At 62.2% G+C, this 223,809-nt stretch carries 196 protein-coding genes, 7 tRNA genes, 4 pseudogenes and 1 riboswitch; of the genes and pseudogenes, 119 read left to right on the top strand and 88 right to left on the bottom strand.

The window, feature by feature from the left end; all coding sequences use genetic code 11:
- Positions 1 to 216: 216 nt before the first annotated feature.
- Positions 217 to 438: riboswitch (cobalamin riboswitch) on the top strand.
- A gap of 120 nt (positions 439 to 558) precedes the next feature.
- The 15 genes from cobO (at position 559) to SB765_RS20390 (ending at position 13,086) form a co-directional block, all read left to right on the top strand.
- Positions 559 to 1,170 carry a cob(I)yrinic acid a,c-diamide adenosyltransferase gene (gene cobO, locus SB765_RS20460; RefSeq protein ID WP_341797799.1) on the top strand — a complete coding sequence of 204 codons (612 nt, stop codon included), beginning with the start codon at positions 559 to 561 and terminating at the stop codon, positions 1,168 to 1,170.
- Entirely contained in the window at positions 1,167 to 2,462 is a 1,296-nt protein-coding gene (locus tag SB765_RS20455; RefSeq protein WP_410931827.1) for a cobyrinate a,c-diamide synthase, read from the top strand. The genes cobO and SB765_RS20455 overlap by 4 nt, the downstream gene beginning before the upstream one ends.
- Positions 2,459 to 3,109 carry a 5,6-dimethylbenzimidazole synthase gene (gene bluB, locus SB765_RS20450; protein ID WP_341797801.1) on the top strand — a complete coding sequence of 217 codons (651 nt, stop codon included), beginning with the start codon at positions 2,459 to 2,461 and terminating at the stop codon, positions 3,107 to 3,109. The genes SB765_RS20455 and bluB overlap by 4 nt, the downstream gene beginning before the upstream one ends.
- Complete coding sequence (gene cbiB / locus SB765_RS20445; RefSeq protein WP_341797802.1) at positions 3,106 to 4,014, top strand: adenosylcobinamide-phosphate synthase CbiB; 909 nt, start codon at positions 3,106 to 3,108, stop codon at positions 4,012 to 4,014. The genes bluB and cbiB overlap by 4 nt, the downstream gene beginning before the upstream one ends.
- Positions 4,007 to 4,999 (top strand): threonine-phosphate decarboxylase CobD, encoded by a 993-nt coding sequence (gene cobD, locus SB765_RS20440; protein ID WP_341797803.1) that lies wholly within the window; start codon positions 4,007 to 4,009, stop codon positions 4,997 to 4,999. The genes cbiB and cobD overlap by 8 nt, the downstream gene beginning before the upstream one ends.
- Entirely contained in the window at positions 4,996 to 6,450 is a 1,455-nt protein-coding gene (locus SB765_RS20435) for a cobyric acid synthase (RefSeq protein WP_284365374.1), read from the top strand. The genes cobD and SB765_RS20435 overlap by 4 nt, the downstream gene beginning before the upstream one ends.
- A gap of 1 nt (position 6,451) precedes the next feature.
- The gene (gene cobU, locus SB765_RS20430; RefSeq protein ID WP_410931826.1) at positions 6,452 to 6,973 is read left to right on the top strand and encodes a bifunctional adenosylcobinamide kinase/adenosylcobinamide-phosphate guanylyltransferase; all 522 of its coding nucleotides are present in this window, start codon (positions 6,452 to 6,454) and stop codon (positions 6,971 to 6,973) included.
- Entirely contained in the window at positions 6,970 to 8,025 is a 1,056-nt protein-coding gene (gene cobT, locus SB765_RS20425) for a nicotinate-nucleotide--dimethylbenzimidazole phosphoribosyltransferase (RefSeq protein WP_341797806.1), read from the top strand. The genes cobU and cobT overlap by 4 nt, the downstream gene beginning before the upstream one ends.
- Complete coding sequence (gene cobC / locus SB765_RS20420) at positions 8,022 to 8,588, top strand: alpha-ribazole phosphatase family protein (protein ID WP_341797807.1); 567 nt, start codon at positions 8,022 to 8,024, stop codon at positions 8,586 to 8,588. Before cobT ends, cobC begins: the two co-directional genes overlap by 4 nt.
- 1 nt (position 8,589) lies before the next feature.
- Complete coding sequence (locus tag SB765_RS20415) at positions 8,590 to 9,312, top strand: adenosylcobinamide-GDP ribazoletransferase (protein WP_341797808.1); 723 nt, start codon at positions 8,590 to 8,592, stop codon at positions 9,310 to 9,312.
- A 208-nt stretch (positions 9,313 to 9,520) separates the two neighbouring features.
- On the top strand, positions 9,521 to 10,636 hold the full coding sequence (locus SB765_RS20410; RefSeq protein ID WP_341797809.1) for a glycoside hydrolase family 5 protein: 1,116 nt from the start codon (positions 9,521 to 9,523) through the stop codon (positions 10,634 to 10,636).
- A 61-nt stretch (positions 10,637 to 10,697) separates the two neighbouring features.
- Positions 10,698 to 11,102 (top strand): MarR family winged helix-turn-helix transcriptional regulator, encoded by a 405-nt coding sequence (locus tag SB765_RS20405; RefSeq protein ID WP_341797810.1) that lies wholly within the window; start codon positions 10,698 to 10,700, stop codon positions 11,100 to 11,102.
- 64 nt (positions 11,103 to 11,166) lie between these two features.
- Positions 11,167 to 12,369, top strand: coding sequence for an MFS transporter (locus SB765_RS20400; protein WP_016501091.1), 1,203 nt, complete (start codon positions 11,167 to 11,169; stop codon positions 12,367 to 12,369).
- Positions 12,366 to 12,488 (top strand): hypothetical protein, encoded by a 123-nt coding sequence (locus SB765_RS20395; RefSeq protein WP_258655568.1) that lies wholly within the window; start codon positions 12,366 to 12,368, stop codon positions 12,486 to 12,488. Before SB765_RS20400 ends, SB765_RS20395 begins: the two co-directional genes overlap by 4 nt.
- Positions 12,489 to 12,534: 46 nt before the next feature.
- On the top strand, positions 12,535 to 13,086 hold the full coding sequence (locus tag SB765_RS20390; RefSeq protein WP_341797811.1) for a glutathione peroxidase: 552 nt from the start codon (positions 12,535 to 12,537) through the stop codon (positions 13,084 to 13,086).
- Positions 13,087 to 13,850: 764 nt separating this feature from the next.
- Here the strand turns inward: SB765_RS20390 and SB765_RS20385 are convergent.
- Positions 13,851 to 14,111, bottom strand: coding sequence for a DUF2798 domain-containing protein (locus tag SB765_RS20385; protein ID WP_016485290.1), 261 nt, complete (start codon positions 14,109 to 14,111; stop codon positions 13,851 to 13,853).
- 115 nt (positions 14,112 to 14,226) lie between these two features.
- Here SB765_RS20385 and SB765_RS20380 point away from each other — a divergent pair, with 115 nt between their 5' ends.
- Positions 14,227 to 15,156: a LysR family transcriptional regulator gene (locus tag SB765_RS20380; RefSeq protein ID WP_410931825.1), complete on the top strand. Its 930-nt coding sequence runs from the start codon at positions 14,227 to 14,229 to the stop codon at positions 15,154 to 15,156.
- A 42-nt stretch (positions 15,157 to 15,198) separates the two neighbouring features.
- Here the strand turns inward: SB765_RS20380 and SB765_RS20375 are convergent, their stop codons facing one another.
- The 3 genes from SB765_RS20375 to SB765_RS20365 form a co-directional block, all read right to left on the bottom strand.
- Positions 15,199 to 16,464: an OmpP1/FadL family transporter gene (locus SB765_RS20375; protein WP_016501085.1), complete on the bottom strand. Its 1,266-nt coding sequence runs from the start codon at positions 16,462 to 16,464 to the stop codon at positions 15,199 to 15,201.
- A 147-nt stretch (positions 16,465 to 16,611) separates the two neighbouring features.
- Complete coding sequence (locus SB765_RS20370; RefSeq protein ID WP_341797814.1) at positions 16,612 to 17,094, bottom strand: hypothetical protein; 483 nt, start codon at positions 17,092 to 17,094, stop codon at positions 16,612 to 16,614.
- Positions 17,095 to 17,343: 249 nt separating this feature from the next.
- A complete protein-coding gene (locus tag SB765_RS20365; protein ID WP_016501083.1) occupies positions 17,344 to 17,568 on the bottom strand; it encodes a hypothetical protein in 225 nt (74 codons plus the stop codon).
- Positions 17,569 to 18,513: 945 nt separating this feature from the next.
- On the opposite strand from SB765_RS20365, the pseudogene SB765_RS20360 reads away from it, so the two are divergent.
- Together SB765_RS20360 and rmuC are read left to right on the top strand one after the other, a co-directional pair.
- Positions 18,514 to 18,852 (top strand): annotated as a pseudogene (locus tag SB765_RS20360) (sel1 repeat family protein); the annotation flags it as partial.
- 180 nt (positions 18,853 to 19,032) lie between these two features.
- The gene (gene rmuC / locus SB765_RS20355; RefSeq protein WP_410911525.1) at positions 19,033 to 20,403 is read left to right on the top strand and encodes a DNA recombination protein RmuC; all 1,371 of its coding nucleotides are present in this window, start codon (positions 19,033 to 19,035) and stop codon (positions 20,401 to 20,403) included.
- Here the strand turns inward: rmuC and SB765_RS20350 are convergent.
- Both SB765_RS20350 and SB765_RS20345 read right to left on the bottom strand, forming a co-directional pair.
- Positions 20,375 to 23,854, bottom strand: coding sequence for a NahK/ErcS family hybrid sensor histidine kinase/response regulator (locus SB765_RS20350; RefSeq protein WP_341797815.1), 3,480 nt, complete (start codon positions 23,852 to 23,854; stop codon positions 20,375 to 20,377). The two genes, rmuC and SB765_RS20350, sit on opposite strands and share 29 nt — an antisense overlap.
- A 125-nt stretch (positions 23,855 to 23,979) precedes the next feature.
- The gene (locus SB765_RS20345) at positions 23,980 to 25,158 is read right to left on the bottom strand and encodes an MFS transporter (protein ID WP_410931824.1); all 1,179 of its coding nucleotides are present in this window, start codon (positions 25,156 to 25,158) and stop codon (positions 23,980 to 23,982) included.
- A gap of 184 nt (positions 25,159 to 25,342) precedes the next feature.
- Here SB765_RS20345 and SB765_RS20340 point away from each other — a divergent pair, with 184 nt between their 5' ends.
- Positions 25,343 to 27,220, top strand: a complete 1,878-nt coding sequence (locus tag SB765_RS20340; protein WP_410931823.1) for a 1-acyl-sn-glycerol-3-phosphate acyltransferase — start codon at positions 25,343 to 25,345, stop codon at positions 27,218 to 27,220.
- 9 nt (positions 27,221 to 27,229) lie between these two features.
- Here SB765_RS20340 and sugE read toward each other — a convergent pair whose 3' ends face one another.
- From sugE to rdgC, 3 genes are all read right to left on the bottom strand, one after another.
- Entirely contained in the window at positions 27,230 to 27,547 is a 318-nt protein-coding gene (gene sugE / locus SB765_RS20335) for a quaternary ammonium compound efflux SMR transporter SugE (protein WP_016501077.1), read from the bottom strand.
- A 168-nt stretch (positions 27,548 to 27,715) separates the two neighbouring features.
- Entirely contained in the window at positions 27,716 to 28,681 is a 966-nt protein-coding gene (locus SB765_RS20330) for a bile acid:sodium symporter family protein (RefSeq protein WP_043202841.1), read from the bottom strand.
- A 183-nt stretch (positions 28,682 to 28,864) separates the two neighbouring features.
- Positions 28,865 to 29,785, bottom strand: a complete 921-nt coding sequence (rdgC, locus tag SB765_RS20325; protein WP_016501075.1) for a recombination-associated protein RdgC — start codon at positions 29,783 to 29,785, stop codon at positions 28,865 to 28,867.
- Positions 29,786 to 30,000: 215 nt separating this feature from the next.
- Between rdgC and SB765_RS20320 the strand changes: the two genes are divergently transcribed.
- The 4 genes from SB765_RS20320 to SB765_RS20305 all read left to right on the top strand — a co-directional run bounded on the left by SB765_RS20320 (position 30,001) and on the right by SB765_RS20305 (position 30,501).
- Positions 30,001 to 30,076: transfer RNA gene (locus SB765_RS20320), tRNA-Val, on the top strand.
- Positions 30,077 to 30,089: 13 nt separating this feature from the next.
- A tRNA-Asp gene (locus tag SB765_RS20315) sits at positions 30,090 to 30,166 on the top strand.
- Between the two features lie 169 nt (positions 30,167 to 30,335).
- Positions 30,336 to 30,411: transfer RNA gene (locus SB765_RS20310), tRNA-Val, on the top strand.
- A gap of 13 nt (positions 30,412 to 30,424) precedes the next feature.
- A tRNA-Asp gene (locus SB765_RS20305) sits at positions 30,425 to 30,501 on the top strand.
- Positions 30,502 to 30,587: 86 nt separating this feature from the next.
- Here the strand turns inward: SB765_RS20305 and map are convergent.
- Positions 30,588 to 31,379: a type I methionyl aminopeptidase gene (gene map / locus SB765_RS20300; RefSeq protein ID WP_196304835.1), complete on the bottom strand. Its 792-nt coding sequence runs from the start codon at positions 31,377 to 31,379 to the stop codon at positions 30,588 to 30,590.
- Between the two features lie 318 nt (positions 31,380 to 31,697).
- Between map and SB765_RS20295 the strand changes: the two genes are divergently transcribed.
- The 3 genes from SB765_RS20295 (at position 31,698) to nirD (ending at position 38,980) form a co-directional block, all read left to right on the top strand.
- A complete protein-coding gene (locus tag SB765_RS20295; protein ID WP_410931822.1) occupies positions 31,698 to 35,723 on the top strand; it encodes a molybdopterin-dependent oxidoreductase in 4,026 nt (1,341 codons plus the stop codon).
- 342 nt (positions 35,724 to 36,065) lie between these two features.
- Positions 36,066 to 38,618, top strand: a complete 2,553-nt coding sequence (gene nirB / locus SB765_RS20290) for a nitrite reductase large subunit NirB (RefSeq protein ID WP_410931821.1) — start codon at positions 36,066 to 36,068, stop codon at positions 38,616 to 38,618.
- Complete coding sequence (nirD, locus tag SB765_RS20285; protein ID WP_132844468.1) at positions 38,618 to 38,980, top strand: nitrite reductase small subunit NirD; 363 nt, start codon at positions 38,618 to 38,620, stop codon at positions 38,978 to 38,980. The genes nirB and nirD overlap by 1 nt, the downstream gene beginning before the upstream one ends.
- A 122-nt stretch (positions 38,981 to 39,102) precedes the next feature.
- Here nirD and SB765_RS20280 read toward each other — a convergent pair whose 3' ends face one another.
- From SB765_RS20280 to SB765_RS20265, 4 genes are all read right to left on the bottom strand, one after another.
- The gene (locus tag SB765_RS20280; RefSeq protein ID WP_341797820.1) at positions 39,103 to 40,053 is read right to left on the bottom strand and encodes a 2-hydroxyacid dehydrogenase; all 951 of its coding nucleotides are present in this window, start codon (positions 40,051 to 40,053) and stop codon (positions 39,103 to 39,105) included.
- Positions 40,054 to 40,077: 24 nt separating this feature from the next.
- Positions 40,078 to 40,836, bottom strand: a complete 759-nt coding sequence (locus SB765_RS20275) for an SDR family oxidoreductase (protein ID WP_132844474.1) — start codon at positions 40,834 to 40,836, stop codon at positions 40,078 to 40,080.
- A gap of 18 nt (positions 40,837 to 40,854) precedes the next feature.
- On the bottom strand, positions 40,855 to 41,565 hold the full coding sequence (locus SB765_RS20270) for a fumarylacetoacetate hydrolase family protein (RefSeq protein WP_341797821.1): 711 nt from the start codon (positions 41,563 to 41,565) through the stop codon (positions 40,855 to 40,857).
- A 130-nt stretch (positions 41,566 to 41,695) separates the two neighbouring features.
- Entirely contained in the window at positions 41,696 to 43,036 is a 1,341-nt protein-coding gene (locus tag SB765_RS20265; protein WP_110745601.1) for an MFS transporter, read from the bottom strand.
- 349 nt (positions 43,037 to 43,385) lie between these two features.
- Between SB765_RS20265 and SB765_RS20260 the strand changes: the two genes are divergently transcribed.
- The 6 genes from SB765_RS20260 to SB765_RS20235 all read left to right on the top strand — a co-directional run bounded on the left by SB765_RS20260 (position 43,386) and on the right by SB765_RS20235 (position 47,794).
- Positions 43,386 to 44,315 (top strand): helix-turn-helix transcriptional regulator, encoded by a 930-nt coding sequence (locus SB765_RS20260; protein WP_110745600.1) that lies wholly within the window; start codon positions 43,386 to 43,388, stop codon positions 44,313 to 44,315.
- Between the two features lie 10 nt (positions 44,316 to 44,325).
- The gene (gene pcaQ, locus SB765_RS20255; RefSeq protein WP_410931820.1) at positions 44,326 to 45,258 is read left to right on the top strand and encodes a pca operon transcription factor PcaQ; all 933 of its coding nucleotides are present in this window, start codon (positions 44,326 to 44,328) and stop codon (positions 45,256 to 45,258) included.
- A 228-nt stretch (positions 45,259 to 45,486) separates the two neighbouring features.
- Positions 45,487 to 46,251: an FKBP-type peptidyl-prolyl cis-trans isomerase gene (locus SB765_RS20250; protein ID WP_234229165.1), complete on the top strand. Its 765-nt coding sequence runs from the start codon at positions 45,487 to 45,489 to the stop codon at positions 46,249 to 46,251.
- A 288-nt stretch (positions 46,252 to 46,539) separates the two neighbouring features.
- Complete coding sequence (locus tag SB765_RS20245; protein ID WP_341797823.1) at positions 46,540 to 46,980, top strand: YkvA family protein; 441 nt, start codon at positions 46,540 to 46,542, stop codon at positions 46,978 to 46,980.
- A 110-nt stretch (positions 46,981 to 47,090) separates the two neighbouring features.
- On the top strand, positions 47,091 to 47,429 hold the full coding sequence (locus SB765_RS20240; RefSeq protein ID WP_016501065.1) for a multiprotein-bridging factor 1 family protein: 339 nt from the start codon (positions 47,091 to 47,093) through the stop codon (positions 47,427 to 47,429).
- Positions 47,426 to 47,794 (top strand): hypothetical protein, encoded by a 369-nt coding sequence (locus SB765_RS20235; protein WP_016501064.1) that lies wholly within the window; start codon positions 47,426 to 47,428, stop codon positions 47,792 to 47,794. The genes SB765_RS20240 and SB765_RS20235 overlap by 4 nt, the downstream gene beginning before the upstream one ends.
- Before the next feature lie 88 nt (positions 47,795 to 47,882).
- Here SB765_RS20235 and SB765_RS20230 read toward each other — a convergent pair whose 3' ends face one another.
- Together SB765_RS20230 and SB765_RS20225 are read right to left on the bottom strand one after the other, a co-directional pair.
- Positions 47,883 to 48,851 (bottom strand): EAL domain-containing protein, encoded by a 969-nt coding sequence (locus SB765_RS20230; protein ID WP_410931819.1) that lies wholly within the window; start codon positions 48,849 to 48,851, stop codon positions 47,883 to 47,885.
- 118 nt (positions 48,852 to 48,969) lie between these two features.
- Positions 48,970 to 51,051, bottom strand: a complete 2,082-nt coding sequence (locus SB765_RS20225; RefSeq protein WP_410931818.1) for a carboxy terminal-processing peptidase — start codon at positions 51,049 to 51,051, stop codon at positions 48,970 to 48,972.
- Positions 51,052 to 51,191: 140 nt separating this feature from the next.
- Here SB765_RS20225 and SB765_RS20220 point away from each other — a divergent pair, with 140 nt between their 5' ends.
- Positions 51,192 to 52,154 carry an NAD(P)H-quinone oxidoreductase gene (locus SB765_RS20220; protein WP_341797826.1) on the top strand — a complete coding sequence of 321 codons (963 nt, stop codon included), beginning with the start codon at positions 51,192 to 51,194 and terminating at the stop codon, positions 52,152 to 52,154.
- A gap of 138 nt (positions 52,155 to 52,292) precedes the next feature.
- Here the strand turns inward: SB765_RS20220 and SB765_RS20215 are convergent, their stop codons facing one another.
- The 6 genes from SB765_RS20215 to SB765_RS20190 all read right to left on the bottom strand — a co-directional run bounded on the left by SB765_RS20215 (position 52,293) and on the right by SB765_RS20190 (position 57,578).
- Positions 52,293 to 52,946 carry an HAD family hydrolase gene (locus SB765_RS20215; protein WP_341797827.1) on the bottom strand — a complete coding sequence of 218 codons (654 nt, stop codon included), beginning with the start codon at positions 52,944 to 52,946 and terminating at the stop codon, positions 52,293 to 52,295.
- A gap of 14 nt (positions 52,947 to 52,960) precedes the next feature.
- Complete coding sequence (locus tag SB765_RS20210; protein ID WP_016501059.1) at positions 52,961 to 53,950, bottom strand: ABC transporter ATP-binding protein; 990 nt, start codon at positions 53,948 to 53,950, stop codon at positions 52,961 to 52,963.
- 1 nt (position 53,951) lies between these two features.
- A complete protein-coding gene (locus SB765_RS20205; protein ID WP_410911496.1) occupies positions 53,952 to 54,746 on the bottom strand; it encodes an ABC transporter permease in 795 nt (264 codons plus the stop codon).
- Entirely contained in the window at positions 54,736 to 55,587 is an 852-nt protein-coding gene (locus SB765_RS20200; protein ID WP_341797828.1) for an ABC transporter permease, read from the bottom strand. Before SB765_RS20200 ends, SB765_RS20205 begins: the two co-directional genes overlap by 11 nt.
- Positions 55,584 to 56,390, bottom strand: coding sequence for an alkaline phosphatase family protein (locus SB765_RS20195; RefSeq protein WP_341797829.1), 807 nt, complete (start codon positions 56,388 to 56,390; stop codon positions 55,584 to 55,586). The genes SB765_RS20200 and SB765_RS20195 overlap by 4 nt, the downstream gene beginning before the upstream one ends.
- A 129-nt stretch (positions 56,391 to 56,519) precedes the next feature.
- On the bottom strand, positions 56,520 to 57,578 hold the full coding sequence (locus SB765_RS20190; protein WP_341797830.1) for an ABC transporter substrate-binding protein: 1,059 nt from the start codon (positions 57,576 to 57,578) through the stop codon (positions 56,520 to 56,522).
- 328 nt (positions 57,579 to 57,906) lie between these two features.
- On the opposite strand from SB765_RS20190, the gene SB765_RS20185 reads away from it, so the two are divergent.
- Positions 57,907 to 58,620: a UTRA domain-containing protein gene (locus SB765_RS20185; RefSeq protein ID WP_410931817.1), complete on the top strand. Its 714-nt coding sequence runs from the start codon at positions 57,907 to 57,909 to the stop codon at positions 58,618 to 58,620.
- A gap of 117 nt (positions 58,621 to 58,737) precedes the next feature.
- Here SB765_RS20185 and SB765_RS20180 read toward each other — a convergent pair whose 3' ends face one another.
- The 7 genes from SB765_RS20180 to minC form a co-directional block, all read right to left on the bottom strand.
- The gene (locus SB765_RS20180) at positions 58,738 to 60,891 is read right to left on the bottom strand and encodes a mechanosensitive ion channel family protein (RefSeq protein ID WP_410931816.1); all 2,154 of its coding nucleotides are present in this window, start codon (positions 60,889 to 60,891) and stop codon (positions 58,738 to 58,740) included.
- Positions 60,892 to 60,935: 44 nt separating this feature from the next.
- Positions 60,936 to 61,103: a hypothetical protein gene (locus SB765_RS20175; RefSeq protein ID WP_016501052.1), complete on the bottom strand. Its 168-nt coding sequence runs from the start codon at positions 61,101 to 61,103 to the stop codon at positions 60,936 to 60,938.
- A gap of 217 nt (positions 61,104 to 61,320) precedes the next feature.
- A complete protein-coding gene (locus SB765_RS20170) occupies positions 61,321 to 62,610 on the bottom strand; it encodes a M18 family aminopeptidase (RefSeq protein ID WP_341797833.1) in 1,290 nt (429 codons plus the stop codon).
- Between the two features lie 182 nt (positions 62,611 to 62,792).
- The gene (locus tag SB765_RS20165) at positions 62,793 to 63,428 is read right to left on the bottom strand and encodes an RluA family pseudouridine synthase (RefSeq protein ID WP_019472567.1); all 636 of its coding nucleotides are present in this window, start codon (positions 63,426 to 63,428) and stop codon (positions 62,793 to 62,795) included.
- A 151-nt stretch (positions 63,429 to 63,579) separates the two neighbouring features.
- A complete protein-coding gene (gene minE, locus SB765_RS20160; RefSeq protein ID WP_003252572.1) occupies positions 63,580 to 63,834 on the bottom strand; it encodes a cell division topological specificity factor MinE in 255 nt (84 codons plus the stop codon).
- Positions 63,835 to 63,837: 3 nt separating this feature from the next.
- Positions 63,838 to 64,650: a septum site-determining protein MinD gene (minD, locus tag SB765_RS20155; RefSeq protein ID WP_016501049.1), complete on the bottom strand. Its 813-nt coding sequence runs from the start codon at positions 64,648 to 64,650 to the stop codon at positions 63,838 to 63,840.
- Positions 64,651 to 64,751: 101 nt separating this feature from the next.
- Positions 64,752 to 65,513: a septum site-determining protein MinC gene (gene minC / locus SB765_RS20150; protein ID WP_241800424.1), complete on the bottom strand. Its 762-nt coding sequence runs from the start codon at positions 65,511 to 65,513 to the stop codon at positions 64,752 to 64,754.
- Between the two features lie 111 nt (positions 65,514 to 65,624).
- Between minC and SB765_RS20145 the strand changes: the two genes are divergently transcribed.
- Together SB765_RS20145 and SB765_RS20140 are read left to right on the top strand one after the other, a co-directional pair.
- A complete protein-coding gene (locus tag SB765_RS20145) occupies positions 65,625 to 66,560 on the top strand; it encodes a lipid A biosynthesis lauroyl acyltransferase (protein ID WP_114942682.1) in 936 nt (311 codons plus the stop codon).
- 62 nt (positions 66,561 to 66,622) lie between these two features.
- A complete protein-coding gene (locus tag SB765_RS20140) occupies positions 66,623 to 67,771 on the top strand; it encodes a patatin-like phospholipase family protein (RefSeq protein ID WP_341797834.1) in 1,149 nt (382 codons plus the stop codon).
- Between the two features lie 114 nt (positions 67,772 to 67,885).
- On the opposite strand, the gene SB765_RS20135 is transcribed toward SB765_RS20140, so the two are convergent.
- Entirely contained in the window at positions 67,886 to 68,632 is a 747-nt protein-coding gene (locus SB765_RS20135) for a VacJ family lipoprotein (protein WP_410911523.1), read from the bottom strand.
- Between the two features lie 73 nt (positions 68,633 to 68,705).
- Positions 68,706 to 70,004: a serine/threonine protein kinase gene (locus SB765_RS20130; RefSeq protein WP_341797836.1), complete on the bottom strand. Its 1,299-nt coding sequence runs from the start codon at positions 70,002 to 70,004 to the stop codon at positions 68,706 to 68,708.
- 190 nt (positions 70,005 to 70,194) lie between these two features.
- Here SB765_RS20130 and SB765_RS20125 point away from each other — a divergent pair, with 190 nt between their 5' ends.
- Positions 70,195 to 70,548 carry a hypothetical protein gene (locus tag SB765_RS20125; RefSeq protein WP_410911487.1) on the top strand — a complete coding sequence of 118 codons (354 nt, stop codon included), beginning with the start codon at positions 70,195 to 70,197 and terminating at the stop codon, positions 70,546 to 70,548.
- A 19-nt stretch (positions 70,549 to 70,567) separates the two neighbouring features.
- On the opposite strand, the gene SB765_RS20120 is transcribed toward SB765_RS20125, so the two are convergent.
- Entirely contained in the window at positions 70,568 to 72,133 is a 1,566-nt protein-coding gene (locus SB765_RS20120) for a beta (1-6) glucans synthase (RefSeq protein ID WP_341797838.1), read from the bottom strand.
- A gap of 197 nt (positions 72,134 to 72,330) precedes the next feature.
- On the opposite strand from SB765_RS20120, the gene SB765_RS20115 reads away from it, so the two are divergent.
- The 10 genes from SB765_RS20115 (at position 72,331) to SB765_RS20070 (ending at position 85,550) form a co-directional block, all read left to right on the top strand.
- On the top strand, positions 72,331 to 73,191 hold the full coding sequence (locus tag SB765_RS20115) for a glycine betaine ABC transporter substrate-binding protein (RefSeq protein WP_264362115.1): 861 nt from the start codon (positions 72,331 to 72,333) through the stop codon (positions 73,189 to 73,191).
- Positions 73,192 to 73,444: 253 nt separating this feature from the next.
- The gene (locus SB765_RS20110) at positions 73,445 to 73,756 is read left to right on the top strand and encodes a DUF485 domain-containing protein (RefSeq protein WP_019473848.1); all 312 of its coding nucleotides are present in this window, start codon (positions 73,445 to 73,447) and stop codon (positions 73,754 to 73,756) included.
- Positions 73,753 to 75,417, top strand: coding sequence for a cation acetate symporter (locus SB765_RS20105; RefSeq protein ID WP_016485333.1), 1,665 nt, complete (start codon positions 73,753 to 73,755; stop codon positions 75,415 to 75,417). The genes SB765_RS20110 and SB765_RS20105 overlap by 4 nt, the downstream gene beginning before the upstream one ends.
- A 221-nt stretch (positions 75,418 to 75,638) precedes the next feature.
- Entirely contained in the window at positions 75,639 to 76,118 is a 480-nt protein-coding gene (locus SB765_RS20100; protein ID WP_410911482.1) for a CS1 type fimbrial major subunit, read from the top strand.
- Positions 76,119 to 76,208: 90 nt separating this feature from the next.
- Positions 76,209 to 78,719: a CS1-pili formation C-terminal domain-containing protein gene (locus SB765_RS20095; protein WP_410931815.1), complete on the top strand. Its 2,511-nt coding sequence runs from the start codon at positions 76,209 to 76,211 to the stop codon at positions 78,717 to 78,719.
- Between the two features lie 116 nt (positions 78,720 to 78,835).
- Positions 78,836 to 79,570, top strand: a complete 735-nt coding sequence (locus SB765_RS20090) for a molecular chaperone (RefSeq protein WP_410911480.1) — start codon at positions 78,836 to 78,838, stop codon at positions 79,568 to 79,570.
- Positions 79,567 to 80,763: a hypothetical protein gene (locus SB765_RS20085; protein WP_410931814.1), complete on the top strand. Its 1,197-nt coding sequence runs from the start codon at positions 79,567 to 79,569 to the stop codon at positions 80,761 to 80,763. Before SB765_RS20090 ends, SB765_RS20085 begins: the two co-directional genes overlap by 4 nt.
- Positions 80,764 to 80,792: 29 nt before the next feature.
- Complete coding sequence (locus SB765_RS20080; RefSeq protein ID WP_059395312.1) at positions 80,793 to 81,419, top strand: response regulator transcription factor; 627 nt, start codon at positions 80,793 to 80,795, stop codon at positions 81,417 to 81,419.
- Between the two features lie 9 nt (positions 81,420 to 81,428).
- Complete coding sequence (locus SB765_RS20075) at positions 81,429 to 84,671, top strand: transporter substrate-binding domain-containing protein (RefSeq protein ID WP_410931813.1); 3,243 nt, start codon at positions 81,429 to 81,431, stop codon at positions 84,669 to 84,671.
- 69 nt (positions 84,672 to 84,740) lie between these two features.
- Positions 84,741 to 85,550, top strand: coding sequence for an SDR family oxidoreductase (locus tag SB765_RS20070; RefSeq protein ID WP_410911475.1), 810 nt, complete (start codon positions 84,741 to 84,743; stop codon positions 85,548 to 85,550).
- Positions 85,551 to 85,714: 164 nt separating this feature from the next.
- On the opposite strand, the gene SB765_RS20065 is transcribed toward SB765_RS20070, so the two are convergent.
- Complete coding sequence (locus tag SB765_RS20065) at positions 85,715 to 85,867, bottom strand: DUF3309 family protein (protein ID WP_003252624.1); 153 nt, start codon at positions 85,865 to 85,867, stop codon at positions 85,715 to 85,717.
- A 291-nt stretch (positions 85,868 to 86,158) separates the two neighbouring features.
- Between SB765_RS20065 and csrA the strand changes: the two genes are divergently transcribed.
- Positions 86,159 to 86,338, top strand: coding sequence for a carbon storage regulator CsrA (csrA, locus tag SB765_RS20060; protein WP_341797845.1), 180 nt, complete (start codon positions 86,159 to 86,161; stop codon positions 86,336 to 86,338).
- Positions 86,339 to 86,390: 52 nt separating this feature from the next.
- On the opposite strand, the gene SB765_RS20055 is transcribed toward csrA, so the two are convergent.
- The 5 genes from SB765_RS20055 to mnmC all read right to left on the bottom strand — a co-directional run bounded on the left by SB765_RS20055 (position 86,391) and on the right by mnmC (position 93,711).
- Positions 86,391 to 86,618, bottom strand: coding sequence for a YheU family protein (locus SB765_RS20055; RefSeq protein WP_059395309.1), 228 nt, complete (start codon positions 86,616 to 86,618; stop codon positions 86,391 to 86,393).
- Between the two features lie 84 nt (positions 86,619 to 86,702).
- Entirely contained in the window at positions 86,703 to 87,887 is a 1,185-nt protein-coding gene (locus SB765_RS20050) for an osmoprotectant NAGGN system M42 family peptidase (protein WP_341797846.1), read from the bottom strand.
- A 124-nt stretch (positions 87,888 to 88,011) separates the two neighbouring features.
- Entirely contained in the window at positions 88,012 to 89,757 is a 1,746-nt protein-coding gene (gene ngg, locus SB765_RS20045; RefSeq protein ID WP_410931812.1) for an N-acetylglutaminylglutamine synthetase, read from the bottom strand.
- 3 nt (positions 89,758 to 89,760) lie between these two features.
- Complete coding sequence (locus SB765_RS20040; RefSeq protein WP_410911474.1) at positions 89,761 to 91,548, bottom strand: N-acetylglutaminylglutamine amidotransferase; 1,788 nt, start codon at positions 91,546 to 91,548, stop codon at positions 89,761 to 89,763.
- A gap of 198 nt (positions 91,549 to 91,746) precedes the next feature.
- Positions 91,747 to 93,711, bottom strand: coding sequence for a bifunctional tRNA (5-methylaminomethyl-2-thiouridine)(34)-methyltransferase MnmD/FAD-dependent 5-carboxymethylaminomethyl-2-thiouridine(34) oxidoreductase MnmC (gene mnmC, locus SB765_RS20035; protein WP_410931811.1), 1,965 nt, complete (start codon positions 93,709 to 93,711; stop codon positions 91,747 to 91,749).
- A gap of 136 nt (positions 93,712 to 93,847) precedes the next feature.
- Here mnmC and pap point away from each other — a divergent pair, with 136 nt between their 5' ends.
- Complete coding sequence (gene pap, locus SB765_RS20030) at positions 93,848 to 95,341, top strand: polyphosphate:AMP phosphotransferase (protein ID WP_410911470.1); 1,494 nt, start codon at positions 93,848 to 93,850, stop codon at positions 95,339 to 95,341.
- 193 nt (positions 95,342 to 95,534) lie between these two features.
- Positions 95,535 to 96,497 (top strand): DMT family transporter, encoded by a 963-nt coding sequence (locus SB765_RS20025; RefSeq protein ID WP_410911468.1) that lies wholly within the window; start codon positions 95,535 to 95,537, stop codon positions 96,495 to 96,497.
- A gap of 50 nt (positions 96,498 to 96,547) precedes the next feature.
- Here SB765_RS20025 and SB765_RS20020 read toward each other — a convergent pair whose 3' ends face one another.
- Positions 96,548 to 97,942, bottom strand: a complete 1,395-nt coding sequence (locus SB765_RS20020; protein WP_410911466.1) for a class II fumarate hydratase — start codon at positions 97,940 to 97,942, stop codon at positions 96,548 to 96,550.
- Between the two features lie 154 nt (positions 97,943 to 98,096).
- Between SB765_RS20020 and SB765_RS20015 the strand changes: the two genes are divergently transcribed.
- The 7 genes from SB765_RS20015 to SB765_RS19985 all read left to right on the top strand — a co-directional run bounded on the left by SB765_RS20015 (position 98,097) and on the right by SB765_RS19985 (position 105,969).
- On the top strand, positions 98,097 to 98,621 hold the full coding sequence (locus SB765_RS20015; protein ID WP_016485344.1) for a DUF2059 domain-containing protein: 525 nt from the start codon (positions 98,097 to 98,099) through the stop codon (positions 98,619 to 98,621).
- Positions 98,622 to 98,631: 10 nt separating this feature from the next.
- Positions 98,632 to 98,928, top strand: coding sequence for a BolA family protein (locus tag SB765_RS20010; RefSeq protein WP_016501024.1), 297 nt, complete (start codon positions 98,632 to 98,634; stop codon positions 98,926 to 98,928).
- Positions 98,929 to 99,148: 220 nt separating this feature from the next.
- Positions 99,149 to 100,081: a rhodanese-related sulfurtransferase gene (locus SB765_RS20005; RefSeq protein ID WP_019473004.1), complete on the top strand. Its 933-nt coding sequence runs from the start codon at positions 99,149 to 99,151 to the stop codon at positions 100,079 to 100,081.
- A gap of 3 nt (positions 100,082 to 100,084) precedes the next feature.
- Complete coding sequence (locus SB765_RS20000; RefSeq protein ID WP_341797854.1) at positions 100,085 to 100,717, top strand: DsbA family protein; 633 nt, start codon at positions 100,085 to 100,087, stop codon at positions 100,715 to 100,717.
- Entirely contained in the window at positions 100,710 to 102,542 is a 1,833-nt protein-coding gene (locus SB765_RS19995; RefSeq protein WP_341797855.1) for an ABC transporter ATP-binding protein, read from the top strand. Before SB765_RS20000 ends, SB765_RS19995 begins: the two co-directional genes overlap by 8 nt.
- A 154-nt stretch (positions 102,543 to 102,696) precedes the next feature.
- Positions 102,697 to 105,153 carry an EAL domain-containing protein gene (locus SB765_RS19990; RefSeq protein WP_341797856.1) on the top strand — a complete coding sequence of 819 codons (2,457 nt, stop codon included), beginning with the start codon at positions 102,697 to 102,699 and terminating at the stop codon, positions 105,151 to 105,153.
- Positions 105,154 to 105,183: 30 nt separating this feature from the next.
- Positions 105,184 to 105,969 carry a TenA family transcriptional regulator gene (locus SB765_RS19985; RefSeq protein ID WP_059395300.1) on the top strand — a complete coding sequence of 262 codons (786 nt, stop codon included), beginning with the start codon at positions 105,184 to 105,186 and terminating at the stop codon, positions 105,967 to 105,969.
- 137 nt (positions 105,970 to 106,106) lie between these two features.
- Here SB765_RS19985 and SB765_RS19980 read toward each other — a convergent pair whose 3' ends face one another.
- The 3 genes from SB765_RS19980 to ubiG are packed head-to-tail and all read right to left on the bottom strand — an operon-like array spanning position 106,107 to position 108,241.
- The gene (locus tag SB765_RS19980; RefSeq protein ID WP_341797857.1) at positions 106,107 to 106,847 is read right to left on the bottom strand and encodes a YciK family oxidoreductase; all 741 of its coding nucleotides are present in this window, start codon (positions 106,845 to 106,847) and stop codon (positions 106,107 to 106,109) included.
- Positions 106,848 to 106,868: 21 nt separating this feature from the next.
- Positions 106,869 to 107,540, bottom strand: a complete 672-nt coding sequence (gene mupP, locus SB765_RS19975; RefSeq protein WP_016501017.1) for an N-acetylmuramic acid 6-phosphate phosphatase MupP — start codon at positions 107,538 to 107,540, stop codon at positions 106,869 to 106,871.
- A gap of 2 nt (positions 107,541 to 107,542) precedes the next feature.
- Complete coding sequence (gene ubiG / locus SB765_RS19970) at positions 107,543 to 108,241, bottom strand: bifunctional 2-polyprenyl-6-hydroxyphenol methylase/3-demethylubiquinol 3-O-methyltransferase UbiG (protein ID WP_016501016.1); 699 nt, start codon at positions 108,239 to 108,241, stop codon at positions 107,543 to 107,545.
- 110 nt (positions 108,242 to 108,351) lie between these two features.
- Between ubiG and mtnA the strand changes: the two genes are divergently transcribed.
- The 29 genes and pseudogenes from mtnA (at position 108,352) to rfbA (ending at position 141,947) form a co-directional block, all read left to right on the top strand.
- On the top strand, positions 108,352 to 109,428 hold the full coding sequence (mtnA, locus tag SB765_RS19965) for an S-methyl-5-thioribose-1-phosphate isomerase (RefSeq protein WP_410931810.1): 1,077 nt from the start codon (positions 108,352 to 108,354) through the stop codon (positions 109,426 to 109,428).
- Positions 109,429 to 109,793: 365 nt separating this feature from the next.
- Positions 109,794 to 112,559 (top strand): DNA gyrase subunit A, encoded by a 2,766-nt coding sequence (gene gyrA, locus SB765_RS19960; protein WP_341797859.1) that lies wholly within the window; start codon positions 109,794 to 109,796, stop codon positions 112,557 to 112,559.
- 247 nt (positions 112,560 to 112,806) lie between these two features.
- Positions 112,807 to 113,892 (top strand): 3-phosphoserine/phosphohydroxythreonine transaminase, encoded by a 1,086-nt coding sequence (gene serC, locus SB765_RS19955; protein WP_059395297.1) that lies wholly within the window; start codon positions 112,807 to 112,809, stop codon positions 113,890 to 113,892.
- A complete protein-coding gene (gene pheA / locus SB765_RS19950) occupies positions 113,892 to 114,986 on the top strand; it encodes a prephenate dehydratase (protein WP_016501012.1) in 1,095 nt (364 codons plus the stop codon). Before serC ends, pheA begins: the two co-directional genes overlap by 1 nt.
- Before the next feature lie 151 nt (positions 114,987 to 115,137).
- Positions 115,138 to 117,390: a bifunctional prephenate dehydrogenase/3-phosphoshikimate 1-carboxyvinyltransferase gene (locus SB765_RS19945; RefSeq protein WP_410911458.1), complete on the top strand. Its 2,253-nt coding sequence runs from the start codon at positions 115,138 to 115,140 to the stop codon at positions 117,388 to 117,390.
- A complete protein-coding gene (gene cmk / locus SB765_RS19940; protein WP_016501010.1) occupies positions 117,387 to 118,073 on the top strand; it encodes a (d)CMP kinase in 687 nt (228 codons plus the stop codon). Before SB765_RS19945 ends, cmk begins: the two co-directional genes overlap by 4 nt.
- Positions 118,074 to 118,197: 124 nt before the next feature.
- Positions 118,198 to 119,874, top strand: a complete 1,677-nt coding sequence (rpsA, locus tag SB765_RS19935; protein WP_003252673.1) for a 30S ribosomal protein S1 — start codon at positions 118,198 to 118,200, stop codon at positions 119,872 to 119,874.
- Positions 119,875 to 119,955: 81 nt separating this feature from the next.
- On the top strand, positions 119,956 to 121,020 hold the full coding sequence (locus tag SB765_RS19930) for an acyltransferase family protein (protein ID WP_410931809.1): 1,065 nt from the start codon (positions 119,956 to 119,958) through the stop codon (positions 121,018 to 121,020).
- A gap of 189 nt (positions 121,021 to 121,209) precedes the next feature.
- Positions 121,210 to 121,506 (top strand): integration host factor subunit beta, encoded by a 297-nt coding sequence (gene ihfB, locus SB765_RS19925; protein WP_003252675.1) that lies wholly within the window; start codon positions 121,210 to 121,212, stop codon positions 121,504 to 121,506.
- Between the two features lie 19 nt (positions 121,507 to 121,525).
- Positions 121,526 to 121,789 carry a lipopolysaccharide assembly protein LapA domain-containing protein gene (locus SB765_RS19920; protein WP_059395294.1) on the top strand — a complete coding sequence of 88 codons (264 nt, stop codon included), beginning with the start codon at positions 121,526 to 121,528 and terminating at the stop codon, positions 121,787 to 121,789.
- A gap of 102 nt (positions 121,790 to 121,891) precedes the next feature.
- Complete coding sequence (locus tag SB765_RS19915) at positions 121,892 to 123,322, top strand: MBL fold metallo-hydrolase (protein WP_341797862.1); 1,431 nt, start codon at positions 121,892 to 121,894, stop codon at positions 123,320 to 123,322.
- 221 nt (positions 123,323 to 123,543) lie between these two features.
- Complete coding sequence (locus SB765_RS19910; protein ID WP_410911453.1) at positions 123,544 to 124,590, top strand: LPS O-antigen chain length determinant protein WzzB; 1,047 nt, start codon at positions 123,544 to 123,546, stop codon at positions 124,588 to 124,590.
- A gap of 130 nt (positions 124,591 to 124,720) precedes the next feature.
- A pseudogene (gene rfbC, locus SB765_RS19905) lies at positions 124,721 to 125,260 on the top strand (dTDP-4-dehydrorhamnose 3,5-epimerase); the annotation flags it as partial.
- 57 nt (positions 125,261 to 125,317) lie between these two features.
- Positions 125,318 to 125,692, top strand: coding sequence for a sugar 3,4-ketoisomerase (locus tag SB765_RS19900; RefSeq protein ID WP_226342976.1), 375 nt, complete (start codon positions 125,318 to 125,320; stop codon positions 125,690 to 125,692).
- Entirely contained in the window at positions 125,685 to 126,155 is a 471-nt protein-coding gene (locus SB765_RS19895; protein ID WP_341797864.1) for an acyltransferase, read from the top strand. The genes SB765_RS19900 and SB765_RS19895 overlap by 8 nt, the downstream gene beginning before the upstream one ends.
- The gene (locus SB765_RS19890; RefSeq protein WP_410931808.1) at positions 126,148 to 127,254 is read left to right on the top strand and encodes a DegT/DnrJ/EryC1/StrS family aminotransferase; all 1,107 of its coding nucleotides are present in this window, start codon (positions 126,148 to 126,150) and stop codon (positions 127,252 to 127,254) included. Before SB765_RS19895 ends, SB765_RS19890 begins: the two co-directional genes overlap by 8 nt.
- A 9-nt stretch (positions 127,255 to 127,263) precedes the next feature.
- Positions 127,264 to 128,535: an O-antigen translocase gene (locus SB765_RS19885; protein ID WP_410931807.1), complete on the top strand. Its 1,272-nt coding sequence runs from the start codon at positions 127,264 to 127,266 to the stop codon at positions 128,533 to 128,535.
- A 3-nt stretch (positions 128,536 to 128,538) separates the two neighbouring features.
- Positions 128,539 to 129,972 carry a hypothetical protein gene (locus SB765_RS19880; RefSeq protein WP_410931806.1) on the top strand — a complete coding sequence of 478 codons (1,434 nt, stop codon included), beginning with the start codon at positions 128,539 to 128,541 and terminating at the stop codon, positions 129,970 to 129,972.
- 2 nt (positions 129,973 to 129,974) lie between these two features.
- A complete protein-coding gene (locus tag SB765_RS19875) occupies positions 129,975 to 131,240 on the top strand; it encodes a hypothetical protein (protein WP_410931805.1) in 1,266 nt (421 codons plus the stop codon).
- A complete protein-coding gene (locus SB765_RS19870) occupies positions 131,200 to 132,048 on the top strand; it encodes a hypothetical protein (RefSeq protein WP_410931804.1) in 849 nt (282 codons plus the stop codon). The genes SB765_RS19875 and SB765_RS19870 overlap by 41 nt, the downstream gene beginning before the upstream one ends.
- Complete coding sequence (locus SB765_RS19865) at positions 132,045 to 132,752, top strand: acyltransferase (protein WP_410931803.1); 708 nt, start codon at positions 132,045 to 132,047, stop codon at positions 132,750 to 132,752. The genes SB765_RS19870 and SB765_RS19865 overlap by 4 nt, the downstream gene beginning before the upstream one ends.
- Positions 132,749 to 133,840, top strand: a complete 1,092-nt coding sequence (locus tag SB765_RS19860) for a glycosyltransferase family 4 protein (RefSeq protein WP_410931802.1) — start codon at positions 132,749 to 132,751, stop codon at positions 133,838 to 133,840. Before SB765_RS19865 ends, SB765_RS19860 begins: the two co-directional genes overlap by 4 nt.
- A complete protein-coding gene (locus SB765_RS19855) occupies positions 133,830 to 134,939 on the top strand; it encodes a DUF1972 domain-containing protein (protein WP_341797871.1) in 1,110 nt (369 codons plus the stop codon). Before SB765_RS19860 ends, SB765_RS19855 begins: the two co-directional genes overlap by 11 nt.
- Positions 134,939 to 135,928 (top strand): UDP-glucose 4-epimerase family protein, encoded by a 990-nt coding sequence (locus tag SB765_RS19850; RefSeq protein ID WP_410931801.1) that lies wholly within the window; start codon positions 134,939 to 134,941, stop codon positions 135,926 to 135,928. The genes SB765_RS19855 and SB765_RS19850 overlap by 1 nt, the downstream gene beginning before the upstream one ends.
- A complete protein-coding gene (locus tag SB765_RS19845) occupies positions 135,925 to 136,938 on the top strand; it encodes an MraY family glycosyltransferase (protein WP_410931800.1) in 1,014 nt (337 codons plus the stop codon). Before SB765_RS19850 ends, SB765_RS19845 begins: the two co-directional genes overlap by 4 nt.
- A 58-nt stretch (positions 136,939 to 136,996) precedes the next feature.
- Complete coding sequence (locus tag SB765_RS19840; RefSeq protein ID WP_341797874.1) at positions 136,997 to 138,994, top strand: polysaccharide biosynthesis protein; 1,998 nt, start codon at positions 136,997 to 136,999, stop codon at positions 138,992 to 138,994.
- Positions 138,995 to 139,096: 102 nt separating this feature from the next.
- On the top strand, positions 139,097 to 140,167 hold the full coding sequence (gene rfbB, locus SB765_RS19835; protein ID WP_341797875.1) for a dTDP-glucose 4,6-dehydratase: 1,071 nt from the start codon (positions 139,097 to 139,099) through the stop codon (positions 140,165 to 140,167).
- Complete coding sequence (gene rfbD, locus SB765_RS19830) at positions 140,164 to 141,060, top strand: dTDP-4-dehydrorhamnose reductase (protein WP_341797876.1); 897 nt, start codon at positions 140,164 to 140,166, stop codon at positions 141,058 to 141,060. The genes rfbB and rfbD overlap by 4 nt, the downstream gene beginning before the upstream one ends.
- A gap of 5 nt (positions 141,061 to 141,065) precedes the next feature.
- Positions 141,066 to 141,947, top strand: coding sequence for a glucose-1-phosphate thymidylyltransferase RfbA (rfbA, locus tag SB765_RS19825; RefSeq protein ID WP_341798861.1), 882 nt, complete (start codon positions 141,066 to 141,068; stop codon positions 141,945 to 141,947).
- 103 nt (positions 141,948 to 142,050) lie between these two features.
- On the opposite strand, the gene SB765_RS19820 is transcribed toward rfbA, so the two are convergent.
- The 12 genes from SB765_RS19820 to wecB all read right to left on the bottom strand — a co-directional run bounded on the left by SB765_RS19820 (position 142,051) and on the right by wecB (position 162,935).
- Complete coding sequence (locus SB765_RS19820) at positions 142,051 to 143,967, bottom strand: acyltransferase family protein (RefSeq protein ID WP_410931799.1); 1,917 nt, start codon at positions 143,965 to 143,967, stop codon at positions 142,051 to 142,053.
- 374 nt (positions 143,968 to 144,341) lie between these two features.
- Positions 144,342 to 145,424, bottom strand: coding sequence for a DUF6270 domain-containing protein (locus SB765_RS19815; protein WP_410931798.1), 1,083 nt, complete (start codon positions 145,422 to 145,424; stop codon positions 144,342 to 144,344).
- 447 nt (positions 145,425 to 145,871) lie between these two features.
- A complete protein-coding gene (locus tag SB765_RS19810; RefSeq protein ID WP_410931797.1) occupies positions 145,872 to 146,888 on the bottom strand; it encodes a D-glucuronyl C5-epimerase family protein in 1,017 nt (338 codons plus the stop codon).
- A gap of 205 nt (positions 146,889 to 147,093) precedes the next feature.
- Positions 147,094 to 147,477, bottom strand: coding sequence for a hypothetical protein (locus tag SB765_RS19805; RefSeq protein ID WP_410931796.1), 384 nt, complete (start codon positions 147,475 to 147,477; stop codon positions 147,094 to 147,096).
- Between the two features lie 71 nt (positions 147,478 to 147,548).
- Positions 147,549 to 148,766 (bottom strand): glycosyltransferase family 4 protein, encoded by a 1,218-nt coding sequence (locus SB765_RS19800; protein ID WP_410931795.1) that lies wholly within the window; start codon positions 148,764 to 148,766, stop codon positions 147,549 to 147,551.
- Positions 148,767 to 148,772: 6 nt separating this feature from the next.
- Positions 148,773 to 150,008 carry a glycosyltransferase family 4 protein gene (locus SB765_RS19795; RefSeq protein ID WP_410931794.1) on the bottom strand — a complete coding sequence of 412 codons (1,236 nt, stop codon included), beginning with the start codon at positions 150,006 to 150,008 and terminating at the stop codon, positions 148,773 to 148,775.
- A complete protein-coding gene (locus tag SB765_RS19790) occupies positions 150,005 to 151,744 on the bottom strand; it encodes a hypothetical protein (protein WP_410931793.1) in 1,740 nt (579 codons plus the stop codon). The genes SB765_RS19795 and SB765_RS19790 overlap by 4 nt, the downstream gene beginning before the upstream one ends.
- Before the next feature lie 42 nt (positions 151,745 to 151,786).
- Positions 151,787 to 152,200, bottom strand: coding sequence for a hypothetical protein (locus SB765_RS19785; protein WP_241799852.1), 414 nt, complete (start codon positions 152,198 to 152,200; stop codon positions 151,787 to 151,789).
- Positions 152,201 to 152,212: 12 nt separating this feature from the next.
- A complete protein-coding gene (locus SB765_RS19780) occupies positions 152,213 to 154,012 on the bottom strand; it encodes a DUF6270 domain-containing protein (protein WP_410931792.1) in 1,800 nt (599 codons plus the stop codon).
- 7 nt (positions 154,013 to 154,019) lie between these two features.
- Positions 154,020 to 160,520, bottom strand: coding sequence for a methyltransferase domain-containing protein (locus tag SB765_RS19775; RefSeq protein WP_410931791.1), 6,501 nt, complete (start codon positions 160,518 to 160,520; stop codon positions 154,020 to 154,022).
- A 13-nt stretch (positions 160,521 to 160,533) separates the two neighbouring features.
- Positions 160,534 to 161,796, bottom strand: a complete 1,263-nt coding sequence (gene wecC, locus SB765_RS19770) for a UDP-N-acetyl-D-mannosamine dehydrogenase (RefSeq protein ID WP_410931790.1) — start codon at positions 161,794 to 161,796, stop codon at positions 160,534 to 160,536.
- Positions 161,793 to 162,935: a non-hydrolyzing UDP-N-acetylglucosamine 2-epimerase gene (wecB, locus tag SB765_RS19765; RefSeq protein WP_410931789.1), complete on the bottom strand. Its 1,143-nt coding sequence runs from the start codon at positions 162,933 to 162,935 to the stop codon at positions 161,793 to 161,795. Before wecB ends, wecC begins: the two co-directional genes overlap by 4 nt.
- 685 nt (positions 162,936 to 163,620) lie before the next feature.
- Between wecB and SB765_RS19760 the strand changes: the two genes are divergently transcribed.
- The gene (locus tag SB765_RS19760) at positions 163,621 to 163,956 is read left to right on the top strand and encodes a ComEA family DNA-binding protein (RefSeq protein ID WP_410911423.1); all 336 of its coding nucleotides are present in this window, start codon (positions 163,621 to 163,623) and stop codon (positions 163,954 to 163,956) included.
- Between the two features lie 256 nt (positions 163,957 to 164,212).
- Here SB765_RS19760 and SB765_RS19755 read toward each other — a convergent pair whose 3' ends face one another.
- Positions 164,213 to 164,380, bottom strand: a complete 168-nt coding sequence (locus tag SB765_RS19755) for a DUF2897 family protein (protein ID WP_016500979.1) — start codon at positions 164,378 to 164,380, stop codon at positions 164,213 to 164,215.
- Positions 164,381 to 164,563: 183 nt separating this feature from the next.
- On the opposite strand from SB765_RS19755, the gene pyrF reads away from it, so the two are divergent.
- Complete coding sequence (gene pyrF / locus SB765_RS19750) at positions 164,564 to 165,265, top strand: orotidine-5'-phosphate decarboxylase (RefSeq protein WP_410931788.1); 702 nt, start codon at positions 164,564 to 164,566, stop codon at positions 165,263 to 165,265.
- Between the two features lie 84 nt (positions 165,266 to 165,349).
- Here the strand turns inward: pyrF and SB765_RS19745 are convergent, their stop codons facing one another.
- Both SB765_RS19745 and SB765_RS19740 read right to left on the bottom strand, forming a co-directional pair.
- A complete protein-coding gene (locus SB765_RS19745; RefSeq protein WP_410931787.1) occupies positions 165,350 to 166,375 on the bottom strand; it encodes an acyltransferase in 1,026 nt (341 codons plus the stop codon).
- 163 nt (positions 166,376 to 166,538) lie between these two features.
- A complete protein-coding gene (locus SB765_RS19740) occupies positions 166,539 to 167,540 on the bottom strand; it encodes an NADP-dependent oxidoreductase (RefSeq protein ID WP_019471932.1) in 1,002 nt (333 codons plus the stop codon).
- Between the two features lie 176 nt (positions 167,541 to 167,716).
- On the opposite strand from SB765_RS19740, the gene SB765_RS19735 reads away from it, so the two are divergent.
- Entirely contained in the window at positions 167,717 to 168,478 is a 762-nt protein-coding gene (locus SB765_RS19735) for an SDR family oxidoreductase (protein ID WP_410931786.1), read from the top strand.
- A 72-nt stretch (positions 168,479 to 168,550) separates the two neighbouring features.
- Here the strand turns inward: SB765_RS19735 and SB765_RS19730 are convergent, their stop codons facing one another.
- Positions 168,551 to 169,720, bottom strand: a complete 1,170-nt coding sequence (locus SB765_RS19730) for an MFS transporter (protein WP_410931785.1) — start codon at positions 169,718 to 169,720, stop codon at positions 168,551 to 168,553.
- Positions 169,721 to 169,884: 164 nt separating this feature from the next.
- Here SB765_RS19730 and SB765_RS19725 point away from each other — a divergent pair, with 164 nt between their 5' ends.
- The 3 genes and pseudogenes from SB765_RS19725 to SB765_RS19715 all read left to right on the top strand — a co-directional run bounded on the left by SB765_RS19725 (position 169,885) and on the right by SB765_RS19715 (position 173,340).
- Entirely contained in the window at positions 169,885 to 171,282 is a 1,398-nt protein-coding gene (locus SB765_RS19725; protein ID WP_410931784.1) for a PLP-dependent aminotransferase family protein, read from the top strand.
- 117 nt (positions 171,283 to 171,399) lie between these two features.
- A pseudogene (locus SB765_RS19720) lies at positions 171,400 to 172,479 on the top strand (HAMP domain-containing protein); the annotation flags it as partial.
- Positions 172,459 to 173,340, top strand: a complete 882-nt coding sequence (locus SB765_RS19715) for a methyl-accepting chemotaxis protein (protein ID WP_371321159.1) — start codon at positions 172,459 to 172,461, stop codon at positions 173,338 to 173,340. The pseudogene SB765_RS19720 and the gene SB765_RS19715, both read left to right, overlap by 21 nt.
- A gap of 146 nt (positions 173,341 to 173,486) precedes the next feature.
- Here SB765_RS19715 and SB765_RS19710 read toward each other — a convergent pair whose 3' ends face one another.
- Positions 173,487 to 174,677, bottom strand: a complete 1,191-nt coding sequence (locus SB765_RS19710; protein WP_019471938.1) for a benzoate/H(+) symporter BenE family transporter — start codon at positions 174,675 to 174,677, stop codon at positions 173,487 to 173,489.
- 278 nt (positions 174,678 to 174,955) lie between these two features.
- Here SB765_RS19710 and SB765_RS19705 point away from each other — a divergent pair, with 278 nt between their 5' ends.
- Positions 174,956 to 175,558 (top strand): glutathione S-transferase family protein, encoded by a 603-nt coding sequence (locus tag SB765_RS19705; RefSeq protein WP_341797895.1) that lies wholly within the window; start codon positions 174,956 to 174,958, stop codon positions 175,556 to 175,558.
- A gap of 49 nt (positions 175,559 to 175,607) precedes the next feature.
- Here SB765_RS19705 and SB765_RS19700 read toward each other — a convergent pair whose 3' ends face one another.
- The 5 genes from SB765_RS19700 to SB765_RS19680 all read right to left on the bottom strand — a co-directional run bounded on the left by SB765_RS19700 (position 175,608) and on the right by SB765_RS19680 (position 178,325).
- Positions 175,608 to 175,979: a glutaredoxin family protein gene (locus tag SB765_RS19700; protein ID WP_016500969.1), complete on the bottom strand. Its 372-nt coding sequence runs from the start codon at positions 175,977 to 175,979 to the stop codon at positions 175,608 to 175,610.
- A 59-nt stretch (positions 175,980 to 176,038) separates the two neighbouring features.
- Complete coding sequence (folE, locus tag SB765_RS19695) at positions 176,039 to 176,584, bottom strand: GTP cyclohydrolase I FolE (RefSeq protein WP_410931783.1); 546 nt, start codon at positions 176,582 to 176,584, stop codon at positions 176,039 to 176,041.
- Positions 176,585 to 176,654: 70 nt separating this feature from the next.
- Positions 176,655 to 177,215 (bottom strand): Smr/MutS family protein, encoded by a 561-nt coding sequence (locus tag SB765_RS19690; protein WP_341797896.1) that lies wholly within the window; start codon positions 177,213 to 177,215, stop codon positions 176,655 to 176,657.
- Positions 177,216 to 177,327: 112 nt separating this feature from the next.
- Positions 177,328 to 177,648 carry a hypothetical protein gene (locus SB765_RS19685; protein WP_114942694.1) on the bottom strand — a complete coding sequence of 107 codons (321 nt, stop codon included), beginning with the start codon at positions 177,646 to 177,648 and terminating at the stop codon, positions 177,328 to 177,330.
- 86 nt (positions 177,649 to 177,734) lie between these two features.
- Complete coding sequence (locus tag SB765_RS19680) at positions 177,735 to 178,325, bottom strand: cysteine hydrolase family protein (RefSeq protein WP_012271080.1); 591 nt, start codon at positions 178,323 to 178,325, stop codon at positions 177,735 to 177,737.
- Positions 178,326 to 178,504: 179 nt separating this feature from the next.
- Between SB765_RS19680 and prmB the strand changes: the two genes are divergently transcribed.
- Positions 178,505 to 179,413: a 50S ribosomal protein L3 N(5)-glutamine methyltransferase gene (gene prmB / locus SB765_RS19675; RefSeq protein ID WP_016500966.1), complete on the top strand. Its 909-nt coding sequence runs from the start codon at positions 178,505 to 178,507 to the stop codon at positions 179,411 to 179,413.
- Positions 179,414 to 179,462: 49 nt separating this feature from the next.
- Here the strand turns inward: prmB and SB765_RS19670 are convergent, their stop codons facing one another.
- Positions 179,463 to 180,245, bottom strand: a complete 783-nt coding sequence (locus tag SB765_RS19670) for a hypothetical protein (RefSeq protein WP_341797897.1) — start codon at positions 180,243 to 180,245, stop codon at positions 179,463 to 179,465.
- Positions 180,246 to 180,307: 62 nt separating this feature from the next.
- Positions 180,308 to 181,270 (bottom strand): alpha/beta hydrolase, encoded by a 963-nt coding sequence (locus SB765_RS19665; RefSeq protein ID WP_341797898.1) that lies wholly within the window; start codon positions 181,268 to 181,270, stop codon positions 180,308 to 180,310.
- A 236-nt stretch (positions 181,271 to 181,506) separates the two neighbouring features.
- On the opposite strand from SB765_RS19665, the gene aroC reads away from it, so the two are divergent.
- The 3 genes from aroC (at position 181,507) to SB765_RS19650 (ending at position 184,439) form a co-directional block, all read left to right on the top strand.
- A complete protein-coding gene (gene aroC, locus SB765_RS19660; protein ID WP_016500963.1) occupies positions 181,507 to 182,598 on the top strand; it encodes a chorismate synthase in 1,092 nt (363 codons plus the stop codon).
- 150 nt (positions 182,599 to 182,748) lie between these two features.
- The gene (locus SB765_RS19655; RefSeq protein ID WP_341797899.1) at positions 182,749 to 183,903 is read left to right on the top strand and encodes an MFS transporter; all 1,155 of its coding nucleotides are present in this window, start codon (positions 182,749 to 182,751) and stop codon (positions 183,901 to 183,903) included.
- Positions 183,903 to 184,439: an oxidase gene (locus SB765_RS19650; protein ID WP_410911411.1), complete on the top strand. Its 537-nt coding sequence runs from the start codon at positions 183,903 to 183,905 to the stop codon at positions 184,437 to 184,439. Before SB765_RS19655 ends, SB765_RS19650 begins: the two co-directional genes overlap by 1 nt.
- A gap of 124 nt (positions 184,440 to 184,563) precedes the next feature.
- Here the strand turns inward: SB765_RS19650 and SB765_RS19645 are convergent, their stop codons facing one another.
- Entirely contained in the window at positions 184,564 to 184,836 is a 273-nt protein-coding gene (locus SB765_RS19645; RefSeq protein ID WP_016500960.1) for a DUF3509 domain-containing protein, read from the bottom strand.
- 265 nt (positions 184,837 to 185,101) lie between these two features.
- Here SB765_RS19645 and SB765_RS19640 point away from each other — a divergent pair, with 265 nt between their 5' ends.
- Positions 185,102 to 185,626 carry an ankyrin repeat domain-containing protein gene (locus SB765_RS19640; protein WP_341797901.1) on the top strand — a complete coding sequence of 175 codons (525 nt, stop codon included), beginning with the start codon at positions 185,102 to 185,104 and terminating at the stop codon, positions 185,624 to 185,626.
- A 60-nt stretch (positions 185,627 to 185,686) separates the two neighbouring features.
- Positions 185,687 to 186,217 (top strand): hypothetical protein, encoded by a 531-nt coding sequence (locus SB765_RS19635; RefSeq protein ID WP_410911409.1) that lies wholly within the window; start codon positions 185,687 to 185,689, stop codon positions 186,215 to 186,217.
- Positions 186,218 to 186,280: 63 nt separating this feature from the next.
- On the opposite strand, the gene SB765_RS19630 is transcribed toward SB765_RS19635, so the two are convergent.
- Complete coding sequence (locus SB765_RS19630) at positions 186,281 to 187,219, bottom strand: ZIP family metal transporter (RefSeq protein ID WP_410911408.1); 939 nt, start codon at positions 187,217 to 187,219, stop codon at positions 186,281 to 186,283.
- Positions 187,220 to 187,346: 127 nt separating this feature from the next.
- Between SB765_RS19630 and SB765_RS19625 the strand changes: the two genes are divergently transcribed.
- The 4 genes from SB765_RS19625 to SB765_RS19610 all read left to right on the top strand — a co-directional run bounded on the left by SB765_RS19625 (position 187,347) and on the right by SB765_RS19610 (position 190,708).
- Complete coding sequence (locus tag SB765_RS19625) at positions 187,347 to 187,538, top strand: PLD nuclease N-terminal domain-containing protein (RefSeq protein ID WP_258655678.1); 192 nt, start codon at positions 187,347 to 187,349, stop codon at positions 187,536 to 187,538.
- A gap of 169 nt (positions 187,539 to 187,707) precedes the next feature.
- Positions 187,708 to 189,765, top strand: coding sequence for an LTA synthase family protein (locus SB765_RS19620; protein WP_410911406.1), 2,058 nt, complete (start codon positions 187,708 to 187,710; stop codon positions 189,763 to 189,765).
- A 193-nt stretch (positions 189,766 to 189,958) separates the two neighbouring features.
- Complete coding sequence (locus SB765_RS19615) at positions 189,959 to 190,195, top strand: hypothetical protein (RefSeq protein ID WP_016500955.1); 237 nt, start codon at positions 189,959 to 189,961, stop codon at positions 190,193 to 190,195.
- 180 nt (positions 190,196 to 190,375) lie between these two features.
- Complete coding sequence (locus tag SB765_RS19610; protein WP_016500954.1) at positions 190,376 to 190,708, top strand: ribonuclease E inhibitor RraB; 333 nt, start codon at positions 190,376 to 190,378, stop codon at positions 190,706 to 190,708.
- A gap of 107 nt (positions 190,709 to 190,815) precedes the next feature.
- Here the strand turns inward: SB765_RS19610 and SB765_RS19605 are convergent, their stop codons facing one another.
- Complete coding sequence (locus tag SB765_RS19605; RefSeq protein WP_410911404.1) at positions 190,816 to 191,616, bottom strand: c-type cytochrome; 801 nt, start codon at positions 191,614 to 191,616, stop codon at positions 190,816 to 190,818.
- Positions 191,617 to 192,144: 528 nt separating this feature from the next.
- Between SB765_RS19605 and SB765_RS19600 the strand changes: the two genes are divergently transcribed.
- A complete protein-coding gene (locus SB765_RS19600) occupies positions 192,145 to 192,876 on the top strand; it encodes an amidotransferase (RefSeq protein ID WP_341797904.1) in 732 nt (243 codons plus the stop codon).
- A gap of 116 nt (positions 192,877 to 192,992) precedes the next feature.
- On the opposite strand, the gene SB765_RS19595 is transcribed toward SB765_RS19600, so the two are convergent.
- The 3 genes from SB765_RS19595 to SB765_RS19585 form a co-directional block, all read right to left on the bottom strand.
- Positions 192,993 to 193,964, bottom strand: coding sequence for a magnesium and cobalt transport protein CorA (locus SB765_RS19595; RefSeq protein WP_024717731.1), 972 nt, complete (start codon positions 193,962 to 193,964; stop codon positions 192,993 to 192,995).
- Between the two features lie 69 nt (positions 193,965 to 194,033).
- Complete coding sequence (locus SB765_RS19590; RefSeq protein WP_059395246.1) at positions 194,034 to 194,747, bottom strand: lysophospholipid acyltransferase family protein; 714 nt, start codon at positions 194,745 to 194,747, stop codon at positions 194,034 to 194,036.
- Positions 194,748 to 194,862: 115 nt separating this feature from the next.
- Complete coding sequence (locus SB765_RS19585) at positions 194,863 to 195,552, bottom strand: crotonase/enoyl-CoA hydratase family protein (protein ID WP_341797906.1); 690 nt, start codon at positions 195,550 to 195,552, stop codon at positions 194,863 to 194,865.
- A gap of 198 nt (positions 195,553 to 195,750) precedes the next feature.
- Between SB765_RS19585 and SB765_RS19580 the strand changes: the two genes are divergently transcribed.
- Positions 195,751 to 195,840 (top strand) — tRNA-Ser (locus tag SB765_RS19580).
- Positions 195,841 to 196,028: 188 nt separating this feature from the next.
- Here SB765_RS19580 and SB765_RS19575 read toward each other — a convergent pair.
- The 4 genes from SB765_RS19575 to SB765_RS19560 all read right to left on the bottom strand — a co-directional run bounded on the left by SB765_RS19575 (position 196,029) and on the right by SB765_RS19560 (position 200,772).
- The gene (locus SB765_RS19575; RefSeq protein ID WP_410931782.1) at positions 196,029 to 198,161 is read right to left on the bottom strand and encodes a TonB-dependent siderophore receptor; all 2,133 of its coding nucleotides are present in this window, start codon (positions 198,159 to 198,161) and stop codon (positions 196,029 to 196,031) included.
- Positions 198,162 to 198,248: 87 nt separating this feature from the next.
- Positions 198,249 to 198,629 carry a hypothetical protein gene (locus tag SB765_RS19570; RefSeq protein ID WP_341797908.1) on the bottom strand — a complete coding sequence of 127 codons (381 nt, stop codon included), beginning with the start codon at positions 198,627 to 198,629 and terminating at the stop codon, positions 198,249 to 198,251.
- Positions 198,630 to 198,742: 113 nt separating this feature from the next.
- The gene (locus SB765_RS19565; RefSeq protein WP_341797909.1) at positions 198,743 to 199,915 is read right to left on the bottom strand and encodes an MFS transporter; all 1,173 of its coding nucleotides are present in this window, start codon (positions 199,913 to 199,915) and stop codon (positions 198,743 to 198,745) included.
- 107 nt (positions 199,916 to 200,022) lie between these two features.
- Positions 200,023 to 200,772, bottom strand: coding sequence for a 3-oxoacyl-ACP reductase family protein (locus SB765_RS19560; protein ID WP_410931781.1), 750 nt, complete (start codon positions 200,770 to 200,772; stop codon positions 200,023 to 200,025).
- A gap of 118 nt (positions 200,773 to 200,890) precedes the next feature.
- On the opposite strand from SB765_RS19560, the gene SB765_RS19555 reads away from it, so the two are divergent.
- Positions 200,891 to 201,829 (top strand): LysR family transcriptional regulator, encoded by a 939-nt coding sequence (locus SB765_RS19555; protein WP_341797911.1) that lies wholly within the window; start codon positions 200,891 to 200,893, stop codon positions 201,827 to 201,829.
- A 114-nt stretch (positions 201,830 to 201,943) separates the two neighbouring features.
- Here the strand turns inward: SB765_RS19555 and SB765_RS19550 are convergent, their stop codons facing one another.
- Both SB765_RS19550 and SB765_RS19545 read right to left on the bottom strand, forming a co-directional pair.
- Complete coding sequence (locus tag SB765_RS19550; protein WP_410931780.1) at positions 201,944 to 202,414, bottom strand: GreA/GreB family elongation factor; 471 nt, start codon at positions 202,412 to 202,414, stop codon at positions 201,944 to 201,946.
- 2 nt (positions 202,415 to 202,416) lie between these two features.
- Positions 202,417 to 202,815 carry a hypothetical protein gene (locus tag SB765_RS19545; RefSeq protein WP_063425517.1) on the bottom strand — a complete coding sequence of 133 codons (399 nt, stop codon included), beginning with the start codon at positions 202,813 to 202,815 and terminating at the stop codon, positions 202,417 to 202,419.
- 129 nt (positions 202,816 to 202,944) lie between these two features.
- On the opposite strand from SB765_RS19545, the gene earP reads away from it, so the two are divergent.
- Positions 202,945 to 204,078, top strand: coding sequence for an elongation factor P maturation arginine rhamnosyltransferase EarP (earP, locus tag SB765_RS19540; RefSeq protein WP_410931779.1), 1,134 nt, complete (start codon positions 202,945 to 202,947; stop codon positions 204,076 to 204,078).
- A gap of 48 nt (positions 204,079 to 204,126) precedes the next feature.
- Positions 204,127 to 204,699, top strand: coding sequence for an elongation factor P (locus SB765_RS19535; protein WP_172222905.1), 573 nt, complete (start codon positions 204,127 to 204,129; stop codon positions 204,697 to 204,699).
- A 254-nt stretch (positions 204,700 to 204,953) separates the two neighbouring features.
- Here SB765_RS19535 and SB765_RS19530 read toward each other — a convergent pair whose 3' ends face one another.
- The 3 genes from SB765_RS19530 to SB765_RS19520 all read right to left on the bottom strand — a co-directional run bounded on the left by SB765_RS19530 (position 204,954) and on the right by SB765_RS19520 (position 206,990).
- Positions 204,954 to 205,382, bottom strand: a complete 429-nt coding sequence (locus tag SB765_RS19530) for an organic hydroperoxide resistance protein (RefSeq protein ID WP_410911394.1) — start codon at positions 205,380 to 205,382, stop codon at positions 204,954 to 204,956.
- Between the two features lie 140 nt (positions 205,383 to 205,522).
- Positions 205,523 to 205,978: a MarR family winged helix-turn-helix transcriptional regulator gene (locus tag SB765_RS19525; RefSeq protein WP_341797915.1), complete on the bottom strand. Its 456-nt coding sequence runs from the start codon at positions 205,976 to 205,978 to the stop codon at positions 205,523 to 205,525.
- Between the two features lie 58 nt (positions 205,979 to 206,036).
- A complete protein-coding gene (locus SB765_RS19520) occupies positions 206,037 to 206,990 on the bottom strand; it encodes a LysR family transcriptional regulator (RefSeq protein WP_341797916.1) in 954 nt (317 codons plus the stop codon).
- 112 nt (positions 206,991 to 207,102) lie between these two features.
- On the opposite strand from SB765_RS19520, the gene SB765_RS19515 reads away from it, so the two are divergent.
- Positions 207,103 to 207,852: a sulfite exporter TauE/SafE family protein gene (locus tag SB765_RS19515; protein WP_410911392.1), complete on the top strand. Its 750-nt coding sequence runs from the start codon at positions 207,103 to 207,105 to the stop codon at positions 207,850 to 207,852.
- Positions 207,853 to 207,906: 54 nt separating this feature from the next.
- On the opposite strand, the gene SB765_RS19510 is transcribed toward SB765_RS19515, so the two are convergent.
- Positions 207,907 to 208,758, bottom strand: a complete 852-nt coding sequence (locus SB765_RS19510; protein ID WP_016500935.1) for a LysR substrate-binding domain-containing protein — start codon at positions 208,756 to 208,758, stop codon at positions 207,907 to 207,909.
- A 97-nt stretch (positions 208,759 to 208,855) separates the two neighbouring features.
- Here SB765_RS19510 and SB765_RS19505 point away from each other — a divergent pair, with 97 nt between their 5' ends.
- Complete coding sequence (locus SB765_RS19505) at positions 208,856 to 209,074, top strand: DUF1127 domain-containing protein (RefSeq protein ID WP_410931778.1); 219 nt, start codon at positions 208,856 to 208,858, stop codon at positions 209,072 to 209,074.
- 44 nt (positions 209,075 to 209,118) lie between these two features.
- Here the strand turns inward: SB765_RS19505 and SB765_RS19500 are convergent, their stop codons facing one another.
- Positions 209,119 to 210,465: a class II 3-deoxy-7-phosphoheptulonate synthase gene (locus SB765_RS19500; RefSeq protein WP_016500934.1), complete on the bottom strand. Its 1,347-nt coding sequence runs from the start codon at positions 210,463 to 210,465 to the stop codon at positions 209,119 to 209,121.
- A gap of 116 nt (positions 210,466 to 210,581) precedes the next feature.
- Here SB765_RS19500 and SB765_RS19495 point away from each other — a divergent pair, with 116 nt between their 5' ends.
- Entirely contained in the window at positions 210,582 to 211,337 is a 756-nt protein-coding gene (locus SB765_RS19495; protein ID WP_410931777.1) for a spermidine synthase, read from the top strand.
- 446 nt (positions 211,338 to 211,783) lie between these two features.
- The gene (locus SB765_RS19490; RefSeq protein WP_016500932.1) at positions 211,784 to 213,466 is read left to right on the top strand and encodes a DEAD/DEAH box helicase; all 1,683 of its coding nucleotides are present in this window, start codon (positions 211,784 to 211,786) and stop codon (positions 213,464 to 213,466) included.
- 93 nt (positions 213,467 to 213,559) lie between these two features.
- On the opposite strand, the gene SB765_RS19485 is transcribed toward SB765_RS19490, so the two are convergent.
- Positions 213,560 to 214,327, bottom strand: coding sequence for a DODA-type extradiol aromatic ring-opening family dioxygenase (locus tag SB765_RS19485; RefSeq protein ID WP_410911389.1), 768 nt, complete (start codon positions 214,325 to 214,327; stop codon positions 213,560 to 213,562).
- 110 nt (positions 214,328 to 214,437) lie between these two features.
- Between SB765_RS19485 and SB765_RS19480 the strand changes: the two genes are divergently transcribed.
- Positions 214,438 to 215,088 (top strand): thiopurine S-methyltransferase, encoded by a 651-nt coding sequence (locus SB765_RS19480; protein ID WP_410931776.1) that lies wholly within the window; start codon positions 214,438 to 214,440, stop codon positions 215,086 to 215,088.
- A 47-nt stretch (positions 215,089 to 215,135) separates the two neighbouring features.
- Here the strand turns inward: SB765_RS19480 and htpX are convergent, their stop codons facing one another.
- The gene (gene htpX / locus SB765_RS19475) at positions 215,136 to 216,023 is read right to left on the bottom strand and encodes a protease HtpX (RefSeq protein ID WP_016500929.1); all 888 of its coding nucleotides are present in this window, start codon (positions 216,021 to 216,023) and stop codon (positions 215,136 to 215,138) included.
- Between the two features lie 276 nt (positions 216,024 to 216,299).
- Positions 216,300 to 217,511: a pyridoxal phosphate-dependent aminotransferase gene (locus SB765_RS19470; RefSeq protein ID WP_016485452.1), complete on the bottom strand. Its 1,212-nt coding sequence runs from the start codon at positions 217,509 to 217,511 to the stop codon at positions 216,300 to 216,302.
- 168 nt (positions 217,512 to 217,679) lie between these two features.
- Here SB765_RS19470 and msrB point away from each other — a divergent pair, with 168 nt between their 5' ends.
- Together msrB and SB765_RS19460 are read left to right on the top strand one after the other, a co-directional pair.
- Complete coding sequence (msrB, locus tag SB765_RS19465) at positions 217,680 to 218,075, top strand: peptide-methionine (R)-S-oxide reductase MsrB (protein WP_019472410.1); 396 nt, start codon at positions 217,680 to 217,682, stop codon at positions 218,073 to 218,075.
- 13 nt (positions 218,076 to 218,088) lie between these two features.
- Entirely contained in the window at positions 218,089 to 218,577 is a 489-nt protein-coding gene (locus tag SB765_RS19460) for a glutathione peroxidase (protein WP_016500927.1), read from the top strand.
- Here the strand turns inward: SB765_RS19460 and SB765_RS19455 are convergent.
- Positions 218,567 to 220,925: pseudogene (locus SB765_RS19455) on the bottom strand (response regulator). The gene SB765_RS19460 and the pseudogene SB765_RS19455 overlap by 11 nt on opposite strands.
- Positions 220,926 to 221,028: 103 nt before the next feature.
- Between SB765_RS19455 and SB765_RS19450 the strand changes: the two are divergent.
- Positions 221,029 to 221,916 (top strand): ATP-binding protein, encoded by an 888-nt coding sequence (locus SB765_RS19450; protein ID WP_341797923.1) that lies wholly within the window; start codon positions 221,029 to 221,031, stop codon positions 221,914 to 221,916.
- Positions 221,917 to 222,399 (top strand): GAF domain-containing protein, encoded by a 483-nt coding sequence (locus tag SB765_RS19445; RefSeq protein WP_341797924.1) that lies wholly within the window; start codon positions 221,917 to 221,919, stop codon positions 222,397 to 222,399.
- 158 nt (positions 222,400 to 222,557) lie between these two features.
- On the opposite strand, the gene SB765_RS19440 is transcribed toward SB765_RS19445, so the two are convergent.
- Positions 222,558 to 223,325: a hypothetical protein gene (locus SB765_RS19440; RefSeq protein WP_410931775.1), complete on the bottom strand. Its 768-nt coding sequence runs from the start codon at positions 223,323 to 223,325 to the stop codon at positions 222,558 to 222,560.
- 333 nt (positions 223,326 to 223,658) lie between these two features.
- Here SB765_RS19440 and SB765_RS19435 point away from each other — a divergent pair.
- Both SB765_RS19435 and SB765_RS19430 read left to right on the top strand, forming a co-directional pair.
- Positions 223,659 to 223,734, top strand: a tRNA-Glu gene (locus SB765_RS19435).
- Positions 223,735 to 223,736: 2 nt separating this feature from the next.
- Positions 223,737 to 223,809: transfer RNA gene (locus SB765_RS19430), tRNA-Gly, on the top strand.

Raw genomic sequence — 223,809 nt, 5'->3', positions numbered from 1 at the left:
GACCGCGCTGCAGGCCCCATCCTGGGGCCCAGCGCTTGACGGGCATCCATGCCCGTCACCTCCCTTCGCAAGGCCTGCGTTCGGCCTCCTGAAGTCGCGAAGATCAAAAGCAAGATCAAGAGCCAGATCAAGAGCCAGATCAAAAGCCGGAGCAAGATCAAGCGCATACGTTGCGGCAACACCCGCTTCGATTGACGCTCAGGGTGCAACCCTCTAACCTTCGCGCGTGTTTCAGGTGCCCTGCCAGCCCCAACTGGGCAGGGTGAAACTGGGAAGCCGGTGGGCGCCAGCATGGCGCGATTCCGGCGCTGCCCCCGCAACGGTAGGTGAGTAGAAGGCCGCGCAGGGCCACTGGATGCCAGCATCCGGGAAGGCGCGCAGGCCAGGGCCAAGGCCCGCTCACAAGCCCGGAGACCGGCCTGAAACTGTCAACGGCATCACGGAGGGTGATGCGCGGTGCACCGTGGCGCCCTGCCATGGCCCCTGCGCGTTCTTCGTCTGCCTGCCTATTACCTGTCGCCACGCCTTGCCGTGGCGCCAGCCTGCGGAGAACCCTTGATGAGCGAACCCACCGACCGCGACGAACGCCACCTCGCGCGCATGCAGCGCAAGAAGGCGGTCATCGACGAACGCATCGCCAATTCCCCCAACGAATGCGGCCTGCTGCTGGTGCTGACCGGCAATGGCAAGGGCAAGAGCAGCTCGGCCTTCGGCATGCTCGCGCGCGCCCTGGGCCATGGCATGCAGTGCGGTGTGGTGCAGTTCATCAAGGGCCGCAACAGCACCGGCGAAGAGCTGTTTTTCCGCCGCTTCCCCGAGCAGGTACGCTACCACGTGATGGGCGAAGGCTTTACCTGGGAAACCCAGGACCGCCAGCGTGACATCGCCGCCGCCGAAGCCGCCTGGGCGGTGTCGCGCCAGTTGCTGCAGGACCCGAGTGTGCAATTTGTGGTGCTGGATGAGCTGAATATCGCCCTCAAGCACGGCTACCTCGACCTGGATCAGGTACTGTCCGACATCCAGGCCCGTCCGCCCATGCAGCACGTGATCGTCACTGGCCGCGCTGCAAAGCCGGAGATGATCGAACTGGCTGATACCGTGACCGAGATGGGTATGCTCAAGCACGCCTTCCAGGCCGGTATCCGCGCGCAGAAGGGCGTCGAACTGTGAGTCAATCGCGCCACTGCCCCGCCGTGTTGATTGCGGCACCGGCCTCTGGCCAGGGCAAGACCACTGTCACTGCTGCCCTGGCCCGCCTGCACCGCAACCTCGGGCGCAAGGTGCGGGTGTTCAAGTGCGGGCCCGATTTTCTGGACCCGATGATTCTCGAGCGGGCCAGTGGCGCGTCGGTGTACCAGCTGGATTTATGGATGATCGGTGCCGAGGAAAGCCGCCGCCTGCTGTGGGAAGCGGCCGGCGAGGCCGACCTGATCTTGATCGAAGGGGTGATGGGGCTGTTCGATGGCACCCCGTCCAGCGCCGACCTGGCGCGCCACTTCGGCGTGCCGGTGCTGGCGGTGATCGACGGCACGGCCATGGCCCAGACCTTCGGCGCCCTGGCCTTGGGCCTGGCGCGATACCAGGCCGACCTGCCGTTCGCCGGCGTACTGGCCAACCGGGTGGGCAGCCTGCGCCACGCGCAACTGCTCGAAGGCAGCCTGACCGAAGGGCTGCGATGGTATGGCGGCTTGTCCCGCGAGCGCGGCATCGAGCTGCCCAGCCGCCACCTTGGCCTGGTGCAGGCCAGCGAGCTGAACGACCTGGATGCCCGCCTGGACGCCGCAGCCGAGGCGCTCGGCGCCAGCTGCGACGCAACCTTGCCACCGCCGGTGACTTTTGCCGAACCCGAACCGCAAGCGTGTGCTGCCTCGCTGGCTGGTGTGCGCATTGGTGTGGCGCGGGACGAGGCGTTCGCCTTCACCTATGGCGCCAACCTGGAACTGCTGCGCAAACTGGGTGCACGGCTGGAATTCTTCTCGCCGCTGCATGACCGTGAACTGCCGGTGGTGGACAGCCTGTACCTTCCGGGTGGTTATCCCGAGCTGCATCACCACGCCCTGGCCGCCAATGCGTCGATGAGCGAGGCAATTCGTGCCCATCATGCTCAGGGCAAGCCGTTGCTGGCTGAATGTGGCGGCATGCTGTACCTGCTCGATGCCCTGACTGACGTGGTCGGTGAGCGTGCCGAACTGCTCGGCCTGCTGCCGGGCGAGGCGACCATGCAGAAGCGCCTGGCGGCCCTGGCCTTGCAGGCGGTGGAGCTGCCGGAAGGTACCCTGCGCGGTCACACCTATCATCACTCGCTGACCAGCACGGCGCTGGACCCGATTGCCCGTGGCCTCAGCCCCAACGGTGGGCGTGGCAACGAAGCGGTGTATCGCCTGGGCCGGTTGACGGCCTCCTACGTGCACTTCTACTTCCCCTCCAACCCCGATGCGGCGGCGGCGTTGTTGCGACCATGAGCGAACACGCTTACAGCGACGCCGAACGCGCCGCGATCTACCGCGCCATCGGCGAGCGCCGTGACATGCGCCATTTCGCCGGTGGCCAGGTGGCGCCGGAGCTGCTTGGCCGCCTGCTGGCGGCCGCGCACCAGGCACCCAGCGTCGGCCTGATGCAGCCCTGGCGTTTCATCCGCATTACCCAGCGTGACTTGCGCACCCGCATCCAGGCCCTGGTGGAGGCGGAGCGGCTGCGCACCGCCGAAGCATTGGGCGAGCGGTCGGATGACTTCATGAAACTGAAGGTAGAAGGCATCAACGACTGTGCCGAGCTGCTCGTAGCGGCCTTGATGGACAACCGCGAGCCGCACATCTTCGGCCGTCGCACCCTGCCGGAGATGGACCTGGCCTCGCTAGCCTGCGCCATCCAGAACCTGTGGCTGGCGGCCCGTGGCGAAGGGCTGGGCATGGGCTGGGTATCGCTGTTCGACCCCCTGGCGCTGGCGGCACTGCTGGGCATGCCTGATGGAGCCAAGCCGGTCGCGGTGCTGTGCCTGGGGCCGGTGACCGAATTTTACCCGGCACCCATGCTGGTGCTGGAAAACTGGGCCGATGAACGGCCCCTGAGTGACATGCTGTACGAAAACCAATGGGGAGAGCGCCAATGAGCGTGGCCTTGCTGACCATGGCCGGGGTGGCCCTGGATGCCTTGCTGGGCGAACCGCAGCGGCGCCACCCGCTGGTGGCCTTCGGCAATATGGCCGGTAACCTGGAGCGCCGCCTGAATGCAGGTGGCCGCGGCTGGCGCAGCCACGGTGTGAGTGCGTGGTTTCTGGCAGTGGTGCCGCTCACCCTGGTGGCGCTGATCCTGTCCTGGCTGCCCTATATTGGCTGGCTGGTGGATGTGCTGGCGCTGTACTGCGCCCTGGGCCTGCGCAGCTTGGGTGAACATGTGCTGCCGGTGGCCAACGCCTTGCGCCAGGGCGACCTGGAAGAAGCGCGACGCCGCGTCGGCTACCTGGTCAGCCGCGAAACCCGCGAGCTGGACGAGCCTGCCGTGGCCCGGGCCGCCACCGAGTCGGTGCTGGAAAACGGCAGTGACGCGGTGTTCGCCGCGCTGTTCTGGTTTGTGGTGGCCGGTGCGCCGGGCGTGGTGTTGTACCGCCTGAGCAACACCCTGGACGCTATGTGGGGGTATCGCAACGAGCGCTTCGAGCGCTTCGGCTGGTGCGCGGCGCGCGTTGATGACGTGCTCAACTATATTCCCGCAAGGCTGGTGGCGCTGACCTACGCACTGCTGGGCAAGACCCGCCTGGCTCTGGCCTGCTGGCGCAAGCAGGGCCCGTTGTGGGACAGCCCCAACGCCGGGCCTGTGATGGCCGCCGGTGCTGGTGCGCTGGGGGTAGAGCTGGGCGGCCCGGCGGTTTACCACGGCGAACTGCATCAGCGGCCACGACTGGGTGAAGGGCCGATGGCTGACGCCGATGCCATCGAGCGTGGCTGGAGCCTGGTGCAGCGCGGCGTGTGGCTGTGGCTGTTGTTGATCTGCCTGGGGGCTTACGTCAATGCTTGAACACGGTGGCCGCCTGCTGCGCGCGGTGCAGCAATACGGTATCCCTCGCGAGCAGTGGCTCGACCTGTCCAGTGGCATCGCGCCCTGGCCATTCCCGATTCCGGCGATACCCACTGATGCCTGGGCCCGCCTGCCAGAGACCGAGGACGGCCTGGAAGAGGCTGCCCGTGCGTATTACGGCGCCCGCCAGTTGCTGCCGGTGGCGGGCTCCCAGGCAGCGATCCAGGCGTTGCCGCTGCTGCGTGCGGCTGGCCGGGTAGGGGTGTTGACGCCGTGTTATGCCGAACACCCGTACGCCTGGCAACGGGCGGGGCATCAACTGGTTGAGCTGGATGAGGCGCAGGTCGAGGCAACACTCGACAGCCTCGATGTACTGGTGCTGGTCAACCCCAACAACCCGACCGGGGGGCGGGTGCCGCGTGAGCGCCTGCTGGGCTGGCATGCCCGCCTGGCTGCCCGTGGTGGCTGGCTGTTGGTCGATGAGGCGTTCATGGACAACACCCCGGCGGATGGCGTGGTCGATTGTGCCGAGCGCCCGGGGCTTATCGTGCTGCGCTCGTTCGGCAAGTTCTTTGGCCTGGCCGGGGTGCGCCTGGGCTTCGTCGCCGCCGAGCGCAGCCTGTTGCTGCGCCTGGCCGAGCTGCTTGGCCCGTGGACGGTCAACGGGCCAACCCGGGTGCTGGCCCAGGCCAGCCTGGCCGACAAGCCTGCCCAGCGCATGCAGATAGAGCGTTGCGCTGCCGCCAGCCAGCGCTTGGCTACATTGCTGTCCAGTAACGGCCTTGCGCCCAGCGGTGGCTGTGACCTGTTCCAGTACGTGCGCAGTGAGCGCGCCGTGCAGTTGCATGGCTTTCTCGCCCGCCGCGGCATCCTGGTGCGCTTGTTCGAACACCCACCGGCCGTGCGCCTGGGGCTGCCCGAATGTGCGGCGGACGAACAGCGCCTGGCGCAGGCCCTGGCGGACTATCAAAAGGAATCGGCATGACCACCCTCATGGTGCAAGGCACCACCTCCGACGCCGGCAAGAGCACGCTGGTAACTGCCCTGTGCCGCTGGCTGTTGCGCCAGGGCGTTGGCGTGGTGCCGTTCAAGCCACAGAACATGGCGCTGAACAGCGCGGTGACTGCCGACGGCGGCGAAATTGGCCGCGCCCAAGCGGTGCAAGCGCAAGCGTGCCGGCTGGCACCCCACACCGACATGAACCCCGTGTTGCTCAAACCCAACAGCGATACCGGCGCCCAGGTCATCATCCATGGCCGTGCGGTCACCAGCATGAACGCGGTGGCTTACCACGACTACAAAGCCATCGCCATGCAGGCGGTGCTGGCTTCGCACCAGCGCCTGAGTGCCGCCTGGCCGGTGGTCATGGTCGAAGGCGCGGGGTCGCCGGCGGAGATCAACCTGCGTGCTGGCGACATCGCCAACATGGGGTTTGCCGAAGCGGTGGACTGCCCGGTGATCCTGGTCGCCGACATCAACCGCGGCGGCGTGTTCGCCCACCTGGTGGGCACGCTGGAGTTGCTGTCGCCCAGTGAGCAGGCGCGGGTCAAAGGCTTTGTCATCAACCGCTTCCGTGGTGATATCGCCTTGTTGCAGCCGGGGCTGGACTGGCTGGAGCAACGCACCGGCAAGCCAGTGCTGGGGGTGCTGCCTTACGTCACCGACCTGCACCTGGAAGCCGAAGACGGCATCGATGTGCGCCAAGGCGCCAAAAGCGAGCGTGTGCTCAAGGTGATCGTCCCGGTATTGCCGCGCATCAGTAACCACACCGACTTCGACCCGTTGCGCCTGCACCCGCAGGTGGACCTGCAGTTCATTGGCCCGGGCCAGCCGATCCCGGCTGCCGACCTGATTATCCTGCCGGGTTCCAAGAGCGTGCGCGGTGACCTGGCGCAGTTGCGCGAGCGCGGTTGGGACAAGGCCATCGAGCGGCACCTGCGCTACGGTGGCAAGCTGATCGGGATCTGCGGCGGCCTGCAAATGCTTGGCCGCGACGTGCATGACCCGCTGGGTCTCGAAGGGGCTGCCGGTTCAAGCCCGGGGCTGGGCCTGCTCGATTACGCCACGGTGCTGGAAGCCGAGAAGCAACTGCGCAACGTTGCCGGCACGCTGAACCTTGAGGCAGCACCGGTTGGCGGCTATGAAATTCACGCTGGCGTCACCACCGGCCCTGCACTGGAGCAGCCCGCCGTGCAGCTGGCCGATGGCCGCTGTGATGGCGCTGTCAGTGCCGATGGCCAGATCCTCGCCACCTACCTGCACGGCCTGTTCGAGGGCAGCCAGTCGTGTGCTGCGCTACTGCGCTGGGCTGGCCTGGAGGATGTGCAGAGCATCGATTACGAAGCCCTGCGCGAACGCGACATCGAGCGCCTGGCCGACCTGGTGGAAAAGCACCTGGACACCGCGCACCTGCGCCAACTGTGCGGGGTGGCCTGACATGCGCAGCCTGATCCTCGGTGGCGCCCGCTCCGGCAAGAGCCGCCTGGCCGAACAGTTGGCCAGCGCCAGCGGCCTGCCAGTGACCTACATCGCTACCAGCCAGCCGCTGGACGGTGAAATGAACGAACGCGTGTCGCTGCATCGCGAGCGCCGTCCCGCAGACTGGGGGCTGATCGAAGAACCGCTGGCCCTGGCGGCAGTACTGCGCGCCGAAGCGGCCGAAGGGCGCTGCCTGCTGGTGGACTGCCTGACGTTGTGGTTGACCAACCTGCTGATGCTCGAAGACGACCAGCGCCTGGCCGAAGAGCGTGATGCCCTGCTGGCCTGCCTGGAGCAGCTGCCTGGCACCCTCATTCTGGTCAGTAACGAAACCGGCCTGGGCGTGGTGCCCATGGGCGAGCTGACCCGTCGCTATGTCGACCTGGCCGGCTGGTTGCACCAGGCCGTGGCCGAACGCTGCCAGCGTGTGGTGCTGACCGTGGCCGGCCTGCCCTTAATGCTCAAAGGAGCTGCACTATGACTCAAGCCTGGTGGCGCGACGCCTGCCAATCCCTCGACAACGCCGCCATGGACCAGGCCCGCGCCCGTCAGCAACAGCTGACCAAACCTGCCGGTTCACTCGGCCAGCTGGAGGGCCTGGCCATCCAGCTGGCGGGCCTGCAAGGGCGTGAACGGCCAACCCTGGACCAGGCTGCCATCAGCATTTTTGCCGGTGACCACGGTGTGGTCGAAGAGGGTATCTCGGCCTATCCGCAGGCGGTCACCGGGCAGATGCTGCGCAACTTCGTCGGCGGTGGTGCGGCGATCAGCGTGTTGGCCCGCCAGCTGGAGGCCAGTCTTGAGGTGGTCGATCTGGGCACCATCGACCCTCATCTGGAACTGCCTGGTGTACGCCACCTGCGCCTGGGGGCCGGTACGGCCAACTTCGCCGGTCAGCCAGCGATGACCGAGGGGCAGTTGCAAGCTGCCTTGCAGGCCGGCCGCGACAGCGCCTTGCGTGCCGCTGAACAGGGCGCGCAGCTGTTCATCGGCGGCGAGATGGGTATTGGCAACACCACGGCCGCCGCTGCCTTGGCCAGCGTCCTGCTAGGTTGCCCGCCTGCTGAACTGAGCGGCCCGGGCACCGGCCTGGACAACGCTGGCGTGCGGCACAAGGCCGAGGTCATCGAGCGGGCGCTGAGTCTGCATGGCCTGCAGGCCGCAGATCCATTGCAGGCACTGGGTTGTGTCGGCGGTTTTGAGATCGCGGCCTTGGCCGGGGCCTATATCGGCTGCGCGCAGGCGGGCATCGCCGTGTTGGTGGACGGCTTCATTTGTAGCGTTGCCGCCCTGGTGGCGGTGCGCCTCAACCCGCAGTGCCGGGCGTGGTTGCTGTTTGCCCATCAGGGCGCAGAGCCTGGGCACAAGGCGTTGCTGGATGCATTGCAGGCTGAACCGCTGTTGGCGTTGGGCCTGCGCCTGGGCGAGGGCAGTGGTGCTGCGTTGGCCGTGCCATTGTTGCGCCTGGCCTGTGCGCTGCACGGACAGATGGCGACCTTTGCCGAGGCCGCCGTGGCGGACCGCCCGGCATGATCCTCGACCTGTTGCGCCACGGTGAAACGGAGCAGGGCGGCCTGCGTGGCAGCCTGGACGATGCGCTCACCGACAAGGGCTGGGCACAGATGCGCAGCGCCGTGGCCGAAGCCGGTCCGTGGCAGGTGCTGGTCAGTTCGCCGCTGCAGCGCTGTGCGTGTTTTGCCGATGAACTGGGTGGGCGGCTTGATTTGCCTGTGCAGCGTGAACCAGGTTTGCAAGAGCTGCATTTCGGTGACTGGGAAGGCCGTAGCGCGGCGCAGATCATGGAAGACCAGGCCGATGCGCTGGGGCGCTTCTGGGCGGACCCGTACGCCTACACCCCGCCCAATGGCGAACCGGTGCAGGCATTTGCCGAGCGAGTGCTGGACGCTGTCGAGCGTTTGAGCCGCCAGCATGCAGGTAAGCGGGTGCTGCTGGTTACCCATGGCGGTGTGATGCGGTTGCTGCTGGCCCGGGCGCGAGGCTTGCCGAAGGCGCAGTTGCTGCAGGTTGACGTCGGGCATGGGGCGCTGGTGCGGCTAGTGATGGGTGACGACGGTCAACTGGCCGAGGGCCACTGAAATGTTGCCGTTCTGGATCGCCTTGCAGTTCCTCAGCAGCTTGCCCGTGAGCCTGCCGGGCATGCCGGAGCCGCGTGAGCTGGGGCGTTCGCTGCTGTTCTATCCGCTGATCGGGGTGTTGTTCGGGCTGCTGCTGTGGCTGGCCAGCCTTCTGCTGCAGGGTACGCCAGCGCCGTTGCATGCGGCTTTGCTGCTGACGGTGTGGGTATTGCTCAGTGGCGCCTTGCATCTGGATGGCCTGGCCGACAGCGCTGATGCCTGGTTGGGTGGTTTCGGCGACCGTGAGCGCACCCTGCAGATAATGAAAGACCCGCGTAGCGGGCCGATTGCCGTGGTCACCCTGGTGCTGGTGCTGCTGCTGAAGTTCTGCGCCTTGTGGGTGCTGGTGGAGCAGGGTATCGGGGCGCAATTGCTGCTGGCTCCCTTGATTGGGCGCGCGGCGATGTTGGGCCTGTTCCTCTGTACCCCTTATGTGCGGCCTGGCGGCTTGGGCCAAGCGTTGGCCGAGCACTTGCCGCGACGTGCAGCTGGGTGGGTGCTGCTGGCCAGTGCACTTTTCTGTCTGGTCTTGGGCGGCTGGGTGGTGGTGCTGGCGCTGGCCATGTTTGCCTGGCTGCGGCACCTCATTTGCCGACGACTGGGTGGGACTACCGGGGATACAGCGGGTGCGCTGCTGGAGTTGCTGGAACTGGCAGTGATACTTGGCTTGGCAATGGGCCTTTAATCGCTCGGCCAGGGCCTGGGATCTGTAGGAGCGGAGTTGCCGGTAGCGAGGGTGCAGTAACGTCTGGCAACGGTTTGATAAATCCTGCACTCCATTGTCATCGTATTCTCAGTCTTCCCCCCTGCAACCAGGTAGGCCTCCCGTGCGAAACCGGATCCTCGCCAGTCTATTGGTGCTGTCCAGCCTTCCAGCCACTGCGGCAGATCTCATGGCATTCTGGGACGCGCCACGCCACGGCGGCAACAGCTTCAACCGGCTGCCACCCGATCAAGCCTACTTCGATGCCCTGAGGGGCTATGGCGCGACATGGGTACGATTGTCGTACGATAAATGGCAACCGGTAGAACGTGATTTCCTCCTCGGTAATGCCGATGGCTATGAAGGCCTGCCCGCCGCCGACCTGGCTACGCTGCGCGCCACCCTCGATCGTGCTCATCAGGCGGGCCTCAAGGTCGTCATTGCCCCTCTCTCGCTACCCGGTATGCGCTGGTCGCAAAACAACCAGGGCCAATTTGATGATCGGCTGTGGCAAGACAAGCGCTACTGGTCCCAGGCTATGACCTTCTGGCGAGACATGGCGCGCGAACTGAAGGGCCACCCGGCCATTGCCGCCTACAACCTGATCAATGAACCCGCCCCGGAAAAACAGGGCGGCCTGGCCGAACACGACGAACTGGGGCAAATGCGGCAGTGGTATGTGAAAGAGCAGGGCACCGCGCGGGATCTGCCGTTGCTGTACCGGCAACTGATAGCGGCAATTCGCGAGGAGGACGCCGACACTCCGATCATGGTCGATGCCGGCTGGTATGCCGCCGCAGACGCCTTCGGCTACTGGCCTGCCCACCTGGAAGACCCGCGAGTACTGTACAGCGTGCACATGTACGAACCCTATGCCGCTACCAGTGCGCCCAACATGGCGCGTAAACACCCCATCCCCTACCCCGGCCCCACACCCTTCGCCGGGCAGACACAGCAGTGGGATGGTCAACGCGTTGAGCGCTATTTGCGCCAGCCGCTGGCATGGGCCGAAGCCATGGGCCTGCCGCGGTCGCGGCTGGTGGTAGGCGAATTTGGCTGCATGCGCAGGCTACCGGGTTGCTCGCAGTATCTGGAAGACGTACTCACCGTTCTGGATCGCAACCAGTTGCACTGGGCTTTCTATAGCTTCCGTGAAGACAACTGGGACGGCATGGACTACGAACTAGGTTCGGCAAAGGTGCCGTGGCGCTACTGGCAGGCGATCGAGCAAGGGGCGCCAGACCCTTTGGCGCGCAAGGCCACGGCTGAGTTCGAGCCGATTCGAAGGCGCTTGAACACGGACTGATGCGTATCGGCAACAGTGAACCCTCTTGCAACACTCATGATGCGGGTATATACACGTATCCATGCTGACCAGTGAATGCATCTGTACCCATCTGCGTCGTGCCGCCCGCGGGGTGAGCCGGCATTACGACGAGGCTCTTGCCGGCTTCGGGGTCAATGTCGCGCAGTTTTCCCTCCTAAGGCACCTGCAGCGGCTTGATCGCCCCAGTATCACTACCTTGGCCGAAGCCATGGGCCTGGAGCGCAGTACCCTGGGCCGTAACGTGCGGGTGCTGGAGGCTGAAGGGCTGGTGGCCCTGGCTGATGGCGACGACCAGCGCAACCGCGTGGTGCTGCTGACCGAGGCTGGAACGAAGCTGCTGCGCGACGCGCATCCGGCCTGGGAACAAGCCCAGATCGAGCTGGTGGAGCGATTGGGCGCAGGGCAACGGGATGAACTGGTGCGTTTGCTGGACCAACTGGCTTGAATTGATACGACTCTAAGCGGGTATATACCCGTAAAAACCTTGCGATGTGCTGGAGATAACGACAATGACTTCGGTGTGGCGAACCAGCGGGTGGGTATTGGTAGGGGCGGCTTTGATTCTGGCGCTGTCTCTGGGTGTGCGGCACGGCTTTGGTCTGTTTCTGGCGCCGATGAGCGCCGATTTTGGCTGGGGTCGTGGGGTGTTCGCCTTTGCCATTGCCTTGCAAAACCTGATCTGGGGGCTGGCGCAACCGTTCGCCGGTGCCTTGGCCGACCGTATGGGGGCGGCGCGGGTGGTAATCATCGGCGGTATTCTTTACGCCGCCGGCTTGATCCTCATGGGCATGGCTGATTCTGCCTGGTCGTTGTCGCTCAGTGCCGGTTTGCTGATCGGCATCGGCCTGTCCGGCACATCGTTCTCGGTCATCCTCGGCGTGGTCGGGCGTGCGGTGCCGGCAGAGAAGCGCAGCATGGCCATGGGCATTGCCAGCGCCGCCGGTTCGTTTGGCCAGTTCGCCATGCTGCCGGGCACCCTTGGCCTGATCCAGTGGCTGGGTTGGTCCGCAGCGTTGCTGGTGCTGGGCCTGATGGTGGCGTTGATCGTGCCCTTCGTTGGCCTGCTGCGTGACCGCCCGCTGCCCAGCCATGGCGCCGAACAGACCTTGGGCCAGGCGCTGCGCGAGGCGTGCTCGCATTCCGGCTTCTGGTTGCTGGCGCTGGGTTTCTTCGTGTGTGGTTTCCAGGTGGTGTTCATTGGCGTGCATCTGCCGGCCTACCTGGTTGACCAGCACCTGGCCGCGACCACCGGTACCACCGTGCTGGCGCTGGTCGGCCTGTTCAATATCGTGGGTACGTTCACGGCTGGCTGGCTGGGTGGTCGCATGTCCAAGCCGCGCCTGCTGACCGGGCTGTACCTGCTGCGTGCGGTGGTGATCGTGTTGTTCCTCTGGGCGCCGGTGAGTGCCTTCAGTGCCTACCTGTTCGGCATCGCCATGGGCCTGCTGTGGTTGTCCACGGTGCCGTTGACCAATGGCACCGTGGCTACATTGTTCGGGGTGCGTAACCTGTCCATGCTCGGCGGTATCGTCTTCCTGTTCCACCAGCTGGGTGCCTTCCTCGGTGGCTGGTTGGGCGGGGTGGTCTATGACCGTACCGGCAGCTACGACCTGGTCTGGCAGATTTCCATCCTGCTCAGTCTGTTGGCCGCTGCCCTTAACTGGCCCGTGCGCGAACGGCCGGTTGCGCGCCTGCAGGCGCAGGCCGCATGAACCGCTACCTGGCCCGCGGGTTGCTGGCCTTTGGCGCGCTGGTGCTGCTGGCGCTGGCGTGGTGGGGATGGCACAAGGGTGGGATGGCATTGATGCAACTGGGCATGAGTGTTTGTTAGGCGCTACCCTGCAAGCTCAAGGGTTGTCTAGCAGGAGAAACGAATCATGCGTGCTCATTGGTTGACAGTGCCGTTGTTGGCCGTGCTTGCCAGCGCTTCGAGCTGGGCTGCCGATTGCCCGGCGTTATTGCAGGGCAGCCTGCCGGAGTTGCGTGGCAAGGGGCAGGTCGACCTGTGCCAGCGCTTTTCCGGCAAGGCTTTGGTGGTGGTCAACACGGCCAGTTATTGTGGTTTTGCACCGCAGTTCGAGGGGCTTGAGGCGACGTACAAGGAGTATCACGACCAAGGCCTGGAAATGCTTGGTGTGCCGTCCAATGACTTCAAGCAGGAAGATGCCGACAGCGAGAAGACTGCCAACGTTTGCTATGCCAACTATGGCGTCACCTTCACCATGACCAAGACGCAGGCCGTGCGGGGCAAGGATGCGATACCGCTGTTTGCTGAGTTGGCCAGCCAGAGCAGTGCGCCGAAGTGGAATTTCTACAAGTATGTTGTCGATCGCAAGGGCAAGGTGATCGGTGACTTCTCCAGCCTCACCAAACCGGATGATCCGGAATTCCGCGCAGCCATCGAGAAGGCCATCGCTTCGCAACAGTAATCGGGCAGCTCTGGATCTTGATCTTGATCTTGATCTTGATCTTGATCTTGATCTTGCTTTGGCTGCTAAGCGCGCGGAAGTTCAGGCGACGCAGATTGCGACTTCAGGAGGCCGAGCGCAGGGCTTGCGGAGGGAGGTGACGGGCATGGATGCCCGTCAAGCGCTGGGCCCCAGGATGGGGCCTGCAGCGCGGTCCTCCCGGGAGCAAGCCCGGAGCGAGGGGACCCCGGAGCGCAGCGTAGGGGCCGGATGATGGGAGCGGACGGTTTTTGGTTCCTTTTTGCCACAGCCACGACAAAAAGGGACCCGCCGTAAGGGCGGAAAGGTGACTAAGCGCCACCTTTGAAAATGAATGTTGACCTCATTGTTGATGCCCACGCCTTCAAGCGAAAAGCGAAACAGTGGTGGTTTTTAGCTCGCGCAAAGGCCATTTGCGATGGCGACGCTGACTCACCTTTTCGCCCTTACGGCGAGTCACTTTTTGTCAAACGCGACAAAAAGTAACCAAAAAACGCTGCGCTCCGATCATCCGGCCCCTGCGCTGCGCTCCGGGGTTCCCTCACTCCGGCCTCGCTCCCGGGAGGACCGCGCTGCAGGCCCCATCCTGGGGCCCAGCGCTTGACGGGCATCCATGCCCGTCACCTCCCTCCGCAAGGCCTGCGTTCGGCCTCCTGAAGTCGCGAAGATCAAAAGCAAGATCAAGATCAAGATCAAGATCAAGATCAAGAGCCGGCGCCGATGGCGTGGCTCGGCATCGGATTATTTCATTTCGCATGCACCGTAATCGCCACCAACCGCACCACCACCGGCCTGACCATCAACACGCAAACGAACGCCACTGGCATCGCCAATTGATAGGCCTTTAGCACATTGCTCAGGTACTGCGCAGTAACCCCGGCATTCGCCGCGGTGATCACGAAGCACATTAGCAGCGCCATGATTGACGACATGAAAAAGGCAAAAACGTAGGGCGTAGCGCCCGGGTGCAATTTGCGTCGGCTGCGCGACTGGGACAGGTTGCTCATGTGAACTCCTGAAAGGTGAGTGGACGCGCAGGTTAACAATCCCCTCAGCCGCAGCTGTAGACCAGCCTCGCTGAGTTCTTTATAAAGAGATTCTTATGAATGCACGAGCTCTCGCATGGACCTGCTCAACGCTATCCGCAGCTTCATCAAGGTGGTCGAGGCCGGCAGCATCGCCGGGGGCGCCCGTACCCTGGGCCTTAGCCCGGCAGCGGTCAGCCAGAACCTGGCACGCCTGGAGGGCCATCTGCAGGTGCGCCTGCTCAGCCGTACCACCCGCAGCATGGCGCTGACGCCGGCGGGTACGCAGTATTATGAGCGTGTCAGGCATATCGAACGTGACCTGGCCCTGGCGGAGCAGGCCATCGCTACGCCAGACAGTGAACCCCAAGGGCGGCTTTGCATCGCCTCTACATCCGCGTTTGGCCGCCACGTGCTGGCGCCACTGATACCCGCCTTCAGTGCCCGCTATCCACTGCTTTCGATAGAGTTGCTAACGACTGATCGTCGGGTCAACCATGCACGTGAAGACGTCGACGTCAGCCTGCGCATTGCCCCGCAGCTGGAAGACCAGCTGATGGCCAGGCATATCGCTCGGATCCCGTTCATTTGCTGTGCCTCGCCCGGGTACTTGCAAAGCGCTGGGGTGCCGGGTTCGCCTGAGGCATTGCCCGACCACCGTTGCCTGGTGTTCCGTTACCCGGTGGATGGGCGGTTTCTGCGCTGGGGTTTCATGCGTGATGGGCTGCGTTTTGAAGCGGAGTTCGGCAGTGTACTGATCAGCGACGACATCGACGCCCTGACCCAGATGGCGCTGCACGATGGCGGTATCACCCGCCTCGCCGAGTTCATGGTGCGACCGCACCTGGCCAGCGGTGCGCTGGTGCCGTTGTTCGAGTACAGCGACAGTGGCCAGGCCTACGCCCAGACCGAACCAATGGACATCTACCTGTGCCTGGCCGACCGTTTCGCCATGACCGCGAAAGTGCGTGTGTTCATGGACTACCTGCGTGAATGCCTGGGGGACAGTTGGCAGGTGCAGGCATGAAAAAACCGCCACGAGGGCGGTTTTTAATGGGGTGCGTACGAATCAGAAGCGGTAGGTGAGGGATGCACCGATACCGTGAGCGCTGTTCTCGTACTTGGCCTGGTAGCTGCCTTTGGTCGCGCTTACCTGATTGACCTTGGTGTCTTCTTCCCACAGGTAGGAATAGGCCACGTCGATGGTCATATCGTCGGTTGGACTCCAGCCGGCACCCAGGCTGAACACCTTGCGGTCGCCCGTCGGGATACGTGGTGAACGGTCATGGTTGTTGGTCGGCGACTGGTCGACGGTGAAGCCGGTGCGCAGCACCCACTCCTTGTTGACCTTGTACGACGCACCAATGGCGTGGGCCCAGGTGTCATGCCAGTTCTGTTCTTCGGTGATGGTCTGGAACGCCGAACCTGCCAATGGCGCCGGGACATCGTTCTGCACGGTGATGTCTTTCAGGCGGCTCCAGCGGGTCCAGGTGCTGCCTGCATACAGGGTCCACTGGTCGTCGAGTTCGTGGGTAACCGAGAAGTCGACCGATTCCGGCGTCTTGATCTTCAGCGAGGCGTCGAACTTGTTGCCGTTGAACGGCCCGATCAGCGGGGTGCTGACGCGGGTCTTGCCCTCGAGCTTGTAGTCGACCATCGAGTGGTAGGTCAGACCGAGGCGGGTGCTGTCGGTAGCCTGTACCAGGATGCCGATGTTGTAACCAACGGCGGTATCGTCGCCCTTGATTTTCACTTCGCCATCGTTGCGGCCGGGGGTGAACGGGTTGATCAGGCTCGAACCCAGTTCACCCTTGATGCGGTTGATGGTAGGGCCGAAACCGATCGAGACCTTGTCATTGAAGGCGTAGCTGACGGTTGGCTGGAAGGTGACTACCTCGACGTGGCTCTTCTTGCCCCAGTAGCGTGCGGCATCATCGCTGCCGTAGTCGGTTACCAGGCCGAACGGTACATAGACACCGAAGCCGACGCTCCAGTGGTCGTCGATCGGCTTGACGTAGTAACCCATGGGGACGCCAACGAGAGGCACCATGTCACCATCGGTTTCCCCCCCGAGGTTGCTGCCCCGGCCCGAGATGTCGGACTTGGCGATGACGGCAGCGCCGCCCACGGTGAATTGTTCGCGTTTGAGGCGAGACATGCCGGCCGGGTTGCCAAACACGGTGCTGGCATCTTCGGCAGAAGAAGAACGTCCCGCGAAACCTGTCCCCATGCTGCTGATGCTCTGTTCGTTCAGGGCGAAGCCTGCAGCGAACACTTGGCTGGATGCCACGGCAACAGCGACGGCGAGGGAGGTTTTGAGCATTACTTTTTTCATTATTAGAAAACTCCTTGGGATCTCCGGGGCGAAAAGCTACCAACAAATCACGCACCGCGCCATAGCCTCAATCGCAGAAGATAGAGCCGTTTTGTAGGACAATCCGACCAAAATTCCCTTTTTTCCGGTAATGTTGTAGGACGATTCTTAAGATACCTGTGGCAATCTCTGATCTATGCAGGTCTGCCAGGCATGAGTGAAGTCGCGCAAGCGACCTTGGGGGTGGAAAATCTGGCGCCATATCCGCGCCAATGCCAACAGGTCGTCAGCGGCAGGCAGTGGCGTGGCCTGCTCTTCGATGAGCATCCAGGCAATGGCTGTGGAATAGCGCAGGTTTACGGTGAGTTCCAGGTGCGGGCCGCCGAGGAAGGCGTGCTGGCTGGCCAGGCCGCGCACAAGGCTGGCCAGGTCGGGGTCGCGGGCCAGGTAATCATCCCAGAGCGCCTGGTGACGGTGTTCGCCAATGCGGTAAAGGCCGTGCCCGCGTCGGTCATGCAAGGCGGACCCGAGCGCCGACTGGCTGGCGGCAATGCCCAATAGCAGGGCTTCCGCGCTGGCACAGTGACGGTTCAGGTAGACCAGGGTGGGTCGGATCACATACTGACACAATTCATTCGCCGCAATACCCATGATGCCCTCGAGCAATTAAGGGCCGGACGGGCGCTGGAGCTTGGCAGCTGGTGAATGATCAGGCCCGCCGGAAGCGGCAAGCACCGCTCGAGTTGAAGTGTAGTGTGATAATCGTGGTGTAAAGGGCTGTTTTTAAATCGATTGCTGCCTGACGTACCGGGCTATATGCCCGTAGGCAATTACGCCAAGAACGTTCAGGCAGGCTTGCGATGGGATGATTCAGCGCTTGAATGCCCCGGTATTCGCCACTCACGCGGTGAGCGATTGGCGAGTCCGGGCGATGACCGCCTGCAGCGGTTCATTGCGGCTGTACTGTTCATGGTACAGGCGCTCGGTGTGGCAGGCGACGCCGTGTTCGTCTACCAAGGTGAAGCTGAAGCTGCCCTTGCGTGGGGCAACGATAAGGCACTTCAACGGCGAGAAGGCCTGGGAGAGCGTGCCAATGGCAGCCTGAATCTGATGATGAGTTTGCATATTGTTGGAGGTTCCTGCTTTAAACACGGGAGATATGATCCGTGCATGATAGAAACGTTCCAGTGACGCCTTTATTAAGGGACGAACGAACCTGACTGGAACAAAGCAGCCAGAGAGAGCGCAATCAAAAGTGGGCGCTTGGGCTGACTGGTAGGTACTTCGGAAGGCAGGCAGCACGTCGGGGCCAAGGTTCTAGGCCGTCGGGTGGAATCCTGATCAATCTGTCACGTGATTCGTGCTTGAGCAGCCTGAGGCTGGCGAGTGAATCATCGAATGGGCAATCCTGCTTCAGCAGCGCACTCTTGGGAAAGTGGGTCTGCAAGGATGTTGTGGCCCGAATTGACTTTCAGCTTGGTACTAACGAGGCGCACCTTACCGGAAATACCGGCGCTTGGCAAGCACTACGTTTGTTCAGGTGAGCCGAGCAGTATGGCGCGTATTTGTACCGCTGTGAAGAGGGGGCAAATAGCCCGCACACAGGCGGATGTGCCCATTTCGTGCACTCATATGAGGGATCATGGTGCACTTGTTCACATTCGGGGCAAGGGTTGTAACAGGCCGGCAACAGGCTGCAACGGCCTCGCCAATGCCTTGACTAGGCGGTTAAGTCAATGAAAAAAAACACTATTTTCAGCTGGTGAAAAAATCGTCAGTTTGACACAAAGCCCCAATTCACGGGGCTTTGCGGGGTGTGCAAGGGGGTTGTCCACCGAGTTATCCACAGGAACTGTGGATTGTCCCGGGCGCTTGCTCTAGAACGGGCGTGCCAGCAGTGCAGTGAACTGTCCGACAATCGACATGCCCCGACAGACCGGTCGGTCATCCACTCGAAAACGTCAAGAAAAGATCATTGAAATATTTTTTCAATTCTCCATAAATCGACAGTTCACAGCGAAAAAAAAAGAGTAGAGTGGCGCGCCTTTCGAGTTGCCAAACCTGTTGCTCATGAAGTTTCGCGGTAAACACCTCGCCAGCGCTGCAGCATCGACGCCTCCTTCCGAGCGCTTTTCCTTGAAAGTGGCCTTGTGGCTGCTCGACAGCCCGCGCCTGGGCGACAAGCCCCAGGTCAAGCACCTGGCCGGGCGCCTGCTCAAGCAGCCGGCGCGTCAGGGCGTGGTGGTGGCACAGAGCCGCTTGGGGCAGATGCTGTGCCGCGATTGTGGCAACGCCCGTGACCGGCGTATTGGCCACGAACTGCTGCGCCAGGCAGCCCGCGCCGGTGACCGGCGAGCACAGCTGGAGTATGCGCGGCTATGCCAGCAAAACGATCCGGACCAGGCGAAGTAATGCTCCGACAAGCCCCAGGCTGATAAGCTGCACTCAATTTGCATCAGCGTGATCGGGGTAAGCATGACAGTGGATCTGGCCAGCATTCTGCTGGGCTTGGTGGCAGGTGCTTTACCCTGTCTTTTTTGGGTCATGCAGGTGCAGCGCCGGCAGGGCGCGCGGCAAGGCGAGCAGGCCTTGCTCGAAGAGCGCCTCAACGCAGCCCTGCTGGCCCAGGCCGGCCTGCAGGCGCAGCTTGAGGCCAGCCGCGACGAAGTCAGCGACCTCAGCGAAGCCAACACCGTCAAGCAGGCCCAACTGGCCGCCCAGGGCCGTGAACTTGAACTGCTGCAGATCGACCGCGACAACGCCCGTGACGCTGCCCACGCCTGGAGCCTGGAGCGCGCCAACCGTGAAGCCGAGCTGCGTCGTCTGGAGTCTCAGGGTGCGCGCCTGGAGGCTGAACTGCGCGAACAGCAAGAAAGCCATCAGCAGCGCCTGGAAGACCTGCAGGAAGCCCGCGACACCCTGCGCGCCCAGTTCGCCGACATGGCCACCAAGATCTTCGACGAGCGCGAGCAACGCTTCGCCCAGACCAGCCAGCAGCACTTGGGCCAGTTGCTCGACCCGCTCAAGGAGCGTATCCAGTCCTTCGAAAAACGCGTCGAAGAAAGCTATCAGCAGGAAGCCCGCGAACGCTTTTCCCTGGGCAAAGAGCTTGAGCGCCTGCAACAGCTCAACCTGCGCCTGTCCGACGAAGCCACCAACCTGACCCAGGCCCTCAAAGGCCAGAAAACCCAGGGCAACTGGGGCGAACTGATCCTCGAGCGGGTGTTGGAACATGCTGGCCTGGAAAAAGGCCGCGAATACCAGACCCAGGTCAGCCTCAAGAGCGCTGACGGCGAGCGTTTCCAGCCCGATGTGCTGATCATGCTGCCCGGCGACAAACAGGTGGTGGTGGACGCCAAGGTCAGCCTTACGGCGTACCAGCAGTTTGTCGCCAACAACGACGAGGCCGCGCTCAAACAGCACGTGCAGTCACTGCGCAGCCACGTCAAAGGCTTGTCGAGCAAGGACTACAACCGCCTCGAAGGCCTGCACAGCCTGGATTTCGTGCTGCTGTTCGTGCCCATCGAAGCGGCCTTTTCGGCAGCCCTGCAGGCTGAGCCGAATCTGTTCCAGGAAGCCTTCGACCGGCATATCGTGATCGTCAGCCCTACCACCCTGCTGGCTACTTTGCGGGTGATCGACAGCCTGTGGAAACAGGAGCGCCAGGGCCAGAACGCCCGGGAAATTGCCGAGCGCGCCGGCTGGCTTTACGACAAGTTCGTGTTGTTCATCCAGGACCTGGATGAGCTGGGCAGCCGCCTGCAACAGGTGGACAAGGCTTATGCCGCTGCCCGTAACAAGCTGTGCGAAGGGCGCGGCAACCTGGTCAGCCGCAGCGAACAGCTGAAGCTGCTGGGCGCCCGCGCCAGCAAGAGCCTGCCGGCAGACTTGCTGGAACGGGCGCTGTCCGATGAGGTGCCGGACACCACAGTTACTGAACCTGGCTCAGATGGCGATTGAGCATGGCGCGCAAGGCTGCCGGCTTGACCGGTTTGGCCAGGTAATCCAGGCCTGCCGCATGCACCATGGCGATGGTTTCCTTGCTGCCGTCGGCGCTGATCACCACCCCTGGCACCGGTTCGCCCAGGCGCGCGCGTAGCCAGCCCATCAGCCCGGTGCCGGTCTCGCCGTCATCCAGGTGGTAGTCGACCAGTGCCAGATGCGGGCGCATGCCCTTGGCCAGCAGGGCTTCGCATTCCGCCTGGTTGCGCGCGGTCCATACCTGGCAGCCCCAGCGGCTGAGCAGGCTGTTCATGCCAATCAGGATGCTGTCTTCGTTGTCCACGCACAGCACTTGCAGCCCGGCCAGCGGCTGGCCGCCCTGTTGTTCAGCGGGGGCGCTTGGCGCCGGGGCGGCCTGGCGGGCAATCGGCACGCTGACGCGGAACACCGTGCCCTTGCCCGGCCACGACCGCACTTCCAGCGGGTGCCCCAGCACCCGGCACAGGCCGTCGGCAATTGCCAGGCCCAGGCCCAGGCCTTTCTCGGCGCGTGTCTGGTGACTGTCCAGGCGTTTGAACTCCTGGAAGATCACTTGCAGCTTGTCGTCGGCGATGCCCGGGCCACGGTCCCACACCTCCAGCCACAGGCGCTCGCCCTGGCGGCGCGCGCCCAGCAGGATCGGGCTCTTGCCGTAGCGCAGGGCATTGGTGAGGAAGTTCTGCAGTACCCGGCGCAACAGCTTCATGTCGCTGTCCACTCGCAGGCGGCTGCCACGCAGGCGGAACTCCAGGTTTTTCTCGGCCGCCAGCACCTTAAACTCGGCACCCAGCGTGTCGAACAGTTCGTTGAGGGCGAAGGGCTTGGCGTCTGGGGTGATCTTGCCGTTTTCCAGGCGCGAGATGTCCAGCAGGTCGCTGATCAGTTCTTCGGCCGAGCGCAGCGAGCTGTCCATGTGCTGCACCAATTGCTGGGCCTCTTCGTTCATGCCCTCCGCCTGCTGCGACAGGGCGGCGGAGAACAGCCGGGCGGCGTTCAGGGGTTGCATCAGGTCGTGGCTGACCGCAGCCAGGAAGCGGGTCTTGGACTTGCTCACCGCCTCGGCCTGGCTCTTGGCTTCGGACAACGCCTGGTTCAGTTGCGACAGTTCGTGGGTGCGCTCGGCCACCCGTTGTTCCAGGCCTTCGTTGGCATCGCGCAGGGCCTGCTCGGCCTCGCGGAACGGGGTGATGTCGGTGAAGCTCATGACGAAGCCGCCACCCGGCATCGGGTTGCCGATCAGCTCGATCACCCGGCCATTGGGGAACAGCCGTTCGGAAGAATGCGCGCGGCCTTGGCGCATCCAGTGCAGGCGCCGCGCCACATGCACCTGCGCTTCGCCCGGGCCGCACAGGCCGCGCTCGGCGTTGTAGCGGATGATGTCGGCAATCGGCCGGCCCACGCTGATCAGCCCGTCGGGGTAGTTGAACAGCTCCAGGTAGCGACGGTTCCAGGCCACCAGGTGCAGGTTCTGGTCGACCACGCTGATGCCCTGGTTGATGTTCTCGATGGCGCCTTGCAGCAGCGCGCGGTTGAACTGCAGCACCTCGCTGGCTTCGTCGGCAATGCGTACCACGTCTTCCAGCTGCATGTCGCGGCCTTCAATGGCGGCCTTGACCACGGCGCGGGTCGACGAGGTCCCGAGCACCCCGGCCAGCAGGCGTTCGGTGTGTTCGATCCAGTCGCCGTCGGCATTCTGGTTGGGGTTGAAGCCTTTGCCCTGGCGGTAGGCAAAGCGGATGAAGCTCTGCCGGGCGCGTTCCTCACCGACAAAGCGCGAGGCCAGGGTCAGCAGGTCGTCGATCTGCACCGCCAGCAGTGGCTTGCTGCTGGGGCGGGCGCTGGTCTGCTGGCCGATGAAGCGGCCGGCCTGCCAGTGTTCGGAAACCCGTGTGCGCGACAGTACCGAAACCCAGGCGAACAGGGTGAAGTTGCCTGCCAGCGACAGCACCACCCCTTGGGTCAGCGGGCTGATCGGCAGGCCCAGCGGGTTGCCATGCAGCCAAGCCAGCCCTGGGAACAGCTGCAGTGACCAGCCCAGGCTGTGCGCGGCAATCGGCAGGACCAAGGTGTAGAACCACAGGAAGATGCCTGCCGCCAGGCCGGCAAACACGCCGCGGCGGTTGGCCTGCTTCCAGTACAGCGCGCCGAGCATGGCCGGGGTGAGCTGGGTGACGGCGGCGAAGGCGATCTGGCCGATGGTCGCCAGGCTGGCGGTGGAGCCCAGCAGGCGGTAGCTGACGTAGGCTAGCAGCAGGATCACCACGATGGTTACCCGGCGTACCGAGAGCATCCAGTGGCGGAACGCCTCGAACGGCCGCTCGGCGTTGTTGCGCCGCAGCAGCCAGGGCAGCAGCATGTCGTTGGACACCATGGTCGACAGCGCCACCGCTTCGACGATGACCATGCCGGTGGCTGCCGAAGCGCCGCCAATGAATGCCAGCAGGGCCAGGCTTGGGTGCGCCTCGGCCAGTGGCAGGCTGATGACGAACGAGTCGGAGATCACCGTGCCCGGCAGCAGCATCTGCCCGGCCAGGGCAATCGGCACCACGAACAGCGCGGCCAGCACCAGGTACATCGGGAACACCCAGCGCGCCAGGCGCATGTCCTGGGGCTCGATGTTCTCCACCACGGTGACGTGAAACTGCCGCGGCAGGCAGATGATCGCCATCATCGCCACAGCGGTTTGCACCACCATTGACGGCCAGTTGATGGTCTCTTGCCAATAGTCCTGCAAGTGGATCGACTGGCGAGCCTGGCTGAACAGGTCGTCAAAGCCGTCATACAGGTTGAATACGACGAAAATGCCCACGGCCAGGAAGGCCAGCAACTTGATCAGCGATTCGAAGGCAATCGCCAATACCATTCCCCGGTGGTGTTCGGTCACGTCCAGGCTGCGGGTGCCGAACACGATGGCGAATAGTGCCAGCACCAGTGACACCACCAGCGCGGTGTCCTGCACGCGGGTGCCGGTGGCGTCGGCGTTGGCCCCGATCAGCAGGTTGACGCCCAGCACGATGCCTTTGAGCTGCAGGGCGATGTACGGCAGCACACCGACCAGGCAAATCAGTGCCACCACCACCGCCAGGGTTTGCGACTTGCCGTAGCGTGCGGCGATGAAGTCGGCGATTGAAGTGATGTTCTGCTGTTTGCTGATCAGCACCATCTTCTGCAGCACCCAGGGCGCGAAGACCATCAGCAGCACCGGGCCCAGGTAGATCGGCAGGAATGCCCAGAGCTGTTCGGCGGCCTGGCCGACGGCGCCGAAGAAGGTCCAGCTGGTGCAGTAAACGGCCAGCGACAGGCTGTACACCCAGGCGCGCAGTTTCGGCGGCAACGGCGTGCTGCGGCGGTCACCATAGAAGGCGATGGCGAACATGACGGCCATATAGGCCAGGGCGACCACGGCGATCAGCCCGCTGGACAACGACATGAAGACTCCGAAGCAAAAAATATAACGCGGTCCCGATCAACCAGTCTGGCACGCAGGCGCCGCTTCGTCAGCGCAGACGATGGTTGTAGGCGAGAGCTTGCTCGCGATTGATCTGAAACAAAACATCAATTTTTTTGAGTGCCCAACCCGTAAAACACCCCCGCCAGCAACACCGACAACACCAGCAGGTAGAAGATTGCCCCCGGCCACAGGTGCTCCAGGGCAAACCCTACCATCACCGGCCCCAGCGCAGCCCCCAGGTTGGACAGGTTCTGCGCGCCGTAATACACCCCGCGCAAGTGCTCCGGGGCGATCAGGTCGATGAACATGTATTCGGCAGGGATCACGATGATCTCGCCCAGGGTGAACACCAGCATCGCCAGGCACCAGGCCAGCACCGAGCCTGCCAACGAAAAGCCCAGCAGCCCTGCGATGAACAGGGCCATGCCGGCCAGCAACCAGGGCATCAGGTGCTGACGGCTGATGCGTCGGCCAATCAGGTACTGCAGGGCAATCACCGTCACCGCGTTGGTGGTGACCAGGTAGCCGACCAGCCGCGCCGCTTCCGTCGGGCTGCTGGTTACCACCAGGTACTGCGACAGGTAGGCGGTGAACTGGCCGAACACCACCGCGCTCAGCACCCCGCCCAGGGTGAAATACACCAGCCGGCGGTCACGCGCCAGCCCCAGCGCCACCTGGCCGAAGCCGGCCGCAGGCTTGTCCGGTGCGCTCGCCTGCAGGTCACGGTCGCCAAGGCGCCAGTAGGCCAGGCACATGCCCAGGCCAAGCAGGGCCGAGGCGATGAACGGCATGTGGTCGTCCAGTTCCAGCATGGCGACCCCCAGCAGCGGGCCGGCGGCGTAGCCGACGTTGCTGAGGGTGTACTTGATGGCGAACACCTCGGCCCGCTCTTCCACTGGCAGCAAGGCACAGAAGCCTGCCTTGGCGGCGATGTCGACAACTGCAAGCGCCAGGTTGATCAGCACCAGGCACAAAAAGAACAACAGCGCCGATTCACTGACGACCGCGGCGACGAAGGCCAGGGCGAACAGCAGGGTGCTGGCGCTGACCAGCGTGTGGTTGCGCAAGGTGTCGACCAGGTGGCCGCCATACAGGCTCAGCAGCGAAGCGATGATCAGCGCGCCACCTATCAGCAGGCCGATCTGGCTGATCGGCAGCTGGAAGTTGTCGGCCAGGTACACCACCAGGTAGGGCAGGGTAAGGGCGCGGGCGACCGTGAGGGTGAAGGTGGTCAGCAGTAGCAGGCGTACGGTGTGCGGGTAGCGTTTCAGGGCGGCGAGCATTACCACGTCCTTGTTGTTCTGGTTTACCGAGCACAAGCATAAGCCACATACGGCACCTGCAGGAGCGCCCCGGCTGCTTCTGCAAAAAGCGTGTAGGCTTGCCAGCCAAGGCATTTCCCATGCAGATTTGTGGCCTGACGTGCCCGGCGCGCCTCCAATTGAAAAGCCCTCAGGACCAAGGACGATGAGTCACTCCTCGCAATTCACCTTGCTCGGCAAGCGGCGCTTCCTGCCGTTTTTCATCACCCAGTCGCTGGGTGCCTTCAACGACAACCTGTTCAAGCAATCGCTGATCCTGGCGATCCTGTTCAAGCTCAGCCTGGGCGACGGTGACCGTTCAATCTGGGTCAACCTGTGCGCCTTGCTGTTCATCCTGCCGTTCTTTCTGTTTTCGGCGCTGGGCGGGCAGTTTGGCGAGAAGTTCGCCAAGGACGCGCTGATCCGTGCGATCAAGCTGGCCGAGGTCGTCATCATGGCAATCGGTGCGCTTGGCTTCATCACCAACCACCTGGCGCTGATGCTGGTGGCGCTGTTCGGCATGGGGACCCACTCGGCGCTGTTCGGCCCGGTGAAGTACTCAATCCTGCCGCAGGCCCTGCGCGAGGAAGAGCTGGTCGGCGGTAACGGGCTGGTAGAAACCGGCACATTCCTCGCCATTCTCGCTGGCACCATCGGCGCCGGGGTCATGATGTCGGCCGACAGCTATGCCACGGTGGTGGCTGGTGGGGTGGTCGGCACTGCGGTGCTTGGCTACCTGGCCAGCCGCTGGATCCCGCGGGCCGCGGCCGCCTCGCCGAGCATGCCGCTGGACTGGAACATCTTCAGGCAGTCGTGGGCGATCCTGCGCATGGGCCTGGGGCAGCCGCCCGCCGTATCGCGCTCGATCGTGGGTAACTCGTGGTTCTGGTTTGTCGGTGCCATCTACCTCACACAGATCCCGGCCTACGCCAAGGACTGGCTGCACGGCGATGGCACGGTGGTCACCCTGGTGCTGACGCTGTTCTCGGTGGGCATCGCCCTGGGGTCGTTGCTGTGCGAGAGGCTTAGCGGGCGCAAGGTAGAGATCGGCCTGGTGCCGTTCGGCTCGTTCGGCCTGACCCTGTTCGGCCTGCTGTGGTGGTGGCACTCCGGCGATGTGCCGGCTGCAGCTGCGCCGCACGACTGGCTGGCGCTGCTGGGTATAGGCCAGGCCTGGTGGATCCTGCTGTCGATCGTGGGCCTTGGCGTGTTCGGTGGCTTCTACATTGTGCCGCTGTATGCGCTGATTCAGGCACGCACGGCCGAAGACCAGCGCGCCCGGGTGATTGCGGCCAACAACATCCTCAATGCCTTGTTCATGGTGGTGTCGGCGGTGCTTACCATCATCCTGATGGGGCTTGCCGAGCTGAGTATCCCGCAGCTGTTTCTGGTGGTGTCGCTGCTAAATATCGCGGTCAACGCCTACATCTTCAGGATCGTGCCCGAATTCACCATGCGCTTCCTGATCTGGCTGCTCAGCCATTCGATGTACCGTGTGCAGCACCGCGACCTTGAGCGCATCCCTGACGAAGGCGCGGCGCTGCTGGTGTGCAACCACGTGTCGTTCGTTGATGCATTGCTGCTGGGAGGAGCAATCCGCCGGCCGATCCGCTTTGTGATGTATTACAAGATCTACAACCTGCCAGTGCTCAACTTCGTGTTCCGCACTGCAGGCGCCGTCCCGATTGCCGGGCGCAACGAAGACCCCGCCACGTACGAACGTGCGTTCGCGCGCATTGCCAGGTACCTGGCCGATGGAGAGCTGGTGTGCATCTTCCCGGAGGGCAAGTTGACTGGCGATGGTGAGATCGATGTGTTCAAGGGCGGCGTCAACCGCATCCTCGAAGAAACACCGGTGCCGGTGATCCCGCTGGCTTTGCAAGGGCTGTGGGGCAGCTTCTTCAGCCGCGACCCGGCCAAGGGCTTCTTCAAGCGCCTGTGGTCGCGGGTAACCATCGTGGCGGGCGCCGCCATCCCGGTGGAGGCAGCGCAGCCTGAGCTGTTGCGCGAGCAGGTCAGCCGCCTGCGCGGTGACCTGCGATAGGGGAGGGGGTTAGCTGGCGCTGACTTTCAGGCCGACCAGGCCGCAGATGATCAGCGCCACACTGACCAGCCGCACCAGGGCCATGGACTCGCCGAACAGGATGATCCCGGCGATGACTGTGCCGACTGCGCCAACACCCGTCCAGATGGCATAGGCGGTGCCCAGCGGCAGTTCTTTCATGGCCAGGCCCAGCAGGCCCAGGCTGATGACCATGGCGCCGACCGTGAGTACGGTGGGAATCGGTTTGCTGAAGCCGTCGGTGTATTTCAGGCCTACGGCCCAGCCGACCTCGAACAGGCCAGCGAAGAACAGGATGATCCAGGACATGAGTGTGTCTCCATCGTTTGAATGATGGGGCCGTCCCCGGAATGGTCACGCGGTGCGTCGTGAGGTCGTCCTCACAGTGGGCAATATAGTGCACACCCGAAGGTTTCAGGGCAAGCCAGTACTGGCCCTTTCGCGGGCAAGCCCGCGAAGAGGCCCGTACAGGCACCCTCAATGCCTGGCAGGCTCCACTTCTTCAGCTTCCACCGCAGGCTCATCCATCCGCCGGAACCAGGTCGACAGCAGCGCCCCGGAAATATTGTGCCAAACACTGAACAACGCACTGGGCACTGCCGCCAATGGCGAAAAGTGCGCCGCCGCCAGCGCCGCCCCCAGCCCGGAGTTCTGCATCCCCACCTCCAGCGCCAGCGACTTGCGTTGGGCCAGCGGCAACTTGCACAGCTTGCCGGTCAGGTACCCCAGCAAATAGCCAAAGCTGTTGTGCAGCATCACCACCGCCATGATCAACAGCCCCGATTCGGCGATCTTCGCCTGGCTGGCCGCCACCACCGCGCACACGATCATCACGATGCTCACCACCGACACCAGCGGCAGTACCTGCACCGCCGCCTGCACCCGTGCACCGAGCAGGCGCTGGGCCAGCACGCCGAGCACGATCGGCAGCATCACCAGCTGCAGGATCGACCAGAACATGTCCATGAAGGACACCGGCAACCAGGCCGACGCCAGGAACCAGATCAGCGCCGGGGTCAGCAGTGGTGCCAGCAGCGTGGTTACTGCAGCAATCGCCACGGCCAGCGCCAGGTCACCACGCGACAGCCAGACCATCACGTTCGAGGCGGTGCCGCTCGGGCAGCAGCCGACCAGGATCACGCCCACGGCAATTTCCGGCGGCAGGTGGAACAGCTGGCACAGCAGCCAGGCCATGCCCGGCATGATCACGAAGTGCGCGACCACCCCCAGCATCACCCGCCAGGGCTGGCGGGCGAGGGCGGCGAAGTCGTCGAGCTTGAGGGTAAGGCCCATGCCGAACATCACCAGCCCAAGCAGCGGCACGATGGCGACCTTCAAGGCGATGAACCATTGCGGTTGCAAAAAGGCCAGCACGGCAAACACCAGCACCCACAGGGCGAAGGTATTGCCGACGAAGCGGCTTAAGGCGGCGAGGGCACGCATGGGGCAATTCCTTTTCTACTTATAGCTTTGTGAATTTCCAGGGCCCTATCGCCGGCAAGCCAGCTCCCACAGGTACGCCACAGGTTCGGAAAACCGTGGTGTATCTGTGGGAGCTGGCTTGCCGGCGATAGGGCCGGTGCAGGCAAAATGGCCTTCAGGCCTGCACTGGCATCTCAAGACACATCAGACCCCTTGTGGAATCTCCTCCCCACCCAGCGCCTCGAACAGCACCGGCAGGAACTCGGTAAAGGTCATCATCATCAGCAGGAAGCTGGCATCGAACTGCTGCGCAGCCTCATCGCCACCGTCCTGCTCGGCCTGCTCCTGCAGCAGCTCTTCGAACTTCAGGCGCTTGATCACCATCTTGTCGTCCAGAATGAACGACAGCTTGTCCTGCCAGGCCAGGGCCAGCTGGGTTACCACCTTGCCAGTGCTCAGGTGCAGCTGGATTTCCTCGCCGGTCAGGTCCTGGCGCTTGCAGCGCACGATACCGCCGTCTTCGGCGGTGTCACGCAGTTCGCACTCGTCCAGTACATAGAAGCCTTCGGCGGTTTGCTGCGACTTGACCCAGTCGGTCATGGTGGCGGTTGGCGCAATCTTCACCGTGGCCGGGCGCACCGGCAGCGAGCCCATCACTTCACGCAGGGTCGACAGCAGGTCTTCGGCGCGCTTGGCGCTGGCCGAGTTGACCAGGATCACACCCAGGCGCGGGGCGATGGCGGCGAAGATCATCGAGCGGCGGATGAACGCACGCGGCAGGAAAGCCTGGATGATCTCGTCCTTGATCTGGTCGCGTTCTTTTTTATAGACCTTGCGCATCTGCTCGGTCTCGATCTCTTCGACCTTTTCCTTGACCGCGTCGTTGACCACGCTGCTCGGCAGGATGCGTTCTTCCTTGCGTGCGGCAATCAGCAGGAACTCGCCGCTGACATGCACCAGGGGAGCGTCTTCGCCTTTGCCGAACGGCGCGACGAAACCGTAGGTGGTCAGCTCCTGGCTGGCGCAGGGGCGGGCCGGCTTGCTGGCCAGTGCGGCTTCCAGCGCTTCAGGCTCGAACGGGACTTCCTGGGTCAGGCGGTAGGTCAGCAGGTTCTTGAACCACATGAGGGGTAACTCTCCTTAATGCATAAGGCGGGCATTATTCTCCGAGCGGAGCTCTGAGGCCAACCCTGTCAGAGGGCCAGCAGTGGCTTATGCGTGAAAGAAACACCCGGCAACGCTAGGCCTTTGAAAGGAATGAAGTTTTTTTTGAAAAAAGTTTAAAAATTGCTTGCCAGGGTGCGGGGTCGTCCGTAGAATGCGCGCCACACCGAGACGAAGGGTGATTAGCTCAGCCGGGAGAGCATCTGCCTTACAAGCAGAGGGTCGGCGGTTCGATCCCGTCATCACCCACCACTCGATGTATAGCGCAGCGGTAGTTCAGTCGGTTAGAATACCGGCCTGTCACGCCGGGGGTCGCGGGTTCGAGTCCCGTCCGCTGCGCCATATTCCACTTCCAGGCCCACTGAACACCTGGAAGTAACAAAGAAAGCGACCTTAGGGTCGCTTTTTTTGTGCCTGAATTTTGGTGTTTAAACGAAGTTTGAAAAAACTTCGATAAGTGCTTGCCAGAGTGCAAAGTCGCCCGTAGAATGCGCGCCACACCGAGAGACATGGGTGATTAGCTCAGCCGGGAGAGCATCTGCCTTACAAGCAGAGGGTCGGCGGTTCGATCCCGTCATCACCCACCACTCGATGTATAGCGCAGCGGTAGTTCAGTCGGTTAGAATACCGGCCTGTCACGCCGGGGGTCGCGGGTTCGAGTCCCGTCCGCTGCGCCATATTCCGCTTCCAGGCCCACTGAACACCTGGAAGTAACAAAGAAAGCGACCTTAGGGTCGCTTTTTTTGTGTCTGCAATTTTTGTATCAGCGCTCTTCTTCTCGCAACGTCAGCACCTCGAACCCGTCCTCGGTCACCGCCACAGTATGCTCCCACTGCGCCGACAGGCTGTGGTCGCGGGTAATCACTGTCCAGCCATCCTTCAATGTGCGCGTACCGCGCCCACCCTGGTTGATCATCGGCTCGATGGTGAACACCATCCCCGGCTTCAGCTTCATGCCCATGCCGCGCTGGCCAATGTGCAGTACTTCAGGCCCTTCATGCATCTGCTGGCCGATACCATGGCCGCAATACTCGCGTACTACGCTGTAGCCCGCCGCCTCGGCATGGGCCTGGACGGCGTGGCCGATATCGCCCAGCGTGGCCCCGGGGCGCACCTGCTCGATGCCCTTCCACAGCGCGTCGTAGGTGGTGTCGACGAGGCGTCGGGCTTCATCGCTGATGTGCCCGATGCTGTACATCTTCGACGAGTCGGCAATGTAGCCGCCTTGTTCCAGGGTGATGTCGACGTTGATGATCGAGCCTTCCTTCAATACTTCATCGGCATTGGGCATGCCATGGCACACCACATGGTCCACCGAGGTATTGAGCGAATAAGGAAAGCCGTACTGGCCTTTGCTCGCCGGCCGGGCCTTGAGCGTGTCGACGATGAATGCTTCGGCACGGTCGTTGATCTGCATCGTGGTCACGCCGGGGCGGATGAAACCGTCGAGGTCGGCGAAAACCTGGGCCAGTAGTTGGCCTGCGCGGCGCATCAGGTCGAGTTGGGCGGGGGTCTTGAGAATCACCTGGGACATAGGGGGAGGGCAGTTGCTCATGCTGTAATTTGCCCCAGCATAGCGCCAGGGGGCGTGAGGTTGCCACCGCATGGTGCGTGAACTGGGCAGGCCTCTTCGCGGGCACGCCCGCTCCCACAGGCACATCACCACCCTCAGGCCCTGTGGAATCCCTGTGGGAGCGGGTTTACCCGCGAAGAGGCCGGTACAGCTGGCCCACTAATTGCTGATCCACCTCAATCCCGGGCTATCAACGTCGACAGCCCACAAAACTTCACGACAAAGGCGCCGTGTTGCCCCCGCTTGCTCAGCAAGCCAGGGCAGCCGGCGCCTTTTTGCGTTTCCCACAGGAGCCCGCCCATGGCCAACAGCGAAGTACGCAGCGTCTGCCCCTACTGCGGCGTTGGCTGCGGCATCGTCATGAGCGTTGCCGATGGCAAGGTCGTCAAGGTCAGCGGCGACAAGCAGCACCCCAGCAACTTCGGCCGGCTGTGCACCAAAGGCCTCACTGCGCACGTGCCGCTGACCGCCGCCGGCCGCCTGGAAGACGCCTATGTGCGCCAGCAGCGCAACCAGCAACCGGCGCGCACCGGCATGGACCAGGCCATCGCCGACACCGGCAAGCGCTTGCGCGGCATCATCGACCAGCACGGCCCCGACGCCGTGGCGCTGTACGTGTCGGGGCAGATGTCGCTGGAGGCTCAGTACCTGGCCAACAAGCTGGCCAAAGGCTTTATCCGCACCCGCCACATCGAGTCCAACTCGCGCCTGTGCATGGCCAGCGCCGGCAGCGGCTACAAGCTGTCGCTCGGCGCTGACGGCCCGCCTGGCAGCTACCAGGATTTCGAGCACGCCGACGTGTTCCTGGTGATCGGCGCCAACATGGCCGACTGCCACCCCATCCTGTTCCTGCGCCTGCTCGATCGGATCAAGGCCGGCGCGAAGCTGATCGTCGTCGACCCACGGCGCAGCGCCACCGCCGACAAGGCCGACCTGTTCCTGCAAGTACGCCCCGGCAGTGACATGGCCTTGCTCAACGGCTTGTTGTATCTGCTACACCGCAATGGCCACACCAACCCCGACTTCATCGCCCGCCACACCGAAGGCTGGAACGAACTGCCAGCCTTCCTCGATGACTACACCCCCGAGCGCGTAGCCGCCATCACCGGGCTGGCCGAGGCCGACATCATCAAGGCCGCCGAATGGATCGGCAGCGCCAACGACTGGATGAGCTGCTGGACGATGGGCCTGAACCAGAGCATTCACGGTACCTGGCACAGCAACGCCATCTGCAACCTGCACCTGGCCACGGGCGCCATCTGCCGCCCTGGTAGCGGGCCTTTTTCGCTGACCGGCCAGCCCAATGCCATGGGCGGCCGTGAGATGGGCTACATGGGCCCCGGCCTGCCAGGCCAGCGCTCGGCGTTGGTGGAAGGCGATCGCGCATTTGTCGAGCAGCAGTGGCAACTGCCACCCGGCAGCCTGCGCAGTGAAGGCGGCGAGGGTACGGTGGCACTGTTCGAGCAGATGAACGCGGGTGAAGTAAAAGCGTGCTGGATCATCTGCAGCAACCCGGTAGCCAGCGTTGCCAACCGCCAGCAGGTGATCGATGGCCTGTGCCAGGCCGAATTGGTGATTACCCAGGATGCCTTCCTCGACACCGAAACCAACCGCTACGCCGACATCCTGCTGCCGGCCGCGCTGTGGGCCGAAGGCGAGGGCGTGATGATCAACAGCGAACGCAACCTCACCCTGATGCCGCGCGCCGTAGAGCCGCCAGGGCAGAGCCTGCCCGACTGGCAGATCATCGCCCGGGTGGCCTGCGCCATGGGCTACGCCGAAGCCTTCGACTACCCCGATGCCGAAGCGGTGTATGAAGAAATCCGCCGCTTCCATAACCCCGCCACCGGCTACGACCTGCGCGGCATCGGTTACGCCGAGCTGCGTCAGCAACCACGCCAGTGGCCTTGTGCGCCAAGCCGTGGCAGCGATCGCAGCCCATTACGCTACCTGAACGACGGCAGCAGCCAGGCGCTGCTGCACGATGCCCAGGGCGATTGCCCGGCGCTGGCGTTCCCCACCTCCAGCGGCAAGGCCCGCTTCTTCGCCCGGCCCTGGTTGCCGGCACCGGAGTTGCCGGATGACGACTACCCCATGGTGCTGAACACCGGCCGCGTGCAGCATCAGTGGCACACCCTGACCAAGACCGGCAAGGTGCCGGCGCTGAACAAGCTGGAGCCTGGCCCCTTCGTCGAGGTTCACCCAGACGACGCCGTACGGCTTGGCATCGCTGAAAAGGATCAGGTGGCCGTCCGCTCACGGCGCGGTCAAGCCGTACTGCCGGCGCGAATCAGCGACCGGGTCATGCCAGGCAACTGCTTTGCGCCGTTCCACTGGAACGACCTGGTCGGCGAGCAACTGGCAATCAATGCCGTCACCTGCGATGCCGTCGACCCGCTGTCGCTGCAACCCGCTTTCAAGCACTGCGCCGTGGCCCTGCAACGGGTCGCAGGCGAGCGTATCGACGCCCTTGACCTGAACGCTGCCATTTCGGAGCCAGCCCGCATGCCCACTGCCACCCTGTCCCGTCTGCTTGGCCTGGACACCTTGCCAGCCCCGGTGCTGGCAGAAGAAGAGCGCCATTACCTGCAAGGTTTCGTGCTGGGCCTGAACCAGGCCCGCGCCGAGGGCGTGCCCCGCCTGCCGGCCAGTGCGCCACTGGCGGCCAACCACCGGCTGTTTATCGACGGCTTGCTGGCCGGGCTGTTCGCCCAGCCTGCGGCACTGCCCGTTGCGGCGTTGGTGGCGCCACGGCATCAGGTGCTGTGGGCCTCGCAGACCGGCAACGGCGAGCAGCTGGCCGAGCGCTGTGCCGAACGCCTGCGCGGTGCCGGCCTGGATGTGCAGCTCAGTTGCATGGAGGCGGTCAGCCCGCGCCAGCTGCAGGGCGCCGCCAGCGTGGTATTGATCGCCAGCACCTTTGGCGATGGCGATGCGCCCGACAGCGCAGCGGCGTTCTGGAACGCCTTGCAGGGCGAGGAGGGCGCCTGCTGCGCCGAACTGCCCTATGCAGTGCTGGCCTTGGGCGACTCCAGTTACGACCAGTTCTGCGGCTTTGGCCGCAAGCTCGACCAGCGTCTGACCGAACTGGGTGGCCGGCGCCTGTTGCAACGGGTGGACTGCGAGCCAGACTTTGACGAAGCGTTCGCAGGCTGGCTTGACGCGTTGCTGCCCTTGCTGGGCAGGGCCGCTGCGCCACCACCGGCGAGTGAACCTGCACCTATGGCGGGCTGGAGCAAACAACAACCCTGGCCCGCCACCTTGCTGGAAAACCACCTGCTCAACGGCCCCGGTGCCAGCAAGGAAACACGGCAACTGGTGTTCGACCTGAGCGGTAGCGGCTTCAGCTATGCCGCCGGTGATGCCTTGGGCGTGTGGCCGCGCAATTGCCCAGCGCTGGTCGACGAACTGCTGGCGCTGATGCAGCTTGATGGCCAGGCCATGGTCGAGCTGAAGGGCCAACCTGCCATGCCACTGGCCGAAGCCCTGCACGCGCACCTGGAAATCGCCAAGGTCACCACGCAGCAACTGCAAGCCTTCGCGGGCAGCGCCCCGGACCTGCAACGTCTGCTGCAGCCCGAGTGCAAGGCCGAGCTGCAGGACTGGCTGTGGGGCCGGCAACTGGTCGATGTGCTGCGGGCCTTTCCCCAGCAGCTACCGCTGGCCAGCTGGCTTGAACTGCTCAAGCCCTTGCAGCCGCGTCTGTACTCGATCAGCTCCAGCCCGTTAGCGCATCCCGGCCAGGTACACCTGACCGTCTCCACCGTGCGTTATGGCGAGCGCAAGGGCGTGTGCTCGGCCTTCCTCGCCGACCGCGCCCAAGCGTTGAAGGTGGCAATTTTCCCGCAGGCGTCGAGGCACTTCCGGTTGCCCGCGGACGACAGCGTGCCGGTGATCATGGTCGGCCCCGGTACCGGCATTGCGCCGTTCCGGGCGTTCCTGGAAGAGCGGGAGGCGCGGGGGGCGAAAGGGGGCAACTGGCTGTTCTTTGGCGAACAGTGCGCCGCTACCGACTTCTATTACCGGGAGCAGCTACAGGCTTGGCAGGCAAGCGGCCACTTGCGTCTGAATACGGCGTTTTCCCGCGACCAGGCCGAGAAGATCTATGTGCAGCAGCGCATGCTGGAGCAGGGCGCGCAGCTGTGGCAGTGGCTGGAAGCGGGGGCGTATTTCTATGTGTGTGGGGATGCGCAGCGCATGGCCAAGGATGTGGATGCGGCGTTGCGGGCGATTGTGGCTGAGCATGGCGGGATGGATGTGGCGCAGGCGGCTGCCTATGTGGAAGGTTTGAGCAAGGGCAAACGTTATCTGCGGGATGTGTACTGAGTGCACCGGGATGGGCTGATGTGCACCCCGGTTGTGCATTTTGATCGCCTGTAGGGCCCCTTCGCAGCACAAGGCTGCTCCTACAGGAGCACGCGATAGCTGTACCGGCCCCTTCGCAGCACAAGGCTGCTCCTACAAGGGCTCGCGATAGCTGTAGGAGCAGCCTTGTGCTGCGAAGAGGCCGGTACAGGTAAAACAATTGGCACAGTCCCTGCTTTACCTCCAATACAACAAGCCCCACTGATCAACGGCGATCAACCCGGGGGCACACCGTGATGAATACAGGCAAAGGCGCCTGGAGCTTCGGCTCCAGGCGCTTTTTTTTTGATCGAGGATCGGCTTATGAAGGCAACAGCGAGCAGCGGGCAACGAGAGCGACTGGTCATCGTCGGCAACGGCATGGTCGGCCACCATTGCGTCGAACAACTGGTCAGCCGCGGCGCCCTGCAGCGCTTCGAGGTGCGGGTGTTCGGCGCAGAGCGCCAACGCGCCTACGACCGCGTGCACCTGTCCGAATACTTCGGCGGCAGCTGTGCCGAGACCCTGGCCCTGTGCGAGCACGATTTCTACAACGCCAACGGCGTGCACCTGCACCTCGGGGAGGCCGTGCTGGAAATCGACCGTGAACGCTGCGAAGTAGTCACCGCCGAGGGGCGCTACGGCTACGACCAACTGGTCCTGGCCACTGGCTCCTACCCCTTCGTGCCGCCGATCGAAGGCTCCAGCGGCAATGCCCGCCTGGTCTACCGTACCCTTGATGACCTCGATGCCATTCGCGCTGCCGCAGCCGGTGCCCGCCGTGGCGTGGTGGTCGGTGGTGGCCTGCTTGGCCTGGAGGCAGCCAACGCCCTCAAGTCGTTGGGCCTGGAAGCCCACGTGGTGGAGTTCGCCCCACGGCTGATGCCGGTTCAGCTGGACGGCGAGGGCGGTGCCGCGCTCAAGGCGCAGATTGAAGCGCTCGGTGTGGGCGTGCACCTGTCGCGCGCCACCCAGTCGATCAGCGCCGGTGAAGCCTACCGCTACCGCATGAACTTCGACGGTGGCGAGCATCTGGAAACCGACCTGATCGTGTTCTCCGCCGGTATCCGCCCGCAGGATGCCTTGGGCCGTGGCTGCGGCCTGGACATCGCCGCCCGTGGTGGCGTGGTGATCGACAACCATTGCCGCAGCAGCGACCCGCGCATCTTTGCCATCGGCGAGTGCGCCTCGTGGAACGGTAGCGTGTTCGGCCTGGTCGCCCCAGGCTACAGCATGGCGCGCAACCTGGCGGCTTTGCTGATGGAGGAAGCGGCGGTAGCGTTTACCGGCGCCGACATGTCGACCAAGCTCAAGCTGCTGGGCGTGGATGTCGGCTCGATTGGTGATGCCCATGGCGCCACCCCCGGTTCACGCAGCTACCGCTTCATCGACGAAGCCAACAGCGCCTACCGCCGGCTGGTGGTGGACGCCAGCGGCAAGCACGTGCTCGGCGCAGTGCTGGTCGGCGATAACAGCTACTACGACACCCTGCTGCAATACGTCCAGAACGGCATCGCCCTGCCAGCCGACCCGGCAGCGCTGATCCTGCCGCAAGGCGGTGGTGCACCGGCCTTGGGCGCCGATGCGCTGCCCGACAGCGCGACCATCTGCTCGTGCCACAACGTCAGCAAGGGCGCGGTGTGCGACGCCATCGACAGCGGGTGCAGCGACCTTGCTGCGGTCAAGGGCTGCACCAAGGCCGGCAGCGGCTGCGGCGGTTGTGCGGCCTTGCTCAAGCAGGTGTTCGAGCACGAACTGACCGCACGTGGCGTAGCGGTGGACAAGAGCCTGTGCGAGCACTTCGCCTACACCCGCCAGGAGCTCTACGGGCTGGTGCGTGTGGAGGGCATCCGTACCTACAGCGAGCTGCTCGAACGCCACGGCAAGGGCCACGTTGGCTGTGACATCTGCAAGCCGGCGGTGGGCAACATCCTCGCCTCCTGCTGGAACCAGCCGATCATGGACCCGGCGCTGGTGCCGTTGCAGGACACCAACGACACCTTCATGGCCAACATGCAGAAGAACGGCACCTACTCGGTAGTGCCGCGTATTCCGGGTGGTGAAATCACCCCCGACAAGCTCATCGTCATCGGCCAGGTGGCCAAGAAGTACGACCTGTACACCAAGATCACCGGCGGCCAGCGCATCGACCTGTTCGGTGCCCAGTTGCACGAGCTGCCGCTGATCTGGGGCGAGCTGATCGAGGCCGGCTTCGAAACCGGCCACGCCTACGGCAAGTCGACCCGCACGGTGAAATCGTGCGTGGGCAGCACCTGGTGCCGTTACGGCGTGCAGGACAGTGTCGCCATGGCCCTGCGCCTGGAAGACCGCTACAAGGGCCTGCGCAGCCCGCACAAGCTCAAGTTCGCGGTGTCTGGCTGCACCCGCGAGTGTGCCGAGGCGCAGAGCAAGGACATCGGCGTGATCGCCACCGACAAGGGCTGGAACCTTTACGTGTGCGGCAACGGCGGCATGCGCCCACGGCATGCCGAGCTGTTCGCCACCGACCTGGACGACGAAACCCTGGTACGCCTGATCGACCGCGTACTGATGTTCTACATCCGTACGGCCGACAAGTTGCAGCGCACCTCGGTGTGGCGCGAGAACCTGGAAGGCGGCCTGGACTACCTGAAGCAGGTCGTGATCGACGACAGCCTGGGGCTCGCCAGCGAGCTGGAAAGCCAGATGCAGCATGTGGTCGACCAGTATGAGTGCGAATGGGCCAACGCCCTCAACGACCCCGAGAAGCTCAAGCGCTTCCGTACCTTTGTCAACGATCGCCGCGCTGACCCGGACGTGCACTTCGTGCGCGAACGCGAACAACGCCGGCCAGCGGCGCCGCTGCACCTGATCCCTACTGTCGAGGAGGCTGTCTGATGAACCTGTCCAATGCTGCTGTGAAAACCTGTGAGAACTGGCAGGCGGTGTGCCAGGCGCAAGACCTGGTGGCCGATTCCGGGGTCGTGGTGTGGCTCGACGGGGCTCAGGTGGCGCTGTTCTACCTGCCAGGGCAGGCGCAGCCGCTGTATGCGGTGGACAACCGCGACCCGCGTTCCGGCGCCAACATCATCGGCCGCGGGCTGGTGGGCAGCGTGCAAGGTGAGTTGGTGGTGGCGGCGCCGCTCTACAAGCAGCACTTCAGCCTGCTGAGTGGGGAGTGCCTGGAGGATGCCGGGCAGAGGTTGCGAGTGTGGCCGGTGCGGTTGAAGGGGGAGGCCGTGGAGCTGTCTGTGGCCTGATCACCATTTGTTGGCTGCCCCCACTTCGCGGGCTTGTCCCGCGAACACGGGCGAAGCCCGTGCCATGCACCGTGTTGGATGCTTCGCGGGGGCAAGCCCGCGAAGAGGCCGGCACCAGCCGGCTAGATCACCAAGCCCTGCGGCGTGCGCCCGGCAAATACATCCACCAGGCTGGCCACCACCATCTCGCCCATGCGCGTGCGGGTCTGCACCGTGGCGCTGGCTCGATGCGGCTGCAGCACCACATCCTCACGCTCGAACAATGCCTCGGGCGCGCGGGGTTCGTCGGCAAAGACATCCAGCGCCGCGCCAGCGATTTCCCCGGCCTGCAGCGCCGCGATCAACGCCGGCTCATCCACCAGCTTGCCGCGTGCGATGTTGATCAGGTATCCCTCTGCACCTAACGCCCGCAGCACTTGGCGATCGATCAGCGCCTCGCCCTTGTCGGCCGCCGCCGCCAGGATCAGTGCATCACTGTCCTTGGCCAGCTGCAGCAGGTCTGCCTCAAAGCCGTAAGGCACGTCCAGCGGCTGCAGGTCGGTGTAGCGAATCGGGCACCCGAACGCTGCCGCCCGTTGGGCGACTGCGCGGCCGACGCGCCCCATGCCGACGATGCCCACGCGCATGCCCGACACCTGCCGGGCCAGTGGCAACGGTGCCAGCGGCGTGGCACTGGTGGCCCAATGGCCGGCGCGAACGAAGCGGTCACCGGTGCAGATACCCCGGCACAAGCCGATCAGCAGGCCAATCGCGAGATCGGCGACGTCCTCGGTGAGGGCACCGATGGTTGCCGTTACCTGGATGCCACGATCGCGAGCATAGGCCAGGTCTACCGCGTCGGTACCGACACCATTGACCGCGATCACTTCAAGGTGGGGCAAGCGTGCCATCAGCGCCTGGCTGATACCGGTGTGGCCGCCGGTGATCACGCCGCGAATATTGCCGGCATGCTGGCTGACGTAGGCCTCCTTGTCGGCCTGTTCGTAGTAGCGGTGCACGGTGAACAGCTGTTCCAGGCGCTCGCGGATCTGCGGGATCAGGACAGGGCTCAGTTGCAGGACTTCGGGTTTCATCGGTCACTCCATCATAAACAGGGATCAGCCACGGCCAACGAACGGCATGTTGCTGGCCATCACGGTCATGTTCAGTACGTTGGCGTCCAGCGGCAGCGCCGCGATGTAGCGCACCGCATCGGCCACATGGCGCACGTCCAGCATCGGCTCGGCTGCGACCTCGCCATTGGCCTGGCGTACCCCCCGGGTCATGCGCTCGGACAACTCGGTCAGGGCGTTGCCGATGTCCACCTGGCTACACACGATGTTGTACGGCCGGCCATCCAGCGCCAGCGCCTTGGTCAGGCCAAGCACCGCATGCTTGCTGGCCGTGTAGGGTGCAGTGAACGGGCGTGGGGTGTGCGCCGAGATCGAGCCGTTGTTGATGATTCGCCCACCTTGCGGTTGCTGGCGGCGCATCAGGCCGAAGGCAGCGCGGGCGCACAGGAACACACCGTCGACGTTGGTGGCGATGACGTTGCGCCAGTTCTCCAGCGGCAGCTCGTCCACCGGCACGGCGGGCGCGTTGATACCGGCATTGTTGAAGATCACATCGAGCCGGCCGTGCACTTCTTCGATGGTGGCGAACAGCTGCGCGACGCTCTGCTCGTCGCGTACATCGGTGGGCACGGCCAGCGCCTCACCGCCTGCTGCCAGCGCCTGTGCAACCACGGCTTGCAGGGGTTCGGCGCGGCGCCCGGCGAGCACCAGGCTGAAGCCGTCATCCAGCAGGGCGAGGGCGACGGCGCGGCCGATGCCGCTACCGGCGCCGGTGACCAGGGCGATTTTCTTGTTCTGGGTCATGTCGGGTCTCCGTCAGGTTCAGGCTGCGTTGGCTGTTTGCCCGGCAGGGCGGGGGCCGACACGCAGATGCAGTTCGCCGATACCGTCGATGCCGGCGTGTATCGTGTCCCCGGGGTTCAGCGGGGCCACGCCGGGCGGGCTGCCGGTCATGATCAGGTCGCCCGTGCGCAGCGGCAGCTGGCGTGACAGCCGGCTGATCACTTCGGCCAATGCCCAGGTCTGCTGGCTCAGGTGAGCACGCTGGCGCTCCTCGCCATTGACTTGCAGCCACAGCGACGCATCCAGTGGCCAGGCGCATTCGCTGGCGGGGACGATGGCGGTCATCGGTGCCGAGGCCTCGAATACTTTGGCACCTTCCCAGGGCAGGCCCTCGGCCTTGGCCTTGCGCTGGTGATCGCGGCGGGTCAGGTCCAGGCCGGCGGCGAAGCCGAACACGTGCTCCAGGGCGTGTCCCGGGGCAATGTCGGCACCGCCCTTGGCAATGGCCGCGACCAGCTCGATTTCATGGCAGAACTCGTCGGTCTGCGGCGGGAAGGGCAGCTCGCCCGATGCCTCGACGACGTTGCTCGCCGGCTTCATGAAAAACACCGGCTCCAGCGGCGCCGCGCCGTAGGATTCCGGCCACGGGTAGTTGCGGCCGATGCAGAACACCCGGCCGACGGGGAAGCGCGCATCGCTGCTGCGGATCGGCAGGCTGACGATGGCCGGCGGGTTGAACAGGTAGGTCATGGGTGAATCCTCCGTACTGGAGTGGCCAGCGTATCCAGCGGCTGGCCGGCAAAGTTGGACGAAAGCGGGGTTGGATTGGATTATCCAAGTAACCTGTACCGGCCCAATCGCCAGCACAGGCAGTGCAATCTCAAGCAGTTGTTTTCAGCTCGATGCGATAGAGCTTCCCAAGCAGCAGCGAGTAAGACAGCGTGCCCATCAACGCCACGCCGCCGATGAACCAGAACGCCATGGCGAACGAGCCACTGGCGTGCACGATGGCGCCGATCACGATCGGTGTGACGATGCCGCCGATGTTCGCCGCCAGGCTGGTGATGCCGCCGGTCAGGCCGATCAGCTCCTTCGGCGCCACTTCCGACACGGCAGCCCACGACGACGAGGCGATGCCCTGGGCGAAGAACGCCAGGGTCAGCACGGCGATGCACAGCACATTGGAATCGGTGAAGTTCACCAGCACGATCGACATCCCCAGCATCGAGCCCACCACCAGCGGCAGCTTGCGGGCAAACGACAGCGAGTAGCCCTTGCGGATCAGCAGGTCGGAGACGATGCCCGCCAGGAGGATGCCGACCGTGGCACCAATGAACGGCATGACCGCGAAGATGCCGACCTTGATCAGCGTCAGCTGGCGTTCTTCGATCAGGTAGGTGGGGAACCAGGTAAGGAAGAAGTACAGTGCCGAGGTGCTGGCGAACTTGCCCAGGCAGATCGCCCAGACCTGGCGATAGCGGAACAGTTCGGCGACCTGCCGCCAGTCGAAGCGGGTACGTTGCTGGCTGCTTTTCACCAGGCCACCGCCGTTCTCGATGTAGGCCAGTTCCTCCTTGCTGACCTTCTTGCAGTTCAGCGGGTCGCGGTATAGCACCAGCCACACGACGCCGAACAGGATGCCCACCAGGCCGGTGCTGTAGAACACGTGGCGCCAGTCATAGGTGGTCGCCAGCCACAGCAGCGCGCCGGTGAACAGCGCGGTGCCCAGGTACTGGCCACATACGTAGATGCTGCTGGCCATGCCGCGCTCGCGGGCGGGGAACCACACCGTGACCGCACGGCTGTTGGCCGGGAAAGCCGGGGCCTCCATGGCGCCGACCGCCAGGCGCAGGCCGAACAGTGAGGCGAAGCCGCTGGCCAGGCCTTGGGCCACGGTGACTGCCGACCAGCTGATCAGCGACACGCCGTAGGTCAGGCGCGAGCCGAAACGGTCGGCGATGAAGCCGGCCGGCACCAGTGCCAATGCGTAGGTCCAGGCGAAGGCGGAGAAGATCAGGCCCATCTCGACCTTGTCCAGGCCCAGGTCCTTGGCCATGAACGGCGCTGCGATGGAAATGTTCACCCGGTCGACGTAGTTGATGATGGTCGCCACCAGCAGCAGCGACAGCATGAACCAGCGGCGGCGGGAGGGCAGGCGCTGGGCAGGGGCCGCGTCCAGCGCGTACGACGACGCGGCGCGGGGGGTAGGCGTGCTCGACATGAGTCGACCTCGTTTGTTGTTGTTGGTAGAGGTTGGGCTGCAGTCCCGTTCCTACAGTGGTCGTACGACGTATTGAATGCAACGGCGGTTTTAGACCGTTTTTTTCGCTGAAGGCGGGGTAGGGCTGTGCTGTCCAAGAAAATCAGAAGGTGGGGTTTTGCGCGTATTTTCAGCTGTATGTCGCATTCCCAGCGGGTTGTGGACGGTTAGGGTTGCGCGAGTTTTTGCAGACAGGTTTAATTTGATGACTTTAGACATCGTACAACCTGTAGTGCATGCCCCTGGTCTCTCGCGGCCTTGCCCGTGAAGGGGCCAGACAGCGCCATCCTTGAAGACTGGAGCCAACCCAATGCCCCCCAAGCGCGAGGTTCCGACCTACGTCATGCAGCAGCGCAGCGAGCTGATGGATTTCTACATCCGCGACCAGCGCGGGCGCCCCGCCGAGACCGCGCCGCACCGTCACGAGTATTTTCAGATCCAGGTCAATTTAGGCGGCGACACGGTGCAACACATCGGCAGCGTGCAGCGCCCGTTCAGGCGCAACACCCTGGCTTTCATCCTGCCGCACAGGGTGCACGTGATCCCACATCCGGCGGACAGCGACTTCGTGGTGATCAATTTCTCCCAGACGTTCCTCCTGCCGCACCTGGCCTGCGACCCGATGGACCTGGAAGAAGTGTCGATCCTGCAGGCGCCGGAGCTGTCACCGTTCCGCTTTCAAGAGCATCTCGACTTTTGCCTGGGTGACGCCGACTTTGCCGAGGCCCGGCAAATCCTCGATCGCTTGCGTGAACTGGATGCCAACCGCCGCTTTGGCACCCGCGAAATGCTCAAGGGCCTGTTGCTGCAGCTGATCGGCCAGGTCTGCGGCCTGTACGCCGAGCCGCTGCGCGAACTGGCCGACAGCAACGCTGCCCAGCTCAGCCGCCGGGCCGCGCTGGGCCGCATGAGTGAATACCTGCGCCGGCATATCGATGACCCCGACCTGAACCTGCAAAAAGTCGCCGCCGCCACCTACCTGTCGCCCACCTACCTGACCCACTGGCTGCGCAAGGAAATCGGCAAGACCTTCAGCGAGCTGGTGCTGGAGCGGCGCATGCACACCGCGCGCAACTACCTGCTCAATGGCAGCCGCCCGGTGGGCGAGGTGGCGCGGCTCTGTGGCTTTGCTGATGAAGCCTACTTTTCCCGGCGCTTCCGGCAGATCCATGGCCTGCCGCCCGGGCAATTCCGCCGCCAGCAGCGCGACCCGGATACGCCGCAGGTAGCGATGCGGTAAGCTTGCCGCCATGAACCTCGACACCCGCATCAAATACCGCCACCTGCTGTGTTTCCTGGAGATTGCCCGGCAGGGCAGCCTGGCCAGGGCGGCCGATAACCTGTCGATCAGCCAGCCGGCGATTTCCAAGACCCTCAAGGAACTCGAAGGCCTGCTGGAAGCGCGCCTGTTCGCGCGCAGCCGCCAAGGCGTCGAGCTGACCCCGGCCGGGGCGCGTTTCATGCGTTATGCCGGGCCCAGCGTGCAGGCCCTGCGCGATGGCGTCAGCAGCTTGCGCGGCGAAGCGCGGGCGCCGTCGCAGGTGCGTATTGGCGTGCTGTCGACGGTCGAGGGCCTGCTCATGCCCGAGGTGCTGTGCCGCCTGCACCAGCGCCATGAAGCGCTGGTCATCAGTGTGGCCACCGGGGTCAGCGCGCAGCTGCTCGGCCAACTGCGTCTGGGTGAGCTGGAACTGGTAGTCGGGCGCATGACCGACAGCCCGCAGATCCAGGGCCTTTCGTTCGAGCACCTGTACAGCGAGTCGATGAGCCTGGTGGTACGCCCGGGCCACCCGTTGCTGGCCGCCACGCCGGTCGAGCGCGCCAAGGTCGGGCGTTACCCGTTGGTGTTGCCACCGGCGGGCACCACCATCCGCCAGCATGCCGACAGCCTGTTTGTGCAATGCGCTATCCAGATGCCGGCGCAGCGCCTGGAAACCCTGTCGTTGGCCCTGAGCCGGCGCTACCTGCTGGGCAGCGACGCGTTGTGGGTAGCGCCGCGCGATGCGGTGCTGCTCGACCTGCGCCGTGGTGAGCTGGTCGAGCTCGACCTGGGTGTGCGCGAGCCGGGCGGCTCGGTGGGTATCTGCCGCAATGCCGCCTTGCCGCAGAGCCTGCCTGGGCAGTGGGTGTGCGAGGTGTTGCGCGAGGTGGCAGGGGAGTACCGGGACGGCAACTACCCCTGAATGCAGGCCTTTCAGAGTCCAGCGAAATAAATCCCCTGTAGAACCGGGCAAAAACGGCACAACCGGTCAATACTGGCCAGTGGCTGCAAGCCCGGCATGAATTACCGTTTAACTACTGAACTTCCTTACCAAAACCCGCTCCTATGCCGGTAGCCATTGGTCATGGCCGCCTGCTAAGCTCGCGGCTTTACCCTGATTGCCCTTATGGCGCATGAACAAGGAAATAGCATGAAACAGCATCGTTTGGCGGCTGCGGTTGCCCTGGTAGGCCTGGTACTGGCTGGCTGTGATCAACAGGCCAGCAGCCCCGAGCTGAAGACTCCGGCGCAGAAAGCCTCCTACGGTATCGGCCTGAACATGGGCAAGAGCTTGGCTCAGGAAGGCATGGAAGACCTTGATTCGAAATCGGTCGCCCTCGGTATCGAAGACGCCGTTGGCAAGAAAGAACAACGCATCAAGGACGAAGAGCTGGTAGAGGCGTTCACCGCCCTGCAGAAACGCGCCGAGGAGCGCCTGGCCAAGGCCAGCGAAGAAGCCGCCTCCGCCGGCAAGAAATTCCTCGAAGAAAACGCCAAGAAGCCAGGCGTGGTCACCACTGCCTCGGGCCTGCAGTACGAAGTGGTCAAGAAGGCTGATGGCCCGCAGCCCAAGCCGACCGACGTAGTCACTGTCCACTACGAAGGCAAGCTGACCGATGGCAAGGTGTTCGACAGCTCTGTCGAGCGTGGCAGCCCGATCGACCTGCCGGTCAGCGGTGTGATCCCGGGTTGGGTCGAAGGCCTGCAGCTGATGCACGTTGGCGAGAAGTACAAGCTGTTCATCCCGGCTGAGCTGGCCTACGGCGCCCAAAGCCCAAGCCCGCTGATCCCGGCGAACTCGGTACTGGTGTTCGACCTGGAACTGATCGCCATCAAGGATCCGGCCCAGCTGCAGGGTGGCGAGCCGGAAGCCGAGGCTCCAGCTGAAGCGCCTGCTGAAGCACCTGCCAAGTAACATTGGTTGGTTCTTGCAAAACGCCCCGTCCTGACGGGGCGTTTTCGTTTGTGGCGATTGGACGAACCAGCAACAACTGATACTGTCCGAGGAAATGCAGCTAGTAGATGTAGGATGTTTCTGGCGCAAATCGTTTGCGGTCAGGTACCCATGGCTTGAAACGGTTGTGTAAAAAACGCCCGATCTGACCGTGGGCCTTGCCTGGCAGGCACCTGGGCTCAGAAACGCGACCCTGTTCACAAGGTTATCCACAATAAATGTGGATAACCTGTTCCGCCTGGAGGCTCCATGAGCGCACCCTGGAATTTTGCCCGTTTCCTGCCCTTGGCCGAGCGCCTGCTCAGCCGTGGTCGGCTGCCGGCCCTGCTGTTTGCAGTGGCCCGCAAAGGTCCGCGCATCGGTCAGTTGCGTGAGGACGTGAAACTGCTGCAGTCGCTGTGCCTGGCGTGGTGGCGTGGCGAATACCGCGCCATCAGCCCCAAGGCCCTGGTCACCATCGTGGCTGGCCTGCTGTATTTCGTCAGCCCCATCGATGCCATCCCCGACTGGTTGCTGGGCGTGGGTTTTCTCGATGACATCGCGGTGCTGGGCTGGGTGCTGAAGACCGTGGCCGACGAACTGGCGCGCTTCAAGGCTTGGCGCGACAGCCAGGCACCCGAGCGGCTGCGCGTGGTCGAGCGCCTGCCGGCTACCCCGCAAGCGCTGGGGCTGGAGCGCAACACGCAATGAAAACAGCCTGAACTGCAGTCAACCGGACAGACCCCGGAGTTGGTAATATAATTGGCATAAGGGTTATGCCTACGGATTACATGCTGTAATCCTTTTTTAAGGGGTTTGTAATGGGTATTCAGGTCATTAGCCGGGACGGTCAACCCGAGTACGCCGTCGTTCCCTGGGAGCAGTACCAGGCACTGCTCAAGGCGGCTGGGCAGGCGCCTGCAGAGGCGGTCGTCAGCGAAGAGCCCGGCTCAGCTGCCGTGGCGCCATTGCCGGCGTTCAGCGAAGTGGCGCAGATTCGCCAGGCCAAGGGCATTGCCCCTGAGCAACTGGCGCGCAATGTCGGGGTGAGCCCGGCGTATCTGGCCATGATCGAATCGGGTGAACGCCAGCCGGATGCTGCCATCCGCCGCGCCTTGGCCTGGCATCTGGGGGTGGCTGGCTGGAGCGAGCCATCATGAGCCAGGTCAGGATCAGCCGTCAGCACTGGGATAACCTGCTGGGCGAGCTTGACCTGGCCCGTCGTCAACGTCACTTGCTGACGTACCGAGCGCTGATCGAGCGCTTGCAACTGCCTAGCCCTGCCATGCAGACGCTGACCGCTGCGCTGGAGTACCTGGCGGTGCTGGATGCCCGTGCCGAGCAGCCGTTGCGCAGCTCCTTGGTGATCAGCCAGGGCGCAAGCCGTTTGCCGCGTACCGGCTTCTTTGAATGTGTTGAACGGCTGGGGCGCTTTGCCGGGCCGGTCGATGGCATGGAGGCGGCGTCGTGGCATGCCTCCGAGGTGGTCCGGGTGTTCGAGTACAGCTACCCGGAAACAGCCTGATTGTCAGCATCAGCGCGGTCCCTCCCGCCGGTACACCACCGGCCTGTAGGAGCAGCCTTGTGCTGCTCCTACAGATACAGCGCGAGGCTCAAGGCCTGTGGTGAACATGTGGGAGCTGGCTTGCCGGCGATAGGGCCAGAGCAGGCAAACCATGCCGGTGGATCAATCCACAACCTTTGCCATCAGCATCCACCACCTCCAATGCCTCCAGGTGCTGATGCCGCTCGAACAACTCCAGCAACTGCCCAAGCGTCGCATTGAGCCGCACCGTCGGCTGTCCAGCCAGTGGCGCGCTCATCGGCGTCGGTAAAGGCCAGCTTTCCCGCACCCCCAACTCTTGCGGCCGCCCCAGCAGGTAGCCCTGCACCAGGTCTACACCCATCTCAGTCAGCACTCTCAGTTCTTCTGCCAGCTCGATACCTTCGGCAATAACCTGTGCCTTCGAGGCCCGGGCAATCTGCAATATCGAGCCGACGAACTCGCGCTTGAGCGGGTCGCGGTGAATGCCGTCTATGAAGTGGCGGTCGATCTTCACGTATTCGGGGCGCAGCTCCGACCACAGGCGCAAGCTCGAATAGCCCGCGCCCAGATCGTCGAGGGCTATCGAGAAGCCCATGTCGCGGTAGTGGTGCAGTGCATTGGACAGCAGCTGGAAGTCGTCGGTCGGGGTGTGCTCGGTCAGCTCGATCACCACCCGGCTGGGCGGCAGGCCGACCTGCTCCAGCAGCTTCAGGGTAAGGCCGGACGGGTAGTGTGGCTCCAGCAACGATTCGGGCGAGATGTTGAGAAACAGCTTGCCCTGCAGTTGTTGCTCGCTGAAGCGCCGGCAGGCGCTTTCTCGGCAGGCGGCTTCCAGCTCGGTCAGGCGGCCGGCATGGCGGGCGATACTGAAGAGGTTCAGCGGTGCATGCAGCGGGCTGTTGGACGGCCCGCGGCTCAGCGCTTCATGGGCGAAAACCCGTTGCTCGCTCAGGCACATGATCGGCTGGAACAGACTGTGAATGCTGCGTTGAGCCAGGATGGCACTCAAGGCACTGAGCTGTTCGGCGACGGTCATGACGTATTCCTGAAAATGAAAGGGCCGGGCATCTGCATGCCCGGCCCCCGTATTTCACGACAGCGCGATGACTGTTTGATGACAGGTCACATTATTCTGCCATCACTGCCGGTGCGCCTTACTTCTTGGCCACCTTGGTGCTGGCGCTGAGGTAGTCGATCAGGATACGACCGGTTTCGGACAGGTAGGCGTCGTCCTCCGGCTTGGTGTTTTCATCTTCGACCGGCAACGCGTCCTCGTCCTCTTTCTTCAGCTCTTTGAGCGGCTCTTCACCCTTGGCCTTGCGGCGGATGTTTTCCAGCGCCAGCTGCTTGGCTTCGATTTCGTCGTGGCGTGCACGGCGATCCTGCTCGTTGAGGCTGACGGTTTTTTCGGTCATCAGCTTCTGCGTCAGGGCCAGGCGGTCGCGAATGTAGGTGAACTCGGCATCCTTGTCGCTGCGCGCTTCATGCTGTGCCTTGAGCTGGGCCAGGTACGGCTTGAACGGGTCGGCCGCCGGCTTGACGACCGGGCGAATGGTGTCCCAGGGCATGGCCTCGGGCAGGGCGCTCTCGCCAATTTCCTTGGTGTCGATGATCGACGGGTAGTCGATGTCCGGCAGCACGCCCTGGTGTTGGGTGCTCTGCCCGGAAACCCGGTAGAACTTGGCCAGGGTCAGCTTCAGCTCGCCATGGTTGAGCGGCTGGATGGTCTGCACGGTGCCTTTACCGAAGGTCTGGCCACCGATGATCAGCGCGCGGTGGTAGTCCTGCATGGCGCCGGCGAAGATCTCTGACGCCGAGGCCGACAGGCGGTTCACCAGCAGGGCCAGCGGGCCCTTGTAGAAGGCGCCCGGGTTTTCGTCTTCCAGCACGTCGACGCGGCCGTCGCTGTTGCGCACCAGTACGGTCGGGCCTTTCTCGATGAACAGGCTGGTCAGCTCGGTGGCTTCCTGCAGCGAGCCGCCGCCGTTGTTGCGCAGGTCGATGACCACGCCGTCGACTTTCTCCTTCTGCAGTTCGGTGAGCAGTTTCTTCACGTCACGCGTGGTGCTCTTGTATTCCGGGTCACCGGCGCGGTAAGCCTTGAAGTCGAGGTAGAAGGCCGGGATCTCGATGATGCCCAGCTTGTAGTCACGCCCGTCCTGCTTGAGCTTGAGCACCGACTTTTTTGCCGCCTGCTCTTCGAGTTTTACCGCTTCACGGGTGATCGACACGACCTTGCTGGTCTGGTCGCTCGGCGCATTGCTGGCCGGGATGACTTCCAGGCGTACCACCGAGCCTTTCGGGCCACGGATCAGCTTGACCACTTCGTCCAGGCGCCAGCCGACCACGTCGACCATTTCCTTGTTGCCCTGGGCCACGCCGATGATCTTGTCGGCCGGGGCTACCTGCTTGGTCTTGGCTGCCGGGCCTGCCGGCACCAGGCGCACGATCTTGACCTGGTCGTTGTCGCTTTGCAGCACCGCGCCAATGCCTTCGAGCGACAGGCTCATGTTGATGTCGAAATTCTCGGCGTTATCCGGCGACAGGTAGTTGGTGTGCGGGTCGTAGGACTGGGCGAAGGTGTTGATGTAGGCCTGGAAGATATCCTCGGCACGGGTCTGGTCAAGGCGCGCCAGCTGGTTCTTGTAGCGCTTGGTCAGGGTTTCCTGGATCTGCTTGGGTTCCTTGCCGGCGATCTTCTGGCGCAGCACTTCGTCCTTGACGCGTTTGCGCCACAGGTCGTCGAGCTCGGCCTGATTCTTCAGCCACGGAGCATCCTTGCGGTCGATCAGCAAGGTTTCCTTGGTGTTGAAGTCGATCTTGTCCACGCCCTTGTTCAGCTCGGCCAGGGCAAAGTCCAGGCGCTGCTTGACGCGGTCCAGGTAGCGTTTGTAGATGGTGAAGCCCGGGTCAAGGTTGCCGCTCTTGAGGAAATCGTCGAATTGCGTTTTCCACTTGTCGAATTCGGCAATGTCGGCAGCGGTGAAGTAGCTGCGCGCCGGGTCCAGCAGCTTGATGTAGCTGTCGTAGATGATGAGCGAACGGGCATCGTCCAGAGGCGGCTTGCTGTAGTGGTGGCGCTTGAGCAATTCCACCACGTTGAGGCTGGCGACGATCTCGTCGCGGTCCGGCTGCAGGCCGTCCCACTTGTTGGCGGCCGCTGCATTGCCGCCGAGCGCGAGGCTACCCAGGCCGATCATTACAGCGAGGGCGGTGCTTGGGAGGAAATGCTTCATGCTGATTCGACGTGGAGGCAATTGATCACGCATAGTAGGCCGTCTTTTCCGTTGCCGGTTCCATGGAACCGGGCAAATACTGCAAAAAGCCTGGGGTGTGCGTTCCCCAGGCCCAGTCATGATTCAACTATGGAGGCACTGTGAAGGCATTGCAAGGCGTTGACGGACATGTGGAGTGGGTCGAGGCCGAACGCCCGGCCTGTGACGCGGGCCAAGTGCGCATTCGCGTGGCGGCTGCGGGCCTGAACCGCGCCGATCTGCTGCAAATGAAAGGTTTGTACCCGCCGCCGCCCGGTGCCAGCCCGTACATGGGCCTTGAATGCGCCGGTGTGGTTGAGGAAGTGGGCGCCGGTGCCGACTGGCGCGTGGGCGACCGGGTGTGCGCACTGCTGGCTAGCGGCGCCATGGCCGAGGAGGTGGTGGTCGATGCCCGCCATGTACTGCCGGTACCCGAAGGGCTCAGCTTGCATGAAGCGGCAGCCTTGCCGGAGGTGTATGCCACTGCCTGGCTGAACATCTTCCAGCTGGGTGGCGTGAAGGCCGGTGAGAAGGTGCTGGTGCATGCTGGCGCCAGTGGCGTTGGCTCGGCCGCCATTCAGCTGTGCAAGGCATTCGGCAGCCCGGTGTGGGTCAGCGTCGGCTCGCCCGATCGCCTGGCCTATTGCGAAGCGCTGGGCGCTGCGGGTGGTGTGGTACGTAACGAGAACCTGGATGCACTGGAAGGTTTCGGGCCGTTCGACGTGATTCTCGACCCGGTGGGCGCCAGCTACGGCGAGCTCAACCTCAAGCTGCTGGCCCGTGACGGGCGTTGGGTGATCATCGGCTTGATGGGCGGGCGCAAGTTTGAGCTGGACCTGGCCCAGGTACTGGGCAAGCGCCTGGAGATTACCGGCTCTACGCTGCGCAACCGTGACGACGGCTTCAAGGCCGAGTTGCTGCGCGAGCTGCAACAGCAGGTGTGGCCGCTGTTCGCCGAAGGGCGCTTGTCGCCGCAGCTGGTCGATACCTACCCGGTGGAGTTTGCCCAGGCGGCGTATGCCGAGCTTGAGACCAACCAGGTGTCGGGCAAGTTGGTGATGGTCATAGATCCGAGCCAGGCTTGATATTGCCGGGGCTGCTTTGCAGCCCTTTCGCGGCACAAGGCCGCTCCTACAAGGGATCGCATCAGGTCGAACCTGTGCGTAAATCCCTGTAGGAGCGGCCTTGTGCCGCGAAAGGGGCGCAAAGCACACCCAAGGCCTTCAAGACCAGCTCAGAATCGGCCATCCATTGGTCTGGGCATGCTCGCGCAGCACCGCATCCGGGTTCACCACATGCGGGTGATCTACCTTCAGCAACAACGGCAAGTCATTGCGTGAATCGGAATAGAAACTCGCCCCCTCCAGGTTTTCCTGTTCCTGATCCAGCCACTCCAGCAACCGGGTGATCTTGCCCTCGCGGTAGGTCAGCACCCCGTGAGTCTTGCCCGTATACACCCCGTTCACCGCCTCCAGCTCGATCGCCAGGTACTCATCCACCCCCAGGCGCGCCGCAATGGGCCCGACCAGGTGCGTCCCCGAAGCGGAAATGATCAGAATGCGGTCCCCACGCTGGCGGTGCTCGGCAATGCAGCGGCAGGCGTCGCCGTAGATGATGGGCTCGATCACGTCCTCGACCCACGGCTCAACCAGATGCTCGACCTCCTCCAGCGTACGCCCGGCCATCGGCTCCAGGCTGAAGGCCATGTAGTCCTCCATCTGCAGGTGGCCCTTGCCGTAGGCCTCCATCAGCTCACGGTCGCGGCGCAGGAAGTCCTTGCCGTCGACCCAGCCCAACCGGGCCATTTGCTCGCTCCACAGCGACGCACAGTCCCCGTGGATCAGGGTTTCGTCCAGATCGAAAATTGCCAGTGCCATTGTGTTGAATCTCCTTAAGCCACTTCCCGCAGCGCTGTCGGGTCGATCGACAAGCTAACGCGTTTTCCGTCCGCGTGCAGGTCGGCCGGCGAGCGGTTGAGCACGTCGACCACCAGTTCCACCTCGCGCACGTTCACGCGGTAGCGAATCACATTGCCCAGCAGGCTGTGGCTGCGTACTTCTGCGTCCAGTTCGCCATTCACGCCCAGGGTGATCGACTCCGGGCGGATCGCCAGGCGGCTGGCCACCGGGCGTTGCAGCAGGCGGCTGGCGCTGTCGGCGTCGAGCAGGTTGTAGTTGCCGATAAAGCCGGCGGCAAACAGGTCCACGGGCGCTGTGTAGAGGGTTTCGGCATCGCCGCTCTGCACGATACGCCCCTGGTTCATCAGGAAGATGCGGTCGGACAGGGTCAGCGCTTCTTCCTGGTCGTGGGTAACGAAGATGGTGGTCAGCCCAAGTTCACGCTGAATGGCACGAATCTGCTCGCGCAGGTGTTTGCGAATGCGCGCATCCAGTGCCGACAATGGCTCGTCGAGCAGCAGCAGGCGCGGGCGGGTAACCAGCGAACGGGCCAGGGCCACGCGCTGGCACTGGCCGCCAGACAACTGGTGCGGGTAGCGCCCGGCAAAGTTGCCCAGCTCCACCAGCGCCAGCACCTCGCGCACCCGGGCCTGGCTTTCGTCGGCCTTGACCTTCTGCATGCGCAGGCCAAAAGCCACGTTCTGTTCCACGGTCATGTTGGGGAACAGCGCGTAGCTCTGGAACACCATGCCTATGCCACGCTTTTGCGGGCTCAGCGGCACGATGTCGTGGCCGTCGAGGAGTATCTGCCCGCTGTCTACCGGGGTCAGCCCGGCGATGCAGCGCAGCAGGGTGGACTTGCCGCAGCCGGACGGGCCCAGCAGGGTAACGAACTCGCCGCGTTCGATGTGGCAGTCGATGTTCTCGAATACCGGGCTGCCGGCGTAGCTTTTCTGCAGTTTCTGTACGCTGACGAAGCTCATGTCAGGTCTTGTCCTTGTTCAGGCGGTTGGCGACCCAGGTCAGTACCAGCACGAAGGCGAAGTACGAGATCACCAGTGCGCTGTTGAAGTGGCCGCTGCTGTTGCGCATGTTGTTCAGGTACACCTGCAGGGTCTCATAGCGGGTGCCGACCAGCAGGTTGGCGAACACGAATTCGCCGAACAGGAACGAGAACGACAGCAGCAGCGCCACCATCAGGCCCTTGCGCAGGTTTGGCAGCACCACCAGCAGCGCGGCCTGCCAGTTGCTGGCGCCGAGCAGTTGGGCGGCGTCCATCAGGTCGCGCAGGTTGATGGCCTGCAGGTTGTTGGTAATGGCCCGGTACATGAACGGCAGGGCGATGGTGAAGTAGCAGCCGATCAGGATCCATGGCGTGCCGACCATGGCCATCGGCCCGCTGCCGTACAGCTGCAGCAGCCCTACCGACGACACTACCGGCGGTACCGCGAACGGCAGCAGGATGAGGATGTTCATCAGCGCGTCGAGCCGCGGGAAGTGGTAATGCACCACGAACAGCAGCGGTAGTATCAGCACCACCGACAGCAGCAGCGCGCCCATGCACACCAGCAGCGACTGGCCGAAGGCGGCCAGGAAGCGCGGCTCGCTCCACAATGCCACGTACCATTTCAGGGTCAGGCCGCTGGGCAGCAGGCTGGCCGACCAGCTGGTCGCCAGCGAATAGAGCAGGGTGCCGGCCAGTGGCAGCAGCAGGATCAGGAACAGCAGGTAGACCACGATGCGGTGGTACCAGCCGCCGGAACGGGTGTCAGCGCGCATGGTAGCTCCGTTTCAGTAGCCATTGATGCACCACCGTGACCAGCGTCATAAGCCCCACCAGCACCATCGCCAGGGCGCTGGCCAGGTTGGGGTCGAGGCTGATGTCGCCGGCCACCAGGCCAGCGATGCGGATCGGCAGTACGTTGAAATTGCCGGTGGTCAACGCATACACGGTGGCGTAGGCGCCCAGGGCATTGGCCAGCAGGATGACGAACGTGCCCAGCAGTGCCGGGGTCAGCACCGGCAAGCCGATGTGCCGCCAGTATTGCCAGTGATTGGCACCGAGCAGCGCGGCCGACTCGCGCCAGTCTTCACGCAGGGCGTCGAAGGCGGGGTAGAGCAGCAACACGCCCAACGGGATCTGGAAGTAGGTGTACACCAGGATCAGCCCGCTTTTGGAGTAGATGCTGAAGTCTTCCAAAAGGCCGATCTGCTTGAGCAGCAGCGTCAGTGCGCCGTTGAAACCGAGCAGGATGATGAAGGCGAAGGCCAGCGGCACCCCGGCAAAGTTGCTGGTCATGTTGGCGAAGGCGCTGACGAAGTCGCGCAGTTTCGAGTTCACCTGGCGCAGCGAATAAGCGCCAAGGGTGGCGATGACGATGCCGAACAGACTCGACCAGAAGCTGATTTCCAGGCTGCGTTGCAGTGCCTGCAGGTAGAACTTCGAGCTGAATACCTTGCTGAAATTTTCGACGCCCCAGCCGGCTTCCGATTGCACGCTGTTGATCGCTACCCAGGCCAACGGGGCAATCTGGAATACGACAAAGAACACGGCAAATGGCAGCAGGCAGAGCAGGGCCAGGTAGCGGCCACGGGCGCCGCTGCGCTTGGGTGCCGTCACTTCAGCAGCTCCCGGCACACGGTCTTGTCGTGGGCAGCGCCAAGCAGCTCGCACATGGTGCCGCACAGCTCGGTCTGCAACGGCTTGGCCGCCGGGTCCAGGCTGAACGCGTCGCCAAAGACGAATAATGGCACTTCGCGCTCCTCGGCCAGCAAACCGTTGTGCGAGCGGTCGTTGTTCATGCCGTGGTCGGCGGTGACCAGTACCTGGTAGCCCTCTTCGAGCCAGCCTGGCAGGTAGTCGGCCAGCAAGATATCGGCGCTGCGCGCGGCGTTGCGGTACTGGCTGCTGTCCAGGCCGTGGTGGTGGCCGACATCGTCGATGCTCATCGGGTGCACCAGCAGGAAGTTGGGGGCATGGCGGCGGCGCAGGTATTCGCCATCGGCCAGCAGGTGCGAATCGGGGTAGCGGTCGTCCCAGTAGAACAGCCCGTGCTGGATCGGCAACTTCGGCGCGTGGGTATGGCGGTCGCGCTGCGGGTCGAAGGGCGAGCGGTTGTACAGCTCGCTCATCCAGTGATAAGCCGCCGCTGCGGTGCCCAGGTTGGCCTCGCGGGCGTAGTGGAACACGCTGCGCTGGTTGGACAGGCGGTTGACGTTGTTGTGCACGATGCCGCTGTCGATCGGCGGTACGCCGGTGAGGATGCATTCGTACAGCGGCCGTGACAGCGATGGTAGCTCGCATTCCACGCGGTACAGCGCGGCGCGGTCGGCCTCGACATAGGCATGCAGGTGGCCCATGGCGTGGTGCGCAACCTGATAGTTGAGGCCGTCTAGCAGGACCAGGATGACGTTGTGTTGCATGGTGGCTCCAGTCATAAACCGCGTTGGCTTCTTCGCGGGCATGCCCGCTCCCACAGGGTTTTGCACGGTCTCTGTGGGAGCGGGCGTGCCCGCGAAAGGGCCGGGTCAGGCACTAGACAAGCTAGCCCTTTACTCCATCTCGATGATCACCTGCTCCTGCCACATCTGCGGCAGTTTCTTGGAGGTGGCTTCCCAGGCTTCGGCATTCTTGATCGGCTGGGCGGCACCGTACTGCTCGTTAGGCAGCAACTTGGCCTGCACATCCGCCGGCAGCTTCAGGTGCTCGGCACGGATCGGCCGGGCATGCCCTTTGGCCAGATTGATCTGCCCGGCATCGCTGAAGATGTATTCGCGGGTCAGTTTGGCCGCGTTGGGGTGCTTGGCGTATTTGTTGATGACCGTGGTATAGCCGGAGATTACCGAGCCGTCCGACGGGATCAGCACTTCGAAGCGCTTGGGGTCGATCTGTTCACGGTAGCTCAGGCCGTTGAAGTCCCACACCACGCCGACTTCCACCTCGCCTTTCTCCAGGGTCTGGATGGTCGGGTTGGCCAGCGACAGGCGCTTCTGCTGGGCCAGTTTGGTGAACAGCTGCAGGCCCGGCGCCACGTTGCTTTCGTCGCCTTTGTAGGCGATGGCGGCGGCGAGCACCCCATTGGCGGCCTGGGCGGCAGTGCCCACGTCGCCGATGGCGACCTTGTACTTGCCTTTTTCCAGGTCATGCCAGGTTTTTGGCCGTTCCTCTTCCTTGACCAGGTCCTTGTTGATAATGAAGGCGATGGTACCGGTATAGGCCAGCGCCCAGTGGCCGTCCTTGTCCTTGGCCCACTCCGGCACCTGGTCCCAGGTGCTTGGTTTGTACGGCTGGCTCACGCCCTTGGTCACGGCGATGGGGCCGAAGGCGGCACCCACGTCACCGATGTCGGCGCTGGCGTTGTCCTTCTCGGCTTCAAACTTGGCGATTTCCTGGGCCGAGCTCATGTCGGTGTCGCTGTGCTTGAGGCCGTACTTGCTGGCCAGGTCTTCCCAGGTGCCTTTCCAGTTGGCCCAGGCATCGGGCATGCCCACGCTGTTGACGGTGCCTTCCTTGCGGGCGGCATCTTCCAGGGCCTTGAGGTCCTCGGCCATGGCCGAGGTACAGAACGCGATGGCCGAACCGAGCAGTGACGCCATGAACAACTTTTTCATCCGTAGCTCCTTGGGTGGGTGCCTTTAACCGATCGTTGTTATGAGTGAAGCCGTTGCCTGGAACCTTTGGTCTAGGTCAGCAAACCTTGAGCCAAGGTAGGCCGCTTGCGTGACAATTTGATGTAGGGAAGGGCCCGTGCCGCTGGCTGCGGGCTCCTGGCAATACAGCGTAGACCATGGTGAACCCGCGGTTTTGCGGGGCTGGCCCGATTCTGGCAGTACCCCGTGGGCAGCCTTGTCACAGGATGTTCATCAGCCCTGCCTAGGCTTGCACTATTCTCCAAGTGCCCTGTTCTGGGGCTGGACTAGTCCAGATAGGTAACCTTTGATGCAGCCGATGCCACCGCGTGCGGTAACAGCCATCTGCCATGCCTTGCAGGAGCAGATCGAGCACGGCCTGCTGGCGCCGGGCGGCAAGCTGCCGGCCGAGCGCAAGCTGAGCGAGGTGTTCGACACCACGCGCATCACCCTGCGCGAGGCGCTGGCGCAGCTGGAGGCCCAGGGCATGATCTACCGCGAAGAGCGCCGCGGCTGGTTTGTCGCGCCCGAGCGGCTGACCTACGACCTGATCGAGCGCAGTCACTTCCATGCCATGGTCCGCGACCAAGGGCGTGTGGCCAGTACCGAACTCCTGTCGGCACGGCTGCAGCCGGCCTCGGCGGCGATCTGTGCGCGCTTGCAGCTGCCGGCGTTGTCCAGCGTGGTGCGCATCTGCCGGTTACGGCGGATTGACGGGCGGGCGGTGCTGTATGCCGAGCACTATCTGAATCCCAGGTATTTCCCGGACATTCTCAAACAGGACCTGGCGCAGTCGCTGACCGAAATTTATGGGCGGGTGTATGGCATCCGGTATGGACAGGTGTGCTTCGAGATTTTGCCGACGGCGTTGCCGGTGGGGGCGGCAGGGGCGTTGAAGGTGTCGGTGGGCAGCCCGGGGTTGCACATTACCCGGGTCAACAGCGACCAGCATGGGCACCTGATCGACTGCGACCTGGAGTATTGGCGGCACGATGCAATCCGCATTCGTGCACAGGCCGGTTGATCCTGGATTCTGGGGCTGCTTTGCCGCCCATCGCCGGCAAGCCCGCTCACACCTTGACTGCATGGGTGTCAGGCCCTGTGCAGTACCTGTGGGAGCTGGCTCGCCGGCGATAGGGCGCTAACTGGAGGAACCTGCCTCCGTCATGCCACCGCCCCCGGCGGTCACCACCTGTACCGACAACCGCGGCGTCGCCAGGTCCAGCCCGGCCTCATCCAGCTGCCGCTTCAGTGCCAGGTTGAATGCCCGCGACACTTCCCACTGCTTGATCGGCGCGGTCTTGAACCGGGCCCGCAAGATCGCCGACCCCGACTCGAAGCTCTCCACGCCTTGCAGCTCCAGCGGCGACCAGATGTTGCGGCGCATCAATGGGTCATTGCGCAGCTTCTGCCCCACCTCGCGAACCAGCGTGATCGCCTGGTCGATGTTCATGCTGTGCGGGACGGCCACACGGAAGATGGCGTAGCCGAACTCCCGCGAGTAGTTCTTGATGCTCTTGATCTCGCTGAACGGGATGGTGTGCACGATGCCGTCGATGTCCCGCAGGCGTACGGTACGGATGGTCAGCCCCTCCACCGTGCCCAGGTGCCCGCCCACATCCACGTAGTCGTCGATGGCCAGCGAGTCTTCGATGATGATGAACAACCCGGTGATCAGGTCGGCCACCAGCGATTGCGCGCCAAAGCCGATGGCCAGGCCGATCACACCGGCACCGGCCAGCAGCGGGGTGACGTTCATGCCCATGTTGGCCAGGGCGACGATCACCGCAATGATGAAGATCACCACGAACAGCACGTTGCGGATCAACGGCATCATGGTTTGTGCACGGGCGTTGGCCAGGCCCCGGCGCGAACGCACCAGGGCGTGGTGCACGGCGGTGTCGGCAAGGATCCACACCAGCCAGGCGACGATCAGCGTGCCGGCCAGGCCCAGCAGGCGCAGGCTGACTTCGTGGCCGTCGCCCTCGGCAAAGCCGATCATCGACAGGCCCCACACCCGCAGCCCCAGTTCGATGAACACCAGCCAGATGAACAGGTGCACCAGCAGGTAGCCGAAGTTGCGCAGGCGTTCGGCATACACCGCCTGGCGCTTGTTGGCGCGTTTGGGGTTGGCGGCGTGGCGGCGTACCAGGCCGTTGAGCACCATGCACACCACCACCAGCACGGTACACATCAGCGACTGACGCAGGGCGGTGCTGGTGTCGCCGGCCGAGACGAAGGTGGCGAACAGCGAAATCGCCACCAGGATCAACGCCGGGATGAACCAGAAGCTGCCGAGGATCTCGATGGTGTCGCTGAGGGTGCGGCGGGTCAGGCGTCGCGCCAGGGGCTGGTTGCGGATCAGGTGGGCGATCGGGCGGCGGAAGCGCAGAATGAACAGCCCGGTGCACAGCGCGGCGATGACGTTGGCCAGGGTCGCCAGGGCATGGGCCAGGTGGGTCCCCAGTGCGACCAGCATGCGCGGGTCGCTCATGGCCTCGCCAAACGCTGCGAAGCTGCCGATCAGCCACAGCGGGCGGAACGCCTGGTGCCGCAAAATGTGCAGGGCGCGGTGGCGGTGCGGGCCGTCGAGCAGCGAGAAGGCGATCACGCAGATGGCCGAGAAGCAGGTGCCGACGACCAGCGCGTAGGCCAGCACCATGGCCAGCGACTTACCCAGCGACGGCGGCAGCACAAAGCTCAGGTACACGGTGAACACCAGCGCCACCAACCACGGGCCGAGCTTGCGCAGGGCAAAGCGCACCAGGTCCCAGGTACGCGGGTGCTGGGGCAGTTCTTCGCTCAGGCCAAAGCGCAGGCGTATCCGGTGGCCGACCCAGTTGAAGGCGTAGGCCAGCACGCTCCAAACGGCAATGACGGCGGCAAAGCCGAACAGGATCGCCGGCCACTGGTGCACCGGCACCACCAGTTCGGTCAGTTCGGCCTGGGCTTGTTCGATTTCCGTAGACCAGCGGTGGAACGGGCTGGCATCGCCGCTGAACTGTTTTTCGAAGTCGTGCAGGGCGCCGCCGATCAGGCCGAGCACACCCTGTTCCACGCTGGGTTGTGATTGCTTGGTGGCGTCGCGCAGCTTTTTAAGGTCGGCCAGCAGCTTGGCGCGCTGCTGGTCGTTTTCCAGGTTCTTGATCACTTCGTCCAGCGACTTGCCCAGTGGCTCGGTGGCCTCCGGTTGCGCGGGCGCACTGCCGCCCAGCAGGCCGGGGAGGCCCGCTGCCTGTACCGGAGTGATGAACAGCAACAGCAGCAGGAACAGGTAACGCAGGAGGGCAGGCACGGGTAAATCTACCTCAGGTCAAACGATTGACCGAGTGTAGAGGTTTATGTCGGCAGTTTCTCGAGGATCTTCCAGCAGGTGAGGCCGAAGATGCCCAAGGTGCCGATCCACATCATCAGCACTCCGATATTGCGCTCGCGCATGCTGAAGCCGATGGTCAGCAGCATCAGGAACAGGAACACCGGCACGAACAGTGACAGAAACGGGGACATGGACAGCAATCCTTTTGCAGTGGGGCCATGTAACAAGCATAGCGCTTGGCAAGCGAGGCGGGATTGACCTTGAGCATTCGATCAGGTCACATCCCTTTTATGTAGGAGCAGCCTTGTGCTGCGAAGAGGCCGGTACACCCAGTAAAGATGCATGGGTTGTACTGGCCTCTTCGCAGCACAAGGCTGCTCCGACAAGTGCGGTATGGGGCTCAACTGCTCAGGGCAGCTCGCGGCTACGGTAGAAGGCAGTCAGCACCTTCACCAGGTGTGCCAGGTCATGGCTGCCGCACAGCTCACGAATGGAATGCATGGCAAAGGTCGGCAAACCGATATCCACCGTGCGCACGCCCAGGTGGCTGGCTGTGATCGGCCCGATGGTCGAGCCACAGCCCATGTCGCTGCGCACCACAAAGCTTTGCACCGGCACTTCCTCGGCCATGCACAGGTGGCGGAAGAAACCGGCGGTTTCGCTGTTGGTGGCGTAGCGCTGGTTGTTGTTCACCTTGATCACCGGCCCGGCGTTGAGCTTGGGCCCGTGGTTGCCATCGTGCTTGTCGGCGTAGTTGGGGTGTACGCCGTGGGCGTTGTCTGCCGACACCATCAGCGAGCGCTGGATGGTGCGCACGTAAGCGTCGCCATTGGGCAGCAGGCGCTGCAGGGTCTGTTCCAGCATTGGGCCGTCGGCGCCGCAGGCTGAGCTGCTGCCGACTTCCTCGTGGTCGTTGCACACCAGCACGCTGGTTTCGTCGCTGTCGGCGGCCAGCAGGGCTTGCAGGCCGGCGTAGCACGACAGCAGGTTGTCCAGGCGGGCCCCGGCGATGAAGTCGCCATTCAGGCCGACCAGCGCGGCGCCTTGGGTATCGTAGAAGCTCAGTTCGTAATCCAGCACCACGTCGGCGATCAGCTCATGCTCGCGGGCCAGTTGCTCGGTAAGCAGGGCGCGGAAGTCGATGCGATCGTCACCCGCGACTTGGGCCAGGATGGGCGGCAGCTCGTTCTGCGGGTTGATCGCCCAGCCTTCATTGGCGGTGCGGTTCAGGTGGATGGCCAGGTTGGGAATGATCGCGATAGGCAGTTTGAAGTCGATCAGCTGGCTTTCTACCTTGCCGTCACGGCGATAGGTAACGCGGCCGGCCAGGGACAGGTCGCGGTCGAACCAGGGCGCCAGCAGGGCGCCGCCATACACTTCCACACCCAGTTGCAGGAAACCGTGGCGCTGCAGCTCGGGCTGCGGCTTGACCCGCAGGCACGGGCTGTCGGTATGGGCACCGACCATCCGGATACCGTTCAGCAACGGTTCGTGCTTGCCCAGTTTGATGGCGATGATCGACGAGTCGTTGCGGGTGACGTAGTAGCGGCCGCCAGGCACGGTAACCCAGCTGTCACGCTCGTCCAGGCGCTGGTAGCCGGCAGCTTCCAGGCGCTGGGCCAGGCTGGCGGTGGCATGGAAGGGCGTGGGGGAGGCCTTGAGGAAATCGATAAGGCCAGAATTCAGTTCGTCGCGCATAGCTCACTCCAGACAGCAGTGGCGCGAGTTTAACGCACAATGTCGACAATTTGTGTCTGCATTACACCCTGTAGGAGCAGCCTTGTGCTGCGAAGAGGCCGGTGCGAACAACCTCTATCTGTGTTGTTGGGACTGGCCTCTTCGCAGCACAAGGCTGCTCCTACAGGGGGGCGAGGTGCGGCTTAGAAGGGCGCAGGGCACTCGAACTTCAACCGCTCCCCGGACACCGGGTGGGTAAAGCTCAGCATGGATGCATGCAGGCAAAGCCGCTCGTGCGCCGCCAGCGCTTCGGGGTTGGCATACAGCCGGTCACCCAGCAGCGGGTGGCCGATCGACAGCATGTGCACGCGCAACTGGTGCGAGCGCCCGGTGATCGGCGTTAGTTCTACCCGGCAGTGGTCGCCGCAGCGCTCGACGATGCGCCAGAACGTCAGCGCATGCTTGCCCTGCTCGTGGTCCACCACATGCCGTGGCTTGGTTGGCGGGTCGTAACGCAGCGGCAGGTCGATGCTGCCGCTGTCCAGTGCCGGTTGGCCCCAGCACAGCGCGGTGTAGGCCTTTTCGGTTTCGCGGTCGTGGAACTGGCGCGACAGCTCGCGGTGGCTGTCGGCATCGCGGGCAAGCAGGATGATGCCGGAGGTTTCCCAGTCCAGGCGGTGCACGATCAGCGCGTCGGGGTAGCCGTTTTCCTGCAGGCGGGTGATCAGGCAGTCCTTGTTGTCCTCGGCGCGGCCAGGCACCGACAGCAGCAGGGTCGGTTTGTTGATCACCAGGATGGCGGCGTCTTCGTGCAGGATCTGGATATTGGACAGCGGCATTGCGTGTTCTCTGTTAAATCGGGAGAAAAAAGCGGGGCCGCTCTGCGGCCCATTCGAGGCACAAGGCCGCTCCTACAGGGGAACGAGATCCCTTGCAGGAGCGGCCTTGTGCCTCGAATGGGCTGCAAAGCAGCCCCGGCTTTCAGCCAGATCAGCGATCCGGCAGGGTAATGTTCAGCTCCAGAATCGAGCAGCTGCCCTGGTTTTCCAGCTCGATATGCACGTCATCGTTGCCGATGTTCACATACTTGCGGATCACTTCCAGCAGTTCTTTCTGCAGCGCCGGCAGGTAGTCCGGCTCGCTGCGTTGGCCGCGCTCGTGCGCCACGATGATCTGTAGACGCTCTTTCGCTACCGACGCGCTGGTCTGTTTCTGTCTGCCACGAAAGAAGTCAAAAAGGTTCATGGTTTACTTGCCTCCAAACAGGCGCGCGAAGAATCCTTGCTTCGGCACTTCAACAAAACGCAGGGGTTTGTCTTTCCCCAGCAGGCGGTCGACGGTGTCGCTGTACGCCTGGCCAGCATCGCTCTGGTCGTCGAGGATGACCGGGATACCTTGGTTGGAGGCCTTGAGCACAGCCTGGGACTCAGGGATTACGCCCTTGAGCTTGATCGCCAGGATGTCGGTGACGTCGTCGATGCTCAGCATCTCGCCGTTAACGACGCGCTCTGGGTTGTAGCGAGTGATCAGCAGGTGTTCCTTGATCGGCTCCTCGCCGTTTTCGGAGCGGCGCGATTTGCTCGACAGAATGCCCAGCATGCGGTCCGAGTCACGTACCGAAGAAACCTCAGGGTTGGTTACCACGATGGCTTCGTCGGCGAAGTACATCGCCAGGTGCGCACCTTTCTCGATACCGGCCGGGGAGTCGCAGATGACGTACTCGAAATCTTCTTTCAACGCCATCAGCACCTTCTCGACGCCTTCCAGGGTCAGCGCGTCTTTATCGCGGGTCTGGCTGGCGGCAAGTACATACAGGTTCTCGAGGCGCTTGTCCTTGATCAGGGCCTGCTGCAGGTTGGCTTCTTCGTTGACCACGTTGACGAAGTCGTACACCACGCGGCGCTCGCAGCCCATGATCAGGTCGAGGTTACGCAGGCCCACGTCGAAGTCGACGATGACGGTCTTGTGGCCACGCAGTGCGAGGCCGGTACCAATGGCGGCGCTGGTGGTGGTCTTGCCCACACCCCCCTTGCCGGAAGTAACCACGAGAATCTTGGCCAAGGTGTTTCACCCCTAAAATAAGTCGGGACACGTGTCCCGGCAAAAAGCAAATAAACGGCAACAGTTAAAAAAGTTGCTCTGAAAATGACGGCAAGTATCCGTTAAAGACGGGTGATGTTCAACACATCACCGGACAGGCTGACTTGCACACCTGTGCCCCACAGGGGGTCGCGGCGCAGGTCTTCGCAAACCTTGTACTGGCCGGCGATGGAGACCATTTCGGCGGTCATCTGCTGGCAGAAGATCCGCGCCTTGGTATTGCCTTTGATGCCGGCCAGGGCCCGGCCGCGCATGGCGCCGTACACATGGATGTTGCCATCGGCCAGAAGTTCCGCACCCGGGCTGACCGAGGCGGTAACGATCAGGTCGCCACCCTGAGCATAGATCTGCTGGCCGCCGCGCACCGGCGCAGTAATGATCCGGGTCGGCCGCACCTCGGGCTCGGGGGGCGGTGGCGGGGCGGGCGCCGGCTCGGGCTTTCTGACTACCTCGGGCTCGGGCTCCAGCGGCCGCTCGCGGGCGCCGGACGGCGGTAGCACCGGCAGGTCGATGGCGATGGCGGCGGCGATGTCCTCGATGCGGTTGGCGCGGATGGCCAGGGTACGCAGGCCATGGTGGCGGCAGATGCGCATCAAGCCTGGCAGGTCGATTGCCCCTTCGCCGGCCGGCAGTTTGTCCAGCGCCAGCACCAGTGGCGTATTGCTGAAGAAGTTCGGTGCCTGGGCAACTTTGGCCGCCAGCTGGCGGTCGAGGGCTTCAAGGTCATTGCGCGCCAGCTCCAGCACTGTGATGGCGAGCATGCTGCCCTTGAGCTGGAACACGGAGGCGGTGTCGGATGTGTGGTTTGGGCTCATGGTCTGCATAGACGGCTTGTTGCGAAAAAAGTGCCCTGATTTATAACGAGAACACCGGTTGCCCGCAACATACGCTGATCCGTTGTAGAATGCGCAGCCTTTGTCTTTCCGGAAGCTTCAATGGAACGCCCGCGTTTTCGTCCCTATTTCCTTCACCCAAAGTTCTGGGGCCTGTGGCTGGGCCTGGGCCTGCTGTGGCTGGTGGTCCAGTTGCCGTACCGGGCCCTGTTGAAAGCCGGTGCCGCGCTGGGGGCCGTGATGTATTGCTTTGCCGGCGAACGTCGGCGCATTGCCGCGCGCAACCTTGAGCTGTGCTTTCCGGAGCTGTCGGTCGACGAACGGCGGCGTTTGCTCAAGGCCAACTTCGCCTCCACCGGTATCGCCTTCTTCGAAATGGCCATGAGCTGGTGGTGGCCCAAGGCCAGGCTGGCGCGCCTGGCCCATATCGAGGGACTGGAGCACCTGCAGGCCGCCCAGCAGGCGGGGCAGGGCGCCATCCTCATGGCTGTGCACTTTACCACCCTGGAAATCGGCGCCGCCCTGCTGGGCCAGCAGCACACCATCGACGGCATGTACCGCGAGCACGGCAATGCGCTGTTCGACTTCATCCAGCGCAGCGGCCGCGAGCGGCATAACCTCGACTCGCTGGCGGTGGAGCGCGAGGATGTGCGTGGCATGCTCAAGCTGCTGCGTTCGGGCCGGGCGATCTGGTATGCACCGGACCAGGACTACGGCGCCAAGCAGAGCATTTTCGTGCCGCTGTTCGGCATCCCGGCCGCGACGGTAACCGCCACCACCAAGTTCGCCCGGCTGGGCAAGGCGCAGGTTATTCCGTTCACCCAGAAGCGCCTGGAGGATGGCAGTGGCTATCGTCTGGTCATCCACCCGCCATTGGCGGACTTCCCCGGCGAAAGCGAAGAGGCCGACTGCCTGCGCATCAACCAGTGGGTCGAGAGTGTGTTGCGCGAGTGCCCCGAGCAGTACCTGTGGGCGCACCGCCGTTTCAAGTCGCGGCCCGAGGGTGCGCCGCGGCTGTACGACAAGAAAAAGCGCTGAACTGACTTTACCTGTGCCGGCCCTTTCGCGGGCTTGCAAACAGCTGATCCAGGAAGGAAGCGATGGCCCCACCCCCGGTAACCGGTCTTATCCTTTCTGGCGGCGGCGCCCGCGCCGCCTATCAGGTCGGCGTATTGGCCGGCATCGCCGAGCTGCTGCCCGCAGGCGCGCACAATCCGTTCCCGGTCATCGTCGGCACCTCTGCCGGTGCCATCAACGCCGTCACCCTCGCCAGCGGCGCCACCCACTTCAACGATACCGTTCAGCGGCTTACCGCCTTCTGGCAGAACTTTCGCAGCCACCTGGTCATCCGCAGTGACTGGCCCGGCGTTGTCCGCCAGGCCAGCCGTTTCGTCGGCCACAGCCTGTTGGGGTTAGGCGGCCAGGCGCCGGTGGCGCTGCTGGACAGCAGCCCGTTGCGCAGCCTGCTGGAGGCACACCTGAACCTGGATGGCATCGGCCATTCCCTGGCCGCCGAGCAGTTGCGCGCGGTGGCAGTCACCGCCTTTGGCTACGAGTCCGGCCAAGCGGTCACCTTCTACCAGGGGCGTGGCACCATTGAAGCCTGGCTACGCCACCGCCGCATCGGCGTGCCCACGCCATTGACCATCGACCACCTGCTGGCCAGCGCGGCCATTCCGCTGCTGTTTGCGCCGGTGCAGCTGGGCGACGAATTTTACGGGGACGGCGCGGTGCGCCAGTCGGCGCCGATCAGTCCGGCGTTGCACCTGGGTGCCAGCCGGGTGCTGGTGGTCGGGGTCAGCGGTAACCCGCAGCGGCCAGCGCCTCCGTTGCCCACTCAGCGTGTGTTCAGCGGGCAGCAGCCGAGCCTGGCGCAGATCGGTGGGCACATGCTCAACAGCACGTTCATCGACAGCCTGGAAGACGACATCGAACTGCTGCAGCGGCTCAACCATTTGAGCCGGCTGTTGCCGGCGCACCTGGATGCCCGCCGCTTGGGGTTGGCGCCGATCGAGGTGCTGGTGGTAGCGCCCAGCCAGCCGTTGGACGAGATCGCCGCCCGGCACCGGCGTGAGCTGCCGGCGGCGTTGCGCCTGTTCCTGCGCGGGCCGGGGGCGACGCGCACCAGCGGGGCGGGGGTATTGAGCTATCTGCTGTTCGAGGCCAGTTATTGCAGTGAACTGATCGAACTGGGGCGCAAGGATGCCCTGGCCAAGAAGCGGGAGCTGTGCCAGTTCCTCGGAATTTGATGTTGCCTGTACCGGCCTCATCGCCGGCAAGCCAGCTCCCACAGGATCACCACAGCCTTGGGCATTGTGCGGACCTGTGACAGCCGGCTTGCCGGCGATTGGGCCGAAGCAGGTTTACTCAGCTATCTGCAACTTGCGCGCCTGGGTATACACGTACCGCACCTTCTCGTACTCGAACGGTGAGTTCAGCTGGCCATAGCGGAAGTTGGTGGTGTAGCGCTTGTCCACCACGCGCAGGGCAAAGATTTCCGGGTGGTCGGTGCTGGCTTCGGCCACGTTCAGGTAATTGATTGCCTGCTCGCCCGCATAGTCCACCACCAGCCCGGTGGTGTCGCGCAGGTTTGAAGGCCCCAACACCGGCAGCATCAGGTACGGCCCCTCCGGTACGCCATAGAAGCCCAGGGTCTGGCCAAAGTCTTCGCTCTGGCGCGGCAGGCCCATGCTGGTCGCCGGGTCCCATAGCCCACCCACCCCGATCAGGGTGTTGAACATCAGTCGCGCCGTGATCTCGGCCGAACGCTTGGCCTTGAGCTGCAGCACGCTGTTGAACAGGTTTGGCACATCGCCCAGGTTGTTGAAGAAGTTGCTTACCCCCGTGCGCACGAAGCGCGGGGTTACATACTGGTAACCACTCACCAGCGGCAGCAGCACCCATTGGTCCAGCCGGTAGTTGAAGTGATAGACGCGCCGGTTGATCGACTCCAGCGGGTCGTACACGTTCAGCGCTTCCAGGGTTGAGCGCTCGAACTCGCGCTGGTCCAGCCCCGGGTTGAATTTCAGCTCGCGCAGCGGGTCGATGAAGCCATCGGATTCAGGCACCAGCGGCGCGGTACCGATCACTTGCGGGTCGGCCTCGATCACGCTGGCCCGGGGGGCGGTTTCGGCGGCCAGGGTGTGGCCGGCGGCAAGCAGGGCAGTGGCGAAGAGGAGTTTGTTAACCACGGAAGAACTCCAGCATGGCGTCACTGTTGACGCGGTAGTTGAGGTTGCCGCAATGGCCGCCATGGGGGTAGAGGGTCAGCCGGTCACCAAATACCTTGCGCAGGAAGCCGATGTCGCCCGGGCCGAGAATGACGTCGTCGGCGTTGTGCATCACCGCGATCTTGTCACTGCCGCGCAGGTAGTCTTCCAGGGCGTACAGGCTCACCTGGTTGACCAGCTGCAGGATGCTGTTGCCGTCGGTGCGGGCACGCCACATCGGGATCACCTGTTCGGTCATGTAGCAGTCGAAATCACACTGCAGGGCACGCTTGAAGAACGGCGTGAGGCTGCTGCCCTCGGTAATCGGAAACTTCGGCGGAATGATCAGGCCGCGGCGGTTGATCAGGTCGGAAGTGAAGGCAATGTCGGCAGCCGAGAAACGGAACGAAGTGCCGATCAGCATGGCCATCTGTTCGTTGGACAGGTGCTGTCTGGACTGCTGGAAGTCATACAGAAGGGCGTCGTTGAGGTCGATGTAGCCCTTGTCCTGGAAGTAGCGGGTCAGCTTGGTCAGCATCAGCTCGTAGAACGTAGTGCTGCGGTCGATGCCCTTGACCTGGGTTTGCACCAGTTTGTCCAGGTTGTTGATCGAGGTGTACAGGTTGACCGGTGGGTTCAACAGCAGCACACGCTTGAAGTTGAAGCTGCGGCGGGTTTCGTCCAGGTGGCTGACGAAAGCAGCGTCCAGCGCACCCAGGCTGTAGCCGGTGAGGTAGAACTCACTGACTGGCAGGCGCGGGTGCTGGGCACGCACGGCCTGCATCACCCGGTACATGTCTTCGGCGTCTTCCTGGCTGACGCCGGGGGTGGCAAAGCGCGAGGCGGCACTCATGAAGTCGTAGCTGGTGGGCGATGACAGTTGCACCACGTGGAAGCCGCCCTGGTAGAACAGCTTCTTCAGGTATTCATTGATGCTGCTGCTGTACGGCGCACCGGTGCCGGCGATGATGAAGATCAGCGGCGCTTCGTGATCCTGGCGGGCCAGGCGGTACTTGAGCTTTTTCACCGCCCAGAAATTGTCGGGCAAGGTGAACTCACGCTCCGGGCGCAGGTTGAGGCTGTAGTCCGATTGGTCGATGTCCTCGTCGCTGGGCAGGGTCGGGCGCTGGTCCGGCGGCGTGGTGGCGATGGTCGCCTCGAACGGGTTGGTCAAGGGGTAGCCGTAGCTGGCAGCGTCGATATCCCGCGCTGAAGCGGCCACCGCCATGAGCAGGCTACCGAGCACGGCAGCGAGGCGCAAAGATCGAAGCATGTAATCCCCCAAAAGAACGCAAGGTCGAGCAGTGTGCAGGCTAGGACCACAGCCAACCGGGCAAAGTTGCCAGTCGCGGTGGTCTTTGGTGTGCTTGTTATCTGCAACATAGCTGCAGGGTTGTGATTTTGCCTTACAACCGGGCATAAGCGATCATGGATGCTTTCGATTACCGCTATTGGAGAACAGGATGTCTCGTTCGCTGCCGGCTGCGCTGCTGGTGCTGTTTCTGGGGCTGTGGCTCGCTGCCAGCTATGGCGTGCGCTATGGGCTGATGGAGGATGGCCAGTGGGTTGGACTGTGCACGGTGCCTGCGGCGTATTGGCAGTGTGAGGTGCGCTCGCTGCTGGGGTTGGGCATTCACCTCCAGGTGCTGGCCTGGAGCGGGCTAGGCCTGGCGCTGCTGGCGCAGTTCGTACCCGCGCGCGCGGGCTGGTGGCTGGCGGTGTTGGCATTGGTGTTCGCTGTGCCGGCGCTGGTGTTATATACCGCCAGCATTGCCGTGTTTGCGCTGGTGCTGGCGGGGTTGCGCCTGGTCAGGTAACCGCGCCCCACCCCAACAATCAAGCCGGTCGCAACCGCAAGCTGCGCCACAATGCGGCTGTCATCAGCACACTCACCACCGCCCAACCCCAGGCCTGCTGGTTTTCCAGCCCTTCAACGAACAACTGCGGCGCCACCCCGGCCCCGACAATGAACGCCAGCAACGCCACCTCCGCCCGCCGTGCGCGCACCGGCCACAGCACATACACCAGCGCCGGCAGGGCCAGCGCGGCGCTGGGGAAGCTGCGGTAGCGCGGGTCGAACACCATCGCCAGCATGCTCACCGCCGCGGCAAAGCCCGCCGCCAGCAACAGCCAGCCCGTCCGCGCCTGCAGCCAGGCGAACAAGCGCTCGCGCCAGCCGGCCCGCTGCGCCAACGCCAGCAGCGCATGGGCCAGCACCAGCAGGTTCAGCCCGGCCAGCGCAACGGCCCAGAGCCACTCCCCGGCAAAGCGTGCATGGGTGCGCATCAGTTCGCCCCACAACCCCAGGCAACCTGCGCCAAACGCGGCCAGCAGTGGCAACAGCAAGGCCGCCATCGGCGTAGCAGGGCGCCCGGCCAGCAACAACATGGCCGCCATCAGCAGTGCACTGGCCAGCAGCCATTGCGGCCAGTCATGCAGGTTGCTCACCGGCCCTTCCAGCACGCCCTTGTCCTGCCGGTCGGCATCGTAAAGCCCCCAGTAACCGCCAACTGCCCCTTCATTGGCGCGCTTCCACGGCTGGTCGAACGCTTCGATCAGGTTGTAGTGCCAACCGTTGCTTTCGGCCATGGCCACGAAGCCGCGAATAAAGCGTGCCTCGTTGACCCGGCTGGGTATTGCGGTTTCGCGTTGGCGGCCTTCGCTGGGCCAGCCGGTTTCGCCAATCAGGATGTCCTTGGGCGCAAAGCGTGTGCCGAACACCCGGCGCACATCGGCCACGTGGGCCAGCGCATCGTCGATGCCGCGCGGATCGTCTTCCCAGTAGGGCAGCAGGTGGATGGTCAAAAAGTCCACCTCGGGTGCTACTTGCGGGTGCTGCAGCCAGAACTCCCACACATCCGCGTAGGTCACCGGCACCTTCACCTGGCTTTTCACCCGGGCGATCAGCTTGGCCAGCTGCGCGCCTGTGACTTCCTTGCGCAGCAACGTCTCGTTGCCCACGATCACCGCGCTGACCACATCGGGGTTGGCGTTGGCGGTGGCGATCAGCAGGTCGATTTCCTTTTCGGTGTCGGCCGCGTGAGCGTTGACCCAGGCGCCCAGCATCACTTTCAGCCCATGCTTGCGCGCCAGCGCCGGGATTGCCTCAAGGCCGGTCACGGAATAGGTGCGGATGCACTGGAAACGCTCAGCCAGCAACGCCAGGTCGGCGTCCATGCGTGCCGGGCGCAGGCGAAATGGTTGGTCGTAGGGCGACTGGTCCTTGTCGAACGGGGTGTAGGACGCGCATTGCAACTTGTGCGTCGGGCTGGCCGCATCGGGCAGGTGCACCGGCTTGCCAAGCCCGTACCAGAGCCCGGCGAGCCCGAGCAGGGCCAGCAGGCAGGCAAGCAGGTACAGCGGCAGCAACAGGCGGGCAGAACTGGGCATCGGGCGGTCCATCGTCAGGCGCAAAAGGGTAGATAGTAGCCCGGCGCCAAAGCTTTGGCATGCAAGGATCGCGCAGGCGGGTGTAGGCCGATGACGCTAATGGCACAGTGCTGTCGCATATGGGGCGGGTGCAGGTCGCAGCTGGATCAGGTCGACCTGTGTTGCAGGAAGATGATGCAATCTCCAAGACCTGACGAGGGGATGCTTTGATGGCAACTTTGAAAAAAATGCGACGTTTACTGGGTGTGGGCACCGCCCTGGTAATGGCCATGAGCGCTGCACAGGCAATGGCCAAAGAAGTAAGCATAGGTTACGTGGATGGTTGGGCCGACAGTGTGGCCACCACCAACGTGGCCGCCGAAGTGATCAAGCAAAAGCTCGGCTACGACGTGAAGTTGCAGGCTGTGGCCACGGGGATCATGTGGCAGGGTGTGGCAACCGGCAAGCTCGATGCCATGTTGTCGGCATGGTTGCCGGTGACCCATGGTGAGTACTGGACCAAGAACAAGGACAACGTGGTCGACTACGGTGCCAACTTCAAGGACGCCAAGATCGGCCTGATCGTCCCCGAGTACGTCAAGGCGGCGAGCATCGCCGACCTCAAGACCGATAGTAGCTTCAAGCAGAAGATTGTCGGCATCGACGCGGGCTCCGGCGTGATGCTCAAGACCGACCAGGCGATCAAGGACTACGACCTGACCGGTTACAAGCTGCAGGCGAGTTCGGGCGCGGCGATGACGGCGGAACTGGGCCGTGCCTATGCCAAGCAACAGTCGATTGCAGTGACTGGCTGGGTACCGCACTGGATGTTCGCCAAGTGGAAGCTGAAGTTCCTCGAAGACCCGAAAGGCGTGTATGGCGCGGCGGAAACCGTGAACAGCATCGGCAGCAAGGAACTGGCCACCAAGGCACCGGAAGTGGCGGAGTTCCTGAAGAAATTCAGCTGGCAGTCCAAGGACGAGATTGGCGAGGTGATGCTGGCGATCCAGGAAGGGGCCAAGCCTGAAGCGGCGGCCAAGGATTGGGTTGCCAAGCACCCAGATCGCGTGAAGGAGTGGACGGGTAAGTAAGCAGCTGTTGCAAATTCCTGTAGGAGCAGCCTTGTGCTGCGAAGAGGCCGGTACAAGCTGCGAAGATTCGGGCAGCCTGCACCGGCCTCTTCGCAGCACAAGGCTGCTCCTGCAGGGCAGGCGCAAGCTGTTTTGTTGCGCAATCGGTAAAACACCGTTGCATCTAAGACTAAGGTCGTCTGGTTGCCGTCCAACAGCCGCATAAAGTAAGGGCGTGGGTTTCACCCCTACCTGTGCTGCTAGGACAAAAACAATGAACGACAGCATTTACCTCTCGATACAAAACAGCCCCCGTTTCAAGGAGCTGGTCACCAAACGCGAACGGTTCGCCTGGATTCTCTCGGCGATCATGCTCGGCCTGTACTGCGGCTTCATCCTCCTGATCGCCTACGGTCCTCATCTGCTGGGCGCCAAGCTCAGCCCTGAGTCGTCGATTACCTGGGGCATTCCCCTGGGCGTCGGCCTGATCGTTTCGGCATTCGTCCTGACCGCCATCTACGTACGCCGCGCCAACGGCGAATTCGATGAGCTGAACAAGGCCATCCTGAAGGAGGCGCAACAATGATTCGCCACGCCAAAGCCCTGGCTGTACTGGCCTGCGGAGCCTTCGCACCCGCCGTGTGGGCAGCCGATGCCCTGACCGGCGAGGTGCAGAAACAGCCGCTGAACGTTGCCGCGATCGCCATGTTCGTGGCTTTTGTCGCCTTCACCCTCGGTATCACCTACTGGGCCTCCAAACGCAACAAGTCGGCGGCGGACTACTACGCTGCCGGTGGCAAGATCACCGGCTTCCAGAATGGCCTGGCGATCGCTGGCGACTACATGTCGGCTGCCTCCTTCCTGGGTATTTCCGCGCTGGTGTTCACCTCTGGCTACGACGGCCTGATCTACTCGATCGGCTTTTTGGTCGGCTGGCCGATCATCCTCTTCCTGATCGCCGAACGCCTGCGCAACCTGGGTAAGTACACCTTTGCCGATGTGGCCTCGTACCGCCTCGGGCAGAAGGAAATCCGTACCCTGTCGGCCTCCGGCTCGCTGGTGGTGGTGGCGTTCTACCTGATCGCGCAAATGGTCGGTGCCGGCAAGCTGATCGAGCTGCTGTTCGGCCTGGACTACCACGTTGCGGTGATCCTGGTGGGTATCCTGATGTGCCTGTATGTGCTGTTCGGCGGCATGCTGGCCACCACCTGGGTACAGATCATCAAGGCCGTGCTGCTGCTGTCCGGTGCCAGCTTCATGGCGCTGATGGTGATGAAGCACGTAGGCTTCGATTTCAACACCCTGTTCTCCGAAGCGATCAAGGTGCACAGCAAGGGCGAGGCGATCATGAGCCCAGGCGGCCTGGTGAAGGACCCGATCTCGGCCTTCTCGCTGGGCCTGGCACTGATGTTCGGTACCGCCGGCCTGCCACACATCCTGATGCGCTTCTTCACCGTCAGTGATGCCAAGGAAGCGCGCAAGAGCGTGCTCTACGCCACCGGCTTCATCGGCTACTTCTACATCCTGACCTTCATCATCGGCTTTGGCGCGATCCTGCTGGTCAGCACCAACCCGGACTTCAAGGACGCCGCCGGTGCCCTGTTGGGCGGCAACAACATGGCAGCGGTGCACCTGGCCGATGCCGTGGGTGGCAGCATCTTCCTCGGCTTCATTTCGGCAGTGGCATTCGCCACCATCCTGGCAGTGGTTGCCGGCCTGACCCTGGCCGGTGCCTCGGCGGTGTCCCACGACCTGTACGCCAGCGTATGGCGCAAGGGCAAGGCCAACGACAAGGACGAGATCCGCGTGTCGAAGATCACCACCATCGCCCTGGGCGTGCTGGCGATCGGCCTGGGTATCCTGTTCGAGAAGCAGAACATCGCCTTCATGGTCGGCCTGGCATTCTCCATCGCCGCCAGCTGCAACTTCCCGGTCCTGCTGCTTTCGATGTACTGGAAGAAACTGACCACCCGGGGCGCCATGATTGGCGGCTGGCTGGGCCTTGTAAGTGCGGTAACGCTGATGATCCTCGGCCCGACCATCTGGGTGCAGATCCTCGGCCACGAGAAGCCGATCTACCCGTACGAGTACCCGGCGCTATTCTCCATGGCCATCGCCTTCGTCAGCATCTGGTTCTTCTCGGTCACCGACAAGTCCAAGGCTGCCGACGACGAGCGTGCGCTGTTCTACCCGCAGTTTGTGCGTTCGCAGACTGGCCTGGGTGCCAGCGGGGCGGTTTCCCACTGATGCAGTAGCAATAACGCGCTGAAATGCATAACGCCCCGCTAGCCGGGGCGTTATGCATTCTGGGGTTGCTCCCGGCAATACTGGCAAGCTGCATCCCTTGGGAAATTTCCTAAATCCGCTCGGAACGGTCCTAACTTCCAATCGCCAGCGTTCACGAATAATCGCCACCACTGATCGGGCAGTCGCCCGTCAGCCAGTGATTCCCTCAAGGAGATTTGATCGTGAAACGTATGCTGCTTGCCCTCCCTCTGGCCATGCTGTTTGCCGGTGCCGCCCACGCCTTGGACCCGATCGAAAAGCAAGTGCAAGTCACTGCCCAGGTGCCGACCGATGCGTTCTTCGTCGAGCCGGTCGGCGGCAACTGGATGAACGACCCGCAAGAACTGGGCTGGAACCCCAATCAGGCCAAGCTCGACCCGGTCCGCAAGGAGCTGCAGGTCAAGAGCACCGTTGGCGCTATCAACGCTTACCTGGTTTCGCCCGCAGTCATTGCCAGCGGTTCCCACAACATTGGCCTGGATGTGAAGGTTGGCGGCACCGTGTTGCAGACCACCGCAGCCGAAGTGGTCAGCGCCACCCAAGCCGCACCGGGGGCGATCATCGGCTTCGAAATTGCAGCCCAGCCAGCCCCCGCAGCGGGTTATGAGCCAGGCAACTACCAAGGCCTGGTGAGCATGATCTTCGAAACTGGCACGCCTTGATTCACCCCCCCCATCGTTCATCCGTTGTTGCCTGTTCCTGCCCTCGGCGCTTGCCGCGGGGCGGGCAGGTATTGCCCGCAAGCGACGCCAATGACCCTACAGTTTCCCCTTTCCGCGCTGTACCTGAGCTTGCCGTTGGCAGCCTGCCTGGCCGCAGTGCCAGTTACGGGCCACGCTGCGACCGCGGCGCTGGGTGGCATCGAAGGCCTGCCCAGTGAATTCGAAGCGCACTTCTATGAAGTACCGTTGGCCGTGAGGGTAGACCTGGACGGCCGCTATCTGGGTGATGCAATGGTCGTGCTCAGCCGGGATCAGCGCGTGCAACTGCTGGAATTCACCGAAACCGTCGACAGCCGTGAGCCAGAAAGCCTGAGGCGGCGCTGGCGCGAACGCCTGGTCGAAGGGCGCCCGTTGGGTGATTGCCAGGCTGACTGCCCAGATGGCCTGCGCGCAGTGCACTACAGCTTGGCCAATTCGCAGTTGTCACTGCTTACCGACCAGGTCGAAGCGTCAACGGCAGACGAGCGTTATCACCGGCTTCCCGAACAGGGCAGCTATGGCCTGCTGGTGCGTAACCAACTCAACCTGGTCAATGATGGCCGGGTCACCAGCGGCCGCTATGCATTGCAAGGGCAGGGCAGCCTGGGTAACTGGACGACCCTGGCCGATGGCCAGCTTGACCGTGGCAGCGACAGTCAACAGAGCACGCGCTACCGGGTTGATCAGTTGTACGGTGAGCGACTGGTGCAGGACCACTTTTATCGCCTGGGCTATTTCACCCCCAGTGCCCAAGGCCTGACCCGCCAACCACGGCTGATGGGTGCCAGCCCCGATACCACCCTGGGCCTGATGTTCGGCAGCAGCGACAGCCTGGCCACCGACAATGGCGCGCCCAGCGCGACGCCCATCTATGTCACGCCTAACCGCCCCGCCGTGGCGGAAATCTACCGCAACGGCGTACTGATCAATAGCCAGCCGGTACAGCCCGGGCTGCAGACGCTGGACAGCAAAGTGTTACCCGGTGGCATCTACGAAGTGGAAATCCGCCTGGTCGAGGACGGCCAGGTGACCTCGCGCAGCCAGGCATTCATCTACAAACCCGGCAACTGGCGCAGCACCGATGCCCCTTGGCGCTACAACCTGTACCTGGGGCGGCAGACCAGCCTGTTGAGCAACTGGCAGCGTGACGCAGATGACAGCCTGGCGGCAGGCGTGCTGGCCAATTACCTGGTGCACCCCCGGGCTATCCTCGGCGTCTCGGCACAGCGCATCGACCAAACCCTGCAATACGGCACGTCGCTGGACTGGGATGTGCGCGACCGTTTCAAACTGTACGGCAACCTGTTTCGGGCCCAGGGCTACGGCAACGGCTACGACCTGCAAATGATCCACGCTGGTGAAAACAGCTCATTGGTGGCCAGCCAGAGCAGCACCTGGCTGACCCGCCCCGAGTCACTGCGTGATGACCGTCAGCCGAGCCGCTGGCAGGCGCGGCAAACCCAGACGTCGGTGTCTTACAACCATCGCCTCGACCCGCGCAATACCGCCAGCGTGCGTGTGTCGCACAGCAGTGGGGCCAGCGCCGGTACGGGGGTGGATTTGGGCTGGTCGTACTTCGGCCAGTTACTGGGGTCGCAGGCCAACTGGCGCCTGTCGCTGTTCGACCGACCGGGCAACGCGGGTACCGGTGAGGCCCGCAGCCGCGGCGTCAACCTGAGCCTGAGCATGAGCCTGGGTGGCACGAGTGGGCGGCGCCTGTCGGCCAGCGTCGGCAGCCGTACAGCGCGCGATGGCGGGCGTGACCTCAATGCTGCGGTGGCCTATCAGCAGGACGTCGACCTGGGCCCGTTGCGCAGCGTTGGCCTGACCGCCAGCGCCGACCGCTATGGCGCCGGCCTGGGTGGTGACACGCAGTTCGAGAGCCAACAGCTGCACGGTGATGCGTATTTCCAGCGGTCTTCCTACAACGGTGAGTTCAGCGGCGGCCTTAACCTGGAAAGCATGCTGGCTGTCGGGGCTGGCAAGGCGGCCGTGAGCGGCCAGTACTTGCCGCACCAGGCTGGGCTTATCGTCGATGTCGAAACCGATATCCAAGGCTTGAAACTACGCGCTGACGACCGCCATGGCGGTACTGCCAATCTGCGGCCTGGGCGCAACCTGGTCCCGGTGGCCGCTTACAAGGCCGGCCATGTGCAATTCGACCTTGAAGGCGCGCAAGCTACCGCCGCGGTGATTCAGCCTTCCAGTGTGGACTACCACCTGAACCGTGGCGGCATTGGCTACCGGCAGCTGCGGGTATTGCGCACGCTGACCGTCATCGGCCGCCTGCTCGACAGCCAGGGTCGTCCGCTGCGGGGCGCGCAGGTGATCAACCACGCCAGTCGCAGTGTCAGTGAGGCCGATGGGTTCTTTGCGGTGGAAATGAGCGAGTCCACCCCCAGCCTGGAGGTGCGTCAGCAAGGGCAGGTCGTATGCCTGCTGACGCTGAATCTTACGCAGCTGGTACGTGAAGACGATGTGCTGTTGGCCGGCGACCAGCGTTGCACGCCGGCAAGCCTGGCCAAAGCCGCTGATAACGGGGGTGAGCCTGTTGAGAGCTAGCTCAGGGTCAGTAACAGAGCCGCCTTACCGTCGTTGCAGACGGCTCCTACATATCCTGCGATTGCTCCCGGTTTACGGTATGCCAATCGCTGTACTTATCCAAGGAACCTTCAAACGTGAATATCCATCGTCTGCTTGCCCTGGCCTTTCTGGTTACCCCGCTGGCAGCCATTGGGGCGCCCGAGCTTAACGTCGGCGCGTTGTACGATTACCTGGATTCCGGCAAAAGCACCTTGCTCAAGCGGGTGCGCAATAGCGGTGATACCACGGCGTTCGTCAAGGTCAGTGTCGCTGAGCTGGTGTACGACAGCGATGGCAATGCCCGCGAGGTCGACACCGAAGGCCTGCCGTTGGAGCAGCGCGGCCTGGTGGCCAGCCCGGCGCGGCTGATCGTGCCGGCGCAGGGCATGCAAGCGGTGCGCCTGGTGTACCGCGGCCAGCGCGATACAGAGCGCTATTTCCGCTTGCGCTTCGTCCCGGTACTGCCCGAGCTGGGTGATGGGTTCACCGTGGACGAGGGAGAGGCCGAGCGTTACCGCAGTAGCCTGAAGGCTGGGGTCAACTTGCTGGCCGGCTATGGCACGTTGCTGTTCGTTCGGCCTGGCGAAACCCGGTTCCAGACGCCTGTGCAGCGCAAGGGCGGTAGCCTTACGGTCAGCAACCAGGGCAATGCCACTGTCGTGCTGGATCAGTTCCGGCAGTGCCAGGCGGCTGGCGTGGCCTGCGAGACTGCCACCAAACATCATGTGTTGCCGGGGCGTACACGGCAATTCGAAGGGCAGGCGGCCAAGGTCCATCAGTTTGAGTTGCATGAAGGCGAAGCGCGCAAGCGCATGGTGGTGGAAGGATGAGTAGCAGCACAGGGCGCTTGGCCCGCATCCGTCACTTACGCGTCTGGCTGGTCGCAGGTTTGCTGGCATTCGCGCCCTTGGCCAGCGCGCTGGAGGTGACGCTCTCGGCGCAATACCGTGGCGGTGGGTCGGGGCGCTTCGAAAACACCACGCCGCCTGCTGAATTTTGCAGGGTCTGGGCTGGCCTGTGCGCCAGTACCGGCACCGTGAGCCTGCCAATTACCTACCAGAAGACAAGCATCAACCGTGCCCCCGACCTGCGTGATCGATATTTCGTGAAACTGCCGGGGCGTCGTGAAGTGGAGGTACGCCACCAACAGACGGGCGAGCCCAGGCAGATGATCTTCGAGGTGCGCTCCATCAGCCAGGAAGCTGTGTTGGGCGGCCCTTATAACCCCCTTAACGGCCGCTTCTCAGGCGGTTGTAGTGGCATGAACTCCGTCGGCAACCAAAGCCGCTTCAGATACCACACCTCGTTGGTCAACCCGCAAAGTCCGACCCCTTGTTTGATCAGCTACTCATGGGCGCCGGATGATCTGGTAGATACCACCACGGTACTGGACACGGGCATTTCCTTCGAGCTGGACATCCCCCCGCCGTATCGCCTGCGCGCCGGTATGTACCGCGGCAGCCTCACTTACACCATAGGCCCTGGGGGCGACTTTGATTTCGGCAACAACGTCACCGGCCTGAGCGGCGATACGCTGGTGATCAACTTCGAACTGGATGTGCAGCATGCTTTCATCTTTGAGTTCCCGCCTGGCTCGGAGCGCGCTGTGCTTGAGCCCAAGGGTGGCTGGCAGGCCTGGCTGGGCGGTGGCCAGCCCCCCGGGCTCATCTACCGTGACCTGCCGTTCCGGCTATGGTCCACCGGCCCATTCAAAGCCTACAAGTTGTGCCAGCACTACACCGCTGGTACGTGCGGTATCCGTAACGACGCCAACCATGAAGTGCCTGTGACCGTGGCCATTACCTTGCCCGGAGGTATCGAGCACCAGGGCCGGCCGGTTCAGCAACTGGCGTTGCCGAGCGGGCAGGCGGCTGCGTTAGCGTTCGAATCGGCGATGCCCACGCTCAATCGCCCTGGCCAGTTGCGTTTCCAGGTGGAGCGCAACGACGTGCAGGCCATGCTCCGATACCCTGGCGCCACCTATGCCGGCCAGGTCACCGTCGTTTTCGACGCTGAGCTTTAGCCCACCGCCATGATGCGCGAGGTTAACCTATGTACAAAGTCGTGGTGGTTGACGACCATCCGTTCATCCGGGCCACCGTGTGCATGCTGCTGCGCAAGGAACGGCTCGATGTCGTCGGCCAGGCAGACAATGGTATTGACGCAGTGCGGCTGGCGCGTGAGTTGGCGCCGGACCTGGTCATCCTCGATATCGCCATGCCCGGGCTCGATGGCCTTGAGGTAATCGCCCGTATCAAGGCCATGACGCAGCCGCCCAAGGTTCTGGTGCTGACGTCGCAATTGCCCGAAGCCTATTCGCTACGCTGCATGCAGGCCGGTGCAATGGGCTTCGTGGCCAAGACCGATGAGCTTGACGAACTTGGCAAGGCGGTGCGCGCAACGTTGTCGGGTTATACCTACTTCCCTGAAGTGGTGCTGAGTTCGGTGCACAAGCAGGACCTCAAGTTCACAGACGCGCAATGCATCGCCTCACTGACCGACCGTGAGCTGATGATCTTGCAGCAGCTCGCCCGCGGGCTGAGCAACAAGGCGATCGGCGAAGCCATGCTGCTGAGCAACAAGACCATCAGCACCTACAAAACCCGGCTCATGGAAAAACTGCGGGTCAACTCTTTGATCGACCTGGCGGACTTCGCCCGTCGCAATGCGCTCATCTAGTCGCTACCCGTGCCAATCCGCGTCCTGCTGCTGTGGCTGCTGTATTGCCTGAGCCCGCTACCCGCTTTCTGCGCACCGCAGCTCTACACCCGGGGCGTGGAAACGGGCCCTGCGCTGGCGCTGGCCCCCGCCGACCTGCGCTGGCTGTGGGAGAAGCGCCATCTGAACCTGGGGGTAGTCGGCCGCGACAACCCGCCCTTCGACATGCTCGGCACCGGCCACGCCTACGAAGGCATCAGCGCCGAGTACGCCAGTGTGCTGGCCGAGAAGCTAGGCCTGGAGGTACGCCTGCGGCTGTTCGAGACCTACGACGCTGCTTTCGCGGCCTTGCGCAAGGGTAGTGTCGACCTGGTCAGCTCGGTAACAGCACAGCAGGCTCAGAAAGCCAAGCTGCGCCTGTCCAGCCCTTACATCGATGACCAGCCATTGCTGCTGGCCAGTGAGCGGTTCGTCAGTGGTAACAGCGCAAGCCCGCGGCTGCTGGCGGTCGAGGGGTATCGACCGTTGGCCCTGCTTCAGCATGCCTATCCCAACGCACGGATCCAGCTGCACCCCAGCCCCTACAGCGCCTTGGCGGCGTTACAGCTTGGCGAAGCCGAGTTGTTTCTAGGCAATGCCCTGAGCAGCCGCTATCTGTTGGCCCGAGGGCAACTGCCAGGCCTGGAATGGGTTGACCGGCCCGATTTTGCAGCCCAGCCCATGGGATTTGCCATGCTCGGGGACCGCGGCACATTACCCAGGTTGGTCGATGCCGTGCTGCAAGGCCTGACCGAACAGCAACATGCCCGCATTCGCGGACACTGGAGCCCACAGCCTGCCAGCCCCGTCAAACCCGGCCTGGTTGAACTCAGCGAAGCCCAGCAGCGCTGGATAGCGGAAAACCCCGTGGTCAAGGTGTTGCTCGGTGAGCACCAACTACCGTTGAGCTACCGCGATGAGCATGGCCAGTTGCGCGGCTTGAGCATGGACTTGCTGCAACGCATCAGCCGCCTCACTGGCTTGCACTTCGAGGTGCACGGGGGCACAGACATACAGCACATGATCGGGCAGGTGCGCCAGGGACAGGCCGAACTGATTGCCGGGCTTGGGTACAGCCCGGCACACGCCAGGCAACTGCGTTTCAGCCGCAGTTTTCTAAGCTTGCCGCTGGTGCTGGTAACGCGCAACGAGACGGTGGCCCCCAGCAGCCTGGCGCAGCTCGGCAGGCGGTCGCTGGCGCTGGTACGTGGCAGCGCCCAGGCGCAGACGCTGGCCAAGTCATACCCGGGCATCCGTCAGCGGCTCGTGCCTCATCCATTGGCTGCGCTGCAGGCGCTGGAGCAAGGTAAGGCAGGCGCCGCCGTGCTGCCACTGGACCAGGCGTGCTCGCTGGTTGCACGTCACTTTCCCGGCAGGCTGCTTATCGCCGCCAGCCTGGCGTTGCCACCGATGCACTTCGCCTTTGCCAGTAGCCATGCCGACGAAGAGCTGCTGGGTATTCTCGACAAAGCCTTGCTCGCGCTGCCCCCGTCAGAAATGGAGACCATGCTGCGACGCTGGCGTAACCCGATGATCGTTGGCGACGGGTTATGGCGCCGTTATGGCGGGCGCATGCTGGCGGGCATCGCCTTGGCATGCAGCCTGCTGTTGCTGGCCTTGCTGTGGGTTCGCTACCTGCGGCGGATGCAGGTGCAACTGCATCGTGCAAAGCGCGAGGCCGAGGCGGCCAACCAGGCCAAGACGCAGTTTCTCGCGGCCATGAGCCATGAAATCCGCACGCCACTGCATGCCGTGCTGGGCATGCTGGAGCTTGCCCGACGCAAGGCAGGGCAGGGCGAACTAGACCATCTGGCCATCGAAGTAGCGGCGGATGCCGCTATCGGGCTGCAGGAGTTGATCGGCGATATACTCGACATCACACGCATCGAAACCGGCCAGTTGCAGCTGGCACTGGTGCCGGTGAGCCTGCGCGAGCAAGTCGCCCGGGTGGTTCAGCTGTTCGAGCAACAGGCACGCGGCAAGGGGCTGGCCCTGGACATGGTGTGCAAGGGGGCGGTGGAAAACTGGGTGATGCTTGACCCGGTGCGTTTCAAGCAGGTCCTGGCCAACCTGGTCAGCAATGCAATCAAGTTTACCGCGCAGGGCAAGGTCCTGGTCAGCCTGAATATGCAGGCTGCAGCCGGGCGGGCAAGTGTATTGCTCGAAGTGGCAGACACTGGCATAGGCATTGCCCAGGCCGAGCTGGAAAGCCTCGGGCAGCCTTTTCGCCAGGCCAGCAATCAGCGCCAGTCGCCACGCAGCAGTGCCGGGCTGGGGCTGGGGATCAGCCGCAGCTTGTGTGAAATGCTTGGCGGGCAATTACGCTTGCACAGCGTGCTGGGCCAAGGTACGCGGATTGAAATCCGCCTGGACCTGGCGCTGGCAGCCCGGCCGGTGCTGGCCAAGCCGGCAACGCCGCAGGGCAACCCTGCCAGGCTGGCTGCCCTGCGCGTGCTGGTGGTCGATGACTACCCGGCCAACCGCTTGCTACTCGCGCACCAGTTGGCGTTTCTCGGTCACCAGGTACAGGTTGCCGAAGATGGCGATCAAGCCTTGCGCCTCTGGTTGCAGCAAACGTTCGACGTCGTCATCAGCGATTGCAACATGCCCAGGCTTGGCGGTTTTGCCTTGGCCCGGGCAATCCGCGAACACGAACGGCGCCGGGCGAGGCCGCGCTGTCGGGTGGTGGGGCTCACCGCCAGTGCCCTGCAAGAGGAGCGCCGTCGCGCAAGGCTTGCGGGTATGGACCACTGCCTGTTCAAGCCGCTGAACCTGGATACCCTCATGCAAACGTTGCAAGCTTTCCAGTACGTCAGCCGCGAGCCAGACGAACATTTGCCTGCCGTTGATCTGGCCCATTTGCGTAAGCTGGTATGCGATGACCGGGCTGTGCTGGTGGCACTGCTGGCCGATCTGGCCAGCAGTAACCTGGCGGATCTGGCGCAGCTCAGATACTCGAGCGACAACCCCTCGGCGCTCGTTGAAGTGGCGCACAGAGTGAAAGGCGGTGCACGCATTGTGCGGGCACAAGCGTTGGTTGCGTCATGTGAACGGCTTGAAGCCCAGTGTATGCAACGGCCGGCGGATGCGTCACAGGTGCGCCAGGCCGCCAGAGCGCTGGAGGAGACCATGCTGCGCCTGGACCGCTGGCTTGCCCGCTACCTCGCGGAGCATGCCCCGCGCCGCGAGGGCGGTACCGACCACACAGTCATGTCTGCCCATTCACTACCCTGATGAACCCTGCCAGCCCCCCAGGCCTTGATTAGACTCGCTGCATTACCTGCCAGAACAAGGCCAGCCAACATGCATAACCGCATCATGATCACCGGCGCCGGGTCCGGCCTCGGTCGCGAGATCGCCCTGCGCTGGGCGCGCGAGGGCTGGCGCCTGGCGCTGGCCGATGTCAACGAAAACGGCCTGCGCGAAACCCTGGAACTGGCCCGTGCCGCCGGCGGCGAAGGCTTCATCCAGCGCTGCGATGTGCGTGATTACAGCCAGCTCACTGCCCTGGCCCAGGCATGCACCGAGCAGTTCGGGGGCATCGACGTGATCGTCAACAACGCTGGCGTTGCGTCTGGCGGGTTTTTCGCCGAACTGTCCCTGGAGGACTGGGACTGGCAGATCGCGGTCAACCTGATGGGCGTGGTCAAGGGCTGCAAGGCCTTTTTGCCGCTGCTGGAGCGCAGCAAGGGCCGGATTATCAACGTTGCATCGATGGCCGCACTGATGCAGGGCCCTGGCATGAGCAACTACAACGTCGCCAAGGCTGGCGTGCTGGCGCTTTCGGAAAGCCTGCTGGTGGAGTTGCGCCAGCTGGAGGTCTCGGTGCACGTGGTGTGCCCATCGTTCTTCCAGACCAACCTGCTGGACTCGTTTCGCGGGCCGAACCCGGCGATGAAGGCGCAAGTGGGCAAGCTGCTGGAGGGTTCGCCGATCAGCGCCGCCGACATTGCCGGATACATTCACCAGCAGGTCGCCGTGGGCGAGTTCCTGATTCTGCCCCACGAGGCCGGGCGCCAGGCTTGGCAGCTGAAATGCCAGGCGCCTGAGCGGCTGTATGATGAGATGGCCGATATGGCGGTGAAAATGCGCGCAAAGGCCCCTTCGCGATGAAGGGGCTGTAGAAGCACTGACCGGGGCAGGGTGGTGCAAGCCTGCGCTCGACAAGTCCCAGGCAGCTGATGCGCTAAATCGCAGCAATCGCAGCACTCAAGAACGCCCCGATTGTCGGGGCGTTTTCATTTCAGCGGTCGCCTGAAGTGGCTGTCCGCATCGGGTCATATCATCCCGAGCAACAGTAAGACCAGCAGAATCACCAATACCACGCCAATAATGCCGGACGGGCCATAGCCCCAGCTACGCGAGTGGGGGAAGACCGGTAAGCCGCCGATCAGCAGCAGAATCAGGATGATGATAAGGATCGTGGTCATGGTGGAGTCCTTGCGTGGTTGAGGGGCAAGGGCCTCGAACTGCAGGCCTCTTGTTAAATCGGACCGGCGCCGCTTGCGAAAGATTCCATCGGTGTACCGCTTGTTCCGGCCGCTTCGCAGCACAATGCCGATAGGCCGCTGAAAGTGCGCGCCAAGTCCTGTTCACGAGGAATAGTCTGTAGGGGAAGTTACCCTGAAATGTAGGGCCCTTCTGAATTGTAGTGGAACTATTGAGTAGCCGAATGCCTGGCAGGCAGTCTCCGGTTTTCCCTTTGGCAAGAGGATCGGAACATGTTGGTAATCGGGCGTGAAGTGGGGGAAATCATCGTGATTGGCGATAACATCCGCATCATGGTGGTGGATGTCCGGGAGGGCGTGGTGCGTTTTGGCGTGGAAGCCCCGCGCTCGGTGCAGGTGCACCGGGCCGAGGTGTACAAGCGCATCAAGGAGGCCAAGCAAGGCGAGGCCTGATGGTGCCTTCAGCATCCCTGCGCAGTCTTGCCCGCGAAGGGGGCCGGGCCTGCTAGTCGAGCAGCTCGCGGGGCACGTCATGCTTGGCGAGCAACTGGCATTGCTGGCTTTCCAGGTCGAACAGGATGAATGCCTGGCCCTTCGCCAACGCCTGGCGCACCCGCAGTACGCGCGTCTCCAGCGGGGTATCGTCGCCATTGTCGGTGCCATCGCGGGTGACGAAGTCCTCGATCAGCAGGGTCAGGGTTTCGGCTTGCAGTTGGTCGTAGGGGATCAGCATGGTGGGTCGTTTCTGAAGTAAGTGTGGCAATGCTACGCGAAACGTTCGGGAATTGGGGGGCTGCCAAGCAGCCCCCCAAGGCCATCAGCTTTTATTGCCGACCAGGCTGTCCACCGCAGGCACCCGCGTGTCGCTTTCCATCTGTGCATCGTGCTCCAACTGGTGGCTGAACCTTTCCAGCGAGGCATTGGCCGGCTGCGAGTCGCTGGCAAACACTGGCGGGCTCAACAAGTACGCCGACAGCAACCGGCTCAACGCCGCAAGGCTGTCGATGTGCGTGCGTTCGTAGCCATGGGTGGCGTCGCAACCAAATGCAACTAGTGCGGTGCGGATGTCATGCCCCGCCGTCACCGCCGAATGGGCATCGCTGAAGTAATAGCGGAACAGGTCACGGCGCACCGGCAAATCGTGGTCGCCGGCCAGCTTCAGCAAATGCCGGGACAGGTGGTAGTCGTAGGGCCCTGACGAGTCCTGCATGGCCACGCTCACCGCATGCTCGCTGGACGCCTGGCCGGGTGCCACCGGGGCAATGTCGATGCCGACGAACTCGCTGACATCCCATGGCAGGGCGCCGGCTGCGCCCGAGCCGGTTTCCTCGGTGATGGTGAACAGCGGATGGCAGTCGATCAGCGGCTGGCGACCGCTTTCCACCACAGCTTTCAGTGCCGCCAGCAATGCCGCGACACCGGCCTTGTCGTCCAGGTGACGGGCGCTGATATGGCCGCTTTCGGTAAACTCTGGCAACGGGTCGAAGGCGACAAAGTCACCAATGCTGATCCCCAGTGCCTCACAGTCGGCGCGGGTGGCGCAGTAGGCATCCAGACGCACTTCCACATGCTCCCAGCTCACCGGCATCTGATCGATGGCGGTATTGAAGGCATGCCCGCTGGCCATCAGCGGTAGCACGCTGCCACGGAACACGCCGGTATCGGTGAATACACTGACCCGGCTACCTTCGGCAAAGCGGCTGGACCAGCAACCCACCGGTGCCAGCGCCAGGCGGCCGTTGTCCTGCAACTGGCGCACGCTGGCGCCGATGGTGTCCAGGTGGGCCGACACGGCGCGGTCGGGGGATGTCTGGCGGCCCTTGAGGGTGGCGCGAATGGTGCCACGGCGGGTCAGCTCGAAGGGTATGCCCAACTCGTCCAGGCGTTCGGCCACGTAGCGCACGATGGTGTCGGTGAAACCGGTGGGGCTGGGGATGGCCAGCATCTCCAGCAGCACACGTTTGAGGTAGTCGAGATCGGGTTCGGGGAGTCGTTCGGACATGAGTACTCCTTAGAGTTGCGTTGACTTCTTCGCGGGCACGCCCGCGCCCACAGGGACCCCACAAGCCTCAGGAACTGTGGCGGGCCTGTGGGAGCGGGCGCGCCCGCGAAGAGGCCATCAGCGGTTACGCCAACGGCCGGCTATGCGGAAACAGCAGGTCGATAAAGCGCTCGGCCGTTGGCTGGGGTTCATGGTTGGCCAAGCCGGCACGTTCGTTGGCTTCGATGATCACGTACTCCGGCTGCCCGGCATCGCGCACCATGAAGTCCAGCCCGACCACAGGAATTTCCAGCGCCCGTGCAGCGCGCACGGCAGCGTCCGCCAGCACCGGGTGCAGGCGTTCGGTCACATCCTCCAGGGTGCCACCGGTGTGCAGGTTGGCGGTGCGTCGCACGGCCAGGCGCTGGCTGGCCGGCAACACATCGTCATAGCCAAACCCCGCGGCGCGCAGGGTGCGCTCGGTTTCGTCGTCCAGCGGAATGCGGCTTTCGCCGCCGGTGGCAGCCTGGCGCCGACGGCTCTGGGCTTCGATCAACTGGCGCACGCTGTGTTTGCCATCGCCCAGCACCTGTGCCGGGTGGCGGATGGCAGCGGCCACCACTTCGTAGCCGATCACCACGATGCGCAGGTCGAGCCCGGCATGGAAGCTTTCCAGCAGCACGCGGCTGTCGAACTGGCGAGCGTGCGCCACGGCGCGGGTGATGTCATCGATGCAGGTCAGGTTAACCGCCACGCCCTGGCCTTGCTCGCCGTCGACCGGCTTGACCACCACCGCGCCATGCTCGTCGAGAAACGCCAGGTTGTCGTCGGCATTACCCGCCAGCTGCTGCGCCGGCACCTGCAGCCCGGCATTGCCCAGGGCGTGTTGGGTCAGGCGCTTGTCCTGGCACAGGGTCATGGTCACGGCACTGGTCAGGTCGCTGAGCGATTCACGGCAGCGAATGCGTCGCCCGCCCAGGCTTAAGGTGAACAGGCCGGCGGCGGCGTCATCCACCTGCACCTCGATGCCGCGGCGCCGGGCCTCATCGACAATGATGCGGGCGTAGGGGTTGAGGTCCGCCTGCGGCCCGGGGCCAAGAAACAACTGCTCGTTGATGCCGTTCTTGCGCTTGACCGCAAAGGTGGGCAGGTTGCGAAAACCCAGCTTTTCATACAGGCGCTTGGCCTGGCGGTTGTCGTGCAGCACCGACAGGTCGAGGTAAGCCAGGCCACGGCTCATGAAGTGCTCGATCAGGTGGCGCACCAGCACCTCGCCCACGCCGGGGCGGGTGCAGTGCGGGTCGACTGCCAGGCACCACAGGCTGCTGCCGTGCTCCGGGTCATCGAACGCCTTGGCGTGGTTCAGGCCCATGACGCTGCCGATCACCGCGCCGCTGTCTTCGTCCTCGGCCAGCCAGTACACCGGTCCGCCCAAGTGCCGGGGCGTAAGCAGTTCGGCGTCGACCGGCAGCATGCCGCGCGCCTGGTACAGGGTGTTGATCGCCTGCCAGTCGGCGGGGCTCTGCGCCCGGCGCACACGGAAACCGCGGAACACCCGCTGCGCTGGCCGGTAGTCGGTAAACCACAGACGCAGGGTGTCGGACGGGTCGAGGAACAGTTGCTGCGGGGCCTGGGCCAACAACTGCTGCGGCGCGGCCACGTACAGGGCGATGTCGCGTTCGCCGGGGCTTTCGTCCAGCAGCGCCTCGGCCAGGCTGGCCGGGTCGGGGTAGGTATGGCCGATCAGCAGCCGGCCCCAGCCGCAGTGCACGGCACGCGGCTGGTCGTGGGGCTGGCTGCCGTCGCCGGCCAGGCGTGCCTGCAGGCGCTCATAGGACGGCGCCTGGCCGCGCAGCAGGCGCTGACCGTATGCGATTTCATGGGCTTTCATCGGTCAGATTCCTTGTTCGCTCAGCCACAGGTTCAGCGCCGCCAGCTGCCACAGCTTGGAGCCGCGCAGCGGGGTGAGCTGGCCGTGCGGGTTGCTCAGCAGGCGGTCGAGCATGGCCGGGTTGAACAGCCCGCGGTCCTGGCTGGGGTCGGTCAGCAGCTCACGCACCCAGCCCAGGGTGGCGCCTTCAAGGTGCTTGAGGCCCGGCACCGGGAAGTAGCCCTTCTTGCGGTCGATCACCTCATGCGGGATCACCCGTCGCGCCGCCTGCTTGAGCACCTGCTTGCCGCCATCGGGCAGCTTGAAGCGCGCCGGAATACGCGCCGACAGCTCCACCAGGCGGTAATCGAGGAATGGCGTACGTGCCTCCAGGCCCCAGGCCATGGTCATGTTGTCCACTCGCTTGACCGGGTCATCAACCAACATCACCGTGCTGTCCAGGCGCAGGGCTTTGTCCACCGCGTCGCGGGCGCCGGGGCGGGCGAAGTGCTCGCGTACGAAGTCGCCGGCCGCGTCGGTTTCAAGCAGCCAGGGCGCCTGCACGGTGTCGCGGTATTCGGCGTGGCTGCGGTCGAAGAATGCATCGCGGTAAGCCGCAAAGGCGTCATCGGCGCCGTCCACCTGCGGGTACCAGTGGTACCCGGCGAACAGCTCGTCGGCGCCCTGGCCGCTTTGCACGCCCTTGCAGTGCTTGGCCACTTCCCGCGACAGCAGGTAGAAGGCGATGCAGTCGTGGCTGACCATTGGCTCGCTCATGGCGCGGAATGCCGCTGGCAGCTGGTCGATTATCTCGTGTTCGGCGATGCGCAGCTGGTGGTGGCGGGTGCCGTAGTGCTTGGCGATCAGGTCGGAATACTGGAACTCGTCGCCACGTTCGCCACCGGCATCTTCAAAACCGATGGAGAAGGTCGACAGGTCGTCCACGCCCGCTTCGCGCAGCAGACCGACCAGCAGGCTGGAGTCGACACCACCGGACAGCAGCACGCCGACGTCGACGGCCGCGCGTTGGCGGATGGCCACGGCGTCGCGGGTGGCGTCGAGCACGCGGGTGGTCCAGCCTTCCAGGTCCAGCTCACGCTCATCCGGGTTGGCACCGTATTTCAGCTGCCACCAGGTCTGGCGCTCGACCTCGCCATGGCGGTCGATGCGCATCCAGGTGCCGGGCTCCAGCTTTTGCACGTTGGCCAGCAGGGTACGTGGTGCCGGCACCACGGCATGGAAGTTCAGGTAATGGTTGAGCGCCACCGGGTCGAGCATCGGGTCGATGTCGCCGCCCTTGAGCAGCGCTGGCAGGGTCGAGGCAAAACGCAGGCGCTCGCTGTTGCGCGACAGGTACAGGGGCTTTACGCCCAGGCGGTCGCGGGCCAGGAACAGGCGCTGGTTGTCGCGCTCCCAGATGGCCAGGGCGAACATGCCGTTGAGCTTGGGCAGCAAGGCCGCGCCCCAAGCGTGGTAGCCCTTGAGCAGCACCTCGGTGTCGCCGTCGGACCAGAAGCTGTAGCCCAGGTCTTGCAGCTCCTGGCGCAGTTCGGGGAAGTTGTAGATGGCACCGTTGAACGCCAGTGACAGGCCCAAGGTGTTGTCGACCATCGGCTGCGCCGAGCCGTCGGACAAGTCCATGATTTTCAGGCGCCGGTGGCCGAGGGCAATAGGGCCTTGGCTATGGAAGCCCCACGCATCCGGGCCGCGAGGCGCGAGGTGATGCGTTATGCGCTCTACCGCAGCCAGGTCGGCTGGGCGAGGGGCCTGGTCGATGGGGGTGAAACGCAACTCTCCTGCTAATCCGCACATAAGTCCTTACCGGTTTTTCCGTTGGGGAGGGGGTGCCCAGGATTAGGGCACCTTAAGGAACTGACCGATGTGCTTTTTGAGAGTTTTAGAACGATTTGTTATATGTGGCCGCTGGGCAATGTCCGGGGGCAAGCCCGACTCGTGCTATGCCTGTGGGAGCGGGCGAGCCCGCGAAGGGCCGCACAGCGGCCCGATTTCTTACTTCCCCCGAATCAGCTTACGCAAGGCAAACCGGTTCGGATGACACGCCTCTGCCACTGCCCGGGGCAACGGCAGCGGTTCACCACACACCCAGGCCGCCACCAGCTCGCCACTGAGCGGCGCCGTGATCAACCCGCGCGACCCATGCCCGCTGTTCACATACAACCCATCCAGCCAAGGGCAGGCTACATCCGGCACCTGCCGCGCATCCCGGCCCAACACCGCATAGGCCTCGGCAAACGCCTGTGCATCAGCTACCGGCCCCACGATCGGCAGGTAATCCGGGCTGGTGCAACGGAATGCCGCGCGCCCCTGCAACTGCTCAGGGGCCAACCTGGCTGTGCCCAGGCGCTGCGCCAGGTCGACGGAAATCTCGTCCAGCAACGCCAGGTTGCCCTGGTGCTCGGCCAGCGTCGGCGCCAAGTCTTCGCTGTGAAAATCAAAGCTTGCGCCCAGGGTATGTTCATCACCGCGCGGCGGCGCCACGTAGCCCTCCGCACACACCACGGTGCGCAACGCCCGGCTGCTGGCGGTGGCGGGCAAGCGGGTAATCTGCCCCCGGATACGCTTGAGCGGCAGTTGCGCGCAAGGCTCGAAGCGCCTGACTTCGGCGGCACCGGCCAGAATCACCACGGGCGCGCTGGCAATCAGGCGGTCACCTGCCCAGGCCTGCCACTGCTGGTCTGCCTTGCGCAGCTCCAGCACTTCCTGATGGGTGACCAGCCGAATCCCTGGGTGCTGCAGCTGTTGCTGGCACAACGCAGGTGGGTGCACCCAGCCGCCTTCGGGGTAAAACAACCCGCCGGCCGGCAAGGCCACCCCGGCGATGGCTTCGGCGTCGGCGCGCTCCAGTGCGTGCAGCAAATCGTGGTCGAAGGCGGCAGCCAGCTTGCCTTGGCGCTCAGCTTCCTTGTTGTCGAAGGCCAGTTGCAGCACGCCGCAGGCATCCCAGTCGCGGCCACGCTGCAGGCGTTCAAGCTGGCGCCGGGTGTAGCCGAAACCGGACAGGATCATCTGTGAAAGTGCGGTGCCATGGGCGGACAGCTTGAGGTACAGCACCCCCTGCGGATTGCCCGAAGCTTCCTGGGCCGGCGCTTCGTGGCGCTCCAGCACGGTGACCTGCCAGCCACGCCGGGCCAGGCTGGCAGCGGTTGTACTGCCGGCCAGCCCGGCACCGATCACCAGTGCCTCGCGTGGCCCCTGTGAAGGGGCGGGGCGTGCGTACCAAGGTGCGCCTTGGGCTGGCTGGGGGCCGACGTAGGCGCCGCTCATAACCTCCCACTTCTTGCCGATGCCTGGTACCTTCTTCATGGCGAAACCGGCGTCGACCAGGCTGCGGCGCACCCAGCCGGTGGTGGTGAATGTGCCCAGCACAGTGCCCGGGTGCGATAGCCGCGCCAGCTGCGCGAACAGCTCCGGTGTCCACATGTCGGGGTTCTTGGCCGGGGCGAAACCGTCGAGGAACCACACATCGATCCGCGCATCGAGTTGTGGCAGCTGCTCGAGCACGTCGCCGATCAGCAGGGTCAGGGTGACCCGGCCATTGGCGAAGGTGAATTGCTGAAAGCCCGGGTGCACCGCCACATATTGTTCCAGCAGGGGCTCGGTGTAGGCGGCAAGTTCAGGCCACAGGCGCACGGCGCGGGCCATGTCGTCGTGGCCGAGGGGGTATTTCTCGACACTGATGAAGTGCAGGCGTGCGTCGCTGTGGGCGTGCTGGTCAAACAGCTGCCAGGCGCAGAAAAAGTTCATGCCGGTGCCAAAACCGGTTTCGCCGATCACCATGCAGCTGTGCGGCGTCAGGTTGGCAAAGCGCTCGGCCAGGCGGGTCTGGCCGAGGAATACGTGTTTGGTTTCTTCGATGCCTTCGTTGACCGCGAAATAGACGTCGTCATATTGCCGCGAGTGGGGGCGGCCCTGGTCGTCCCAGTCGATCTGGGCGTGCTGGAGGAGGGTGGACATGGTTGGCTCGGTTGCAGCGGATGGCGGGATTTTATGCCATCCGGGTTACCTGTGGGAGCGCGTTCACGCGCGAACAGGTCAGTACAGGCATAAATGAAATCCGCTAGTCTTGCTTATCCATTGAAGGAGCCAGTGCATGTTCGAATCCGCCGAAATCGGCCACAGCATCGACAAGGAGGCTTACGACGCCGAGGTGCCCGCTTTACGCGAGGCCCTGCTCGAAGCCCAGTACGAACTCAAGCAGCAGGCGCGCTTCCCGGTGATCGTGCTGATAAACGGCATCGAAGGCGCTGGCAAGGGTGAGACGGTAAAGCTGCTCAACGAGTGGATGGACCCGCGCATGATCGATGTGCTCACCTTCGACCAGCAAACCGACGAAGAGCTGGCACGGCCGCCCGCCTGGCGTTACTGGCGGGCTTTGCCACCCAAGGGGCGGATGGGCGTGTTCTTTGGCAACTGGTACAGCCAGATGCTGCAGGGGCGGGTGCACGGCGTGTTCAAGGATGCCGTGCTCGATCAGGCCATCATGGGCGCCGAGCGCCTGGAGCAGATGCTGTGTGATGAAGGTGCGCTGATCATCAAGTTCTGGTTCCACCTGTCCAAGAAGCAGATGAAGGCACGGCTGAAATCGCTCAAGGACGACCCGCTGCACAGCTGGAAGATCAGCCCGCTGGACTGGCAGCAGTCGCAAACCTACGACCGCTTCGTGCGCTTTGGCGAGCGCGTGCTGCGCCGCACCAGCCGCGACTATGCGCCGTGGCATGTCGTCGAAGGGGTAGACCCGAACTACCGTAGCCTGGCGGTGGGGCGCATCCTGCTGGACAGCCTGCAAGCCGCGCTGGCCAACAACCCCAAGGGCAAGCACCAGGGCAATGTCGCCCCGCTGGGCCGCAGCATCGACGACCGCAGCCTGCTCGGCGCCCTGGACATGACGTTGCGCCTGGACAAGGCTGACTATCAGGAGCAGTTGGTCACCGAACAGGCCCGCCTGGCCGGCCTGCTGCGCGACAAGCGCATGCGCCGGCACGCCCTGGTGGCCGTGTTCGAAGGCAACGATGCTGCCGGCAAGGGCAGTGCCATCCGCCGCGTGGCGGCGGCGCTGGACCCGCGCCAGTACCGCATCGTGCCGATTGCCGCGCCCACCGAAGAAGAGCGGGCGCAGCCCTACCTGTGGCGGTTCTGGCGGCATATTCCGGCACGCGGCAAGTTCACCATCTTCGACCGTTCCTGGTATGGCCGGGTGCTGGTGGAACGGGTCGAGGGATTTTGCAGTTCGGCCGACTGGATGCGTGCCTACAGCGAGATCAACGACTTTGAAGAGCAGTTGGTGAACGCCGGTGTGGTGGTGGTGAAGTTCTGGCTGGCGATCGACCAGCAGACCCAGCTGGAGCGTTTTCAGGAGCGTGAGCAGATCCCGTTCAAGCGCTACAAGATCACCGAGGACGACTGGCGCAACCGCGACAAGTGGGACGAGTATGCCCAGGCGGTGGGCGACATGGTCGACCGCACCAGCAGCGAGATTGCGCCATGGACGCTGGTGGAGGCCAACGACAAGCGCTGGGCGCGGGTCAAGGTGCTGCGCACCATCAACCAGGCGCTTGAAGCGGCGTTTGCCAAGGACAAGAAATAGCCAGGGCTCTTGATTGCCTGTTCTGACCTATTCGCGGGTGAACCCGCGAAGAGACCAGAACAGGCTGCACACCTGCCAAGCCATGCCACACAAGAATGACCTGATGAATTCTTTTCTTGGCACTCTTCCCCGTCACTGCCCTCCAAGCCCGTAGAATTCAGTCACCCCCACCACGGGCTTGATCGAGGACGCTATGCACACCACTTCCGGCCGCTGGAGCTATGGCCTGTTCCTGGCACTTCTGACCGCATTGCTCTGGGGCATCTTGCCGATCAAGCTCAAACAGGTACTGCAGGTGGTCGACCCGATCACCGTCACCTGGTACCGCCTGCTGGTTTCCGGTGGCCTGCTGTTCGCCTGGCTGGCAGCCAGGCGGCGCCTGCCGTCATTCACCCGGCTGGCACCCAGGGGCAAAGGCCTGGTAGTGGTGGCCGTGCTGGGCCTGATGGGCAACTACGTGCTGTACCTGATCGGCCTAAACCTGCTCAGCCCTGGGACCGCGCAACTGGTGGTACAGGTCGGCCCGGTGCTGTTGCTGGTGGCCAGCGTGTTCGTGTTCCGCGAGCGCTTCAGCCTGGGGCAGGGCGTGGGCCTGGTGATTCTGCTGGCGGGGTTTGGCCTGTTTTTCAACCAGCGCCTCGAAGAGCTGCTGACTTCATTGGGCACCTACACCACCGGCGTGCTGACCATTCTGCTGGCCACCAGCATCTGGGTGTTCTACGCCCTCAGCCAGAAGCAACTGCTGACCGTGTGGCATTCACAGCAGGTGATGATGGTGATCTACCTCAGTTGTGCTGCGCTGCTCACGCCTTGGGTACACCCGCTGGAGGCGTTACAACTGACTCCGGTGCAGGGCTGGCTGCTGCTGGCCTGCTGCCTGAATACCCTGGTGGCTTACGGCGCATTTGCCGAGGCGCTGGCGCACTGGGAGGCGTCGCGGGTGAGTGCCACCCTGGCGTTGACACCGCTGGTGACCTTTGTCGCGGTGGCGCTGGCGGCACTGGTGTGGCCGGAATATGTGCAGGCCGAGGACATCAATGCCCTGGGTTATGTAGGGGCGGTGACCGTGGTGTCCGGCTCGGCGCTGGTGGCGCTGGGGCCCTCGCTGGTGGCCAGTTGGCGTGCGAGGCGGGCGCGGCTGGCCCAGGTTCATTGATCGCTTGCTCCGGCCCTATCGCCGGCAAGCCGGAGCAGGCAATGAAGAGCTCAGCCCTTGCCACCCGGTGCCAGCATGTTCTCCGGCCGCACCCACTGGTCGAACTGCTCATTGGTCAGGTACTTCAACTCCAGCGCAGCCTCGCGCAAGGTCTTGCCTTCGCTGTAAGCCTTCTTGGCAATTTCCGCCGCCTTGTCATAGCCGATATGCGGGTTCAACGCTGTCACCAGCATCAAGCCCCGCTCCAGGTGCGCGGCCATTTGCTCGGCATCGGGCTCGATGCCCGCCACGCAGTGCAACTGGAAGTTGCGGCAGCCATCGGCCAGCAGTTCGATCGACTGCAACAGGTTGTGGATGATCACCGGCTTGAACACGTTCAGCTGCAGATGCCCCTGGCTAGCGGCAAAACCGATGGCGGCATCGTTGCCCAGCACCTGGCAAGCCAGCATCGACAGCGCCTCGCACTGGGTCGGGTTAACCTTGCCGGGCATGATCGAACTGCCCGGTTCGTTGGCCGGCAGGCGCACTTCGGCAAAGCCTGCGCGTGGGCCGGAGCCCAGCAGGCGCAAGTCGTTGGCGATTTTCATCAGCGCCACGGCCAGGGTTTTCAAGGCGCCTGCCAGGCTGGTCAGCGGTTCATGGCCGGCCAGCGCCGCGAACTTGTTTGGCGCCGTCACAAACGGCAGGCCGGACTCCGCCGCCAACTCGGCAGCGATGGCTTCGGCAAAGCCATGCGGGGCATTGAGCCCGGTGCCCACAGCGGTGCCGCCCTGGGCCAGTTCGCATACCGCCGGCAGGGTGGCGCGGATGGCGCGCTGGGCATAGTCGAGCTGGGCGACGAAGGCGGACACCTCCTGGCCGAAAGTGATCGGCGTGGCGTCCATCATGTGCGTGCGGCCGGTCTTCACCAGCTTTTGGTGGCGGGCCGACAGCTCGGCAAGCCCCGACGACAGTTCGGCGACCGCCGGCAGCAGCTGCTCGTGCACCGCCTGCGCCGCAGCGATGTGCATGGCTGTGGGGAAGCAGTCGTTGGAGCTCTGCGAGCGGTTGACGTGGTCGTTGGGGTGCACTGGCGCTTTGCCGCCACGGCCATTGCCGGCCAGTTCGTTGGCGCGCCCGGCGATCACTTCGTTGACGTTCATGTTGCTTTGCGTGCCGCTGCCGGTCTGCCACACGACCAACGGGAACTGGTCGTCGTGCTGGCCATCAAGCACTTCGTCGGCGGCTTGTTCGATCAGTCGGGCGATGTCGGCCGGCAGGTCGCCGTTGCGGTCGTTGACGCGTGCCGCGGCTTTCTTGATCAGCGCCAGGGCGTGCAGCACCGCGAGGGGCATGCGTTCCTTGCCAATGGCGAAATTGATCAGCGAACGCTGGGTTTGCGCACCCCAGTAGGCGCCATCAGGAACTTCGACCGGGCCCAGGCTGTCTGTCTCGATACGGCTCATTCTGTACTCACTCCTGTGTAGTTCGAAATCGCAGTTTAGGCCCTGATTCGACCGAGCGGTTCCGTCGCTCGTCGTGCCACTTGAGCACATCGCCACCACGGCGCAGAATGCTCTACTCTGAGGTACCCGCCTCCCTCTTCTTGAAGGAAATGCAATGACCCGTCTCCGTGTCCTTTGTGCCGCCGTTGCCCTGGCTTGCGCCAGCGGCCAGGTGCTCGCTGCCACCGCCAGCCACAACGCTGCTGCCGAGAAATTCCTGACCCTGGCCAACGCCGACAAGCTGGGCACCCCGGTGTACATGCAGGTCCAACAGATGTTCGCCCAGCGCTTCGCGCAAACCAAGGCCCCGGCCGCCAAACAGCCAGTGCTGGAAAGCTACCAGGCCAAAGCCAACGCCGCGCTGGACAACGCCATCGGCTGGAACAAGCTGAAGCCGAAGATGGTCGACCTGTACACCCAGACCTTCACCGAGCAAGAGCTGAAAGACCTGGTCAAGTTCTATGAATCGCCGCTGGGCAAGAAAGTCCTGCGTGAAATGCCCAAGGTTACCCAGCAGTCGGCCCAGCTGACCCAGCAGAGCCTGGAGCCAGCAGTGCCGGTGGTGAACAAGCTGCTGGAAGACATGACCAAGGAACTGGACCCTAACGCTGGCAAGGCTGCCGTCCCTGCCAAGAAGTGAGCACGCCGCAATGACCATGCAACAGCGCATTGAACAACAGCTGGGCGCCCTGGCGCCGCAGCACCTGCAAGTGCTCGACGAAAGCCACATGCACAGTCGTGGTCAGGAGACCCACTACAAGGCAGTGATCGTCAGCGAGCAGTTTGCCGGGTTGAACAGCGTCAAGCGCCACCAGAAGGTGTACGCCACCATGGGTGAGCTGATGGGCCAGATCCATGCCCTGGCCATTCATACCTACACCGCGGAAGAGTGGGCCAAGGTCGGCGTTGCGCCGGCCTCGCCGGTGTGCGCCGGCGGCGGGCACTGAAACCTTTTTGTTGTTCTGGTAGAATCCGTACCATCCAAGGGGGCCGCTGTGCGGCCCATTCGCGGCACAAGGCCGCTCCTACAGGGATTGCACCACCCGTTGGGTTGTGTATTTCCCTGTAGGAGCGGCCTTGTGCCGCGAATGGGGCGCAAAGCGCCCCCTGCTTTTTGTCAAACCCGGTCCGCCCCTTACGAGGGCAACCACCTGGAGAACCCGCTTCATGTCACAACCTATCGTCGTCGCGGCGCTGTACAAGTTCGTCACCCTGCAAGACTACGTCGAGCTGCGCGAGCCGCTGCTCAAGGCCATGCTCGACAATGACGTCAAAGGCACCCTGCTGCTGGCCCACGAAGGCATCAACGGCACCGTGTCGGCCACCCGCGAAGGCATCGACGGCCTGCTGGCCTGGCTGCGCAACGACCCGCGCCTGGCTGATGTCGACCATAAAGAGTCGTACTGCGACGAGCAGCCGTTCTACCGCACCAAGGTCAAGCTCAAGAAAGAGATCGTCACCCTCGGCGTGCCGGGCGTGGATCCGAACCAGGCGGTCGGCACCTATGTCGAGCCCAAGGACTGGAACGCGCTGATCAGCGACCCGGAAGTGCTGCTGATCGATACCCGCAACGACTACGAAGTGGCCATCGGCACCTTCAAGGGCGCGATGGACCCGAAGACCGAAACATTCCGCGAGTTCCCGGCGTACATCAAGGCCAACTTCGACCCCAGCAAGCACAAGAAAGTGGCCATGTTCTGCACCGGCGGCATTCGTTGCGAAAAAGCCTCCAGCTACATGCTCGGTGAAGGCTTCGAGGCGGTCTATCATCTTAAGGGTGGCGTGCTGAAGTACTTCGAGGAAGTGCCTCAGGAAGAAAGCCTGTGGGACGGCGACTGCTTCGTCTTCGACAACCGCGTTACGGTGCGCCATGACCTGAGCGAAGGCGAGTACGACCAGTGCCACGCCTGCCGCCACCCGATCAACGCAGAGGAGCGCGCGTCCGAGCACTATTCGCCAGGTGTCAGCTGCCCGCATTGCTGGGACACCCTGAGCGAGAAAACCCGGCGCAGTGCCATCGACCGGCAGAAGCAGATCGAGCTGGCCAAGGCCCGCAACCTGCCGCACCCGATCGGTTACAACTACAAAGCCGAGGCCTGATGCATGCCTGCACGCCTGATTTATGTGATGGACCCGATGTGCTCCTGGTGCTGGGGTTTCGCGCCGGTAGCCGCCGCCCTGATCGCCCAGGCGCGTGAGGCGGGCGTTGTCACCCGCGTGGTGCCGGGCGGGCTGCGCACCGGCGGCAGCGCCCTGGACAGCTCCACCCGCAAGTACATCCTCGAACACTGGCAGGCGGTGGCCGACGCCACCGGCCAGACATTTCGTTTCGAAGGGGCCATGCCTGAGGGCTTCGTCTACGACACCGAGCCGGCCTGCCGCGCCCTGGTCACTGCCCGTGAGCTGGACGCCGAACGCGTCTGGCCGCTGCTGGCGCTGATCCAGCGTTCGTTCTACGAGCAGGGCGTGGACGTGACCACGGCGCCGCAGCTGGTCGAGCTGGCCTCGCAGTGCGGCTTCGACCGCACCGTGTTTGCCGAAACCTTCGCCCGCGCCGATACCCGCGCCGCCACCGCAGCCGATTTCAGCTGGGCCCAGGACCTGGGTATTGCCGGCTTTCCGACCCTGCTGGCCGAGCGCAATGGCCAACTGGCCCTGCTGACCAACGGCTACCAGCCGCTGGAGCGCCTGCAACCCTTGCTTGGCCGCTGGCTGCAGCAGGCCGCCTGTGCTTGATGTGCCTGGGTCACCCGACCCGGTGCCGGGCAAGCCTCACGCTGCGGGTGATCGACTGAGCTGGGCGGAAATCCGCCGCCTGGCCCTGCATCACAAGAAGAACCTCTGGTCTGCCAACTTCATCGCCGTGCTGGCGGCTTGCTGCAGCGTGCCCATTCCGTTGCTGCTGCCCCTGTTGGTGGACGAAGTACTGCTCGGTCATGGCGATGCTGCGCTGAAGTGGATGAACCACCTGCTGCCCTCCAACTGGCAGGTGGCAGCCGGTTATATCGGGCTGATGCTGGCGCTCACCTTGTGCCTCCGCGTGGCTGCCCTGGCGTTCAACGTGATCCAGGCCAAGCTGTTTGCCGGTTTGGCCAAGGATATCGTCTACCGCCTGCGCATCCGCCTGATCGAGCGGCTCAAGCGCATTTCGCTGAAGGAATACGAAAGCCTGGGCAGCGGCACGGTAACCACCCACCTGGTCACCGACCTGGACACCCTGGACAAGTTCGTGGGCGAAACCCTCAGCCGCTTCCTGGTGGCCATGCTGACCCTGACCGGTACAGCGGCGATCCTGATCTGGATGCACTGGCAGCTGGCCTTGCTGATCTTGCTGTTCAACCCGCTGGTGATCTATTTCACCGTGCAGCTGGGCAAACGCGTCAAACACCTGAAAAAGCTTGAGAACGACAGCACCGCGCGCTTTACCCAGGCGCTGACGGAAACCCTCGATGCCATCCAGGAAATCCGTGCCAGCAACCGCCAGGGTTACTTCCTTGGCCGTTTGGGCCTGCGCGCCCGCGAAGTGCGTGACTACGCCGTGGATTCGCAGTGGAAGAGCGATGCCAGTGGCCGTGCCAGCGGCTTGTTGTTCCAGTTCGGCATCGATATCTTCCGCGCCGCAGCCATGCTGACCGTACTGTTCTCCGATTTGTCGATCGGCCAGATGCTGGCGGTGTTCAGCTACCTGTGGTTCATGATCGGGCCGGTGGAGCAACTGCTCAACCTGCAATATGCCTACTACGCCGCCGGCGGTGCGCTGAGCCGCCTCAACGAGCTGCTGGCGCGCGATGACGAACCGCAGTACCCGGCCGCCAGCGACCCGTTCGCCGGCCGTGAGACGGTGGGCATCGAAGTGCGCGACTTGCGCTTTGCCTATGCCGACGAGCCGGTGCTGGAAAACCTCGACCTGTCTATCGCTCCGGGCGAAAAGGTGGCGATTGTCGGCGCCAGTGGTGGCGGCAAGAGCACCCTGGTGCAACTGCTGCTGGGCCTTTACAGCGCCCAGGCCGGGACCATCCGCTTTGGCGGTGCCAGCCTGCAGGAAATCGGCCTGGAAACCCTGCGCGAAAACGTCGCGGTGGTGTTGCAGCACCCGTCGCTGTTCAATGACACCGTACGCGCCAACCTGACCATGGGCCGCGACAGCAGCGACGACGCCTGCTGGCAGGCGCTGCGCATCGCCCAGCTGGACGCCACCATCGCCGCCTTGCCGCAGGGCCTGGACAGTGTGGTGGGGCGCTCCGGCGTGCGCTTGTCTGGCGGGCAGCGGCAGCGCCTGGCCATCGCCCGCATGGTGCTGGCCGAGCCCAAGGTGGTCATTCTCGACGAAGCCACCTCGGCGTTGGACGCCGCCACCGAGTACAACCTGCACCTGGCCCTGGCGCGCTTCCTCAGCGGCCGCACCACGCTGATCATCGCCCACCGGCTGTCGGCGGTGAAGCAGGCCGACCGGGTGCTGGTGTTCGATGGCGGGCATGTAGCCGAAGATGGCGACCACCAGCAGCTGATTGCCGAGGGTGGGTTGTACGCCAAGCTTTATGGGCACTTGCAGCAAAGCTGACGTTCAGGCTTGATCGTGTGTTGGCGCTCGATCCAACAGTCGCCACCTACCTCAAGCCAGCCCCTAAAAAAACCCCGTCACGTTGATGGCAGATGGCCTACGCTGTGCTTGTCTGGGTCGATTTGCGCCTTATCTGCTCTGTGACAGGGACTCCATGAAGGGACATCGCACACTCGAAGCGCCGAAGTTGCTCGGCATCACCTGGCCCTTCATCGCCGTTGTGGTCTTTCAGGTGGCGCTGGGCAGCCTCAGCCTTTATACGCTCTCGGCCGTGCGCGCCTATGTCGCGGGCGAAAGCCTGTGGTCGAAGGCGCAGAAAGACGCCATCTATTACCTGAACCTGTACGCCGACACCCGCGACGAAAGCACCTATCAGCGCTATCGCCAGGCCATTACGGTGCCCCAGGGCGACCACCAGCTGCGCGAGGTGCTCGATCAGCCCAGCCCCGACCTGGAGGCTGCTCGCCAGGCCGTTCTGCAAGGCGGCAACCACCCCGACGATGTCGAGCGGATCATCTGGTTCTACCGTAACTTCCGCAACATCAGCTACATGCAGACAGCCATCGACTACTGGGATATCGGCGACGACTACCTGGCCAAGCTGGATGTGCTGGCCGGCGAGATGCGCCAGAGCTTTGCCAGTGGCCCGGTCGACGCCCAGGCCGTCAATGCCTGGAAGGCGCGCATCGTCACCATCAACGAAGGGGTCACGCCCGCTGCCAAAGCGTTCAGTGATGCCTTGGGCGAAGGCTCGCGCATGTTGCTGCGGGTGCTGCTGATCACCAACCTGCTGACAGCGATGTTCCTCATTACCATTGCCTGGCGCCGCTCCAGCAAGCTGCTGGCCCAGCGTCAGGCTTTCGCCACCGCCCTGCAGGCAGAAAAAGAGCGGGCACAGACCACCTTGCAGGCCATTGGCGATGCGGTCATTACTGCCGACGTGGATGGTTGCATCGGCTACATGAACCCGGCCGCCGAGCAACTGACCCATTGGCAGTCTGGCCAGGCCCAGGGCCTGCCACTGTCGGCGCTGTTCAGCCTGGTGGACGAGCAGGCCGAGGAAGATGGCCGCAGCCTGGTCGAGCAGGTGCTTAGCGGCAGCCTCAAGGGCGGTGCCGAGCATGCCCGGCTGATCCAGCGGCTGGACGGCAGCACCGTGTCGATCAATCTGGTGGGCTCGCCGATCGTCAGTGACGGCCAGCTCAGTGGCATCGTGCTGGTGCTGCATGACATGACCCAGGAGCGCCAGTACATCGCCAACCTGTCCTGGCAGGCCACCCATGACGCCCTGACCGGCCTGGCCAACCGCCGTGAGTTCGAATACCGCCTGGAGCAGGCGCTGAACGGCCTTGCGCGCCAGGCCGGGCGGCATTCGCTGATGTTCCTGGACCTCGACCAGTTCAAGCTGGTGAACGACACCTGCGGCCATGCCGCGGGTGACGAATTGCTGCGGCACATCTGCGCCGTGCTGCAATCTGGCCTGCGCGAAGGTGACACGCTGGCCCGGCTGGGTGGCGACGAGTTTGGCGTGCTGCTGGAAAGCTGCCCGCCAGACCAGGCCGAGCGCATCGCCGAGCAGTTGCGCCAGATGGTGCAGAGCCTGCACTTCGTGTGGAAGGGGCGGCCGTTCGTCACCACGGTCAGTATCGGCCTGGTGCACATCGCCCAAACCCCGGGCACCCTGGAAACCTCGCTGCGTGCTGCCGACATGGCCTGCTACATGGCCAAGGAGAAGGGGCGCAACCGCGTGCAGGTGTACCACGCCGACGACAGCGAGCTGTCCATGCGTTTTGGCGAAATGGCCTGGATCCAGCGCTTGCATGTGGCGCTGGAAGAAAACCGCTTCTGCCTGTACGCACAGGAAATTGCCCCGCTGAAAACCTTCGAAGGCCCAGGCCACATCGAAATCCTGCTGCGCCTGCACGACGAAAGTGGCCGCACCATCCTGCCCAGCAGCTTCATCCCCGCAGCCGAGCGCTACGGCCTGATGACTGCGCTGGACCGCTGGGTGGTGCGCAATGTGTTCCAGGTTGTGCGCCAATGCCTGGACGAAGGCCGCGAAGGGCCGCTGTCGATCTGCGCGATCAACCTGTCGGGGTCGAGCATCGGCGATGACAAGTTCCTCGATTACCTGCAGCGGTTGTTTGTCGAGTACGCCATTCCGCCGCGGATGATCTGTTTCGAAATTACCGAAACCAGCGCGATTGCCAACCTGGGCAGTGCCATTCGCTTCATCAACGAGTTGAAGGGGCTGGGCTGTCGCTTCTCGCTCGATGACTTCTGCGCCGGCATGTCGTCGTTCGCCTACCTCAAGCATTTACCCGTGGATTACCTGAAGATCGACGGCAGTTTCGTCAAGGACATGCTCGATGACCCGGTCAACCGGGCCATGGTAGAGGTCATCAACCACATCGGCCATGTCATGGGCAAACGCACCATAGCCGAGTTCGTCGAAACACCCTTGATCGAGCAGGCCCTGCAGGAAATCGGCGTGGATTACGCCCAGGGTTACCTGATCGAACGCCCCCAGGTGTTCACCTGTGACAGTCTGCAGCGCCAACGGATCGCCGCCCGGCCTCTGTTGCAGCGGGCGCCTGGCACGTTTCGCTAGCGAGAAATCACAAGGATCAAGGAGCTGAAAGTGATTGATGCATTCGTTCGTATCGGGCCTTTGATGGACCCCGCCAGCTATCCCCAATGGGCCCAGCAACTGATTGAAGACTGCCGCGAGAGCAAGCGCCGGGTGGTGGAGCATGAGTTCTACGCGCGCCTGCGCGACGGCCAGCTCAAGCAGTCGACCATTCGTCAGTACCTGATCGGTGGCTGGCCGGTGGTGGAGCAGTTCTCGCTGTACATGGCCCACAACCTGACCAAGACCCGCTATGGCCGCCATCAGGGCGAAGACATGGCGCGGCGCTGGCTGATGCGCAATATCCGGGTTGAGCTCAACCATGCCGACTACTGGGTGAACTGGTGCCAGGCCCATGGTGTGCACCTGCATGAGCTGCAGGCCCAGGAAGTACCTCCCGAGCTCAACGGCCTGAACGACTGGTGCTGGCGCGTGTGCGCCACCGAGAACCTGGCCATTTCCATGGCGGCGACCAACTACGCCATCGAAGGTGCGACCGGGGAATGGTCGGCGGTAGTGTGCTCGACCGATACCTACGCCCAGGGCTTCCCGGAAGACCAGCGCAAGCGGGCGATGAAATGGCTGAAGATGCATGCCCAGTATGACGATGCGCACCCGTGGGAGGCGCTGGAAATCATCTGTACCTTGGCCGGCGAGAACCCGACCCTGGGGCTGCGTACCGAGTTGCGCAGGGCGATTTGCAAGAGTTATGACTGCATGTACCTGTTCCTGGAGCGGTGCATGCAGCTGGAAGGGCGCCAGCAAGGCCGTTTGCGCCCGGCGTTGGCGGCGGGCTGATCATCCGCCTGTACCGGCCCATTCGCGGCACAAGGCCGCTCCTCCAGGGATAGCGTTCCTGGCGGGTTGTACATTCCCCTGTAGGAGCGGCCTTGTGCCGCGAATGGGCTGCAAAGCAGCCCTGGCAATCTCAAGGCTTATTGGGCGTTCAACGCCTGCCCATTCACCTCTTTGCTATCCGGCCCCATCAGGTACAGGTACACCGGCATGATCTCTTCAGGCAGCGGGTTGTTCTGCGGGTTTTCGCTGGGGTAAGCCTGGGCCCGCATCGCCGTGCGCGTGGCGCCCGGGTTGATACTGTTGGAGCGCACGGGTGCCACGCCTTCCAGTTCGTCGGCCAGGGTCTGCATCAGGCCCTCGGTGGCGAACTTCGACACGCCATAAGCGCCCCAGTAGGCCCGGCCCTTGCGCCCGACGCTGCTGCTGGTGAACACCACCGAGGCGTCTTCCGACAGTTTCAGCAGTGGCAGCAGGGTGCTGGTGAGCATGAAGGTAGCATCGACGTTGATGTGCATCACGCGCATGAAGTTGTCGCCCGACAACTGCTCCAGCGGCGTGCGCGGGCCAATGATCGAGGCGTTGTTCAGCAGGCCGTCCAGGCGGCCGAACTGGTCTTCGATCATCACGGCCAGCTCGTCGTACTGGTGGGGCAGGGCGGTTTCCAGGTTGAACGGGATGACCACCGGTTGCGGGTGCCCGGCGGCTTCGATCTCGTCGTAGACCTCGTTCAGGTTGGCTTCGGTCTTGCCCAGCAGTAGCACGGTGGCGCCCACTGCCGCGTAAGCCTTGGCGGCCGCAGCACCGATGCCGCGGCCGGCGCCGGTAACCAGGATGACCCGGCCTTGCAGCAGGTCGGGACGGGCGGTGTAGTCGAACATTGTGTATTCCCTGTCTCTAGTTCAGCAGCCACACAGCGCGCTGTCGATCACTTTGCGCAGTTCCAGCGGGTGGTCCACCACCACGTCGGCACCCCAGTTGTTGGGGTTGTCCTCTGGATGAATATAGCCGTAGCGCACTGCTGCCGTGCGGGTGCCGGCGTCGCGGCCAGACTCGATGTCGCGCAGATCGTCGCCGACGAACAGCACAGTGGCAGGGTCCAGGCCCAGCGTCGTGCAGGCCAGGGTCAGTGGCTCGGGGTCAGGCTTGCTGTTTTTCACGTGGTCCGGGCAGATCAGCAGTGCCGAGCGCTCGGCCAGGCCCAGCCGCTGCATGATGGGCTCGGCGAAGCGCACCGGCTTGTTGGTGACCACGCCCCACAGCAGGTTGCCTTTCTCGATGTCGGCCAGCAGCTCGGCCATGCCGTCGAACAGCTTGCTGTGTACCGCGCAGTCGCGCTGGTAGCGCTCCAGAAACTCCAGACGCAGGGCCTCGAAGCCTTCGGCTTCCGGGTCCATGGCAAACGTGGTGGCAACCATGGCGCGGGCGCCGCCAGAGATCACGCCGCGGATCAGGTTGTCGTCAATGGCCGGCAGGCCGCGCTCGGCGAGCATGGCCTGGCAGATGGCGATAAAGTCCGGCGCCGTGTCGAGCAAGGTGCCGTCCATATCGAAGAGTACTGCTCGCAAACGCATGCTCATTCCTCGCGCAGGGTCTGGATCATGTAGTTGACGTCGACGTCGCTGTTGAGCTTGTAGTGCTTGGTCAGCGGGTTGTAGGTGAGGCCGATGATGTCCTTCACCTGCAGGCCGGCATCGCGGCTCCAGGCGCCCAGTTCGGACGGGCGGATGAACTTCTTGAAGTCATGGGTGCCGCGCGGCAGCATCTTCAGGATGTACTCGGCGCCGACGATGGCCAGCAGGTAGGCCTTGGGGTTGCGGTTGATGGTGGAGAAGAACACCTGGCCGCCAGGCTTGACCATGCGGTAGCAGGCGCGAATCACCGAGGATGGGTCGGGCACGTGCTCGAGCATTTCCAGGCAGGTGACCACGTCGAACTGTTCAGGCATTTCTTCGGCCAGGGCTTCGGCGGTGATCTGCCGGTATTCCACCTGTACGCCCGACTCCAGCTGGTGCAGCTGGGCCACGGCCAGGGGGGCCTCGCCCATGTCGATACCGGTGACCGTGGCGCCGCGCAGGGCCATGGCTTCGCTGAGGATGCCGCCGCCGCAGCCTACGTCCAGCACTTTCTTGCCGGCCAGGTTGGCCCGCTCGTCGATCCAGTTGACGCGCAGCGGGTTGATTTCGTGCAGCGGCTTGAACTCGCTTTCGCGGTCCCACCAGCGGTGGGCCAGCGCTTCGAACTTGGCGATTTCGGCGCGGTCGACGTTGCTCATTGAACAGTCCTCTGAAACTTCGCAAAATTGCGCCGGAGTATACCCGAGCGCTCGGCCCCCAGGCTCGCTATAATCGCCGGCTTTTGACATGCGAACCACGGGGAGAGGCGATGCGCGAGCGACTTTTGGCGGCGGAGAAGGTGACCGGGATCCGCTGGCAGGGCGGCATCTTGCACCTGCTCGACCAGCGCCTGTTGCCGTCGGAAGAACGCTGGCTGGCCTGCGACAATGTCGCGCAGGTGGCGGCGGCAATCCGCGACATGGCAGTGCGCGGCGCCTCGGCCATCGGCATTGCTGCCGCCTACGGCCTGGTACTGGCCCTGGAAGAGCGGCTGGCAGAGGGTGGCGACTGGGAAATGGACCTCGAAGAGGACTTTCTCACCCTTGCCGAAGCACGCCCCACGACGGCCAACCTGTTCTGGGCACTGAACCGCATGCGTGAGCGCCTGCTGCGTCTGCGCCCGGATGAAGACGTGCTGGCAGCGCTGGAGGCAGAAGCAGTGGCCGTCCACGAAAGCGACCGTGAAGCCAACCTGACCATGGCCCAGCAAGGCATCGAGCTGATCCGCCGTCATCAGGGCAATGCCCAGACGCTGCTTACCTACGGCAATGCCGGTGCCTTGGCCAGTGGCGGTTTCGGCACTGCGCTGGGGGTGATCCGCGCCGGCTACCTGGAGGGCATGGTGGAGCGGGTGTATGCCGGCGAAACTCGCCCTTGGCTGCAAGGCTCGCGCCTGACGGCCTGGGAGATGGCCAACGAGGGAATTCCGGTGACCCTGTGCGCCGACTCGGCGCTGGCGCATCTGATGAAGACCAAGGGCATCACCTGGGTGGTGGTGGGCGCGGACTGCATCGCTGCCAATGGCGACGTGGCCAGCAAGATCGGCACTTACCAGTTGGCGGTCAGTGCCATGCACCATGGTGTGCGCTTCATGGTGGTGGCGCCGAGCACCAGCATCGACCTGAACCTGGCCACCGGCGAGGATATCCCGCTGGAAGAGCGTGACGCCGACGAGTGGCCGGACTTTGGCGGTGCCCCGGCGGTACGGGATGTGCAGGTATTCAACCCGGTGTTCGACGTGACCCCGGCCGACCTGATTGACGTTATCGTGACCGAGCGGGGTGTTGTCGAGCGCCCGGATACCGCCAAACTGGCCCAGTTGATTTGCCGCAAGCGCCTGCACTGATTTTGCGCTGCCTGCACCGGCCTCTTCGCGGGCTTGCCCGCTCCCACAGGGATATCGCATGGCCTTAGGGCGGTGGTGAATCTGTGGGAGCGGGCGAGCCCGCGAAGAGGCCGTGCAGGCAATAAAAAAACCAAGAGTCAAACCCGGCTCAGACCAGCTGCCACCTCTCCCCACCGCCCCCGCCTTTGTGATAACATCCGGCAGTTTCCAAGACCGCCCATCACGGCGGCCTTCATTGCGCAGATCCATGGCACAACTCATTGATTTGTCGTAAGTCGTCGCACGCTTGAACGCTGCGGCGGCGAGCTTCGTTCGGCCCTTGATGGAGCTGCGAAGTTTCACCAGAAAAAGGAATCAGGCTTCTCATGGGCGAACTGGCCAAAGAAATCCTCCCGGTCAATATCGAAGACGAACTGAGACAGTCTTACCTCGACTACGCGATGAGCGTGATTGTCGGGCGAGCGCTGCCCGATGCGCGTGACGGCTTGAAGCCCGTGCATCGTCGCGTTCTCTATGCGATGAGCGAACTGGGCAACGACTGGAACAAGCCGTACAAGAAATCCGCCCGTGTGGTCGGTGACGTGATCGGTAAGTACCACCCGCACGGCGACACTGCGGTCTACGACACCATCGTGCGTATGGCCCAGCCGTTCTCGCTGCGCTACCTGCTGGTCGACGGCCAGGGCAACTTCGGTTCGGTGGACGGCGATAACGCCGCAGCCATGCGATACACCGAAGTGCGCATGACCAAGCTGGCGCACGAGCTGCTGGCCGACCTGCACAAGGAAACCGTCGACTGGGTGCCCAACTACGACGGCACCGAGCAGATCCCGGCGGTCATGCCGACCCGTATTCCCAACCTGCTGGTCAACGGTTCCAGCGGTATCGCCGTGGGCATGGCGACCAACATTCCGCCACACAACCTCGGTGAAGTCATCGACGGCTGCCTGGCGCTGATCGACAATCCGGAAGTCACCATCGATGAGCTGATGCAGTTCATCCCTGGGCCAGACTTCCCGACTGCCGGCATCATCAACGGTCGCCAAGGCATCATCGAGGCCTATCGCACCGGTCGTGGCCGCATCTACATGCGCGCCCGCTCCGAGATCGAAGACATCGACAAGGTGGGCGGCCGTCAGCAGATCGTCGTCACCGAGCTGCCGTACCAGCTGAACAAAGCGCGCCTGATCGAAAAGATCGCCGAGCTGGTTAAAGAGAAGAAGATCGAAGGCATCACCGAGCTGCGCGACGAGTCCGACAAGGACGGCATGCGCATCGTCATCGAGCTGCGTCGCGGCGAGGTGCCGGAGGTGGTGCTCAACAACCTCTACCAGCAGACCCAGCTGCAGAGCGTGTTTGGCATCAACGTGGTCGCCCTGATCGACGGTCGTCCGCGCCTGCTCAACCTCAAGGACCTGCTCGAAGCGTTCGTCCGTCACCGCCGCGAAGTGGTGACCCGTCGCACCGTATTCGAGTTGCGCAAGGCCCGTGAGCGTGGCCACATCCTTGAAGGCCAGGCGGTTGCGCTGTCCAACATCGACCCGGTCATCGCCCTGATCAAGGCTTCGCCGACCCCGTCCGAGGCCAAGGAAGCCCTGGTTTCCACACCGTGGGAATCCAGTGCCGTGCAGGTCATGGTCGAGCGCGCCGGCGCCGATTCCTGCCGCCCTGAAGACCTGCCGGAGCAGTACGGCCTGCATGATGGCAAGTACTTCCTGTCGCCGGAGCAGGCCCAGGCCATTCTCGACCTGCGCCTGCATCGCCTGACCGGCCTGGAGCACGAGAAGCTGCTGGCCGAGTACCAGGAAATCCTTGAGCAGATCGGCGAGCTGATCCGCATCCTCAGCAGCGCCGAGCGCCTGATGGAAGTGATCCGCGAAGAGCTGGAAGCCATCCGTACCGAGTACGGCGATGTGCGCCGTACCGAAATTCTCAATGCCAGCCACGACCTCAACTACGGCGACATGATCCCGGAAGAAGAGCGCGTGGTTACCATCTCCCACGGTGGTTATGCCAAGACCCAGCCATTGTCCGCTTACCAGGCCCAGCGCCGGGGCGGCAAAGGCAAGTCGGCAACCGGCGTGAAGGACGAGGACTACATCGAGCACCTGTTGGTCGCCAACAGCCATGCCACCCTGTTGCTGTTCTCCAGCAAGGGCAAGGTGTACTGGAAGAAGACCTACGAAATCCCCGAAGCGTCCCGCGCTGCCCGTGGTCGCCCGCTGGTCAACCTGCTGCCGCTGGAGGAGGGTGAGCGCATCACCGCCATGCTGCAGATCGACCTCGAAGCGCTGCAGCAGAACGCCGACCTCGACGAAGAGTTGGAAGACGCTGATGACACCGTGCTCGAGGGTGAGCTGGTAGAGACCGAGGAAATCGACGAAGAAGACGGCGACACCGCAGAATGGGTGGCAGAGCCTACTGGCGCTTACATCTTCATGGCCACCGCTTCCGGTACCGTCAAGAAGACCCCGCTGGTGCAGTTCGCCCGTCCGCGCTCCAACGGCCTGATCGCCTTGAAGCTGAAGGAAGGGGACACCCTGATTGCGGCGGCCATCACCGACGGCGCCAAAGAAGTCATGATGTTCTCCGACGCCGGCAAGGTCATCCGCTTCGCCGAAAGCGTCGTGCGTGAAATGGGCCGTACGGCCCGCGGTGTGCGCGGCATGAAACTGGGCAAAGGCCAGCAGATCATTTCGATGCTGATCCCGGAGTCCGGCGCGCAGATCCTCACTGCCTCCGAGCGTGGCTTCGGCAAGCGCACCCCGCTGTCCAAGTTCCCGCGTCGCGGCCGTGGCGGCCAGGGCGTGATCGCCATGGGGACCAAGGGGCGCAACGGTCTGCTGGTCGGTGCTATCCAGGTGCAGGAAGGCGAGGAGATCATGCTGATTTCCGACCAGGGCACGCTGGTGCGTACCCGGGTTGGCGAGGTGTCCAGCCTGAGCCGTAACACCCAGGGTGTTACGCTGATCAAGCTGGCGGCTGACGAGACCCTGGTGGGCCTGGAGCGTATCCAGGAGCCGTCCGAGGACGAACTCGATGATGTGATCGAGATGGACGAGGAGGGCGTCGAGGCTGAAGCGCCAGACAATGAAGAGGCTGCGGGTGCCGAAGAGGCCCCGCAGGAGTAAGCAAGCGTAAACCCGAACGGGGCGACCAAGGTCGCCCCGTTTGACTGATTACGGCAGGCAACGCCTGGCCCTGTAGGAGCAGCCTTGTGCTGCGAATGGGGCGCGAAGCGGCCCCTGGGGTTCAGAGATAGCACATGAATAGCCGGGGCCGCTTTGCGGCCCATTCGCAGCACAAGGCTGCTCCTAGAAAGAGCGGCGAGCAGCATGCAATAACGAATGTGTTCTATTTGGCAGAGCGAGAGTGGATGTGAGCAAACGAGCCTTTAACTTCTGCGCAGGCCCTGCCGCGCTTCCTGATGCTGTCTTGCAGCGCGCCCAGGCAGAGATGCTGGACTGGCGCGGCAAGGGCTTGTCGGTGATGGAAATGAGCCATCGCAGCGACGACTACGTGGCCATCGCCGAAAAGGCCGAGCAGGACCTGCGTGACCTGCTGTCCGTCCCCTCCAACTACAAGGTGCTGTTCCTGCAGGGCGGCGCCAGCCAGCAGTTCGCCGAGATTCCGCTGAACCTGCTGCCGGAAAGTGGCACTGCCGACTACATCGAAACCGGTATCTGGTCGAAAAAGGCCATCGAGGAAGCGCGCCGCTTCGGCAACATCAACGTCGCCGCCAGTGCCAAGCCCTACGACTACCTGAATATCCCGGGCCAGAACGACTGGAACCTGACCAAGAACGCTGCCTACGTGCACTATGCGTCCAACGAGACCATCGGTGGCCTGCAGTTTGACTGGGTGCCGCAGACTGGTGATGTGCCGCTGGTGGTCGACATGTCCTCCGACATTCTCTCGCGCCCCATTGACGTGTCGCAGTTTGGCCTGATCTACGCCGGCGCGCAGAAAAACATCGGCCCAAGCGGCCTGGTGGTGGTCATCGTGCGCGAAGACCTGCTGGGCCATGCCCGCAGCAGCTGCCCGACCATGCTCGACTACAAGGTTTCGGCTGACAACGGCTCGATGTACAACACCCCGGCCACTTATTCCTGGTACCTCTCGGGCCTGGTCTTCGAGTGGCTGAAAGAGCAGGGTGGCGTCGACGCCATGGAGCAGCGCAACCGCGCCAAGAAAGAGCGCCTGTACGGCTTCATCGACAACAGCGATTTCTACACCAACCCGATCAGCGTCAACGCCCGTTCGTGGATGAACGTGCCGTTCCGCCTGGCTGACGAGCGCCTGGACAAGGCCTTCCTCGCCGGCGCCGATGCCCGCGGCCTGCTCAACCTCAAGGGCCACCGTTCGGTGGGCGGCATGCGCGCTTCCATCTACAACGCCTTGGGCCTTGAGGCTGTAGAAGCCTTGGTGGGCTACATGGCCGAATTCGAGAAGGAGCACGGCTGATGTCCGAACAGGAACTCAAGGCGCTGCGTGTACGCATCGACAGCCTCGACGAGAAGATTCTCGAGCTGATCAGCGACCGTGCCCGTTGCGCTGAAGAAGTCGCCCGGGTCAAGACCGCCTCGCTGAAAGAAGGCGAAAAGCCGGTGTTCTACCGCCCTGAGCGCGAAGCTGCTGTGCTCAAGCGCGTCATGGAACGCAACAAGGGCCCGCTGGGCAACGAAGAGATGGCGCGGTTGTTCCGCGAAATCATGTCGTCGTGCCTGGCCCTTGAAGAGCCGCTGAAAATCGCCTACCTCGGCCCTGAGGGTACCTTCACCCAGGCTGCGGCCATGAAGCACTTCGGCCACGCGGTGATCAGCCGGCCGATGGCGGCCATCGATGAAGTGTTCCGCGAAGTGGCGGCCGGTGCCGTCAACTTTGGCGTGGTGCCGGTGGAAAACTCCACCGAAGGCGCTGTCAGTCACACCTTGGACAGCTTCCTTGAGCACGACATGGTCATTTGCGGCGAAGTCGAGCTGCGAATCCACCATCACCTGCTGGTAGGTGAGAGCACCAAGACCGACAGCATCACGCGCATCTACTCCCACGCCCAGTCGCTGGCCCAGTGCCGCAAGTGGCTGGACGCGCACTACCCGAACGTGGAGCGCGTGGCGGTTTCGAGCAATGCCGAGGCGGCCAAGCGAGTCAAGGGCGAGTGGAACTCGGCGGCGATTGCCGGCGACATGGCGGCCAACCTGTATGGTTTGACCCGCCTGGCAGAAAAGATCGAAGACCGCCCGGACAACTCCACGCGCTTCCTGATGATCGGCAGCCAGGAAGTGCCGCCGACCGGCGACGACAAGACCTCGATCATTGTCTCGATGAGCAACAAGCCAGGTGCCTTGCACGAGTTGCTGGTGCCGTTCCACCAGAACGGCATCGACCTGACCCGCATCGAGACCCGCCCGTCGCGCAGTGGCAAGTGGACCTACGTGTTCTTCATCGACTTCGTTGGCCACCACCGCGACCCGCTGATCAAGGCGGTCCTCGAGCAGATCAGCCAGGAGGCTGTGGCGCTGAAGGTGTTGGGCTCTTATCCGAAGGCGGTGCTTTGATTCAAGGCCCTTGGGGCTGCTTTGCAGCCCTTCGCGGCACAAGGCCGCTCCTACAGGGTCCTTGTAGGAGCGGCCTTGTGCCGCGAAGGGTCGCGAAGCGGCCCCATAGGGTCCAGCAGGCTGTCCAGATTTCAGAACAGGGTTCGCACCAGTGGTAAAAGCAGCAAAAACCAAACCCGCGCCAATCATCAACCGCCTGGTCGTGGTCGGCCTCGGTCTGATCGGTGGCTCGTTCGCCAAGGGCCTGCGTGAAAGTGGCCTGTGCCGCGAAGTGGTCGGTGTCGACCTGGACGCCCCTTCGCGCAAGCAGGCCGTGGCTCTGGGCGTGGTCGACCGCTGCGAAGAAGACCTCGCCGCAGCCTGTGTCGGTGCCGATGTCATCCAACTGGCCGTGCCGATCCTGGCCATGGAAAAAGTCCTGGCCCTCCTGGCCCGGCTCGACCTGGGCGATGCGATCATTACCGATGTCGGCAGTGCCAAGGGTAATGTCGTCCGTGAGGCGCGTTCTGTTTTTGTAAACGAGAGCGGTCAGCGCCTGCCGCGCTTCGTCCCCGGCCACCCGATCGCCGGTTCCGAGCAGAGCGGGGTGGAGGCCTCGAACGCCACCCTGTTCCGTCGGCACAAGGTGATCCTCACGCCGCTGGCCGAAACCGACCCGGCCGCGCTGGCCCTGGTCGACCGCCTGTGGCGTGCGCTGGGTGCCGATGTGGAGCACATGTCGGTCGAGCGTCATGACGAGGTGCTGGCAGCCACCAGCCACCTGCCGCACCTGTTGGCCTTTGGCTTGGTCGATTCGCTGGCCAAGCGCAATGAAAACCTCGAGATCTTCCGGTACGCTGCGGGAGGCTTCCGCGATTTCACAAGAATCGCCGGCAGCGACCCGACCATGTGGCACGACATCTTCCTCGCCAACCGCGACGCTGTCCTGCGCACACTCGATACATATCGCAGCGATCTCGACGCCTTGCGCGACGCGATCGCAGAAGGGGACGGGCACCAGTTGCTGGGTGTATTCACCCGTGCGCGTGTTGCCCGCGAGCATTTCAGTAAAATCCTGGCCCGCCGGGCCTATGTGGACGCTATGAACGCCAACGATCTGATTTTCCTGGCCCAACCGGGTGGCCGCCTGAACGGGCGGATCCGCGTACCGGGCGACAAGTCGATTTCCCACCGCTCGATCATGCTCGGCTCGCTGGCCGAAGGCACCACCGAAGTCGAAGGCTTCCTCGAAGGTGAGGACGCACTGGCGACCCTGCAGGCATTCCGCGACATGGGTGTGGTCATCGAAGGCCCCAACCACGGTCGCGTGACCATTCATGGTGTTGGCCTGCACGGCCTCAAGCCGCCGCCCGGGCCGCTGTACGTGGGCAACTCGGGTACCTCAATGCGCCTGCTGTCGGGCCTGCTGGCCGGTCAGTCGTTCGACGTGACCATGACCGGCGACGCTTCGCTGTCCAAGCGCCCGATGAACCGTGTGGCCAACCCGCTGCGTGAAATGGGTGCTGTGGTCGAAACCGGTCCGGAAGGCCGTCCGCCGCTGACCATTCGCGGTGGCCACAAGCTCAAAGGGCTGACCTACACGCTGCCGATGGCCAGCGCCCAGGTCAAATCCTGCCTGCTGCTGGCCGGCTTGTACGCTGAAGGCAAGACCACCGTTACCGAGCCTGCGCCTACCCGTGACCACACCGAACGCATGCTGCGCGGCTTTGGCTATGCGGTCGAGTCGAACGGCCCGGTGGCCTCGCTGCAGTCCGGCGGCAAGCTGACCGCTACCCGCATTGAAGTGCCGGCCGACATTTCCTCGGCAGCCTTCTTCCTGGTGGCGGCCTCCATTGCCGAAGGTTCCGAGCTGGTGCTGGAACACGTTGGCATCAACCCGACCCGCACCGGTGTAATAGACATCCTGCGCCTGATGGGTGGCGACATCACCCTGGAAAACCAGCGCGAAGTCGGCGGCGAGCCAGTGGCTGACCTGCGCGTGCGCGGTGCCAGGCTGAAAGGTATTGACATCCCTGAAGAGCTCGTGCCGCTGGCCATCGACGAATTCCCGGTACTGTTCGTGGCTGCCGCCTGCGCCGAAGGGCGTACCGTGCTGCGTGGCGCTGAAGAGCTGCGGGTGAAGGAGTCCGACCGTATCCAGGTGATGGCCGATGGCCTGATCACCCTGGGCATCAAGTGCGAACCAACCCCGGACGGCATCATCATCGACGGCGGCCAGTTGGGCGGTGGCGAAGTGCATGGCCACGGTGACCACCGTATTGCCATGGCCTTCAGCGTCGCCTCGCTGCGCGCCAGCGCGCCCATCCGCATCCACGACTGTGCCAACGTCGCCACCTCGTTCCCCAACTTCCTGGCGCTGTGCGCCGAAGTGGGTATCCGCGTGGCGGAAGAGGGTAAGTCGTGAATTCGCTGGCACCGGTCATCACCATCGACGGGCCGAGCGGCTCGGGCAAGGGCACGGTCGCCGGCCTGCTGGCCCGCGAGCTGGGCTGGAAGCTGCTGGACTCCGGCGCGCTGTACCGCTTGCTGGCGTTCAACGCCAGCAATCATGGCGTCGACCTGACCAACGAAGAGCTGCTGACCAGGCTTGCCGCCCATCTGGATGTGCAGTTCATCGCTGCCCAGCCCGGTAAGCTGCAACAGATCATCCTTGAGGGTGAGGACGTCAGCAATGTCATCCGCACCGAAACCGTCGGCGCCGGCGCGTCGATGGTGGCTTCCCTGCCGGCAGTGCGTGATGCCCTGCTGGTGCGTCAGCGCGAATTTCGCGATGTGCCGGGGTTGATCGCCGACGGCCGCGACATGGGTACCGTGGTATTCCCTGACGCGCCGTTGAAGGTCTTTCTGACCGCCAGCGCAGAAGAGCGCGCACGTCGCCGTTACCTGCAGTTGAAGGGCAAGGGTGAAGATGTTAGTCTGTCGAGTCTGCTGGATGAGATTCGTGCGCGTGATGAGCGCGACACCCAACGTGCAGTGGCCCCGCTGAAGCCAGCGGCCGATGCCATTCAGTTGGACTCTACCGAGTTGTCCATCGAGCAGGTGTTGCAACGTATCAGAAGCGAGATCGCCCTGCGCGACCTCGCCTGATCGCCAGGAAAGCAGGCAGGGGCACCAGTCAACGTCCTGCCAGCTTTCCTTTACTTAAAACGAACCCACATTGTCTGGAATGTGGTTATGGGCGTTTGTTTCGCCCGAATCTACAGGAATTAAAATGAGCGAAAGCTTTGCAGAACTCTTTGAAGAAAGCCTGAAAACCCTCAATCTTCAGCCGGGTGCCATCATCACCGGTATCGTTGTCGACATCGACGGCGACTGGGTTACCGTACACGCTGGCCTGAAGTCCGAGGGCGTCATCCCGCTCGAGCAGTTCTACAACGAAGCTGGCGAGCTGACCATCAAGGTCGGTGACGAAGTTCACGTTGCGCTGGACGCGGTCGAAGACGGCTTTGGCGAAACCAAGCTGTCCCGTGAAAAAGCCAAGCGCGCCGAGTGCTGGATTGTTCTGGAAGCAGCTTTCGCCGCTGAAGAAGTGGTCAAGGGCGTTATCAACGGTAAGGTTAAAGGCGGCTTCACTGTCGACGTTAACGGCATCCGTGCGTTCCTGCCGGGCTCCCTGGTTGATGTCCGCCCTGTGCGCGACACCACCCACCTCGAAGGCAAAGAGCTGGAATTCAAGGTCATCAAGCTGGACCAGAAGCGCAACAACGTTGTTGTTTCGCGTCGCAGCGTGCTGGAAGCCGAGAACAGCGCCGAGCGCGAAGCCCTGCTGGAAACCCTGCAGGAAGGCCAGCAAGTCAAAGGTATCGTCAAGAACCTCACCGACTACGGCGCATTCGTGGACCTGGGCGGTATCGACGGCCTGCTGCACATCACCGACATGGCCTGGAAGCGCATCAAGCACCCTTCGGAAATCGTTAACGTTGGCGACGAAGTCGACGTACGCGTTCTGAAGTTCGACCGCGAGCGTAACCGCGTTTCGCTGGGTCTGAAGCAGATGGGCGAAGATCCGTGGGTAGCTATCACTGCCCGTTACCCAGAAGGTACTCGCGTACAAGCTCGCGTTACCAACCTGACCGACTACGGCTGCTTCGCTGAGCTGGAAGAAGGCGTTGAAGGTCTGGTACACGTTTCCGAAATGGACTGGACCAACAAGAACATCCACCCGTCGAAAGTCGTTCAGGTTGGCGACGAAGTGGAAGTCATGGTTCTGGACATCGACGAAGAGCGTCGTCGTATCTCCCTGGGCATCAAGCAGTGCAAGTCCAACCCATGGGAAGACTTCTCCGGCCAGTTCAACAAGGGTGACAAGATCACCGGTACCATCAAGTCGATCACCGACTTCGGTATCTTCATCGGCCTGGACGGCGGCATCGACGGCCTGGTTCACCTGTCCGACATCTCCTGGAACGAAACCGGCGAAGAAGCCGTACGTCGTTTCAAGAAGGGCGACGAGCTGGAAACCGTCATCCTGTCGGTCGACCCAGAGCGCGAGCGCATCTCCCTGGGCATCAAGCAGCTGGAAGACGATCCGTTCTCCAACTTCGTTGCTGTCAATGACAAGGGCGCTATCGTCAAGGGCATCGTGAAAGAAGTTGACGCCAAAGGCGCCATCGTCACCCTGGCCGACGACATCGAAGCTACTCTGAAAGCTTCCGAAATCAGCCGTGACCGCGTTGAAGACGCGCGTAACGTTCTGAAGGAAGGCGAAGAGATCGAAGCCAAGATCATCAGCGTTGACCGCAAGTCCCGCGTTATCAGCCTGTCGATCAAATCGAAAGACGACGCTGAAGAGCGTGAAGCCATCCAGAGCCTGAAAAACGCTCCGGAAGCGGCTGCCGACACCACCATGGCTGCGCTGCTGCGCGAAGCAATGGCCAAGCAGAACTGAGTTCTGTTTGATCGGTAAAAAAGGGCGACCCTCGGGTCGCCCTTTTTTTATGTCTGAAATGCGTCAGCCGTGGGGGTGTTCATGTTGATGTTTGGCGACGTTATGAAAGGTCGCGGGCGTGATAATAATTTTCTGATCATCCGGTTGCTGGCGGCGACCGCTGTGGTGATTGGGCATTCTTTTGCGCTTTCCTATCTGGAGTGCCTGAGTTGCGCGGACCCGGCGATGCAGCTGGGCATGCCGGTGCCCGTCCACAGCCTTGGGGTGGAAGTGTTCTTCGTGGTCAGTGGGTTCTTGATCGCTGCCAGCGGTGAGCGCAATAGCGCCAGGGATTTCTACCTGGCACGCGCGCTCAGAATCCTGCCTGGTCTGGTGATGTGCCTGTTGCTCATGGCCTTTGTGCTAGGGCCTGCCGTTACCTCGCTGCCGCTTGCCGAGTATTTTTCGCAAGCCCAGGTATACAAATACTTCTACAGCCCGCTGCTGATTTTCAAAGATGCCCAGTTCGTACTGCCTGGGGTGACCTTTACCCCGCGTTTCCAAGGGGTTTCGGTCAATGGCAGTTTGTGGACCATTCCGCTGGAAATGCGCATGTACCTGGTATTGGGAGTGGTGGTGCTTGTAGCCAGGCTTTTCCGGTGGCCAATGTCGGGGCTGACGCTTGCGGCACTCTTGGTTGCGTTGGGGTTGCATGCCTGGCATCCGGCATTTGCAGCGTACCCATTCAAGCTGGTGGTGTGTTTCCTGGCGGGGTCGGCATTCTATTCGTGCCGAGCGGTGATACCGCACACCGGGTGGCTGTTGCTTGGCTGCGTCGCGTTATTCTTGCTGAGCAAGGGAGGGCGTTTTGAGGTGTTCGCGTTCGCCATCCTGACGATTTACGCCACGCTTTATTTTGCGTATTGCCCGCAGTTGAAGCTGCCTTCGGTGGTGCAGGACTACTCCTACGGTATCTACCTGTATGCGTTTCCGATTCAGCAGATTTTGGCGGGGGCGATGCCGTGGGCCGGGCCATATTGGCTAATGCTGGTTGCAGTGCCGGCCTCGTGGGTGGCGGGGTATGCGTCGTGGCAGCTGGTGGAGAAGCCTGCGCTGGCGATACGAAAGCGCTTTTCGCAGGAAAGTCTTCGGCAGCAATTGGCGTGAGAGAGGGGGCCGGGAGCCGGCATGCCGGCGATGGGGCGGTTCCTGGTAACCCCTTCGGCTAGACCATTCTTGTAAAACTTCAATCTTGAATTTTTTTATTAAGTCAAGAACCGCCCTGTTCAAATCCCTCCCGGCGTGCTACAAACTGGTTAAGCAATGATCTAGCTGCTTGATAACGAAGGGAAAAATATGACGAAGTCGGAGCTGATCGAACGTATTGTCACCCATCAGGGGCTGCTCTCGTCCAAGGATGTGGAGCTGGCCATCAAGACCATGCTTGAGCAGATGTCACAATGCCTTGCCACTGGTGATCGCATCGAGATTCGCGGTTTTGGCAGCTTCTCGCTGCATTATCGCGCCCCGCGCGTGGGTCGTAACCCGAAGACCGGCCAGTCGGTCAGCCTCGAGGGCAAGTTTGTGCCGCACTTCAAACCCGGCAAAGAGCTGCGTGACCGGGTCAACGAAGAAGACGAGGCTGAAGCCTGAGCAATCAAGGAGCATTCTGATGCGTAACCTCAAGCGCGCCCTGGCGGCGGTGTTCGTGCTGCTGTTGGCGGCTGTGGTGCTGTTCTTCGTGCTGGAGAACCAGCAAGCCGTGTCGCTGGTCCTGTTCGGTTGGGCTGCGCCGGAAATGCCGGTTGCCGTGCTGGTATTGGCCGCCCTGGTCATTGGCTTGGCAGTAGGGCCGTTGCTGGGGGCCTACGGCGTGCAGCGCAGCAAGCGCAAGATCAGGGAGTCTGCCCGTCAGGCGGCACTGAGCAGCAACTAAGGAAGTTTCCTGCACCTACTTAGGAAAGTTTCACCTATGCACGCACCGGCCGTCATGGAGTAATAGCCCACTTCATTTTCGGCCCCGGCGAGTGTGCGCAGCATGGAATACCCCAGCCTTTCCCATCACGGTGGTACCCGTGGTGTCACCGGGTCTTGCCACCAGCTGCACCTTGATTCAGCCACCAGTCTGCTGATCGACTGCGGGCTTGAGCAGGGGAGCGAGGCTGCACCGGGTGCCGAAAGCGCGGCGCTCGGTTTCGACATACAGGGCATCCAGGCCCTGGTTGTTACCCATGTTCATCTCGACCACGTTGGCCGCATTCCTGCGCTGCTGGCCGCCGGCTATCGCGGCCCTATCCTGTGCAGCGAGCCATCCGCCCGGCTGCTGCCGCTGGTACTGGAAGATGCCTATAAGCTAAGCATCAGCAGCGAGCCTGCGCAGGTGTCGCGGTACATCGATTTCATCCGTGAGCTTATCGTGCCGCTGACTTTTGAGCGGTGGCACGCGGTGGTCGAGCGCCCTGGCCTGGTTTGCCGTATTCGCCTGCAGCGCGCCGGGCATCTGCTGGGTTCGGCTTATGTCGAGTGCGACATGCAGCATGAGCTAGCCAATACCCGCTATGTGTTTTCGGGCGACCTGGGTGCCTGTGGCAACCCGTTGCTGCGCCCGGTCCAGCCTCCGGAGCGTGCCGACGTACTGGTGCTGGAAAGCACCTATGGCGACCGCCTGCATGCGCAGGCCGGCGACCGCAGGCAGCGGCTGGAAGCCGCCATCGATCGCGCCTTGGCCGACAAAGGTACCATCCTCATCCCGGCTTTTAGCCTGGGGCGCACCCAGGAGCTGTTATACGAGCTCGAAGACATCCTTCATCGCAAGGCTTTGTTGGGCGGCGCTGGTCCCGGGCCTGATGGCGACCCGCTCGACTGGTCGCAGTTGCCCATCATCCTCGACTCACCCCTGGCCCAACGCATCACCAGCGTGTACCGGGAGCTGCACGACTACTGGAATGTCGAAGCCAGGGCGCGCCTTGCAGAAGGGCGCGACCCCCTGGGCTTCAGCCAGCTGATCAGCGTGGACTCCCATGCCCGACACCAGCAGGTGGTCAACTACCTCAAGAGCACCGGCCGGCCTGCGATCGTGATTGCCGGCAATGGCATGTGCTCGGGTGGGCGTATTGTCAATTACCTCAAGGCCATGCTGGCGGATGCGCGACATGAGGTGATGTTTGTGGGGTATCAGGCCAAGGGCACGCCAGGGGCGATGATACAGGCCGGCGAAGGCGCAGAGGGGGTTGTGCAGATCGATCTGGATGGCCAGATGTATGAGGTGTGGGCGAAGGTCATGACGCTGTCAGGGTACTCGGCGCACGCTGATCAGGCAGGCTTGCTGCAGTTCGCGCTCGGTGGCCCGGTGCAGCCAGGCAAGGTGCTGCTGGTGCATGGCGAAAAAGCCGCGAAAACCACGTTGAAAAAAGCCCTGATGCAGCGCGCCGCGCGCGAGGGTGCTGGGCTGGAGGTGTGCATACCCTGAACCCTTGGTCTGACTATGGAGTGCTGGCCGACGCAAGGCGGGAACTAATCACGCTAGCGTTTATCTACTGCGACTAACCCTGGCGCTGGATGTGTAAGATGTTGGCATAATGCCGCTACACTCAAGAGGCGTGCGCCTGGTCGGGTTCCGGGCAGTCGCTCGTGATGTTTTGGTATGCCAGAAACCGTGTACACAGTCAGACCCAAGGAAAAACACAAGAAATGCGCAATGACCTTGAGCGCCGCAGTAACGAAAGTGAAGAAGTTGACCTGTTGGAGTTTCTGGAAGGGGTGTGGCGGCAAAAGCTTCTCATCTTTCTGGTAGCGCTTGTAGTCACTGCAGTTGCACTGGCTTATGCACTGTTGGCGAAACCGGTTTACGAGGCTAAAGTATTTCTGGCAGCACCGGCGACCAGTGATATCGCCGATCTCAACTATGGCCGTACCAGCCAGACCGGGTTGGAGCCTTTCACGTCGCGTAAGGTTTTTGATATCTTCGTCGAACATTTGAACGGTGAAACCCTGCGTCGTCAGTTCTTCAAGGAAGTTTACTTGCCTTCCGCAGATGCGGGGCAGGGGACGCAAGGTGCATTGTATGCCGCGTTCAATGGCTCCTTTGATGTCGTGCAACTGGCAGGTGAGCCGCCGCGTGCCTATGTCGCCTTCCGTGGGCGTGATCCTGTCGTGGCTTCACAGTGGGCTGCTGCCTATGTCGAGAAGGCCAGCGCCGCCGCCAAGGCCGAGCTGTTGCAGGATGCCACCCGAGAGGCCGATGTCCGCGCAAACGCCTTGCAGCTGGAACTCGACAACCTGCGTGAAAACGGCCAGCGACAACGTGAAGACAAAATTGCCCGGTTGCAAGAGGCACTGCGTATTGCAAATGCCATTGGCCTGGAAAACCCCCCGCTGATAAACGGCGAAATCTCCAAGGCGTTGTCGTCAAAAATGGATGGCGAGCTGACTTACATGCGTGGCAGCAAGGCGTTGGCCGCCGAGATTGCCAATTTGCAGCAACGGAAAAGTGAAGACCCGTTCATTCCTGAACTCAGCGAAATAAAAACCAGAAAGCAGTTTTACCAAGGGTTGGTTGCCGCGAAGCGTAATGTAAGTGTGTATCAGCTTGACGGCACGATAGAACAACCAGATGTACCGATTAAACCTAAGCGGAACTTGATCGTTGCCTTGGGTGTGATTGTTGGACTGGGCCTGGGTTGCCTGATCGCTACCCTGAGATATGCCGTACAGAATTTGCAAAGACGCCGGGCCTGACCCGGGAAACGAACAGCATCGCGCACGCCACATTTTGCGCGAGACATTTGCCGTGCAAACGGTGAAACTGCACTAATAAAGGGGGGCGGCGCGACTGGCCCCGACAAAAAATCATGCCAAAGGTTTACCGATGAAGCTTGTTCAAACGAACATTCCCGATGTAGTCATAGTCGAGCCCGCCGTGTACGAGGATGATCGCGGGTGGTTCACGGAAACCTTCAATGAAACACGCTTTCATGGCGCATTGCTTGAGCTGGGCTTGAGCAAGCCCCGTGCGTTCGTCCAGGACAACCACTCGATGTCTCATCGCGGTGTGCTGCGCGGGCTGCACTTCCAGCGTTCGCCGAATGCCCAGGGCAAGCTGGTGAGGGTAGTGCGTGGTGCGGCCTATGACGTGGCGGTCGATATCCGCCCTGGCTCTCCGACGTTCGGGCAGTGGGTAGGTGTTGAGCTGACCGAACACAATAACCGCATGCTGTGGATTCCCGAAGGGTTCGCGCACGGGTTTATTGCCCTCGAGGACGAAACACATTTTCTGTACAAGACAACGGATGTGTACAACAAGGATGCCGAAGGCAGTATCCATTGGGATGACCCCGACCTGGCGATTGAATGGCCAATGCGCGACGGCCTCATTGTCAGCGAGAAGGATAACCAGGCCCCGTCGTTCCGCCACCACCTGAACGTTGCGGAGGAAGGGGCGCTTGCCCAGACCGAGCTGTTCAAGGTGCTGGGTGATCATCGTGGCCAGTTGGTAGCCCTGCAAGCCTTGGATAACGTACCGTTCGCCATACAGCGCGTGTATTACCTGACCGAAACGCTGCCAGGGGTTTCCCGTGGCTTCCACGCCCACAAGGCACTCAATCAGCTGGCAATCTGCGTGTCAGGGCGTTGCCGGATGGTCATGGATGATGGCACCACCCGCACAGACCATTGGCTGGACGCGTTCAACAAGGGCATCCTGATTCCGCCCATGGTCTGGCACGAAATGCATGATTTCAGCCCGGACTGCGTGCTGCTCGTACTGGCCGACGCCCATTACGACGAGGCCGACTACATTCGTGACTACACCTCGTTCACGGAGCTGAAGCGCAATGCCTAGCATTCATCAACTGGCCGATGTGAAAAGCGACTTCATCGGTGAAGGCACCCGGGTGTGGCAATTCGTGGTGATCATGAAAGGTGCGCAGATCGGGCGTAATTGCAACATCTGTGCGCATACCCTTATTGAAGGTGATGTGGTGCTGGGTGATAACGTGACGGTGAAGTCCGGTGTTTACCTGTGGGACGGTACCCGCATTGCCGATGACGTGTTCATCGGCCCCAATGCCACCTTTACCAATGACGCGATGCCGCGCTCCAAGGTTTACCCGGAGCAATTCAGCGGTATTACGCTGGAGCGTGGCGCCAGCATTGGTGCCAATGCGACCTTGCTGCCAGGCATTGTCGTTGGCGAGTACGCGATGGTGGGCGCAGGGGCAGTGGTGACCAAAGACGTCCCGCCTTATGCCGTTGTTGTAGGGAATCCAGCAAAAATTATCAGGGTGATAGACCGCAATGGTTAAGTTTCTCGATCTGCAAGGTGTGAATGCGCAATACCGTCAGGCGTTGATCGATGCCTGCACCGAGGTCATCGACTCGGGCTGGTACATCATGGGCGAGAAGCTCAAGCAGTTTGAAACCCAGTTCGCCAGCTACTGCGGGGTAAAGCACTGCATCGGCGTGGCCAACGGCCTGGACGCGCTGACCCTGACCTTGCGGGCCTGGAAGCTGTTGGGGCGTATCGCCGAGGGCGACGAGGTACTGGTACCTGCCAACACCTACATTGCAACCATCCTGGCGATTACCGAGAACAAACTGGTACCCGTGCTGGTGGAGCCTGATGAAGGCAGCTTCAATCTGGGCGCGCACAACCTGGCGCAAGCGCTGACCCCGCGTACCCGTGTGATCATGCCGGTGCACCTGTACGGCCGGCTGGCCGACATGCCGGCGATCAACGCATTCGCCGGGGAGCATGGCCTGCTGGTGCTTGAGGATTCTGCCCAGTCGCACGGTGCCGAGCTGGATGGGCGCCGGGCAGGGGCGTGGGGCGATGCCTCGGGCTTCAGCTTCTACCCAGGCAAGAACCTTGGCGCGCTGGGTGACGCCGGTGCAGTCACCACCAACGACGATGCGCTGGCCGACACCCTGAAATCGCTGCGCAACTATGGTTCGCATGTGAAGTACATGAACATGTACCAAGGGGTCAACAGCCGCCTGGACGAACTGCAAGCTGCGTTGTTGAGCGTCAAGCTGGCGTACCTGGACAACGAAACCCGCCTGCGCCAGCAAGTTGCGCAGCAGTATCTGGCCGGCATCGACAACCCGGCGATCCAGTTGCCCGACCCGGGCGTCGCCGGCCAGCACGCCTGGCACCTTTTTGTGGTGAGAAGTGAATGCCGTGAGCAGTTGCAGCAGCATCTGGCTCAACAGGGCGTGCAAACGCTGGTGCACTACCCGATACCGCCGCATCGGCAGCAGGCCTACCCGCAGTTGGCCGACCTTTCGCTACCGCTGACCGAGCGGCTGCATGAGCAGGTACTGAGCCTGCCCATGGACCCGACCCTGACTGTGGCCTCTATCCAGCACGTCATTGACGCCTGCAACAGCTTTTCGCGTCCTTGAGTGCCAGGTATGACCCTGATCAGAACTAGTCTTCTCAATGCGATAGCGGTTGCGGTAAAGATGGCCACCTTGCTTGGCCTTAACAAAGTGCTGGCCCTGTATGTGGGGCCGGCCGGTTACGCGGCCATCGGCCAGCTGCAGAATGCGGTGACCATGTTCACCACCCTGGCCAGTGGTGCCGTCAGCACCGGCGTTACCAAGTACACGGCGGAATTCGCCGAACAGCCCGACGAGCAGCGCAAGATATGGAGAACCGCCGGCACGCTGTCGGTGGTGGTTTCGCTGCTGCTCGCAGTACTGATCATGGGACTGCGCAAGCCATTGGCCAGCTGGTTTTTCAATGACGAATCGCTGGCGTCGGTGCTGGTCTGGTTTGCCGCCACGCTGGTGTTCTTTGCCTTCAACTCGTTATTGCTTGGCGTGCTCAACGGCAAGAAGGATGTGCCCCGCTATGTGCTGGCCAATATCCTCGGCAGCCTCATTTCGCTGGTGGTCACCTGTGCGCTGACCATCCAGCTTGGGCTGTACGGTGCGCTTGTGGCGCTGGCGGTGTATCAGTCGCTGAGCTTCGTGGCCACCCTGGTTATCTGCATGCGCACGCCCTGGTTCCACCTTGGCGACTTTTTTGGCGGGCTGGACCGTCAGGCCCTGAGGCGGCTGTCGAAGTTTGCGCTGATGGCCGTGGTCACGGCCTGTTCCCTGCCGGTTTGCCACGTGTTCCTGCGGGACTACCTGGGCAATACCTTTGGCTGGGAGCAAGCGGGATACTGGGAAGCCATGTGGCGCCTGAGTTCGGCGTACCTCATGCTGATCACCACCACCTTGGCGGTGTATTACCTGCCGCGGTTGTCCGAACTGAAGGATGCCGGTGAGCTGCGCAGGGAGATTCTGCAGGGCTACAAGCTGATCCTGCCCATGACCATAGTGGCCGGGCTGATCATCTACCTGCTGCGCGACTTCATCATCCAGGTGCTGTTCTCCGAATCGTTCCTACCCATGCGCGAGCTGTTCGCCTGGCAGATGGTGGGCGACAGCCTGAAGATCGCCAGCTGGCTGATGGCCTACCTGATGCTGGGCAAGGCCTTGACGCGGCTGTACCTGGTGACGGAAATCCTCGCCACTTTGTCGCTTTACGCCCTGACCGTGTACCTCACGCAACTCTGGGGGTATGAGAAGGTCACACTTGCCTACGCGGTTAATTACCTGTTGTACGCAATCGTCATGTATTTCACGGTTTTCCGGCGTTTGTCGTCGATTGTCGCTGATTCGGCACGGAGCTGAGCAATGAAGCAAGTGGTTGAGCAGCTGCACGCCCGGATACTGAAGGCAGCACCAGGGCCGGCTTTGGCTCAGGCGCAAGTCTATGGTGCACTGCTGTGGGCCGTGGACCTGGACATCTACGAGGCCGCAGCGCTGGAGCGCCATCTGGTAGCCCAGTGCACCAGCCTGGTCACGGTACCGGTCGCCAGCGGCACATCCCGGGGCTGGCTGCACGTGGTCAGCGAACCCTACCTGCAAGGCGGGCACACCCGTTTGATGGAGCGCCTGGCGCACATGCACGAGGGCTCCGTGGACCTGCTGGTGGCGCGCAGCGCCAAACCCCAGGTAATCGAACGCCTGAATGACTACTTCGCCCACATCGAAGTGGCGCGGGGTGATGACCCGTGCGCGCGGCTGCAATCCATCGTCGACACCCTTGCCCAGTACGACAAGGTGGTGCTGCACATTCACCCTGACGACATCATCACCACGGTCGCCTGTGGCCTGCTGAAGCAGCAGCGTGGCGCCGCGGTGACAGTTTATTTCGTCAACCACGCCGACCATGTGTTCAGTTTCGGCGCTTCAGTGGCTGATGTGTATTTCGAGATCAGCGCCTACGGGCACCACCTCGACAAGAAAAAACACCTCGCCTGCCAGAAGAGCTTCCTGGCGATACCGATCGAAACCAGCGGCGCAAAAGTGCCGGACGCCGCGCCTGCGCATGAGCGGATCAAGGTGTTCAGTGCCGCCTCGGCGGCCAAGTACAAGCCCCATGGCGGCCTGGACATGCGCCCGTCGATCACGGCTATTCTCGACAGGTTCCCGAACGCAGAGTGCTGGATCATTGGTGCCAACCCGCTGACCAACACCTGGTGGTGGACAGTGAAGCTGCGTTACCCCACGCGCTTTTTCATCCGCCGTCACCTGCCGTACAAGGACTACCTGGCGTTTGCGGAAAAAGCCGACTTTTATCTGGACAGCTACCCTATACCCGGCGGCACGGCGTTCGCTGAACAACTGCTCAAGGGCCGGCGCTGTGTCGGGTTGGTTGCGCCCATTCAGGGCTATTCACCCGCAGACAGCCTGAAGGTAGCCAGCGTCGACCAACTGCTGGCCAGCATCGAGCAACCGCGGCCCAGTGCACCGGTGGTCGAAGCCGTGAAGCAGGTGAACTCGCTAGAAGCCGTGAAAGCGCGCTACCTGGCTTGCATCGAGCGTGGCGAATACAGCGAAAACCAGCTGGCGACCATGCTGCCGTGGTCGGGCAACCTCGATTTCATGAAACCGACAGGTAAGGTCACTAGCATGGTGCCTGCGGATGTCTTCGACGCCTTGTGCCGTATGGACACAAAGCTGGCGTTGCGAGCGCTGCTTTCCTACGCCTGGGTGCCGCGCATCAAGATCCTCATCAAGGTCACGCTGTTGCGGCTGGCCAGGTTTGCCAAAGCGCGAGGGTGAGTGTGATCAAGATCTTTATCGGCGTGTTGTTCGGCCTGCTGTTCTTCAGCGACTTTGCAGTGCTGACGCTCGGCCTGGGCAGTGCCTTTGCCGGTTGGCGCGAAATGATCAGCCTGCTGATGATCATGTGGCTGCTGTTACGGGCACTGGCCAGCATCACAGCGCGGGGTGTGGTCAACCTCGAGGTGGGGCGGTCGTTACTGATCCTTTTGTTCTTCGCCTTCCTGTACCTGCTGTTCGGTGACCTGAGCGCAGGGTCGTTGCGCATGTTCCGCGCATTGGCCGTGCCGGTGTTTATCGGTATGGCCGTGGCCATCTGGGCACAGGCGGTGTCGACCGAGAAGAAGCTGCGCCATGTGTACTGGTCGGTGCTGGCCATGAGCGTGCTCACCGGCGTGTATGCGCTGTACCAATACCTGACCATCGCCTCGGCCGAACAGTTCTGGTACTGGCCGCTGCTTACCGCCAAAGGTTATGAACTGCAGCCGTACAACTCGATGCGTGACGGGCTGCCGCGGGTTTCCGGCTTCTTCACCGGCACTCTGGAGTTTTCCGCCGTCATTCTCAATACCGCCGCCATGACGCTGGCCGTGTTGCTCAGCGGGCGCCACTGGTCGCTTACCCGGCGCCTGTTGCTGAGCGCCGCGTTTTTGCTGCTGTGCGGGTTGATTGCGATCGGTTCGGTGCGCACGGCCATGATCGGCCTGGTGTGCATCTGCGCGATGCTGGTGGTGGCGCGGGTGCTGCGTACGGCCTGGCTGATTTCGCTGCTGGGTTACCTGCAGTTCGTTGGCCTGACCGTGGCGATCTTTGCCTACCTGTCGATGGGTTACACCCAGGACTTGTCTGCGTTGGACCGTGAGCGCCAGTGGCTGCACATGTACGAGGTGCTGAGCGCGCACCCCATGGGCTATGGCTTTGGTTCGGTGGGCCCGGGCCAGCCGTACTGGTTCGATTCGTTCTGGCTCAACCTGCTGGCCACCTGCGGCTGGGTTGGCGGGCTGATCATGGCCGGGTTGATTCTGTGGTATCACAAGCTGGTGACGATCATCGTCCGGGACAGGCCGCATGCCAGCGCATGGAAGAACGGTTTGGGCAACTTCGTGATTGCCAGTTACCCGTTCTTCCTGAGCTCGTTCTTTTTCCAGTCCTATACGAACAGTGTGGTCCTTTACATATTCGCGATCGTGGTGATGGTGATCATTGGTGAAAACAGAAGAACAAAAGTTGAGCTTGGCCGTACTGATCGTTCTGTATCGGAAAGCTAGCCAGGACTCGATTGCCCTGCAGTCGCTGCTCGCACAAAAGGCACTGCTGCAGGATGAGGGTGTCGACCTACAACTGCATGTCTGGAACAACTCTCCCGGCATGGCGCAGCCGTGCCCGGGCGTACGTTGGTACGAGGCGGACAACCAGCGGCTGTCGGTCATCTACAATCAGGTGGCCAAAGAGGCATTTGCCGCCGGGGTCGAGCTGTTCATGATCTCGGACGACGACACCAACTACTCGAACATTCGCCTGTCCAGTTGCCTGACGCAGATCGGCCAGGTGCGCAGTGCGCCGGGTGGCGACCAGGTGGGCGTGTTCATGCCCCGCCTGGTCAGCCATGGGCAACTGGTCAGCCCCGGCCAGCGCTGGTTGTTCATGGGCCGTCTTACCCCCGATGTGGCCCCTGGCCTGGTGAACTCGAAAAACCTGCTGGGTATCAATAGCGGCCTGATTTTCACCCGCCAGTGCTTCCAGCGCATGACGCCTTTCTATGACGAGCGGTTGCGCTTCTATGCCACCGATACCGATTTTTTCATCCGCTACGAGGGGTATTTCCCCAAGGCCTGCGTGCTGGATGTGGAAATTGCCCACGACCTGTCCGAACACAGCGCCGATACCCCGGAGCGTGCCTTGTTCCGCTTCGAGGAAATGATCCACGGCCTGCGAATCAGCTTTCATTCCCACAGCCTGCTGCAGCGGGGCCTGCTGGACCTGTACCTGGTCTATGCTGCCTTTCGCAAAGCGCTGGCCTATCGTCGCCCGGCTTTCATCAAGGCCTTGTTTACCCAGGTGAGGGCCGTGAAATGATGCATGCCTTGCTCGAAAAACTGGTGTTGGTGGTTAAAAAGCGCCCAATGGTGATCGACCGGCGCATCTCGTCGGGCTACCTGCTGGGGCTGATCGTGAGCAAGCTGGTAATGGCCTGTCGCGGGGTGATCCGGCTTCGCCAGCGGCGGCTGGCGTTCATCGGCTCGGGAGTGACACTGAAGGAAGTGGGCAAGATCCAGTACGGGCCTGGGCTGGTGATCGACCAGGGCTGCTTCGTCGATGCCTTGTCCAATGACGGCATTCGCTTCGGCACTGCGGTATCGCTGAACAAGCACATCATCATCGAGTGCACCGGCAGCCTGGCCAACATCGGCAAGGGCCTGGTAATTGGCGACAACGTCGGCCTGGGCGCCGGTTGCTTCCTGGGTTGCGCCGGCGGTATCGAGATTGGCAGCGACACCATCATCGGCAACTTTGTCAGCTTTCATTCTGAAAACCACAACTTCGAAGACCCGCTGCAACCCATCCGCCTGCAGGGCGTGACCCGTCAAGGCATCAAGGTTGGCCGCAACTGCTGGATCGGCGCCAAGGTGACCGTGCTCGATGGCGCGGTGATCGAAGACGGTTGCGTGTTTGCCGCGGGGGCCGTGGTGGCTGCGGGTGTGTACCGCAAGAACTCGATTTATGGCGGTGTGCCGGCCAAGTTCATCAAGGTGCGCATCGCAGAAGAAGGGGTGGCATGAAAACGTTGCACTTTGTTCATTTGCTGAATGATTACAGTGGTAGCCCCCGGGTACTTAACCAGACCATCACCGCGCTGCAGCAAAGTGGGGCCGACTGCACCCTGCATGTGGGCAGCAGCGGCCACGGCGTGCTCGACGAACTGCAGGTGCGCACGTGCAAGTTTGCCTACAAGCGTTTCGACAACCGCTGGCTGACACTGCTGGCGTATGCCGGTTCGCAACTGGCGCTGTTTTTCAGCCTGCTGCGCAAGGTGCGCCCCGGGCACGTTGTGCTGATCAATACCATGCTGCCCTTCGGTGCGGCGCTGGCTGCCCGCTTGCGCGGTGCCAAAGTGGTTTACCACGTGCACGAAACCTCCATTCGGCCTGCGCTGCTCAAGGCGTTTCTGCGGCGGGTGATTGCCGGCTGTGCCAGCAAGGTGGTCTACGTGTCGAAGTACTTGCAGGCACAAGAGGGCGTTGCCGGGGTGCCAGCGGTGACTGTTTACAACGGCCTGGCCGAGGGCTTCCAGCAGCAGGCGATGGCCACGGCGTACCAGCATCTTCATGGCGGCCGCTTCAATGTGCTGATGCTGGCGTCGCTGAAGGGCTACAAGGGCGTTGACGAGTTCGTCGCACTGGCCACGGCACTGGCTGCGGACCCGGTGCTCAAGTTCAACCTGGTGCTCAATGCCAGCGCCCAGGAAGTGGACACTTATTTCGCCGGCAAGGTATTGCCGAAAAACCTCACCCTCAGCCCGGCCAGCGCCGATGTGGCGAGGTTCTACCGCGAAGCCAGCCTGGTGCTGAACCTGTCCCATGTGGATGGGTGGGTCGAAACCTTTGGCCTGACCATTCTCGAGGCGATGGCCTTTGGTATCCCGACCATCGTGCCCCCGGTAGGCGGCCCGGTGGAGCTGGTCAGTGATGGGGCAGAGGGTTATCAGATCGACTCGAAAAACCACCAACAGCTGGTGCGCACGGTTGCGCGCCTGTCGCAGGACCCACAGCTGTGCCAGGCATTGTCTGAGCGCGCACGCATGAAAGCGAGTGAGTTTTCCACCGCCAACTTCCAGAAAAATATCGTGATGGTGTTTGATGACCTATAAGATTGCAGTAATTGGTACGGTAGGTTTGCCCGCCCAATACGGTGGCTGGGAAACACTGACCGAACAATTGGTGCGCAACCTGCCGGGTGACTGCGAGCTCACCGTGTACTGCAGCGCGCCGCATTACCCCGAGCGCCCGAAGTTTTTCGAACGTGCCCGCCTGGTCTACCTGAACCTCAAGGCCAATGGCGTACAAAGCATTCCGTACGACGTGCTGAGCATGCTGCACGCCTACCGCAAGCATGACCTGATGCTGATCCTGGGGGTTTCCGGCTGCATCGCCCTGCCATTCATGCGCCTGCTGACGCGCAAGCCGATCGTGGTGAACATCGACGGCTACGAATGGAAGCGCGCCAAATGGTCCAACTTCGCCCGCTGGTTCCTGAAGCTGTCTGAAGCCGTGGCCGTGCGCTTTGCCCACGCGGTCATCACCGACAACAAGGTGCTGCAGGAGTATGTGACCGCCGAATACAACAAGCCCAGCGAACTGATTGCCTACGGTGGTGACCAGGCCCGGGCCGGCCAGCCAAGCGAGCAAGCCCGCCAGGCGTACCCGTTCCTTGGTGCGCCTTACGCCTTCACGGTGTGCCGCATCGAGCCGGAGAACAACATCCACGTCATTCTCGAGGCCTTTGCCGGGTCTGGCATGCCGCTGGCGATCATCGGCAACTGGAACCACAGCGAATACGGCGTGCAACTGCGCAAGCAGTATGAAGGGGTGAGCAACATTCACCTGCTGGACCCGATCTACGACGTAGAGCAACTGAGCCCCCTACGCAGCAATGCCACGGTATACCTGCACGGCCACAGCGCCGGCGGTACCAACCCGTCGCTGGTCGAGGCCATGTGGCTGGGCTTGCCGGTAGTGGCCTTCGATGTGTCGTTCAACCGTGCCACTACCGAAGACCAGGCGCTGTACTTTGCCGACAGCACGTCGCTGCGCAACCACGTACAGACGCTGCTGGGCGATGCTGACGCTCGTGCGCAACTGTCGACGCACCTGCATGAAATTGCCAACCGCCGTTACCGCTGGTCGGTGGTAGCGGAGCAGTACCGCAGCGTGTTCACCCGATTGCTGGGCCGGGCGGGGAGAGGTTGATGGCCGGGCAAGGCAACGCACAATGCCCAGGCATCCTGGTCACCGGCGGTAGCGGTTTTGTCGGCAAGGTGCTGCTGCAGCGGCTTGCTGCAGACGCGCGCCGGGCGCCACGGGCCTTGGTGCGGAAGTTGCCCGGGCAGCCGCTGGAGGGCGTGGATTACCGTGCATTCAGCGAGCTGTCGGCGGTGGACGTTGCGTCCGGGCACTTCGACCAGGTGGACACCGTTATCCACTTGGCTTCCCGCGTGCACGTGATGCACGAAACCGCCACCGACCCACTGGCCGAGTTCCGCCGGGTAAACGTTGAAGGCACCCTGAACCTGGCTCGGGCTGCGGTCCAGGCAGGTGTACGGCGCTTCATCTTTGTCAGCTCGGTGAAGGTGAATGGCGAGACCACCGACGGCCGCCAGCCCTTCAGCGCGGACGAGGCGCCAGCGCCTTCAGACCCCTACGGCATCTCCAAGCGCGAAGCCGAAGACGGGCTGCGCCAGCTGGCAGCGCAAAGCGGGCTGGAAGTGGTGATAGTACGCCCGGTGCTGGTGTATGGACCTGGGGTGAAAGCCAATTTCCGCAGCATGATGAACTGGCTGAGCAAAGGCGTGCCGCTGCCGTTTGGCGCCATCCACAACAAGCGCAGCCTGGTGGCCCTGGATAACCTGGTGGACTTGCTGGTGACCTGCATCGACCACCCGGCCGCCGCCAACCAGACGTTCCTGGCCAGCGATGGCCACGACCTGTCCACCACCGAGTTGCTGCAGCGGCTGGGCAAGGCACTGGGCAAGCCCGCCAGGTTGCTGCCCGTACCTGCCAGCTGGCTGAAGGGGGCGGCGACCCTCGCCGGCAAGGGCGGCCTGGCGCAGCGCCTGTGCGGGTCGCTGCAGGTAGACAGTGGCAAAGCCCGTGAACTGCTGGGCTGGCAGCCCCCGCTGGATGTGGACCAGGCTCTGCGGGCCACGGCACTCAATTTTTTGAAAGGGCAAGACAAATGACGGTCTGGTGGCTTATTCCCCTCGTCGCAGGGGCATCCCTGCTTTTGACTGCTGCGCTACGGCGCTACGCCCTGAACAAGCAGATCATCGACGTGCCCAACGCGCGTAGTTCGCACACCGTGCCCACCCCCCGGGGCGGTGGCGTGGCCATTGTGCTGAGCTTCCTGGCCTGCCTGCCGCTACTGGGCATGGCCGGTGCCGTGCCGCTGGCGCCGCTGGTCGCCATTGGTGGGGCAGGGGCGTTGATCGCGGTAATCGGCTTCATGGACGACCACGGCCACATCGCTGCCCGCTGGCGCCTGCTTGGCCACTTCGCCGCCGCCGCGTGGATGCTGTACTGGCTGGGCGGCCTGGCGCCGCTGCAGGTGTTCGGCTTTACCCTCGACCTGCAGTGGTTCGGCTTCGTTCTTGCGGCGTTCTACACCGTGTGGATGCTTAACCTGTATAACTTCATGGACGGCATCGACGGCATTGCCAGCGTCGAAGCGGTCACCGCCTGCCTGGGTATGGTGCTGCTATCGGCCCTGGCCGGTGTGCCGCAATTGATGGCACTGCCGCTGTTGCTGGCTGCGGCAACGCTGGGTTTTCTGTTCTGGAACTTCCCGCCGGCCAAGATCTTCATGGGCGATGCCGGCAGTGGCTTCCTTGGCATTGTACTGGCGGGCTTGTCGCTGCAGGCTGCCTGGGCTTCGCCGCAATTGTTCTGGTGCTGGCTGATTCTGCTGGGCGTGTTTGTCGTAGATGCCACCTTCACCCTGATCCGCCGCTTGCTGCGCGGTGACAAGGTGTATGAAGCGCACCGCAGCCACGCCTACCAGTTTGCTTCTCGTCACTATGGCAAGCACCTGCCGGTAACCCTGGCGGTGGCTGCGATCAACCTGTTCTGGCTGCTGCCAGTTGCCCTGTGTGTGCTGTTGCTGGGCCTGGACGGCGTGTGGGGTGTGATCATTGCCTACCTGCCATTGGCATATCTGGCCGTGCGCTGGCGCGCCGGTGAGCTCGAACACTAGCTAAAGTGATAGGACGAAGACAGTAGACATGTCAGGTTGGAAAGCCCTAAGAGGTTCTATGGATAAGCTGCGCTCAAGACTGCTTGGACTACCTAGACGCCACAAACGGCTGATTCAGGTAGCGGCTGATGTGATTCTGGTCTGGTTCGCGCTGTGGCTGGCGTTTGTCGTGCGCCTGGGCATCGACGACCTGGCCAACCCTGTTGTGGACCACACCTGGTTGTTCATCACCGCGCCGATCATCTCGATCCCGTTGTTCATCCGCTTTGGCCTGTATCGGGCAGTCATGCGCTATTTCGGCAATGACGCACTGATCGCCATTATCAAAGCCGTGACACTGTCGGCGCTGATCCTGGGCTTCATCATCTACTGGGCCAGCAACCATCAAAACGTGGTGCCACGCTCGATCACCTTTAACTACTGGTGGCTGAGCCTGATCATGGTCGGCGGCCTGCGCCTGGCCATGCGCCAGTACTTCCTCGGTGACTGGTTTGCCACCGCCGTACAGCATGTGCCCTTTGCTAACCGCAACGATGGCCTGCCGCGGGTTGCCATCTATGGCGCCGGCTCGGCCGGTAACCAGCTGGTTGCGGCCCTGCGCATGGGCAAGGCCATGCGCCCGGTAGCGTTCATCGACGACGATGGCAGCATCACCGACCGGGTGATCGCCGGCCTGCAGGTGTACCAGCCAGAACAACTGCAACGCATGATCGACGACACCGGCGCCGAAGAAATCCTGCTGGCGCTGCCCTCGGTCAGCCGCAGCCGCCGCCGCGAAATCCTCAACCTGCTCGAAGGCTACCCGCTGCACGTACGCAGTGTGCCCGGTTTCATGGACCTGGCCAGCGGCCGGGTCAAGGTGGACGATATCCAGGAAGTGGACATCGCCGACCTGCTAGGGCGCGACGCGGTGCCTGCACAAGGTGACCTGCTGCAGCACTGCATCATCGACCAGACCGTAATGGTGACCGGTGCCGGTGGCTCGATCGGCTCCGAGCTGTGCCGCCAGATCCTGGGGCAGGCGCCGCGTACCCTGCTGTTGTTCGAACACAGCGAATTCAACCTGTACACCATCGCCGGCGAGCTGGAGCAGCGCATCCTGCGCGAAGGCCTGGCCGTGCAGTTGATCCCGATACTGGGCTCGGTCCGCGACCAGGCCAAGATGCTCGACGTGATGCGCGCCTGGCAGGTAGACACCGTCTACCATGCCGCCGCGTACAAGCATGTGCCCATTGTCGAGCACAACATTGCCGAAGGCCTGTCGAACAATGTGTTCGGCACCCTGTACACCGCCCAGGCGGCGCTGCAGGCTGGCGTGTCGAACTTCGTGCTCATTTCCACCGACAAGGCCGTGCGCCCCACCAATGTGATGGGCAGCACCAAGCGCCTGGCCGAAATGGTGCTGCAGGCCCTGAGCAACGAGCTGGCGCCGGTACTGATGGGCGATACCGGCAATGTGTCGCAGGTGAACAAGACCCGTTTCACCATGGTGCGTTTCGGTAACGTGCTGGGCTCGTCGGGCTCGGTCATTCCGTTGTTCCACAAACAGATCAAGAACGGCGGGCCGCTGACGGTGACCCACCCGAAAATCACCCGCTACTTCATGACCATCCCCGAGGCTGCGCAACTGGTGATCCAGGCCGGCTCCATGGGGCAGGGCGGCGATGTGTTCGTGCTGGACATGGGCGAGCCGGTGAAAATCGTGGAACTGGCCGAAAAGATGATTCACCTGTCCGGCTTCAGCATCCGCTCCGAGCGCAACCCGCTGGGCGACATCGCCATCAACTTCACCGGCCTGCGCCCCGGCGAGAAACTGTACGAAGAATTGTTGATCGGCGACAACGTGATTGCCACGCGCCACCCCATGATCATGAGCGCCAACGAAGACTACCTGACCTGGGATGTGCTGAAGCAGCGCCTGGATGCACTGCGTACCGCGACCGCGGCCGATGACTTTGCCACCGTGCGCCAGCTGCTGCGCGACACCGTAAGCGGCTATGTGCCGGGCGGGGAAATTGTTGACTGGTTGTACCAGCGGCGGCGCCTGGAGCCCTGAACGCTGAACTGATAAATAGAACAGGCGTTGCCGGCAAAGCAACGCCCACATGAACTTCAAACGCAGTGAAGTTTGAAAGCGGCAATTGGGAAGAACTGAACGATGACTATTCTGGTAACTGGTGGTGCGGGCTTCATTGGCGCGAACTTCGTGTTGGACTGGCTGGCCGCCAGTGACGAGCCCGTGGTCAACCTCGACAAGCTCACCTATGCAGGCAACCTGCAAACCCTGAGCAGCCTGCAAGGCGACAAGCGCCACATCTTCGTGCACGGCGATATCGGTGACTCCGAGCTGGTAGCCCGCCTGCTGAAGGAGCACCAGCCGCGCGCCATCGTCAACTTCGCTGCCGAGTCCCACGTCGACCGCTCGATCCATGGCCCGGAAGACTTCATCGAAACCAATATCGTCGGCACCTTCCGCCTGCTGGAAGCCGTGCGCGCCCATTGGGGCGGCCTGGATGAACAGGCCCGCCGGGCGTTCCGCTTCCTGCACGTGTCCACCGACGAAGTGTATGGCTCGCTGGCTGCCGACGAGCCGGCCTTCACCGAAACCCACCAGTATCAGCCCAACAGCCCGTACTCGGCCAGCAAGGCCGCCAGCGACCACCTGGTGCGCTCCTACCACCACACCTACGGCCTGCCGGTGCTGACCACCAACTGCTCGAACAACTACGGCCCGTACCACTTCCCGGAAAAGCTCATCCCGCTGATGATCGTCAACGCCCTGGCTGGCAAGCCATTGCCGGTTTACGGCGACGGCCAGCAGATCCGCGACTGGCTGTACGTCAAGGACCACTGCAGCGCCATCCGCCGTGTGCTGGAAGCCGGCACCACCGGTGAGGTGTACAACGTGGGCGGCTGGAACGAAAAGCCCAACCTGGAAATCGTCAACCGCGTGTGCGCCCTGCTGGACGAGCTGCGCCCCCGCGCCGACGGCAAGCCTTACGCCGACCAGATCACCTACGTGACCGACCGCCCCGGCCATGACCGCCGCTACGCCATCGACGCCCGCAAGCTGGAGCGCGAGCTGGGCTGGAAACCCGCCGAAACCTTCGAGACCGGCATTCGCAAAACCGTAGCCTGGTACCTCGACAACCAGGACTGGGTGCAGAATGTACAGTCCGGCAACTACCGCGATTGGGTAGAGAAAAACTACGCAGGGCGTTCGGCATGAAGATTCTGCTACTGGGCAAGGACGGCCAGGTAGGTTGGGAGCTGCAACGCAGCCTGGCCCCCTTGGGCCAGGTGCTGGCGCTGAACAGCCGCAGCCAGGTGCACTGCGGTGACCTGGCCAACCTGCCAGGCCTGGCCGAAACCGTGCGCGCCTACGCCCCTGATGTCATCGTCAACGCCGCCGCTTACACCGCCGTCGACAAGGCCGAAAGCGACCGCGATCAAGCCTTCAAGGTAAACGCCGAAGCCGTCGGCGTGCTGGCCCGCGCCGCCGCCGACTGCGGCGCACTGCTGGTGCATTACTCCACCGACTACGTGTTCCCGGGGCAGGGCACCCAGCCTTGGCGCGAAGACGACAACGTCGGCCCGCTGAACACCTACGGCGAAAGCAAGCTGGCTGGCGAGCAAGCCATCCAGGCGGCCGGCTGCCAGCACCTGATATTCCGCACCTGCTGGGTGTATGCCGCCCGCGGCAACAACTTTGCCAAGACCATGCTGCGCCTGGCCGCCGAACGCGACAGCCTGGGCGTGATCGACGACCAGCACGGCGCCCCGACCGGTGCCGAACTGATCGCCGACATCACCGCCCACGCCATCACCGCCACCCGCCGCAACCCGGCCCTGGCCGGCCTGTACCACCTGGCGGCCGGCGGTGAAACCACCTGGTGCGGCTACGCCCGCTTCGTGCTCGAGCAGGCGGCGGCACAAGGGGTAGCGTTGAAAGCCCACGCCGAACAGGTCAACCCGTTGACCACCGACGCCTACCCGACGCCTGCCAAGCGGCCATTCAACTCACGTCTTGATACCCAAAAACTGCAGAAGGCTTTTGCCCTGACCCTGCCAGACTGGCGCCAGGGAGTGGCCCGCATGCTCACGGAAATACACGAGAAATGACCACTATGAACCGTAAAGGCATCATTCTGGCGGGCGGGTCGGGTACCCGCCTGCACCCGGCGACCCTGGCAATTTCCAAGCAGCTGCTGCCGGTGTACGACAAACCGATGATCTACTACCCGCTGACCACGCTGATGCTGGCGGGCATCCAGGACATCCTGATCATCTCCACCCCACAAGACACCCCACGCTTCGAGCAACTGCTTGGCGACGGCCACCAGTGGGGCATCAACATCACCTATGCCGTACAAGCCTCCCCGGACGGCCTGGCACAGGCGTTCCTGATCGGTGAAGACTTCATCGGCAACGACCTGTCGGCGCTGGTGCTGGGCGACAACATCTACTACGGCCATGACTTCCAGCAGTTGCTGCGCAACGCCATGGACCGAGACGACGGCGCCAGCGTGTTCGCCTACCACGTGCACGACCCGGAGCGTTATGGCGTGGTCGAGTTCGATGACACGGGCAAGGCCATCAGCCTGGAAGAAAAGCCCGCCAAGCCGAAGTCCAGCTATGCCGTGACCGGGTTGTATTTCTACGACAAGGACGTGGTCGAGATTGCCAAGGGCATCAAGCCGTCTCCCCGTGGCGAGCTGGAGATTACCGATTTGAACCGGGTGTACCTGGAGCAGAACCGGCTTTCGGTGGAGATCATGGGGCGCGGGTATGCCTGGCTGGATACCGGGACGCATGACTCGTTGCTAGAGGCTAGCGGGTATATCGCTACGATTGAGCGCCGGCAGGGGCTGAAGGTGGCTTGCCCGGAAGAGGTAGCGTACAGGCAGGGGTGGATTGGGGCGGAGCAGCTGTTGAAGCTGGCTGAACCATTGGCCAAGAATGGGTATGGGCAGTATTTGAAGCGGTTGGTGGGGGATAGGGTTTATTGACTCTCTAAGCTTACTTTTTGAGTGGTGTAGGTACTTTATCAGCACTCTGTAGCACAGCTTCGGTCATGCAGAAAGCCCCCCTCTTGTGAGGGGGGCTTTTAGTTTACGATTGGTGTTTACCAGCAATAGCACTCAAGATATTTGGCATCTTTTCGTACAGCTTAAGCGAGCCGGTCGTGCTCAAATGTCCTGGATCTCGATAGATCGGCACGCCATCAATGATCGTTTTGCACGAATTGGCATCGCAAAGCGCATCTGACAGGTAGATGACTTTGGCGCCGAGAGAGTTCTCCGCGTACTTCATGAGATCAAGCACGTTCTTGTGAGAGCGTTCGAACAGCTTTCTGTCGAGCATGCACTTGCTGGATTGATTAGTGAGAGAGGGGTTAGCCATCTCCCCCTGTATGCACCCAACCAGAGTGGTGTTGAGAGGTGGTGGTGGGGCAATAATCACAACTTGCTTGCCTAGTGCCTTGAGTTTCTCGACAACCTCTCGCATATCCTTCATGGCACGTTCCGGTGTCGACTTCGCAATCTGCATTACTCCACTGTCGTCGAAGGAAATCGACTCGTAGGTATCTTGCATGTACTGCCCGTATGAACCCGCCAGGATCACAGTGTCAATCGAAGGTGTTTGACTTATGAACTTAAAGGCACTTTCGTTAAAGCCAACACACTGTCGTGCCTGCTCCTCGAAGTTGCTCCGTTTGGTGTTCGGAGCAGTGTTCAGGAAGGGTGCGCATGCACTGCGGGTTGCCTGGCGTATGTCGATTTTTTGCGATAGCGCAATGCCCGGGATGTTATGCATCGCGTATGAGTCGCCCCAAACGATGATCTTCGGATCGGGCGAAGTACGGCATTTCTCGGTGTCTTTATAGATATTGGTGCCACAAGAGCGGTCAAGCCCATAATTCGGAGCGAACAGCTTCTCGATTGCTTCCGCGGATTGAACCTTCAGGAACGAGTACGAAAGACCGAACAGAGCCAGAGTCAAGGCAGGGAATACGACCAAGGAGGGTTTGATGCCATATTGCATCTTCCGGAATGGCTCTTCCACGAAACGATAGAGCGCAAACGCCGAAATGAAAGATGCCGCCAGTAACATCGCTTTAATCGTCACGCTCTCTGTTTCAAACGAGGCGTTTGCGATCGCGATAATTGGCCAGTGGACCAGGTACAGTGAATATGATACATCGCCGATCTTGTTGACGAAAAACATCCGTTTCTGGCCGTTGAGCATCTTATGGTTCGCGAGCAGGACAATGGCCGTTGCAAAGCAAACGATCACAGCGTCGAGTCCCGGGTGCGATAGGCCAGTGTTTACAAATGGCGAGGCCAGTAATACAGCGAACGCAGGGATAGCAAGTTTAGACGTCATAGATTTGATGACGTTGCTATGCACAAGCATCGACGCGATGCTGCCTATCAGTAGTTCCCAAGCGCGAGTCGGAAGTAGATAGAACGCTGCCGACTGGTTACTTGCGGACAGGTACAGGCAGCCGACGAAGCTGGCAATGGCTAGCAAAATAAGAATTTTTCGCCAGTGTTTGGCTGGAGTAAAGGCCAAAAGCGCCGGAACAAAGAAGTAGAACTGCTCTTCAACAGCCAGCGACCACATATGCAGCAACGGTTTGGTCGCGGATTCAAGATCAAAATAACCCGCCTGGCTCAGCAGTACAAGGTTTGTTGAAAAGGTGAGTGCGCCGACGATCTGCTGTTTTAGCGACTCAATCTGCATCGGCGGCAAGAAAAATTTTGCAGCGATGATTGTGGCAAGAATGGTAACGAATGAAGCGGGGAGCAGACGTTTTGCGCGCCGAAGGTAGAACTGCTTGAAAGAAAAACTGTCTCGGTCAAGTCCCTTTGACACAATCGATGTAATCAAGAAACCAGAAATTACAAAGAATATGTCTACACCTAGGTATCCGTACTGGAACCCAGGGATAGCCAGATGCTCAAGAACGACGAATAAGACCGCAAGTCCGCGTAAGACTTGAATATCAACCCTGATTGTAGACATCTCATTCCCGATTTGGATTTTTGCGAAAGGCGCAAATTATATCCACAACCCTTACCATTACCAAGCAGGATGAGCGTCATTTTTGAGATGACAGTGTAGATTTGCTAAGGGTCAAGCCTGCTGGATGGGCCGCCATTTTGGCGTCCTCGATCTAGCGGTTCCAACCCGCGTCATCCTCGGATGACAAAGCTACTCTGAAGACGTAATCCTTGGCCACCTGCAAGGTCTAAGGCCGCTGCGAAAGCTTTCACCAGCGATCCCGTGAAGCTTTACGCAGGTCATGTGGGGCGCTCAAAGGCAAGAGGTGTCATGGATCGGCATGCGTAGCAACCTAAGCCGATCAAAACATGCTGGTATGGTCGGCTTAAATGTGGCTATGTTTGAAGGTGTTTGAAGTCTTTCACGCTGCACTGGCAGGATATCGTCTTTCCGCTTGGGTCTTGGTAGAAGGCCACTACGGTAATTTCGCCTGATATGTCAGAAATAGGAAAGCGCGCAGCCGGGGAATCTTCATACCACCGTGAGGCATGACGAGTGCCGTTAATAAGTAGATAAAACGCGAAATTTCCGTTCTCGTAAATTTTCCCATCCACCGTTAGCGAGCAATGTGCAAAGATATCGCTTTCGGTCTCGTAAGCGGCAGCGATTATCTTGGCGCCATCGGCAACGAGTGGTAAGGCGACAGCCGATGATTCTATAGAAGACGGCCCAGCGCTATTGTTTGAGGTTGTTATAGTGGTCAGTAACGCTAACGCTTGACTATAGTACTGTTTGCAGTAGTGGAAGGGGGATGCGCCCCATTGGTGAAATTCGTCCGCTGTTAAAAGATCCGGAGCAAACTCCAGAAATTGATGCTCTTCGAGTTTCTTTGCTAGCTCCCTATACATCCAGTCTAATTCTTGGTTAGCTTTCGCGGTGGCGGCTGGAGCTACAGGGAAATCAGATTCGCTTGGATGTTCAAAGCGGGTGGCCCAATAAACTTTGTTAATAATTACGGACTGCAGCTTGTCATGCGAATCCAGCAGGTCTAGGAACTTGTTCATTCCTTGAAGCCATAGCTCGCGGCGCTCGTCTGAGCCGTGCTTGATTAATTGGTAGTCATTTATGTCACTTAGCAAACCACTTTCGGTCAGTTCGCTTGAGTTGGTGATGATGTGCCCAGTTGGTAGGGTGACCAGATCGAATCTCTCATCGATCAGATCGATCAGTATTACGTCGGCGCTTTTGAGTTTTTTCGTCTCTGTAAGTATTTGCTTGGAGAAATCGTAAGCGACCATACGTCGGCGAAATTCGGACGGTATGCGCTTCAGTGCGTTGGCATTCTCGTATGGTGCACTATGCAATGAAGCCATTGAACATCTGGCGAAGTAATCCGTTAACTTAAAGGTCCGGCTCTCTTCTAGGTTAAATATATCTCTAGATACACAGCTGCCGTAAATTATTAAGTTCTTGATCACTGTCGTCTTATGCCTTCAATATGTGTACTTTAAATAAATAACTATGGCAACCGGTTTGATCAGTGTCTCAACTGGATCCGCTTCGCCAATCTATCGTCTAGCTAGGTAATGAGCGGCAGGTGCCTGATCGTATCTGACAATTCATTATCCATAGACGGCTATAGGAATGCAACGAGGCCCTGCACGTGCTTTGCTATTCATTCCGCGGAAGGGGGGTGAGGGAGTGAGTATTAAATGGATCCAATATCATTAGAAGATGATTGGAACCTTCGGCGTCGTAAGGTGTCTGTCAGGCCTTTCGTACGCACTCAGGGCGATGCATGGAGTGAATTTTTTTGTGATATCTGTCACAAAATAGGAAGGGCATGAGCAAGCTTCTGCGATGCATAGCTTGCTTGAAGGGATAGGGGAATTAAACCGGGGCTCAGATAACTACGACGATTAGGGCTAGGCGTGTACGTCGTTCTTAGGTTGTTCAAGTTTTGGTGGATTAGCCTTTAGCGGTGTATAAAGTTCTCGAGCAGCTAGTCTTCCGGCTGAATATATTTCTTTCTCGTGCTCTTTTATTGACACGTTATAGAAAGCTTCAAAGTTATTGGCGGTTGCCTTCAGCGTTTCGCTGTCGGTTGCCACAGCAATTTGCTTTGCCAAGTGCACAGCTCTCGCTTGTCCATAATCGGGAAGGGTTGCGGCTTCGATGGAATAGGAGAAATATTTGTTCTCAAATATTTGGTTGTTTAGATTTTTGGACATCGTGAGGAGTGACTGTTCAATTGCTTCATCGGCAAAGCCCATACCCGTAAGCTTCCGGTATTTCATGAGGGCAATAGTTGCGCCTATATGGCCATTGTAAACACGAAAGCGCATGCGGCCGTCTTCTTGTTTTTCTGTTCCAAGTGTTTTGAGGTACTCAATTTCAGTATTTTTCGGGGTGAATACATACTCGTAAAGCCAGAAGTCACCTTTAGAATCTTTTTCAGATAGTTTTATTACTGTGTCTTTTGAAATGATAGTGCGAAGCAATCTGAATGCTTTGTTCAAATATTTTTTGTCGGCTGTCGCCTCGTAGAGCCGCATGTATCCATATGCTGTATAGGCATTCATGAACGCGCCGTAGAAAGGTTTTTCCATTGTCGCCCAGTACATGGGGAACGCGAAATCATTTCTGATGTAGTCATAATCATCTATTACTTCGGTATAGATGCTCGCTGCTAAGTCCAGATAATCAATTTGGTCGAGTATGGTTTTTGATATGCCATGCTTGTTGGAGGTTGCGTATAATGCGCATGCATTGATGGCAAAAGCGAATGGATTGAACGGCTGGTGATAGTCGACTATGTACTTTTCCGGCCATGGCCTGAATAGGTCCATGTGATGTTTAGGCTGCCAGTCACCTTTGCCAGGTCCTGTGCTCATTGCTCTGTCAAACCAATCGCTTGTCAAAGCCTCGTAATGTATCTTCATTGGTCTCTGCCCTGTGCTCCAATGTGTAAAAACTAGCCGATACGTTTATGTTGTTGTTATATTTTGACGGCGTGCTTTAATGCTGGGTCTTTACCGGATTTTCTAAGTGGTGATGGTTGTTAAGAAGAATATTCCCACTGCGATCGAGTACGTAGTGGGAATATTGTAGTGTGCGGCGTCGGTCAGGTCTCTGGGAGAGTACTGCTTATTGTTGCTTCTCTTGCCAGTAGATGCTGACAACTGCTGGGTTTTTGTCATTAACCAATACGCCAATGGTAGGCGAATTTTTCTTGACGTAGTGAACTTTCAAAGTAGTCGATGCGGCATTGGGTTGTTCAGAAACCGCGTAGCCCAGGGCGCGGAAACGCTCGTCAACTTTTGCTTTAGCAGCTTCCTGTGCGAGCGTGTACTGAACTTCGTAGCTCTTCAGGGTTCCGTTTTCAATCGGCTTGCTGGTGTTTTTGGTAATGTTGCCTTCAAGGGTCAGCTTTTCGCCCGAAGGAAGCTGAATATCAACGCCTTTTTCTTCGTTGCAGCCGCCCAGGGCGAGCAGGCAGGACAGTACGGCAACGCTGGTGATCTTTTTCATTTGGAGGTTAAACCTAGAGTTGTTAATGTGTATATGTAATGTCTGATTCTAGCAAAGTTGGCAGCTGCTTACTATTCTGTCTGCTCAAACTCCGCATGCTTGGGTGAGGTTTTGAGCAAGTCGAAGGCCATCCTCCTTTTGATAGCTGTTCGCGAATATTTTTGTATGAATTCATTTCGAGCCGTTGGGCGGAAGTCCAGACTTCTGAAGGATTCTAGTGCACCTTCGATGTCACACGGATTGAAAACAGCGGCATTCTGAATCCGTCTGCTGGCAAAGCGGCCTGAATAGCCTGATAGGCCAGCCAATATCGGTTTCTGTGTAGCTGCGTATTCAAACAGCTTGGACGGCAGCACGCGACGAAACGCTTTCATGTCGTTCAGATGTAGAAACAGAACATCAGCTTCACGATAAAGCTTAAGCAAAGCGTCACGTTTCATTGGCGCAGCCAGGTAAACATTACTTGCGCCTTCACGCTCAATTGCCTTTTTAAGCCGGTCAATGGCACCGCCAGAGCCGATGATATGAAAGTCAGCTTCGTTTTCCAGGCGTTTTGCCAATTGCGGCACTATCAGGTGTAATCCTTGGCCTACACCAATATTCCCTGCATACACAATTTTCATCCTGCGCGGTTGCGCGGGGAGGTTTTGCGTTGCAATGGGGGCTGGAAGCGGCGTCAGGAAAAGCTCGTCGATACCATTCGTGTAGAAGGTGAAGGTTTTTTCCGGGTAGCGTTTATTGAAGTAAGGCGTGAACCCGGGTGAAATAAGATTCACTTTAGTGGCTTGCCGGATAGTGCTAGCCTCCACCGATGAAAAAACAGCTGAGGCTATTTTTCCAATTGTTGGGGGGAGCACCCCTTGCAATGTATCAACGAAAATATCCCTGATATCCAGGTATAACTTGGTCCCGGTTCTTTTGGAGATATACGCACCTAGCGAGGCAGTCATCAGCCGTGAGGATGTGGCAAAGATCAGGTCGTACTTCTTGTTTTTTGCAGCCTTGCACACTTGCATGGCAAAGCTGCCAAAAGCAAAGGCCTGATCAACGAAGCCGCTTTTGTGCGAGGGCACGGTGAGGCGCCGCACCGTCAGGTTGGGCAACTGTTCGTAGCTGGATGCGGTGGCTTTGAATGTGTGGTATCGATTGGGCTGTGTGGTGATGACGTCGATTTCCACGTGGTCGCTGACATTATCCAGAAGCGCGTTTACCAATGCTTCCGCACGGAAAGACCCTGCGGACAGATCCGGCGGGTAGTAAAAGCTCAAAAAGAGAATGCGAGTTTTCACGTTCGGTCACCTGACTTTGGCAGGTGTAAACAGCACCCGCTCATAAAGGTCGACCAGGCACTTTTCTTGCGTTTCCCAATTCAAATTGCGTGCGGTGTTTTTCGCATTGTTGGCGAAATGGTCGCGAAGCTCACGATTATCCAGCAACTTTTCAATCGCGTCGCTAAGCGCGTGCTCGTCATTCTCTGGGACGAGTAAGCCGATATCATTGTTCCTGACGATCTTGCGGATCTCTGGGAAGTCGGTAGCCACCACCGGCAGCCCTGCTATCACATACTCGAAGAGTTTGTTCGAGTCCGTCGTGTAGTGGTTGAGGCAGGTGTTTTCGATTGGCTGTACACCAATGTCGGCAGATGCTGTGTAGCTTGGCAGATCAGCCAGGGCAACCGTCGGGATGAAATGGACTTTATGCTGAATGTTCAGGGCTTGCGCCAGCGCCATCAGCGGTTGTGCCAGCCTGCCACCGCCAATCAGCACGAAGTAGCAATCAGGCACGTGCTGTGCACAGCGGATCAGTTTTTCCAGGCCGCGCCCTTGCTGCAAGCCGCCTTGGTACACCACGATTGGCCAAGGCTCAAGCAGCCCCAGTTCATTTCTGATCTTGTTCGACCGCGGGCTCTCGACAAGTCGTGGGCGGTTTTGCAATACCAGCGGGCGCTCCACACCATAGGCTCTGGCAAAGTATTTGGCACGAGCTTCGGTGGTTGTGATGGTGCCATTGGCAGACGGCATCAGTCGTTTTTCAACAAACCCAACCACTTTTCTCAAACTCTTGTAACCTTCGCGGCTGGTGCTGATTTCATGTGCGTCATATACCAGCTTGGATCGCGACAGTTTTGCAGCCAGCCAGGCAGTCGGCAGTGTATTTACATCATGTGAATGAACCACTGGAGCGCGGTACTCAAGCATTTTTATCAGCAGGGCAAAGTGCGTCCAGCCGCGTGCGATGGCCCTGAATACCAGCATCTTAAGGCTGGGTTTGATCGGTGTGGGGGTGGCTACCCCGGTAGTCACCTTGGCGCTGGCCGGTATATTTTTCTTGCGCAGTTTCCACAGTGGGGACCGGGCAACCCGCACGACTTCAATGCCGTCTTGCAAGACCGTATGCTCTTGGGTAACGCCAGGGGTATGAAGTGCAAAAACCCTTACTTGGTAGCCTGCACGTTGCAGCGTTTGTGCTTCTTTCATTACACGTGCGTCGTTGAGGAACTCATTCCAGACGATCATCGAGACTTTTGTCATTGTGCCGTCCCCTCTATCGCTGCAGGTATATCTAAAATTTCAATGCAGTTGACGATGTCGGGTGTCAACGCAAGGGCTGCCGAATAGTCTTTTCGCACAATATGTCTTTCCAGCATGTACATGAGTGCAGCCAACCACACTTTGTTAGGGTCGGCTGAGGTCAGCGCCGGGTGTTGATCGGCGTTGCGCAAGGTTTCGAAAAGTGCGTCTTTCTGGGCAACAGGCCAGCTGCAACCAGTCGCTTCGATTCGCCAATTACTCCAGTGGCTGAGCACAAAGCCCGAAGCAGGTGAAGACAGAATCGTGTTGTTGGTTATATCCAGCGGTACGATCTGTCGCGGCAGCGCGGCGAGATGGCGATTGATGTCAGGCAAGTTGTCGATGATACGTTCGACATTCCCTGTGTCATCCTTGTTGATGCAGGCCAGGCGCAACGCGTTGATAGTGGTTTCATCGAGGCGCTGTTCAAGGTACAAGCGTGTGCGTGTAAACTGGGCGATGAGGGCCGCGGAAGGCTCTAGCAGTAGCAATTTTTCCGCGATAGCAAGTATGCCTTCGCCAATCTTCCGGCCGCCGATAAGTTTTTCGGCACCTTCAAACTCGTAGACATGGCAGTCAATTTCGCTCACCCGGTAGTGCCCAACAAATGGCAGGCCGGGGAGGCCGGGTTGCGTGGTCAAAAGTGTCCGCTCCTGCAAAGCGGAAGACGAGATGTTGCTGCCAAACACCTTGACTAGCAGCGTGGTGGTGTCGTTCTGCTGTTCCATTTGCAGGGTGAACGCGTAAATATCGGCGAAACCGACCTGGTGCCAGTGCATATGGTAGTTGTCGGCTGCTTCCAAACCCAGCTTTTCAAGCAGTGCCTTGACCCATTTTCCCCTGTTTTCGGTATCCAGAATGTAGTCCAGGCCATTGCTCTGAGGCCGCAACTCGATAAGGGGTTGGGATTGGTAAAACAATGCGTTTACTTGTCGATGCTGAATGCGCAGGCCGATGACATCGAGGATCATGCTGGAAAGCCTCTGCAGCCCTTGTCGCATGATCAGCACGGATATCACAGCATTGAAAATTTTGCTGTGTTGGTAATACAGAAAATCAGTGACCAGGAAGAAAAAACTCAATAGAAAACCGGTCGCGGCCAAGGCGTTGAGGATCGGGCCGTGGTGGTGATGAAAGCCCTCTCGGACTTTTTTGACGTGGTTGTAGGCCAGGATGCAAATGCCACCGGCGATGATCAGGTACGCAAGAATTGCCAGCAGTAAGCTCGGGTACACATACAGTAGCGCCAGCGCGCTCAGGCTGAAGAAGGCCGCGCCTGCCATGGCGCGATTGAAGCGCGAGTAAGCATTGGTAGCAATTTTGTCCTGATTCTCGAAGAGGTTGAGCTTCGAAGTGCGTGCCAGAAGCTTTCGTGTGCCTTTGCGACACAGCAGTGTCGTGGCCAGTTCAGACAACAGGTAGGCAATGTAGCAAAGCGCTGCGGCAGCGGTCAGCGCGTAGATCAGATGATCTTTTTCAAGCGTGTGCAAAATGGACGGAAAATAGGCAGGTGTTTTTTCCGAGCCCAGCAGAATGATGACTTTGAGTGGCAGGAAAAACGCCAGCAGAAGAAATATCTGGCTGGCCAAAGTACTAATCTGCACCAGAAACGTAATGATGGGTACGACCCGGATGAATTTCACACCCAGGGATATGCACCAGCCAGCTGTTGCCTTGATTTGATGTTGGAGTTTCATATCAAACCGCAAGCGTATGCGAAAACTTCGTGCGTGTGTCCATCATTTTTCCTGCCAATAAATGCTGGCGAGTGTTTCGTAACCGGCATCCTTGCTTTTAGTGGTGAAAATTGCGCCAATCGGGGGCACGGATTTTTTGTAATATTGCACTTTGAATTGAGTGGCATCATTGACGATGATCTTGCGGGTGTAGCCGTTCGCTTTTAGAACTGCATATACGTCATTTTCGGCGATTTTATCGACGCCGGAGTACACGAATTCATGCATGCGCAGGAAACCCGCGTTGTTGGGCTTCTTGTGCGACTTTTGATGCGTCCCTCTTAGCAGCACAAAAGTGGAATCACTCAGTTGCAACCCAATGGCCGCATTTTCAGCTGCGCCCGCATCCGCTGTGGATTGTGGTTCGCACCCGGCCAGCATTGTCAGGAACGCAAAAATGAAAACGTATGATTTCATGGTGTGGTCACTTCAATTGATGATCCGTGCCAGCAATTGCCTGGCAACGGTGCTGTAGTAGGTGCCGTGGTAGTAGTAGGGGCAAAATGCCCATTTGTGCTCGTTTTTCGAGACGAACTGCACTATTTTCGCAAAGGCTTGTTTGGCAATGGTTCTGTAATAAGAGCTGTCGTAGTGATAGGGACAGTAGGCCCAGAGTGGAGCACCACCGGCTATCAGCCCCGCATCCTTGCCCCCAATCCGTTCAACCGGCACCGTCGAATGTTCCAGACTGTCCAGCATGGGGTCGATAATGGCGTTGTTCATATCGATCAGTCCCTGGAACGTGCTGCCGGCGAAGCTGGCAACTGCATCCTTGCTCTTGTACTGGCTGGCCCAGTTGGCCTGATGCACAAAGATGTTCGGGCACAGGCTGGCCAACCGATCGAGGAACATGGGCAAAGCCCAGGTGCGCAGCTGCTTTGCTTGTTCGCTCCAAGGAGCTTGCACGGTGTATTCGATCCCGCATTTATCCAGTGTCTTGAGCATCAATGGGCTGGCAGTCACGATCGAAGTGCCAAAGGTGGCGATGCCAATGCTTTCGTCAAAGAAGTCCACAATGACGATGTCGGGGCGAGATTGCTCGAGCTTGTGCCAATGTTCTTTCGAAGCATCCCACCCCACGCGCTTGGCCTCTGCGCCTTCTGCTTCCACGCTGAACCGTGCATCGAGGCAGGGCGGTGCCATGTACGAAACTACCGAGGATTGAGACATGTAGAAACACACCTCAAAGCGCTCCAACGCCTCTTTCTGGAACTTGAAAAGATTATGTGAAGCGCTTGAACCAAGAATGGCGACGCGTACCTTGCCTGAGCCCGCTTTGACGGGATTCGGTCGCGATGCCTTTATTTCAAGCCTGGCTTTCTGTGACAACAGGCTGTTCACCACCTCTGTGTCAGGGCCTTCAATATTGTTCTGCTCAGCCTTGAGCTGTTGGCGTACGTTGTTAAGTTTCTCAAGGTACTTATGGGGCATGCCTAATGGCGCTTGCCTGAGTAGGTGGCTCAGGTAAGCAAGCCGTGGTTGTTCCAGGCCAAACCGTGCAAACAAAGCCGGGTCGAAGCCCTTGACGCTCTCGGAGGCCCCGAGTATGCGCGCCCTCGCGCCAAAGAAGTATGAGTCGCTAAGTGGATGCTTGGTGTAGATGTACAGCGGTTCTCCGCGCGTGAGGTGAATGTGTTCGACGGAGATCTGCTGTTGATCCAGCGTAGAGACGACAAGATGATGCGCATACTGGGTAATCGCATGTGCCTTCGGGCCGCTGGTTTTGTCTACCAGCGTCAGCGCCAGTGCCAGTGTGTCGTAATCCACTGGGCGGTAGCATTGATCCGAAGGCAGAAACTCCAGGCCGTTCTTGAGCGAAATCAGCAATACATCTGAGAAATTGTGCTCGGAAGTAGCCTCGGCCTGAATCAGATCGATGACGCTCTCGTGGATACAGTCATCGTCGTCAATACGTGAAGTAACCAATGTCGACGCATCGACAGCCTTGATCAGAATCATGATTTCCCGGCTGACCATGCTGTAATCGCTGACCTGAAGCGTGCGAGCATTCAGGTCGGTGGCATGCAGCAGTTGCTCAAGGCGTGAGCGGTGCAGGATCGGTAATGCTTCATCAACGAAGATGATCCACTCGAAGCCTTTATTACTTTGGTTGGCCAAGGACGGGAGAACGGTGTTGGCAAAGATCTCCAGCCTGTAGGACAGCCACAGTTCGTCCTTGATACCGATACCAAAATTGGTGAACACAAAGTGCTTCAAAGCGGGTTTCATCATGTCTTCAATAGTTCTGAATCACGGCGATTTCCCGCTCTGCCATCTTGTCGCCGGCACTTTGTCCGCGAACCCGATTGGCCGCAGCCCTGGATTTTTCCACAAAGGTGTTGCTATTGAGGTACATATCCTCGATGGCCTTCGCCAGTTGTTCGTGGCTTTCGGGTTCGACCACGTAGCCGGAAGTGTTGTCGACGAACTCGGGTACGGCGGCCACAGCGGTAGTGACCGGCACCAGGCCTGACGACATGGCTTCGTCGCGGGATACCCCTTGCGTGTCCATGCGGCTTGGGCAGAGGAAGATGCCGTAGTCCTTGTGCGTATCGGCGATTTCCGTGTGGTTAAGGAAGCCCTGCTGAATCTTGACGTTGCTGAATTTGCGCAGCGGCTCCAAGGTCTCCTCAAACAATGGGCCATCACCGATCAGGCAGAACTCCATGTCGTTGAACCAGGATTTACCCGACAGGCTCTGAATCGCTTTCACGGTCAGGTCGTTAGCATAGGTCTTCGAGGTATAAGGTCGGATAGACAGCACTTTTTTGCGCTGCTCGGCGGACTTCTCGCGGTGGTCGAACAATTCGGTGTTGATCGGGTTGTGAATGATCTCGAACTGGCTTTCCGGCAGGCGGAAGCCAAGGTCTTCCATCACTTCTTCGGCGAAGTATCGCGATACGAACACCAACTTCAGGTTCGGGTGCATCGGCTGCAGCAGTTCACGCCAGAACGCCATGCGTTTTTCGCTTGCGAGCTTGCCCAAGCGCAGTTGATCTTCAGTGGTGAAGTTGAACTCACGGCGCCACCAAGGCTGGATATCTGCACCGTGCACCCACACAGTGATACGCGTGCTATTCAGGAACGGACGCAGCGCTTTCCACATCTGCTCGTCGAGGAAATGCACGAGGATCGACTTGTAGCGGTTTTTCTCGAGCATCTTGGTCAATGTCGAAGCGCAGCCGGTCACTACGTCAATGTTCTGGAACTCGTGGTAGCTCACTGTTTCGTTTGGGCGCAGCCGGAACACGTCTACGTCGATGCCATGTTCCTGATAGGCCGTAACTCGGGTGTGCACGAACTTGTTGCGGTACAGGTCGGAGTAGGCCGGGTAATGATTGGTCAGCAGCAAGTGCTCGCCGCGGCCCATCATTTCTGATGGCTGCAGGTTGCGATGGCCCAGTACCAGCGCTTTCAGGTCAGCACTGCCGGCAGCGTATGCGCGCAGCCCGAAGCGGATGTAGACAGTCTCAGGTGGAATATCGGTCGTCTGGTTACGGTTGGCATGCTGCATCACGTGGCTTATGCGTTGCTTGTCGGCATCCAGGAACAGCACCACCAACTGCAGGTTCAGGCCAGGGGTGCAGTCAATGAACAGCTTGAGGTGGCCATCTTCGCAGCCCAGCTCGTCCACACGGACTTCCTGTTGGGCATAGATGTACTCATGTTTGCCATCGGCCAGCTTGGAGTGCACGCGCCAGTTATCGCCGTCGACAATCAGGTCAACGAACTTGTTGCGAATGACGCCAAACATTTCGGCCAGGCTGCGACCGGTAATTTCCGGTGCGTCGTGGCTGGCCTGCAGCGGGGCAATGGATTGCGCGCGTGCCTGCAGTTGATCGATGGTCATGCCGAGGTTCAGCTCAAGGTCGTTGACTCTGGCACTGATACTTTCATGCTGCGCTGCTCCGTTCTCGCAGTAGTTGAACGGATCGATAGCCACACCTTGGGCATGGGTGTACTGCAGCGATTGCAGGTTCTTCAGCCAGTTACGCAATGGCTGGTCAGCAACGATCTCTGTCGCAACCAGCGAGCGGCGGGCGTTCAGGGTCTGGGTCGGACGGTAGGCCTGTTCATTGCGCAGCAGTTCGGCATGCTGATCTTTGCAGGTGAAGTGCGCTGCCTTACCAATTACCTTGGCGTTGCTGTAGCGGGTTGCTAGCGCGAGGTCGAGCAGATAGTTCGGACCGTAGTAGTCGCCTGGGACAAAAGCGGCGACCCAAGGACTATTGCCAACCAGCTCGCCAAGCGAGCTTTTCTTCAGTTGCGCTGGCTTCATCACAAGGATGCGAGGGTCGTCGCTGACGATGCTGCTCTGGTAGGCATCGCTGACGATGACCATGCGCACTTGAGTGTAGGTCTGGCGGTTCAGATGGGCACGCAGCATGTCGAACTGTTGGCGATCCTGCGCTTCGGCGATAACCACAATTTCCGGCAGGCGCTGGGCCTTGGAGGTACCGGTCACCTTGCTCAGCACGTATTCCAAGCGCTGAGTGTAGGTGTGCTCCTGCATCACTTTACGCAGGGCAGCCAAACGCAGCTTATCGCTATTCAGTGGATCTTCTGCCAGTAATTGCAGGCGGCGCAGCATCTCTTGGCCGTTGTCGGTGGTCACCACCAGATCACCGAACAGCAGGCGAACACCGCGGGAGAAGTTGCTCACAGTCAGGGTGTTGCAGCCCAGCAATTCGAACACGCGACGAGCAAACATCGATTGCGATTGTTTGATCGAGTTCAGGTTGATCGCGTAGCGGTAGCCTTTGTACGCGGTATCGATTTTCTCGAAGGGCAGGGTGCCGACGATGTACGGCTGGTATTCCTCAGGGAACTGGTAGTTGACGTCGTTCTTGCCGAAGTTGCGGTCGAAGATTTCCAGCGGGCGGAACTTCGGCAGTTCGCACACAAAGTTGCCCAGGTCGCGGGTGCGCTCCGGGTAACGGGCGTAGTAGGCGCCGGCGAAGCAGAACGCGTCTTTGCGCTCGTACAGCTCGATCGGGTTATGCAGCGCAGGCTGGCAGGCGAATGGCAGCAGGTAGACACGGTCGTGACCGAGTGCGCCTTTGTAGCGGTGAATGCAGTCGATATCGGTGGTGAAGACGTGGTCGAACTGCTTGGCGGTGGTCAGGAAAGTCTCGAAGTGAACCGGGTCTTCCTTGTTCCAGAACACGGTCGGTACCTTGTTCTGGCGGCACCAGGCCAAGATGTCTTGCAGCTCTTGGCCGTTGTGACCAACCTTGCTGCCCCACAGGTCATCCTTACCGCGCCATGCGGATTCGATGAACAGCAGTTCCGGGCCGAAGCCTTCGATCTCGGCTTTCCAGTTGGCGGGCGTCAGCGGCATCAGGTCGCATTCATAGCGATATGAACCGAAGGTGAACTCGTCCATCACGCACGCCATTTTCAGGCGGCTTACAGGCTGGTCTGCTTGACGCAGTAGAGTAGTGCGGGCCTGTTCGCTGGTCGCCAAGGCAGCTGGCAGCTTGAGGTAGTTTTCATCCTGCACAGGTGCTGGCGGCAGCAGCGCCTTGAGTGGTTCGTTGGCCAGCAGCTTCTGCTCGTTTTGCTGGCGTTGCTGGCTTGCTTTCCGATACAGGCGCAACAGGCGAACTGGCAGTTTGACCAGTCCACCCAATGAGGTGGCGCTGTTCTTGATTTGGTAGCCGAGCTGATAGGTCATGCTTGCGCGGGTTTTCACCAAGCGCTGCTCTGCCAGGTGACGCTGGGTGTTAGCGCGCCCCAGATTTTCATTGAGTTCGTCGATCTTGCGTTGCTGAGCGGCACTGCGTTCCAATAATTGATTGAGGCTGGCCTTGAGCTGCGGAATCTGTTCGCCAGTCAGGGCGCGATACTTCATGTTCGCTGCACCGAGACCTGCCTTGGAGGAATTGAGCTCGGTCTCAAGTTGTTGGCGCAGGCCATGCCATTGCTCGTTGGTGGCCGCGAGGCTGGCTTCGGCTGCTTGGCGGCTGTTGCTTTCAAGCATCAACTGCTCTTCCAGCATGTCCTTGGCTTGGCTCAACGATGAAATGGTCTCGGCCTGTGCTACTCGAGCTTCTTCCGACTGCGTATTGGCAAGCACCAGTGCCTGCAACTGGTCTTCCAGTTTGGCGCGTTGCTCAACCAGTGCATTGATGGAGTTCGCTTGAGCAGCATGCTCACGCTGGCTCTGCGCCTGAATATCGTTCATGACCTGCAGTTGAACCTCCAGTTCAGCCTGCCGGCCGTTGAATGTGTTGACCATGTCAGCTTGAGCGGCCTTCGCCAGTTGGCTTTGTAGCTGCAGCTCGCTCATGGCCTGCCGCTGATTTGACAGCTCTGTTTCCAGTTCTGCTTGACGTGCTTTCAAAAGGGCAATGGTTTCTGCCTGAGCGGCGTCGGCCCGCTGTGTTTGGGCCTGCAATTCCTTCATATACTCCAACTCGCTTTCAAGTTCGGCTTCCAGTTCCGCTTGGCGCATGCGCAGCGTGGTGATCGTGTTGTCTTTCTCGGCGATATCCTGATTGCTTTGCGATTGCAGACGGGTCATTGCGTCAATTTGGTTTTGCCGTTCGGCGTTAATTGCCGCCAATTGCTCGCGCAATACCGCTATTTCTTCGATCTGGGTCGTGATGGTCTGGTCGGCCAGATCCCTCAGTTCCGCCGCTTCCAGCAGTTGACGCTCAAGCACAGCACGGGCTGACTGAAGAGAGCTAATGGTATCGATATGGCCGGCCGTAGTGCTTTCGGCTTGGGCCCGAAGCTCGGTCAGGGCGTGTATCTGGCTTTCGAGGTCGGCTTGCAATGCGGCTTTGTGAGCTTGCAGATCAGCAATGGCACCAGCCTGTTGCGCATTTGCCTGCTGAGTCTCGGCTTGCAACTCGGCTGCCTTTTGCAGTTGAAGCTCCAGCTCGGCTCGTTGCGATTTCAGCGCAGTAATGCTTTCCAGATGTTCCGCTTCTGCGCGCTGGGCCTGAGCTTGAGAGTCGCTCATTGCCTGAGTGCGGTTTTCCAGTTCGGCTGATATGGCCGCCTGTTGGGCACGCAATGCAGTGATTGCATTGATATGCTCTGCGTTTTTTTGCTGCTCATCACTCAGGAGTTCGGCAGCCTTTTGCCGTTGGATTTGCTGCTCGGCTTCCAGGGCCGCCTGAAGTGCGCGTAAGTCGGTGATGGTGGCGACATGGCTTTCTGTTGTTTCTTGCGCGGCAGACAACTGTTCCCCTACCGCTTTGAGCTGCTCTGCCAGCGAATCATGCTCCGTTTGTAATGTCACAAGCTTCGCAGCTTTGAGCGTTGCACGCTCCTCAGCAGCCGTTCGTTGCTTGGTAGTTGCCTGCAATTGCTCTTCAAGCGACCGGAACAGATGCTGCAGGGACTCCAGGGCTTCTTCGCGCTGACTCACGGTTGTGCAAAGCTGGCTAATCTGTGCAGCTTGGGTGTCCGCATGCTGCAGCGTTTGCTGCAACTGGGCTTGAGTCGCTTGCAGCTCGTTAAATTGCTGCTGAGTATCTGCAAGATTTTGTTCGCGAGCTTCTTCAAGTGCTGCAAATTGCTGCTCTAGAAGGCCGTATTGCTCAGCAGCAATCAGACACTTCTGATCGGCATCGCTCAATTGGGTCTTGAGCGCTTCAATTTCCTCGCTTAGCGCCTGCACATTACGGACGCTGGCTTCCAAGGCTTCCCGGCTCGATGTCTCAAGTGCCGCGATATCGGATTCACGTTCCTTCAGCTGGCGCGAGAGGACATTGGCCTTTTCGGCTTCAGGTTTCAGCAACGCGAGCTGCTCAGTTGCCACGCGGTACTTCTTGTTGGCTTCCTCCAGCCGCTGCTTGATCTCTTCAAGCTCCTTGACACGCTGTGCCTTGGCCTCGAGGATTTCACGGTTGGATCTTTGCAAAGTTGCAATGTCCGCATCGCGTGTCTGCAGCTGTCTGGACAGCGCTTCAGCCTTTTGGGCCTCTGGCCTCAGCTGGGCAATCTGCTCGGTAGCAGTGCGATACTTCTTGTTCGCCTCTTCCAACCGTTTGCCGATGGCGCCGAGGTTCCCACGCAGCGTGCGTTCAATCGACTCAAACGCCTTTTCCAGCTCACGTACGCGCTCGACGGTCAGCGAGTCGATGGTGCCAGGCTTATGCGACTCGCTCTTCACAGCAACAATGCCCAGCCACTTGCCAAGCATCTTGACTTCAATGATCTGCAAGTGCTCCGCCAGCAGGCGGAACGGTTCCATCAGGTAGAACGTGTGCTTGTGGTCAATGAAGTCATTGACCCCGAACGGTACGGTGATCACCAGCCGACCACCCTGCTTGAGCAGGTCGTAGGCCTTCTCGACGAACAGCTCCGGGCGTACCAGGTGTTCGAGCACTTCGCTGATTACAACGGTGTCCGGCTCAACCTCGAGCGTATCCAGCGCGAGGAAGTCTGAATTGATGTACGTGACGTTCTGCTGGATGTGGGCAGGTTCGGCAGACAGGTAACCCTTGGCCTCTTCAATGGCCTGCGGGCTGGTGTCCACACCGGTAACCTGGCAACCCTCACGCGCCAGCAGCAGGGGCACGATACCCTGCGAGCAGCCCACATCCAGGATCCGGCGCCCTTTGACCTGGGCGCAGATCCAGTGGATGCGGGACTGCGTTTCGCGCATGAACTGATCCCCCAGCTTGCCGTAATAGGCTTCCATCACGCGGTCATGAATATCGGCCAAAGGTGACGGTAGCTCTGTGTTCACGGTAGGTTTCTCAAGCGTGGGGTTGTTCATGCTGTTTGGTCCATCAGGCCTGGGTAACGCCAGCGGCGTCGATCACGAACGCTGCATCGCGTACGTTGAAGGTGCCGCGGAATTCGCGGTGCTTCACCAGCAGTACGTGAATGTCGGCGCTGTCCAGGGCGTAGATGAAATCCACGTGCTCGTGATGCGCCAAGCGCTGTGGCAGCGCTTCGATGTTCGGCTCGACCAGTTGCAGGGTGGCTTCCAGTTCGTTGCCCAGGCGCTCGGCAATGCTCAGTGCCGGGCTTTCGCGCAGGTCGTCGATGTCGGCCTTGAAGGCCAGGCCGTAGCAGGCGATCTTCACTTGCTGGGCCGACTTGCCCGGGTTCTTGATCAGGAAGTTGGCCAGGGCCATCTTGACCTTGTCGATCACCCACTCAGGCTTGCTGTCGTTGACCACACGGGCGGTCCGGATCAGGCGGGCCTGCTCTGGGGTCTGGCTAACGATGAACCATGGGTCCACGGCGATGCAGTGGCCGCCCACGCCTGGGCCAGGCTGCAGGATGTTGACGCGCGGGTGGTGGTTGGCCAGGCGAATCAGCTCCCACACGTCGATGTCCAGCTTGTCGCAGATGATCGACAGTTCGTTGGCGAAGGCAATGTTCACGTCACGGAAGCTGTTTTCGGTCAGCTTGCACATTTCGGCGGTGCGGGCGTTGGTGATGATGCACTCGCCTTCGACGAAGGTGCGATACAGGCGTACGGCTGCTTCGGAGCACTTCCTGGTCATGCCACCGATGATGCGGTCGTTTTCCACCAGCTCGCGCAGCACGTGGCCCGGCAGTACGCGCTCAGGGCAGTGGGCGATGCGCACGTCGGAGTCTTCACCGTGGGTCTGCGGGAAGCTCAGGTCTGGGCGGGCCTGGGCCAGCCAGAACGCCATCTGCTCGGTAGCGCCGACCGGGGAGGTGGACTCCAGGATGACCAGGTCACCCTTTTTCAGCACAGGCGCGATGGCCTTGCTGGCGGACTCGATGTAGCTCAGGTCCGGCTGGTGGTCATCCATGAACGGCGTCGGCACGGCGATCAGGAAGGCATCGGCTGCTTCCGGCACGGTGGAGGCGCGCAGGTAGCCTTCGGTTACGGCGGCGTGTACCACCATGTCCAGCTCAGGCTCGACGATGTGGATTTCGCCACGGTTGATGGTGTCGACCGCGTGCTGGTTAACATCGATACCGATCACGTGCTTCTTGCGAGCGGCGAAAACGGCGGCGGTTGGCAGGCCGATATAGCCCAGGCCTACGACGGAAATCTTGTTGAAGCTCATGCTGCGTCCTTGGAGTTAGAGAATGCGGAGAGTGCGTCGAGGATTCGCGCGCACGCTTTTCCATCGCCGTAGGGGTTGTGGGCGAAGCTCATCTCGCGGTAGGTCGCCTCGTCGGTGAGCAGTTTCGCCAGGTTTTCGGTGATCGATGCCACATCGGTGCCCACCAGCTTGACGGTACCTGCTGCCACGGCTTCAGGGCGCTCGGTGGTGTCACGCATGACCAGTACCGGCTTGCCCAGTGCCGGGGCTTCTTCCTGGATGCCGCCGGAGTCGGTGAGGATCAGGTACGAGCGGGTCATCAGGTAGACGAACGGCAAGTAGTCCAGCGGTTCGATCAGGTGGATGTTGTTGACGTCGGCCAACAAGCGGTTAACCGGTTCGCGTACGTTCGGGTTCAGGTGGACCGGGTAGACGATATCCACGTCAGGGAATTGACGCGCGGTCTGCACCAGCGCCTGGCAGATACGCTCAAAGCCGTCACCGAAGTTCTCGCGGCGGTGGCCGGTCACCAGCACCATGCGGCGCTCGGGGTTCAGGAAGCTGAACTGGGCTTCGAACTGGTTTTTCAGGGCTGGGCTTTCCAGCTTGCGGACCACTTCCAGCAGCGCATCGATCACCGTGTTGCCGGTGGTGTAGATGGTCGCGGCGTCAGTGCCTTCACGCAGCAGGTTGTCCTGCGAGGTGGAGGTTGGCGCGAAGTGCAGGGCGGCCAGGGCGCCGGTCAGGCGGCGGTTGCCTTCTTCTGGCCAAGGCGAATACAGGTTGCCGGTGCGCAGGCCTGCTTCCACGTGGGCGATCGGAATCTGCTGGTAGTAGGCGGCCAGGCTGGTGGCCAGGGTTGTTGCGGTGTCGCCGTGCACCAGCACCACGTCGGGCTTGAACTCGGCCAGCACTGGTTTCAGGCCCTGCAGGATGGCAGTGGTCACATCGGTCAGGTCCTGGCCGGGCTTCATGATGTTCAAGTCGTAGTCGGGCGTGATCTCGAACAGCTCCAGTACCTGGTCAAGCATCTGCCGGTGCTGGCCGGTAACGCAGACGCGCGACTCGAAACGGTCGTCCTGGGCAAGGTTGAGGGCCAGAGGTGCCATTTTGATAGCCTCTGGGCGGGTGCCAAATACGATGAGGGTCTTGAGGGACACGGCGACGGTCTTCTGTATGAGAGTTAAGGCGGTTGGAACTGGCGCTAACGGTAAGGATCTCGGGTGTTACTCAGATCGGCCTGGGGTGGCCTGGTGGCGCAGCTCGACGGAAATCGGGCACGGCCAAGGGGGGAGGTGAAAAAAAATTCATTCTGCTCGGATCCTTCAAGCGAAGCGGTTGTCCTAAGTCCGCAAATTTATCATTTCGTCATCACTATGACATCCCATCTGGCACGTTTTTTTCCCCTGATTGTAGGAAAATGCCAATAAATATCGATGGATTGGATCCTATTTCTGATTAAATGATCAATAAAAACGATTGTTTGATGTTATTCAGGCATCATGCCAATGAAGTCGATATCACTAAGGTATACGACGAACGGGCGGGGGCCTTATCCGGCAAGGCTTGTAGGAAAAACAACAGCGTTTGGTCTGAATGAAACCCAGGTTAAACGGGAATTTACCTGGCGGCGATTTGCTATCGCTTTTTTTTCATGAAGTTAACTTGAAATATGGCGTAACGCCATCATTTTCGTGTGGCCCAAGTTGCTTTTTTTACTGTTGGATTCGGTAACGATTAAATGGGCCGAGTCGCTGTTTGCAAAATCGCAGAACCGCTAGGGTTTGTTGCGCAGCCGAAGGAAAACGGCTGCTGGAAAATGACCAACCCAAGGAGTGTTCATCAATGCGTAACAACGTTCTGTCGTACCTGCTGCTGCCGCTGTTCGCCAGCCTGTCTTTTTCCCTTAGCGCGGCCCCGGCCAGCGCCACGGCGGTGCCCGAGCCGGTGCCGGTAGTGGCTCAAGCCCAGGCCCAGCAAGGGCTGCGGCTGGATCTGAACAAGGCCGATGCGCTGACTTTGCAGAAGGAGCTGAACGGGATAGGGAAGGCCAAGGCCGAGGCCATCGTGGCTTACCGCGAGGCCAATGGGCCGTTTGCTTCGGTGGATGAACTGCTGGAGATCAAGGGGATCGGGAACGCGTTGCTGGAGCGTAACCGGGACAAGGTGATGGTGGAGTAAGGGGCAGCAAGGCAGCCTGCGGGTGGGGTTGCCTTTTAGAAAACGGGGCTGCTTTGCAGTCCGTCGCGACTCAAGGCCGCTCCTGCCTGGACCACCTTCCTTGTTGAAGAGTGATTGGCGCAGGGGCGGTTTTTTGTTTGGAAGGGATAAAGCTTAATGAGGTAAAAATCCCATAAAACAATGGGTTAAAAGTACTATTCGGTTTTCGTCAAAAAGCCGCCTGAAAAAATGGCTGTAAACTCGATGCTTAAACCTTTTAGCGGTCTTGCGCATCCTTGGCATCCGCTTCGGCATTGCGCTCATGCACCTTGCGCAGTTGCTCGTCAGTCAGAGGCAGTTTTTTTGCCGTATCGCGCAGCATCATCAGCCCACCGACGATAGAGCCGAGGGCTATGATGAGGATCAGCCAGGCATACCAGGGCATTGTCGTTCTCCTTAAACGGGTGGTGGGGCAGTGCTTGTACGAAATTTGAGCAGTAACCCGTTCCGTTGGTTCAATTATAGGAGCCAGCTGCCGCCGGGCCAATTCCGTGACCCGCGGGCCCCAAAGCCTGCGTCACTTCGTTTACAATGCGCGCCGTTTTCGACTTGCCAAGAGACCCTGCCCATGTCCGCCTGCCAGACGCCCCTGATCGTCGCCCTGGATTTCCCTACCCGTGAGGCCGCCCTGAAGCTGGCTGACCAGCTAGACCCCGCGCTGTGCCGGGTGAAGGTTGGCAAGGAGCTGTTCACCAGCAGCGCTTCGGGCATCGTCGAAACCCTTTGTGCCAAGGGCTTCGAAGTGTTCCTGGACCTCAAGTTCCACGACATCCCCAACACCACGGCCATGGCGGTAAAGGCTGCCGCCGAGATGGGTGTGTGGATGGTGAACGTGCATTGCTCCGGTGGCCTGCGCATGATGGCCGCCTGCCGTGAAGTGCTGGACAAGCGCAGCGGCCCGCAGCCATTGCTGATTGGCGTGACCGTGCTGACCAGCATGGAGCGTGAAGACCTGGCCGGTATCGGCCTGGATGTCGACCCGCAAGAGCAGGTGCTGCGCCTGGCGGCACTGGCACAGAAAGCGGGCATGGACGGTTTGGTGTGCTCGGCGCTGGAGGCCCCGGCGCTGAAGGCGGCGCACCCGTCGCTGCAGCTGGTAACCCCGGGCATTCGCCCGGCGGGCAGCGCGCATGACGACCAGCGCCGTATCCTCACCCCGCGCCAGGCGCTGGATGCGGGTTCGGATTACCTGGTGATCGGCCGGCCGATCAGCCAGGCCGCAGACCCGGCGCAGGCGCTGGCTGCGGTGGTGGCGGAGATTCGTGGGTAATTAACCCGCGTTATTTAGAAAGGCCAGCCCGAGTGTGCTGGCCTTTTTTTATATCCGTCCGCTCCCTCATTGGTGCTACCGCAGTCAGATCACGGTGCGCATCGGTTTCAACAGCCTGATCAGGTAGATCGGGAGTAAAGTCAGCACGAACACAGCCACCGCCAGTACGGGTATCAACCACGCCAGCGAATGCCCCTCGATCAGCGGGCCGTAGAAGATACTGGCCCTGTTCATGACGAAAACGTGCAAGCAGTACAGGCCCAACGTGCAACCAGACAGCTCGGCCAGCAGCTTGCTGTGCTGTACCAGTCGCCCGCCGAGCGCAAGCAGCAGGCGGAAGGCGAAGATGGCGGCCAGTACCACCAACGGGGATACGTAGGAATAGAAAATCTGGCTGGGCTCGCCTTGCTGCAGGGACAGGGTGTGCGTGGCGGCGGCGGTCAGGGCGCCGGTGATGGCGAAGCCGCCAAGGTTTACCCAAGGGTTGCCAGGGCCGTGCTGCCGAATCTGTTCGTAGACGTAAGCCCCCAGGAATGCATAACCCGCAAACCCCATGAACGAAAACAACTCATAGGTATGGACCATGCTGGCCAGTGCAGGGCTGAACTGGGCGGCGGTGGGCAGCAGGCAGCTGATTACCAGCCAAAGGCCCAGGAACACCCGCTTCTCTTGCGGCCCGCAGTGTTGGTAGACCTTGGCCATGAACGGCATGAACAGGTAGATGCCGATGATCGCGTAGAGGTACCAGAGGTGGTAGTACACGGGGCCGTGAAGCATCGCCACGGTCGCTTGCCACAGGCTGCCATACCCGGCGCCCATGGTGTCCCGCCACAGTGCATAGAACACTGACCAGAACAGCAGCGGCGGCAGTATGCGCAAGAAGCGCTTCTGGTAGAACGTGACTGCACCGTCTGTTCGGTTCAACAACAGGGCACCGGACAACATCAGGAACAGCGGGACGCAAGACCTGACCAAGGAGTTGTAGATGTTGGAGGACATCCAGTTGTCATCAAGTTGGATCGCCCCGGCTGACGCGATGTGAAGGAGTACCACCATGAAGCAGGCGGCGATCCTGCAAAAGTCGAGTCCGGCATTCAAGCGCTGCTGCATCGGTTGCCCACCTTGTCGCTACCTTGCGTAATGGGTGTTTGTCGATGCCTGAATGTACGGTGGGAGGGGAAAACTACAAGCTGCGAAAGTGCCACAACAAGGGCTGGCGCCCGATTTCACGGGCTGCGCCGCCCCTTCATGGTGCGGCGCAGGCCTGCAGGGGTTAGACCTTCAGCACCAACTTGCCAAAATTCTCCCCATTGAACAGCTTCAGCAGCGTCTCGGGGAACGTCTCCAGCCCCTCCACCACATCTTCCTTGCTCTTCACCTGCCCGCTGGCCAGCCACCCGGCCATCTCCAGCGCGGCCTTGCCGTAGTCCTTGGCGTGGTCCATCACCACAAACCCTTCCATACGCGCACGGTTCACCAGCAGCGACAGGTAGTTGGCCGGGCCTTTCACCGCTTCCTTGTTGTTGTACTGGCTGATCGCGCCGCAAATCACGATGCGGGCCTTGAAGTTGATACGCGTCAGCACGGCGTCGAGGATGTCGCCGCCCACGTTGTCGAAGTACACGTCCACGCCTTTGGGGCATTCGCGCTTCAGGCCAGCCAGCACGTCTTCGGCCTTGTAGTCGATCACCCCGTCAAAGCCCAGTTCGTCCTTCAGGTACTGGCACTTCTCGGCGCCCCCGGCAATGCCGACCACGCGGCAGCCTTTGACCTTGGCAATTTGCCCGACAATGCTGCCCACCGCACCGGCCGCACCGGAGATGACCACGGTTTCGCCGGCTTTGGGCTGGCCAACTTCCAGCAGGGCGAAGTAGGCAGTCATGCCGGTCATGCCCAGTGCCGACAGGTAGCGGGGCAGGGGCGCCAGGTTGGGGTCGATCTTGTGCAGGCCCTGTGGCTCGCCGGTGAAGTAGTCCTGCACGCCAAGGGCGCCGCTAACGTGGTCGCCCGGCTTGAATGCCGGGTGGTTGGAAGCAACCACTTCGCCCACGCCGAGGGCACGCATTACCTGGCCCAGGGCCACAGGAGGGATGTAGGACTTGCCTTCGTTCATCCAGCCGCGCATGGCCGGGTCCAACGACAGGTACAGGTTGCGCACCAGCACCTGGCCTTCGCCGGGTTGTTCGGCAGGCACGCTTTCAAAGGTGAAGTCGTCACGGCGCACGGCGCCGACCGGGCGTTTGGCGAGCAGGAAGCGGCGGTTGGTCTGGGTCATGGCGGGGTCCTTGTGGGCAGTGGAAGATGCTAGGTGTTCAATCTACCTTGTTGATGTAGGCAGGTGGTTAACATCACTGACAAGCATGGTAGCCCAACCGTTGGTGTGATGATGCTGCCCGGCCAGGCAGTGGCTGACTATGCTCTGAACCCCAGCATCCCCTTCAGGAGCACGCAATGAGCATGACCTTTTCCGGCCAGGTAGCGCTGGTCACCGGCGGCGCTGCCGGTATAGGCCGGGCAGCGGCCCTGGCGTTCGCCCGCGAGGGCCTGAAGGTGGTAGTGGGCGACCTCGACCCGCTGGGTGGCGAGGCCACCGTCGCGCAGATTAACGCCGCAGGCGGCGTGGCGTTGTTCATTGCCTGTGACGTCACCCGCGACGCCGAGGTGCGCCAGTTGCACGAGCGGCTGATCGCCGCCTATGGCCGGCTGGACTATGCCTTCAACAACGCCGGCATCGAGATTGAGCAGCACCGCCTGGCTGAAGGCAGCGAGGCGGAGTTCGATGCCATCATGGGCGTGAACGTGAAGGGCGTATGGCTGTGCATGAAGTACCAGTTGCCCTTGCTGCAGGCCCAAGGCGGTGGGGTGATCGTCAATACAGCCTCGGTGGCGGGGCTGGGAGCGGCGCCGAAGATGAGTATCTACAGCGCCAGCAAGCACGCGGTGATCGGCCTGACCAAGTCGGCAGCCATCGAATACGCGAAGAAGGGTATCCGCGTGAATGCCGTGTGCCCGGCGGTAATCGATACCGACATGTTCCGCCGCGCCTACGAGGCCGACCCACGCAAGGCCGAGTTCGCCGCCGCCATGCACCCGGTGGGGCGCATTGGCAAGGTCGAGGAAATCGCCAGCGCCGTGCTGTACCTGTGCAGCGATGGCGCGGCGTTTACCACCGGGCATTGCCTGACGGTTGATGGCGGGGCCACGGCGATCTGAGCCAACTCAGATAGCCTGCTCTGGCCCTATCGCCGGCAAGCCAGCTCCCACAGGGCCCGCGGGTACCCGAAGTTAACGCGAGCCCTGTGGGAGCTGGCTTGCAGGCGATAGGGCCCGGCCAGACCACCACAATGCCAGCCCAACCGCTGCACAGCCCACCACCAACACCCCACCGAATACCAGCAACGCCATCCGTGACCCCAACCGGTCACTCAGCAACCCGGTAAAGATTACCGGCAAGCTGAACCCCAGGTACGCCAGCAAGAAGAACCCGGCACTGGCCCGTGTTTTCTCACTGCCAGCCAACTGGTTCACCGCCGCCAGCCCACCCAGGTAGATAAACCCGTAGCACGCACTGCTGGCCGCCACAGCACCCAGCAATACCGCACTCAGCTGCCCGCCGTCCGCGCCCCAAGCCAGCACGGCATAGCTGCAGGGCAGTATCAGTAGCCCCAGTAGTGTGGCCGTGCGGCTGCTCAGGCGCCGGGCCATCGGCTGGAACAACAACCCGCAGCTGATCACGCAGAAAGTCGAAAACCCTGACCAGTCACTAAGGCCATGCTGGCGCAGGATGCTTGGCAGCAAGGCGATCACCAGGCCCACGCAGGCCCATGCCAGCAAAATGGCCAGGCCATAGGCCACGCTGCCACGCGGGTAGCAGGGTAGGCGCAGCATGGGGTTGTGTTGTGCCGGGCGGGGGTCGGGCAGGCGCCATACCAGCAGGATGGCCAAGGCTGCCAACAGCAGTTGCAGGTGGAAGCTGCCGGGGGTGAGGCTTGGGCCGCTTAGCAGGAACACACTGGTCAGCGCCGCACCCAGGCCAAAGCCCAGCGAGGTGCTGGCGGTGACCCAGTTGGCCGCGCGGGTGGTGTGCTCACCGCCCATCAGCTCGCCCATGTAAGCGGTGGCCGTGGCCGAAGCCAGCCCGGTGCCCAGGCCCAGGAACAGGCGGGCAAGGCCCAGGGTTTGCAGGCTGGGGGCCAGCAGCATCAGCACGGTGGCGATCATCGACAGGGCAAGTGCCGCCACAATCAATGGCCGGCGCCCGACCCGGTCGGCCAGGCCGCCCAGGGCCAGCAGCACGGGCAGTACGCCCAGCACATAGCCGGAGAACGCCACCGCAGTGGCAGCGGCGCCCTGGCCGGAAAGGTCGGCGTAGGTGATGTACAGCGGGGCCTGCAGGTTGACGGCCAGGGTGATCAGGCAGAGGGCGAAGGCCAAGCGGGCCGGGGCGGAGGGCATGGGTAGGGGTCCTGGTTTCTCTAGTGGCTGTACCGGCCCTTTCGCGGTTTCACCCGCGAAAGGGCCGGGCCTGCTCACTCTGATGCCAGCCTATTCCACCTGCCAGACACACCGTCACTCCATTTATGCTTAACTGTTCGCTCAAAATCTGCGAACACTCACCCATGCACTTCCCCCTCGACCGCACCGGCCCCACCCCGTTGGTGCAGCAACTCACCGACCACCTCCAAGGCTGGATCGTCCAGCAACGCCTGCGCCCCGGCGCACGTCTGCCATCGATCCGCGCGCTGGCCCGCAGCCAGGCGGTCAGCGCGTCCTGTGTGATCGAGGCCTACGACCGCCTGGTCGCCAGCGGCTGGCTGGAGGCCCGCCACGGCACCGGTTTTTTTGTCGCCGAGCGCAAGCCCGGGCCCCCGATTGACGATACGCAACCCTGGGGTGAGTCTGGCGACGGCAACTGGCGGCAGTTTCGCGAGGGCCATGACGAGTTGCTGAAACTGGGCTGCGGCTGGCTGCCCAGCAATTGGCGCGCTGCAACCGAGCTGGCCCAGGCGGTGCGGCAGGTAAGCCGCGGCGCCCCGCAGGACCTGTTCGACTACTGCCCACCCCTGGGCCTGGCCAGCCTGCGTCAGCAATTGCACAAGCGCCTGGCGCAGCTGGGCATCGCTGCCGGCCCCGAGCACATCCTCACCACCCACGGCGCCAGTCACGGTCTAGACCTGCTGGTGCGTACCCTGCTGCGTCCAGGCGACACGGTATTGGTGGAAAACCCTGGTTACTACAACCTGTACAACCTGCTGCGTCAGCACCAGGTGCATATGCTGCCGGTACCGCGTACCGCAGAGGGCCCGGACCTGGCGGCCGTCGAAACCCTGCTGGCCACGCACAAGCCGCGCTGCCTGTTCATCAACAGCCTTTACCAGAACCCTACCGGCACCAGCCTGACACCCAAAGTCGCCTACCGCTTGCTCGAACTGGCCCGTGAACATGATCTGCGCATTGTCGAGGATGATATCTACGCCGACTTCCAGGAGGGCCCGGCTACACGCCTGGCCACCCTCGACAGCGAGCAACGGGTGATCTACATGGCCAGCTTTTCGAAAACCCTCAGCAGTTCGGTGCGGGTCGGCTACCTGGTCGCCGACCCTGCGTTGCTGGCGCGTCTGGCCGAGCTGAAGATGGTCAGCGGTATCGGCACGTCACGCTTTGCCGAGCAGGTGGTGGGCCAGATGCTCGCCAATGGCAGCTACCGCAAGAGTGTTCAACGCCTGCGCGTACGCCTTGGCCAGCACATGGCCAAGCTGCTGGGCCAGTTGGAGCAGGCGGGTTGGCAGGTATTTTGTGAGCCTTGTGGCGGCATGTTCGTCTGGGCGCGCGTGCCCGGCCGGGACTTCGCCAGCCTTGAGCAGATGGCGCGGGAGCATGCGGTGCTGCTTACCCCGGGCAGCGCGTTCGATTACCAAGGCACGCCCAGCAGCTGGCTGCGCATCAATGTCGCCTATGGGCAGGATTCCCGTGCCCAGGCCTTCCTCCAGCATGCAGGGCGACCTCTGCCAAGCTAAAAACGACACGCTCATAGCTATTTGACACTATCCTGACGCCAAGCCCTTGTTCATCGGCAGGCAACGTTGCCACCCTTGGCCTTCGGGATAACCTCGCACGCAGAAGGGGAATCGGCGATGGGCGCGAGCAAGCACAGTGTGCTGGCCAACCTGGGCATGGCCCGCAAACTCGGCCTGGGCTTTGCCTTGGTGCTGGTGCTGACCCTGGCGGTGGCGGCCATCGGCATCGCCGCGCTGCACAGCGTGGGCCAGCGCTTCGACAGTTTGCGCCAGCTGGCACAGTTCAATACCGACCTGCTGCGTTTGCGTCAGCATGAGCAGGCGTTTGCCCTGCGCTCCGACATCCAGCAGGCCGAGGCCTTGCGCAGCGGCTTGCAGGGCTTGGCCGAGCGCGCCCGAGGCCTGCCGGCGCTGGTGGCGGCCGAAACCGATCTGGCTGCCTACGGCCAGGCGTTCGAAGCTTATGTGGCGGCGGTGCAGGCCAAGGAGCTGGCGCTGGACATGGCCAGCTGGTCGGTGTCCAGCGTCGCCAATAACCTTGATGTGCTGCAGGCCGGCCTGGCCGACGACGGCGTATACACACTCAAGCAGTCCCAAGGTCAGCAGGGGGGCGAGTTTCTTGAGCAGGCTGCGCAAGTGGCGCAGGTGTCGCGGCTGATGTTGCAGGCCATGGACGAAGCGCGGGTGCGCCTGGAAAAAAGCCGCAAGGGCGAAGAGGGCGTAAGCCAGGAGCGTATCGCCCAGACCGTGGAAGCCGCCAGCCTGGTTGGCCAGTTGCAGGGTGCGGTCAGTGATGCCGGCTACCAGAGCGTGCTGGGCGAGGTGGCCGGGCACATCGGCAGCTTCTCGGAAAAACTCAACGAATACACCGACCAGCTGGCCCGCGAGCAAGGGCTGAAAGCCCAGTTGCAGGCCAGTGCCGAGCAAGTCACCGGGAGGGTCGACCAGGCTTACCTGTGGCAGGAGCAGGCGCTGCAGGGTGAGCTGCAACGCAATGCCGTGGCCATTGCCCTGGCCACCGGCCTGGCACTGCTGGTGGGTGTGCTGGCCGCCTGGCTGATCACCCGCGCGGTGGTCGGCCCGCTCAAGCATGTGATCGCCCGCGCCCAGCGCATTGCCGCTGGCGAGCTGGGTTTTGACGCCCAGGCACCGCGTCGTGACGAGGTGGGGCAGCTGATGCAGGCCATGCAGCAGATGGCCGCGGGCCTTTCAGGCATTGTCAGCGGCTTGCAGCAAGGCATCGAACAGCTGGCGGGTAGCGCTCAGGCGTTGTCGGCAGTGACGGAGCAGACCAATCGCGAGGTGGGCAGCCAGAAGGAGGAAACCGAGCAGGTGGCCACTGCCATGCAGCAGATGACTGCCACCGTGCACGATGTGGCGCGCAATGCCGAGGAAGCGGCGCAGGCGGCCCAGGCGGCGGACGACAAGGTTGAGTCGGGGCAACAGGTGGTGCGCCAGAGCATGCAGCGCATCGAGCAGTTGGCGGCGGCGGCAGAAACCGCCAGCGCCGGCATTGACAGCCTCAGTGCCGAAATCCACACCATCGGCGACGTGCTGGAGGTGATCAAGAGCGTGGCCGAGCAGACCAACCTGCTGGCGCTGAACGCCGCCATCGAGGCTGCCCGCGCTGGCGAGCAAGGGCGTGGTTTTGCCGTGGTGGCCGACGAGGTGCGTGCGTTGGCGCGGCGTACCCGGCAGTCTACCGAGCAGATCGAGGTACTGGTTGCCAGCCTGCGCGGTAACGCCCAGCAGTCGGTGGCGCAGATTCGTGGCAGCACTGAACTGGTTCGCCTGGCAGTGGCTGATGCGCTGCAGACAGAAAGCGCGCTGGGCAGCATTGCGGCTGCGGTTTCATTGATTCAGCAGATGAACCAGCAGATTGCCGCGGCAGCCGAGCAGCAGAGCTCGGTGGCTGAAGAGATCAGCCGCAGTGTCACGCAGATTCGTGGCAGTGCGGACCAGGCGGCGCTGGCGATGCAGGACAATGCCCGGTCGAGTGTGCAACTGGCGCAGTTGGGCACCGATTTGAAGGGGATGGTGGGGCATTTCAGGTTGTGAGCCTGACCCGGAATATCTGTTGCCTGTGCGGGCCTCTTCGCAGCACAAGGCTGCTCCTACAGGAATATCATTGGGCCTGAGGGCTGTGGTGCCCTTGTAGGAGCAGCCTTGTGCTGCGAAGAGGCCCGCACAGGCACCAATAAACCTCAGGCCTTGCGCGGGTTGAGGATCATCAAGGCCAGCACCCCCGCCACAATCCCCCAGAACGCCGAGCCAATCGAGAACAACGTAAGCCCCGAGGCGGTGACCATGAAGGTAATCACTGCCGCCTCCCGCTCGCGCGCTTCGCTCATGGCCACGGTCAGCCCGTTCATGATCGAGCCGAACAGTGCCAGTGCGGCAATCGACAGCACCAGCTCTTTCGGCAACGCTGCAAACAGCGCCGCCAGCGTCGCGCCGAATACCCCGGCAATGCCGTAGAAAATCCCGCACCACACCGCGGCGGTATAGCGTTTGCTCGGGTCTTCATGGGCGTGCGGCCCGGTGCAGATCGCCGCGCTGATCGCCGCCAGGTTGACCCCGTGCGAGCCGAATGGCGCCAGCAGCAGGGAGGCAAAGCCGGTGGCCGAAATCAGCGGCGAGGCTGGCACCTGGTAGCCGTCGGCGCGCAGCACGGCCACGCCGGGCATGTTCTGCGAGGTCATGGCCACCACGAACAGCGGAATGCCAATGCTGATGGTGGCCGCCAGCGAGAAGCTCGGAGTGGTCCACACCGGCTTGGCCACTTCCAGGTGGAAGCCGCTGAAGTCCAGCAGGCCCAGGGCGCCGGACAGTGCCGTGCCCACCAGCAGCGCCGCCAGCACGCAGTAACGCGGCGACAACCGCTTGACCAACAGGTAGCTGAAGAACATGCCCAGCACCAGCAATGTGCGATGCTGCGCCGCAACGAAGATTTCGCTGCCGATCTTGAACAGGATGCCCGCCAGCAACGCCGAGGCCAGCGAGGCCGGGATACGCTTGACCAGGCGCTCGAAGCTGCCAGTGAGGCCGCAGATGAGCACCAGCACGGCACAGGTGATGTAGGCACCAATGGCCTCGCCGTAGCTCACTCCGCCCAGACTTGTGATCAGCAACGCGGCGCCGGGGGTAGACCAGGCGATGGTGATGGGGGTGCGGTAGCGCAGCGACAGGCCGATGCTGCACACCGCCATGCCGATCGACAGCGCCCAGATCCATGACGAAATCTGCGCGGTGGTCAGCCCGGCCGCCTGGCCAGCCTGGAACATCAGCACCAGCGAACTGGTATAGCCGGTGAGCATGGCGATGAAGCCGGCGACCACCGCCGACGGGGAGGTATCTGCCAGGGGCCGCAGGCGTGCGGAAGTGGCATCGGTCATGAACAAAGTCCTTGTAAAGGTGTAAGCAGTTTTTTCAGACTACAGCGAGCAAGATTGATCCTTGCCATACAGCGGCCATTGCTTTTAGCCGTACAGTCGCCAACTATTGGGCGCAATTAAAAAACTGCACGGTTTGGCACCTGCCTTTTGTAGGAGCAGCCTTGTGCTGCGAAGAGGCCCTTACAGGCGCAGCAAATGCATGGGCTGAAACGGCCTCTTCGCAGCGCAAGGCTGCTCCTACAAGGGCGATACAGATACGGCGACAGGGGAGAGGGGCGATGTACAAGGTCTATGGCGACTACCAGTCGGGCAACTGCTACAAGGTCAAGCTGATGTTGAGCCTGCTGGGCCGGCCGTATGAATGGCACCCGGTGGACATCCTCAAGGGCGAGACCGAAACGCCCGAGTTTCTGGCGATGAACCCCAACGGCAAGGTGCCCGTGCTGGAGCTGGAGGACGGCAGCTACCTGTGGGAGTCCAATGCCATTCTCAACTTCCTGGCCGATGGCAGCGAGTTCCTGCCCAGCGAACCGCGCCTGCGCACGCAGGTGTTGCAGTGGCAGTTCTTCGAGCAGTACAGCCATGAGCCGTACATTGCCGTGGCGCGCTTTATCCAGTTTTACCTGGGGCTGCCGGATGAGCGGTTAGATGAGTACCGCAAGCTGCACAAGGGCGGCTACAAGGCACTGAGGGTGATGGAGCGACAGCTGCAGATGACGCCTTACCTGGTGGGTGAGCAGTATTCGATTGCCGATGTGGCCTTGTATGCCTACACCCATGTGGCGCAGCAGGGCGGGTTCGACCTGGCCGATTACCCGGCGGTCCGGGGCTGGCTGGAGCGTGTCAGCAGCCACCCGCGGCATGTGCCGATGGTGGGCTGATCTTCATCCTGTTCCGGCCCTATCGCCGGCACAGGATGACTAGAATCTGTCAGGCCGACGCGAACCGCTCATCCAGGTAGGCAATGATGGCTTTGGACTCATACATCCAGGTCACCTTGCCGGCTTCTTCAATGCGCAGGCACGGCACTTTCACCCGGCCGCCACCTTCCTGCAGGGCCTGGCGGTGTACCGGGTCGTTCTTGGCATCGCGCAGCGCCACCGGCACGTTCAGCCGGTGCAGGGTACGGCGGGTCTTGACGCAGAACGGGCAGGCATGGAACTGGTACAGCTCCAGGCCCTTGGCCGCCTGCTCGACGCGGGCCTGGGCAGCGGCGTCGCGCTTGCGCTTGGCCGGGCGGCTGATCCAGTCAGCGAACACGATGAGCTGGCCGAGGCCAACCCGCAGGGCTTTGACGATCATGGGCAACTCCTGAAATGCAAAAGCCGACCCGGCGGGGTCGGCTTGGGGTCAGCAGCCAATCACTTGATCAGGCTGAGGAACTCGCTGCGGGTGGCGGCGTTATCGCGGAACTCACCCAGCATCACCGAGGTGATCATGGTCGAGTTCTGCTTCTCGACACCGCGCATCATCATGCACATGTGCTTGGCCTCGACGACCACGGCTACACCGGCGGCATCGGTGACCTGCTGCACGGCTTCGGCGATCTGGCGGCTGAGGTTTTCCTGGATCTGCAGGCGACGGGCATACATGTCGACGATGCGCGCTACCTTCGACAGGCCCAGTACCTTGCCCTTGGGCAGGTAGGCCACGTGTGCCTTGCCGATGAACGGCAGCATGTGGTGTTCGCACATCGAATACAGCTCGATGTCCCGGACCAGCACCATTTCGCTGTTGTCAGAGCTGAACAAAGCGTTGTTGGTGACTTCTTCCAGTGTTTGCTCATAACCGCGGCAAAGGTACTTCATCGCCTTTGCAGCCCGCTTGGGCGTGTCGAGCAGGCCCTCACGGGAGACGTCCTCGCCAATCTGGCTGAGGATCTCGGTGTAGTTCTGTTCCAGGGACATGGATCTACCTGTGGGAAAAAATCGCAAAAACGAAGGTTACGGCGGTGAGGGCGGCGCTGCAAGCGCGGCGTTACTCGTCGCGGCCTTCGAGCATGGTTCGCTTGAGCATCACATACACCGCGCCAGTGCCGCCGTGGCGGGCGCTGCACGAGGCAAAACCGAGCACTTGCGGGTGCTGGCGCAGCCAGGTGTTGACGTGGCTCTTGATCATCGGGCGCTTGCCGTCCAGGCGTGCCGCCTTGCCGTGGGTAACCCGTACGCAGCGCACTTCCAGCTTGGTGGCTTCGGCTATGAAGTCCCACAGGGTTTCGCGGGCCTTTTCCACGGTCATGCCGTGCAGGTCGAGGCTGCCCTCGAACGGGATCTGGCCCAGCTTAAGCTTGCGCAGCTGGCCTTCCTGCACGCCGTCGCGGCGCCACATAAGCTCGTCTTCGGCGCCAACGTCGATGACGAACTGGTCGGACATGCCGTCGATGACCAGGGCCTTGTCACTGCGCACGGTTGCAGCGTGGCGCAGCCCGGCCAGCTTCTGGCGGTCGGCCTTGGGCTTGCCGACTTCGGCGCGGTCGTGGCGAATTTGCTTTACGCCACGCACTTCGGCCTTGAACAGGGAAAAATCGTCGTCTTGCATGATGCCTCCACGTGGGCGGCGTAGTTTACGCGACTGTGGGGCCAAGTGCAGCCTGTGCGGGCCTCTTCGCGGGTTCACCCGCGAAGAGGCCCGCACAGGCGACATAAAATCATCAGTCGTGCTTTTTCATCAGATGCGGCGACAGGTTCAATTCCCGCCCGCGACGCAAGCGAATGCGGCTGCGCCGCCAGAAGCGCACGCCCAGCCACAGCAGCAACAAGCCAGCCCCGGTGAGGATGCTGGACAATGGCTTGTTGGCATTGAGTTCTTGCAGGGCAGGGTAGTTGCCCAGCAGGCCTGCGACGCCGGCCATGGCCAGCAGCACGCCCAGGGTCGCCAGCAGCGCCGACAGGCCGGCCGCCAGGCGGGCGCCCCAGTTACGCGGCTGGCGCGTGCGCAGGCGCTTGGCGTCGAAACTGCCTTTAAGCTTCATTCCGCTCTCCTCTGTGGATATCCGGAATTCGACCTGCCGCCGCCCATCGGGTTCCGCCCGGCTGCCGGGCGGTCAAGCCCTGCCGCTCAGATCAGGCTGGCGGTGGGGGCCACGCAAGCGAAGTTGTCGGCCATGACGGCCATTTCGCACTGGTGAATCTGCGCCGCCGGGATGACACCATCCTTGAAGGCCAGGTCGCGGGTTGCCGAGGCGTCTTCCACCAGGGTGCACCGGTAACCATAGTCCTTGGCGCGGCGAACGGTGGTGCTGACGCTGGAATGGCTCATGAAGCCGCAAACAATCAGGTCGAGATGGCCAAGCGCCTGCAGCGTTTCGTGCAGTTGGGTGTTCTTGAATGCGTTGGGCATGCGCTTTTCAATGACGATTTCACCTTCCAGCGGCTCCAGCCCCGGAATGAACTGGCCGGCAGGCCCCTGTGGATCGAAGCGGCCACCGACTGTGCCCAGGTGGCGAACATGGATGATCGGACGGCCGCTCTTACGGGCGGCGTCGAGCAACCTGGCGATGTTGGCCACGGCCTCGTCCATGCCCGACAGCTGCAGGGGCCCACTGAGGTACTCCTTTTGCGCATCGATGATGATCAGGCTGGCGTGGCTCAGCTTGGCCGGCGGGTAGTCGCGGCCAGTGAGGCGGAACATCGTGGTTGGAACGGACATCAAGGGCTCCTTGGAAGGGCTTTTGTATACCTATTGTCCCCTGCCTTGACGCCAATGGGAATGGTTGACAACGCAAGCGGCATGGTTACTGGCCTGTGGCTAGCCTTTGGGCGCTGCAAACGAACAAATGTGCGGGTGGGGCTGTTAGACTTTTGTCCTGTCTGAAATAGGAGTACCCCGTGATCACATCCCGTCTGCGCACGCTGCGCGACTACATCCGCTGGGCGGTCAGCCGCTTCCACGAGCACGACCTGTTCTTCGGCCACGGTGCCGACAACGCCTGGGACGAGGCCCGCCTGCTGGTGCTGGGCGCAGTGCACCTGCCATGGGAGGTGGCCGACAGCTACCTGGACTGCATGCTCGAGGACGACGAGCGGGTACGCCTGCAGCATTTGCTCAAGCGCCGTATCGAAGAGCGGGTGCCAGCCGCCTATCTGTTGGGCGAAGCCTGGTTCTGCGGCATGTCGTTCATCGTCGACGAACGTGTGCTGGTGCCGCGCTCGCCCATTGGCCAACTGATCGAAAAACGCTTCGAGCCGTGGCTGGCGAGCGAGCCCGCGCGCATTCTCGACCTGTGCACGGGTTCGGGCTGCATCGGTATCGTCGCGGCCGACGTGTTCCCCGAGGCCGAGGTGGTGCTGGCCGACCTGTCGTTCGAGGCCCTTGAAGTGGCCAACCAGAATATCGAGCGCCATGGCCTGGACGGCCGTGTGTACACCGTGCAGGGCGATGGCTTTGGCGGTTTGCCGGGGCAGCGTTTCGACCTGATCCTGTCCAACCCGCCGTATGTCGATGCCGAAGACTTCGACGACATGCCGGCCGAGTACCACCACGAGCCAGAACTGGGCCTGGCCTGCGGCAACGACGGCCTGGACCTGGTGCGGCGCATGCTGGCGGAAGCTGCAGACCACCTGACCGACAAGGGCTTGCTGATTGTTGAAGTGGGCAACAGCCAGATCCATGTCGAGGCGTTGTACCCCGAGGTGGACTTTGCCTGGCTGGAGTTCGAGCGTGGCGGGCATGGGGTGTTCATGCTCACCGCGGAGCAGTGCCGCCAGCATCAGGAGTTGTTCAAGGCCCGCGTTTAGGCTATTTGGGGCCGCAAAGCGGCCCCAATATCCACCCGCTCACGCGATATCAGCGGGTGGCTATCCAGATCAACAACCCCGCCTGAAACACCGCAAACGCCACCAGGCAGGTAATGGTAAAGCGCAGGCCGCTGTCTTCGCGGTGGTACTTGGCCACCCGTTCATCGCGCTCGCGCAGTTGCCCTTCCTTTTCCTGCAACTGCTGGTCCGCCTGCTGCAGCAGGTTGGCAGCATCCAGAATGTCCACCCGCTGCAGGCGCTCGTTGCTCCAGGCGGCCTTCAGCTGGCCGACGGTCATGTCCACGGTACGGCCCTTCAGGTGCTGACCGTCCTCGTACTCCACCTCGATACCCACCCCGCGCAAGCAGTGGTCACGGCGCAGGCGCGAGTCCTCGTTGAGGGAATCCTTGTTCGGCAGCGCCATGCCTTCCACCCGGTAGTGCGGCCATTTGCGCTGCAGCCACTGTGCGGCCTGGGCCAGCATGAAGCGGCCGATGCCACGGTTCACCGGCTCCAGTTGCAGGCCATGTTCACTGCCAATGCGCACCAGTCGCTCGGCATGGTCGACGCGGATATCCAGGCGGTTTTGCTCTTTGTGCACCTTTTGCCCAGGCAACTGGATTTCCATGCGCAGCAGGCTGTGGGCCTTGTCGTGGCGCTCGGCATAACCGAACTGCACAAAGCGCAGCGGCCGTGCGCCGGTGCTGCGGTCGGTGGGCAGAGCGGCCAGGCGCAGCAGCTGGAAGTGTTCGGCGGCCAGCTCGGCCCAAGGCAGGGCAGGGCTTTCCTGGGGTTCATCGGCCGGCTCTACGGCGGCGGGGGCGGTGGTCATCAGGCTTGTCCTCGGCTATGCCTGCTGTATCGGCAGGCTTGCCACGGACCTGAGCCCTTACCTCACGCCGAAGGCAAATGCTGGATGAACGTCACAATTCGCTCCCCCAGCTCGCGCGCCAGCGGCAGCTCGGGGTTGAGGTAGCTGTCGCGCTGCTGGCTCATGCCCCTGGGGCTGATGCGCAGCATGTGGTTCATGCCGTCGATCAGCACAAGCTGCGCATCCGGCTTGGCCGCCTTCAGCCGTTCGGCGTCGGTGACGTCCACCTGCACGTCGTTGCGCCCCTGCACGATCAATGCGGGCATGGGCAGGCGGGCGAAGGCTGCCGCCGGGTTCTGCTGGAACAGCGAGATCAGGTACGGCTGCACGCTGGGGCGGAACACCTGGCGCAGTGGCGCGGGCACTTCCAGGCTGGTTTGCCCGGCCTGCAGGCGGTCGAGCAGGGCGCTGCCACCGGCCAGTTGCGCCGGGGGCAGGCGCTGGGCCAGTTGCTCGCGCAGTACGTCGGCCAGCGGCCTGCCGCTGCCGGCCAAGGTGATCACTGCGCTGGCGCCGGCCTGCTCGGCGGCCAGGCTGGCGATCAGCGCGCCTTCGCTATGGCCGACCAGGATCAGCGGGCCGAAGCGCGGGTCGGCCTTGAGTTTGTGGCTCCAGGCGATCACATCGGCCACGTAGCGCTCCACGCTGAGGTCGCGCTCATCGGGCGTGGCCGGCTGGCTGGCAGCCACCCCACGTTTGTCGTAGCGCACGCTGGCGATATGCTCGTTGGCCAGCAGCAGCGCCAGCCGCTTGAGGTTGTCGATGCGGCCCGACGCCGGGTTGTTGCCGTCGCGGTCTGTGGGGCCGGAGCCAGCGATGATCAGCACCACCGGCGGCGGGGTGGCCTGTTGCGGCAGCAGCAGGCTGCCGTGCAGCACGCCTTGGCCAGTGTCCAGGTCGATCGGGCGTTGCAGCACAGTAGGGGCGGCGGCCTGGGCCAGGCCGGTGCACAGCAGGAAGAGCAAGGCGACGAGGCGCGACATCATGCGGTACTACATGGAAAGATGAAGGTTTGACACAGTGTTTGCGGGAAGGTTCTAGGGTGGTGTGTTGCAGGATCGGCCCCATCGCCGGCAAGCCAGCTCCTACAGGTCTACCACAGGCCCAGGCCTTGTAGATTACCTCTGGGAGCTGGCCTGCCGGCGATAGGGCCAGTACAGACAACCAATCCATCTGTATACTGCCGCTTTCGTCCATTTCAGGCAGAACTCGCGGAGCGTCCATGTCCGGTAATACCTACGGCAAGCTGTTCACTGTCACCACCGCTGGCGAAAGCCATGGCCCGGCGTTGGTCGCCATTGTCGATGGATGCCCACCGGGCCTGGAAATTTCCCTGGCCGACCTGCAGCACGACCTCGACCGGCGCAAGCCCGGCACCAGCCGGCACACCACCCAGCGCCAGGAAGCCGATGAGGTGGAAATCCTTTCCGGCGTGTTCGAAGGCCGCACCACCGGCTGCTCGATTGGCCTGCTGATCCGCAACACCGACCAGAAGTCCAAGGACTACTCGGCCATCAAGGACCTGTTCCGTCCGGCCCACGCCGACTACACCTACCACCACAAGTACGGCATCCGCGACTACCGCGGCGGTGGCCGCAGCTCGGCCCGCGAAACCGCCATGCGCGTGGCCGCCGGTGCCATCGCCAAGAAGTACCTGGCCACCCAGGGCATCACCGTTCGTGGCTACATGAGCCAGTTGGGCCCTATCGAAATCCCGTTCAAGACCTGGGAATCGGTGGAGCAGAACGCCTTCTTCAGCCCCGACCCGGACAAGGTGCCGGAGCTGGAGGCGTACATGGACCAACTGCGCCGTGACCAGGACTCGGTGGGTGCCAAGATCACCGTGGTGGCCGAGGGCGTGATGCCGGGCCTGGGCGAACCGATCTTCGACCGCCTGGACGCAGAACTGGCCCACGCGCTGATGAGCATCAACGCGGTCAAGGGCGTGGAAATCGGCGCCGGCTTCGCCAGCGTGGCCCAACGCGGCACCGAGCACCGTGACGAGCTCACCCCGGAAGGCTTCCTCAGCAACAACGCCGGCGGCATCCTGGGCGGCATTTCTTCGGGCCAGCCAATCGTTGCCCACCTGGCGCTGAAACCGACCTCCAGCATCACCACCCCGGGCCGCTCGATCGACGTCGACGGCAACCCGGTGGACGTCATCACCAAAGGCCGCCACGACCCGTGCGTGGGCATCCGCGCCACGCCGATCGCCGAGGCGATGATGGCCATCGCGCTGATGGACCACCTGCTGCGCCACCGCGCGCAGAATGCCGATGTGAAGGTAACCACCCCGGTGCTGGGCCAGCTCTGACCGTGTTGCTTGCGCCGGCCCGCTCTTTGCAGGAGCAGCCTTGTGCTGCGAAAGGGCCGGTGCAGCAAGCACACATCTCTATGGCGACACCGGCCCTTTCGCAGCACAAGGCTGCTTCTACAGGTGGGTGCCGGTTCAGACGGTAAATCCATGCAACCCATCCCCTACTGGCGCCTGTCCAGCTTCTACCTCTTTTACTTCGCCCTGCTAGGTTCCACCGCCCCCTTCCTGGCGCTGTACTTCGACCACCTGGGCTTCTCCCCGGCGCGCATCGGCGAGCTGGTGGCCATCCCCATGCTGATGCGCTGCATCGCCCCCAACCTGTGGGGCTGGCTGGGCGACCGTACCGGCCAGCGCTTGCTGATCGTGCGCCTGGGCGCGTTGTCTACCCTGGCCACCTTCGCCCTGATCTTCTTCGGCAAAAGCTACGCCTGGCTGGCGCTGGTGATGGCCCTGCACGCGTTCTTCTGGCATGCCGTGCTGCCGCAGTTCGAGGTCATTACCCTGGCCCACCTGCACGGGCAAACAGCGCGCTACAGCCAGGTGCGCCTGTGGGGCTCGATCGGCTTCATCCTGACGGTGGTTGGCCTGGGCCGCCTGTTCGAATGGCTGAGCCTGGACATCTACCCGGTGGCCCTGGTCACGATCATGGCCGGCATTGTCGCCGCCAGCCTGTGGGTGCCCAATGCCCAGCCGGTGGAGCAGGGCGAGCGCAGCGGGGCGGGTGGTTTTGTGCAGCAGCTGCGTGCCCCGGGTGTGATCGCGTTCTACGCCTGTGTGGCGCTGATGCAACTCAGCCACGGGCCGTACTACACCTTCCTTACCCTGCACCTGGAGCACCTGGGCTACAGCCGCAGTGCCATCGGCCTGCTGTGGGCGCTGGGGGTGGTGGCCGAGGTGCTGATGTTCATGGTCATGAGCCGGCTGTTCGCGCGCTTCAGTGTGCAACGCGTATTGCTGGTCAGCTTCCTGCTGGCGGCGCTGCGCTGGTTGTTGCTGGGCAATCTGGCCCATGAACCGGCCGTGCTGATCTTCGCCCAGCTGCTGCACGCGGCCACCTTCGGCTGCTTCCACGCTGCCAGCATCGCGTTCGTGCAAGCCAGTTTCGGCGCCCGCCAGCAGGGCCAAGGCCAGGCATTGTACGCGGCGCTGTCGGGCACCGGCGGCGCGCTGGGGGCATTGTATTCGGGCTACAGCTGGAAACTGCTGGGCCCCACCTTCACCTTTGGTATGGCCAGTGCCGCAGCCTTGGCTGCAGCCGTTATCATTGCCCTTTGTTCGCAACCGACCAGGACCCGCCCCTGATGAGCATTCTCAGCGTTTTCCACCCCGCCAGCCCGGAACTGCCGAACAAGGTGCTGACCCACCACGAGGACATCGCCGCCACCCTGGCTGAACAGGGCGTGCGTTTTACCCACCGCGAGCATGGCCTGCGGGTGCGGCCCGGCACAGCACAAGACGAGGTGCTGGACGTATGCCGTGAGCATCTGGACCAGTTGATGACGGCACACGGCAGCAAGGCCTACGTGTTATTGAACCGTGACGGTGAAGCCCCGGTGCAGGCCGATGTACGCGATGAGCATGTGCATGGCGCCGAAGAGGTGTTTGCCGTGGTCAGTGGACGTGCTCAGGTTGGCCTGCGGTTGGGGGGCTGGGTCTATTCGGTGCTGTGCGAGAAGGGTGACCAGCTAGTGGTGCCAGCGGGCACGCCTCGCTGGGTAGAGCTGGGCGATACGCCGTTTTGCCTGGCGCTGCGTCTGTATGGCAGCGAGCAAGGCGTGCAGGCGCAGTTTACCGGGGATGCGACTGCGCGAGCGTTTCTGGGGATTGACCAATTCTGACGGCCTTGCCGCCCTCTTCGCAGCACAAGGCTGCTGCTACAGGGGATCGCGTCCGGTCGGCGGTCGCGTTCACTTGTAGGAGCAGCCTTGTGCTGCGAAGAAGGCAGATCAGGCAACACAAAACTCAGCGGTAGGTCGGCAGGGCAAACCGTTGCTGGCTTTGCAGCATGCCAATCACTGGCAATTCACTGGCCTGTTCAGCCAAGTCACGGCGGATGGCGCTGATTGCCCAGGACAGCTGTTCGGCGCTGTGCAGTTGCCCATAGGTCAACACCCGGCGGGTCACCTTGCCATCCGTCGCGCGCAGGGTAAGCAACACCCCGCCATCAGGACGCGCCTGGGTGTTCACTTGATAGGCCGAAAATACCGAGACGAACTTTTGCTGGATGAGGTCCATATCAACTCCTGGCTGTTATGTGGCAGACATGAGTTGATGGTTGCAGCGACCGTGCCAGAACTTGATTGTAAAAAAAACCAGTAAATACAGGAACTTATGTGTTGTTTTCAGAGGCGGCACCGTGCAGGTTGCATGGTCGTGCATTTTGCACAGTGCATTTTGCACGGATCCGGCTTTACCTATCGGCCCTATAGAATCTGAACCTTTGACCGCAATGGCGTGCCTGACAAAGACTTGGGCAATCATTTATGCCAGGAGGTTCCCGATGTCCAGCCAAACCGCGCCCGCCACCATGACCGATGACGAAACCGCTGCATTCGCAGAGCAGGTATTCGAACGTGCCCGCCAGGGCGATGCCGAAATGCTTGGGCGCTTGCTTGCCAGTGGCCTGCCGGCCAACTTGCGCAACCACAAGGGCGACACCCTGCTGATGCTGGCCAGCTACCACGGCCACCACGACGCAGTGCGGGTGCTGCTGGCGCAGGGCGCCGACCCGCTGATTGCCAACGACAACGGCCAGTTGCCCATTGCCGGTGCTGCATTCAAGGGGGACCTGGCGATGATCCGCCTGCTGCTGGAGCACGGCGTGCCGGTGGACGCCGCTGCGCAGGACGGGCGCACCGCGTTGATGCTGGCGGCCATGTTCAACCGCAGCGAAATCCTTGAATACCTGTTGGCCCAAGGCGCCGACCCGGCGCGCCAGGATGCCCGCGGCGCCACCGCGCTGATGGCGGCGCAAACCATGGGTGCGGTGGACGCTGCTGCACGCTTGCAAACGCTGGCCGGCTAACCGCAAGGGGGCATTTGCGGCTATCCTTGGCGACTTTTCACCCGTCGCAGGCCCCCTTTCATGAAAACTCAGTTGCTCGAATTCATCAGCCTCATTGGCGCCGGCTGCATGCGTGAGGCCGACATCGAGCGCATCGCCGACGAGGCCGCCCAGGCCTACGCCGACCCGGCCGCTTTCTTGGCAGCCAACCCGGACATCAACTACGACGACAGCTTCCCCATCCCCCTGGGCGAATGGGTGGTGCTGGGCAGCCTGCCGGACACGGTGGTGTTCCAGGCCGACAGCTACCAGGACCTGTTCCAGCAGATCAGAGACTCGTTCGACAACAGCGTGCCGTTTACCCTCAAGCCCAAGCAGCTGGCCCGCACCGAGCCACTCACCGCGCTCAACCGCATCCAGGTACAGATGGGCGCGTTGAACAAAGAAGCCGGTGGTTATGTGCTGTTGAACTTCAGCCAGCTGCTGGATGACGAGCTGCAGGTGGTGATGGTGGGCCAGAACGACCTGGCGCGGGTGCTAGAGCTGGGTGCCGAGCTGGGCATCAAGGTCGAGCCGGCCCTGGAAGCCCTGAAAGTCGCTGTACACGTCTGATTTCATCGTTTGTTTCTTCGCGGGCAAGCCCGCGAAGAGGCCGGCACTGGCAACCTCAAAACCTCAGCCCAGCGCGGTATCCAGAAACATCATCACCGCAAACCCACCCATCAAGCCCAGGGTCGCCGCCGTCTGGTGCCCGTTACGGTGGGTTTCGGGGATCACCTCGTGGCTTACCACAAAGATCATCGCCCCCGCCGCCAGCCCCATGCTGATCGGGTAGGCGAGGGCAAAGCCGGTCGAAATCCCCAGCCCGATCACCGCCCCCAGCGGCTCCATCAGCCCGGACGCTATCGCAACCAGTGCGGCTTTCATGTTCGACAGCCCGGTGGCGCGCAGGGCCAGCGCGACGGCCAGCCCCTCAGGGATGTCCTGAATGGCGATGGCGCTGGTCAGTGGCAGCCCGATGTTCATGTCGCCATTGGCGAAGCTCACGCCAATCGCCATGCCTTCGGGGAGGTTGTGCAGGGTGATCGCCAGCACGAACAACCACACCCGGCTGATGCGCTCGGCCTCAGGGCCGCACGGGCCGGTACTTTCGTGCTCATGCGGGGTGAAACGGTCCAGGCCCAGCATCAGCAGCACGCCCAGGCCCATGCCCAGCACCACGGTAAAGGCCGCAGCGGGGCCGTTGCCGGTGATCTCGCGGGCGGCGTCCAGGCCCGGCAGAATCAGCGAAAACGAACTGGCGGCCAGCATCATGCCGGCGGCAAAACCAAGCATCACATCCTGGTTGCGGGCGCTGACGTCGCGCAGCACCACTGCCAGCACCGCACCCAGCGCGGTGGCGCCAAAGCCGGACAACCCACCCAGCACGGCCAGGTGCAGGTTATCGGCATGGTCGCCGTTCACCGCGTTCCAGAAGCTGGCCGCCAGCAGTGCGACCACAGCCAGCAGGCTCAGGCCCAGGCCGGCACTGAGCCAGGGGGTGTTGGCTACCTGCTGGCGCCAGGCGTGCAGCAGTGACGATGGGGCGGCGCTTTGGCTGTGTGCGGGGGGCATGCGAACCTCGAATCAATTATTGCAGTCAGTCTACTCAGGGACCTGCGCCAACGGCCAAGGATTCCCTTCTATTGGTGCGATAGCTGGCTATGCTGTGCAGCAAAGCCTCTGGGCAAGGAGTTTAAGCATGGGGTCTACATTCAACAGCCTGGTCGGGCTGATCATTCTGGCGCTGGATATCTGGGCCATCCTCAATGTGATCAAGAGTGGCCGCGAGGTGGGTATCAAGGTGTTGTGGATCTTGTTGATCGCACTGCTGCCGGTGGTGGGGCTGGTGATCTGGGCGATTGCCGGGCCGCGGGGGAATGTGCGCATCTGAACCCTGCGAGGTGCTCATTGTGGAAGCGGCCGGTGTAACAGGTATAAGCGGTAATGGGGCCGTGACAAAATTTTCACATTGGTTTAAACAGAATCCGCACCCGCACAATGCTGCGTTGGTCTAGCGCCAGCGCCTCTTCGCAAACCGCAATCCTAGGACCTTCCCATTCATGGCTAACACGGACGCCTTGAAGCAACAGGGCGCGCGAACGTCGTTTTCGCCGACCCTGAAATCCCATTTGGCCTACACGCTGCTCAGCGGCCTGGTGATCATGCTGATGCTCAGCCTGGTGCGCCTGGCGCTGCTGGTCTACAACAGCGACATGATCGGCGATACCCCTTATTCGACTGTCGCCGAAGGCTTCCTCAACGGCTTGCGCTTCGACCTGCGGGTGGTGGTGTACCTCAGCATCCCGCTGCTGCTGGCCATCCTCAGCCCCTGGGCCATGGCCCGGCGGGGCGTGTTTCGCTTCTGGCTGACCCTCACCTCGAGCGTGGTGATGTTCCTTGGCCTGATGGAAATGGACTTCTACCGCGAGTTCCACCAGCGCCTCAACGGCCTGGTGTTCCAGTACATCAAGGAAGACCCTAAAACCGTCATGAGCATGCTCTGGTACGGTTTCCCGGTGGTGCGCTACCTGCTGGCCTGGGCATTCGGCACCTGGCTGCTGAGCCTGCTGTTCAAAGGGATCGACCGCGCCACCCGTGGCGATGGCCTGCACCGCGTTGCGCCGTGGTACAAACGCGTGGCGGTGTTCATGGTGATTCTGCTGGTGGCCGTGGTCGCTGCCCGTGGCACCCTGCGTCAAGGCCCGCCAATGCGCTGGGGTGATGCCTTCACCACCGACTCCAACTTCGTCAACCAGCTGGGCCTGAACGGCACCCTGACCCTGATCGACGCTGCCAAGAGCCGCTTTGGCGAAGACCGCGCCAATATCTGGAAGCCGGTGCTGGAGCAAAACGTGGCCACGCAAAGCGTGCGCGAACAGCTGCTGACCCCCCACGACACCCTGGTCGATGCCGACGAGGCTGCCATCCGCCGCGACTTCGTGCCGCCGGCCGAGCGCACCCTGCCGATCAAGAACGTGGTGGTGATCCTGATGGAAAGCTTCGCCGGCCACTCGGTGGGCGCGCTGGGCAGCCCCAACAACATCACCCCGTACTTCGACAAGCTGGCCAAAGAAGGCCTGCTGTTCGACCGCTTCTTCTCCAACGGCACCCATACCCACCAGGGCATGTTCGCCACCATGGCCTGCTTCCCCAACCTGCCAGGCTTCGAATACCTGATGCAGACCCCGGAAGGTGGCCACAAGCTGTCTGGCTTGCCGGCACTGCTCAGCGCCCGTGATTACGACGACGTGTACGTCTACAACGGCGATTTTGCCTGGGATAACCAGTCCGGGTTCTTCGGCAACCAGGGCATGACCACCTTCATCGGCCGTAACGACTTCGTCAACCCGGTGTTCTCCGACCCGACCTGGGGCGTGTCCGACCAGGACATGTTCGACCGCGGCAACGAGGAACTGGCCAAGCACGACGGCAAGAAGCCGATCTATGCGCTGCTGCAGACCCTGTCCAACCACACCCCGTACGCGCTGCCCAAAGACCTGCCGGTCGAGAAGGTCACCGGGCAAGGCCGCCTGGACGAGCACCTCACTGCCATGCGTTATTCGGACTGGGCGCTGGGCCAGTTCTTCGAGAAGGCGCGTAAAGAGCCTTACTTCAAGGAAACCCTGTTCGTCATCGTCGGCGACCATGGCTTTGGCAACCACCAGCAAGTCACCGAACTGGACCTGGGCCGTTTCAACGTGCCGCTGCTGCTGATTGCCCCGGGCATTCAGGAGAAGTTTGGTGCGGTGAACCACACCGTGGGTACCCAGGTCGACATTGTGCCGACCATCATGGGCCGCCTGGGTGGCGAGGCCCGCCACCAGTGCTGGGGCCGTGACCTGCTCAACCTGCCTGAGGGCGACCAGGGCGTGGGCATGATCAAGCCGTCGGGCAGCGAGCAGATCGTCGGCCTGGTGCAAGGCGACCGCATCCTGATCGAGTCCAAGGACATGACACCGCGCATGTACCGCTATCAGTTGGGCAGCGAGTTCAAGGCCGAACTGATCGAAAGCCCGGACCAGCCGGAAATGCTGAAAAAGCTGGAAGCGTATATCCAGACGGCGACCAAGAGCCTGCTGGATAACACGGCCGGTGTGGTACACGGCACACCGAAGTAAGGCTGCAAAAGGGGCCCATTCGCGGGCTCGCCCGCTCCCACAGGTGCTGCACCGTGCTTTAGGCCAGTGGATTACCTTGTGGAAGCGGGCTTGCCGCGTGATGAGGCACCAACAGACTGAACATTCTCCCAGCCCCAAGGTCAGTTGATCAGGCATCACACCTTGGTGTCTCTGGATTGGGAGGACTTGTTCAATGAAAGAGTGGGAAGTCACTTTTGCCGATCAAAAAGGCGAACCGTCCACCATGATGCTGCGGGCTGAGCATCGTCCCAGCGAAGAGGAAGCTGCAAGGGCCATCCGTTCGCAGCTGTTCCCGGTGATGGACGAGCTGGACCTCAACGACTTCCAGGACCGCACCATTTCCCCGACCGCCCGCTGGCTCAAGGAGCATAGTGGGGTGACCATCACCAGCATCCACGAAGCGCCTTGACCCACACGTTTGCGTGGCGCCTGTTCAGGCGCTACGATGATGAAAGGTGCCCGCCTATTCTGCGGGTTGGCGCCGTTTCAATTCGCGTCTTGCATCAGCTCGGACTGTTCGGCCATTGATTGCCGGCAGGTGCGTAGTGCACGGAAAGTCTATCCATTGCTTTATTCAGGAGGACGATTCATGAGCAGCCAGAACGACGATATCAGCACCAACGTCCTGCGCCAGATGAAAGCAGGCGGTTTCGACTTCACCCAGATCCACCCCATCGAGTTCTATGCCGTATTCCCCGACGAAGCAGGGGCACGCCGTGCCGCCGGGCAGTTTCGTGGCGAATCGCTCAATGCCCAGGTGAAAGAGCTGGGCGACGGTGCCTGGCACCTGGAACTGAGCAAGGTCATGTACGCCACCTATGGCGGTATTGGCGACTTTGAAGAGACCTTTGAGCAACTGGTGACACCTTATGGGGGGGAGGTGGAAGGGTGGGGCGTCAAGCACGAACGGCAGACTGCCTGAAGGTATCCGTTGCCTTTTTCGCGGGGCTCCCAGAGATATCTCACAATGTTTAGCCCTGTGGTGATCCTGTGGGAGCGGGCAAGCCCGCGAAAAAGCACACGCTGCGCTTACGGTTTGCGCCCGGCCATATGCCCCAGATAGGCCAGCAACGCATCCAGTTCCTGTTCACTCAGTACACTTTCAGTAAACCCCGGCATCTTTGCCTGTGGCCACTGCCGCAGGCTTTGCGGGTCGCGAATCAACTTGCGCAAATAACCTGGTTGAAAATACTCGGTCGGGTTGTGCGGCATATTCAAATCCGGCCCCATCTGCGCATCCCCGGCGCCGTTCAGGCGGTGGCACGCCATGCAGTTCTGCTGGAACAAGGCAAAGCCCTGGCGCACGGAGCTGTCAGCTGGCAACTTCGGGTCGGGGAGCAATGCCGGGAACCGCGTCTCGACAGCCGCCAGTTTACGCAGGGTAGAAATCTGGAATGGCCACTGCTCCGGGCGGATGCCGCTGGCCCGGGGCTCAGTCCACACGAGATAGAACGGCCCCGCGCTGGGCTTGCCCTTGCCCAGTGCGGGCCACGGCTTGTCGGGGTCTTCCACGGCCAGCCAGGCCCGTGCCGGCCCTTGCTGCAGCAGCGGTGCGGCGGGCATCTCGGCGGCAAAGCCATCCAGTGCCACGGCTTGCAGGTGATCGCTTGGGCTCACGCCTACAAGCAGCGTGGCCAACGGCACCGCCCGATAGTGCATGGGGCGTTTGTAGGAAACATCCTGATCGACGCTGATATCCTGGGCCTGTGGGTGGCCGAGCAACTCGGCGCTGCTCCACTCGCGCGCGCTGGTGCCCAGTTCAAGGTGCAGTTGCGCCGCCGACAGCGGCAGGCTCAGGAACAACGCAAACAGGGCAAGGCAGTGGCGCATGGGCAATCTCCGACCATCAAGGCCGGCAGGTTACCTGTGCGCTGCCTGTTGGCGCCACCGCCGCTGTCAGCCGAACAAACGTGTCAGGTTCGGCAAGATCAACAGCAAAGTCGTGGCAAACAGAATGAGCCCAGCTTGGCGAATTTTTGATTGTCTGAACATGGCGGACCGCCTTCTTGTTGTTATTCCTGAATACCCGTTGGCTTCCTTGTCGCGCTTCGGGTCGATCACAGTGGCACCGCGTGGTGCCAGAACTGCCTGCCTCTTGAAAGTGGATATACAACCAACAGTAGGGGGTGTGTGATCCATGTTTGAGAACCCTTTGTTCTAATTGTCTGGTCCGGTGATTTCCATTCGCTATGAGGCCATGTGCCATCTGGCTGGCATGCTCTGGCTAGACAGTGGCGCAACTGCCAGGCACGTACCGACGAAATGTGACCGTTCGTCAGTGCAGCCTACTTGCTTGTACGTGCCTTTCGCGTCAGTCTCTACAGCAGATTCCCACCCATGTCGTTCAGGACTACCCCTATGTCGTTACGCATCTGCATCCTTGAAACCGATGTCCTGCGACCGGAGTTGACGGCGCAGTACCAGGGCTACGGCAGGATGTTCGAGCAGCTCTTCTCGCGTCAGCCGATCGCCGCCGAATTTCGTGTCTACAACGTGATGCACGGCGACTACCCCGCCGACAATGAAGTGTTTGATGCCTACCTTGTGACGGGCAGCAAGGCCGATTCGTTCGGTACCGATGCCTGGATCCAGACACTCAAGGCCTACTTGCTGAAACTGTACGAGCGTGGCGAGAAGCTGTTGGGTGTGTGTTTTGGCCATCAGTTGCTGGCGTTGACCCTGGGTGGCAAGGCCGAGCGGGCAGAGAAGGGCTGGGGCGTGGGCATCCATCGCTACTCGCTGGCGGCCCATGCGCCGTGGATGGACCCGGAGGTGTCGGAGCTGACCTTGCTGATCAGCCACCAGGACCAGGTCACCGAATTGCCGGAAGGCGCCACGGTCATTGCTTCAAGCGATTTCTGCCCGAATGCGGCGTACCACATTCGTGACCAGGTGCTGTGCTTCCAGGGCCACCCGGAGTTCGTGCACGACTACTCCCGCGCGCTGCTGGATGCCCGCCAGGAGTATTTGGGGGATGAGGTGTACCACAAGGCCGTGGCCAGCCTGGCCAGCGAGCACCAGGGCGACCTGGTTGGGGAGTGGATGATGCGCTTTATCCAGCAGCCGGCGAGTAAAGATAACGCAGCGTGATGACCGGGGGCTGCGGCGCAGCCCATCGCGGCACAAGGCCGCTCCTACAGATTGATCGTGATACCTTGTGGGAGCGGCCTTGTGTCGCGATGGGGCGCAAAGCGGCCCTGGCAATCTCAGAGCCAGCCAGACTTCTTGAAGCTGGCAAACAACCCCGTACACCCCAGCACGATCACCCCCAGTACCCCGAAATACCCATAGTGCCACCCCAGCTCCGGCATGTTCTGAAAGTTCATCCCGTAAATCCCGGCAATCGCCGTAGGGAACGCCAGGATCGCCGCCCAGGCCGCGAACTTGCGCTGCACGATGCTCTGCCGTGACGACTCCAGCAGCATGCCGATCTCGATGGTCTGGCTGGCGATGTCACGGATGCCGGCCAGGTCTTCCATCTGCCGCGTCACGTGGATCTGCACATCACGAAAGTACGGGCGCATGTTCTTGTCGATAAACGGGAAGCTCAGGCGCTGCAACTCCTCGCTCACTTCCACCATCGGCGCCACATAGCGGCGCAGGCGCAGGATGTCGCGACGCAGGCTGTGCAGGCGGCGGATGTCGTCTTCCTGCAAGGAACCGCCGAGCACGCTTTGTTCCAGCTCTTCGATCTCGCCATGAATCGCCTCGCTGACCGGCTGGTAGTTCTCGGTGACGAAGTCGAGCAGGGCGTACAGCACAAAGTCTTCACCGTGCTCCAGCAGCAGCGGCCGGGCCTCGCAGCGCTGGCGCACCAGGGCGTAGGACTTGGAGTGGCCATTTCGGCAGGTGATTATGTAGCCGTTGCCGGCAAAGATATGGGTTTCGATGAACTCCAGCTTGCCTTCGTGGCGCACTGGCGAATAGGTGACGATGAACAGCGCGTCGCCGAAAGTTTCCAGTTTGGGCCGGCTGTGCTTTTCCAGGGCGTCTTCGATGGCCAGTTCGTGCAGGTTGAACTGGCATTGCAGGTTGGCCAGCTCCTCGGCATTGGGCTCTTCCAGGCCGATCCACACAAAGTGCCCCGGCTTGCGCGCCCACTCGCTGCCTTCGTCGATGCTGATGTTGGTGACCTTTCTGCCGGCGCTGTACACCGCCGATGCCACGACTCGACCCATGGTTGCCCGCTTATTCCGGTTGAACACGGGGTACAGCTTGGGCCGTAGCCGGCCCAAGAGCAACCCGCTTCAGGCCAGCTCGTGTTCCATGCGGTCGATGCATTGCTGCATCTGCACCCGGCACTGCTCGATCAGCGCCGGAATGTCCTTTTGAGTCATGCCGGCGGTGGCAATGGGCGGCAGCGAGCGCACCACCACCGTGCGCTGGCGCCAGCTGTTCAGGTTCATGCGCGTGGCGTAGCGGCTGACGCACACCGGCACAATCGGCACACCTGCCTCGATGGCCATGTGGAACGCGCCTTTCTTGAAGGGCAGCAAGTGTTCGCCAGGGTTACGCGTGCCTTCGGGGAATACCCAGATCGAGGTGTCATCCTGCAGCACGCGGGTGGTTTCCTGCAGCGCCTTGCGGGCCTGGTAGCTGTTCTTGCGGTCGATCAGCACGTTGCCGCCCAGCCAGAACAGCTGGCCGAACAGCGGCACCCAGCCCAGGCTCTTCTTGCCGATGGCCACGGTGCGTCGTGGCACCGCCTGGCCCACCACGAACAGGTCGTAGTTGGATTGGTGGTTGGCGATGATTACGCAACCGGGTGGCTGGTCCCACAGCGGGCCGACTTCGGCCTTGACCTTGATGCGCATCAGCCAGGTGGCCGGCCGGCTGTAGAGGTGGGCGAATACCCGGCTGTTGTCGGGGTTGAAAGGGCGGCACAGGCCAATGACCAGGCCCACGACGCCAACCACAAGGAAATGCAGCGCCAGCAGAAGCATGCGCAAGGAATAAAGCATGGTACGACTCACACCAGACGGTCGCCGGAGTGTACGGGTGTGCACTGGTTCGGGCAAATTCAGGTGCTGCGCCCACTTTCCCTGTAGGAGCGTGAGCGCAGGGGTGAGTCGATTATCAGCCCATATGGTGCTGGTCCAGCTCGATCGCCTTGTCCAGCGCCTCTAGCAGGCCTTTGCGCACTTTCAGCTTGGTGTTCTTGTGCGCCAGCATGTTCAGCTTCTTCAATTCACGCGCCGCCGTCAGTGCCGCTTCTTGCAGTTGCTCAGCCGGCACCACCTTGTCGAGGAAGCCGGCATCAACCGCCGCGTGCGGGTCGAACACCTCGGCGTTGATCACCGACCGGTGGAAAGCTGAGCGGCGCAGGCGGTCGCGGGCCAGTTCGATACCGGCATGGTGCATGGTCATGCCGATCTGCACTTCGTTCAGGCACACCTTGTACGGGCCTTCGACGCCAATGCGGTAATCGGCCGACAGCAGCAGGAAGGCGCCTTTGGCCACGGCATTGCCCGGGCAGGCAACCACCACCGGGAACGGGTGCGACAGCAGGCGGCGGGCGAGGGTGGAGCCGGCAGTGACCAGGCTGATGGCCTCTTTCGGGCCGCTGGTCATCACCTTGAGGTCGTAACCACCCGACAGGATGCCTGGCTGCCCGGTGATGATCACCACTGCACGGTCTTCGATCGCGCGGTCGAGCGCGGCGTTGAAGGCGGTGATGACGTCTGGCGAGATGGCATTGACCTTGCCGTTGTTCAGGGTCAGGGTGGCGATGCCGTCTTCGGCGTGGTAGGTAATCAGCTCGCTCATGGCAGAGTCCTTTTGTTGGCGTGGCGACGACGTTACCCAGCGCCAGAGGCCAGGTAAAGCAGCAAGGCTGACTGGTCGGTCAGTGTTCACCGCGGTCCAAATGCAAATACATGAAAAATTTGAAAAAAGTGCTTGCCAAAGGGAATGTCTTTCACTAAATTAGCGCACCTCGACGGGCCGCAAGGCTTGAAGAGAAACGGTGAAGTGTCCGAGTGGTCGAAGGAGCACGCCTGGAAAGTGTGTATACGAGAAATCGTATCAAGGGTTCAAATCCCTTCTTCACCGCCACATTCTACGAAGAGCCCCCGCGCTGAAAAGCACGGGGGCTTTTTGTTTTCAGGGCCATTGGGGCCGCTTTGCGGCCCATTCGCAGCGCAAGGCTGCTCCTACAGGAGGGCGCGAGCCCTGCAACTGGCGCAGTCCCTTGTAGGAGCAGCCTCGTGCTGCGAATGGGCTGCAAAGCAGCCCCAACAAACCTAGAAGCTGACGGAGGCCGACAGCCGAGCCGTGCGTGGCGCGCCCTGGAACAGATAGTTATCTCCCAGGTAGTCCCCCACATCGCGCCAGTAACGCTTGTCGAACACGTTATCCACGGTCAGGCGCAGCACCGTGTCATACCCGCCAATGCGCGTACGGTACCGGCTCCCTACATCGAACACGGTATACCCGCCAACCTCCACATTGCCCGCCTGGCTCGCATACTTGCTGGCGCTGTAACGCGCCCCGCCCAACAGTGCCAGCCCCGGTACCGGCAGCGAGTATTGCGCGTGCAGTGCTGCCCGGAACCTGGGCACGTTGATCGCCTGGTGCCCTTCATAGGCATCGGTACCGCTGTCCTTCACCCGCGCACGAATGGCTGCGGCGCTGGCCTGCACTTGCAGGTTCTGGCTCACCCAGCCGCTGGCGCCCAGCTCCAGGCCGGTGTTTTTCTGCTGGCCCTGCTGTACGTAGGTGAAGTTGCCAGCACCGTCTGGGCGTGCGTACTGGTAGGCCTGGCGGATCTGGAACAGCGCGGCGCTGAAGCTCACGCCTTGCCAGTCGTGCTTGAGGCCAAGTTCCAGTTGGTGCGAAGTCGTGGGCGCGAGGATTTCGGCGGCGTTGCTGGCAAACCAGGGTGCCGTGCCGCCGGCAGACAGGCCCTTGGCGTAGCTGGCGTATAGCGTGGTGTCTGGCTGCGGCTTGTAGATAAGTGCAGCATTGGGCAGTAACTCGTATTGGCGGGTATGGCGCCCGGCAACACCGTTCTCGTCCCAGGTCTTTTCATCCAGGCGCACTTCACGGGCGCCCAGCACGGTCTGCCACTGGTCGTTGAAGCTGATGCGGTCGCTGACGAACAAGCCGTACTGACGGCTGTCCAGTCGGCGTTCGCTGGCGCCGACGGGTTTGTCGGACGGCTCGAAGGCTGGGGCCCCGGTGTAGATGTTGCCGGTGCCAAGCCACTCGTTGTAGTACGGGCGCTGATCCAGCGTGCGTCGCTGCGCACTGGTGCCCATGGTCAGTTCATGCCCCACGCCCAGCGCATCGAAGTGCCCGTTGAGCATGGCCTGTGCTTCATCGGTGCGGCGGGTGTCGTCGGGGCTGCGGAAGTCGTAGATGTCGTAGTCGCCATTGCTGCCAAAGAACGCGCCCTCGCTCGAACCCCAGGCAAAGGCGCTGTAATCGTCGATCACCACCTTGCTGCGCGAGGCACTCAAGGTGCCGGTCCAGGCCTCGTTGAAGCGGTACTCGAAGCGCCCGCCCAGGTTCAGCGAGTCGTTTTGCACGGGCTTTGCCCAATCCTGGTAAGCCAGGCGGTCGTCCGGGTCGATGCCGTGGGGCACTTCGGTGCCACCCAGCAGTTGATAACCCGGCACCGAGCGCTGCTCGCGGTGCTGGTATTCGGCATCCAGCTGCAGGGTGGCATCCGGGCTGATCTGCCAGTCGAATGCCAGCGAAGCGAAGTCGCGTTTGCCATCTGCGTGGTCGACGTAGGAGCGGATGTCTTCATGGGCGAGGTTGGCCCGCAGGCCGAACTGTTTTTCGCTGCCAAACCAGCCACCCAGGTCGGTGGCCAGGTAGCGTTCGCCTTGTTCGTTGGTCGACACCGTCACGCTGCGCACATCCTCGGCGCGCTTGGTTACGTAGTTGATCAGGCCGCCCGGCTCCGACACACCGCTTTGCAGCCCCGACAAGCCCTTTAGCAGCTCCACCTGCTGCTTGTTCTCCAAGGCCACGTTCTGCTCGCCGGCGATGGTCTGGCCGTTGATGCGGTAGCTGCTGGCGGCATTCAGCTCGAAGCCTCGGACGTTGAAGTTTTCGTAGTAGCCGATGGGGGCGTAGCTTTCGCCAACCGAGGCATCGCTTTGCAGCACTTCGCTGAGCTTGCGCACCTGGCGGTCTTCCAGCAGTTGCTGGCTGAACACGCTGATGGCGGCCGGGGTATCAAGCAAGGGCGCGGGCTGGAAGCTGCCCACCGCTGCCTGGCGAGCCTGGTAGCCGTCATTGGCATAGGTGTCGGACACCTGCAGTGGGGCCAGCACCACGCTGTCTTCGGCGAGCACATGGGGGCAATGCAGGGCCAGGCCCAGGCTGAGCAGGCTCAGGGGCAGGCGGGGGTGACACGGGGGCATGCGGGGCTCCTGGATGGGCACAGGCCATGAAAAAGGCGGCATCTTAGCAGCCGCCTTCAGCATAAAACGATCCAGGCCCCGCGATATTCAGCCCTGGTTGGCGGGGCGCTTGTGCTGGCGCCAGCTGTCATCGATCTTCGACCAGGTCTTGCCGTCGGTAATGGCCATGAGCTTGCGCCCATCCTTGAAGGTGGCCAGGAAGGTGGCTTCTTGCTCCTTGCCGCCTAGCCACAGCCCGGCAAGCAGCCCCACCGGCCCGGCCACCAGGGCCCCGGCGACGCCCCAGCCCAGGGCGCTGCCCAGGCTGCGGTTGGTTTCGAGGCTGGCCAGCCTGAGGTCGCTGATGCGGGACAGGGAAATCCGCTCACCCGGGGAAGGGCTACGCGGGGTCTTGAGTGTGAGCGATCCATTGCGATACTCGCCTTCACCTTGCAAGAAATCGCCGGATTGCACCGTGAGTCTTGTCATAACGTCGTCCTGTCGGGAAAGGGCATTGACCAGCGCCTAATGAGCGCTGCCCGGCCAGGCAAGTCAACGACCATGCGACGGAGGGTAGTGCGGTGCATTGTCGCCCACTGGGGTTACACGGTGGTTTTGCGGGCAGATACAAGCCACACCAGCAACGCCAGCCCGCCAATCACCAAGCCCGCCACCACAATGCCCATCCAGCCCTGGTGCTGGAACAATTGCGTGCCCAGCAACGACCCCAGCGCCCCGCCAATGAAGTAGCAGGTGATGTACCCGGCGTTCAGCCGCGTGCGTGCCTCGGGGCGCAGGGCGATCACCGCGTTCTGGTTGCTCACGTGCACCAGTTGCACCGCCAGGTCGAGCAACAGCACACCCAGCAGCAGGGCCAGCAACGAGTGCTCGGCAAAGCCCAGCGGCACCCACGACAGCAGCAACACCACCAGGCCCACGGTAGTACCCAGCGCGCCCTTGCCGCGGTCGGCCAGGCGCCCGGCCCAGTTGGCCGACAGCGCACCGGCCGCACCGGCCAGGCCGAACAGGCCGATCGCCGCATCCGAATAATGGTACGGGCCCTTGGTCAGCAGAAACGCCAGGGGCGTCCAGAACAGGGCGAACAGGCTGAACGCCAGCAGGCCGAGCAGCGAGCGCAGGCGCAGCACCGGTTCTTCAATAAACAGCCGGAACACCGAGCCTATCAGCGCCGGGTACTTCAGCCCGGCATGGCTGTGGTGCTGCGGCAGGTTGCGGTACAGCGCCACGGCGGTGATCGCCATCAGCACAGCGGCGAGCACGTAGATGCTGCGCCAGCCGCCCAGCTCGGCCATGAAGCCGGCAGCGGTACGTGCCAGCAGGATGCCCAGCAGCAGGCCGCTCATCAGCGTGCCGACTGCGCGCCCACGCTGATGCGGCTCGCTGAGGGCCGCAGCCATGGGCACGAGGATCTGCGCCACCACGGAGAACAACCCGGTCAGCGCCGTGCCGAGGAGCAGCCAAGGCAGGCTCGGCGCACAGGCACTGATCACCAGGCCCAGGGTAGCAATGGCGGTCATCACGGTGATCAACCGGCGCTGCTCGAACAGGTCACCCAGTGGCGCCAGCAGCAACAGGCCGGCGCCATAGCTGAGCTGCGCGGCGATGACGATACTGCCGGCGCTGGCAGTGCTCAGGCCGAACTGCTGGGCGATGCTGTGCAGCAGCGGTTGGGCGTAGTAGTTGCTGGCCACGGCCAGGCCGGTGGCAGTGGCCATCAGCAGGATCATGGCGCGGCTGAGAGTGGGGGCGTTCATGGAGATCTCGTGGCGGGCAGTAGTCAAGCGGGGGAATTATCAAGAAGTATCAGGCATGACACCAATGTTTAGTTCTCAATCAACCATCCTGTTCTGGCCCCATCAAATCAAGCTGCAAACCCACCATCAATCGTCAGACTTGCCCCGGTGATATACCCCGCCTCTGGCCCCGCCAGGTACGCCACAAAGCTGGCAATCTCTTCCGGCTCGCCATACCGCCCAATCGCCATCAACGGGATCAGGCTCTCGGCAAACTCGCCGCTGGCGGGGTTCATGTCGGTGTCCACCGGCCCCGGCTGTACGTTGTTCACGGTAATGCCCTGTGGCCCCAGGTCACGCGCCATGCCACGGGTCAGGCCAACCAGCGCCGACTTGCTCATGGCGTAAGGCGCTCCACCGGCAAAGGGCATGCGCTCGGCGTTGGTACTGCCGATATTGATGATGCGCCCGCCCGGGCCCATGTAGCGCGCTGCGGCCTGGCTGGCGACAAACACGCTGCGCACGTTCACCGCCAGCATGTGGTCGAAGTCGGCCAGGTCGAATTCGGTCACCGGTGCCACCGTCAGCACACCGGCGTTGTTGACCAGGATATCCAGCCTGCCGAAGGCCTTCACGGCGTCATCCACTGCCAGTTGCACGGCGGCTGCGTCGGCGCTGTCGGCCCGCAGGGCCAGGGCTTTGCCACCGTGTTCGGTAATTTCGCGGGCCAGTTCTTCTGCCGGGCCTGCGGAGCTGGCATAGGTGAAGGCCACCTGCGCACCTTCGCGGGCCAGGCGCCGCACGATGGCTGCGCCTATGCCGCGGGAACCGCCCTGAACCAGGGCCACTTTGCCTTCGAGTGAAAGTTGCTTGGACATGCTGATCTCCTGCTGGAAGCCAGGCCGAAATGCCTTGGATGGGCAAAGTATCGGCGCTTGATTACCTGCTGATAAGATGGCAATCACTATCGGCAGAGTAAACCTTTGGTTGCTAATCATGGCCATGGAATCGTTCAACGCGTTGGAATGCTTCATCCGCAGTGCCGAAGTTGGCAGTTTTGCCGAGGCTGCCAGGCGCCTGAGCATTACGCCCGCCGCCGTGGGCAAGCATGTGGCCCAGCTGGAGGCGCGCCTGGGCGTGCGGTTGTTCCAGCGTAGTACCCGCAAGCTGACCCTGACGGAGGCGGGGCAGCGTTTTCTTGGCGAGGTCGGCGACAGCTTCCGCACTATCCAGTACGCCGTGGCCAACCTGGCCAGCGCCGAAGGCCAGCCAGCCGGGCTGTTGCGGGTGAGCATGGGCACGGTGTTCGGGCGTTTGTATGTGTTGCCTTTGCTGGGCGAGTTCTTGCGCCGCTACCCGGCCATCACCCCGGATTGGCATTTCGACAACCGCCAGGTCGACCTGATCGGCCAAGGCTTCGATGCAGCGATTGGCGGTGGTTTCGATCTGCCGCCGGGGGTGGTGGCGCGCAAGCTGACCCCGGCCCACCGGGTGCTGGTGGCAGCACCGGCCTACCTGGAGCGGCACGCACCGATCGACGACCCGCAGGTGCTGCAGCGGCACGATGGCATCCTGATCCGCTCACCGCAGACCGGGCGGGTGCGCTCGTGGCCGTTGACCAGCCGCTGGCAGGTGCAACAGCCGATGCAACTGCGCCAGGCGATGACCATGAGCGATTCGGACGCGGCTTGCGCGGTGGCCGAGCAGGGGCTGGGGATTGCCTTGGTGAGCCTGCCGTTTGCCGTCCCTTACTTGCAGGGTGGTCGGCTGCGGCGAGTGTTGCCGGACTGGTACGTGGATGACGGGCATATCAGCCTGTATTTTGCCGAGCACAAGCTGATGCCGGGCAAAACCCGGGCGTTTATCGATTTTGTGGTGGAGCAGTTTGCCGAACAGGGGTTGGCGGGGCGGTTCGATGCCTTGCAAACCCGTTAGCTGTGTATTGCCTGTAGCGGCCCTATCGCCGGCAAGCCAGCTCCCACAGGGACCCCAAAGTATTCAGGCCTGTGGTAATCCTGTGGGAGCTGGCTTGCCGGCGATAGGGCCCGATCAGGCAATACCGGTAATGAACAATGCCTGCGCCCCCAGGCTCACCTCATCATCCACCCGCTTGCCCATCAATTGCTGCCCCAGCGGTGAGCGCGGGGTGATCACGGTCACCAATTCATCCCCCTCGCCAATCTTCAACCCCGCCGCCTCAGGGCCGAGGAACAACCGGCGCTGCCCGCCAGCGTCATCTTCCAGGGTCACCAGGTTGCTGATCTGCACCCCGCGCGCAGGGTCATGGTCGCGCAGCAGCAATTGCTGGTAGATCAGCAGCGCCTGGCGGATTTCGGCGCTGCGGCGGGCCTGGCCGGTGGCCAAGTACGAAGCTTCCAGGCCCAGGGTGTCGTACTTGTTCTCGGCAATGTTCTCTTCGGCGGTGGCAGTTTCGTAGGCGCTTTGCGCCGCACGGGTCAGCACGTCGAGGTCATGCTCGAGGGTGGCGACGATCTGCACCAGCAGGCGGGTCTTGTCCATGGTCAGTAGCAGAACTCCAGCACATTGGCCTGGCTTTTGTCGGTGGGGGCGGTACGGTTCTGCTGCATCCAGAACTGGCATTTGGGGCTGTTGAGGTTGCGCGGGTTGCCCTGGGCGGCCTCGGCGGCCTGTTGCAGTTCCTGTTTGCGCAGCATGTCCTTGTAGTGCTCGAACATTTCGGCCTGGGCGTCTTGTGCCGGGGCTGGCGCCGAGGGGGCGGCAGGCCGGTAAACGCTGGGCGCCACGGCCTGGGCCAGCGGCTGCACCTGTTGGGGCCACAGTTGCAGCGCCAGCCACAGGCTCGCGGCAATGGCCACGGCGCCCAGCCACAGGCCAAAGGCAACGCATACAATCAACGGCAGCGGCTTGAGGGTGATTTTCAGTTCACGGTGGCGGGCCATGGCAGCCTCCTGGCAGGGTAGGTCGGGTGCATTGTCGCATGCGCTTGGGCATTTTTCCGTGCGGGTGCTTTTGTCGGCGACAATTTATCCGCAGAATTCGCGGTTTTTGCACCAGAACGGGAGGGGCGCATGAAAGCCACCTGGGACATTTTCTGCAGTGTCGTCGACAACTACGGCGATATCGGTGTGACCTGGCGCCTGGCCCGGCAACTGGTGGCTGAGCATGGCTTGGCGGTACGCCTGTGGGTAGACGACCTGCAAGCATTCACGCCCATGTGCCCAGGGGCGGATGCCAACGCTGCGCAGCAGTGGCAGCACGGTGTGGATGTGCGTCAGTGGCCGGCGGCCTGGCTGCCGGTGGCACCGGCGGATGTGGTGATCGGTGCCTTCGCCTGCCAGTTGCCGGCGGCTTACGTAGAGGCAATGCGTGCCCGCGCCACGCCGCCGCTGTGGCTGAACCTTGAATACCTCAGCGCCGAGGACTGGGTGGAGGGCTGCCATGGCTTGCCTTCGCCGCAGCCCAACGGCCTGCGCAAGGTGTTTTTCTTCCCCGGCTTTACCGAGAAAACCGGCGGGCTGCTGCGCGAGGGCTCGCTGCTGGCGCGGCGCGACGCGTTCCAGCAATCGGCCGAGGCACGCCAGTCGTTTCTGCAGGGGCTTGGTGTAGAGCCCGAGCAGGGGGCATTGCTGCTCTCGCTGTTTGCCTACGAAAACCCGCAATTGGCCAGTTGGCTCGATGCCCTGGCCACAGGCGCGCAACCGTGCCACCTGCTGGTGCCCCAAGGGCGCATCGTCGCGGGGCTGAGCCAGTGGCTTGGCGAGGCGCCGCTGCCAGTGGGCAGCGTGCGCCAGCGCGGGGCGCTGACCGTGCAGGTGCTGCCTTTCGTCAGCCAGGACGACTTCGACCGGCTGTTGTGGAGTTGCGACTTCAACGCGGTGCGCGGCGAGGACTCGTTCTTGCGTGCGCAGTGGGCCGGGCAGCCGATGCTGTGGCACATCTATGTGCAGGACGAGAACGCCCACTGGGAAAAGCTCGAAGCGTTTCTGGCGCATTATCGACGCGGCCTGTCAGATGAAGCCGATGCCGCCCTGCTGGGCCTGTGGCGTGCCTGGAACATGGACCGTAACATGGGCCAGGCGTGGCAGGCAGCCCGCCAGCACTGGCCAGAACTGCAACAGCATGCCCGGCTGTGGGCGGTTCGACAGGCCGCTCAGCTGGACCTTGCCACAGCGCTAGTACACTTTTACCGAAATTCGCTATGATACGCGGCCTCGATTTTTATAAATCCATCCAGATTCGGATACTTCGTAATGAAAACTGGTAAAGAGCTGAAACCCGGTACCGTCCTGCGGATCGACAACGACCCGTGGCTGGTTCAAAAAGCTGAGTTCACCAAGTCGGGCCGTAACAGCGCGATCATGAAGACCAAGCTGAAAAACCTGCTGACCGGCTACAAGACCGAAACCGTATACGGTGCGGACGACAAGCTGGACGACGTGATCCTGGATCGCAAAGAAGCGACCCTGTCGTTCATCAGCGGTGACTCGTACACCTTCATGGACACCACCGACTACACCATGTACGAGCTGAACGCCGAGGACATCGAAGCCGTTCTGCCGTTCATCGAAGAAGGCATGGAAGACATCTGCGAAGCCGTGTTCTTCGAAGGCCGTCTGGTATCGGTTGAACTGCCGACCACCATCAGCCGTCAGGTTGTCTACACCGAGAACGCTGCTCGCGGCGACACCTCGGGCAAGGTCATGAAGCCTGCCAAACTGAAGAACGGTACCGAACTCCAGGTTGCCGACTTCATCAACATCGACGAGTGGATCGACATCGACACTCGCGAAGGTGGCGTGTACAAGGGCCGTTCCAAGAAGTAATCCTTCTTGCAATGAGCACAAAAAACCCGGCCTCGGCCGGGTTTTTTGTGCCTGTGTTTTCGCCAGTTCTCGATGCTTGCTCTGACGGGAGCAACTGTCTTGCACCATGACCCATGGCTAACTCAGCACCCTGTAGGAGCAGCCTTGTGCTGCGAAGAGGCCATTGCAGCCGAGATGATCTTTAGCCCTACCGGCCCCTTCGCAGCACAAGGCTGCTCCTACAGGGAATCGCGCAAACCGTCAGATTTACCGCCTTAGACGGTTACGTGCAGGCGCACATCCACGTTCCCGCGTGTGGCATTGGAGTAAGGGCACACCTGATGCGCCTTCTCCACCAGCCCTTCGGCATCGGCCTGGGCCAGGCCCGGCAGGCTGATGTGCAGGTCGATGTCCAGGCCGAAACCGCCCGGGATCTGGCCAATGCCCACCTTGGCGATGATCGAGGCATCGGCCGGCAGGGCTTTTTTCTCTTGCCCGGCTACAAATTTGAGGGCGCCGATGAAGCACGCCGAGTAACCGGCGGCGAACAGTTGCTCGGGATTGGTGCCGTCACCGCCAGCGCCGCCCAGTTCCTTGGGGGTGCTCAGGCTGACGACCAGCTTGCCGTCGCTGGACTTGGATTTGCCGTCGCGCCCACCGGTGGAGGTAGCTTCTGCGATGTACAGCGGAGTGACCTTTTGCATCTTGAGCCTCGCTAATGTGCTGTGCGCTCCCGGTTGAAGGAGGGCGCGGGTTGGTGTGGGACTTAAATTAGCGCGCAATTAATTAGCGCGCAAGATAAATCATTACCGCTCGTCCGAACGGCCATTGCACAGCATAGCTGTCAGAGGTTTTTCTGCAGGTTCTCGCGCAGGTTCAGCAGGTCGGCTTGCAGTTGCTGCAACTGCTCCAGGCTGCGCCCGCTGGCCTTGAGGATGCACGGCGGCACTGCTTTGGCTTGCTGTTGCAGGGCGCGGCCCTTGTCGGTCAGTTGCACCATCACCACCCGTTCGTCTTCCCGGCTGCGGTTACGCTGCAGCAGGCCTTCGCTTTCCAGGCGCTTGAGCAGCGGGGTGAGCGAGCCCGGGTCGGTCAGCAGGTGCTGGCTGATTTCGCCCACGGTCAGGTCGTCGCGCTCCCACAGCACCAGCATGGCCAGGTACTGCGGGTAGGTCAGGCCCAGGGCCTGCAGCAGCGGTTTGTAGACTTTGGTCATCAGCAACGAGGTGGAGTGCAGGGCGAAGCAGACCTGGTTGTCCAGCAGCAGCTCGTCACAGGAGGCTTGGGTGTCGGCGTTCATGCAGGTCCTTGAAATTGATCAATGGGGAATTCTGGCACGCTTGTTTTTAGTGCGCGCATTACTCGCGCAGTTCACTGCGCAAGGCCAGGTCCCAGGGTGGAATCGGGCTGAAGCGGCTCTTGAGGAATTCGAGCAGCAAACGGCTGCGAGAGTTCGTTTCATGTTCCAGGCGTAGCGCATAAATGCCGCTGGTCTCGGCTTCGGGCAGGCCGCCGTCGCAAAACAGCGGCACCAGCTCGCCCCGCAGCAGGTATTCGCTGATCAGCCAGGTGGGCAGGTGGGCAACACCTAAGCCGGCGAGGGCGCCGAACAGCAGGGTTTCGGCATTGTTGGCGGCCATGCGCATGCGCGCGGGGCGGTACAGGCGGTTTTGCCCGGCCACGTTGAAGCGCCAGGCGAACGGCGGTGCCAGGCCGTCCCAGTCCAGGCCGTCGTGCCCGGGCAGTTCGCTGGGGCATGTGGGCACACCGCGGCTGGCCAGGTAGGCCGGGCTGGCACAGGCGATGCGCACCATGTAGGCCAGTGGCGTGGCGACCAGCCGGGTGTCGGCCAAGGGGCCGGCGCGCAGCACCAGGTCGACCTCGCCCAAGTGGCTGCCATGCAGGTCGACGAAGCTGTCGATCAGGCGCAGTTGCACGTCCAGGCCTGGGTAGGCCACCAGGAAGTCGGCGATGGCCGGGGCCAGGTGGCGACGGCCGAACGCGGCGGGGGCGTCGATGCGGATCAGGCCTTCAGGGGCGTTGCTCAGCGATACCGCCTCGGCCCGGGCCAGGCGCAGCTCCTCGATGATGCGCCTGGCCCGTTCGGCAAAGGCATTGCCGGCGGGTGTGGCGCGCACCGCGTGGGTGCTACGGGTGAACAGGCGGCTGCCGACGGCATTTTCCAGGTTATCGATGCGTCGGGCCACCGCGGACGGGGTCAGCGGATGGCGCCGGGCGGCGGCGGAAAAACTGCCGGTCTCCAGCACATCGAGGAACAGGCTCAACTGGTCGGTGAGGGTATCGGGGCTCATGGCTGCCTTGTTTTGCGAAAAACGCACAGCCATTGTGCGCTGCTGTGCGTTTCCCCGCCAGCACCCAGCCGTTAGCATGCTCGCATTATCTGTACAGGCGAACGAGGCCCTGATGATCGAGTGGTTGTTGTATATCGTGCTGGGCGCTGCCCTGGGCACCATGGGGGGCTTGTTCGGCATTGGTGGCGGGCTGATCGCGATTCCCGCGCTGGGTGTGCTGTTTGGCCTGGACCAGCAGTTGGCGCAGGGTACGGCGTTGGTGATGGTGGTGCCGAATGTGCTGCTGGCGTTATGGCGCTATCACCAGCGCAACCGCATCGAATTGCGCCATGCCTTGCCGTTGTCAGCGTGCAGTTTCCTGTTCGCCTGGCTGGGGTCGATCTGGGCCGTGGGGCTGGATGCGCACTCCATGCGCCTGGGCTTTGTCGGCTTTCTGGTGGCCTTGGCGGTGTGGAATGTGGCGCGGATGTTCATGAAAGTGTCGCCGCCCAGTGCCGAGCTGCGTCATGCCTGGCCATGGCTGGGCGTGCTGGGCAGCTTTGCCGGCACCATGGGCGGCTTGTTCGGTGTGGGCGGGGCGGTGGTGGCCACGCCGATCCTGACCAGTGTGTTCGGTACCACCCAGGTGGTGGCGCAGGGGCTTTCGCTGGCGCTGGCTGCGCCGAGTACCTTGGTGACGTTGGTGACCTATGGGGTGCACCACAGTGTTGACTGGGGCGTGGGGATTCCGCTGGCGGTGGGGGGCTTGCTCAGCATCAGCTGGGGGGTGAAGCTGGCCCATGCGTTGCCGGAAAAGGTGTTGCGGGCGATGTTCTGTGTGTTTTTGGTGGTGTGTGCGGTGATGCTGGGATTCAAGTTGTGAGATTTGGGGCCGCTTTGCGGCCCATCGCGACACAAGGCCGCTCCCACACGGTAATTACTTGAACCCTTCGATGATGTAACCGGCCATGCAGTCGGTAATTGGCGAAGGGTTCTGCGTACTGCGTACCAGCATCACATTGGCCACCGGCAGCTGCGGCAGGCCGTCCTGTTCACCCAGTATGCGGATGTTCCCGGTAATCAGGCTTTGCAGCTGCGCCGTCACGGCCAACCCTGCCGTGACAATGGCAAAGATCGCCGCCAGGCTGGGGCTGGTATAGGCAATGCGGTAGTCGATACCTTGTGCTTCCAGGGCATTGCAGGTCCAGGCCCGGCAGAAGCAGTCGGTGTTGAACAGCGCCACCGGCATCGGTCGCTGTTCCTGTGGGCAAAAACCTTCGGCGGCGGCCCATACCAGGCGCTCCTGGCGCAGCAGTTGGCCAACCTCGTTACCTGGCTCGCGGGTGACGATGGTCAGGTCCAGGTCCTGGCGCAGCATCAGTTGCTTGGACGAATCGCAATGCACCTCTACCTGCACCAACGGGTAGGCCTGTGCAAAGCTCGACAAGATGGTCGGCAGAAAACGCATGGCATAGTCGTCGGGCGTGCCAATGCGCACCAGCCCGACCATGTGCGGCATACGCAGGGTGTTGAACACCTCGCCATGCAACTTGAGGATGCGCCGTGCATAGCCCAGCAGCACCTGGCCCTCGGCGGTCAGGCGTACCTGGCGGCCGTCGCGCTCGAACAGCTGGCGCTGCAGGATGTCTTCTTCGAGGCGTTTCATTTGCATGCTCACCGCCGACTGGGTGCGGTTGACCACTTCGCCGGCGCGGGTGAAACCGCCTTGCTCGGCAATGGCGACGAAGGTGCGCAAAACGTCCGCATCGAGGCTCTGGTACTGGGACATTGCATCAATCTCCGAGATGCATGGCATCAGAAACATTCGTTGGATTGATCTTAAGCCCGGCGCGAGACTGAGGCCATCCAACACGGAGGGCTTCACGATGAAAGGTCATGTCAGCAGCATCCAGCAACCTGCCTTTTCCCTGACCCACCTGTGGCATGCGGCCCTGCAACGCCCGGCGCGCTGGCTGCAGCTGTACCGCCAGCGCCAGGAGCTTGCCAGCCTCAGCGATGCAACCTTGCACGACCTGGGGTTGAGTCGGGCGGATATCCAGCAAGAGGCCGAGCGGCATTTCTGGGATGATCCGCTGAGGAAGTGAGTGTGGGCCGGGGCGCCTGGCCTCTCAAGGCATGCGCCCCAGCCTCACCGCCGTACCTGCTTCAACGTCTCGGCAATCAAAAACGCCAGCTCCAGCGACTGATCGGCATTCATCCGCGGGTCACAATGGGTGTGATACCGGTCAGACAACGCATCTTCGGTGATCGGCCGGGCGCCGCCGATGCATTCGGTGACGTTCTGCCCGGTCATCTCGATATGAATGCCGCCGGCATGGCTGCCCTCGGCCTGATGCACCTGGAAGAACTGCTTCACCTCATCGAGGATTTGCGCAAAGTCGCGGGTCTTGTAGCCGCTGCTGGCCTTGATGGTGTTGCCGTGCATCGGGTCGGAGCTCCACAGCACCTTGCGCCCCTCGCGCTCGACGGTGCGGATCAGCCCCGGCAGGTGGTCGCCAACCTTGCTCGCGCCCATGCGCACGATCAGGTTCAGGCGCCCGGCGTCGTTGGCCGGGTTTAGCGTGTCGATCAGGCGGATCAGCTCTTCGGGGTTCATGCTGGGGCCAACCTTGACCCCGATCGGGTTGTGCACCCCACGCAAAAACTCCACGTGGGCGCCGTCGAGCTGGCGGGTGCGGTCGCCGATCCACAGCATGTGCGCCGAGCAGTCGTAGTAGTCGCCGGTCAGGCTGTCCTGGCGCACGAAGGCTTCTTCATAGTTGAGCAGCAGCGCTTCGTGGGCAGTGAAAAAGCTGGTTTCGCGCAGTTGCGGCGCGCTGTCCAGGCCGCAGGCACGCATGAATGCCAGGGTTTCGTCGATGCGGTTGGCCAGTTGGTGGTACTTGTCGGCCAGCGCCGAGTTGGCGATGAAGTCCAGGTTCCACTTGTGCACCTGGTGCAGGTCGGCAAACCCGCCCTGGGCGAAGGCGCGCAGCAGGTTGAGGCTGGCAGTGGACTGGTGGTAGGCCTGCAGCAGGCGCTCCGGGTCGGGGATGCGGCTTTTCGGGTCGAAGCCGATGCCGTTGACGATGTCGCCGCGGTAGGCGGGCAGGGTGATGTCGCCAATGGTTTCATCGCCCGAGGAGCGTGGTTTGGCAAACTGCCCGGCCATGCGGCCGACCTTGACCACCGGGCAGCCGGCAGCAAAGGTCATGACGATGGCCATCTGCAATAGCACCTTGAAGGTGTCGCGGATTTTTGCCGCAGAGAACTCGGCGAAGCTCTCGGCGCAGTCGCCCCCTTGCAACAGGAAGGCGCGGCCTTCGGTAACCTCGGCAAACTGCCTGCGCAGTTCGCGCGCCTCGCCCGCGAACACCAGCGGCGGGTAGCTGGCCAGGGTCTGTTCGACCTTCAGCAGGTGCGCGGCATCGGGGTAGGTCGGTTGCTGCTGGATCGGCAGTGCGCGCCAGCTGTCAGGGCTCCACGGTTGGTTCATCTCGGGCTCGGTCTTGTAGGTTATAGGCTATAGGCCATGGTAACAGTTGGCGCTGCGCTTGTTGCATCAAGGGCGTTGACGGACAATGCGCGTTTTTGCGCGGGTAGGTGGTCAGCATGACGGCGGAACGGGAAGAGCGGCTACTGGCACGGGTAGAGGACGCTTTTGGCGTCATCAGCGTGTATGAAGTGGACGACTACCGCTTTCTGGAATTCGGCGATGCCATCGAGCAGAGCTGCGTGTTCACGGCCGACCCCAGCTGGCTGGAGTACGACTACACCCGCGCCATGTTGGTGGGGGCGCTGTGCCATGAACAGCCGGAGAGCGCGTTGTTTCTCGGCCTGGGTGCCGGCACGCTGACCCAGGCGTGCATGAAGTTTCTGCCCCTTGAAGACATCGAGGCTATCGAACTGCGCCCGGACGTACCGCGCCTGGCCATGGAACACCTGGGCCTGGATGACGACCCTCGGTTGTACGTGCGCATCGGTGACGCCATCGAGTTGTTGCCCACGGCAGAAAAGGCTGACTTGTTGTTTGTCGACCTGTACACCGACCACGGGCCGGGCGTGGGGCACCTGGCGTGGAACTTCCTGGAGAACTGCCAGCAACAGCTGAACCCGGGCGGCTGGCTGGTGATCAACCAGTGGGCCACCGACGACGGCAGGCCACTGGGCGCAGCGTTGTTGCGCGGGCTGTACCACCGGCATTACTGGGAGCTGCCGGTGAAGGAGGGCAATGTGATCTTGCTGGTGCCGGCTGACCTGGAGCAGGCGCTGGACCTGGAGGGGCTGCGGGCCCGGGCCGAGGCGCTGGCGCCGCAGCTGGGTTATAGCCTGGATGGGTTGATCAAAGAGATTCGGCCAGCTACCTGAGAGGCTGGCGCGGTCCCTGTAGGAGCGGCCTTGTGCCGCGAATGGGGTGCGAAGCGCCCCCAAGAATTTCAGCTTCGCCGCATACGTTGCCGGGGCCGCTCTGCGGCCCTTTCGCGACACAAGGTCGCTCCTACAGGGAATTATCGATTCAGCGTGGATTGATTGATGGCCCGGTAATGGCCTTGCACCCTGAAAAAATTCCTCACGGCTTCCACTATTTCGGGTATAGTACGCGCCGGTCTTTTAGCGGGCCGCAAAATCAGGTGGTGCAAATCCTCCGAGTCCAGCTTCGGCTGCACGTCCGCTAGGCGGACCTTCCCACGTTTTCTTTTTCAATCGTTTTCGCAAATCCCCGCCGCCAAAGCTGCCTGGGTGACCTGACGGTCTTTCAAGGCATGTGCAGCTTTGGAGCATGGGTCTTTGCGGATGCACCTAGAGGCAGACCCATGACCCAGGAAACCGGCGGCTTCGCCGCTCTCGATCTTAATCCGAACATTGTTGCTGCTGTTGTGGCTACCGGCTACGAAGAGCCGTCCGCCATTCAGCAACAATCGATCCCGATCATCCTCGCCGGTCACGACATGATCGGCCAGGCGCAGACTGGCACCGGCAAGACCGCTGCCTTTGCCCTGCCGATCCTCAACAAGATCGATGTGAGCAAGCGCGAACCGCAAGCCCTGATCCTGGCGCCAACCCGTGAGTTGGCGCTGCAAGTTGCTACCGCTTTCGAAACCTACGCCAAGCAGATGCCGGGCGTGAACGTGGTTGCCGTATACGGTGGTGCCCCGATGGGCCCACAGCTGCGTGCAATCCGCAACGGCGCGCAAATCGTCGTGGCCACCCCAGGCCGTCTGTGCGACCACCTGCGTCGTGACGAAAAAGTCCTGTCCACCGTGCAGTACCTGGTACTGGACGAAGCCGACGAGATGCTGAAGCTGGGCTTCATGGATGACCTCGAAGTGATCTTCGACGCAATCCCGGCTACCCGGCAGACCGTACTGTTCTCCGCTACCCTGCCGTCGTCGATCCGCTCGATCGCCGAACGTCACCTGCGCGAGCCCAAGCACGTCAAGATCCAGACCAAGACCCAGACCGTTACCGCAATCGACCAGGCCCACCTGATGGTCCACGCCGACCAGAAGATCCCGGCTGTGCTGCGTCTGCTGGAAGTGGAAGAGTTCGACGCGCTGATCGCCTTCGTGCGTACCAAGCAAGCCACCCTGGACCTGGCCGCCGCGCTGGAAGCCAAAGGCTACAAGGCTGCTGCGCTGAACGGTGACATTGCCCAGAACCAGCGTGAGCGCGTGATCGACTCGCTCAAGGATGGCCGCCTGGACATCGTCGTCGCCACCGACGTCGCTGCCCGTGGTCTGGACGTACCGCGCATCACTCACGTGTTCAACGTTGACATGCCGTACGACCCGGAATCCTACGTGCACCGTATCGGCCGTACTGGCCGTGCCGGTCGCGAAGGCCGTGCGCTGCTGCTGGTCACCCCGCGTGAGCGCCGCATGCTGCAGGTGATCGAGCGTGTGACCGGGCAGAAAGTTGCCGAAGCCCGCCTGCCGAATGCCCAGGCCGTGCTGGATGCTCGCATCAAGAAGCTGACCTCGAGCCTGGCGCCGCTGGTAGCCGAAGCAGAAGCCACCCACGGCGAGCTGTTCGACCGCCTCACCACCGACCTGGGTTGCAGCGCGCGTGCCCTGGCTTCGGCCCTGCTGCGCAAAGCCACCAATGGCCAGGCGCTGGACCTGGCTGCGGTAGAGCGTGAGCAGCCGCTGGTGCCGGGCGTTGGTGCCCCGCGTGGTGAGCGCAGTGAGCGCCCTGACCGTGGCGAGCGTCCTGACCGTGGTGACCGCGAGCGCCGTGCGCCGCTGCCACTGGCCGAAGGCCGTGTACGCTGCCGTACCGCCCTGGGCGCTCGTGACGGTATCGCTGCCAAGAACCTGCTGGGCGCGATCCTCAACGAGGGTGGCCTGGCGCGTGACGCCATCGGCCGCATCCAGGTACGCGACAGCTTCAGCCTGGTCGAGCTGCCGGAAGATGGCCTCGAGAAGCTGCTGTCCAAGCTCAAGGACACCCGCGTGGCCGGCAAGCAGCTGAAGCTGCGCCGCTACCGCGAGGATTGATCCTGGCGCACTAAAAAAATCCCCGGCCTAGGTCGGGGATTTTTTTTGCCTGTGCAGGACCTGTGGGAGCGGGCAAGCCCGCGAAAAGGCCCTTCAGTCGAACTGATATATATCCATCCCCAGCGCCCCCAGGGTAAACCCCTGATGAACCACCCCAAACCTGCCCCCAGCCCCCAGGGCAAAGAACAGCGGCAGCAAATGCTCATCACTGGGGTGGTTACGCACGGCATGTGGCGCCTGCTTCCGGTAATCCAGCAATGCCGCCTGGTCATCTTCCTGCAGCCGCTCCACCACCCAATCCCTGAACGCCAGCGCCCACGGCTCGATCACATCCGGCCCTGCATGCCAGTCCAGTTCCCCAAGGTTATGGGTGATGCTGCCCGAACCTACCAGCAAGATGCCCTCGGCACGCAAGCTCGCCAGCGCCTGGCCCACCTTCACCTGCAGCGCCGGCCCCATGTGGCTGGGCAGGGAAACCTGCACAACGGGAATGCTTGCGTCCGGGTACATCAGCGACAGCGGTACCCAGGCGCCGTGGTCGAACGGTCGCTGAGCGTCCAGCCGGGCTGGCAGCCCCGCTGCCTTCAGCAACTCGCTGATCTGGCCTGCCAGGGCGGGCTCACCCGCCGCTGGGTACTGCACCGCGTACAAGGCCGGGGGAAAACCGTAGAAGTCGTGCCAGGTTTCTGGCTGTGCGCTGCTGGTCACCAGCAGCTCACGGCTCTCCCAGTGCGCCGACACCACCACGATGGCCTTGGGGCGTGGCAGGCTGTTGGCCAGCCCGGCCAAGGCCGGCCCGCTGGCACCGGGTTGCAGGGCGAGCATGGGGGAACCATGGGAGATGAACAGGCTGGGCAGCATGGCAAGGTCCTGAAGGTTAAGATGCACTCATCTTCGATCAGAAACTGATCGATAACCATCGCAAGTTTTACGCGATTTCTATCGGTTTACTCGATAAACAAGGAGCAACCATGGAGCCAGCGTTCTGGCACAAGCGGTGGGCCGACAACCAGATCGGCTTTCACCAGGGGCAGGTCAATTCGTACCTGCAGGCGCACTGGCCGGCACTGGGCCTGGCGCCTGGCAGCCGCGTGCTGGTGCCGCTGTGCGGCAAGAGCCTGGACTTGGCCTGGCTGGCCGGGCAGGGGTACCGCGTGTTGGGTGTGGAGCTGTCGCGGCGGGCGGTAGAGGATTTCTTCCGCGAGCACGGGCTTGAAGCCGAGGTGCAGCAGCGCGGGGACTTCGAAGTTTGGCGCAGTGGTGACGTGGAGCTGTGGTGTGGTGATTTCTTTGCGTTGCGTGCGCAGGATATCGGCGACTGCGTGGGGCTGTATGACCGGGCGGCGCTGATTGCGCTGCCGGCGCAAATGCGCGCGATGTACATGCAGGTGCTGACGGCTTTGCTGCCGGCGAATTGCCGGGGTTTGGTTGTGACCCTGGATTATGACCAGTCACTGCTGCCTGGGCCGCCGTTTTCAGTCGGGGACCCAGAGCTGCGGCAGGGGTTTGCAGGGTGGCAGCTGCATGAGCTGGAGGCGGTAGAGGTGATTCAGGAGAGCCCCAAGTTTGTGCAGGCCGGGGTTTCCAGCCTGTTGGAGCGGGTTTACCGGCTTGGCCGGTAATACGAAAAAGGGCGACCGAAGTCGCCCTTTCTGTATTACCCGATGGATCAACCGCGACGGCGCAGGGCCTCGATACGGTCTTCCAGTGGCGGGTGGCTCATCAGCAGCCCGGCCAGGCCGTGCTTGAGGCCACCGTTGATGCCAAAGGCCTTCATGGTGTCGGGCATGTGCACCGGCAGGCCTTGCTCCACACGCAGGCGCTGCAGCGCGCCGATCATGGCCGAGGTGCCGGCCAGCTGTGCACCGGCTTCGTCGGCGCGGTACTCGCGGCGGCGCGAGAACCACATCACGATCATGCTGGCCAGGATGCCCAGGATCAGCTCGGCAACGATGGTCGCCACGTAGTAGGCAATGCCCTGGCCCTCTTCGTTCTTGAAGATGACCTTGTCGACGAAGTTGCCGATGATGCGTGCGAAGAACATCACGAAGGTGTTCACCACGCCTTGCACCAGCGCCAGGGTGACCATGTCGCCGTTGGCTACGTGGCCGATCTCGTGGGCCAGCACTGCCCGCACTTCATCGGGCGAGAAGCGCTCCAGCAGGCCCTGGGACACGGCTACCAGCGCGTCGTTGCGGTTCCAGCCGGTGGCGAAGGCGTTGGCCTCGTACGCCGGGAAGATACCCACCTCGGGCATTTTGATGCCCGCTTCACGGGACAGCTCTTCGACCGTTTGCAGCAGCCACTGCTCGTGGCGGGTGCGCGGCTGGCTGATGATCTGGGTGCCGGTGGTCATCTTCGCCATCCACTTGGAGATGAACAGCGAGACGAGGGAGCCGGCAAAGCCGAACACGGCGCAGAACACCAGCAGGCTGCTGAGGTTCAGGTCGACCCCGTTGGCGGCCATGAACCCGTTGAAACCGAACAGGCTCAAGGTAATGCTTGCAACCAGCACCACCGCAAGGTTGGTGGCCACAAACAACAGAATGCGCATCATGGTTGTTACGTTCTCCTGACGGATGAATTGTCGCTTACTGCGGGGTATATAAGGGGCCTGTCGCGTGGATTCAATCGTGCGACTATTTCAAACTGTGTACGGCGGAGTATGGCAGAGGATGGCGCGGGGGCAGTGGGATAGAGCATTGCAGGATGTAAGAAACACCCTGTGGGATTGCAAGGGGCTGCTGTGCAGCCCATTCGCAGCGCAAGGCTGCTCCTACAGGAGAACGCGTACACCTGTAGGAGCAGCCTTGTGCTGCGAAGAGGCCATCATTTACTGCGAATAAGTCCGCAGGAAATTGCCGATCCGGCCAATCGCCGCTTCCAGGTCATCCACCCGCGGCAAGGTCACCACGCGGAAGTGGTCCGGCCACGGCCAGTTGAACGCCGTACCTTGTACGATCAGCAGCTTTTCCGACAGCAGCAGGTCAAGGGCGAACTTTTCGTCGTTGAGAATCGGGCACACCTTCGGGTCGATCCGGGGGAACGCATACAGCGCACCCATCGGCTTCACACAGCTTACGCCCGGGATGTCGTTGAGCAGCTCGTAGGTACGGTTGCGTTGCTCAAGCAGGCGGCCTGGCGGCAGCACCAGGTCGTTGATGCTCTGGTAGCCGCCCAGTGCGGTCTGGATGGCATGCTGGGCCGGCACGTTGGCGCACAGGCGCATGTTGGCCAGCATGTCGATGCCTTCGATGTAGCTTAGCGCGTGGTGCTTGGGCCCGGAGATGATCAGCCAGCCGGAACGGAAGCCCGCCACCCGATACGACTTGGACAGGCCGTTGAAGGTCAGGCACAGCAGGTCGGGGGCCAGCGAGGCGGTGCTGATGTGCACGGCTTCGTCGTACAGGATCTTGTCGTAGATCTCGTCGGAGAACACCACCAGGTTGTGCTGGCGGGCCAGCTCCAGCATGCCCAGCAGCAGCTCCCTGGAGTACACCGCGCCGGTCGGGTTGTTCGGGTTGATGATCACCAGGGCCTTGGTGTTCGGGGTGATCTTGGCCTTGATGTCTTCAAGGTCGGGGAACCAGTCGGCCTGTTCATCGCACAGGTAGTGCACCGGCTTGCCGCCAGCCAGGCTCACTGCGGCAGTCCACAGCGGGTAGTCGGGGGCCGGGATCAGCACTTCGTCGCCGTTGTTCAGCAGCGCCTGCATCGACATGACGATCAGCTCGGACACACCGTTACCGAGGTAGATGTCCTCGATGGTGACGCCTTCGATTTCCTTTTGCTGGCAGTACTGCATCACCGCCTTGCGTGCGCTGAACAGGCCTTTGGAGTCGCTGTAGCCCTGGGCGGTAGGCAGGTTGCGGATCACATCCTGGAGGATTTCATCAGGCGCCTCGAAGCCAAACGGCGCCGGGTTGCCGATGTTCAGCTTGAGGATGCGGTGGCCTTCCTCTTCCAGGCGCTTGGCGTGCTTGAGCACTGGGCCGCGAATGTCGTAGCAGACATTGGCGAGCTTGTTCGATTTGCTGAACTGCATGATGGGATCCCGATATGAGAAAACGCGCTACGCCCCGCCGAAAGGTTTGAAACGGCAGGAAGCGGGTGCCAGACTGAACGCCTGGCACACGAAGCCAACTAATATACGTGCCACCCGCGCCCCGGAAAAGACGGTGCGGGGTGAAATTCAGCCTGCCGAGGTTTCCACATGCAAAAGATCGAGAAAACCCTGGAACAATGGCGGTCGATGCTCGACCCCGAGCAGTACCAGGTATGCCGCCTCAAAGGCACTGAGCGGCCGTTCAGCGGCAAGTACAACAGCGAGCGCCGCGACGGTATCTACCACTGCATCTGTTGCAGCGCGAAACTGTTCGATGCGCAGACCAAGTTCGATTCCGGCTGCGGCTGGCCGAGCTTCTACGCGCCAATCGAAGACAGCGCGATGATCGAGATCCGTGACACCTCCCACGGCATGATCCGCACCGAAGTCACCTGCGCCCGCTGCGACGCGCACCTGGGCCACGTGTTCCCCGATGGCCCGCCACCAACTGGCCTGCGCTACTGTATCAACTCGGTGTGCATCGACTTGCGCCCGCGTGACTGACCGGAGCCCGAACATGGCTGGATCGATGCTGGACATCCCCTGCGTGACCCTGGGCGGCGAGCACAAGAAGCTCGGCGACTTCCCGGGCAAGGCGTTGCTGGTGGTCAATACCGCCAGCCAGTGCGGCTTTACCCCGCAGTACAAGGGCCTGGAACAACTGTGGCAGGCCTACCACGAACGTGGCCTGGTGGTGCTGGGCTTCCCGTGCAACCAGTTCGGCAAGCAGGAACCGGGCGATGCGCGAGACATTGCGCAGTTCTGCGAGCGCAACTTCGGCGTGAGCTTCCCGCTGTTTCGCAAGGTCGAGGTCAACGGCCCGGGCGCCCACCCGCTGTTCGTCGAGCTCAAGCAGCGCGCACCGGGCATTCTGGGCAGCCAGAAGATCAAGTGGAATTTCACCAAGTTTCTGGTCGACCCGGCCAGCGGCCAGGTGACGCGTTATGCCCCCACTACCAAGCCACAGGCCCTGGAAGCAGACATCGAGCGCCTGCTCAGCCGTTGAGCGGCACCCAGTGCTCGACCAGCGCCAGTAGCTCTTCGCGGCGGAACGGCTTGGCCAGGTAGTCGTTCATGCCCGCAGCCCGGCAGCGTTCGCGCTCCTCGGGCATGGCATTGGCGGTGAGCGCGACAATCGGCAGGTCGGGCCAGCGGCCGCTCTGGCGGATGCGCCGGCTGGCCTCGTAACCGTCCATCACCGGCATGTTGCAGTCCATCAGCACCAGGTCGAAGTCGTCCAGTTCCAGCAGCTCCAGGGCCTCGGCGCCCTGGGTGGCCAGTTGCACCTGGCAGCCGAGCTTGGCCAGCATGCCCTTGGCCACCAGCTGGTTCACCGGGTTGTCTTCCACCAGCAGAATCCGCGCACGGCCTGCCTCCAGGGTGATGGCCGGACTGGCCAGCGGGTGTTCGGGGTCGAAGCCTTGCAGGGTGCGGCGCAGGGTCTGGTACAGGGCGTTGCGCGCCAGCGGCCGGGCCAGTTGATGGAGCGGGGCGAGGGCGGCCGATTGCTCGCTGGGCAGGAAGTTACCGTAAGCGGTCACCAGCAGGATGGGGGTTTTCAGCGTTAGGCGCAGGTCGAACAGGCGGTCGACATCGTCGGTAATCAGCAGGTCCATCGCCGTGGCGTCCAGCGTCGCGCTGCTGTCATGCCGCTGGTAGGCCAGGCCCCAGGTGGGCAGCAGGCCCTGCAACAGTTCGTTAAGCCCGCTGCCTGCAGCGCTCAGGGCGGCTACGCGCCCGTGCAGCGGTACCGGGGCGATGGCTTCGGTGTGCTCGGCCAGCGGTAGTTCGGCGCTGAAACAGCTGCCAAACCCCGCTTCGGAGCGAATGTGCAAATGGCCTTGCATGGCCTTGCACAGGTTGCGCGTCAGGGCCAGGCCCAGGCCCGTGCCGCCGTACTGGCGGGTGATGCCGGCGCCGGCCTGGGTGAATGGCTGGAAGATCCGCGCCTGGGCCTCTTCGGGTATGCCGATGCCGGTGTCGCGCACCTCCAGGCGCACGCCGCCGACGATGCTCACCAGGCGCACATCGACACGGCCAAAGCGGGTGAACTTCAACGCGTTGGACAGCAGGTTGCTGACGATCTGCCGCACCCGCGTGGGGTCACCAAGCACACTGCTGGGGAAGTCACGGGCAATCAGGCAGGTCAGTTCCACGCTCTGTGCGGTGTTCTGCGACAGCAGGTTGGCGGTGTCTTCCACCATCGAACCCATGTCGAACGGGATGCGTTCCAGCTCCAGCTGGCCCGCATCGAACTTGGACAGGTCGAGGATATCGTTCAGCAGCTCCACCAGCACCTTGCCCGAGTCGTGGGCAATCGCCAGTTGCTGGCGCTGCTCGCTGGGCAGCGGGCTGTCCAGGGCCAGTGCGATCATGCCGAGCATGCCGTTGAGCGGGGTGCGGATTTCGTGACTCATGTTGGCCAAAAAGGCAGCACGCGCCTGGGCCATGTCCAGTGCGCGGCGGCGCGCTTGTTCCAGCTCCTGGTTGGACAGGCTCAGGCTGCTGTTGCTGGCCTTCAGTTCGTTGGTGCGTGCCGAGACGATGTCTTCCAGTTCGTTAAGGTACTGGGTAAGGCGGTTTTCGGCGGTACGCCGCTGCTCGATTTCGGTGGCCATGCTGACGAACTGCTGGTTGGCGACTTTCACCAGCACGCCGATTTCGTCGTTTTCGTGGCCGTGTGGGCAGTCCAGGCGGGTTTGCCGGGGTTTGCGCGGGTCGCTGCCGCTGAGCGCGCCGATCACCGTGACCAGCGGTTTGGTCAGCATCATGTAGAACAGCGCCAGCAGGATGCCGGTCAGCACCAGGCTGCGGGCAAAACCGTTCAGCAGGGTGATGCCGGCGCGGTCGAGAAAGCGGCTGCCGAAGGCAAAGGTGTCGACGTCCAGGTACAGCGTGCCCAGGTATTCCTCCGGCATGTGCGTCAGGTACAGGCGTGCCTTGAACTGACGCTGCTCACCAAACAGGAAGTCGCTCAGCGGCCGGTAGCGGTCCTGCAGCCTGGGCCGCTCGACATCGGCCAGCACTGTTTCGTTGTTGTCGATCAGCCGTGCACGGATGACGGCCGGCGACTGCAACAGGCCGCGGGTCAGCTCCAGCGCCAGCTCCGAGTCGATGTTGTAGGCGATGCGCGAGGCCGGGTTGTGGCTGATTTGCAGCAACGCGTTCACTTCACGGTTGATGGACGCGTCTTCGCTGGCATAATCGATGCCGATCTGGATGAGACTGAGCAATGTTCCCAGGATGAAGCCGACCAGGACTGTCAGCCGGGCTTGCTTGTATGACAGGCGATTGGTGAACTTTATATCCATGAGTCCCGAGCCGGTTTTCACGTTCCTTGCGCTGCGCAAGCATAGCCGAATAGCCCCGGCTGCTGGCGGGTCTGTCTGTTCATTTCAGTTGATCGCCAAGCGGGGACCGCTCTGCGCCCCAAAAACTGAAATTGTTAGGAGTCGTCATGGACGCTCGCTTGATTGCTTTTCTGGACCGCGCCGAATCGGTACTGGCGCGCCTTGAGCCCTTGTTGCCCGCACAACGCCCGAACATCGACTGGGGCACCACCTTGGCCGCCCGCTGGCAGCGCGATGGCCGCAGCGGCTACCTGCTGCCGCTGGAAGTCAGCCTGGACATCCGCCTGAGCGACCTGATAGGCGTCGACAAACAGCGCGACCAGCTGGGCCGCAACACCCACCAGTTCATCAACGGCCTGCCAGCCAACCACGCGCTGCTGTGGGGCTCGCGCGGTACCGGCAAGTCGTCGCTGGTGCGCGCCTTGCTCGCCGAACATGCCAGCGCCGGCCTGCGCCTGATCGAAATCGAACGTGACCACCTGGCCGACCTGCCGCGGGTGGTCGAGCAGCTGCAGAAGCTGCCGCAACGCTTCATCCTGTTCTGCGACGACCTGTCGTTCGAAGCCGGGGAGGGCGATTACCGGGTGCTCAAGAGTGTGCTTGACGGCTCGCTGGAGCAGGCCCCGGACAACGTGCTGCTGTACGCCACCTCCAACCGCCGCCACCTGGTGCCCGAGAAGGAAAGCGACAACGAGAACTGGAAGCGTGTGGACGGCGAACTGCACCCCAGCGAAGCGGTGGAGGACAAGATTGCCCTGTCGGACCGTTTTGGCCTGTGGCTGTCGTTCTACCCGTTTACCCAGGATCACTTCCTGAATGTGGTTGAGCACTGGATCGGCCAGTTGGCAAAACCTGCCGGCCTTGCCTGGCAGCGCTCCGAAGAACTCGACATCCTCGCCGTGCGCTGGGCCACCGGCCGCGGTAACCGTAATGGCCGTTGTGCCTATCAGTTCGCCCGCTACTGGGTCGGGCTGCAATTGCTGGAGCAAAAGTAAATGATCGACCTCAATGCCAGTGGCGCAGGCCTGGACGGCTACAACCTGCTGGCGGCGCAAGTGCAGGCGCTGTTTGCCGACGAGCGTGATTTTATCGCCAACGCCGCGCAGTTTTCGGCGTTTCTGTACAACCAGGTGGACGACCTGAACTGGGCGGGGTTCTACCTCAACCGCAACGAAGAGCTGGTGCTGGGCCCGTTCCAGGGCCAGGTGGCGTGTGTTCGCATTCCGTTCAGTAAAGGTGTGTGCGGGGCCGCGGCGGCAACGCGGCAGACCCAGCGGGTAGAAGATGTACATGCATTCCCGGGCCACATTGCCTGTGACAGTGCCTCCAACAGCGAGCTGGTGATCCCGTTGGTGAAGGAGGGCAGGCTGATTGGTGTGCTGGACCTGGATAGCCCCAAGGTTGGGCGGTTCAGCGAGGCGGACCAGGTGGGGCTGGAGCGCTTGGCGGCGGTCTTCCTTGAGCTGACCGACTGCTGACTACTGTTCGAAGGCTTGCGCTATCCCTGTAGGAGCGGCCTTGTGCCGCGATGGGCCGCAAAGCGGCCCCGGCGATATCGGCGTTGGTGCATAAATGTGGGGCCGCTTTGCGGCCCATCGCGGCACAAGGCCGCTCCTACAAGGGCGCGGCGCAGGGCTTAGTCGTAGATCACCTTCTTCTTCCAGGTCTCTTCCTCATCGGTCTTGAGCCCGTCGGTCAATTCGTTGTGCTCGTCCTCCGCCGGTGCCATGCGGTCCAGCACCTGGGCATTGGCCCGGGCCAGCAACTTCTCCAGGTACGTCAGCTGCTCTTCATACACCTTGGGCTCGGGCTGCTTGCGCAGGTATTGCACGCCGCGCTCGAATGCCAGGCGCGCCTGGCCCGGCTGGTTCTTCTGCAGGGCCTGCTGGCCGAGGTTGTTGAAGAACTCGATATGCAGCAACACCAGTATGTGGCGGATTTCCTTGACCCAGTGCTTGGCCTCGGGCGTGGGCAGGAAGCCTTCCTGGGCCGCACGGGTTACCTGGTTGTGCATGGCTTCCAGCAAGAACCGTATGTCCTTGGCCTTGACCTCGGTGTGGATCGGGTTGGGCGGGTTGTTCACCGGGATCTTGTCGCCCAGGGCTATCAGCCCCTCCAGCTCGGCAATGCGCGCCTTGAGTTCGGCATTGTGCTTGTCCACCGCCAGCTGGCGCTGATTGAGGTTCAGTTCCAGGCGGGTCAGCAGCAGTTTAAGGGCCGGGGTCATGAACTGGCCGGGGAAGGTCTCGGTGATTTCGCCACAGCGGCGCAGGCGGTCGGCCAGTTCGACCCTCGTCCGGACGCGTTCGATCTTGCCGTTCTCGACCACATTGTTTAGGTAGCCGATCACGATCAGCAACGCGATGCCTGCCACGATGAGCAGTGTGATCAGAAGTGGTGTCACCGTTAATGCCTCATGAATAGGTTTGCATTATTGAGTGTAGGAGCGAGCTTGCTCGCGAGAGGCCCCGACAGCCATTCTCTTTTTCTATCGGCAAACTGTGCCATAACTGGATGCTGGCACATTAATGCTGACTTGACGCCAGAAAATCAACGGCAACCCCCCGGAGGCTTGCCGAAACAGCGCTGGGTGTACCCGGAAGTCATTGATTTAAATAAATTTCTACAAAGGGGTTGACGCCTTCCCGAACCATCCATAGAATGCGCGCCACTTGCAGCGTAAAGCACACAGCGAAACGCAGCAGGGAGTGAAAGCAGGCAGTAATGCCAGCAGCGTGTCCCCTTCGTCTAGTGGCCTAGGACACCGCCCTTTCACGGCGGTAACAGGGGTTCGAGTCCCCTAGGGGACGCCAATGCGGGAATAGCTCAGTTGGTAGAGCACGACCTTGCCAAGGTCGGGGTCGCGAGTTCGAGTCTCGTTTCCCGCT

This window comes from Pseudomonas sp. SIMBA_067, assembly GCF_046534675.1.
Lineage (GTDB): Bacteria > Pseudomonadota > Gammaproteobacteria > Pseudomonadales > Pseudomonadaceae > Aquipseudomonas > Aquipseudomonas putida.
The sequence above is the reverse complement of the archived record's forward strand: the minus strand, read 5'-3'. Positions and strand labels throughout refer to the sequence as shown.

Bases quoted from the DNA above. Each gene is read 5' to 3' on its own strand.
- cobO (WP_341797799.1), top strand. From the start codon at position 559: ATGAGCGAACCCACCGACCGCGACGAACGCCACCTCGCGCGCATGCAG.
- bluB (WP_341797801.1), top strand. From the start codon at position 2,459: ATGAGCGAACACGCTTACAGCGACGCCGAACGCGCCGCGATCTACCGC.
- cbiB (WP_341797802.1), top strand. From the start codon at position 3,106: ATGAGCGTGGCCTTGCTGACCATGGCCGGGGTGGCCCTGGATGCCTTG.
- cobD (WP_341797803.1), top strand. From the start codon at position 4,007: ATGCTTGAACACGGTGGCCGCCTGCTGCGCGCGGTGCAGCAATACGGT.
- SB765_RS20435 (WP_284365374.1), top strand. From the start codon at position 4,996: ATGACCACCCTCATGGTGCAAGGCACCACCTCCGACGCCGGCAAGAGC.
- cobU (WP_410931826.1), top strand. From the start codon at position 6,452: ATGCGCAGCCTGATCCTCGGTGGCGCCCGCTCCGGCAAGAGCCGCCTG.
- cobT (WP_341797806.1), top strand. From the start codon at position 6,970: ATGACTCAAGCCTGGTGGCGCGACGCCTGCCAATCCCTCGACAACGCC.
- cobC (WP_341797807.1), top strand. From the start codon at position 8,022: ATGATCCTCGACCTGTTGCGCCACGGTGAAACGGAGCAGGGCGGCCTG.
- SB765_RS20415 (WP_341797808.1), top strand. From the start codon at position 8,590: ATGTTGCCGTTCTGGATCGCCTTGCAGTTCCTCAGCAGCTTGCCCGTG.
- SB765_RS20410 (WP_341797809.1), top strand. From the start codon at position 9,521: ATGGCATTCTGGGACGCGCCACGCCACGGCGGCAACAGCTTCAACCGG.
- SB765_RS20405 (WP_341797810.1), top strand. From the start codon at position 10,698: ATGCTGACCAGTGAATGCATCTGTACCCATCTGCGTCGTGCCGCCCGC.
- SB765_RS20400 (WP_016501091.1), top strand. From the start codon at position 11,167: ATGACTTCGGTGTGGCGAACCAGCGGGTGGGTATTGGTAGGGGCGGCT.
- SB765_RS20395 (WP_258655568.1), top strand. From the start codon at position 12,366: ATGAACCGCTACCTGGCCCGCGGGTTGCTGGCCTTTGGCGCGCTGGTG.
- SB765_RS20390 (WP_341797811.1), top strand. From the start codon at position 12,535: ATGCGTGCTCATTGGTTGACAGTGCCGTTGTTGGCCGTGCTTGCCAGC.
- SB765_RS20385 (WP_016485290.1), bottom strand. From the start codon at position 14,111: ATGAGCAACCTGTCCCAGTCGCGCAGCCGACGCAAATTGCACCCGGGC.
- SB765_RS20380 (WP_410931825.1), top strand. From the start codon at position 14,227: ATGGACCTGCTCAACGCTATCCGCAGCTTCATCAAGGTGGTCGAGGCC.
- SB765_RS20375 (WP_016501085.1), bottom strand. From the start codon at position 16,464: ATGAAAAAAGTAATGCTCAAAACCTCCCTCGCCGTCGCTGTTGCCGTG.
- SB765_RS20370 (WP_341797814.1), bottom strand. From the start codon at position 17,094: ATGGGTATTGCGGCGAATGAATTGTGTCAGTATGTGATCCGACCCACC.
- SB765_RS20365 (WP_016501083.1), bottom strand. From the start codon at position 17,568: ATGCAAACTCATCATCAGATTCAGGCTGCCATTGGCACGCTCTCCCAG.
- SB765_RS20350 (WP_341797815.1), bottom strand. From the start codon at position 23,854: ATGTCGTTGTCCAGCGGGCTGATCGCCGTGGTCGCCCTGGCCTATATG.
- SB765_RS20345 (WP_410931824.1), bottom strand. From the start codon at position 25,158: ATGCTCGCCGCCCTGAAACGCTACCCGCACACCGTACGCCTGCTACTG.
- SB765_RS20340 (WP_410931823.1), top strand. From the start codon at position 25,343: ATGAGTCACTCCTCGCAATTCACCTTGCTCGGCAAGCGGCGCTTCCTG.
- sugE (WP_016501077.1), bottom strand. From the start codon at position 27,547: ATGTCCTGGATCATCCTGTTCTTCGCTGGCCTGTTCGAGGTCGGCTGG.
- SB765_RS20330 (WP_043202841.1), bottom strand. From the start codon at position 28,681: ATGCGTGCCCTCGCCGCCTTAAGCCGCTTCGTCGGCAATACCTTCGCC.
- rdgC (WP_016501075.1), bottom strand. From the start codon at position 29,785: ATGTGGTTCAAGAACCTGCTGACCTACCGCCTGACCCAGGAAGTCCCG.
- map (WP_196304835.1), bottom strand. From the start codon at position 31,379: ATGAGCAACTGCCCTCCCCCTATGTCCCAGGTGATTCTCAAGACCCCC.
- SB765_RS20295 (WP_410931822.1), top strand. From the start codon at position 31,698: ATGGCCAACAGCGAAGTACGCAGCGTCTGCCCCTACTGCGGCGTTGGC.
- nirB (WP_410931821.1), top strand. From the start codon at position 36,066: ATGAAGGCAACAGCGAGCAGCGGGCAACGAGAGCGACTGGTCATCGTC.
- nirD (WP_132844468.1), top strand. From the start codon at position 38,618: ATGAACCTGTCCAATGCTGCTGTGAAAACCTGTGAGAACTGGCAGGCG.
- SB765_RS20280 (WP_341797820.1), bottom strand. From the start codon at position 40,053: ATGAAACCCGAAGTCCTGCAACTGAGCCCTGTCCTGATCCCGCAGATC.
- SB765_RS20275 (WP_132844474.1), bottom strand. From the start codon at position 40,836: ATGACCCAGAACAAGAAAATCGCCCTGGTCACCGGCGCCGGTAGCGGC.
- SB765_RS20270 (WP_341797821.1), bottom strand. From the start codon at position 41,565: ATGACCTACCTGTTCAACCCGCCGGCCATCGTCAGCCTGCCGATCCGC.
- SB765_RS20265 (WP_110745601.1), bottom strand. From the start codon at position 43,036: ATGTCGAGCACGCCTACCCCCCGCGCCGCGTCGTCGTACGCGCTGGAC.
- SB765_RS20260 (WP_110745600.1), top strand. From the start codon at position 43,386: ATGCCCCCCAAGCGCGAGGTTCCGACCTACGTCATGCAGCAGCGCAGC.
- pcaQ (WP_410931820.1), top strand. From the start codon at position 44,326: ATGAACCTCGACACCCGCATCAAATACCGCCACCTGCTGTGTTTCCTG.
- SB765_RS20250 (WP_234229165.1), top strand. From the start codon at position 45,487: ATGAAACAGCATCGTTTGGCGGCTGCGGTTGCCCTGGTAGGCCTGGTA.
- SB765_RS20245 (WP_341797823.1), top strand. From the start codon at position 46,540: ATGAGCGCACCCTGGAATTTTGCCCGTTTCCTGCCCTTGGCCGAGCGC.
- SB765_RS20240 (WP_016501065.1), top strand. From the start codon at position 47,091: ATGGGTATTCAGGTCATTAGCCGGGACGGTCAACCCGAGTACGCCGTC.
- SB765_RS20235 (WP_016501064.1), top strand. From the start codon at position 47,426: ATGAGCCAGGTCAGGATCAGCCGTCAGCACTGGGATAACCTGCTGGGC.
- SB765_RS20230 (WP_410931819.1), bottom strand. From the start codon at position 48,851: ATGACCGTCGCCGAACAGCTCAGTGCCTTGAGTGCCATCCTGGCTCAA.
- SB765_RS20225 (WP_410931818.1), bottom strand. From the start codon at position 51,051: ATGAAGCATTTCCTCCCAAGCACCGCCCTCGCTGTAATGATCGGCCTG.
- SB765_RS20215 (WP_341797827.1), bottom strand. From the start codon at position 52,946: ATGGCACTGGCAATTTTCGATCTGGACGAAACCCTGATCCACGGGGAC.
- SB765_RS20210 (WP_016501059.1), bottom strand. From the start codon at position 53,950: ATGAGCTTCGTCAGCGTACAGAAACTGCAGAAAAGCTACGCCGGCAGC.
- SB765_RS20205 (WP_410911496.1), bottom strand. From the start codon at position 54,746: ATGCGCGCTGACACCCGTTCCGGCGGCTGGTACCACCGCATCGTGGTC.
- SB765_RS20195 (WP_341797829.1), bottom strand. From the start codon at position 56,390: ATGCAACACAACGTCATCCTGGTCCTGCTAGACGGCCTCAACTATCAG.
- SB765_RS20190 (WP_341797830.1), bottom strand. From the start codon at position 57,578: ATGAAAAAGTTGTTCATGGCGTCACTGCTCGGTTCGGCCATCGCGTTC.
- SB765_RS20185 (WP_410931817.1), top strand. From the start codon at position 57,907: ATGCAGCCGATGCCACCGCGTGCGGTAACAGCCATCTGCCATGCCTTG.
- SB765_RS20175 (WP_016501052.1), bottom strand. From the start codon at position 61,103: ATGTCCCCGTTTCTGTCACTGTTCGTGCCGGTGTTCCTGTTCCTGATG.
- SB765_RS20170 (WP_341797833.1), bottom strand. From the start codon at position 62,610: ATGCGCGACGAACTGAATTCTGGCCTTATCGATTTCCTCAAGGCCTCC.
- SB765_RS20165 (WP_019472567.1), bottom strand. From the start codon at position 63,428: ATGCCGCTGTCCAATATCCAGATCCTGCACGAAGACGCCGCCATCCTG.
- minE (WP_003252572.1), bottom strand. From the start codon at position 63,834: ATGAACCTTTTTGACTTCTTTCGTGGCAGACAGAAACAGACCAGCGCG.
- minC (WP_241800424.1), bottom strand. From the start codon at position 65,513: ATGCAGACCATGAGCCCAAACCACACATCCGACACCGCCTCCGTGTTC.
- SB765_RS20145 (WP_114942682.1), top strand. From the start codon at position 65,625: ATGGAACGCCCGCGTTTTCGTCCCTATTTCCTTCACCCAAAGTTCTGG.
- SB765_RS20140 (WP_341797834.1), top strand. From the start codon at position 66,623: ATGGCCCCACCCCCGGTAACCGGTCTTATCCTTTCTGGCGGCGGCGCC.
- SB765_RS20130 (WP_341797836.1), bottom strand. From the start codon at position 70,004: ATGCTTCGATCTTTGCGCCTCGCTGCCGTGCTCGGTAGCCTGCTCATG.
- SB765_RS20125 (WP_410911487.1), top strand. From the start codon at position 70,195: ATGTCTCGTTCGCTGCCGGCTGCGCTGCTGGTGCTGTTTCTGGGGCTG.
- SB765_RS20120 (WP_341797838.1), bottom strand. From the start codon at position 72,133: ATGGACCGCCCGATGCCCAGTTCTGCCCGCCTGTTGCTGCCGCTGTAC.
- SB765_RS20115 (WP_264362115.1), top strand. From the start codon at position 72,331: ATGGCAACTTTGAAAAAAATGCGACGTTTACTGGGTGTGGGCACCGCC.
- SB765_RS20110 (WP_019473848.1), top strand. From the start codon at position 73,445: ATGAACGACAGCATTTACCTCTCGATACAAAACAGCCCCCGTTTCAAG.
- SB765_RS20105 (WP_016485333.1), top strand. From the start codon at position 73,753: ATGATTCGCCACGCCAAAGCCCTGGCTGTACTGGCCTGCGGAGCCTTC.
- SB765_RS20095 (WP_410931815.1), top strand. From the start codon at position 76,209: ATGACCCTACAGTTTCCCCTTTCCGCGCTGTACCTGAGCTTGCCGTTG.
- SB765_RS20085 (WP_410931814.1), top strand. From the start codon at position 79,567: ATGAGTAGCAGCACAGGGCGCTTGGCCCGCATCCGTCACTTACGCGTC.
- SB765_RS20080 (WP_059395312.1), top strand. From the start codon at position 80,793: ATGTACAAAGTCGTGGTGGTTGACGACCATCCGTTCATCCGGGCCACC.
- SB765_RS20070 (WP_410911475.1), top strand. From the start codon at position 84,741: ATGCATAACCGCATCATGATCACCGGCGCCGGGTCCGGCCTCGGTCGC.
- SB765_RS20065 (WP_003252624.1), bottom strand. From the start codon at position 85,867: ATGACCACGATCCTTATCATCATCCTGATTCTGCTGCTGATCGGCGGC.
- csrA (WP_341797845.1), top strand. From the start codon at position 86,159: ATGTTGGTAATCGGGCGTGAAGTGGGGGAAATCATCGTGATTGGCGAT.
- SB765_RS20055 (WP_059395309.1), bottom strand. From the start codon at position 86,618: ATGCTGATCCCCTACGACCAACTGCAAGCCGAAACCCTGACCCTGCTG.
- SB765_RS20050 (WP_341797846.1), bottom strand. From the start codon at position 87,887: ATGTCCGAACGACTCCCCGAACCCGATCTCGACTACCTCAAACGTGTG.
- ngg (WP_410931812.1), bottom strand. From the start codon at position 89,757: ATGAAAGCCCATGAAATCGCATACGGTCAGCGCCTGCTGCGCGGCCAG.
- SB765_RS20040 (WP_410911474.1), bottom strand. From the start codon at position 91,548: ATGTGCGGATTAGCAGGAGAGTTGCGTTTCACCCCCATCGACCAGGCC.
- mnmC (WP_410931811.1), bottom strand. From the start codon at position 93,711: ATGTCCACCCTCCTCCAGCACGCCCAGATCGACTGGGACGACCAGGGC.
- pap (WP_410911470.1), top strand. From the start codon at position 93,848: ATGTTCGAATCCGCCGAAATCGGCCACAGCATCGACAAGGAGGCTTAC.
- SB765_RS20025 (WP_410911468.1), top strand. From the start codon at position 95,535: ATGCACACCACTTCCGGCCGCTGGAGCTATGGCCTGTTCCTGGCACTT.
- SB765_RS20020 (WP_410911466.1), bottom strand. From the start codon at position 97,942: ATGAGCCGTATCGAGACAGACAGCCTGGGCCCGGTCGAAGTTCCTGAT.
- SB765_RS20015 (WP_016485344.1), top strand. From the start codon at position 98,097: ATGACCCGTCTCCGTGTCCTTTGTGCCGCCGTTGCCCTGGCTTGCGCC.
- SB765_RS20010 (WP_016501024.1), top strand. From the start codon at position 98,632: ATGACCATGCAACAGCGCATTGAACAACAGCTGGGCGCCCTGGCGCCG.
- SB765_RS20005 (WP_019473004.1), top strand. From the start codon at position 99,149: ATGTCACAACCTATCGTCGTCGCGGCGCTGTACAAGTTCGTCACCCTG.
- SB765_RS20000 (WP_341797854.1), top strand. From the start codon at position 100,085: ATGCCTGCACGCCTGATTTATGTGATGGACCCGATGTGCTCCTGGTGC.
- SB765_RS19990 (WP_341797856.1), top strand. From the start codon at position 102,697: ATGAAGGGACATCGCACACTCGAAGCGCCGAAGTTGCTCGGCATCACC.
- SB765_RS19980 (WP_341797857.1), bottom strand. From the start codon at position 106,847: ATGTTCGACTACACCGCCCGTCCCGACCTGCTGCAAGGCCGGGTCATC.
- mupP (WP_016501017.1), bottom strand. From the start codon at position 107,540: ATGCGTTTGCGAGCAGTACTCTTCGATATGGACGGCACCTTGCTCGAC.
- ubiG (WP_016501016.1), bottom strand. From the start codon at position 108,241: ATGAGCAACGTCGACCGCGCCGAAATCGCCAAGTTCGAAGCGCTGGCC.
- mtnA (WP_410931810.1), top strand. From the start codon at position 108,352: ATGCGCGAGCGACTTTTGGCGGCGGAGAAGGTGACCGGGATCCGCTGG.
- gyrA (WP_341797859.1), top strand. From the start codon at position 109,794: ATGGGCGAACTGGCCAAAGAAATCCTCCCGGTCAATATCGAAGACGAA.
- pheA (WP_016501012.1), top strand. From the start codon at position 113,892: ATGTCCGAACAGGAACTCAAGGCGCTGCGTGTACGCATCGACAGCCTC.
- rpsA (WP_003252673.1), top strand. From the start codon at position 118,198: ATGAGCGAAAGCTTTGCAGAACTCTTTGAAGAAAGCCTGAAAACCCTC.
- SB765_RS19930 (WP_410931809.1), top strand. From the start codon at position 119,956: ATGTTGATGTTTGGCGACGTTATGAAAGGTCGCGGGCGTGATAATAAT.
- ihfB (WP_003252675.1), top strand. From the start codon at position 121,210: ATGACGAAGTCGGAGCTGATCGAACGTATTGTCACCCATCAGGGGCTG.
- SB765_RS19920 (WP_059395294.1), top strand. From the start codon at position 121,526: ATGCGTAACCTCAAGCGCGCCCTGGCGGCGGTGTTCGTGCTGCTGTTG.
- SB765_RS19915 (WP_341797862.1), top strand. From the start codon at position 121,892: ATGGAATACCCCAGCCTTTCCCATCACGGTGGTACCCGTGGTGTCACC.
- SB765_RS19910 (WP_410911453.1), top strand. From the start codon at position 123,544: ATGCGCAATGACCTTGAGCGCCGCAGTAACGAAAGTGAAGAAGTTGAC.
- SB765_RS19895 (WP_341797864.1), top strand. From the start codon at position 125,685: ATGCCTAGCATTCATCAACTGGCCGATGTGAAAAGCGACTTCATCGGT.
- SB765_RS19890 (WP_410931808.1), top strand. From the start codon at position 126,148: ATGGTTAAGTTTCTCGATCTGCAAGGTGTGAATGCGCAATACCGTCAG.
- SB765_RS19885 (WP_410931807.1), top strand. From the start codon at position 127,264: ATGACCCTGATCAGAACTAGTCTTCTCAATGCGATAGCGGTTGCGGTA.
- SB765_RS19880 (WP_410931806.1), top strand. From the start codon at position 128,539: ATGAAGCAAGTGGTTGAGCAGCTGCACGCCCGGATACTGAAGGCAGCA.
- SB765_RS19865 (WP_410931803.1), top strand. From the start codon at position 132,045: ATGATGCATGCCTTGCTCGAAAAACTGGTGTTGGTGGTTAAAAAGCGC.
- SB765_RS19860 (WP_410931802.1), top strand. From the start codon at position 132,749: ATGAAAACGTTGCACTTTGTTCATTTGCTGAATGATTACAGTGGTAGC.
- SB765_RS19855 (WP_341797871.1), top strand. From the start codon at position 133,830: ATGACCTATAAGATTGCAGTAATTGGTACGGTAGGTTTGCCCGCCCAA.
- SB765_RS19850 (WP_410931801.1), top strand. From the start codon at position 134,939: ATGGCCGGGCAAGGCAACGCACAATGCCCAGGCATCCTGGTCACCGGC.
- SB765_RS19845 (WP_410931800.1), top strand. From the start codon at position 135,925: ATGACGGTCTGGTGGCTTATTCCCCTCGTCGCAGGGGCATCCCTGCTT.
- SB765_RS19840 (WP_341797874.1), top strand. From the start codon at position 136,997: ATGGATAAGCTGCGCTCAAGACTGCTTGGACTACCTAGACGCCACAAA.
- rfbB (WP_341797875.1), top strand. From the start codon at position 139,097: ATGACTATTCTGGTAACTGGTGGTGCGGGCTTCATTGGCGCGAACTTC.
- rfbD (WP_341797876.1), top strand. From the start codon at position 140,164: ATGAAGATTCTGCTACTGGGCAAGGACGGCCAGGTAGGTTGGGAGCTG.
- rfbA (WP_341798861.1), top strand. From the start codon at position 141,066: ATGAACCGTAAAGGCATCATTCTGGCGGGCGGGTCGGGTACCCGCCTG.
- SB765_RS19820 (WP_410931799.1), bottom strand. From the start codon at position 143,967: ATGTCTACAATCAGGGTTGATATTCAAGTCTTACGCGGACTTGCGGTC.
- SB765_RS19810 (WP_410931797.1), bottom strand. From the start codon at position 146,888: ATGAAGATACATTACGAGGCTTTGACAAGCGATTGGTTTGACAGAGCA.
- SB765_RS19805 (WP_410931796.1), bottom strand. From the start codon at position 147,477: ATGAAAAAGATCACCAGCGTTGCCGTACTGTCCTGCCTGCTCGCCCTG.
- SB765_RS19795 (WP_410931794.1), bottom strand. From the start codon at position 150,008: ATGACAAAAGTCTCGATGATCGTCTGGAATGAGTTCCTCAACGACGCA.
- SB765_RS19790 (WP_410931793.1), bottom strand. From the start codon at position 151,744: ATGAAACTCCAACATCAAATCAAGGCAACAGCTGGCTGGTGCATATCC.
- SB765_RS19785 (WP_241799852.1), bottom strand. From the start codon at position 152,200: ATGAAATCATACGTTTTCATTTTTGCGTTCCTGACAATGCTGGCCGGG.
- SB765_RS19780 (WP_410931792.1), bottom strand. From the start codon at position 154,012: ATGAAACCCGCTTTGAAGCACTTTGTGTTCACCAATTTTGGTATCGGT.
- SB765_RS19775 (WP_410931791.1), bottom strand. From the start codon at position 160,520: ATGAACAACCCCACGCTTGAGAAACCTACCGTGAACACAGAGCTACCG.
- wecC (WP_410931790.1), bottom strand. From the start codon at position 161,796: ATGAGCTTCAACAAGATTTCCGTCGTAGGCCTGGGCTATATCGGCCTG.
- SB765_RS19760 (WP_410911423.1), top strand. From the start codon at position 163,621: ATGCGTAACAACGTTCTGTCGTACCTGCTGCTGCCGCTGTTCGCCAGC.
- SB765_RS19755 (WP_016500979.1), bottom strand. From the start codon at position 164,380: ATGCCCTGGTATGCCTGGCTGATCCTCATCATAGCCCTCGGCTCTATC.
- pyrF (WP_410931788.1), top strand. From the start codon at position 164,564: ATGTCCGCCTGCCAGACGCCCCTGATCGTCGCCCTGGATTTCCCTACC.
- SB765_RS19745 (WP_410931787.1), bottom strand. From the start codon at position 166,375: ATGCAGCAGCGCTTGAATGCCGGACTCGACTTTTGCAGGATCGCCGCC.
- SB765_RS19740 (WP_019471932.1), bottom strand. From the start codon at position 167,540: ATGACCCAGACCAACCGCCGCTTCCTGCTCGCCAAACGCCCGGTCGGC.
- SB765_RS19735 (WP_410931786.1), top strand. From the start codon at position 167,717: ATGAGCATGACCTTTTCCGGCCAGGTAGCGCTGGTCACCGGCGGCGCT.
- SB765_RS19730 (WP_410931785.1), bottom strand. From the start codon at position 169,720: ATGCCCTCCGCCCCGGCCCGCTTGGCCTTCGCCCTCTGCCTGATCACC.
- SB765_RS19725 (WP_410931784.1), top strand. From the start codon at position 169,885: ATGCACTTCCCCCTCGACCGCACCGGCCCCACCCCGTTGGTGCAGCAA.
- SB765_RS19715 (WP_371321159.1), top strand. From the start codon at position 172,459: ATGCAGGCCATGCAGCAGATGGCCGCGGGCCTTTCAGGCATTGTCAGC.
- SB765_RS19710 (WP_019471938.1), bottom strand. From the start codon at position 174,677: ATGACCGATGCCACTTCCGCACGCCTGCGGCCCCTGGCAGATACCTCC.
- SB765_RS19705 (WP_341797895.1), top strand. From the start codon at position 174,956: ATGTACAAGGTCTATGGCGACTACCAGTCGGGCAACTGCTACAAGGTC.
- SB765_RS19700 (WP_016500969.1), bottom strand. From the start codon at position 175,979: ATGATCGTCAAAGCCCTGCGGGTTGGCCTCGGCCAGCTCATCGTGTTC.
- folE (WP_410931783.1), bottom strand. From the start codon at position 176,584: ATGTCCCTGGAACAGAACTACACCGAGATCCTCAGCCAGATTGGCGAG.
- SB765_RS19690 (WP_341797896.1), bottom strand. From the start codon at position 177,215: ATGCAAGACGACGATTTTTCCCTGTTCAAGGCCGAAGTGCGTGGCGTA.
- SB765_RS19685 (WP_114942694.1), bottom strand. From the start codon at position 177,648: ATGAAGCTTAAAGGCAGTTTCGACGCCAAGCGCCTGCGCACGCGCCAG.
- SB765_RS19680 (WP_012271080.1), bottom strand. From the start codon at position 178,325: ATGTCCGTTCCAACCACGATGTTCCGCCTCACTGGCCGCGACTACCCG.
- SB765_RS19670 (WP_341797897.1), bottom strand. From the start codon at position 180,245: ATGACCACCGCCCCCGCCGCCGTAGAGCCGGCCGATGAACCCCAGGAA.
- SB765_RS19665 (WP_341797898.1), bottom strand. From the start codon at position 181,270: ATGATGTCGCGCCTCGTCGCCTTGCTCTTCCTGCTGTGCACCGGCCTG.
- aroC (WP_016500963.1), top strand. From the start codon at position 181,507: ATGTCCGGTAATACCTACGGCAAGCTGTTCACTGTCACCACCGCTGGC.
- SB765_RS19655 (WP_341797899.1), top strand. From the start codon at position 182,749: ATGCAACCCATCCCCTACTGGCGCCTGTCCAGCTTCTACCTCTTTTAC.
- SB765_RS19650 (WP_410911411.1), top strand. From the start codon at position 183,903: ATGAGCATTCTCAGCGTTTTCCACCCCGCCAGCCCGGAACTGCCGAAC.
- SB765_RS19645 (WP_016500960.1), bottom strand. From the start codon at position 184,836: ATGGACCTCATCCAGCAAAAGTTCGTCTCGGTATTTTCGGCCTATCAA.
- SB765_RS19640 (WP_341797901.1), top strand. From the start codon at position 185,102: ATGTCCAGCCAAACCGCGCCCGCCACCATGACCGATGACGAAACCGCT.
- SB765_RS19635 (WP_410911409.1), top strand. From the start codon at position 185,687: ATGAAAACTCAGTTGCTCGAATTCATCAGCCTCATTGGCGCCGGCTGC.
- SB765_RS19630 (WP_410911408.1), bottom strand. From the start codon at position 187,219: ATGCCCCCCGCACACAGCCAAAGCGCCGCCCCATCGTCACTGCTGCAC.
- SB765_RS19625 (WP_258655678.1), top strand. From the start codon at position 187,347: ATGGGGTCTACATTCAACAGCCTGGTCGGGCTGATCATTCTGGCGCTG.
- SB765_RS19620 (WP_410911406.1), top strand. From the start codon at position 187,708: ATGGCTAACACGGACGCCTTGAAGCAACAGGGCGCGCGAACGTCGTTT.
- SB765_RS19615 (WP_016500955.1), top strand. From the start codon at position 189,959: ATGAAAGAGTGGGAAGTCACTTTTGCCGATCAAAAAGGCGAACCGTCC.
- SB765_RS19610 (WP_016500954.1), top strand. From the start codon at position 190,376: ATGAGCAGCCAGAACGACGATATCAGCACCAACGTCCTGCGCCAGATG.
- SB765_RS19605 (WP_410911404.1), bottom strand. From the start codon at position 191,616: ATGCGCCACTGCCTTGCCCTGTTTGCGTTGTTCCTGAGCCTGCCGCTG.
- SB765_RS19600 (WP_341797904.1), top strand. From the start codon at position 192,145: ATGTCGTTACGCATCTGCATCCTTGAAACCGATGTCCTGCGACCGGAG.
- SB765_RS19595 (WP_024717731.1), bottom strand. From the start codon at position 193,964: ATGGGTCGAGTCGTGGCATCGGCGGTGTACAGCGCCGGCAGAAAGGTC.
- SB765_RS19590 (WP_059395246.1), bottom strand. From the start codon at position 194,747: ATGCTTTATTCCTTGCGCATGCTTCTGCTGGCGCTGCATTTCCTTGTG.
- SB765_RS19585 (WP_341797906.1), bottom strand. From the start codon at position 195,552: ATGAGCGAGCTGATTACCTACCACGCCGAAGACGGCATCGCCACCCTG.
- SB765_RS19575 (WP_410931782.1), bottom strand. From the start codon at position 198,161: ATGCCCCCGTGTCACCCCCGCCTGCCCCTGAGCCTGCTCAGCCTGGGC.
- SB765_RS19570 (WP_341797908.1), bottom strand. From the start codon at position 198,629: ATGACAAGACTCACGGTGCAATCCGGCGATTTCTTGCAAGGTGAAGGC.
- SB765_RS19565 (WP_341797909.1), bottom strand. From the start codon at position 199,915: ATGAACGCCCCCACTCTCAGCCGCGCCATGATCCTGCTGATGGCCACT.
- SB765_RS19560 (WP_410931781.1), bottom strand. From the start codon at position 200,772: ATGTCCAAGCAACTTTCACTCGAAGGCAAAGTGGCCCTGGTTCAGGGC.
- SB765_RS19555 (WP_341797911.1), top strand. From the start codon at position 200,891: ATGGCCATGGAATCGTTCAACGCGTTGGAATGCTTCATCCGCAGTGCC.
- SB765_RS19550 (WP_410931780.1), bottom strand. From the start codon at position 202,414: ATGGACAAGACCCGCCTGCTGGTGCAGATCGTCGCCACCCTCGAGCAT.
- SB765_RS19545 (WP_063425517.1), bottom strand. From the start codon at position 202,815: ATGGCCCGCCACCGTGAACTGAAAATCACCCTCAAGCCGCTGCCGTTG.
- earP (WP_410931779.1), top strand. From the start codon at position 202,945: ATGAAAGCCACCTGGGACATTTTCTGCAGTGTCGTCGACAACTACGGC.
- SB765_RS19535 (WP_172222905.1), top strand. From the start codon at position 204,127: ATGAAAACTGGTAAAGAGCTGAAACCCGGTACCGTCCTGCGGATCGAC.
- SB765_RS19530 (WP_410911394.1), bottom strand. From the start codon at position 205,382: ATGCAAAAGGTCACTCCGCTGTACATCGCAGAAGCTACCTCCACCGGT.
- SB765_RS19525 (WP_341797915.1), bottom strand. From the start codon at position 205,978: ATGAACGCCGACACCCAAGCCTCCTGTGACGAGCTGCTGCTGGACAAC.
- SB765_RS19520 (WP_341797916.1), bottom strand. From the start codon at position 206,990: ATGAGCCCCGATACCCTCACCGACCAGTTGAGCCTGTTCCTCGATGTG.
- SB765_RS19515 (WP_410911392.1), top strand. From the start codon at position 207,103: ATGATCGAGTGGTTGTTGTATATCGTGCTGGGCGCTGCCCTGGGCACC.
- SB765_RS19510 (WP_016500935.1), bottom strand. From the start codon at position 208,758: ATGTCCCAGTACCAGAGCCTCGATGCGGACGTTTTGCGCACCTTCGTC.
- SB765_RS19505 (WP_410931778.1), top strand. From the start codon at position 208,856: ATGAAAGGTCATGTCAGCAGCATCCAGCAACCTGCCTTTTCCCTGACC.
- SB765_RS19500 (WP_016500934.1), bottom strand. From the start codon at position 210,465: ATGAACCAACCGTGGAGCCCTGACAGCTGGCGCGCACTGCCGATCCAG.
- SB765_RS19495 (WP_410931777.1), top strand. From the start codon at position 210,582: ATGACGGCGGAACGGGAAGAGCGGCTACTGGCACGGGTAGAGGACGCT.
- SB765_RS19490 (WP_016500932.1), top strand. From the start codon at position 211,784: ATGACCCAGGAAACCGGCGGCTTCGCCGCTCTCGATCTTAATCCGAAC.
- SB765_RS19485 (WP_410911389.1), bottom strand. From the start codon at position 214,327: ATGCTGCCCAGCCTGTTCATCTCCCATGGTTCCCCCATGCTCGCCCTG.
- SB765_RS19480 (WP_410931776.1), top strand. From the start codon at position 214,438: ATGGAGCCAGCGTTCTGGCACAAGCGGTGGGCCGACAACCAGATCGGC.
- htpX (WP_016500929.1), bottom strand. From the start codon at position 216,023: ATGATGCGCATTCTGTTGTTTGTGGCCACCAACCTTGCGGTGGTGCTG.
- SB765_RS19470 (WP_016485452.1), bottom strand. From the start codon at position 217,511: ATGCAGTTCAGCAAATCGAACAAGCTCGCCAATGTCTGCTACGACATT.
- msrB (WP_019472410.1), top strand. From the start codon at position 217,680: ATGCAAAAGATCGAGAAAACCCTGGAACAATGGCGGTCGATGCTCGAC.
- SB765_RS19460 (WP_016500927.1), top strand. From the start codon at position 218,089: ATGGCTGGATCGATGCTGGACATCCCCTGCGTGACCCTGGGCGGCGAG.
- SB765_RS19450 (WP_341797923.1), top strand. From the start codon at position 221,029: ATGGACGCTCGCTTGATTGCTTTTCTGGACCGCGCCGAATCGGTACTG.
- SB765_RS19445 (WP_341797924.1), top strand. From the start codon at position 221,917: ATGATCGACCTCAATGCCAGTGGCGCAGGCCTGGACGGCTACAACCTG.